Below are 230,686 nucleotides of genomic sequence, written 5' to 3' on the forward strand. Positions count from 1 at the left end.
ACTATACCGAAACTGGGATGACGTTGTCAATGTCAATAAGATAAGCGGCTATTTATAAACCACCTATGATCATTGCATATCAAACGCTTCGTACTAAAAAATGGCAGGGGTAGCTGGACTCGAACCAACGGATGTCAGGATCAAAACCTGATGCCTTACCAACTTGGCTATACCCCTATTGAGGCGACCTATTATAATTAAATTTTCAGATTTTGCAAGTCATTTGCGTCTTTTTATGGCTTTTATTAAAAAATAGGTCAAAAACAAAGCGCTTTACGCTATATTTATAATCATTTTATCTTCGCACTACAGCTCAAATCTAACTCATAGATTACGAACTAAATATGCAGAACAAGGCGCCTCTTCAATCCACTTTGCTAAAAGTGCTTTGTCAGTAGCCACGCTTGCATCCAAAGGCAAGAACACCGCGCTACCAGAGCCTGTCATTCGTGCTGTGCCGAGTGCTTGCGCCTCTAACCCTTGCAAGTAACGTAATGCTTCGCTGACGGCAGGAGCAAGACTGGTCACCACTGGCGTAAAGACATTGTGATAGGGCGTGTTTAAATGTTGTACATAGTCGGCTTGCTTATTTTTAATTGTCTCAACCGATAGCACAGCGATATCACGTTGTAATTTAGGATGCGCGAACAGCTTGGCAGTATTAACGTGAGCATTGGGGGTCAATACTAAATATTGCTGGTCGGGCAACTTGATTGCGGTTAACTGCTCTCCAATACCCATCGCAATCGCATCTTGCCCAAAGATAAAAATCGGCACATCTGCGCCAATAGTGGCAGCAATTTTTATCAGCTCATCTTGCGTCAATTTAAGCTGCCAAATTTCATTAAGTGTCATCAATGTCGTTGCGGCATTGGATGAGCCGCCACCCAAGCCTGCACCCATCGGCAAATGCTTATCTAAAGCGATATGCACTTGTGCTAACTGCTCAGGTAGAGTGTTTGACTGTATGGCAGCCGCTAGCAATACACGCGCTGCTTTAAAAATCAAGTTGTCTTCTATATCGGCAGTTATAGTCTCTGCACCAGCCAATATTAGAAGTTGATGACAGAGATTATTGGCATCTAGTTCACTATTTGCCGTAGATTCACTATCTACTGTAAAAATTACGGCTTCATCTATGACTGAGAAATGTAGATAATCGCCCCAATCGAGCAAGCGAAACACGGTTTGCAAATTATGATAGCCATCAGCACGCTTACCTGTGATATGCAAAAATAGATTAATCTTTGCCGGTGATAAGCGGGTGATGGTGGAAGTAGGCGTAGCGGCTAGGTTTTTAATCATAGTTCTTAATGATTGTTCTCAGTGATAGTTTTTAATTATAATTTTTCGCCATAATGATCAGTCATAGACAGCTATTTTAATAAATATTGACGATTCGATAGTTATGGTCAAGTTCATATAAAGCCGCTACATCGTCAGCCGCGCTAACCACAATAATGTATAGCTTGCACTCGGCTTTCTTGTATCGGAATCATTTGAATTCAACTATATTTATTCATCATTCAATGACCTCTTAATGATTGATCGTCATTACTACCTTATTGCCTTGTGGCAGTACGGCACTGATTTTATTTGGTAACTTATCAGACCCTTTATAGGTAAAGCTTGCGCTCCATTCACCATTGACTGAGCTGATTAAACGATTTTGATCATCGAGCTGTGGTGCACTATCGGAAGGCGCTGGGCGACCAGATATCCAATAGGGCATTTGTGAAATAGGCGCTTGCCACCCTGTGGCCTTTTTGAGCAAAGTCTCAGGATCATCAGCAGTTAAGGTACCTGTTTTTTCGCTGACTAAAGTGGCGGTTTGACCATTATACTCGATGTTGGTTTTACCAATGCCGAGCGCGCCGATTAACTCAATGGCAAAGCGATCATTCTGCTGCCCCCATGCATAGAATGCACTACCACCTTGAGTGCCTGTGGTGTCATTGGCGGGCATCGTCACACCAATTTTGCCAGTGATATTAAAGTTCTCAAGCTTTTGCGGCTGTTCAGCGTTTTGACCTTGTAAAGTCGTGCTGGGTTGGTTAGTAGCGTTGGCTGTTTTTAGTGATTGACAACCAGACGTGATGACGAGCGCGGTTGTCACGGCAGCGAATAGCGCCAATTTATTAGGCTTATTAGCATGGACCAATACTGACATGATGTTTCCTCAAAGATAGACAAATTTACGAAATCATTGTTTCGAAAATAGATTAGCTTAATGGTTGTATGTTACTCAGTTATGCGTGGCTGTTAGTATCTTATGAGTGCCTTGTAATCATAGCACGCAACGATTTATCCACTATAAAATGGCGGGTCAGTAAAGCTGTATGCGGTCATTGATATTGTGTTGCCCAAATGAGAAGCGCTGCTGCAAGTCTGCGAGTAATGCCTCGACTTTTTCATTGTTACCTAAACCTTGATAAGCGCGCAGTAGCAAAGTACCAGAGCGCAAGGTAGGAAACACATCGTAAGGGGTTTGCAGGTAGTCGATGACTTGTTGATAGTTTTCATTGGCCAATGCATTACCAGCCAGCACATTCAGTGCTTGCAGGTGCAGATCATTGTCATAACGTGGGTCATCATAGCGAATTTGAATGATGGCGGTAGCCAATGCCAATCCTTGTTCAGAGCTGCGTTCATTGGCTAGCAATAGCTGCGCATAACTGAGCTGGTAGGAGAGGTTGGTTGGGTCAAGTGCTTGCAGATGATTGAGCAAGGTGCGCTTAACGATATAGTCGTCTTTGTCGTCAAGGAGCTGAGCGCGTGCGAACAAGAGCATCTCATTATCAGGATACTTGCGAGCAGCTTTGGTTAGTAGGCGCAGGGCTTCTTCGGACTCATTTTGCTGCCATAAAATATCGGCTTGTAGCACAAAGGTATCTGGCGCAAAGACGTTAAAGTCTTTACGCAGTTTTTCTAAAGTAGCAATCGCCGCATCTACATCGCCGTTAAGCAATTCAAAAGCCACTACTTTTCTACGAGCCTCTAATACCAAGTCTTCTTGCATGACACCGTTGAGATAGTATTTGGCTTGGTCAAAGCGCTGCTGACGCTCGGCACTGATACCAAGGTAATAATAAGCTTGATCGAGGTAAGCGGGGTTTTTTACGAGCATGTTGAGTAGCTCATCGGCACTGTTATATTCTTCGATGTCTAAGCTCACCAACGCAGCCAACAGAGTAATCTCGGCATCATCAGCAAAGCGACTATGGGCATCCAGCAATAATTGCCACGCTTCTTGGCTTTGCTTTAAGTCAAGCAAGTAGCGAATCTCATACAGATAGAGACTTTTACTATCGGGATTACGCAGGCGTGCTTGGCTCACATAATTGACGACGGTTTCAGCCGTGACGATTTTGCGCAGTATGTCTGCCTTTAGCGTAATAAAAGGTACATAGTCAGGCTGGCGTTCTAGCGCCCGATTGATATGGACAATGGCAATCTCAGGCTCGTTAAATTGGTAAAGCAACCCTGCTTTCAATACCGACAATGAGGCATTCTGCTCGCTATCTAGTGGTTGCAAAGCGGCAAGTAATTCACGTTTGTCTTCATCATTGTTTGGATAGATACCGATAAGGATTTCGCTTAAGTCCGCTCTAGGATCATAAAGCAAAATACGATTCAAGGTTTCGCCAGCTAACAGATAATCGTGTGCTCGCAGGGCCAAATGCGCCACATAAAACCAAGCAGGCACGTGATCCGGATTTTGGTCTTGCCATGACTTGGCAAATTGTAACGATTTCTCAACCCTTTCAGTGCGTAAAGAAAGGCTGAGTGCTCTTTCAAACACGGCAGTTGCATCATCTTTAAACGCTTGCTGCTTATAGATAGTAATCGCTCGTTGTCTATCACCGCGATCTGCTGCAAATTCTGCATCAAGCAGCGCATACAGGCTAGGCTCTTTGAGCTCAGGTTGCCATAAGGTAGTTGGCGCTAATCCATTAATATTGGCGACATTTTCTATTGGTTGTGCGTTGGCAGAAGTAGTTGCTGGTAGCGTTGAGCGGCTATTATCAATGCCGTCGCTACTGACTGCCTTGTCGTTCTTATCAGCAATGGATATGTTAGGTACATGGGCTTCGAGCGAGATATCAGGATGACTGGCATGAACGGAAGACGATCCTAAGCATAAGCAAAAGGCCAACGACAAGGTTAGCTTATAACGCTGGCACAGACGTTCGATAACCGCATACAATAGAGCACGCAGATTAGATTGGTCGTCATGCGCAAGTTGTGATCGAAATAATGACCCAAAAAAAATCATAGATAACCGTATTCGCCCATTGTTCATCTATATCGATAAGACAATTTTATTTTAATCATTTCAAGCTAACTATTGGTAACGAGTACCCATGCCTGACATTATAAAAGCAGACTGATGGGATAAACAATAGTGCCCGTGTTACTCCGTTATTAATAATAGCCGCTCTACCAAATCTTTGCGAACAAAGTAGGATTGGCTGATAACCTGTATCAACGGGGTCTTTCATTGGTTGTAAACCTTAGCTTAAATATTGTGAAAATATAACAAGTTAACGTCAAGTAAGCGAATGATTTCTATCCATTTCTATAAGCGCTCGTTAAAACATAGATATTGGTTTTAACAATCGTATCGGTAGTTGATTTGTTACTCATGTGCCCAGATACAAGCAAATAGCTATCATCGATAGCTGAGTGTTAATTAAAGCTGGCAATAATGATATAATAGGCGGCTTTTAGAGTCTTCCTTTCAGCGCTGTCGTCTACAACTGTCTTTTAACAATAATGAGATAGCGTGGGCTGGCAGGTGAGCGTCATGTTTATGGTCTATCAATAATGAGATTAGTGGTCATTGGGGTCAATCACAAAACTGCACCAGTCGCTCTAAGAGAGCGCTTGGCGCTTGTGGGTGACGATGTGAATATCGCTCTCAAACAATTAGAGGCCTTTACTGATGGCAGTGTGATTGTTTCTACTTGCAATCGTACTGAAATCTATGCGCTTGTGCCTCAGCTATCAGAGCCGCAAGATGTGCCCTCTATGTCTGCTAATGGCGCGGTCGGTGCTCAGACATCTTCGGCGGCCATTAGTGCTCATATCTTAAAAATTAAAGCGTGGCTTGCTGACTTTAAGCAGTTGTCACTGTTTGAGATTGATCCTTATCTTTATGTGCACCGTGATACTCATGCGCTGACCCATTGGCTTAGGGTCGCCGCAGGGCTTGACTCTATGATATTGGGTGAGCCGCAGATACTCGGTCAAATCAAGCGCTCAGTACAGCTCGCGCAAGAACAAAAAGCCCTGAGTAATCAGCTTGGTTGGATTATTGATCAAGTATTTGCTGCCGCCAAACGCGTACGTAACGAGACCCAAGTGGGTGCTCAAGCGGTATCGCTTAGCTATGCAGCCGCCAAATTGGTGACGCAAATATTTGATGATTTGCCCAGTCGCACATTGCTGGTGGTCGCGGCAGGTGAGATGAACCGTTTGGTTGCCACCCACATTGCTGGGCTTGGTGTAGGTCGCGTGATTATTTGCAACCGCAATCTCGAACGCGCTGAAGCGCTGGCAGTGGAGCTGCGCCGCGCAGGTCACTTGGTAGAAGTCAGACCTTTGCAAGAGTTACCACAAGTTTTAGCAGAAGCCGATATCGTTAGTAGCTGTAGCGGTAGTATGGATGTGTTGATCGATAAAACCATGACTTTGCGGGCGCTGAAACATCGTCGTTATCAGCCCATGTTGATGATTGACTTAGCCGTACCGCGCGATATTGACTCGACCATTAGTCGTATCGATGATGTTTATCTCTACTCTGTCGATGATTTACAACACGTGATCGCTGGAAATATTGAACAGCGGAGGCAAGCAGCAGTTGATGCAGAATTGCTCGTTAGCCAATTAGTCGTTGAGATGGATCGCAGCTTTCAAGTGCGCCAAGTCGGTAAAGACATTCAGCAGTATCGCGCGCATACGCAGGATCAAGTAGATAAACTCCTGCATGAATCCATTGCCAAGCTACAACAGGATAATGCCAGTCCTGAAGATATTATCATTGAGCTGTCACGCCGTTTGACGCAGACGCTAACCCACGCACCATCGAAGCTTATGCGCAAGGCTGCCCGTGAAGGGGATAGTGAGTTGCTAGACTTTGTGGTGTCTGGGCTGCAAGAGGCTCATCGCGGACGTCGATAGTCATTATTGACTGAGCAAAAAAACGTAAGCGGCGCAAACGTTATTATTGCGCAAACATATCGTTGTCAACCTGCATTATCAGTGCTAATATCAAGCTGTTATGAGTATATTAAGCGATGATAATCTTTTGTTATACGCGAGCGGTTATTCTTCAAAACCTTAGTGTATATGTTCTCGCTTGATGCCTATTCATCTCATCAGTTGTTAGTGACCATTATTAGCCTACCACCGCGTAGCCCCTATAGTGGCGCACCTGTTCTGTACGACTTTGTCTAAAATCAATAAAAACACGGCGTGCAAAACACAATCACCAACGGCAATAGCGCTAGGATAAAGTGCTATATCGTCAACCCTGCGTCATGCTCTCGACTATTACCCCATATTAATATTCAGTTAATACTACCCCTAGTAGTATCTAGCTGCTATGCAATCTAACGACTATGCTATTGGTCAGCAATGCTATTTGATAGCCAGATTATTTAACAAAAACGTTATTTCACACCCATGTTATCTAATAGAAGCATTATTTGGCTAAGTTGGCGAACAGTAGTTGTCTAGATTGGTTAGCGTTATTAAGGCAGGTTGGTTTAAGAGAGTATCTGGATTTTGCTATAGCCAATGCTTGAGAAAATTAAACTATCTAACTATAAACTAGGAGCTTCCTATGACTGCATTACGTCAAGATATTGATCCAAACGGCTTATTAGAATACTCAGTGGTCTATACTGACCGCGCCTTAAACCACATGTCAAAAGTCTTTCAGCAAGTGATGAATGACTTATCTAGCGACCTAAAATCCGTGTATAACGCCGAAGCAGTGGTCATTGTACCCGGTGCTGGCACTTATGGAATGGAAGCCGTTGCGCGCCAATTGGCCAATGATGAAGATTGCCTCATTATTCGTAACGGTTGGTTTAGCTATCGCTGGACACAAATTTTAGAAAAAGGCAAAATCGCCAAGTCGTCTACGGTATTGACGGCACATCGTGAAGAGGGTGAGTCACCAAAACCATTTGCCCCCGTTGATATCGATGAAGCCGTTGCTAAAATTAAAGCAGAGAAGCCAGCAGTGGTCTTTGCGCCGCACGTCGAAACCTCATCGGGTATTATTTTATCATCAGACTATATCAAAGCGATAAGCGCGGCTGTACATAGCGTTGGCGGCTTATTGGTCATTGATTGTATCGCTTCAGGTTGTGTGTGGTTGGACATGAAAGACTTGGGTATTGATGTTCTCATCAGCGCCCCGCAAAAAGGGTGGAGCAGTACTCCGTGTGCAGGCTTAGTCATGCTAAGCGCTGCGGCAATCGAAAAAGTAGACAATACAGAATCAGATAGCTTTAGCTTAGACTTAAAGCAGTGGTTAAATGTCATGCGCGCCTATGAAAATGGCGGTCACGCTTATCATGCCACCATGCCAACTGACAGCTTACGTCAATTCCGCGATACTATTTTAGAGTCAAAAGAGATTGGCTTTGATAAATTGCGTGACGCGCAGTGGCAATTGGGCAACCGTATTCGCGAAGTATTAGCCGCTAAAGGCATTGAAAGCGTTGCAGCAAAAGGTTTTGAAGCGCCAGGCGTTGTGGTTGCTTATACCGATCGCGATGATATGCATAAAGGCAGTGCGTTTGCCGAAACAGGCATGCAAATCGCTGCTGGTGTACCGTTAAAAGTTGGTGAGCCGGATAACTTTAAAACGTTCCGCTTAGGTTTATTTGGTCTGGATAAATTGACCGATGTAGACGGAGCGGTACAGCGTTTTGAAACTGCACTTGATGAAGTATTGGCGAAATAATATCTTTATCTCGTAAGATGTTTTTTAAGTAAAAAGAATACTGAGCCCTTGTAACGAAGGTTCAGTATTTTTTTTTTTATTTATATATTTTATAATATAATGTATTTATATAAAACGATATTCAAAACTGTTTTGATGAAAATTGGCTTAGGTAAATATTATGAGTATACAAATAGATTGGCAGGCCTTTACGCCAGTTTCCTTGGTAGGCGGTCTGATGCTAGGCGTTGCAACGGTCATCTTGCTATTAGGCATTGGTCGTATTGCGGGTATTAGTGGTATTTTCTCAAGTCTCTTAAAACCCAAGCGCGTCGAGATGTGGCAGGTGTTATTCATACTTGGTCTTGTTATCTCGCCATTACTTTATGGTCTGGTAAAACCGTTGCCCGATATAGAGATTAGTACCTCTTTGCCACTGCTTATTGGGGCAGGATTGCTGGTTGGTTTTGGGACACGTTTGGGTTCAGGTTGCACCAGTGGACATGGTATCTGCGGTAATGCGCGACTGTCGCCACGTTCGATGGCGGCGACGGTTACCTTTATGTTGTTTGGTATTGTGACCGTTTATATTGGTCGTCATGTCTTGGGTTTGATTTAAAAATCACATAGACAGTACGTTGCGAAGATAGCGGTGACTATTGTTTATATCGGATGGTTATAACCGCTTGGATTAACACATTAGGTGCGAGAAAAAACATGCTAAAAAATATAATTGGATTACTGGCAGGGTTATTATTTGGCTTTGGACTGCTGATATCAGGCATGACCGATCCTGTAAAAGTACAGGGCTTTTTGGACGTCTTTGGTGCATGGGATATTTCTCTGGCACTGGTGATGGGCGGCGGTCTAATGGTAGCAATAGTTGGCGTGCAGTTGGCTAAGCGTCAAAAGACCAGCTGGATTGGGTCATCAATTGAGATGCCAACCAAAACCACCATTAATAAAAAACTGCTAATCGGCGCCATGCTATTTGGTATCGGTTGGGGTTTGGTTGGTATTTGCCCAGGCCCCGGTATTGTGTTGCTTGGTACAGGACAGTGGCAGGCTTATGTCTTTATCCCAGCGATGATAGTCGGGATGTTGGTGTATCAGTGGCTAGAACCTAAGCTTAATTAACATTGGTTTGGTTTTTTTAGCGCAATAAAAGGGTCAGTCTAATTCAATTAGGCTGACCTTTTTTTATCAATGATGTTTCATTAATATTAACGATACTTCCGTATTATTAAGGCTTAATGATAAACACTTACTTAGCGCTAGCCGTAACTTTTGGCGTCTCATGTGCCAATGATTTAGCCGCTTGACGCAGCTCAAACTTCTGCACTTTACCGGTGCTGGTCTTTGGGATTTCAGCAAAGATAATATATTTGGGTACTTTAAAGCCCGCCAAATGCTGCTTGCAATGTTCCATCACATGGTCGCGCTGCAAGGTGCTACCTTCATGAATCTCGATAAAGGCGACGGGCACTTCGCCCCATTTATCGTGCGGCGCGGCGACGACAGCGCAGCTTTGGATTTCTGGCATTTTATATAAAACGTTTTCGACTTCGATACTAGAGATATTCTCACCACCTGAGATGATAATGTCTTTAAGCCTGTCCATGATTTTGATATAGCCGTCAGGGTATTTGACACCCAAATCACCAGTACGGAACCAACCATCAGCAAAGGCTTCCTCGGTGGCTTTACGGCTTTTTAGATAACCTTTCATCACCATGTTACCGCGTAGTGCTAGCTCACCCATTTCTTCGCCATCCGCGGCAACTGGCTCCGTAGTGCCTTGTTTAAACAGCTCAAAGCCAGTCATCAAATGTGACGTTACGCCCTGACGTGATTTCTTTTGTGCACGAGTAGCGACATCCAGTTCATCCCATTCTTGCTGCTCAGCGCAGACAGTGACCGGACCATAGACTTCGGTAAGACCGTAAACGTGAGAGATATGAAAGCCCATGGCTTCCATGGCGGCAAGCATGGTTTCAGACGGCGGCGCACCAGCGACCCAGCCCTTTACGTCATGATTAATGGCGTCTTTATATTCAGCTTTGCCGCCAGCAATCATATTGTGCACCACAGGCGCTGAGCAATAATGGCTGACTTTATGCTTGGCAATCAGTTGCAAAATCAAATCAGCATCAATCTTGCGCAAGCAGACGTTGACGCCCGCGCGCTCTGCAATCGTCCACGGGAAACACCAACCATTACAATGGAATAATGGCAGCGTCCATAGATACATCGGGTGCTTGGGCATATCCCAATCTAAAATATTGGAGACGGCATTGAGTGTCGCGCCGCGGTGGTGATAGACCACGCCTTTTGGCTTACCCGTCGTACCAGAGGTATAATTGAGCGCGATAGCATCCCATTCATCGAGTGGTTTTTCCCAGTTGTCCAAACTGTCTGAGCTGGCGATTAATGCTTCGTAGCTCATTTGTCCAAAATGTTCAATATCGAGCGCCGCATCGGTCGCATGAATGACGATTAGATTAGGAAAGGCTTCTTCGATAATTTCAGCATGTTCAGCAAACTCGCTGTCTAGAATCAACACTTTGGCTTCTGAGTGTTGCAGACAAAAGGTAAGGGCATTGATGTCGAGGCGGGTGTTCAGTGTACAAAGTACGCCACCTGACATCGGTACACCAAAAGCGCATTCGATCATCGCTGGGGTGTTTGGCATCATGACTGCAACTGTGTCGTTTTTATCGAGGCCTAATTTGCGTAGCCCATCCGCCAATTGACGACAGCGATCGTAAGTCTGCTGCCACGTTTGCGTGAGGTTATTGTGTTCTAAATCGTCATAAATAATGGCAGTTTTATCGGGATAGACCTGTGCGCTACGGATGATGAAGTCAATAGGGGTAAGCGGTTGATAGTTGGCAGCGTTTTTGCCAAGACCGGTGTGGAAGTCTGTCATGGGGATAGTCCTTTATCTTGCTGTTATAATTCGGTGAGTACGCTACAAACCTGCTATAAAGTTGGCTTCGCTATTTATCACTGTTTGATAAGTTATTAATATTTTTGCTGACCTTCCTTGTAGCAACTCGCCGATAGGTGACTCACGGTAAATATTTGTTCGTCCATTATAGACAATGCTCTGTGAAAAGCGAGTATGTTTTTAGCGCTTTCTTATATTGAATCACATGATCAATTAGCCTAATTCACATAGTGTTCACTCATCAGTCGCTTGTCTGCATAGCTGATGATAATAGCGGTGTGTTACGATACCAGTGATGTTAAACCCTATCGCTTAACTATTCCTAAAAGCCTTATTTTTAAAAATCTTAACTTTTAAAAAGCCCAGCCAGCTTTAACAAGCATTTCCACAAACCATTCATAAGGAAAATGATATGTCCGCCAGCCGCACTGCCAATACCATCGAAACTGCTAGCACCAATGAACACTACCCACATTTATTTGAGCCGCTAGATTTAGGCTTTACGACGCTTAAGAACCGTATGGTGATGGGCTCAATGCATACGGGGCTTGAAGACCGTTTTTATAACTACGGCAAACTAGCGGCGTATTTTGCAGAGCGTGCCAAAGGCGGCGTGGCGATGATGATTACGGGCGGTATTTCGCCCAATCGCGAAGGGTGGTTACTCCCTGCTGGTGGTACCATGAATACGCGCGCTGACGTAATTAATCATCAACGAGTGACCCGTGCGGCGCATAAATATGACAGCAAAATCATTATGCAAATCTTGCACAGTGGTCGTTATGGCTATCATCCTTTTGCCGTATCAGCGAGCCCGATTAAATCGCCAATCTCACCGTTTAAGCCGCGTAAGATGAGTATTAAAAATATCGAGCAGACGGTAAAAGACTATGCACGCTGTGCAAAACTGGCGAAGCAAGCGGGTTATGACGGTGTGGAAATCATGGGCTCAGAAGGTTATTTGCTCAATCAGTTTTTATCGCGTCATGTGAATCAACGTACCGACGAGTATGGCGGTGATATTCAAAATCGTATGAAGTTTGCCGTGGATGTAGTCAAAGCCGTTCGTGAAGCAACGGGTGAAGATTTTATTATCTTGTTCCGCTTATCAGTGATTGATTTGGTCAAAGACGGTAACGTGATGGATGAAGTTATCACCGTCGCCAAAGCATTAGAAGAAGCGGGTGTAACCATTATGAATACGGGTATCGGCTGGCATGAAGCGCGTGTACCGACGATTGTCACCAGCGTACCGCGTGCCGCGTTTGTTGATTTCACTGCTGAAATTAAAAAGCATATTAGCATTCCCATGATGGCGGCCAACCGTATCAATATGCCAGAAACGGCAGAAGAAATCGTGGCTAGTGGTCAGGCTGATATGATTCAAATGGCGCGTCCATTTTTAGCCGATGCCCATTGGGTGAATAAAGCTAAAAATGGCGAAGCGGATCGTATTAATACCTGTATTGCATGTAACCAAGCTTGTCTCGACCATACTTTTGAAAATAAACGCTCAACTTGTCTGGTCAATCCACAAGCGTGTTATGAGACGGAATTGGTTTATAAGAAAACTAAAAAACCTAAAAAAGTCGCCGTCATCGGTGGCGGTGTCGCTGGCATGTCAGCCGCTCATGTCGCCGCACTACGTGGTCATGACGTCACGTTATTTGAAGCAAAAGACATCTTAGGTGGACAGTTTAACTACGCCAAAGTTATCCCTGGTAAAGAAGAGTTCTTTGAAACCATCCGCTACTATATCAATGAGCTTGAGCATTTAGGCGTTGAGATTAAACTTAATACCAAAGTCGATAAAGCCATGCTTGAGAAAGCCAAATTCCACCATGTCATCGTCGCAACTGGTGTTGTCCCTAGAAGCCTAGCTGGCAAACTGGAAGGCGCGGATTTGCCACAAGTGATGAGCTATGCGGAATTACTCTCTGGTGAAAAATCCGTTGGTGACACGGTTGCCGTCATTGGTGCTGGCGGTATTGGCTTTGACGTCAGTGAATATCTGACCGCCAAACATGGTCAGCCGCTTGATGAGCTAGGTCCTGAACTTTTAAAAGACCCAAACTACCGTCCAAAAGCGCAGTCTATCGAAGAGTGGCGTGAAGAGTGGGGCGTGACTAATGATACTAACTATCAAACTGAGGGTGGACTGATTAAGCCTGAAGCTATCAAACCTATCCGCCAAGTGTACTTGATGCAGCGTACCAAAGGTCGCTTGGGTAGTGGTCTGAATAAAACCTCGGGCTGGGTACATCGTGCCCATGTCAAATCACACGGCGTCATCCAAGTATCAGGTGCTCAGTACGATAAGATCACCAATGAAGGCATTTGGATCACTAATAACCAAGGTCAAAGCCAGTTGCTACGTGTCGATAGCGTCGTGGTCTGTGCTGGTCAAGAATCAGTGGTTGAGCTGATGCCAAACGTCGGTGATGCACCAGACGCGCAATATCATCTAATCGGTGGTGCAAAACTTGCTGCTGAGTTGGATGCTAAGCGTGCCATAAGAGATGGTGCTGAGGTTGCGGCAGCGATTTAAGGTTTAGTTCAGAAGTAATTAGAGCGGCAAGATGGATTATCTTGCCGCTTTTTTTGGTTTGGTAGATTTAGTTTCTTGTAATAGATCTTCAGTTCAGCATAATATTGCTTCAGGCAATATTAAGACACTTGGCTCACTTACTGATGTTCTAATATAATACTGTCAAAATAGCCGCGCACTCCACAACGCCCTGAGCTAAATTGATAATCAACGTCTCTTAATAGTAACTGATTCTTACCTTTATAAGGTGCAGGATATAACCTTAGCCTAACTTCTTTATCTTGGCTATCATCATAAATTACCCAGTGATTTTGTGACCATGTTGCAATACTTTCTTCAATTCCACAGGTGTGTAAATTATTAAAAATCAGGATACTTTCAATCACAGAGATATGAGGTTTATTATCAACCTTATTAATCGATAAAGTATTCGTTGCATCTTGAAAAGTATTGTTGCGTTTGTCGTCTACGTTATATACTGAAATCTGGAAGTTTTTAGAGAATTCTCCAAACGCATTTTTATCAGGTAAATCAGAAGAATCTAAATCATCGTTCCAGTCAGAACCTGTCTTTTCTCCGATATGTTCTTCATACTCACGTATAAGGCATTTGGTATCTTTACAAGTATTCCGTTGAAAATTTAACCATAATTTCTGATCTATAATTGCATTATTTTTATATACTTCGCTGTCTTCGTCATTAGCTGCGTTATTGAGATCTTTTATATATTTTTTTGCCATCGCTTCATCAAGCTTGGATAGCTCAGGACTTTTACAAATAGTTTTTTCTACCCAAGTAGAAGCTTTATTACAATCAAAACTGGCTGAGTTTGCATAAGTGGATAAGAGGTAAATGCCTAAAGTACTGATTGTAGTTAAGGTTAATTTTTTCATATTATTCTCCATAAGCTTGAATATAGCAGTTACTTTATAATAAACATAAGTTTATTTTAACTTTCAGTAATTCATATCTATGCTACGCTAAACCTATCAGCGATACTCAATCGTACGCACCAATCACGCCATAAAAAAAGGATTTTATAATGGTAGTGTTAAAAACCCTGTTTAAATGGATATTTTTACCTATTTTAGCGTTATTAATTCTTATTAGTTTAGGTTTAGTGGTGACGGGCAATGCTTATATCTTTCGCGGTCTGCAGCTCACTTATCTTAAAGGTGAAAATACCGCTAATATCGATGATTATATCGATTTTGATAATCGGACTATTGCTGCCAAAGACCCTATCGCTTGGGAAGAAGATGCCAACTTTGAGCACGTTAGTCTGACGCCTACCTTACAAAATGCCTTAGATACCGATGAGACTGTCGCCTTTGCTATTATCAAGGACGGCAAGCTGGTGTACGAAAACTACTGGCAAGGCTACGGTAGCGACTCGCACACCAATAGCTTTTCGATGGCAAAAACCACCACAACTATGTTATATCTAAAAGCGGTAGAAGACGGTTATATCGGTAGTATCGATGAGCCGATTAGCAACTGGCTACCAGAATACGCTGAAAACAAGTATGCGCAAAACTGCACTCTCGCAGATTTATCAGCGATGACCTCGGGTTATGATTGGACCGAGGACTATTATTTTCCGATCAATCCGACTGCCGAATCCTATTATGGTCATGACTTGGTCAAGCAAATGGTCAATCGAGATTTTGTGCAAGAATGCGGCGGTCGGTTTGAATACTCCTCAGGCGATACGCAAATGCTTGGCATTGCATTATCACGGGCGCTCGCAGAGCATGGCTATACTATCTCTAGCTATTTAGAAGAGAAGTTTTGGCAACCACTTGGAATGCAAGGTGACGGCTATTGGTCACTTGATGGTTCAAAAAATATTGAGAAGGTTTATTGCTGTTTAAATGCCAGTGCATTGGACTTTGCAAAATTTGGGCAATTGCTATTGAATGGTGGCGAATGGCAAGGTGAGCAACTGCTTAGCAAAGCGCACGTTGATTTTATGATTACGCCCAATGCCGCAGCATTTGCAGAAGGGCAAGCGCAAGTTTACGGACATTCGGTGTGGACGGATATGGACAGTCCGATTCCATTTTACGCCATGCTTGGTCACTTAGGTCAGCGGGTATTGGTGCTGCCAGAAGAGAACGCGATTATCGTTAGGCTAGGTAAACAAAAAGGCTTACCCACTCCAGTAGAAGGTTTTCATTTAGAGCCAGATTTGGGTCAGTATGTGACTGAAGTGAAGACGATGTTGGATAGTTTGGCGGAGTGATGGAATTGTTAAACATTTCATAAATTAGTGGCTGTATGAGCTAAAAAAATACTGGCTCATACAGCCATCATTATCATTGGCTCATATCTTCAATATCACCTAATGTGAGACCAGTTTCTTGGGTGCTATAAATAACGATACCTGTATCATCGATTTTACCATTCATGACTAATCTACCGATTCGATTACTGGCTTCTTGATTGCCTTGGTCAGCGGCTTTTTTGTACCATTTAAAAGCTGTGTCATAGTCTTGAGGGACGCCATAGCCATTCTCGTAGAGACCACCAATATTAAGTTGTGCCACATCTAGTCCTTGGTCAGCCGCTTTGGTATACCACTCAAAAGCTTTGTCATAGTCTTGCGTCACACCATAACCGTATTCGTAAAAATTACCAATATTATTTTGAGCGTCAAAAGATCCATTGTTAGCTGCTAGTAGATACCACTGCATTGCTTTTTGATAATCTTGCTCAATACCAATACTCTCATGATACATAATTCCGAGATTGAATTGAGCATCAGTGTATCCTTGGTTAGCAGCTTGTTGAAACCATTCAAGTTTTTTTATCTCATCTTGTTCAACAGCAATACCTTCATGATACATAACTCCAAGATCGAATTGAGCATTAGCATATCCTTGGTTTGCAGCTTGCTTGATCCATTCAAATGCTTTTTGGTAATTTTGATCTACGCCCAGCCCTTCATAATACATAATACCTAGATAATGTCTAGCAGGTGCGTAGCCTTGATCGGCAGATTTTTGAAACAGTTCAAAAGCTTTGTTATCATCTTCAGGAACTGAGTTGCCTTCATAGTAGGCGAGGCCGAGTTCGTACATTTCATTAGGGGTACTTTGATCTGATAGTACTGGTATGTTTGATGATTCGGCTGAGCAAGCAGCAGCCATCAAGCCACTAGAGAATAACGTGGCCAGTAATAAAGACTGAATTAAAGGGGTGATTTTTCTTTGATGCATTAAAACCTCGTTAGAAAATGCTATTGAACAGGCTGATTCGGACTCACTTGCTCATAAGTTTTACCTTCTGCTACAGGTATACAATCGACCTCTTTTTGCGATTGGTCAATCAAGACATGGTTTTAAAATTGGAACATCGGCTGAATCACCTTCAAAATCAAGTTTCTCATTTAGACATTTAATTTTTTGGATTAATTGTTGCTCTTGTTCTTTATTTAGACTTTGTTCATTGTTGTAGTTTTTCTTAGGGTAGCGGTTGAAATCAAGTGCTAAACCATATTCTCTTCTAATAATATACTGCAAGTAATCTAACTGAAAATTTTTTCTTCTTATGTCTTCTGGTAAATCATTACTATCACAATCACATATAGTTTCAAAGTGATTTAAAATATGACTCATCTGTGCGTCACCAGCTTTCACTAGTACTTTAGGCGACGGATAATGAATAGAAGCCATACTATACCTATTCCATGCCGTACCATAGTTGTGCTGAGCAAACTCTATATCTCCCTTTTTTTCAAGATTGAGTAAAGATTGATAGTTCTTTTCTTTTTTAGCAGGGCTTATAGGGGTCTCCCATCTATCAGTAACATGACGTAAAATGGTTTTAGAATCTTCATATTCGTAAACTGTCGAATTTTCTGATGATGAAAGTTCGCTGTCTATTATGGACTTGTCATGGTCTTGAGAAACAATACGTGTCTGCTCATGATCAATATCATCGTTAGAGGTACATGATGCAATTATTATTAATACGCATAAAGTAAAGGCGACTCTTATCATTATATTTTCCTGATTATCAGCTTGCCTACGTATCTCGGATCAGTTTGACGATGACTTATCAAGTAATCAGATAGTGTAATACCATAATCAATATCAAACTTCTCTTGATTTATTAATACAAGTATCACCGTGATATAGCATATAGAATTCAACATGAGAATTATAATACTCAGCATATAAGTGTGCTAGCGTGTTGAATTTCGCTTCTTCGTAGGATTGTCTAGTATCTGATGTGTCTTGCACTTGGATGTCTTAAAATAGAGTTGTCATCAAGCTCTCTCATAATTGTATTTTCATAGGTTATAGCTTTATGTTTATAATCTGTTTTGCCTGTATCTACATAATTTTTTATATGTCCTAATTCATGAGCCATTACCCTTGTTAAAGTAGGTTTAAAAACACCTGTAGCCTTACTATCTATACTTTTACTATCTGCGCGAACAAAGTAAGGGTCATAAACGTTCATGTTGATTTTCACAGTAATCATATCTTTATCAACCATTCCATCCGACTCCCACAGTTTCCAAGACTCATGCTGATTAAGAATCATAGGCTCTTTTTTTATTATTGTTAATCCTAAGCCTCCAGAATTTACTGTTTCGATGGAAACTCTATAAATACTACTATCGTTCTGAATAACAGAGATTATATGTTGCCCTTGCGGAGTAGATTTAATCTCATTAAAAGCTTGTATACAATCTTTACCGAAAACTTACTACCATCAATACCACTATCTTAAACTGTACTCTTATTATCTTTTAAATCTATATATAAACCTTTAGTGCTCGCAAAGCTATTCCCAAATAAAACATCAGGCTCCGACTTTGCAAACTGCAAAGGCGCTACCTGAGCAATACTGCCCACATTAAAGTCAGACTCCGCAAATGACTGCTGACTAGCAATCAGCTTCGCACCGCAGCTGGTGACATCGCCGCCGCGAGCAATAGGCGCACCATCGACAATAAAGGAGGCATCACCACTAACAATAGTGGTGAACTTTTTGCATTTTTTACAGATGACTTTATCGCCTTTACGCGCGACAGAGATACCGTTATGAGTGGTGTGCGGTGAGCCGGAGCTTACTACCTCTGATAAAAGCTTTATATTTAAAGCCAGACTTGGGGCAGCATACTATTGAGGTCGAAACTATTTTAGATAGTTTGATAGGGTGACGGAGCGATTAAACATTTTGTCAGTTAATAACTGTGTGAGATAGCTACTGCTCACTCATACAACCGTCATTATCATTGGCTCATGTTTTCAAGATCGCCCAATGTGAGTCCCGTTTCTTGAGTGCTATAAATAACGATACCTTCATCGTCGATTTTATCATTCATGACCAATCTACCAATGCGATTGCTGGCTTCTTGATTGCCTTGATCGGCGGCCTTTTTGTACCATTCAAAAGCTGTGTCATAGTCTTGAGGGACGCCATAGCCGTTTTCGTAGAGACCACCGATATTAAGTTGTGCTAAATCCAGATCTTGAGCCGCAGCTTTTTTGTACCAATCCAATGCTTTGGTATAGCTTTGCGTCACGCCGTAGCCGTTTTCATAAAGATTGCCAATATTGTTTTGAGCATCAAAAGATCCATTATCAGCAGCTAATACATACCACTCCATTGCTTTTTTATAATCTTGTTCCACACCAATACCTTCATGATACATGACGCCTATATGATGCTGAGCGTCGGCGTCCCCTTGGTTAGCAGATCGTTGAAGCCATTTAAATGTTTTTAGATCATCTTTTTCAACAGTGATACCTTCATGGTACATAACACCGAGATTGAATTGAGCTTTAGAATACCCTTGGTTAGCAGCTTGTTGGAACCACTTAAATGCTTTTTTATAATCTTTCTCAACAGCAATACCTTCATAATACATAGTACCGAGATCATATTTAGCAGGAGCATAATCTTGATCAGCAGCTCTTTTAAATAGGCTAAAAGATTTTTCATAATCCTGAGGAACTGAGTTACCCTCATAGTAGGCAAGGCCAAGTTCGTATATCTCAGCAGGAGTGCTTTGATTTGACAGTATAGGAGTGTTTGATGACTCCGCTGAACAAGCAGAAACGATTAATATATTTGATAATAAAGTAGCTAATAGTAAAGACTTAATTAGAGTAGTAGTTTTTCTTTGATACATTAGATATCCTTTTAACAGTTTATTTTTTATATGTTCTCGTTATTAAATTTTAGAAAGTGATACTAATTATTTAGTTCTATATCGCTAGAATTTTCATACTGTTCTTCAATCAAATCATAACAAGGTGAACTATAGTCATAGAGAAGTTCAATCAGTGTTCTAACTTTAGTAGACTTGTAATCAGGGTCTTTTTGCATATCTGTCATATACAAAAGTATAGTGGCTTTATCATTGCATAAGATTTGGATATTTTTAGCTATCTCATCAGATTTTACTGTAACTAAAGTTGTATAATCGTGCTTTTCCATTCGATTAGTCATATCTGTCCAACCTCTTTCGATCAGACTATGTTTTAGCCTTAATAATTTACCTTCATTAAAGTCGTAACCGTAATACCAAGAATAAAACCAAACCTCACGGTTAGTATAATCATACTCACTTTCATCAAAGTTTAGAAAGATCGCGATTTTACTCATTTCGGAAAGCAACCAACCTTCCTTCTCTGTTAGTTCTTGTCGATATACTTCAAGCTCTTTGTTCGGTTCTGTTTTAATAGATAATATGAAGAAAACAAAAACGAAAGCAATAAATAAGATATGGGATAACTTGTATTCTTCACCTCTTATTTTCACTGATTATTTTCCTACATACTTGATTATATTTCTTGCAGAGTTGTATTTCATGTTAGTTGCTTCTTCCATATTTGTAGAGCCTTTACTAGCACCAATAGAAGAGCTGCCATTAGAACCTTTAATGGTCCAACCTTTACCAACACTACCGCTTGCTGCAAAGGTCGTACCATCATCAGTCGTTTCAATGGCAGCAGTTGCTGGACCAACTTCAATAGAATATGAATGTCCTTTACCTGATAGGATGGCATCTGTAGCTCTAGCGTCATCTTTAATGTTACTACTTATAATACGTCCAACCCCTACCTGAACACTAATGGATGGCGCCTTATTAGTATTGACATTAGCATTTGCGATTGCAGGTTCATATACTTTTCCGTTATGAACGTTTACAGACATTCCTATATCAATACCAAAATGTTTAACGCCTGCGCCACCTGCTATATATACAAAGTCTACGTTCGATCTTTGACCGAATCGTAGCATGGCAGTTGCTGCCGAGGCCTTAGTTCTTTGGGGAAAATCCTTTAATCCAGCTTCTATAACGCCAAGGTTTATAATCATGGCATTTTTAGTATGCTTGGCAACATTGACCGTGTTTTCACCAAACTCTTTCCCTTTCTTTTTAGTGCCACCCCAATATGAAGTTACAGTATCAACAGCTGCTTGATACGAATCTGACGCAAGAGCAGAGAGCTGATTTCCCATACCTTTTTCTTTATACCAAGTTGAATCAGAAACCAATAGATCACTAGGTTTATCTGCTAGATTATAGCTACCTAAATAATCTCCATCATTATTGTATTCATCGACTGCAATATTGCTAGAGTTACCTTCTGAACCATAGTTACTTATGGAATCTTCTTCATGGTTGAACTCAATTACTTCAATAGCAAAGTGAATTTCTTCAAGTTCTTCCTCATTATCATCTACAAACGAATTACTCATATCCGACTTCGCAAACTGCAAAGGCGCTGCCTGCTCAATACTACCTACGTCAAAACCCGACTCCGCAAAAGACTGCTGACTAGCAATCAGTTTAGCGCCGCAGCTAGTGACATCGCCGCCGCGAGCAATAGGTGCGCCATCGACAATAAAGAATGCATCACCACTAAGAATAGTGGTGACCTTTTTGCATTTTTTACAGATGACTTTATCACCTTTACGCGAGACAGGTATGCCGTTATGAGTGGTGTGCGGTGAGCCGGAGATGACCGTCCCACCGTGAGAGGTCTTTGCGCCGACGGTGATATAGGCTGCCATAGTGCTACCTTGCTTAAACGTTTAAAGTTTGGATTGTTATAGCGATTCTATTATTTGCATCACATTATAGATGGCTACAGCGTAAAATATCAAACTTAAGTTTATTTAAAGGTATAAATTATACGGCAAGCTCAGTCAGCGTAAAGCATAAAAGCGTTTGAGCAATTGGATACAAGAGGGAATTGAGTCTCTTTATTCATTATTAATAACAAGCAAAAATCTAACCTTCCATTTCCCTAAGCAGCCACACAGACACGTCATCAATCTGCGCTGCCAAATCAGGATGAGTCTTACCTAATTCGTCCAACTTGGCTTTAATAGCTTCTTTATTATATTTAACGCCAGTCAGGGCAGCTTTTAACTGGTCAATCAGTTCAACGTTTAGCGCATCAGAGAAGATAACCACATCGCGTATCACTGCTTGCTTCACATCAAGGTGCAAGTCAATAATACCCCAATCAAAGCGTGTCTCAATATGATGGGAAAATTCAGGTGTTTTGCCAAAGCGCCAATCCCAATCTGCCATTTGCTCATAGTATTTATTTAATGATGGCTGCTGCGCGAGACTGGCTTCATCCAACGCTTCTATTGGCGTAGTGTCGCCATAATCTTTGTCGCGATAGTATTCACAAAACGCTTCGATAATTGCCTCGGATAAAGTCTCGTGATTGATGTCTTCATTAAACTCAACCAAATTAGCGACGCGCGCGCGCACGGACTTGATGCCTTTGGCTTTGAGCTTAAGTGGATGCGGATTGAGATAATCGCCGAGCTTCTGCATGTTAGCGTTCACTAGTAATGTGCCATGATGAAAGCTACGATCAGCCGCGTGTTTAAAGGCGCTACCTGATATTTTCTTATCACCGACTTGCATGTCATTACGACCGGACAAGTCCGCGTCTATGCCCAACTTTTTTAGCGCATTGATGATGATGGTAAAGTTCGCTGCTTGATCGTAGTCGGCTTTGGGCGATAAAAAGGTAAAGTTGGTATTGCCCAAATCATGAAACACCGCGCCACCGCCACTCTGACGCCGCGCCAAAAACACATTGTCGGCTTCCATCTTATCGATTTTGCATTCCACCCATGGGTTTTGCGAGCGCCCAATGACCACGGTCTCGCTATTGCGCCATAAGAATAGCGTGTGCGAGTCGGGATTGAGCGTATTAAATATCCAATCCTCGGTCGCGAGGTTAAACCAAGGGTTGGTAACGCTAGATTTTAAGATGCGCAGTTTCATTGTTTGTCCTTTTTCTCGAATAATTATTCTAGATTGAATGTTATCAATAGATACTGTCATTGTTGCCGATGCGTGGTTGGAATTCAATGGGTGTGTGGTATGGGAGCGGTTTAAGTCTGAAGTTTTAAGAAGTTAACTTATTTTTAGTCTTTCTGTTATGATTACGACTGATATTAAGTAACAAATAGCATTGGTTCAAACCAGCTAACTGATGCATAAGAAGAGATTTGGTTATGGATGAAAGGATAAAAAACTTAGACACTCCTAAGAAATGTGAGATTTTTGCTAAAAATGCTTTGAATGCAGGCAGAGAAGATTTGGTAAAACAAGCAAAAGAACGAGCTATTCACTTAAAAGCTGAAAACTATGGTGCTGAAACGTCGGCAGAGAAAGAAGCTATAAAAGCAGTCTATGCTTATGAAGAGGTGCTAAGTGCCAAAAATGGTAAGAAAACACGCGCATCTAGAACTTGGCCAATGATTCAAAAATACGGAATAATTAATGCTGTCGAGCGCGCTGTTGATCGTAAATCTGAGACAAAAGGTTATACCGCATTATTAGAGATGGGCTTGGAAGCCTATGCTTTCGAAGCAGTAATACTTCGCTATCCTGAACTATTCTCTGAGAGTGCAGTAGAAATATCTCGACAAAGAATGAGTGAGTGGAAAAGTTAATAACGATTTTATATAGGAATATAAATGGAATCTTTAAGAAATGAGTATCAGGAAAAAATTAACAGTGTACTTCTTGATGGTTTTGAAAAAGAATTATTGAATTCTGCTTTTATTAACCTTTTAACTCCTAACGCACTGAGGTTGAATAATTTTGCTTATGCACTGCGTGAACTTACAAGGCATGTTTTACATAGACTAGCGCCAGATAATGAGCTTAGAAAATGTGAATGGTTTAGACCAGATGGGACATCATCTAACGGAATCACTCGAAAACATCGAATAAAATTCGCGATACAAGGTGGTCTTTCTGATTTTTACGTAATTGAAAAGCTTTATATTGATGAAGTGGATGATGTTTCTAACGAACTAAAAGACATCATAAATGACTTGAGTGAATTTACTCATATAGAAGAATCGAAGTTTAATAGTTCAACAGAAAAAACTAAAAAAACGGCAGAGCAGTATCTTTCTGTAACACTAGGTTTTGTTAAAAAGATTGACGAGCTTAGAAAAGAAGTAGCAGATAAGATATTCGAGAATATTGATGAAATGCTGATTAAACGAATAAATAGTGAGTCGGTGGTCGAGTTGATAGAAATATCAACCCATCAGTATATTGAAGAAATAACACCAGAAAAAATTCATGTTATTAAGGTTGGTGCAAATTCACTAGTAATGAGTGTCGAAGCACTTATAGATGTGATTTTGCTATATGGATCAGAATCTGATCGTCGTAAAGATAATGGGGCCGAAATTCCAATTTCATTTCCTGTTTACAGTGAGATGGAAGTACTATTTAAGAAGCCATTAGGTAGTGTCATTAATCTCAACCAATTCAGCGTAGACATTTCCAGTTGGTATGATGGGTAATATCGGAAAGAGCCTAAAATCAAATAACTTCTACAAACCCAAAAAAACGCCCCTCAAGAGCGTTTTCTATCTAACCAAATCCTAAAACTCTAACAACCTACCCAAAATCTTCCTTTAAAATAGTCGCCATATTCCGCTCAGCAAGTCCCGTGATAAACACATATGGATTGACGCCAGCGCTACCAGGGATTAACGCCCCATCTTGCACGTAGATATTTTTATGCCCTTTGACGCGACCGAACTCATCAGTCGCTTTGCCAAGTACGCAGCCGCCAAGTGGGTGATAGCAGAAGTTATCACCGAAGCCTTTGGTAAACAGCAAACTTGAAGTTGATCCACCATTTACTTTGGCGAGTTTTTCGATCAGCTCTTTAGCAGCATTTACGGAATAGTCGTTTTGTTCACGTTTCCAGTTGAGCTTGACGGTTTTTGAGGTTTTATCATAGTAATAGTTGCCGCGTTCTGGATTGTCAGTGATGGCGAGATATAGCGTTGTCCACGTTTCAAGTCCCAATGGTAAGGGCGCAAGTTCGGCAAAGATTTTGTACTTTGAGCCACCTCTATCGCCGTCCCACATATTGATGCCTTTGACCGGAATGGTAGATTGGGTGGTGCCAGCAGCATGGACGAAATTGCGCCCTGTCATGATGTTACCGTTGGGTCCCCAATGTTTGCCGATGTGTTCGTTTAGGTTGTTTAGCCTCCCTTCGGCTTGGCTTTTTAATAGTAGCTCTGAGGTGCCCGTACTGCCAGTATTAAGGAAGAGCTTATCGCAGGTATAATGCTCAACTTTATCCACACCGCCAGTCTTATTGATAACATGGACTTCTAAACGCAGTTGGTCGTTATCAAGCGCTTGAATAGTATTAACTTTGCGCAAGGTTTTGACCGTGACATTGCCCGTGGCTTCAGCGTCTTTTAGGTAGGTTAAATCCAATGAAAATTTGCCCGCATTGTTGCCATAGATGACTTCACCGCCGAGCGCGGATTTATACACTTCGCCGCGCGCTTCCTTTTGCATATAGTCAAAATCGTAGCTATTACCGAAAAACTCTGTTTTTAGTCCCGCCTTTTCTGCTTGGCGTTCAGCTGAACGAGTAAATTCGTAGTGCTCGGATTGATTAAAAAACGATTCGGGTATTTGACTGACTTTTAATTCTTTCATAGCGCGAGGGAAGTAGGTATCGTACATCTCGTCAGAATTAATCCAAGGAAACGTTTCTTCAAAGTGCGAGCGTCTTGGCTGAATGGCAATCGCGCCATTGACGATAGAGCCGCCACCATAAGCACGCCCTGCAAAGACTTTCATATTATCGTATTCGATTAAGTCTAAAACCCCAGGATATTTTCTGATAGGAATGGGAATCGGAATAGGGGCGTTTGGCATATTGCTAAACCAGCTTGAGCGTTTATCAGCGCTAATCATTTTGCAAAAGGTATTATGTTCGGGTGTTCTGTCCCAGCGCATACCCATCTCAAGTATCAACACTTTATGACCTTTTTCGCTCAACCGTAGCGCCGATACCGCACCGCCATAGCCACTACCAACGATGATATTAGGAAAATGCCCAGCTTGAGTAATTTTGCTTGGTAGCTTTGGCTGCTTGGCAAGCGTTTGGCAACCACTCACCGCAGCGGAGGTGCTGATAGCGCCTAAGCTTAAACCCATGGCTTTAATCAGCTGGCGTCGTTGCATGGTGTATCCTAATTTGATATTTAAGCTAAAAAGCCCGTATGAAATAATATTAGCTTTAGACTGCAAAGGTGCGCTAAGCCAAGCGAGCATCATATTAGCAAACATAGGTTGCGTTAGTATTTCAGTCAAGCGATTGCTGTAATACTTATAGATAAATCGGGCTTTCATTCACTGATTATTCTTGCCAGCTTTTAGTCAATAACTCAGCCAGTTACTTAGTCAATTATTTTTAGAGTGACGTGTAAACTTGACCGAATAGAGAATTTCGCTTATCATCTTGTTTCAATGTACTAGAACACAAATACATCAAAATATTTTTATTACTAAAAATGCTAAATAATTCGGCAAAAATGCCAATACTAATACTCCATTTAAAATAACAAGGCTTAACTATGACAACGCAAAATACAGCAGCTGGCTACGGTTTACATCAATCAATACTACCGAATAACGATGGTTTATATGGCGAATTTGGTGGCAAAATTGGTCATCCTGAGCTGGCCAAAGCCATGGCAGAAATCGAAGTAGGCTTTCGTGAAATCATTAAAAATGACGATTTTATCGCTGAGATGAAGCGCTTGCGTGAGACCTATGTTGGTCGTCCAAGTCCTATTTATCATGCGCAGCGTTTGACGGAGCATTGCGGCGGCGCGCAGATTTATTTTAAACGTGAAGATTTAAATCATACGGGCGCGCACAAAATTAATCACTGTTTGGGTGAAGTATTATTAGCCAAAAAATTAGGCAAAAAAAAGGTGATTGCGGAAACGGGTGCGGGGCAACATGGCGTAGCATTAGCGACGGCAGCAGCATTGATGGGTTTGGAGTGTGAGATTCACATGGGTGTGGTGGATATTAAAAAGGAGCATCCAAACGTCAGCCGGATGAAGATTTTGGGTGCCAATATCGTACCAGTCTCGCGTGGCGCGGGTACGCTAAAAGAAGCAGTCGATAGCGCTTTTGAGACTTATTTGAATGAGCTTGATACTAGCATGTTTGCGATTGGCTCGGCACTGGGACCTGCGCCCTATCCTGAAATGGTCAGCTATTTTCAGTCAGTGGTCGGACATGAAGCGCGGGCGCAGTTCTTAGCGACGACGGGTAAGCTACCTAATAAAGTGGTCGCTTGTATTGGCGGCGGCTCTAATGCTATTGGTATGTTTAGCGGCTTTTTTGATGATAAATATGTAGAAAAAATAGGCGTAGAACCCGCAGGCGAAGGTCTGGATACTCCTAATCATGCGGCGACGATGTCACTGGGCGTGAAAGGCGAAATTCATGGTTTTAAATGTTACGTGCTGCTCGATGAAAAAGGCGAGCCAGCTCCCGTACATTCAATTGCTTCTGGTCTTGATTATCCAGGGGTTGGACCACAGCATTCGCATCTGCGAGATTTAAAACTGGCCACTTATGAGTCGGCGACTGATGCTGAATGTTTAGAAGCGTTTATGGCATTGTCGCGCCTTGAGGGTATTATTCCTGCCTTAGAGTCGGCACATGCCATCGCTTATGCGATGAAAATCGCCAAGGATATGTCAGCGGATGAGACGATTTTGGTCAATTTGTCAGGGCGCGGCGATAAGGATATTGACTTTATTTTGGATAAAGTAAATTTGTAGAAGAAATCAGTGATAAATACAGAAAATACAACATCAATCGAGCAATTAAAAAGTTATCATCGAGGTTTTTTTATCACACGATACTTTTTACGACTGAGCCTTTTATAACTGCGCTTTTATGATGAATTTGTTGATAACAATCATTTCATAACGAGAAGTTCATAAATAGCCATTTTATAAGTAAGGAGCAATCGTCTAACGCTTGATAGGATCACCCCATGTCTAACCGCGACCTCATTATTTTTATCACCTTATCCTTTATGTGGTCGCTGTCTTTTATTTTTTATCGTATCGGCGTGCCTGAATTTGGCTCGTTAGCTTTTGCCAGCCTTCGTGTGGTCTTGGCTGGGCTGACCATGCTGGTTTTTGTCTTGATCAGCCCAAAAAACAGAGAGGGTATACGGGATAATTGGAAAGTGTTGACGCTGGTTGGATTATTTTCTGCGGCTATTCCCTTTATCCTGTTTGCATTTTCAGCGCGCTCGGTAAACGCAGGGGTGTTGGCGGTGCTCAATGCGTCTGTGCCAATGATGAGCGGTTTCATCGCCAGCACCTTTTTTAAAGACAGACTGTCAAGAACACAACTTCTCGGTTTAGTCATCGGTGTTATCGGTGTGATTATTTTGATGAGTGAAAACTTATTTGGCGGTAGCGGGCAGGGCGCTGAGTCAAGTTCCGGGTTGCTACCAATGGGCTATGCGTTATTGGCCTGTGTCGGTTATGCCGTCGGTGCCAATATCACCAGAAACTACTTATACAGTGTCTCGCCAGTGGCAATTACCGCAGGTTCGCTTATCATTGCCAGTACTATCATGTTGCCGATAGCAGTCTACGAATTCCCATATGGTAAAAGCATTAGCCTTACTGCTTGGGTTTCTGTCATTTGTATCGGCGTATTTTCAACCGCCATTGCCTTGATTTTTATGAATCAATTGATAAAAAGTATTGGTCCTATGCGTGCAACCAGTATTACCTTAGTGATTCCGATTTTTGCGATTATATTGGGTTACTTATTGCTTGATGAAGCATTGGACACACCTGCGATCATCGGCTCGATGGTGATATTGTTTGGCACTTACTTGTCTTTAGAGTTGTCCATTAAAAAGATGCTCAAGTTGTAAAAATCTCGATTGGGTCATCGTTCAACACGCTCCAAGTAGACTTTTGACTGAGAGGTTATGAGTACACGTTATTGATAAATAATATTATTTTACTATTTATGTTTTTCAATGATTAAAGCCATTCGCTTAATAGGCTAATAAGAGGCGTTGAATAATGAGTATTATCAATACCGATATCATGCCATATTAATATTTTTGTTGGTCATTTTTCCTTGGAATTATCACGTTTGCCCCCTATAAAGACTACGGATTATAAATAGCGTATTAAAAAACGAGCGCGCTATTTATTCATTAATAACAAACCAATCATTATGGTTTTATAACAACAAACAAGGCTTTTTATGGCACACGATAATTTATTTGAACCCGTAAAAATGGGTACGCAAACCCTAAAAAACCGCATCATCATGGCACCGTTGACACGTCTGCGTTCGATCGAACCTGGTGATGTACCGACGGCACTTGCTGGAGAGTATTATTCACAGCGTGCGAGTGCTGGGCTTGTTATTACTGAAGCGACGCAGGTATCTTTTCAGGCAAAAGGCTATGCTGGCGCGCCGGGTATCCATACCCAAGATCAAATCACTGCGTGGAAAACCATCGTTGATAATGTCCATGCCAAAGGTGGCAAGATTGTGGTGCAGTTATGGCACACAGGATTGGTCGCGCATGAAAGCGTGCAGCCTGATGGCAAAGCGCCGATCTCAGCGTCTGATGTGCATGTCGGTGTGCGTACGTCATTGCGTGATAGCAATAACCACGCCATTCGCGTTGAAGCGACCACGCCACGTCCAGCGACACTTGATGAGATTAAGCAAGTCATCGCTGATTTTGCCCAAGCGACCAAAAATGCTAAAGAAGCAGGCTTTGATGGGGTAGAGATTCATGGTGCACACGGTTATCTATTGCATCAGTTTTGGGTTGAGCAAACCAACCAGCGTGATGATGAGTATGGCGGTAGCCGTGAGAATCGTGCGCGTCTGACTCTTGATGTCATCGATGCTTGTGTTGATGCGTGGGATGCTGATCATGTGGGTATTCGTATCTCGCCACTTGGCACGTTTAACAATGTAGAAGCAGGCTACAACGAAGACGAAAACATCTGGCTAGTTGAACAGATCAACAAGCGTGGTCTGATGTATTTGCATCTCTCTGAGCCTGATTGGGCAGGTGGCACGCCTTATAGCGATGCATTCCGTCAGCGTGTCCGTGATGCTTTTGGTAATATGATCATCGCTGCTGGTGGCTATACTGCTGAAAAAGCGGAGAAAAATATCAAGGAAGGCTATATCGATGCGGTTGCTTTTGGCCGTGATTATATCGCCAATCCTGATTTGGTTGAGCGTATCCGAGAAGGGGCGGCGCTCAATGAGCAGCATCCAGAGAGTTTTTATGGTGGTGGTACTGAAGGCTATACCGATTATCCGTTCCTGAATCAAGCATAATGGATGATCAGCTGCCCTTATGATTAGCTAACCTTAAGGTGTGTTAAAAATACCCTCACCGTTAGCCGATACATAAGTACATAATAAAAAGCCACCTGACGGTCTGCGTCAGGTGGCTTTTTGATGCCTGTATTTTAACTATTTAACAAAGTTGCCCGTTTGGTAATCCCGAAACGTTTGGCGGAGCTCTTCTTGGGTGTTCATTACAAAGGGGCCATAACCTGCGACTGGTTCACCGATAGGTTCGCCGCTTAATAGTAAAAGCTTGACTGGTGCTTGCTCGCCATTTTCGGTAGCAGGATAATGCAGCTCAATGTTATCAGTAGCCAGTGTTTGCTGAGCTTGGTCATCAGTACGGTGCTGAGTTGGCGCATCAAATTGAATCAAATTACCGGCACTGACTGACGTACCATTGACCAGTAGCTCACCTTCTTGTACTAGCAGTAGCGTATTGTGGGTGTTGGGCACTTTTAGCGTCGTCGCGCCCGCAGTATCCAGCTCAATATCCCATAAGTTAATCGGAGTAAAGGTATTTGCCGCGCCTGTTATTTCTTGCCACACACCAGCAATGATAGCCGCCTTACCAATAATCGTCGTTTGGTGGTCAGGGTTGCTGCTGTCGATCAACTCAACGATAGGCAGATCTGCCCGTTTGATGCTTTGATAGTTTGGGTCGGTCAGTTTGTGCGCACTTGGCAAGTTAACCCACAGTTGCACCATACTAAAGATCCCACCGCGTTGACCGAAAGCCTCCGAATGAAACTCTTCGTGCATGATGCCACGACCTGCGGTCATCCATTGCACATCGCCTTTTTGAATAATCCCTTGCCCGCCCACTGAATCGGCATGACTGATTTCACCTTCGTAGGCGATAGTGACGGTTTCAAAGCCTTTGTGTGGATGCTGTCCGACTCCATGCGGCTGTGTTTTATAATGGGGGTTCGGATCAAAGGTCGTCGGTTTGCCATAATCAAATAATAAAAAAGGGTCGGTATGGCTATAATTAAAATGAGGATTATCGTCAAGATGGTTGATTAAGGTCTTTACATAAAAGCCGTCACCTACCCAGTGCGGCGCTTTATCACCATGAATATTTTTAATAGGACGCATTTATTACCTCGTCAGACGAAACATGTTTTTTAATAAAAAAGTTCTGTTAAGTTACGCTACATTTATAGCTACCTATATTGTGTTTATTTTAATAATTTATCAAGGACTAATGTAGATAAAAGGCAACTTAAGTAGAATAAAAATAGGGATATCTCATTAGAGCGTGGTGGGCATTTAGCCATGGCACTGTTCATGATTAAACAATGCTAAATCGTTATGATTAAATGAGGCTAAACCACTTCACCGCAGACAAAGCCACTGGCCCATGCCCATTGGAAGTTATAACCGCCAAGCCAACCAGTAACATCCAGCACTTCACCGATAAAGTATAAGCCCTCTTGCATGTTACTTTGCATGGTCTTTGAGGAGACTTCATCAGTTTTTACGCCGCCGCGGGTCACCTCAGCGGTACGATAGCCTTCTGTACCAGAGGGTTTGAGCTGCCAGCCATTCAAAGTCGCGCCAAGCTCCGTCAGCCGCTCATCTTTAATATTGGCAAGTTCGGTGTCTTTGATATCGTCCCAAAGGTGCGTTTGTAGCGCGGCAAGCAGTTTTTTTGGTAACTTATTACTGTCATCGCCGCTATCGGTATAATCCGCGATGACCGTCCGAATCAGTTGCTTTGGGTGCGATTTTTTGTGCGCCAGGAGCAGCGCTGTTATGTCGATATTTGGCAGCAGGTTGATACTAATGGTCTCGCCAGTGTGCCAATAGTTTGATAGTTGTAGCATAGCAGGGCCTGACAGTCCGCGATGGGTAAACAACATAGGCAATTTAAAAGAGATGCGCTCATTGCTAGCGATGACTGGCAAACTAATACCAGCCAAAGATCGGATAAGCTCACCCGTTTTATCCGTAAAGGTAAAAGGCACTAAGCTGGCATCGGTTGCGATCAGCGTGTGCCCAAATTGCTGCGCCAATTCATATCCCAAACCACTGGCTCCCATCGTTGGAATAGACAGTCCGCCCGTGGCGACCACGAGTGACTCACAGCGGTAGCCTGTTTGCGGCAGTTTTGTTTGATTGGCGGATTCTTTTCTCTCTTGCTTTTCTTTTTTACTAAACTGCTTGCTGGTCAGTAATTCAAATTTGGCGTTCTTGTCATTTTCGATAGCTTGTACACTGTCAATCTGCGCATTTAGCTTTACTTGTACACCAGCTGCCGTACATTCCGCGAGGAGCATGGTCAAAATATCTTGCGCTGAATCATCACAAAATAGCTGACCATGTTCGCGCTCATGGTAAGGGATCTTATGTGCTGCCACCATACCAATAAATTCCCAGCTGGGATAACGACTGAGCGCGGATTTACAGAAATGTTGATTGGCACCGATAAAGTGCTCAGGCTCCACATAATAATTGGTAAAGTTGCAGCGTCCACCACCTGACATGAGGATTTTTTTGCCCGCTTTATTGGCATGGTCTAATACCAGTACGCGGCGACCACGACGACCCGCTGTGAGCGCACAGTATAGCCCTGACGCGCCAGCGCCGATGATGATGACATCATAGTGGGTGTATTGTGATGCATTGCGCAGATTGCTCATGGTAGTCTCATAAAATAATAGGTTTAAAAACCAGCCACCAAATCCGTCATCGAATCAACAACGCCGATTGCTTATCTTTATAGCAGCAGGTCAATAAGAGGGTTTGGTGAAGGGTGTATTTTGGCGTCGTATCTCGCGTGTAGCTATTGTCCATATTTCATACAAGGTTACAAGGATTAAATGTCATATCATTATCTGATATCTGGACGGTGATGCCTTTGTTTATGCCAAAATCAAAAAATGTTTTAAATTGGTCAATACCAATAGTAAAAGCGAGTAGATGCAAAACCACACCTCGTCAATAAATTTTATCATGGGTGAGCAAGTATACCGCTATATAGGCATATTGTTATGAATGGCTGTTGATACCTTGCAACCGTTCTGCTTATTTGTCAAACTAACCATTAAGTGTCACACATTATGGAAGATGACCCTTATCACCTGTACAGGCAGTCGTTTTCGACCGTTATGCGTGCAGGTCATAATAATTAAAAAGGACAAATACGATGACTCAAAAATCATTCCCCATTGCAGCCGAATTTATCGCTGCTGCCAATACTACCGCCGAACAATACCGCGAAGACTATGAAAAATCTATCGAATCACCTCAGGCTAATGATGCTTTTTGGGCGAAGCGTGCCGAGCTGATCGATTGGATAAAAAAACCGACCAAAATCAGCGACGTTAACTATGATTTGGATGATTTTCGCATAAAATGGTTTGAGGACGGCGAGTTGAATATCTCTGTCAACTGTCTCGACCGACATGTCAAAAAAAATCCTTACAAGCCTGCCATTATTTGGGAGGGCGATCACCCTTCACTGCACAAAATCATCTCCTTTAAAGAGCTACATCAAGCGGTCTGTCGCTTGGGTAATTCTATGCGTAAGCTTGGGGTCAAAAAAGGCGATCGCGTAACCCTATATATGCCGATGATACCTGAAGCAATGATAGCGATGCTGGCATGTACGCGTATTGGCGCTGTACATTCCGTGGTCTTTGGTGGCTTTTCTGCTGAGAGCTTGGGTAATCGCCTGATAGACAGTCGCTCAAAAATCATCATTACGGCTGATGAAGGCTTACGTGGTAATAAGCATACGCCGCTTAAAGCCAATGTCGATCGGGCACTAGATATGGATGGCACTGACAGCGTCACCAACGTCATTGTCGTTCATCGTACGGGCAATTCTGTACCGATGAGTGGTCGCCGTGATGTTTGGTATCATAACTTGGTCGATGGCGAGTCAGAACATTGCGAGCCAGAAGTTATGAATGCCGAAGACCCGCTATTTTTGTTGTATACCTCTGGCTCTACTGGCAAACCTAAAGGTGTGCTGCATACCACGGGCGGCTATATCACCTATGCTCTCTCTACTTTTCGAGATGTGTTCGATATTAAAGACGATGACGTCTACTGGTGTACTGCGGACGTAGGCTGGATCACAGGTCATACTTATGCAACCTACGCACCGCTTGCCAACGGTACGACGACGGTGATGTTCGAGGGTGTACCAGAATATCCCACATGGGCACGCATCGGTCATATTATCGATAAGCACGATGTGACCATTCTGTACACTGCACCGACGGCGATTCGAGCGATGATGAAGGAGGGCGATGTCTTTGTGCGGGAGTCTGATCGTTCAAGTTTGCGACTACTCGGAACAGTCGGCGAGCCGATCAATCCCGAAGCATGGGACTGGTATTACCATGTCGTCGGCGGCGGCAAGTGTCCGATTGTAGATACTTGGTGGCAAACTGAGACAGGCGGCATCCTCATGGCACCGATACCAGGCACGGTCGCCCTTAAGCCGGGCGCAGCGATGAATCCTTTGTACGGTATCAAACCAGAGATTGTTGATAGTGACGGTACTATGCTAGAAGGATCTGCTGAAGGAAACTTGGCAATTAACAGCAGTTGGCCGGGGCAAATGCGTACTATTTATAATGACCATGAGCGTTTTTTAAAGACGTACTTTAGTGAGTATCCCGGTTATTATTTCACTGGTGATGGGGCGCAGCGTGACGAAGATGGACATTACTGGATCACGGGTCGCGTCGATGATGTGCTTAACGTCGCAGGGCATCGTCTGGGAACAGCAGAAATTGAGAGTGCCGTGGTCGCGCATCCTGCGACAGCGGAGGCCGCCATTGTCGGGATGCCGCACGAGATTCGCGGCATGGGCGTTTGTGCCTTTATTATTCTAAAATCGGGTGAAAAAGAGACAGAGGCGCTAAAGGCTGAGCTGAATCGACATGTTCGCGCTGAGATTGGTCCGATTGCCAATTTGGATGCTATTCATATCGTTGAAGCGTTACCCAAAACCCGCTCGGGCAAAATTATGCGCCGTATTTTACGTAACCTTGCGGCAGGGCAATATGTAGGTTTGGGTGATTTGTCTACTCTTGCGGATAGCTCGGTGATTAATCAGCTGGTTGAGGTAGTCAAAGCTGCGCGAGGAGAGTAGGCTAAATTATCGATTAAAAGCACGTTCAGTAAATAGACGATTAGCGTTCAGAAAAGTCATGTTATGAAAACTAGCATGGCTTTTTTACGCAGACGATATTGATATCAACAAAATTTAAAGGTTCAATACTTTCTATAACCATCTTATCTAACGATAACCATACTGTCGAAAACATTCCTACTATTATCACTCCCTTTTTTATCAAACATTATATGAGGCCTGCTGTCATTATGACCAATCACTCTTTGCCCGCTGTCGCTACAGAATCACCAAAAATCGCTATCATTGGTGGTGGTTTGACTGGGCTGTTTACCGCTACATTATTAGAGCGCGCCTTTGCTCAAAACATAGCACAAGATAGTGAGCAAACACCCTTACCGCAAATTACTGTCTTTGAAAAGTCACGTAGCGTAGGGCGTTTAGCCACTCGATATCGTACTGATAGCCCCACTGGTAAAAACTGGCAATGGGCATTTGGGGCACAGTTTTTTACGGCTAAGACGGCAAGTTTTAAGCAATTCATTACGCCTTGGTTAGAGACGGGATTGCTACAGCCATGGTGCGCGCAGGTGATCGATTTAACACCAGCGAATCATGATACTCAATCGCCTGATATTCACATTAAAGAGCAATGGAACCCCATGCAAGCCCGCTATATCAGTACGCCAAAAATGACCAGTTGGGGGCGTACACTGGCTGATGAGTTGCAGTACAGCACCATAAAATTTAAAACCCGCGTTGCGCCATTGGCTCAATATGATAATTCTCTAGCGGCAAAGGTTGATAAAAAAACTGAGCTATTTGACGAGACTGGTGCGAGTATAGGTCACTTTGACTGGGTGATATGTACCGCGCCTAATGGTCAGACCATAGAGCTAATGGCAGAGAGCGGCTTTGCTGAGCAAGCCAAGATTTCTAAGCAAAAAATGCTGGCGTGTTATACGCTGATGCTGGGTTGGGATAATTTTGATACATTACCAAAAATGTTAAGCGCTCAAGCAGCGCCACGCTGGGATGTGGCTTATCTCAATCACTCTATACTCGATAGAATATTTATCGAACACCAAAAACCTGCTCGCGATGACCTACTACCCAGTGTCACTATTCATGCGCGCAACGACTGGTCAGAGCAGCATATCGATGACGATATGGAGACGATCAAAGCGCAGTTATTAATAGCTGCCAAGCAAGCATTGAATTGGAACGATGACCATGCTCCTAGCCAAATAGATTGCCATCGTTGGCGTTATGCCGCCACTGTCACTGATAGTGATAAAGAAGTATTAGGCATCTTGATAGACGAGTCTCATCAATGGATTGTCAGTGGTGATTGGTGCGGACAAGGCAATATCGAAAGTTGCTATCAAATGGCACAACAGACGGTTGAGGCAATCAACAAAGCAAAATAATGGCCAAGTTTACTTAGCGACTGACGCTATCCGAAACTGGACTTTAAGGGTGTTTTCTTAATATGAAAAGGTGATAACGATGTTTGGATTCGATATAGATTTAGAGCTGATGGGCTATCATTTTTTCCAGTTGGGTATCGCCTTTATATTGTCATTACCGATTGCCCTTAATCGTGAGATGAAAGACAACGGCGCGGGGTTAAGGACGTTTCCACTGGTAACCATTGCGTCATGCGCGTTCATGTTGGTTGGTATGGATATTTATGATGCTACTGGTGAAGCGAGAATCATGTATGCCATTATCACAGGTATGGGATTTATCGGTGGTGGGGCGATTTTTAAAAATGAAAAAGGCTCAAAGGGCACTGCCACGGCAGCGAGCTTATGGAATACGGGTGCCATCGGTATTTCGGTGGCTTACGGTCGTTATGAGATTGCCATTATATTATCGGTCGTTGGCTTTTTGATTTTACAATTCTCAGAGCCCTTTAAAATTAAAAAACACTAAGCGATGGATGCGACGAGTTAACGTGCATATACACTTAAATACTAAAGAGACTATAAATCAATACTATATAGTGTCTCTATATCTATATGATATAGCAAGAAATCTATAACTTATTGAAAATAAAGGATAGTTTATGAGTACCAGATTGAGAGGTAGTGGGCTGACTTGTGCCATGCTAGCACGAGGGGATAAGCAGGTTTTATGTGCGGTCAGTAATGAGAGCGACGAGCAGGCGATGGCTAGTATCGATAGCACTGAATATGATTCGCTAAGGCACATTATTTCTTTTGATAACGATAAATTCTCCTGTAAAGAAGGCATTGAATGGCAATGCGCCATACCAGTAAAAAAAGTAGAACTTTTTTATGATGATATAAATCTATAGTCGCTTATAACTGAAAATTTGTGTATTAATTTGTAATACTTTAATTGAAAATAAAGCTACCCAAATTGCTAATAAACAGTTATATTCGTATAACATAATATACAAAATAGTACGAAGTTAGAGGTGAATATAGTGCTTAGAGGAAGTGAGCTGACTCGTGTAATGCTTGAGCATGGCTGCCATGAGATATGGTGTGCGGTAGATGATAATAGTGATGAAGAAGCTATGTGTGATCAAGATTCAAACGATTTTACTGCCCAAATCGTGTCTTATCATAACAACAGATTCTATTGTACTGCTGGTACTGCGTGGCTATTCGCTGTGCCAATTAAAATAACGGCGATGACACTGAGTGATGTAAAGCTCTAAATATCTTTCTTTGTGTTATTAAGCCATCGCCGACTCATCATTTGTATTATAAAAACCCACCTTATGGTGGGTTTTTCCTTGTAAGCAATATGCTGCTTCTTAGATTATTGCTCAAACGATACAGATTTTTGCAGATGGTTATACTTTTATATGACAAAACCTTTAACTGAGCATAAATTGTAGGCAAAAAAGAGCCCACAGAGGAGGAACTGTGGGCCGAGGAAAACTGATCGTGTAAAGGAACTACAGAGGCAGTGGTTGTGACCTATTGTTATTATGAGTGTTTCTATATTAACTAATATTAGGGTAGTGATGATTAATTCAATAACTGCATATATTTACTTACATATTTAAGTGTACAAGTGTTTTTATCAGAATCGCTATCATAGCGCAATTGACAGCGGTTTGGTTATTTTGGTTACATGACATTACGTTTAGAGCTTATGAGAAAGAAAATTAACGTCGTATTGCATCTCCAGTAGATGAGTCTTTTGGTCGTGTCATATCTAACATTGAAAAATGCGTATCAAAGTTTTGTAGTTATATATGAAAGATTGATTAATTTTAATAGTCATTTCACTATAAAAGTATTACTGCGTTAACCTCGCTTGAAGTATTAGCTATACATCTACACTCGGTTGCCTTGTGCTACTTTTAAATTCAACCGACTATTTTTAAATTCAACCGACTATTTTTAAATTCAACTGACTATTTTTAAATTCAACTGACTATATCGATAACTGAATAGCTAAAGAGATGGCATGACGACCTGCGTGAAAAATGCTAAGCTATCTACCATTAATATGTCTATATAAAACTGGGTTTGCCATGACTGAGAATACGCATTTGCATACGCAGGAGCCGCAAAATACCAAGAGTATTTTTAACTTGCCTAATAACCTTACTATCGCGCGGATTTTAATGATTCCGCTATTTGTCGCGATTGCTTATTGGCCACCTGCTATGGGGATTGGCATGCCTGCCATATCAGACAATGTGATTGCGCGGGTCGGTATGAGCGAATTTAGTGATAGCTTGTTACGACATTTACTTTTGACTAGCGTTTTTATTATTGCAGCGATTACTGATTGGCTTGATGGATATTTTGCCCGTAAGCTTAATGTTATGTCAGCCTTCGGTCGTTTTTTAGACCCTGTCGCTGATAAGTTAATGGTGGCGGCGGCGCTTATTATCTTGGTGCAATGGCATCCCAATATTATTATGGCAATCGCCGCGATTGTGATTATCTCGCGTGAGATTGCGGTGTCAGCGCTGCGTGAATGGATGGCAGAGCTGGGCAAAAGTACCAGTGTGGCGGTGTCGTATGTCGGCAAGCTAAAAACAACGTTTCAAATGGTTGCCATCACGGTGTTATTGCTCAATTGGGAATCGCTCGAAACGATCGGTTATGTGCTGATGGTTGCTGCTGTTATTTTGACACTATGGTCGATGATGATTTATCTTAAAGCGGCTTGGCCGTACCTAAAGCAAAGCGGGTAAATATATAACGCAGATATGGTCAACAAATTACATAGACAACAAAAACGCCAGTCGCATTAGCCGCTGGCGTTTTTTATGGTCTGTTTGAAATACGGCTGATGTTGCCTATTTGCCTTAGACATTGTTTGTATGGTTGATATATACTCAAAATTATTAGGGTCTGTTGAACATTCAAATATTAGGGCTGCTGATTGCTAAAATTGCACCAAACTAGGCGCAAACCGACGATAATGTCGAGACCTTAGCTAGGCTTGCAACAACGTTTGGGGTGATTTTAGCATCAGCCTTTCAGGGCAATACTCTTTTTTGCCAATATATGGCGAAATTGTTTAACCTAGAATGACTAGGCATCAAAAATTTCACTGCATATTGTCTAAAAAATAATGACTGCCAGCACCACGTTTGAATGTTCAACAGACCCTGAACAAAATACAAGAAAATTGATCGAGCTATCATAAAACGGCATTCAAATAAGGAAATAAGCATGACATTACATCAGACACAGTCGGGCGCTGCCGTATTATTGTTGGCATTATTAACGGGGTGTTCTTCTGGCTTAAACATGCAGGAAGAATCCACCTCAACCATTCAGCGAGAAAAATCTATCCAAACAGACGCTACTGCAGAACGTTCCACTCAGGACGCGGCAGAATCGGAGCGTTTGGGCACAAAGTGGGGTGATGACGTCGACTCAAAAGTGACGACTGTTGATCTGCGCCGTACGAGCAGTGAGCCTATCGAGCAGATGCAAGTCCGTTATGCTGATAAGTCTTATAATGGACGTGCGGTTAATAGCATGTCACTACTGGCGGGCAAGGTGGATTTTTCGATGGAAACCGACACAGATACGTTATCGATCTATCGAGATTCGGGTAATTACTACGTCCAAGGTCAAGCGGGTCAGGCCTATCGTTTGGTGTATCATAATAACAGCGACAACACTTATGAAATCGTCGCTAGTGTCGATGGAATCAATGTCCTCAATGGCAGCGCTGCCAGTCGCTATGACAGTGGGTATGTGCTAAATCCAAATGATAATTTGGTGATTGAAGGTTTCCGTAAGAGCCAAAGCTCAGTAGCATCCTTTATATTTAGTAAGCCAGAGAGTGCTTATGCTGCTAATACCAGCTCAGGCTCTATCAATAATACAGGTGTAATAGGTACAGCAGTTTATGGCCTATATGATCCATCTAAGCCGAAGCCTCAACAGCCGCAAGCTTACCCTGCGGACAATGGTTATGCGAAACCACCACAGTAATGCCTATCAATAGATAACGCATAAAGAAACGCCAGTCGCATTAGCCACTGGCGTTTTTAATTTTGCTATTTCTGGTTTAGATAACTTATAACGTCACTGAGTTATTTTCACCCAGATTGGTCGCTTTTTTGCCGTCCATTACAGCAGCAGTAGTCATCTTAAACATATTGACGACTGAGCTACCACTGAGCCAGTACTCTGCGCCATGTGGTACGACTTTGATCAGCTGTACATTTGGATCATCTTTACCTTGCTCATAGAATGCATTGTAAATCGGCGACCATAGCTCGTCTAATTTCTCTTGGTCTTCGACCAGTTCCGCTTTACCATTAATTGACACATAGTTTTTGGCATCTTGACTGACATAAGCCAAGTTTACTTGCGGATCTTTCTCAAGGTCGCTGACGGTTTCGGTACTCTTGTCACCGATGAACCAAATCTCTTTTGCACCGATGCTCGTCTCGCTCGTTGTCATTGGGCAGGCATGCAAATGACCTTCGTGAGTACGAGTTGTCATCATGGCAAACTTGATGTCTTTTACTAATTCTTGCACTTTATTGATATGGTCTTGTCTACTCATAGTAAATTTCCCTTTCTTTATTTTGATTAGGTCGTAGTGATTAAATAGTTGATTGTTTATAGTAGTTTTTATTCAGGCTAAGTGTTTTCCAAGTATCGAAAACCAGATGAATTGAGAAAAACGATCATCGCCTTAGCAACTGAAACTAGAATACCTAGTTGTGACCTTGTGTTTATATAGGTTGCCCGTAAGGCGATGTGAGGGTTTGTAAGGATTATAAGCTTTAGGTAAAAATTGTGACGACATCGCTGTTAAGTTTCTGTTGTGAAAGTAGCCTGTTGTAAAAGTAACAAGGGTTTCAACGATGGCAAAGATTTCACTATTATTGAATAGCAAGCATCAGCAATTTATCTTGGTTTTGACCTGCTTATTACAGGGCTTCTTGTTATAATACCCAGACCATTTACTTTGCATGGCAGAGATGCCTTGATCTTACGGATTATGCCTTTATGATGACCATCGCCGGACAACCGTTTCTTACCGATTTTCAGACGCAGCAACTCATCAGTCAGTTTCAGCAAAAAACCGAGCTAAATGTCAGCCAAATCCATACCCAGCAAGTGTATGTGTTATCACGAGAACTAGAAGGTGATGAGCATAAAAAAGCGCTAGACTTACTTGCTGTCGACAGTAGCACTGTCCTTGAAGCCCCAAAAAGCAATCAATTGCAAGTCATCGTTGGTCCACGTTTTGGCACTATATCGCCATGGGCGAGTAAAGCGACCGATATCTTTAATAACTGTGAAATTGCGATCAATCGCGTTGAGCGTGTCGTTGTCTATACGCTTACCATCGATAGCAAGATCAGTGAAAAGCTGTCTACTGCCGCTGAGCAGGTGTTGTTTGACCGTATGACTCAGAGCTTGGTCTATAACTTGAGCGATGTCAGTAAATTGTTCGACGATCAAGCGCCAGCATCACTGAATCATATCGATGTCATCGGACAAGGTCAGTCAGCGCTAGAATCAGCCAACACAGAATTCGGCTTTGCGCTATCTGTCGAAGATATTGATTATCTGATGAATGCGTATGTCAATGAGCTAAAGCGCAATCCAACGGACGTTGAGTTGATGATGTTTGCACAGGCCAACTCAGAGCATTGCCGTCATAAGATTTTCAACGCTGAATGGACAGTTGATGGTGAAGTTCAGCCAAAGTCATTGTTCCAAATGATTAAGAACACTTATAAAGCCAATCCACAAGGTATCTTGTCAGCGTATAAAGACAATGCCGCGGTAATGGCAGGTTCTGAGGGTATGCGTTTTTATCCAATTCCTACCGACGCGATGGACGTAAACTCTGCCCATCCTTATGACTTTCATCAAGAAGAAATCGATATTTTAATGAAAGTCGAAACCCATAACCATCCAACAGCGATTGCCCCTTATTCGGGTGCGGCGACGGGTGCTGGTGGCGAGATTCGTGATGAAGGCGCAACTGGTCGAGGCGGTAAGCCAAAAGCAGGTCTCACAGGCTTCCACGTATCACATCTACATATCCCAGAGCTTAGCGAAAAGTGGGAGCAGTCAGGTCAACTGAGTACGCAGGCTTACGGTACGCCAGATCGTATGGCAACCAGCCTTGAGATTATGACTGAAGCACCACTCGGTTCAGCCAACTTCTCAAACGAGTTTGGTCGTCCTAATCTATGCGGTTATTTCCGTAGCTTCCAGCTTGATATCTCAGCGGCAAAAGACGGCAGCGAGATGCGCGGCTATCATAAGCCAATCATGCTGGCAGGTGGTTACGGCAATATCAAACGCAACCTCATTGAAAAAAATGCTATTCAACAAGGTGATTTATTAATCGTCCTTGGTGGTCCTGCGATGCAAATCGGTCTTGGTGGCGGTGCAGCCTCTTCGGTTGATAGTGGTGACCTTGATGAAGGCTTGGATTTTGCCTCAGTTCAGCGTGACAATGCTGAGATGGAGCGTCGCTGCCAAGAAGTTCTAGATCGCTGCTGGGCTCTCGCTGGTAGTGATGTTGATGCCAGCAATAACGGCAAAGACGGTAACCCTATCGTGTCATTGCATGATGTGGGCGCGGGCGGTATCTCTAATGCGATGCCAGAATTGGTCAATGACCACGAGATGGGCGCGGTACTAAATCTGCGTAAAGTTCCATCATTAGAAGCTGGCATGTCGCCAATGGCCATCTGGTCAAATGAAGCGCAAGAGCGTTATGTCCTTGCGATTCATCCAGAAAGCGAAGCCCAATTCGATGCTATCTGTGCGCGTGAGCGTTGCCCGTATGCCATCTTGGGAACAGCCACGGATGTCCGTCAGCTGGTCGTTGACGATACCTTGCTCGCTGAGCAGCCTGTCGATATGCCGATGCAAGTATTGCTAGGTGGCACGCCGAAGATGAAGCGTAGCTTTAAGCGTTCTGACAGCAGCTTGCCAGCATTAGAGTTAGGCGATGTTAATTTAGCTGAGTCTATCAAAGACGTGTTGCGTCATCCAACGGTCGCTAGTAAATCATTCTTGATCAGCATTGGTGACCGTTCTATCACAGGTATGGTCGTGCGTGATCAGTATGTGGGTCGCTATCAAGTGCCCGTATCTGACTGTGCGGTGACAGCGTCAGGCTTGATTGCGCTCGATGGTCAGGTGATGAGCGGTGAAGCGATGAGTATTGGTGAGCGTACACCAGTCGCCCTAATCAGCCCACAAGCCTCAGCACGCCTTGCCATTGGTGAAGCGATTACCAACATCGCTGGTGCGCGTATTGCTCAGTTGTCTGATATCACAATGTCGGCGAACTGGATGGCAGCCTGTGGTGATGATGCAGAAGACGCAGCATTATTTGACGCTGTCTATACCGTCGGTGAAGAGCTGTGCCCAGCACTGGGTATCGCTATCCCAGTCGGTAAAGACTCGCTATCAATGCGTGCCAACTGGACTGACAGCAGTGAAGCAGGTGAGACGGATAAATCAGTCGTATCACCAATGAGCCTCGTGATTACTGCGTTTGCTCCTGTGGTTGACGTGGCAAAAACGCTAACCCCTGAGCTAATCAATGGCGACAGCGCGTTCTACCGTATTGATTTGTCTAAAGGCAAGCTACGTCTAGGTGGTTCAATCCTTGCGCAAACGCTGAGCCAGTTGGGTAACGATTGCCCAGATTTGGCACAGCCGAGCGACTTGGTCGACTTCTTTAACTTTGTCCAAGCGGGCAATGCACAAGGTGTCATCAGCGCCTATCACGATATCGGTGATGGCGGTCTACTAGCGACCATCGCTGAGATGCAGTTCACTAGCCGTCAAGGTATCAAGCTGTCATTGACCGACAATAACTTACTCGGTCAGCTGTTCAGTGAAGAATTGGGCGCAGTCATCCAAGTATTGCCAGAAAACGTCGCTGCTCTCATGCAATTGGCAGAAGAGTTTAACGTTGCTGACATGCTCAGCCTCGTTGGTCAAAGCTCGGAAGAAGACAGTCTCCTTATCCAAACGCCAACCCTTATGGGTGATGACACTTTACGCTTCAGCCGTACTGAATTGCAGCAAGCATGGACGCAGGTCAGCTATCAAATCGCCCGTCGCCGTGATAACCCAGCGTGTGTACAGCAAGAGTATGACTTAATCGCTGATGCGAGCCATCAAGGCCTCATCGCTGCGCCAAACTTTGATTTGAATCAGAAAGTTGAAGAGCCATATGTAAACAGTCGCGCTGATTCTGATAACAGCAAACCAAGAGTCGCTATCTTGCGTGAGCAAGGCGTCAACGGTCAGACAGAAATGGCAGCAGGCTTTACCCAAGCTGGATTTGAAGCGGTCGATGTACACATGAGCGATCTACTGAATGGTCGCATTAATCTACGTGACTTCGATGGTCTGGTCGCTTGTGGTGGCTTTAGTTATGGTGATGTATTGGGTGCAGGCTCTGGCTGGGCAAACTCTATCTTGTTCCATGACGAGCTACGCATGCAGTTTGTCCGCTTCTTTGCCCGTCCTGAGACTTTCTCACTAGGTGTCTGTAACGGTTGTCAGATGATGGCTCAGCTAAAAGACCTCATCCCAGGCGCGGATAATTTCCCACGCTTCATCGCTAATAAATCGGCGCGTTTTGAAGGGCGTACGGTCAATGTCAAAATCGAGCGTACCAAGTCGATCTTCTTCAAGGGTATGCAAGACAGCATCTTGCCAATCGCTGTGGCGCATGGTGAAGGCTATGCCACATTGAATACGACTGAAATCGACGGTATGGCCAAACACGGTCAGCTCGCGATGCGCTTCGTCGATAGTCAAGGTCATCCAACCGAGACGTATCCGCTCAATCCAAACGGTTCGGTCGGCGGTGTCACTGGTCTATGTAGCACGGATGGTCGTGTGACGATTATGATGCCACATCCTGAGCGTAACCTAAAAGCCTATAACCACAGCTGGAAACCAGAAGAGTGGGATGAGGACGGTGCGTGGATGCGTATGTTCCGTAATGCTCGTACTTGGTTACGCTAGTCGCAAACCTAGATGCTTGATTAGCTTCATCAAACTTGCTGAGCCTACGACGTGTAGTGCTTGCGCATGTTTTCCTCGCTACTCAAACCTCTAGCAATTGCTGATAATTTTAGATAGCTGTTTGTTGAAATGAAAAGGTGGGCTTAGGCTCACCTTTTTTGTGTTTGGAGTAATGATCTTAGAGTAATTTCAGTCTAGGCTTAGTGTTTTTACTGATTAACTTGAACGTTATATCATCTAAAATTTGATAGCCAAAATCAATATTTTCATAAAAATTCCTACCTTCTTTTTCTAAGAGAACCTTAATAATCTTATTAAGTAGAATCGGTTGTTCACGTTCAATAGGTTCAGGTTCTAACTTATTATATCCTTGTTTACTAAACTCGATACAATTAGAACGATAAAGCCAATCAGTTAATAATCCATTAGTGTGTAAGTTATAGTTCATAGCTGCAAGAGATACTTTCCAGTATTTTTTATAGCTGATTAGATTCGGTAGATTTAGATTGTTTGGAGCCATAACTACAAATGCTTCTCTCGGCATTAAAAAACTGGAAGCAAACCTATCAGCTTCGTGCTCTTTGTCCTTCATATTTTCAAGTACATTTTTATCATCACTGTGCAGAACTAAGTGACCAAGTTCATGAGCAGCATCGAAGCGCATTCTTTCTGCTGACTTCGCTGTATTCAAAAATACTATAGGTCGCCCATCATGATAAAAAGAGAATGCATCAACTTCTTTTACTTCCATTGGCAAACGGAATACTGCAATACCATGTGATTCGAGTAGGGCAATAATGTTTTTAATCGGTAGAATACCTAATTGCCAATCGCCACGAAGTGTTAAAGCAGCTTTTTCAGGCTCATTAACCAAAGTATCAATATCGAAGCCTTGGAAAATGGGAAGATTAGATATTGTTTTGTCAAAATACTCTAAGGTTTGAATTGCAAACTCACTGTAAGCAAGTGCAGAATTTCTGTACTGAGCTTTTATACGGCTATATGAACGAAAGAAAATTTGCTCATCTACCACTTGTGTTTTGAAAGTGGAGTTAAAGAAGTCAAAAGGTAGGTTTAATGACTCACTTAACTTGACTACTTTTTCGAAATCAGGCACTGAAGGTTTATTCTCGTTCAAATAGTTTGAAATTGTAGCTTCAGTACATGACAATATATTTGCTAGATCTTTATTCGTTTTCCCCTTTAAGTCTTTAGCTATTTTTAGACGGCGCTTATTGAATTCAAAGTTACTCTTCATTGCTCGCATTTTTATACCCAATTTCAAACGAGTCCTCGTTCACTGATTCATCAGCAAACTCACTCATATATGACTGAACCTCATTTTCTGAATCTGAAGAAAACATCAATCTACAATCATGATCAGTTGGAAAAATTTTTCCATCATCCATTACTATATAAGACATTGGTCTTGCAAGTTCATAAATTAAACTTGGAGCATCATCTTGATAAATTTCGTGTTTTCTTGAAGGATAATATAGAACCCAAGTTTCTAGTTTCTCGCTAGTCATATTTCTATATTTATTTATATCAATTTTATGTTTCGTCTCAATACCTTTTGAACAGTTGGAGGAAATCGGCAAGTTCATATTACCTAAAGCGTCATTACTGGACATGATAATAATTTGAATATTGTTATCAACGATGGTTAATGTAGGTTGTCCTTGACCTCGGCTAAATTCGATTTCGTTAGAAATTAATTGTAGGGCTATGTTTTCCCCAATGTCACCCCAACGCGCTATACCGCTTGCACAGTTTACCTTAGTTTTCATATTGAAATTTTGATCAGCTTTTTGAATAGCATCGAAAATGACTTGAGGAGTAAAACCGAATTTATTCTTCAAAATTTCCACGGCTTCGCTATTGTTTATAAGCTCACCATCTGTGTTGCGGCTATCTAAGTCGCTGAAGATTTCATACTGTGGTGCTTGGTACATATTAGTTTCATCCATGTAATTTTTATAAATTATAACATCATATGATGTGTTAAAAAATAAAAATATCGATTAAGATCATTTTTTTATACATAATGATTTAATCAAAATTACTCACTATCCAAACCCTTCTGAGCCTCAGCAATCAACTCATGAATCTTAGCACTTTCCTTTAGCACGCAAGCATCATAGGCAGAGAGCGGCTTAGACTCATGCTCCTTTTCCTGATCTTGTTTGGCTTTTTCTGCTAAATATTTTTCAAGTTTATCAGCTTCAGAATTACCCATAGCTTATCCTCCGTATGATTTTTACTCTATAAAAAACGGCACTGAAATCAGTGCCGTCTTATAAGTCGTAATAATTTAAACCCTAACCACGACTCATCAAATACTGATGTACCACGTTATCAATCCCAGCTTAAAATCACCTTACCGCATTGCCCACTTTCCATGATATCAAAGCCTTCTTGGAAGTCATCAATGTGCATGCGGTGGGTAATGATGGGCGATAAATCAATACCGCTAATCAGCATTTGCTCCATCTGATACCACGTCTCCCACATCTCACGGCCATAAATGCCTTTTAGGGTTAACGCCTTAAAAATAATCTTGCTCCAATCCACCGTGGTGGTGTTCGGTAAAATGCCCAAAAGAGAGATTTTAGAGCCGTTATACATGTTACTAATCATCGAATCAAAAGCCTGAGGCGAGCCTGACATTTCAAGCCCAATATCAAAGCCGTGCATTTTTAACTCAGCAATGGCACCTTCGATGGTTTCACCTTTGGCTGGGTTGATGGTCATGGTCGCGCCCATTTTTTTGGCAAGCGCTAGGCGATAATCACTGATATCACTGACCACAATATTACGCGCCCCTGCGAAGCGGCAAATCGCTGTCGCCATAGAACCAATCAGTCCCGCACCCGTGATTAGCACATCTTCACCAAGGACAGGAAATGAAAGGGCAGTATGCGTGGCATTGCCAAAGGGGTCCATGATGGCTGCCATCTCATCGCTGATACGCTCATCGAGCTTGATGACATTATCGGCAGGTATCACCAAATATTCGGCAAACGCGCCATCGCGGTCGACGCCCACGCCGATGGTGTTTTCACACACATGCAGCTTGCCACGGCGGCAGTTACGGCAATGCCCACAAGCGATATGTCCTTCGCCAGTGACTCGGTCGCCCACTTCAAAGTGCTTCACACCATCGCCTATTTCGCTAATGATACCGACGTATTCGTGTCCGATAATCATTGGTGTCTTGATGGTTCTTTCTGACCACTCATCCCACTTATAAATGTGCAAATCTGTACCACAAATGGCGGTTTTCTTAATTTTGATTTTAACGTCATTGATGCCAACAGTAGGTTCTGGCATGTCTTGCATCCAGATGCCTTTTTTGGCATGGGCTTTAACCAGTGCTTTCATACTTTTCTCTTATTTAACGGTGTTGTACTTAATGGTTGAATCTAGCGAGTGAATACCGAACAAATACCGAACGATGCTTAATCAATCACTTTCATTTGCTTGGCGACTTTGATAAAGGCGGTGATACACTTGTCTAGCTGCTCGCGAGTATGGGCAGCAGAGAGCTGGACACGGATGCGAGCTTGGTCTTTGGGTACGACAGGGTAGAAGAAGCCAATCACATAAATGCCTTCTTCAAGCAGTGCGTCTGCCATCTGTTGCGAGACGTTGGCGTCATAAAGCATGACCGCACAAATTGCCGATGCGGTGGGCTTGATATCGAAGCCTGCATCTTGCATTTTTTTCACAAAGTAGGCGGTATTTTCATGCAATTTATCTTGTAGGGTATTGTCTTGCGATAGCATTTCAAACGCTTTTACCCCAGCGGCAGCCACCATAGGAGGAATAGAGTTTGAAAACAGATACGGACGTGAGCGCTGACGCAACATCTCAACGATTTCTTTTTTACCCGTGGTAAAGCCGCCAATAGCACCGCCAAATGCCTTACCCAAAGTGCCAGTGATCAGCTCAATATCACCACGTAGATCAAACAATTCAGTCACGCCGCCACCAGTGTGACCGACCACGCCTGCTGAATGCGACTCGTCAATCATTATCATGGCATCATATTTTTGTGCCAACGCATAAATCTCATCCATTGGCGCGACATTACCATCCATCGAAAACACACCATCGGTCACAATCAAACGAAAACGCTGTGCTTGTGCCGCTTGTAATTGAGTTTCTAAATCCTGCATATCCGCATTTGCATAGCGATAACGGGCCGCTTTACACAGGCGCACACCGTCGATGATTGAGGCATGATTTAATGAATCAGAAATAATGGCGTCCTCAGCGGTCAGCAGTGGCTCAAAGGCACCGCCATTCGCATCGAAACAGGCCGCATAAAGAATCGTGTCTTCGGTATTAAAAAACTTAGAAATCGCCGCTTCTAATTGCTTATGCAAATCTTGCGTCCCACAAATAAACCGTACCGATGACATGCCATAACCTGAGTTTTCAATGGCCCCGATAGCCGCCTTTTTAATCTCAGGGTGATCAGACAGTCCAAGGTAATTATTGGCACAAAAATTAAGCATCTCACGGCCATCGGCGATCTTGATGAGCGCATCTTGCGGAGAGGTGATCACGCGCTCAGTTTTATACAGTCCTGCCGCGCGTATATCGCTGATTTCTTGTTGTAAATGCTTCTGAAAGTCTTGATACATAAAGATTCCTTTTTTAATATTATTAGCGTTTTTATTGATAATGCAGATATTAGGACTGCTGATAGAACCAAACTATTTGCTTATTAATACGGGTTAAGCACAGATGTCTAAATACTGACGCACGACATTATCCATGCCTTGCTCCAATGATTCAATCGTAAATGCATGACCAATCGACACTTCAGCGATATCACTAAGCGCGAGCAAGTCAGCCAAATTTTCCAAATTCAAATCATGACCCGCATTGACGCGGATGCCGTTTTGATTAGCTAGATTAATACAGTCGCTAAAGCGTTGCTTGACCTCATCGAAATCAATATTGTCATCGCTCTTACCATTACTGTAGGCGCGCGCCCATTCTTCGGTATACATCTCGATCGTTTGTACATCGCTCTCGATGACGGCTTTGATTTGTTCGATATCAGGGTCGATGAACACCGCACAGCGCGTACCAAAGGCTTGCAGCTCTTTACTCAACGTTGATAAAAACTCATGATGGGTGATGATATCAAAGCCATGATCCGAGGTCAGCTGATCGTCACTGTCTGGCACGAGCGTACATTGATGCGGTTTTACTTCACGGATAATCTTTAAGAACTGCTCGTTTGGATTGCCTTCGATATTGAACTCAATCTCTGGGTAGTCCTTTAAAAATGCACTGATATCATAGACATCTTGATATCTGATATGACGCTCATCGGGTCTCGGGTGTACGGTAAAGCCTTTAACCCCTAGGTCAATCAGCTTTTTCACAAAGTACAATAAGTTAGGGTAGTCAGTGCCGCGCGAGTTGCGGATTAAAGCCAATTTATTCAAATTTACGCTAAATAATGTGCTCATAGTATTTCCTTTCTCATTGTTGTTATGGATATATTTTTGGTTATTAATGGCTAATAAAAATCGTTGGTATCAGCATACTTCTTATTCAATGCCTTTAAAATAGCATAAGTCTCTAAGTCTACCGTTCCTGTTGGGTTACGGGGTCTAAAATGCAGCTGAAAGGCATAGACGACATCGCGACTGGCTTTGTCCCATTCATCACTGCTATTAATTTGATAGCCATACTCGCGAAATTGCTGCTTCAGATCAGGTATCGTAGCCGCTGCAAATGCTTCTATATCCATCATCGCAAGCTTATCAGCATCATCATACCAAGCGCCGATGCCATATTGCTTATACAGTTGCTCCCAAGGAAACTTGGCACCGGGGTCTATCTTGCGCGAGGGTGCCATATCCGAGTGACCGATGATGTTTTTTGGTGAGATGTCATATCTGGCGGTGATATCTTGCACCAACTCCGCCACCTTTCTAATCTGCCACTCATTAAATGCCACATAATGGTCATAAGGATGATAGTCGAGTTCGCCATTCTTTAGCGCATCTTTATATTCAGGCGCAATGCCTGCATTGACGATTTCGATGCCAATAGAAGTATCGTTCAAGATTGTCCGTCCTGCAAAGCCGCCATCACCGGCATGCCAAGCGCGCTCGTTTTCTGGGACTAGATTATAAATTTTATCATCGTTATTATCTAACACTAGATAGTGCGCGCTGACCTTGCCTGTGGTCAGTGTTTTAATGGATCGGTCATTGTCTGACACCGTATAGTGCAGCACGATGGTTTTGATGCGTTCGCTTTTGCCAGTGGCTTGATAGGTTTTACTGTCCACGATATAGCTTTCGGTAGTCGCTACTGGAGAGGTCGTGGTCACGCAGCCAATCAAGGGTAGTGTTAGGCCAAACGCTAAGAAGATATTTTTTACCATGAAATGCTCTGTGTAAATAAAGGTGAGCTTTGATATAGTCGTTTCAATATAATTTGGATACAAGGAAGGCGAGCGAAAGTACTACAAATAGTAGACTCAGCGAGCCTGACACCGTATCTGATTTATATAGGATTGACTATACTTGCCTTTATTTTTTTATTGATAGTAGATAGATGAGTTCGAGATATCTTTGAAAGCTTTTTTAATCCTTGCGAATCTTCTTCGCTAAAACTTTCTTCCAACTCTCCTCCAAACATTCAATCGCGAGCCATGGCTCAATCACCTCGGCATCGTATTTCTCTTTTGAGTTAGACAGTTGCCACAGCTTCTCTAACGTGGCGAATGGATAAGGGCGTTCTATCAAGTAAACTGGTAAATCAGCGCTAATCATGCCATCACGTACCACTTTGAAATACCAACCAGCGATACCTTGTTTGCTGATCCATGCCGCGATATTTGGCACTCTGGTAAACTGTCCGATCTGATCATTGATCTTGTAGCAGGGGCGGCGCGGTTGCACGATACGCAGTTGTAAATTATCAACATCATTTGTACTAGTAGCCGTATTACCATACTGAAAAACGTCGCCAATACAAACTGTAGATTCGGTCATTTCAGGCAAATCATTTACTGCTTCGGTCGTGAGGTTTTCACCCAATGTACCAACGCGCACCTTTAAACCAAACTCTGTATTGATTCTCTCATAAGTCGCAGGTGCCAGTTGATGCACGGCTTTGAGTGGGCCGCCATGATGCTTACGATCGGCTTGTTCATCAGTGGTTAATCCCATAAAGTTGACCGCGACAGGTGCGTTAATCGGTGCTTTATCAATAGCACTCATTTCTTCACGGGTGAATGGCATGGCTTTGCCAGCGCGGACGCAGATTAGATTGGCGATATGTAACGGCAGAGTTTGGTTAAAGTCGGCTACATTTTTTGGGGTAGAAGATATTAGCGTTGCTATATTTATAGGTTCTAAGCTCATAGGTTTTCCTAATCTATAGGGATTTATTAGGGGAGAGGCTACTTTGATACTGGTATTAATAATGCGTATTATCTTAGCTTAATCATTCATCTAATGCTAAGCATTCAGCCGCTTAATATTTAGCAGTAGGTGAAAGGGTATTAGAACGGTAAATTTTAGACAAAAAAAGACCAGAATAGATATCTGGTCTTTTTGGTTTTCACAGCGTTATGAAAATAAATAAAATTATTTATTTTTATTGCGGCGACCAGCGGTTTTCTTTTCACGCGGTACAGCGACCAGCTCAGCCAATTGCTCAGGTGATGACCATAGGCCTTCTAAGTCATAGAACTCACGGGCTTGCGGCGTCATCACATGCACGACGACAGCGCCCAGATCAATCAATGTCCAGTCAGAGTCGATACCGCCTTCGCGACCAAGTGGCATAAAGCCCGCTTGCTTCGCTTCAGCACCGACATTGTCAGCCATCGCGCGTACATGGCGCTTAGAAGTACCGTCAGCGATAACGATGCGTTCGGTTACGTCAGTCAAATCTTCTACATTCATTACGGTGATGTTCTTCGCTTTCATATCGTCTAGAGCGGTCTCAACAACGGCTAAGCATTCTTTTAAGCGTTCTTCAGTCATGGTGTTGGTCATAAATTTTGATCTCTTGAATCGTCAATATTAAAAATAAAAAGGTAAATCGTCAATTTGCATGCGTTGGCATTGTCGAATGGACTAGATGTCGCCAGTCAGCTGTAGAGACTGGATGGGCAAAATGACAAAGATAAGGCGATTTTAACGGAATTGAGCAGCAGAATATAGCTGATGGGCGATAATATATTGATAAACAGCAGGATTTAGCCATTTAGCTAATGGATTGGGTGCAGTATTGTCTATGATATCATTTATTGGTGCGATAGATGTCATTTGCCTTGCCGCTGCCGATATTATATTCGATCGATTTTCCGTCGGCTGTAACTGTTGGCGTATCTGTGTACTGGATATCGTGGCGATAGGACGCGAGTCTATATAAATGTGTCCTTGATGGGTGTTTTTCAAGAGACGGCTATTGGTCAGTGCTTGAGAGGTGGGCTGTAATAAGTCAATAGGCGCATCGATGCGTAAAGATTGGAGCTGCGCAGGTAATTGGGCGTGCAAGTTCATCGTATCCTGCGCGACTAACATTTTATTCGCGGAATGAGTCGTGGTTGCCAACAGGTGATTATTTTTATGATTAATATCAGACAGGTCATCACGATTAAACACCCAAAGATTGACGTAATCCGTAAGCTCTAAACCGTTTTTCCATTTGCTCAAACTCAGCGCGCTATCCATACCGATGATGAATATTAGACTGTCATGCGGATAACGCTGACGCAACGTGCGTACACTATCGATGGTATAAACAGGCGGTGTTTGCCACAGCTCAAGCTCATTAATTTGTAGCGGTGTATGGAGTGTTGCAAGCTTTAACATGGCTAGACGATGTTTAGGATCAGTGCTTTGCTGCTTAAAAGGCGAGCGAGCATTGGGCAATAGTGACACGTGCAGCGCGCGCTGTTGCTGCTTGGCTATCGGTAGCAAACGCTGATAAACAGTCATCGCCATTTGCAGATGACCATCATGTACGGGATCAAATGAGCCGCCAAGATAAGCACGAATGGCTGGTGCAGGTGTATTTTTTTGAGGATTTTTGCTGGTATTTGGCATAAATAAATGCGTAAAAATAGATAAGAGGCACGTTGTCGTTGATGCATTTTACCCTTTTATCAGCGGACCTTTTTAGGATAAATGCTTCGATGGTAGCGCTATTGTAGAGGGCAAGTGGGCATCTGTCATTAAAAGTGCTGAAATACTAGGTAAAATGAGCGCTTAGCTATCCGTAATGAAAGCGTTTTAAAAAGTCAGTTATAAACATAGCCAATAAAAAACCGACCATCATTTTGATAGTCGGTTACCTATAGCGCAATTAGTCACACATTTTAATGCAATTAAATCGCGTCGCTATGAGCTTGAATAGCGGTAAGGGCGATGGTGTAGATAATATCATCGACCAAGGCTCCGCGAGACAAGTCATTTACTGGCTTATTCAAACCTTGCAGCATTGGGCCAACACTCACTACATTGGCGCTACGTTGTACGGCTTTATAAGTGGTATTGCCCGTATTGAGGTCTGGGAAAATAAAGACATTGGCTTGCCCAGCAACCGGTGAATCAGGCGCTTTTTGCTTGCCGACGCTCATGACAGAAGCGGCGTCATACTGTAGCGGTCCATCGACTTTTAGGTGTGGCGCACGCTCGCGGACGATTTGGGTCGCACGGGTGACTTTTTCGACGTCCGCACCAGTTCCTGATGAGCCTGTAGAATAGCTAATCATCGCAACTTTTGGATCAATACCGAAGGCGGCAGCAGACTGTGCTGATTGAATGGCAATCTCAGCAAGTTCTTCGGCATTTGGATCAGGATTAATGGCACAGTCACCGTAGACAACCACTTGCTCAGGTAGCAGCATAAAAAATACTGATGATACGAGCGAGTATTGCGGTGCGGTCTTAATCAACTGAAACGCTGGACGGACGGTATTGGCAGTGGTATGAATCGCGCCAGAAACGAGGCCGTCGACTTCGTCCATCTGTAGCATGGTCGTGCCTAGATATACGGTGTCTTTTAAGTATTCAGCAGCGACTTCTGCGCTGGTTTTACCTTTACGGCGTTCGACCACTGCAGCGATATACTTATCCATATCAAGCGTATCTGGATCAATTATTTCAAGACCTTCAGGTAAAACTAAGTCAAGATTTTTAGCCACTTGCTCGACATCGCTACGCTTAGCGAGTAGTACACAGTTGGCGATACCGCGGCTTTGACAGATACAAGCGGCTTCAACGGTACGCGGCTCAGAACCCTCTGGTAGCACGATGCGTTTTTTGGCGTCTTGTGCTTTTTTAACCACTTGATGACGGAATGCAGATGGTGAGAGGCGCGGCTCATGATTTTGACTAAAATAGTCTTTAATCCAGCTAAGATCTAAATGGGCGGCGACATAACGGGCCACTTCTTCAGCACGTTCAGTATCATCACTTGGAATCTCTGCGCTCATGTGCATGAGGCTTTGTACGGTCTCATAGCTGTCGCTTTCGACACTCATGACAGGGATGCCTGTTTTGAGGGCAGATTGCCATAGCTCAGCGACGGTTGCACTCGGCTCGACGCCGCCAGTTAATACCAATCCTGCCAGCGGGATACCATTGATACAAGCCAAACCTGCTGCTAATAGTAAATCATCTCGATCGCCTGGTACGACGATAAGGGTGCCACGTTTAAACACCTCATCGACGCGTGCGACCGAGCGTGCGGTTAGGCTAATGCGGTTAATACGGCGTGACTTAGCTTCACCGACATTGAGCCATTTGGCATCAAGCTCAGTGGCGATATCCCACGTACGAGGCACGGACAGTGAATCACTGAATGGCACCACCCCGATTAAACGGAACGCGTCAGTATTAAAATGCGGTGATAGGCGCTGGACTTCTTGCATAAAGCCTTCATCTAAACTCACAACCGCTTCACCAGGGGCAACGATTTGATTTTCTACGGTGCTTTGCGCATTTGGCAAGTCATGTACACGCATCAAAATCGCGCCGAGTGTGCGCTCATGGGCGATGCCGCCAAACTCACGAGCGTGAACGTCAAGCTTATCAGCCAGATAGGCCGGTTTACTGGTATCAGCAGTGCTAACAAAGATGATTCTAGCATCTAATGCATGGGCAATCGCACGGTTGATTTGTGAGGCATAAGAGGTTTCTGTGGTCGGTACTAAGCCTTCACAGATCACCACATCGTAATCATCGCCCAGAGTATGATAGTTGACGACCACTTCTTCCATTAAGTCATCAAGGTTACCATCACCAATCATACGCTCGACACGCTGCCTACTGATAGATTTAGGTGGCGTCAGACCAAAAGCATGCATTGCTAACGCGCTTGAGCTGTCTAAACTGTTTTGCTTATCAAGTGTATCATCTTGCAAAAATGGCTTCATAAAGCCCGCTTTGATACCGTTGTAATCAAGAGCACGAATCAATCCAAGCGCTGCTGACGTTACGCCGATACCACGGCTGATGGGAACTAGTAAAATGGTTTGCATAAAGTATCCTACGGTTTATTATATTTTTAAAGCTCACTTCATCCTTGCTGGAATGAGTAAAACGTCGCGCTTCTCATCATAGGCTATGTATAAGAAGCGCTGGGCAAAAAAATAACTTAACACCTCTAATGAATAAAAGCTTATAAGACGAATAGAAGTTTATGAGAAAATTATAAGCAATTTATAATATAAGCAACTTATAAAAAGTGTCGAGCTTAGAGTAAGCCCAATGCTTCACGTGTTTCTTGAGCAATACGGCACTCTTCATCAGTTGGCACAACCCATAGCTCGATGCTGCTATCGTCTGCGTGGAAGCTGCCTTCGCTACCACCAAACAAGCTCGCATTTTTGTTAGCGTCTACTTTTATGCCGAAATGACGCATCACTTCTAGGATACTGGTGCGGGTGGTGACTGAGTTTTCGCCGATACCGCCCGTAAAGACAATGCCTGTGAATTCTGGCAGCGCGCAGCTTAAGCTGGCAAGATATTTACCGACGCGGTAACAGAACATCTCGATAGCGAGCTTAGCATCTGCGTGACCTTCGTTCGCCGCTTGTTCGACGGTACGTAAATCATTAGACAATCCTGAGACACCTAATAGACCACTTTCATTATTGAGCATGGCATCAATCTCTTCCAAGCTCATACCGAGCTGGCGCTTTAGGTGTATGTGTAGACTTGGGTCAACATCACCACTACGCGTACCCATCATGAGCCCCTCAAGCGGGGTCAGACCCATACTGGTATCGAAACTTTTGCCATCATAAACGGCAGTCGCCGAGCAGCCATTGCCCAGATGCGCTGTAAGCCAACCATGTGAGCCTTTAGACTCTGTAATTTCACTGGCACGCTCTGAGACGTAAGCATGAGAGGTACCATGAAAGCCATAACGGCGGATTTTGTGTTCTTCGTACAGGGCTTTTGGTAGTGGGTAGCGAAAAGCAACAGGAGGCATGGTTTGGTGAAAGGCTGTATCAAAGACGACGACTTGAGGAATATCAGGATAAATCGCCTGTACCGCTTCGATACCTAAAGCATGGGCAGGGTTATGCAGTGGCGCGAGTATTTTTAAGCGTTTTACTTCGTCCAGTACATGCTCATCGACACGGACTGCTGCAGAGTATTCACGGCCACCATGAACCACGCGATGACCAACGGCGATGAAATGATACTGTTCTAATAGCTCAAGAATTTTTTGTAATGCTAACTGATGACGACCACCTGAGATAGAGATTTCCAGCTTATCACCATTCAACGTCGTGTGTTTGATACGAGCAGTATCGAGTCCTAAGTTTTCGGCCAAACCAGTGATACGAATAGAATTGTCTTCGCTAATCAGCGCGTATTTGATAGAAGAGGAACCACAGTTGAGGACTAAGGTGGGATTGATTAGATTCGATGTTTCGGTATTTTTGTCATCAAAAGTGGTGGTTAGGCTGGCGCTCATACTCTGTCCTTAGATTGTATTTTGTAAAGGGTGACTCATCACAGACGAGTACCGGTTGAATAAACAAAAACCAGCCGCATCCATGCCGACATAGGTCAAGCAAGTACATTGCTGATTTTGGTCACTCTTGGGCTGGCACTATTGATCAGTGCTTGTTAAGTCGCATGCTAGCGCCTCAACACAGTCGCAAGGTCTAAACATAATGTACCATAGTTTTATGGCTATACCACGATAACTATAAGGGTTAAATTGATAGAATGTGGTATAGACAATACAACTGAACACCGAGTGTCGCTAGGGTTTGTCGGCTGCTACAGCCAAATATAATAGCTAATAATAAATTGTAAGAAAATTTGTCTAAGTAGATATAATGTGCTGTTTTACCATTATAGCGATACATTAAGACCGCTAGTATCAACGCTCGCTTAGTAAATGGCAGTTGCACGGTCTAGTAAAGATTAGCAAAACTTAGAAAAACCAAACTCGTCCAAATTTATTGATTAGGGATATTCAGTATGCACACAGCATTATGTAATAATGCTATTATTCAAAGCAGTCATATTGTCATTTTTTAGCGATGAAGATAGCTTTTATTTAGCTGTCTATAGGGTTTGATCTATCACCTTTATGACTCGTGTTTTTTATCATTTTCATGCCATTGCAAAGTCACAGGTTCTCTATTCTATGTTTACTATTAACCGCTTTTCGAAAACTAAGCACACTAATGTCGCTGATCTTGGTCGCCGTGTTATCTCCACTTTTATTATCAGTGGGGTGATTATGATGGGTTTGACGGGTTGCGGTCAAAAAGGCAATCTATACCTCGCCGACGCTAGTAGCCAGACGGTTCAAGGAGCTACGGATAGCGCTGGCATACAGGGTAGTACCTATTCGACACAAGATGATGGTCATCAAGAAATGGATGGTTTTAAGCTACCGGAACCCAGTGAAGACCCGAATGATTATTGATTTTTATTAAAAACTCAATGCCGTCAACGAGATTTCGGTGTGCACCCTAAGATTTTTTAACTTTGTAACCTGATGAAATTAGAGATGTTTATATGAGTCATTCTGAGCAAAAAACTGGCGAATCTGTCACGATCCAAACTGAGCAAGGCTTGTATGTTAATCCTGAAGCCTTAACCGCCCATTTACCCGCGCTAGATTATCACAATGGTGCATTGTATATGGAGCAGGTGAGCATTGATGATGTGGTTAAACACTACGATACGCCATGCTATGTCTACTCAAAACAAGCCATTTTGGATGTTTATCAAGCTTATAGCGATAGCTTTGCCAGTTTAACGCACCAGATTTGTTATGCGGTAAAAGCAAACTCTAACCTTGCAGTACTTGGTATATTGGCGCAAGCAGGTGCAGGATTTGATATCGTCTCTCGTGGCGAACTCATGCGCGTACTGGCGGCAGGTGGTGCTGCTTCACGTGTGGTATTCTCAGGTGTGGGCAAGACTGATAGCGATATCGAGTATGCCCTGACCCAAGGTATTGGTTGTTTTAACGTTGAGTCAATCAGCGAGCTGACTTTGATTAATGATGTGGCACAGAAATTGGATAAACCTGCGCCAATTTCATTACGGGTTAATCCCAATGTCGACGCCAAGACGCATCCGTATATCTCAACAGGGTTAAAAGACAATAAATTTGGTATCACCCACGAAGACGCGGTTGCCGTCTATGAGCAAGCGGCACAGTTATCCCATATTGATATCGTCGGTATTGACTGTCATATTGGCTCGCAGTTGACAGAAGTTGCGCCATTTGTCGCGGCTTTGGATAAAGTGATTGAGCTAATACACAATTTACGTGATAAAGGTATTGAGCTGCGTCATATCGATTTGGGCGGTGGTTTGGGTGTGCGTTATATCGATGAGACGCCAGTATCTATCGACGAGTTTGCCCAAGCTTTATTACCTAAACTTAGCGAGCTTGGCTTAACGGTATTCTTTGAGCCGGGTCGCAGTATTGTGGCAAATGCTGGGATATTATTGACCAAGGTTGATGTACTCAAACCAACGGAACATAAGAACTTTGCCATTGTTGACGCAGCAATGAATGACTTGATTCGTCCGGCGTTATATCAAGCTGAAATGGCAGTCATTCCAAGTGTCTTGCCTGATAATGGCATCAACACTGATAGCACACAGCCATGGGATATCGTTGGCGCTATTTGCGAAACGGGTGATTTTTTAGCGAAAGACCGTTTATTGTCGCTCGCGGTAGGCGATGTTTTAGCAATCACAGGCGCTGGTGCGTACGGCTTTACCATGAGTAGCAATTATAATTCACGCCCGCGTGCTAGTGAAGTAATGGTCGCCGATGATAGCCATCAACTGATTCGCAAACGCGAAACCATTGAAGCGTTATATGCAGACGAAGTATTGTGGCAAGGTAAATAAATCGGTGACCAACAGATTTAGCCATTTTTAGCCCATTTAGGCGTTTTCGTTCAGATTGAGGACATGCCCTAGATAAAAAGCCCGTTGTCTTTGATGATGGGCTTTTTTATGGCCTGCTCTAATGAGAGATATCAGTTTGGCTGTACAAGGTGGATTTAGCATCGTGTTAACTTAGTATTTGATAGCGGTGATAGTTATGATTGTATCTGACAGCGTGCTAATATAAGACATACATAAAAATAGGATAGGATAACAAGGATATGCTAATAGAATTTACGAAGATGCATGGTCTGGGCAATGATTTTATGGTCATCGATTTGGTGACTCAGCGCTTAGATTTGACCAAGGATTTGGTACAGTTACTGGGTGACCGTCATTTGGGTATTGGCTTTGATCAGCTGCTCGTCGTTGAGCCACCGATGCGTCCAGACGTTGATTTTAGTTATCGCATTTTTAATGCTGATGGGTCAGAAGTTGAGCAGTGCGGTAATGGTGCGCGCTGTTTTGCCCGTTTTGTGCAAGCGCGTAAACTGTCATTTAAACAGCGTTTGCGTGTTGAGACGGCGAGCGGCATCATTTCATTGACCACTGATCGTTATGGCTGGGTCGAAGTCGATATGGGTAAGCCGAAATTTGAACCAAGCGAGATTCCTTTTACCCCCAGAGCCACGACCAAAATCCAAAACGCCTATCATCTCGATGTAAATGGCACTCCTGTACAGCTTTATGTTGCCAATATGGGCAACCCGCATGCCGTTATCAAAGTTGATAACGTGCTCGATGCCGACGTTGAAACCTTGGGCAAAGCCATCGAATCGCATCCCGCCTTTCCTGACCGTGTCAATGTCGGCTTTATGCAAGTGATGAATCAGCGTCACATTCGTCTGCGTGTCTATGAGCGCGGTGTCGGTGAGACACAAGCCTGTGGTACTGGCGCTTGTGCCGCAGTAGCGGTTGGTATCCGCGAAGGCTGGCTCGATGAAGGCGAAGACGTGCGTGCGCAGCTTTATGGTGGCAGTATGATCATCAAATGGCAGCCGGGTTATTCAGTGATGATGACTGGTCCGACCGCCTTTGTTTACGAAGGCGTATTTAGCCCAGATGGTCTGATGGCACAAGCGGGCATTAAGCCCAATCCAGAAGGCTAATGGATAATAGGGCTATGTCTAATAAAAACAATCATACGATGGAGCCTACCTCAGATTCTGAGGCAAAAGCATGGCTATCAGTCGAGCACGCCGCGGCTATAGAGTCGGATGCTGCATTACGTGATTTGTTAGCGCCCGTACATCGTTGGCTTAATGTCTTGTCGGTGCGCAATCACTCGCCGCATACGTTGACCGCTTATTTTGCAGGACTCAACCAATTGGCGCTATTTTTACGTGGGAAACGCCTGACGTGGACGCGCTGCGATAAGCGCCAATTAGCCCAGCATATCAGCCAACGCTTGGATGAAGACAAGCTCGCACTTGCTAGCGTCCAGCAAGAGCTGTCAGCCATTCGCCATTTTTATGGCTGGCTGATAGAAGAGAACTTGGCACGTATTAACCCAACGACTGGCTATCAGCTCAAACGTAGTCCTCGACCGCTGCCGTCTATCGCTGATGTTGATTTGCTCACTCAGCTGCTTGACCAAGAGATGCCTGATACACCCGAACAAGCGCGCCTATGGCTACGTGATAAAGCGATGTTTGAATTGCTTTATAGCAGCGGTCTGCGCGTAGGTGAGTTGGTCGCGTTGGATATGGCAGATGTAGATTTGTCAGACCTGCGCGTGCGCGTGACAGGTAAAGGCAATAAAACGCGTTTGGTGCCGTTAGGTATCAAGGCAGCAGAAGCGATTAGTCGTTATCTACCGCATCGTAATCTGTGGGTGGAGCAAATGGACAGCGCATTATTCATTAGTGAAAAATTGGGTACGCGTTTATCGACACGAGCAGTGCAGCAGCGTCTCAAAGTTGCGGCTACCCGTGCCGGCATCGCACAAAATATGTATCCGCATCTATTGCGTCATTGTTTTGCCTCGCACATGCTGTCGGGCAGTGGCGATTTGCGCGCGGTGCAAGAAATGCTTGGGCATAGCGATATCAGTACCACGCAAATTTATACCCATGTCGATTTTGCTAAACTTACACAGGTCTATGATCGTGCCCATCCACGCGCGAGTCATGCAAGCACTGAAAAAAATACCACCTAACATCCGATATTCAATACTTACTATTCAGTATTGAAACTGACTTACGCCAAACGATGACAGTCAAAAATGGGCATTTTTTGGCGGCCTTGCTGTTGAGTCTGTTTGTCTAAGGTTGCCAAGATCAAAGCATGATTTTTATTATCTTTATGAATAGCGTTGTTTAATTCACTATCTTCATAGCTGTTAATAATCGTGCCATCAAAAGCTGTGATAGTGGTATGCCCCCACGTTTGACGGATATCACCGTTTTTATAAACATGGTCGCCGCCTTGTGCTGCGCCAATGACCATGCACTGACTGTCTAACGCCCGCGCGCGAAGTAACAGCGACCAGTGCGCTTGCCCCGTTAAATAAGTAAATGCCGATGGCGCACTTAATAGGTCAGCGCCTGCTTGACGTAAGCGCTGTGCCAATGCGGGAAAACGCAAATCAAAACAAACCATCATACCGAGCTGATAGTCAGCATGATCACTCTCTATTGTTGCAACTACAGTCTGTGTACCGGGCTCAAACGTCGCCGCTTCATTATAGCTGCCATGTTTATCTGCTACCGTCGCAGTGAATAGGTGAATTTTGTCATAGCGTGCCACTCGCGTGCCATCAGGGGCAAATAGCTGACTGACTTGGCGCAGTCTGCCATCAGGCACGATAACGCCATCAGGGCGATAAGGGCAGGGCAGTGAGCCTGCCAGCACATAGACACCGTAAGTACTGGCATAGTTTGCTATCGTCGCTGATAGCGCATCAAAGCGCTCTGCGGTGGCAAATTGCTCGCCCATGCTACAGCAGTTTTCAGGTAAGACAACAAGGTGAGCACCTTGATGACTGGCATCGCTGATGGCAGATTTTATAGCCGCTACGTTTTTTTCGATGTCTTGCTGGCTATTCATTTGAATCGCAGCAGTGACAAGGTGCAGTTTATTTGCTTGGTCATTCATCGTATTATTCTCGGTTAATGTTAAGAGTGATTCAATTGGCTCGAAGGTTTTGTGTTATGTACCTTGTATTTTTTATATAGCCTTATTATTATCAACAAGATTTGGTTGTTTGTTGTTTAGCAGTTCATGCTAAAACGGTCAAATTTATAGAGTTTTATAAGTAGAGAGCAATAAGCGTATTGGGCCGTCTATAAATTATCATAGCAAAATTGCCACGAAAAATGCTATCGTCATGTCCTGATAACGTTAAATCGCTACTTTAAGTGGCAACATATATAGACTATCACCAGTATCGGAGTGTAATAAGCCACCCATGAGTATGTCTTTCGGATTGGCGACCACGCTGAGCACCTCACAAAAACTGACCCCGCAAATGCAGCAAGCCATTAAATTGCTGCAACTCTCTAGTCTTGAGCTTGCGCAAGAAGTTCAGGCCAAGCTGGATAGTAATCCATTGCTTGAACGTATTGAGGATGATGAAGATGAATACGATTATGGCAGCGGCGATAGAGTAGATGAGTCATTGACACTTGATAGCTGGAACCAGAGTACTGATACATTTAGTACAATCTCTGAGAGTAATACCCATACCTCTGAACCAGATGAAGACTTTAGTGACAGCTTGGACAAATTGCAGCAAGCCAGTATCGATGATGGTGCCATAGACAATCATACGATGGATAGTGACGACTATAATAGCTTTGAAAATAGTGCTGATAGCAGCAACTATGCATCTACGCCGAGCAGTTCGGGGAGCAAAAGTGACGAGGATTTTGATAGTTATCAAGGCGGCACTTCTGCCACCATACAAGACCACGTGCGTTGGCAGCTGAACTTTAAGCATCTCTCAGAAGCGGACATGTTGATTGCAACCTATCTGATGGACTCTATGGATGACATGGGTTTTGTGCGGCTTGATATCGATGAGCTGTTGCAAAGCTTCGATACGATGGCAAGTTTTTATCAATGGGATGAATCTGTTGAGCACGATGAAGTCATGGCTGTTTTACGTGTTATTCAGTCTTGTGATCCGCTGGGTGTGGGGGCGCGAAATCTCAGTGAGTGCCTAGCGATTCAGTTGTCCAAGCTCGATGCAAATACTGACCATCTAAAAGAAGCGCAAGCATTATTGTCAGCCAGTGAGCATTTGGTGAGCAATAACATCAAAGCATTGACTGAGCGGACTGGTCTCGCACCTGCACAGATTACCCCCGCGCTTAACTTGCTGCGTACCTTGAATCCGTCACCTGGATTGCTGTTTCAAAGCAGCCAACCAGACTATACTCAGTCGCCAGCCAGCTATGATATTCCTGATGTTTTGGTCACGCCTATACGTCACCATCAGAGTCAGACGAGTTCAGATACATCGACGCAAGAGGACGGCTGGAATGTGCGCCTCAATCCTGACACCATGCCAAAGCTAAGAGTCAATCAAGAATATGCCAATTTGGTGAAGCGCGGTGATGACAGCCCCGACAATCAATATCTGCGTGAAAACCTCACCGATGCCCGCTTGTTTATTCGTAGTATTGAAGAGCGTAATCAAAACCTATTAAAAGTGGCAACCAGTATCGTGCGTTATCAGCAAGAGTTCTTGCAGCATGGCGCGACTGCGATGCAACCGCTCATCCTAAAAGCCATTGCGGAAGAAGTGGATTTGCACGAATCGACCGTTTCACGTCTAACCACCAGTAAAACAATTTTGACGCCGCAGGGATTGTTTTCACTCAAGCATTTCTTTTCATCTCATGTTAGCAGTACCGACGGCGATATTTCATCGACTGCCATTAGCGCCATGATTAAGCAATTGATAGCCGATGAAGATGCCAAAAAGCCATTATCTGACAGTCGCATAAAAGATTGTTTATTATCCGAAGGTATCGATATCGCCAGAAGAACCGTGGCCAAATATCGTGAAGCAATGAATATTGGCTCGTCTACTCAGCGCAAACAGAAATATTAAATGTCACAATTCAATGAGTTAGCAGAAGGGTAATGCTGTTGTTGGTATATTTTTTAGAAGATATAAAAAGTAAAATTTTCTGATTATATAGAAACATTGAGGAAACAACCGCTTTTATTACATTTAATTACACTTTACTGTCTTGCTACTATTCGATATTCATGACAAATTAGAGTCATACCAACAACGAAATCTAAGTGTCGATTTAGCGTATTTACTTATCTCATTAATCAAAATGACAACGAAAGGACACGTTCGATTTTTGCTAAAAGCATCGATTATTAAAGGCGCTAATTAATAAAGACACCTCATTCATTGTTGGTAAGGCAGGGTGAAAAAGCAGGAATGCTGGCTCATCTGTTGATTGTAAGTAACAACGCAAGCAACAACGTAGGCAACAATGTAAGTCATAATAAAAGGACAATAATATGAATGTTTCTATCAGTGGTCACCATATCAGTGTTACCGACGCTATGAACGCAGCTGTTCAAGAAAAACTTGATAAAATTGGTCGTCATTTTGATCAAATTCAAAGTATTCAAGTCATTTTATCATTAGATAACAGCGGTGCTATAAAGAGCCATAAGGCTGAAGCGATTATGCGAGTCTCGGGTAAAGAGATGTTTGTCCAAGCGCTTGACGATGATATGTATAAAGCCATTAACGAGATGGCAGACAAACTTGATAGACAAGTACGCAAGTATAAAACCAAGTTGGAAAGCAAAAAGACTCAGGGTGCTGGGCGTGATGGACGCTATGAAGAGCTGATGACAGACGATGCTGCTCCAGCAGTTTAATGTTATAGAGTTTAGGATATTTAAAGGTTAATGATTACTGGCTGATGAAATAATAAATAGTATAAATAGCCGCATTTTTAGATATCTCTAAATGACATTGCCTAAAACGGAAAAAGACCTCGAACGTTTGCTACGTTGAGGTCTTTTTTATGAGCAATTGTTTTTTAAAAACTCACCTTTAAATACATTTCTTTAAGCACATTTATTTTCAAATCAATAGAGCATTATTTTGGCTAATTAGCCGCCACCAACCGCTTGTACCACTTCGATATTCATACCTTCAGCGATACTTAATTGAGCAAGCTCACTCTTTGGAATCAGTTCGCCATCGACTTCTACTGCGTAACGACCTTGGCTAAGACCAAGCTCATTGATGACCAATTGCACGGTCTGATGGGTAGTCTGTAGTTTCTTACCATTAACGATAATGGTACTCATAAAATATACTCCTTAATGATTTTTTATCCTTTTGTGCGTACTAATTGTGCGTACTAAGGCGTGTCCTCATTTTTATCTCTATTTTCAAAATGAGCACATGCTCTAAAATGCAATTTAATTATTCTTGTTTAACTGGCTATTTTGCGACCAATTTGTTCATCGTGAATGATGACACTGCTAGCCATAGCCAACCTGCAATCATTAGTACACCACCGATAGGCGTGATCGCGCCAAACCAAAGTGGTGCGCCAAGTGTCATTGCATATAAGCTACCAGCAAATATTATAATGCCAATTTGTAGTAGCCATGCAGTGATTTGAGTGGCATATTTTAGGCGAATTAACAGACCAACCAGTAATAAACCCAGCGCATGTATAAACAAATACAGTGTTGCAGTATGCCACCATTCGAGTTGTTGCAAACTGGCGATATTTTTTAAGCCATGCGCTCCAAACGCTCCTAAAGCGACAGCAATGGCCATATTGATCGCCGCAATACCTATCCAATTTAACATGACAAACTCGTATTATCTAAAAAATACCGCTGGTGAAAGACAGGCATTACTGATAGGTAATAACTACTGAATATCATCTGGCAAAATAACGCTATCAATGGTCATAGCCTCACGGATTTTGTCCATGGCGTTTTTTTCGATTTGGCGCACGCGTTCGGCTGAGATAGAGTAGACGGCCGCCAATTCGTGTAAGGTTGATTTTTGCTCAGAGAGCCAGCGCTGCTCCACGATATCACGTGAGCGCTCATCGAGGGTATCCATTGCCGCGATCAATGCAGATGAGTTGCTTTCTTCCCAATCTGCTTCTTCTAACTGCTCGGCAGGATCGATACCATCTTCTAAAAATAGCTGCGGTGCATAACGTCCATCGTCGTCATCGCTAGATTGCGCCTCAAACGAGGCGTCATAAGAGGTAAGCCGCGATTCCATTTCTAACACCTGCTTGCGTGTGACATTTAAGTCCTTGGCAATGGCATCAGCCTCTTCTAGCGTTAGCTGGTTGTTGGTTTTTTTGAGACTACGCAAGTTAAAGAATAATTTACGGTGCGCTTTGGTGGTCGCGACTTTGACAATGCGCCAGTTACGAATCACAAATTCATGAATTTCTGCTTTAATCCAATGCACAGCAAATGAAACCAAACGCACGCCCTTATTCGGGTCAAAGCGTTTTACAGCCTTCATTAGTCCCAGATTGCCCTCTTGGATTAAGTCTGCTTGCGGCAAACCATAACCCGAGTAGCTACGGGCAATATGAATCACAAAACGCAGGTGCGACATCACGAGCAGACGCGCCGCTTCTACATCGCCTTCATCATAATAACGATGCGCCAGCTCTTGCTCTTGGATTGGTGTCAAAATTGGGATTTGGTGCACAGTGTTGATATAAGCGCCCAAATTGACCCCAGGCGCTGACAAATGAGTCGGCATCGCTGGCACTAAGTCACGGGTGCTAGTATCGCCTAAGGCGCTAGCATCATAAGGTGGACGTTGGGCGGCAGCTTTTAATGCGGCATCACGTGCTTCGTTTTTTATAGGAGCTGCCTCATCTTTTTTATTCGTTTTTGCAGTATCAGTAGAATTATTAGCCATATTCTTGACCTTGATTAAATAGTGACGCAAATAGTCAGATAAAAATCTTTATAGTTGTAATTGTAAAGGATAGCGACACTTAGTTGCTATCAGTTTTAGTAATGATGAAGTGATATATTGTATCGAAACGCTGTGCTGATAAGCTATCCGCTGATGGTTGATCCGTCATGCTACTAACGATTAATCGCAGTTGACTTGCGGCATTTGCTTGCTGGCTTTGTTGACAAAAAGCGGTGATATCAGCCTGTGAGTTGGCATCAGTTGCGACCACGTATAATGAACCGCCAGCTGTGACGTTACGTAGTGCCACTTTGGTTTTTAACAGCGGCATTGGACAAGCAAGTCCGCGACCATCGACGAAACGTTGGACATGAATAGGCTGTGTTTCATTCGCCTCATGATCTGTAGTGACAGTATGCGCTGGTAACAAGTCTAACAGGTTGTTGATGTCTTGCTGCTCAGTATCAGACAAATCTGCTGATAAGTTTATAGAATAAGGCGAATATACGGTGGTTGACTGACGATCAGCAGACATAAAATAAACCTTATAAATATTTTGGTTTGTACTAGATTGTATTGAATATTCGCAAACACGCAATGACAGTGCCTGTAATTCATAAAAGAAACTCGGCAGTGGCCAGATCCTATAGTCGTGAAATGCCATTATACCAAATAGCCGATATGTAGTTGAAGTTGAATATAGTCAACGTCACATTCAGTTCATTAGAATCACATATAGTTTGTTAAAGATAATTTAGATACAAGGAAGGCGAGCAAAATTACTAAAAATAGTAGACTAAGCGCGCCTGATACCACATCCATTTTATATGGGATTGACTAAAGCCATGTTGCACAATAGTGACGGGCAGCTGAGTTATTGGTAGTCGAATGCAGACTAGAATTGACCTTATATCAGCAAGCTCGTATAGTCGAAAAACGTTTAGTTAAAAGACCAGTCGAAAAAACCTTATTTCAAAAACAGTATCATTACTCACTTGCATAGGATACGCACTTGAACCATTTTAATAGACAATCGATACTTGGTAATGCGCCCATGACCCAGGAAAAAAAATGTAAAAGTGCCAAGCGTTCGATGGCATTATCGAGCGCTATTAAATTGGCATTGTCGGCGGTACTAATGACGATGACCACTGCTGCCATGAGTGAGGATAGTCTTAATAATGCTAATACGAGCAGCAAAGCGATGGCATCCAATTATAATTCATGGCAAACCACCGGCTCAGAAGAGCTAAATCTGCCTAATTTGCGCGGACAAGGCTTGAGCTTCGCTGAGCAATATCAAAACAAATTGCTCGGCGAATGGTCGTTACGGAATGTCAATGGTCGTATCAAAATGGAGCATGATCCTTGGATTCAAGAAACGGTCAAAGACATGACTTGGCGTCTCAATGCGCAAGCAAGGCAGCAAGCGCCGATGGGTTTGGTTATCATTGATAACCCAAGTATCAATGCCTTTGCAGCACCAGGCGGGGTCATTGGACTCAATACAGGGACGATTCTGGCCGCTAGCAGTATGGATGAGCTTGCCAGTGTGGTGGCGCATGAAGTTGCTCACATCAGCCAGCGCCATTATGAAAGTGGTGCTGATGAGCGCAAAAAGGCCTTGCTGATGCAGATAGGCGGTATGCTGGCAGCGATTGCAGCATCGGCAGTCGATGGTGATGCAGCGGCGGCAGTGATGATGGGCAGCCAAACGGCAACGATGAACAGCACGATGGCATTTAGTCGAAATAATGAGCGCGAGGCCGATCGGGTGGGCATGCAAATCATGACCCAAGCAGGCTACGACCCAAGGGCGATGCCGCGATTCTTTGCCACGATGAACCAACGCAGCCAGCTCAACCAAGTTGAAAATCGATTTTTACCAAGCTTTGTACGCTCGCATCCACTCAGTAACGAGCGATTAAGTGAAGCGCAAAGTCGTGCCCAGCATTATCCCTCATTGTCACTAAATCAGCAGCAACGCCATCAGGCTTTATTTGATCTGCTCTACTGGCGTGTCCAAAGTACAGGTAAACATGCCTCAGAGGCAGTGCTAATGACAGCTGCTAAAAATAGCGTAGGTGCCAAATTGGCTCTGATGAACTGGTATGGCGAACAGCAACGATTTACAGAGGCAAGCGATTTACTGGCTGAAATCAATCGACGGCCACCTACGCAGCGCCAAAATTTAGAGCCTTTACTATCGATTACTCATAGCCAAATTCTAACGGAACAGAGTAAATGGTCACAAGCGGCGGACGTATTAGCCAGCCAGCAGCGTGTTTATCCTGAGCGTCGTGATCTGCGTCTTTATTTGGCAGAAGCGCTCACCAATAGCAATCAGCCAATCAAAGCCCAAGCGTTGCTTAAGCCACTGACCGAACAGCAGCCAAGCGACCGTTATGCTTGGCAAAGTCTACAACTGGCCAATGAAAAACTGGCAAAAACGACCGACTCTGCGTCCCTGAAAAATATTGCCACCATTAACGCGTTACGCTATCGCAGTCATGACCAACTATGGAGTAGTCGTTACGAGAGTGCATTGACGTCACTCACCCAAGCCAAACAACTGGCGGAAAAACTACAAACCACGGCTCAAGCCAGTAGCGCCCGTCCATTGCTTGCCAATATCAATGCAGAAATCAAAGCAGTAAAAACCGCCAAAGACTTTGAGCCTTAGGCGGTTATTTTTACGATGTCGTCATTAGCTTTTGATGACACTAATTACTAGCCTTGCAGCGCATCTTTCACCAGCTTAGAGATGAGCGCAGGATCTGCGCGTCCTGCGGTTTTGTTCTTTAATACACCCATCACACTGCCCATGTCACGCATAGATGTCGCGCCTTGTGCAGCGATTTCCGCATTGACCAAAGCCGCAAGTTCAGCATCATCCATTTGTTTTGGCATAAACTCATTGATGATATCAATCTCAAACTGCTCTTTGGTTGCCAAATCATCACGATTGTTTTCGGTAAAAATAGTCAACGACTCATGGCGTTGTTTTAGCTGCTTTTGCAGTATATCTAAGACTTGCGCATCATCAAGCTCTATTTGACGGTCAATCTCAATTTGCTTGATAACCGCTTGCACGTTACGTAGTACTTTGACACGCTCAAGCTCACGCGCTTTCATAGACACTTTGACATTGTCTGATAAAGTTTGTTTAAGTTGGCTCATTGTTATTATCCTTATCTGTTAAGAGGTATTTATTCAAATTTTTAAGCAATAATAATAAAAATTGTAGCATAAAAAACGCCACTGATATCAATGGATAACAGTGGCGTTAATGTAGCACTTGTACTTAATTAATCGAATTATCGATTAGTACATACGAGTGGTACGAATAGTTTCGCGTTGTAATTTTTTCTTATAACGCTTTACGGCAGCAGCTTTTTTACGCTTACGTACTTGCGTTGGTTTTTCGTAAAACTCACGCTTACGTACGTCTGATAATACGCCAGCTTTTTCGCAAGCACGCTTGAAACGACGGATAGCGATGTCAACTGGTTCGTTTTCTTTAACCTTAACTGCAGGCATGAAGACTCCTCGATTAGGATGAGATATAAGGGCATTAGTTTGGCTGTGTATTAGTATTTAGCCGTAATATCTCAAGATTATAGGCATCAGCTCAAACTAGGATAATCTTGCGCATGAGCACAAGGGCAAGCATTTTAATAAAAAATGTCAGTTAAGTCAATGATTTTAGCACATTAATCCATATTTATCATTAAGTTGCAAGGTGCAATGCGCAGAGACAATTCTAAAAGTAGTTAGAACGCAGATTTTTGCTTCAGCTTTAATGAAACTATAAATGCAAAGTATAAAATTACTATGAATAAAAAACCCTACTGTCTATAACGGTTTGGTTGGAGTTTATGCTATGATAATTTGCATATAATAGTCAGCATATTAACCATTTTATGTGTATTTTATTGAGGATGTTGGAATGAAAAAAACAGGACTAAATACAGCGCTAAGCACCGCATTTATCATTGCTCTTGGCTTTGGCATTAGCGCTTGTGGTGGTGAAAAAGAAGGCGAATCACACGAAGTATTGGCGAAAGATCGCGTTGATGAAGCCGCTGAGCTGGCTCGCAAAAACGCACCTGAAGCTGAAAAAATGGAGTTCCCAGAAACGGCTCCAGCGCCAGTAACTGAAGCTGATGGCACCGTAGATGGTGCTGCAACTGCTGAAGCAGGGACGACTGATACTGATATGACAGATGCAACGGATAGCGATGTTGCTGTCGCTGACAGTGCAGATATGCCAGCTAGTAGTGCAGATGTGCCAGCTGCTGATACGGCGGCAACGCCTACTGCTGACGCTGAACCAGCTACGAACTAATCACGGTTTGTGTGTTGATAGGTTTTGAATTTATGCGCTGTCATAAACAGTCGCTAACATGAAATATCGAATAGAGGTGTGATCATGATAAGTAAACAGCAGCGTATGAATAAACTGGTCTTATCTGCCATCAGTTTGAGTGCGCTATTAGCAATCACTGCTTGTAGTGGTGACAATGCAGCGGTTGAAGAGCCTGCTGTTGCCAATGAATCTGCTGATACAACGGTAGTGGTAGAAGACGCGCCTATAGTCGAACCTGAAGTCGTTACACCTGAACCTGTGGCAGATACCGAGACGACGGTCATTGAAGATGAGCCAGTGCAGGAAATCTCCGCGGAGCCAGAAGTGTTGGCTGCCGATGCAGGCGCCAAGCTTTATGAGACCAACTGCAAGGTTTGTCATGAAGGAGGGCTGCTGAACGCGCCGAAATACGGTGATAAAGCCGCGTGGGAGCCGCGTCTGGCTAAAGGCACAGAGACGCTGCACATGCATTCGGCAAAAGGCTTTAATAAGATGCCAGCCCAAGCCACCGATAAGGTCAGTGAAGCCCAAGTTTACGCAGCTGTAGATTACATGATTGAAGCAGTTAGCTGATCCGGTATATTAAGAGATATTGACTATTGAAATTTGTTAAACTGACCGTCATTGTGACTGACAATGGCGGTTTTTTTATGCACGTTTTTTGGCAGATACTAGGGCGTGTCCTCAATAGTTCAATCGATTAACCTCTAAATGGGCTAAAAATGGCTAAATTTTGTCAAACATCGCCAAAAATCGTCAAATAGCTTATTAATATCTCGATATTATTTGCGCTGCTTTCCTTGTTTGACGGCAATTTATCTCATTTTTATCACCATTTTTAAAAAGACGACACGACCTAAAAGATAGCAACGTTGTAAAAAATAATACGCAGACCAAAGTATGATAAAGGCAAAAATATGAAAGTATTGGGTTTAGAGACTTCTTGTGATGAGACAGGTCTGGCGATTTTTGACAGTGAGCAGATGAATAGTGGCAATCAAGGGCTGGTTGGACAAGTCCTGTATTCACAAATAGAGCTGCACGCACTGTATGGTGGCGTTGTGCCTGAGCTTGCCAGCCGCGATCATATTCGTAAGTTGGTGCCTTTGCTTAATGAGTTGTTAGAGCAGTGCAATGTGAAGAAAAGCGAGATTGATGCCATTGCTTATACCAAGGGACCCGGACTCATTGGCGCTCTGATGACGGGTGCATTATTTGGGCGCAGTTTGGCGTATGGTTTGGATATCCCTGCCATTGGTATCCATCATATGGAAGGACATCTGCTCGCACCGCTGATGGGTGCCAATCCACCCGCCTTTCCGTTTGTTTCGTTATTGGTCTCAGGTGGGCATACATTACTCATCGCCGCACGTGGTGTCGGGCAATATGAGATACTGGGTGAGTCGATCGATGATGCCGCAGGTGAATGCTTTGATAAAGCCGCCAAAATGTTAGGTTTGCCCTATCCGGGTGGTCCCAATATTGCCAAATTGGCTGAAACAGGCAACCCAACTGCTTACAATTTGCCAAGACCCATGCTACATCGCGGATTAGATTTTTCTTTTAGCGGTATGAAAACGGCCGTGCATAACCTGATTAAAGACACCGATGGTTCAGGTGGCTCAGGGAATAATGCGGATAGCGATCCGCAAGTTCGCGCCGATATCGCCGCCAGCTTTCAGCATGCAGTCGTCGATACGCTGGTGAGAAAGTGCGTGAAAGCACTGAAGCAAGTAGAGATGAGTCGATTGGTGATTGCGGGCGGTGTCAGTGCCAACATTCATTTGCGTGAAACTTTGGAGAGAGAGCTTGCTAAGATAAATGCCACGGTGCATTATGCGCCGCCTGCATTATGTACTGATAATGGGGCGATGATTGCTTATGCTGGTTATGAGCGCCTGCAGGCAGGGCAGTCTGATGATTTAGCGGTGAGCTGTGTGCCGCGTTGGCCGATGACTGAGCTACCAGCAGTGTAAAGACGGCTTTGCTCAATACTATCTCCGTTAACCTTTATTAACCTAAGGATGAACTATGCAGTGGCTTGCTATTGGACTAGGGGCTGCCATTGGGGCTTGCCTGCGGGCATGGTTGGCTCGCTTTAATCCGCTGCACCACTGGATACCCCTTGGGACGCTTGGTGCTAATGTATTGGGTGGATTATTAATAGGGTTGGCACTGGTGTGGTTTGAGCGCGTGGGCAGCAGTTTATCGCCCAATATCCGACTATTTCTGATTACCGGTTTTTTGGGCGGATTGACCACCTTTAGTACTTTTAGTGCAGAAGTTTTTACCTTTATCAATGCTGGTAAATTATTAGCAGGTTTGGGATTGGTCGGACTACATCTGGGACTGACGTTGCTAGCAACGGCTACCGGATTTTACTTCTTTAAGCTGGTTTTATAAGCTTTGATAGATGTCATTCGCATAATGGTCCAATATAAGTGGTTCCATTATACCAGTCTGTTTTAAGTGGTCTATTAATAGGTTTTCGAGACTTTTTAGCTGGTTCCCTTGGGGTATACTTTTAGTTGCCTTCGATCTTGTCCATATTATTAGTCCCAATCACTTCGATATTTGGTTTGGTCGCTATGCGGCAAAAATGGTACAAGTGAATTCCGTGTCGGTTGTCGCCGTATTATTAGTATTATGTATGTTATATAAGTGCCATATTATGAAGCCGCATCTCTCTTTTATCATTACAAAACCAAACCCTCATTCACCTATTACCTATATTTAACGAGACATTATCAAACAGGTAATAAGTACGCGCTATTCAGCCACAGTCGTTACTCTTCTTTAACTTTCATAAATCTACGTAACACCATAATCCGTTATCATTTCCTTTGTCGACAGAACGAAGTTTGATCATACTGTTTGAGCGTCTTTCTCTCAAAAAAAGATGGATAACAAAAACTAAGATTTATAGCCAGTGTCAATTAAAAAGGAAATAACGATGAAAATTATTATGTTTAAAAAAATCGCCGTAGGCTCAGTATTAGCAATCTCTACCTGCCTAGCCATGGTTGGTCAGGCAAACGCGGTACCGTCTAACCCTACTCACTATGGAATGGATGTAAATGATGGTTCATTGTCTAAACTGAACCTAACCAAAAAACAAAAAAGCCAAATTCAAGCGATTCAAAAATCAAATCATAACAATGGTAAAAACGGTTATAAAAATAACCATGCGGCAATCTCAAAAGTACTGACCGTATCACAGCGTAATCAGTTAGAAAAAATGAGAGCTGGAAATAGAGCAAAACGTGGTCAATAAAATGGTCACAACCAAGGTAAATATAATCAAAATCAGAACCACAACCGTCATCGTTAATTAAAAAAGACAGGTTTGGCTTAAAATATTGTTTTATCAGCATTATGATGAGCAATGGTATATATAAAGGATCGCGCTCATGAAGAATAATTTGGTTCGTATAAAATCCCAAGTATTATTTAGCTTAACATTATTTATTTTAGCCATGGTGCCTGTCACCTCTACTTTTGCCATCCTGCCCATGGCATCGGAAATTTTTCAATCTGAGTCATCTTTCACTGCGTTTAATGATGAAAAAACCCTAACGGCTGATGATATTTTTTCTACCGAAAATAGCATAACAATTGAAAATCATAGGATTATTGCTTCCAGTGAGAGAGCAACATCCTCAAATTCCATTAATGAGTATAAGCATAAATCTGACCTTAAAAAGCAGTCAAATTTTATGAAGTATGATTGAGTTTGTAGAATAGTCGCAAGCGGTAATCACCCACGATAAATAATAACACTTATAAAAGGTGTCCCTATCGCTGACTTGTATTAATGCTTAAATGAAATTTCGCACACTCTTTATAATAAGTACTTTATTGTAGATACAGCCTTAAACTGTTCAGAAAGTACACTGCCACTATTTAGATAACTAAATTCGTTACCATCATTAGCCTACAGCCAAAGGTTCAAGTCCTCACTAGGGTACCGTTATTTACCATAACGCTCGTCATAGCGTAAGAGAGCGGATGATATTTCTTAATTGGAATAGTTTAGTAAATAATGAAATATTACACCGGCTTCACAATACCTTCTAACAAACTCGCAAAGCCTTGCATATAAGCGGTATCTTGACTCGATGTGCGCGTCGCAGCATAGAGCTGACAATGCACGCCCGTACCCAATGGACGCGAGACGACCCAGCCTTTTTTTTCATATTCAGCAACCACCCAATCAGGTAACGCCGCCACACCGCGTTCACTGGCCACCAATTGAATCAGCATCGCCGTCAACTCTGTGGTACGAATGCTATCAAAGCTTACCTGCGCAGGGGTCATAAAATTGGCAATAATATCGAGGCGCTTGGCTTCCACTGGATACGCAATCAGGGTTTCATTGGTTAAATCATCTGGCTCAATAAGTTTCTGCGCCGCCAAATCATGCGTTGGTGATAGCACCAAGCGACTTTCATACTCAAATAACGGCTGATAGCTGATACCGTCTATCGATAAATCGCTGGTGGTAATGAGTAAATCAATATCACCTTCCATCAATAAGTGGTGCGGCTCTGGCTCAAAACCTGTTGCAAAATCTAGCTCTACATCAGACCATTCGCGGCGGTAATGATTGAGTATCGGCATTAGCCAATCGAAGCAACTGTGACATTCAGAGGCTAGCCGTAATCTACCCGCTTGACCGTGAGCTAAGCGTTTAAGGTTGGATTTGGTACGGGTGACTTGTGGCATGATGCTATCTGCCAATGCCAGTACCGTTTTACCAGCTGGCGTAAAAGTCAGCGGGCGTGTTCGGCGATTGACCAAGCTGATATCGTAATAATTTTCCAGCTCTTTTAGCTGATGCGAGACCGCGGAAGCCGTGACGTGCAGTTCATCGGCAGCCGCCGCCAATGAGCCATGCGCTCGCAGCGCGGTTAAGGTATTGAGATGACGAAGCTCTAACATAAGACAACCTAACCGCTAAAGTGAGAAAAATTCATTATAATCGATATAGCGCTGATTTTCATTCAAAGTCCGATTTTTAATCAGCAATGCTAAATGAGCAATGGCAAACTAGCGTCGACGTAATAATAGCTGCGAAATAATGACCAATATCAGCGAAGCAACCAGTAAAATCGTCCCAATGGCATTGACCTCTGGTTTGAGTCCTACTCGTACCATTGAATAAATCCGTAGCGGTAAAATCTCATAACTGGGCCCCGTGACAAAGGTAGAAACCACCACATCATCGAGCGATAAGGTAAATGCCAGTAGCCAACCTGCCATCACTGCGGGCAGAATGACAGGAATGAGCACGGTACGCACCATCGTTGATTCACTAGCGCCCAAGTCGCGTGCGGCTTCCATCAAGCGTTCATCCAGACTGCTCAATCGTGCAAACACCGTGATGACTACAAACGGTAAGCAAAAAGTAATGTGCGCGAGTAACAGCGAGACGAACCCTAATTGCAACCCTATTAATAAGAATAATGCCAATAATGAAATAGCGAGTACAATTTCAGGCGACATCATTAATACAAATAACAGCCCATTTAATAAGCCTTTACCGCGAAAGTTATAGCGATGTAAGGCGAGAGCAGTTAGCGTTCCTATCAAAGTTGAGACGGTGGCTGCGACCAATCCCAATACAATAGAATGCCAAAAAGCATCGAGCATCGCTTGGTTATTCAACAGCGACTCATACCACTTTAAGCTAAAGCCGCCCCAGTTATAGCCGACTTTAGACTTATTAAAGGACATGACGACTAAGACGATAATTGGCAAATACAGCATGGTATAGATGAGACCAAGATAGCCTTTAGCCGCGATGCTGCCAATCTTAATAGACGATCTTTTTTTAGTTGCCGAGCTATTCAGTTGATGATTCAGTGAACTATCAGACATTAGGCCACCTCATTAAAGTCGGTCTTGCCAATGCGGCGACTACTGGCACGGTAGGCGAGTAATAGTACTGCCATTGCTAGTGTTAATAACACGCTGGCAGCTGCGCCAAATGGCCAGTCACGCGCATCCAAAAATTGATTTTTGATGATATTGCCGACCAATAAATTGCGTGAACCACCCAAAATATCTGCCACATAAAACATACCCATCGCAGGCAGCAGCACCAATAATACCCCTGAGATAATGCCAGGCGTCGTCAATGGTAATATGATATGCCAAAAAGTCTGGGTCTTTGATGCGCCCAAATCCTGTGAAGCGAGTAGCATGTCATTGCGCAAATCGGTAAATACTGCGTATAACGGCAACACCATAAATGGGAACAATAAGTACGTCAAACCAGCAATCACCGCCACTTGCGTGTATAAAATATCAATCGGGGCATCGATGATACCGACTGCCAGCAGTGATTTATTAATCAAACCGTTATTGGCAAATAGCAGTTTAAGCGCATACGTTCGCACGAGCGAGTTGGTCCAAAATGGTAGGATTAACAGCATCATGAGTAGCGGCTGCCAACGGGTTTTGGCTTTGGCTATCAGCCAAGCAAAAGGGTAGCCAAGTAACAAGCAGATGATGGTTGTGATGCCTGCCATCCATAATGAATGAATAAATACGCCAAAATATAGCGGATCAATCATGCGTATATAGCTGTCGATGCTGACAGGCAAGCTAATAAAAGCACTGCTATCGCGGGTCAAAAAACTGACAGCGATGACTAAGATATTTGGCAATAGGGCAAATATCAATAACCAACCCCAAATCAGCCAGAGCGTTACGGTACGAAAAGGACTTTTGCTGCCTAAGCTATGACCTGCCATCAGCTAATATCCTTTTGAGCAGCTAAACTGGCAGCTTGATGATTGGCTTCATCATCAAGCGTACCGTCTTCTGGTAGTACCCACTCCCATCCATCGACCCATGATACTTTGACACCTTCATTTAACTTGTAATCAAAGCTTGGATCATCCTCATCAAAGAATTCGGAAGCCTTAATAATGTGACCGTTTGCTAACTCAATAATCGAATCTAAGGTGCTACCTTTATAGTTGCTTTCAATCACTCGCCCGAGTAAGCCACCATGTTCTTTATCATTGGGGTCATAAATTCGCAAATCTTCAGGGCGTAGCAATAAATTAACGATATCGCCCACTTGTACATCGTTAGCAAAATCAGGGCGGCGTAAATTGCGTAAGGTGGTCGGACCATCTTGCGCTTGTGCTTCACAAACTTCGACTTCGATACGGCCATTGGTCACGCGACCGTCGCGATCTGGTTGGTTGGGATAAACGCCTCTGACTTCCGCTTTAAACAAGTTGGTCTCACCGATGAACTTGGCGGTAAATAAATTCGCGGGTGTTTCATAAATCTCAATAGGCGTGCCGATTTGCTGAAAAGTGCCATCTTTCATCACGGCGATACGATCTGACATCGATAGCGCTTCTTCTTGATCGTGGGTGACAAAGACAAAAGTGATGCCAAGCTCTCGTTGCAGCCGTTTAAGCTCAGATTGCATTTGCAAACGCAGTTTATGATCGAGCGCAGATAGTGGCTCATCAAGTAGCAACAGTTTAGGACGATTGATGACGGCTCGTGCAATGGCGACACGCTGCTGCTGACCACCAGACAAGTCTTGTGGTCTGCGATTGGCTAAATGCTCCAGCTGTACCATGGCGAGCATCTCGCGCACGCGGGTTTGAATCTCATCTTTGGGTACTTTTTTGAGCTTAAGCCCGTAAGCAACGTTTTGCGCGACACTCATATGTGGAAACAACGCATATTGCTGAAACACTGTGTTCACGGGACGTTTATCCGCTGGCAAGCCTGCCATCTGTACGCCGTCTAGATAAATTGCCCCAGCGTTTGGCTGCTCAAAACCAGCGATTAGGCGCAGCAAGGTTGTTTTACCGCAGCCTGATGGACCAAGCAGCGTCAAAAATTCACCGTGCTTGATATCAAGATTGATGTCTTTTAATACTTCAGTTTGATCATAGGTTTTTTTTAGACCAGTCAGTTGCAGTAGTACTTTGTCATCTTGAGGTGATGCAGAGGCTCTGTGCATATTTGGCGGTGAATTGGTCATAATATTTATTCCTACGTGTCCGACATCGCAGTACAGCTATTTATTTAGGACACTGTGGTCAAGGTGATTTGATATGGATATAAGCGATGGGTGTAAACCCGATTTGGTCGCCGCGTATTATAACAAACCCTTGATATAAATCAGTGCAAGTTCGTTATAAGTTCTGCGAGCAACACGGTTAAGCTGTCAATGGCTGTTGGTGCTTGATAGTTTGGTGTTGTCTGTTTGATGCTCGGTTTTGGCTAACGCATTTCTGTTTTTCAGTCTCACTGCCAACTTTATAATTCTGTATGATTGGCAATAACTGCCATTCTATGACGACATTTAAACAAAATTTTTTATCATTTTTTGGTTTTTATTCCTATACAATCACGGTATGGCAGACAAACATAATGCGCCTGATAGGTTAGTAGCCATTCGCAAATCTATGTTTGAATACATGTGTGGAAAGCTGTTTATAACGCTAATATTATTAATGATAAAGGATGTCTTATGCCTAACGATACACGCCCGAAAACCGGTCAAGAAGCTCTTGCGCTTTTAAAAGAAGGCAATATGCGCTACATAGATAGTTTGACCACCACTGACCCAACAATGCAAAGACGACCTGAATTGGTTAAAGATCAAGATCCCTTGGCCATTATTTTGGGTTGCTCGGATGCACGAGTACCAGTTGAGATTGTATTTGATCAAGGCTTGGGTGATTTGTTCGTTATTCGAGTCGCGGGTAATGTCGTCGCGCCTTCACAGATTGGCTCGATTGAGTTTGCGGCCGAAAAGTTCGGTACAAAATTGGTGGTCGTGCTTGGGCACTCACATTGCGGCGCTGTCACGGCTTGTGTTGAGACACTGATCAATCCTGAGAAAAACTATTCACCCAACTTGCAGTCGATTGTCGATCGCATTCGCCCAAGCGTTTATAACTTGCATGAGCTTGCCACTGCCAATGGTCAAGATGTCGATGCCGACGAGTTGGTCGATCGCTCTATCCGCGCCAACGTCCGTATGTCAGTTAGCCAGCTCAAACATGGCTCGCGGGCATTAGAGGATTTAACCAATAGCGGTCAATTGCTGGTCGTGGGTGCAGAGTATGATTTAGAGACAGGAAAAGTACGTTTCTTAGACAGCTAATTAATCGGTTAAATGGGTAGCACCAAGTGTGCGCTCTTACAAAACCCACTCAATGCTTTCGCGATTTTTTATTATGATAAAAGGGTCAAGCGCGTAAAAAATATTCACGCGCTTGCTTTTAAACTCTCTATTTTGTCAATATTAGGATGACTATGTCTACAGCAAATACTGGCTCAGCCACTGATAATAATAAGGAAGCACTTATCGCTCAACCAACGAGCAGCGTCAATACCGATGGTGTGCAGCCTATCTCAGCACAGACGACAGGTTTTACTTTTAACCACACCATGCTACGTGTCAAAGATCCTGCCAAGTCGTTGGCGTTTTATACCGGTGTCCTTGGTATGACTTTGCTGGCGGTAAAAAAATTCCCTGATATGGGTTTTGATTTATATTTTTTAGCCAAGTTAACCGAAAGCGAGCGCGACAATTTGCCCGCGGGTGATGATTTGCAAGTCTTTGCCTTCCGTCAACGCGGCATCTTAGAATTGACCCATAATTATGGTACCGAAACGAAAGCTGATTTTAGCTATCATGATGGTAATGGTGAGCCACAAGGTTTTGGACATATCTGCTTTAGCGTACCTAGTCTCGATGAAGCGGTTGCTTGGTTTGATAAAAATAATGTCGAATTCAAAAAACGTCCAGAAGATGGCAGTATGAAAAACATTGCCTTTATCAAAGATGTTGATGGTTACTGGATTGAAATTGTACAAGCAGATTTAATGGGTTAGCTTGACAGGCTGGTACGTCAATACGTCAGTTAGCCTAGGACACGCCCCAGTCAAACAATCAATTAATCGAGTAAATGGAAGCATAAAGCCAACCAACCAAAGGAGTGACATCTAGATGCCTACCTCTGAGGCAGAAACGACAGTAAATACCAATATAGCGGCTGAACCAGTGACAACGGATGTGCTGACATATCAAAGTATTATTGATTCAGCAAATGAGATAGTGGTTGGCTTTGTTGAACGCATTCCTTATTTTGTCGCATCAATTATTGTTATTCTGATTTTTTGGTTTCTATCGATTGTCTTCAAAAAAGTGGTATACAAACTTTTAGGCAGTCGCAGTCGGCATCAGAACTTGGTTAAAGTGTTTCAGCGAGTAGGCGGCGCACTCATCATTTTTATCGGTTTTATGATTGCCATGGTGATTGCCGTGCCAGGATTTACCCCTGCTAAGCTGATTGGTGCACTCGGTATTGGTTCCGTCGCTATTGGTTTTGCCTTTAAAGATATTTTTCAAAACTTGCTCTCTGGTATTTTGCTGCTGATCTCAGAGCCGTTTCGCATCGGTGATCAGATTGTCTCAGGCGACTATGAAGGGACGGTTGAGGATATTAAAATACGCGCCACGACTATCAAGACGTATGACGGTCGGCAAGTGGTTATTCCCAATTCAGACCTCTACACCTCAGCGTTGACGGTCAACACCGCCTATAAGCAGCGCCGTTTGCAAGTGGCTGTTGGTATTGGCTATGAAGATGATATCGAAGCAGCAAAAGCTGAGATTCTACAAGCGTTAGATAAAGTCGAAAGCGTATCGAAGGAAGCGCAGCCAAGTGTGATTGCTACGGGCTTTGGTGACTCAACGATTGATTTGATGGTACGTTGGTTTATCGAAGATGGCACTCAAGCCAACAAAGTGACCTCGATTCATCAAGTGATCGTAGAGATTAAGAGCGCACTCGATGCAGCAGGCGTCAACATTCCATTCCCGATACGCACGATAGATTTGAGTGATCCATCAGTGACATCGATTGTGAATAAATTGCATGAGCAAAAGGCGATCGATGTTAATAACGATGTTAATAAAGCTGTAGCAGAGTAATTTGTTTAGCGCGTTATTTTAAAGAACGGCCTTTCACACAAAATTTTCGAAATAAAAATCCGCCATATCAAATGACATGGCGGATTTTTTACAATATCAATTTATGACAATTTAGTCAGTTTTGACTTTAAAATCGGTATGACATGATTTACAGCTAGCGCCGACTTCACCAAAGGCTGGTTTGACATCATCGATGCTAGTGGCTGTTTGTGCAGCAGCGTTCAGCTCAGCAGTGACTTTTTGAAAGTTTTCTGCTTCTGCGCGAAAACCATCGGCATTTGACCAAACGGCATCAGTCGCATTGCCAACGGCTTCTTTATTTTCAAAATGACTCCAAGGCGTAGCAGCGTCTTCTGCTAAAAATGCGGCTTGCTCTTTGAATACGGCGGCATCAAAGGTGTCAGGTGCTTTCATCATATCACCCATGACACCCATCGCATCACCATAGCTTTTCATGCTATCTTGGCGGGCTTTTACATCAGGGTCAGTGGCAGTGCTACACGCTGTTAGACCTAGGGCGGCTGCCATCAATGTGATGCCAAAGATAGATTTTAATGATTGGTTGGTATGAACCTGTGCCATGTGAATTACTCCTGTAAAATTGGTTAGTAGTAGGCGCGCTTATAAACGCTGGCTTTACATACTGTTTTTAAATATCTGCCTTTAAAGACTTCTTTTAAATCGAAAGGTTTCTTCTAAATACTGCTTTTAAATAAAGCGTATTGTTATAAAAATTACCTCATCATCCTTTGGAAACGCATTCGCTTCTAAAGGATTTTTCCAACAATAGTTTTCATTGTAACGGTTATCTGTGCAGTGAACGTAAATTTAGTTGTTATATCATCGTAATTTTTGAGTCAGTGACTTTCGCTCATATAAATTTGCGCCCATATAAAAAGGTCAGCGTGGATAGCTGACCTTCTTGATACTCTCTAAAGACAAGCTAATAAATACCTTAGCCTTTATTATATTCACACAAACTATAGAGTCAACCAATCGCGTGGTTTTAGATAAAAATCGGTCAATGCAAACTCAGGCGAGCCTTCAGTCGGCTCAAAGCGATAATGCCAGCTGGCAAGCGGCGGCATACTGACTAAGATGGACTCGATACGACCATTGCTTTGTAGCCCAAATAGCGTGCCGCGGTCATAAACAAGGTTGTACTCAACATAGCGACCACGGCGATAGAGCTGAAATTCGCGCTGTGCCTCGGTATAAGGGGCATCTTTACGCTGCTCAAAGATGGGCATGATACCGTCAAGATAACCGTTGCCGACCGCCTTCATAAAGTTAAAGCAGGTCTCAAAATCCCAGCCGCGACTTTCTGTATTGACATCATCATAAAACAAGCCACCGATACCGCGCTGCTCATCACGATGACGTAGGTGAAAATACTCATCACACCATTGCTTGAAATCAGGGTAGACGCTGTCACCAAAAGGCGCGCACAGATCATGACAGACTTGATGCCAATGCACGCAATCAGCGAGTACGGGATAAAACGGCGTCAAATCAAAACCACCACCAAACCACCAAATAGGGTCTTCGCCCTCAGCTTCAGCAACGAACAAACGCACATTGGCATGGCTGGTTGGGACGTTCGGGTTTTTGGGATGGACAACCAATGAGACACCCATGGCTTGGGCTTTACGACCAGCGATATGGGGATGGCGTGCAGTGGCTGAAGCAGGCAAGTTATGCACGTGAATATGACTGAACATCACACCTGCTTTTTCAATCACCTCACCATCTGCTAGGACACACGAGCGACCACCGCCGCCTTCAGGACGTTCCCAGTCATCAGGGACAAAGGTTGCATTGCCGCCACCATCGCGTTCTTGCGCTTCTAAGGCTTGACAGATACGAGCCTGCAAATCGACCAAAAACTCACGCACACGCATGATGTCGTTATTGGCTGGCACTGTTAAGTCTGTCGCTGATAGCTCTGTCTTATTATCTGTATTTGAAATACTCATAAAATATCTATTTATTTAGTGTATTGATGTCTACTTATTAAGATGTAACGCGGTATTGAAATCTTTATCTAATAAATGACCCATGCGGTCGCGCTTGGTCGCTAAATATTCAGCATTCATATCATTCACCCCAACCAATAAAGGCACGCGTTCCACGACATTAATACCGTGCTCGGTTAGATAAGCCACTTTGTCTGGATTGTTAGTGATGAGTCTGACGGCGTCAACACCGATATGAGCGAGCATCGGGCCGCACATATCATAAATGCGCGCATCAGCAGGTAAGCCCAACATGAGGTTGGCATCTAAAGTATCATGACCTTGGTCTTGCAGGGCGTAAGCGCGAATCTTATTGGTCAGACCAATACCGCGACCTTCTTGGCGCAAGTATAATATAGCCCCGCAGCCAGTCTCTTGTATTGCTTGCATCGCCGTGTTGAGCTGCGGCCCACAGTCACATTTTAATGAGCTAAAAGCATCGCCCGTCAAGCATTCTGAATGAATACGAATCAATGGAATGGTTCTTTCTGCTCGCGTGGCGTCCGTTTGACTCGGTGAGTTGTCCGCCGTATGTTGATCGACGACAGGCAGACCGACAGTCAGCATCACATGCTCTTGACCTTCGTCGTTTTCAAAGATATGAATATCAAACTCGCCGTGACGAGTAGGTAGTTTGGCACTGGTAATAAATTGATATGACATTAATGTCCTGCATAAGCCGATAAGCGTGGCGGTAGAGGGTCTTTTTTAACCATATTAAAACAGCGATGACATCCTAGCTGCATGATGAAAGTAGGATAATGCCAGTATAATTCATTCGTAAAGAGTGCATGCTGATTGTCTTTATTATAAAAACACACAAAGTTCACAAACGACGCACGATGATTAAAGCGACAATTAAAAATAAATGCTATTATGCCATACTATTTTGACGGATACAGTGACAAGTCTTTGCCCTTACATTACTATGTCGTCACTAACATCCGATATTGATACACAATAATAAGGCATAATATTATCCCTTGTTATGAAAGCGCCAAAGCAAAGCTCTATCGCTGTCTATGACGGCAGCGTATGTGCTATTCGGCGCAGCCTCTATATGTTTATATAAAGACATAAAGGCTGCCTGAATAAATTTATGAACAGTTATATGGTCGATTACACCAATAATGGTGTAGATATTATTGACGTCACTTAGGTAGCATTATGCACTAAGAGGCTGTCTTGTCAGCAGATTGGTAGGTATCGTACGGTTTATGCAGCAGTCACCTCATTCCCCACAGTCTCAGTCCGTATCTATGCCAGCTGTCGATTCTGCTGCCCAGCTGTCGAATTTACAGCAGACTTATACTGTGATTCCACGCGTCCGTCCTGATACGCCTTTGCTGGATAGCATTGCAGCGCCAGCTGATCTTAATGCCCTGACAACCGCTCAACTTATCACCTTGGCTGATGAGCTGCGGCTATTTCTATTGTATTCAGCAGGTCAAAGCGGTGGACATTTTGGTGCTAATTTGGGCGTGGTTGAATTGACCATTGCGCTGCATTACCTACTAGATACGCCGCAAGATCAAATCGTTTGGGACGTGGGTCATCAAGCCTATGCCCATAAAGTCTTGACGGGTCGCCGTGACCAGTTGGCGACGATTCGCTCGAAAGATGGTTTGACTGCTTTTCCTGAGCGTGCAGAATCCGTTTACGATACCTTTGGCGTTGGTCATTCATCGACGTCAATCTCAGCTGGTCTAGGCATGAGCTTAGCACTGCGCTATCAAGGTCGCGCGCAAACTGTTGCTTGTATCATTGGTGATGGTGCAATGACCGGCGGTATGGCGTTTGAAGCGATGAATGATGCGGTGCAACAAGATGCGGATTTATTGGTCATTTTAAATGACAATGACATGTCGATCTCTTGTTCTATCGGTGGTTTTTCACGGCATTTAGCGATGCTGTGGGAGTCAGGGTATCAGGTTGATATCTCTGATGCAGGCGAGCCAGTACTATGCCAGCGCCCTGATATGCAAGGCTTTGATCGCCGTAAGCGTCACAAAGAGATGCGTGATGTGCCGCAGTTAGAAGACAATTTATTTAAAGCGATTGGTTTTACCTACTTTGGTCCGTTTGATGGACACAATATCCCTGAGCTACTGCGGGTATTGTCACTTGCCAAGCAGATAAAAGGGCCTGTTTTAGTCCATATTTATACCACCAAAGGCAAAGGTTTTGCCCCAGCTGAGTTAGATCCCGTCGGCTATCATGCTATCAGCAAGCTCCCTGTCGAAATCAAGACTGATGCTCAGGCTGTCGCCACAGAAAAATCACTGCCCAACACCAAACCTGCGTTAAAATACTCGCAAGTATTTGGGCAATTCTTATGTGATAAGGCTGCTGAAGACGATAAACTGCTTGCTGTCACACCTGCTATGGAAGAAGGCTCGGGGATGATTGATTTTGCCCGTCAATTTCCGGAGCGGTTTTTTGATGTAGCCATCGCTGAGCAACATGCAGTCACACTGGCTGCTGGTATGGCAACCCAAGGCGTCAAACCGATTGTGGCGATTTATTCGACGTTTTTGCAACGTGGCTATGATCAGCTGATTCATGATGTGGCTTTGCAAAACCTTGATGTGATGTTTGCTATTGATCGTGCTGGCCTAGTCGGTGAAGATGGTGCAACGCATGCCGGCGTATTCGATTTTGCCTTTTTACGCTGCGTGCCCAATATGCTGATCGCCGCGCCAAAAGATGAAAACGAATGCTACCATTTGCTCAATACGTGCTATGAATATCAAGGCTGCACGGCAGTACGCTATCCGCGTGGTGTCGGTACTGGCGCAGTTATCGCATCGCCAGCACAGACTTATAACGTTGGCGAGGCAGTGATAGAGTCGGTATTAGGTAGTGAGGATGCGCCTAAAAAGCTGGCGCTACTCGTATTTGGTACCATGGTTGCGACGGCTCAGCAAGCGGCAGAAAGCTTAATTGACAATGATATAGAATCAGATTGTCAGGTACATGTCATTAATATGCGCTGGGTAAAACCTTTAGACACGGCATTATTAGAAAAGTTGTTAGAGCAAGGTATTACACACATTGCGACTTTGGAAGAGCACATGATTATGGGCGGCGCGGGCAGTGCAGTAAATGAGTATTTGCTTAACGAATCACCAGCCTTTAAAGATAACCGTCCTGCCGTTATTAATATCGGCATTCCAGATCGCTTTGTCGCCCATGGCTCACAAGCAGAGCAAATGGCTGATTGTGGTTTAGATGTTAATGGTGTGGTAAGGCAGCTTGAACAGTTGCTGTTGTAAGTTTAAGTTATACCTTTGAACGTTTTTAAAGTTTTTATCTGTCATTTGGACAGAGTATTGGTTAAATAGATAAAAGCTCGATCGATAGCGCGAACGCCTACTTAGTCGTAGGTGCTGACTTTTTTACAACTTACGCAGTTTGTGATGACCACCAAAATTTGGGTTGGTTTGGCGAACGTCATGGTTTTTTTCGTTTTTTATCGAACAATTTTAGTATAATGCGATCATCGCTTTCAAATGGCGCATTTTTTTAATTGTATAAATACAGTGTGATGCAGCGGCTGATTGGCATGTTGTGGGCACAGAGTTCGTCTTATTTTTGACATTCATTCATCAAGCAAATAGGTTATTTATGGAACCCATGGTCGTCATCGCAGCACGTACTGCTGAAAAAGTTGGTAAAGAGATTTTATATGCGCATCAAAACCGCCATAAAATTGAATTGGATATTGAGTCAAAAGGGCTTGATGGATTGGTTACGCGTATTGATCGCTTTAGCGAAGAGCTGACGATTGAAACCCTAAAAGCCAGCTATCCAAATCACTCGTACTTGGGTGAAGAGTTTGGTATGCAAGAAGGTCGCGGTGAAGATGCAGACTGGTGCTGGATTATTGATCCGCTAGATGGTACCAAAAACTTCGTCCATGGTGTGCCGCAGTTTTGTGTGTCTATCGCCGTGCAGCATAAAGGCGTGACCCAACATGGTGTTATCTATGACCCTGTCCGTGATGAGATGTTCTCTGCTAGCCGTGGTAAAGGCGCGCGCTTGAACAATCGCCGCATGCAAGTGAGCGAGCGCAAAACCATTGATGGTGGTCTATTTACCACTGGTCATCCGCTTGAGCGTAAACGCAATGGCGAAATCATCTCTTATGCCAAGCAGCATTTTGAGAGCTTGCAAAAGATCTCTGAAGCAGGCGGTCAAGTTCGTCGTTTAGGCTCAGCTGCGCTTGATTTATGTTATGTCGCTGCTGGTCGTTTTGACGGTTATTTTGAGATGTCAATTAAGCCTTGGGATATTGCTGCCGGTGAGCTTATCGTGACCGAAGCACGTGGCGTGGTGGTTGACCATACAGGCGCACACAACTCAATGACTTCAGGCTCTATTTTCGCCTGTAACATTAAGTTATTGAAGCCATTGATGCAAGTGGTTGTCCCAACGTGGGGTGATGCATTTTAAGCACCACTTAAGCATAATTATTAAGACAACTTAAAACAAAAAAGCTGGTTCCATTATGGAGCCAGCTTTTTTGTTTTCCCTTTATTCTTATAGCCACTTTTGTCTTCAACCGTAATGCCTTGGAACTTAAGCGCTTTACTGGTGGTTTCCAACAGTTGTAACTCTTCTTCAATAAGCGTCAGCATTTCTTGCACATGCGGCAGTGCTTTACTACAAGCCGTAATCCCAAATTCAATCTTATCTAGATAACTAGCAAGGGTGATATTCATTGCTTGACCATTGAAGACAATAGATGCAGGGTACAACGATTGTAAACGTGCACCATTCCAATATAGTGGTTTTTCAGAACCAGGCACATTAGAGATAATCAGGTTAAACGCCTGCTTTTTGGGAAATAGACTGGTCGCTAAGTTGATACCTTCCCAAGCATAGGCAATCACGCTGTAGTTAATCACTTGGGCTTGATTCATGCGTCGAAAGCGGCGTTTGCCGTTATTCATACTGCGATGAATCAGTTTGATTCGGCTCAAAGGATCATCTAAATGCGTGCCCAAATTGGCCAGTACAAAGGATAATTGATTGCCTGCCACACTGTCATCCGTACGCAGCGACATCGGTACAAAAGCAATGAGCGGCTTGCTAGGCAGCGCATCCATGGATATCAGGTAACGACGAATGGCACCCGCACATACCGCCAGCACCACATCGTTTTTACTGATATTTAGTCGCTCAGCAATATCGTTAAAACGCTGAATATCATAAGACTGCGCGGCTATACGCCGTGATGCTGAGATACGTTTATTAAGCACACTCATCGGCGCATCAAAAGTACCGACATAACTGTCATCACCATAATTTTTCAAATTATCCAGCAGTTCGGTAAATACAGGTTTAATGGTAGATATTTGCTCTTTAATGATGCGTAATGCGGAGCGCTCTTTGGGTAAAATCGCATCGACTTGATTGCGATGGCGTGCCATTAATGACCAAATCGGTAGCGTTACTGGCTCAGTGGGCGATTGCGATAATGATTTTTTGACAAGGCGCATGGCAGCAATGCCATCAACCAATGAATGGTGAATTTTGAAATATAGGGCAAAACGCTCAGGGTCGCCTTCATTTTCTGGTTGAATACCTTCAATCACGTGACATTCCCACAATGGCATGGCACGATCCAACAGCCGACCATGCTCTCTTGAAACATACATCAACAATTCGCGAACCCGTGCAGGCTTTGGTAAGGCAACATGATGCAGGTGATGCTCAACATCAAAATGCTTGTCCTTTTTCCAAAAAGCCAAATGCTCAAGCACTTGGTTAAAAGGAAAGGTAGGCGACACATCAGAATCTTGCATTTGTTTGACCAATTGGCAAACAAAACCGCTACCCGCATTCTCTGGCAATTCGAATAGGAATAAACCTCCAACATGCATGGGCTGTTTACGCGACTCAAGAAGTAAAAACAACTGGTCGACTGCTGTGAGAAGCCGCATAATAAATCCTTTTATGACGATAAGTTGAGTAAAAGTTACTTCTTTTATTATTATTTCATAGCTGACTTTTTATTAAATACTATCAATTTAATAATGGTCATTAAATTTAAAAACTATTGAAAAAAGTATCCTGTTTGTGGTGAGCTGGCAGTCGCCATTTTACGCATTGGCATACGACCCGCCAAAAACGCCGCGCGCCCTGCCCAGATGGCATGCTTCATGGCATGAGCCATCATGACTGGGTTTTGCGCATTGGCAATCGCCGAATTCATCAGGACGCCATCACAGCCAAGCTCCATAGCCAGCGCTGCATCAGAGGCCGTGCCAACGCCTGCATCAACCAATACCGGTACTTTGGCATTCTCGATAATAAGACTGAGGGTGTGACGATTCAGCAAACCAAGACCTGAACCAATCAAGCTACCAAGTGGCATAATTGCCACACAGCCCATACTTTCTAATTCTTGAGCGACGATAGGGTCGTCTGAGGTATAAACCATCACTTCAAAGCCGTCATCAATCAATACTTGGGCAGCTTTTAGCGTTTCTATCACATTCGGATAGAGGGTTTTTTCATCGCCCAATACTTCAAGCTTAACCAGATTATGCCCGCCTAACAACTCGCGAGCAAGCTTACAGGTACGAATGGCAGTCTCGGCATCGAAACAACCAGCAGTGTTGGGTAAGATGGTGTATTTATCGGGGGAAATCACATCAAGTAGATTGGGCTCATTGCTGTTTTGACCAATATTGGTACGACGAATAGCAACGGTGACAATCTCTGCTGCCGACGCGCCAATGGCGGCGCCCGTTTCAGTCATATCCTTATACTTGCCCGTACCGACCAACAGGCGAGAAGAAAAAGTACGACTCCCGACCGTAAAAGTGTCTTGTAAAAGGGGCGTCGGATGAGTAGCAGTGCTTGTGTTCTCTGACATAACTGAAAATCCTAATGGCGAGTAAAACAAAATGCTATTATAACAAAATCATGCAATCTTACTTGCAGTCTTTTTTGGTTTAGCCAGTTAAGCATAATACGTTTGCCACGCTTTGACACGAGTTTCTTTCTGAGTTTATCTTTATTTATCAGGTCGCTTTTATGATGCAACTGCCGTACAGTTTTGCGAAACGCCATCAAATTTTGGCCATACTTGCCATTGATCCTGAGCTGCCAGCGACTTTGGTGCTGACCAAAGCCACGCCATTATCAGCGATTAATGAGGCAGTGCGATTTTTACAGCAGCAAGGTGTACGCGGTGTGCCCACTTATGAAAGCATCAGCGCCGATGACTTTGAAAAGCGCATGAACGCCGCTTATGCAGGCAATACTGGTGAGTCGCAGCATATTGCCGCTGGGCTCGAAGACCATCCTGATCTTGATAGTTTGGCAGATAGTGTCCCTGAAACTGAAGATTTGATGGATCAACAAGATGATGCGCCTATTATTCGTCTCATCAATGCATTGTTGTCCGAAGCCATACGTTTAAATGCCTCAGATATCCATATTGAAACCTTTGAAAAACGCTTGGTCGTTCGCTTTCGTGTTGACGGTGAATTAAAAGAAATTATCACGCCAAAACGCCAATTAGCGCCATTATTGGTGTCGCGTATCAAAGTCATGGCCAAGCTCGATATCGCCGAAAAGCGTGTGCCACAAGATGGACGTATCAGCTTGCGCTTGGCAGGTCGTGAGGTTGATGTGCGGGTATCGACATTGCCATCAAGCTTTGGTGAACGCGTGGTCATGCGTCTATTAGATAAGCAAGCAGGTCGCCTGAATATGACGTATTTAGGGCTGTCTGATAACGATTATAGTGAGCTAAAACGCTTGATTCATCGCCCACACGGCATTATTTTGGTGACAGGGCCGACAGGTTCAGGGAAAACCACGACGCTATATTCAGCATTGACCGACCTCAATGACCAAACCCGCAATATCTTGACCGCTGAAGATCCGATTGAGTTTCAGCTCGATGGCATTGGGCAAACGCAGGTCAATAATAAAGTCGATATGACCTTTGCCAAAAGTTTACGTGCGATGTTACGTCAAGATCCAGACGTGGTGATGGTTGGTGAGATTCGCGATTTAGAAACGGCAGAGATTGCCGTACAAGCGTCGCTTACTGGACATTTGGTTTTATCAACTTTACACACCAACACCGCCATTGGTGCCGTCACGCGTCTGCAAGATATGGGTGTTGAGCCATTTTTATTATCGTCATCACTGATTGGAGTCGTCGCCCAGCGCTTGGTGCGTACATTATGTACACATTGTCATGGTTGGCAAGTGGCTGATAGCGAACAGGCTAAATTATTCACTGAGATTGGTATTGTGCCAGTTTCAGAGAATGGCGCTAAAGTTTTGACAAATAAACCTATCAATTTACCCAAGCCAGTTGGCTGCGATAAATGCAATCAATCAGGATTTAAAGGGCGGACGGCAATATATGAAGTGGTGCCAGTTGATGATACCTTGCGCCGTATGATTCATAGTAATACCGCTGAGTATGAGCTAGAAGAGTACGCACGTCAGCAGACACCGTCGATTCGTGCGGATGGCCTACATAAAGTTATTGAGGGTCGTACGACGCTAGAGGAGGTGCTACGCGTGACGAAAGAGAGCGCCTTAGTTGATGACACGATACTTGTATAGAATGCCTAGAGTGAATAATTGTTTTATCTATCTTAGACAATGGGTATGTATAGCAAATAAAAAATAACTGGCTATGGCAGCCAGTTATTTGATGGTCATCCTTTACTGCTTTCACTGCTTCAGGGTTTTTAACACTTAAGTGCTTTTAATCATTTAACGTGTGATATCGTTATTATTTTGCAGCGATGCATTCAACTTCAACACTGGCACCTGCCGCCAATTCAGCGACGCCAAACGCTGAACGTACTGGATAAGGTTTGGCCAATTCTGCTTTATAGACTTTATTAAAATAGTCAAAGTCATCCATGTCTGTCAGCATCGCCATACATTTGACGATGTCTGATTTTTGATAACCGTACTTTAACAAGGTTGCACTAATATTATCCAGTGCTTGCTTGGTTTCGGCTTTGACACCACCTTTGACCAATTTGCCATCTTTAAAACCAATTTGTCCAGACATGTATAGCGTATCGCCCACACGTACGGCTTCTGAAAAAGGATAATTGCCACCATCACCAAGGAACACAGGGCTAGATTTAGTGATGTTTGCAGTATTTGAGGTTGGGGCAGCATTCGCTGTCATAGCAAGCCCTAGTGAGCACGCGCCCACTATTAACGCCTTAGTTAGGTTGGCGGTCAATTTATGGGTAATCTTGGACATCGTTGTCTCCTTATTATAAGTTTTTTTCACAATTTTTTTAAATTCACTATACAAGTTTAACAAACATAATGTCTCATCACACTAGATGACACATTATGTCTTACTTATGCTTAACCAGTTATTGGTCGTTTTGCTCAGGTTCGACTTCTGTTTTAGATTCAGTGTCAGCTTCTAGCGGCTTTTCGCTGGTCTTGCCTTGACGGCGGGCTTCTAATTCAGACTTAGGAATCCAAGCCCATGTCATCTTAACCACGATAGGGTCACGATCACTGTCAGATTCACGGTCATGAATGACGCACGGAATTACCATTTCGCCTTTTGGTGTATTTAGGATATCTAAGCGCTGCTCATCCGATAAAGACGCCACTGCTGCAATTTGACCTTTTTTAATCGGGCGATAAAAATTAACCGAGTACGATTTAATCAATAGTACGCGGTCAGAGGGTAGGTTTAAACCCAGAATAAAACCGGTTGCTGTTTCGGCAAGTAAGGTAATGGCGACCGCATGAATAGAGCCAATATGATTTTGCACTGCTTTGGTGTTGTTTAAGCTCACCACGACTTGGTTGGGTTCGACCGTTTCATAATAGACGCCCGTTGTGCCCACATATGGCACCACTTTACCAAAGGCTTTGGATAAAATGCTCGAGCGTGCGCTGGCAGGTAAGTATTTGGTAACAGATAACAGTTTGGTGAATTGATTGCTGATGGGCTTGAGCGTGCTGTTGGGTTTTTCGACGGGCGATCTTGTGCTGTCAGAGGTTTTGGCTGGCAATTTATTGGTTAGCTTGCTAGGGAGTTTTTTTAATAATCCTGACATACAAAATTCCTTAATGTAGATAGATTAGATGACGCTTTGAGTGTTACATATTTCATCATAGCAGCTGATAGGATGCCTATTGTGTAAGCTGCTATGTTCACTATGGTACATTAACCGCCGTCTGCCTACTATTATTAGCATGAACTGCTGCGCTTATAAAATAGGGCTAACGTAATGATACTCTAGATGCTAGGAATACTATCGCTCAAAGCACTATCGTATCACTCAGATGCTTTCATAAACAGTGCTGCTGGATGCCATAAAGACAGCCACGCTATAATGATGACATTTTAGCGTATCTTATTGATTATTTCCTTTTTCTATGCTGGATGAAGCTATGCCTGACACGTCAATTCATGCGCCGACCAATATCATTTATACAGGCGTTGCTGGTACGGGGAAAACCTATCGACTGTTACAAATTGCTAAGCGATATACCGACTATCTGCCGAGAGCCGATGAGGCAGATATGTTGGGGCAGCTATTGCAAGAGCTTAGCTGGCGTGAAATCGTATGCTTGGTACTTTTGGATTTCCAATCTAAACACCAAGACTTGGTAAAAGTGCCTGAAATCGTCAATCATGCGTTCTTTGTCGCGAAAGCGGCGCAGAATGCACGCGAAAAAAACTTAAGCAATACGGCTTGGTCTGTCCTTCAAATGCATAGCCCTACCAATTCAAAAACTGTGACTTATAAAAACCGTGCCAGCCAAGCCTATTTTGATAAAGATGAGGGTGGTGCGTGGTATTTGCTGCCAGAAAGCTTTGAGTTATTAACAGAGCTATCGCAGCAACTTGCCGAATTTCAGCAAGCGCAGCGTGATAACAGTGTCAACCAAAGCCAAGCAAACCCAAATAAAGGTTTTAGCCAGCAGCGTTTTACCATGGTCAGCTTCCATCAAGCGTATGGCTATGAAGAGTTTGTCGAAGGCATTCGTCCTGTCATGGCAGCGTCTAATCATACAATGAATAGCTCATCTCAAATGAATTACGCCATTCAGGATGGTGCATTCTTAAAATTGTGTCAACGGGCAGCAAATGATCCAGAGCAGTGTTATGCCATTTTAATTGATGAGATCAATCGCGCCAACGTGTCACGAGTATTTGGCGAGCTACTCAGTCTAATTGAGCCAGACAAACGGGCTGGCATGGCAAACGCGATGACTGTTCATTTGGCCTATTCTGGACGGGCTTTTAGCATCCCTGCCAACATCGATATTTATGCCACGATGAACACCCAAGATCACTCGTTAGCACCACTTGATATGGCATTACGTCGGCGCTTTCGTTTTATCGAATGTCCACCGCAACCAGAATTATTACCTATTATTCATGTACCCCAAAACTCAGAAACTGACAGTCCAGCAACGGTAGATTTGGCAAAGCTCTTAGCTGGTTTGAATAATCGCATCACGCAAACATTGGGAATGGAAGCGCAGTTGGGTCATGCTTTTTTATGGTCAGTGACGGATCTGGGACAATTGCAAGCGGTGTTGGTCGAACAAATCATTCCGCAGTTAATGCAAGCGACGGGTGGGCAAGAGGGTACTTTGCAATATATCTTTAGAGACGAGCAGCAGCCACTGCGAGCGCAGTTTATTCATGATAGCCATGCATCGATCAATAATAGTGTGAATGACCAAGTGAATGCTAATAGTCAAAATCCGCTGTTTACTGGTCAAAACGCATTTTTCGGTCAGTCTATGAGCACAGCTGGCTATAGGATAAATACCGACCTCATCGCAAGGGTAGGCGAGTTTGCCAAACCCACTGTCTATCAACGTTTATATCCATAAAGGTGTTCAGCGTTGATAAATAATAGCTTCAGTCATAAAGTCATAGCCAATAATATTTATAGTGCCAACGTTAATGCATTTGATGTAAATACCATCACGGTGTTTGAGCATCAGCGTCTAACAGCGCATGACTTCTTACGGGTATCTGATTTCCATTGGTTGATGGCGCAAGAGTTTGCGGTATTTAGCATTAAGCGCAGACAAGGACAGTGGCAGTTAAAAGTCGGACATTATATAGGGATTATTTTACTGCCTAGCGGCATGACGCTTGAGATATTACCCAAACTCGTGGCAAAAACTTCTAGCGATCAAGTCGCGCAGCAATCATACCTTTCACAGAATGCCAGTCATCGCCATGCCAGCCATCGCCCCGATATCAGGCAAACTCGCCAATGGGTGCAGGACATGCTATCGGATTTGACCAATAGCAGTCATGCCAAAAACAAGCTACCCAATACAAAAAATCTAGGTCAATTTAGCAGTCAATTGTCGCCGCTATCGATAGCTGTACTGCCATTGTCAGATTGGCTTATCACGCAGTTTTTGCAGCGGCTGGTACATTATCGACCAAGCAAACACTATCAGACGCAGGTCGATAATCAAGCATCGCTACAAGGTCGACTGCTCATCAAAGAACAATTGCTCCACAACAGCATGCAGCCGCATAAGTTTGTCTGTGAGAGCAGTATACTGAGCCAAGACATGCTAGGTAATCGGCTGATTAAGAGCACGTTGGTTTTGATGACACCTTTATTTTTTCAATCAACGCTATCGAAAGCAGATGCGCCTAAATTTTTGCAGGTTTGGCAGCGAGTAGCGGCGTTGAGTTATCAAGAGCTGACACAGTTAGAGTCGATATACAAGCAAGCAAAGCGTCAGTTAGCCGCTCAACCGCTTCGAGCACCGCAATTACAAGCTGCTCAGCAGTTGTTAGATATGGCTTATTGGTTACTAAGGCAGTCCAATGTGGCAACAGGTAATGGTATTGCGCCAAATAAACCATTCAAGCAAAATCTGTCGTCTCCGCGTTTATGCTTGCTGATTGATATGAATCAAGCTTTTGAACAATGGGCAAGTATGCGCATTGCCTCGATGTTTCAGCAAGTGAGTCAACAATATCAGCCGTTATATCAAACGCAAAGTATCTGGCTAACGGATGCAGAAGGGCGCGCATGTCTGTCTATACGACCTGATTTGCTCATATATAAAACTGATGCTAATGATAATTGTCAAAATCAGAGTAGCACTGCGGTTATTGAAGCTAGAGAAAAAGGTCACTATAGCCATGTCATCGATATTAAATGGAAGCATTTATCGCAGACAGCCAGCATTAGTGCCAGCGATGCTTATCAACTGATGAGTTACGCTCAGGCCTATCAAGCAGGGCAGGTGTGGCTGGTTTATCCAGTACAAGATAATGAGCGGTTGCCAGTTGCGCTCAGCCAACAAGTGCATGATTATAAAAAGACTGATGGCGCTAACAACCTTGATAAGAGCCATAATGCTACTGATGAAAAAGTGAGTCCTGCGCCATTGTGGCTCGTACCATTTAATGTTCTTACTGGTACGATAAACGGTGGCTTGCTTCCTGATTGGAATAGAGTATAATGAGCGCTGTCGATGAGTAAGTAGCACTTAGCATCGTGGAGAAAAGGATTTATCATAGTGGTTTTTATGATAAATGAGCGTTTTTTAAGTAATTTAGCAGTTTTTTTAAATTAATTAAAAATAGGTGTTGACACCATCGGCTTTTCCCCTTAATATGTGCACCTCGATAGCAAGGAACGTTAACAAGTTAGTGGCATTGCCAACAACGAGTTAATCAACAAACTATCGTGATAATAGACATTTCGGAGTGTGGCGCAGTTTGGTAGCGCATCTGGTTTGGGACCAGAGGGTCGTAGGTTCGAATCCTATCACTCCGACCATCTATTTTTAAGAGCCTTACAGGCTTTTTTTTATGTATAATGGTTTAGTTTTTGATATATTTAAAACTTGCTTTAGTATATAAAAGTCCTCTAAGAGCGCCTGTAGCTCAGCTGGATAGAGCATCTCCCTTCTAAGGAGGTGGCCGCAGGTTCGAATCCTGCCAGGCGCACCATTTAGCCTGCAAATCTTGCCTCATCAGGCAATAGTTATGGCGGTTGTAGCTCAGTTGGTAGAGCCCCGGGTTGTGATCTCGGTTGTCGTGGGTTCGAGTCCCATCAGTCGCCCCATATTTTATTCTGCATTATCCTCTTCTTGTTCTACCTCATTATAAAAACCTTATTCTAAATAATAATACTTGCCATGTTTGGCTTTTTTTTGTGCCTGTATGATTGGTTTTAACCTATCTTACCCCCTGCGATTAAAATTTGTAGACTCATCAACCCTTTGATTGTCTATTGATTTACTGGCCTTTTGTCTCATTTATTTTTATCATGGGTTCTCTTTTGAGACGCTTGCTATCTCTGTACGTGCCTTAAACCTGCTTTGTTATTCTTTAACCGCCTTTATATAGAATAGCAAAATATAGAATAACAAAGGCAACGCTTTTAGTGATGCATCATGATAAGGTTTTAAAGCCCGTTGATATATTAGGTCATCCATTAAGAAGTGATCCATTGCAGATGATACGAGTGTTAAGAAAATTAAAGGTCAGTTAAAAAATATATTGAATAGATTAAGTAAGCCTAAGACTGTAGTAGGGATGTGAGTGTTTGTCTGAGATGCGCTGCTATGGATCTTATATTATTGAGGAAGTGATTGATGGACGCATTGAGCGTATTGCTACAAAACGTGCATTTGTTTGAAACCAAGTATTATCGTTTGAATGGGACTGGTAATTGGTCTTATTCCATCACTAGACAAGATACGATTTTGTTTTATTTAGTGATGTCTGGGAGCTTTTGTATCGACGTCGGCAATGGTTTGCGACAGGCGCATGCAGGCGATATGATTATGATTCCCAGTGCCCATAAGCATGTGAGCTATGCCTTAGATCATAATGGTGACGATGCGCTACCGCTGGATGAGTTGCTGACTCATTGTAAGGAAAACACCCTTGATATCGATGGCAACGGTGATCCTAACTCGTCTTTGATATTGATTGAATGCAAGTATGACAAAGAAATGATACGTCCTTTGCTGTCTGTGCTGCCTGCGATTTTGCCTGAAATCAACGATGAGTCTGACGGTAGGTTTGAGGTCATTGATGTCGAGATTAAGCTGCTGACCTTAGAAGCCGAGCGTGAGCGCATGGGCAAGACCGCGATCATCAATCATTGGGCAAGTATTATGATGATTGAATGTTTGCGGGTTTATATTGAAAGTTTGCCTGAGGCCACAGAAAATTGGCTAAAAGCCATGAAAGATCCGTTTTTGACCAAGGCGTTAGCAGCGATGCATCAAGCGCCCAATCAAAACTGGACCATTCATAAGCTGGCTGAAGTCGCAGGAATGTCACGCTCAAGCTTTGCGCAGCGCTTTAAAGATACAGTTGGTATGCCGCCGCTGACCTATCTCATTGATTATCGCTTGCGCTTGGCGGCCCGTTATCTACGCTTGCAGCAAAACAGTATTGGCCGTATCAGTGAGTTGGTTGGCTATGCGTCAGACTCGACCTTTAGTCAAGCATTCAAGCGCGTTTATGGGGTATCACCAAAAGCCTATCGCCAACAATATCAACAAGAAAACATCGCATAATGTATCGTTAATACACTATAAAAGCGTTAAGGTTGCCATTAGGCCCTTAACGCTTTTTTGTTTTCTCATAGTGAAGTATGAGACTTTTATGAAGATATTTCGTCTATGGTTGACAGGTGTTGATAGAGAGTATTTTGACGATGGACAGCTGACAATGTGCTTGTGTTCAGGTACTATGGAATAATGAGTCGTCTAGGCGCAAACGCTTGTTTTTAGCGTAAGATATGTCACTGTATGGTGGTCAGATCGTTTGTTCTAAATGATATTTATTTTTGCTGCTGATGGTATGTTATGACTGAACCGACCGCAAAGCCACGTGCAGGAGCCAATAGCCAACAAGGCTCAGCTGTGTCTGCTAAAAAACAAAGCGATATGAATCCAAGCAACGTCAAGCATGGTCGAAAAGACAAGGCGGGTGCGACACCTGACAAAGCGATGTTATTGGCACTGTTTACGCTGCCAGATATTGAAGAGGTAGGTGTTAAAGAGGTCGTTAAAGAGGTCGTTAAAGGCGCAGCTGATGAGTTGTCTAACACTCATAGCAGGGTGCAACAGCCTGCTGCTAGCGAGATGAATATTGCCGAGCAGCGTGTGGCACTGTATCGTACCCAGCATGAGCGTACGCGATTATTATATATGGCATCCGCTGCCACGCGACCTACTTATTTGGTTCAAACGCTCAAATCACAATTCGCAGAACATCAGCAATACTTGCTGGCACAGCAGCTTGATAAACGTGGCTTGATGGATACCGATGGACTAGAGCGTCTTTGGCAGCAGCTGCATGTGGTCGATGACATCATTGCTGATATTGTCCGTCATATGCCAGCTCAGCAACCAGCAGGTTGGCAACTGACTACTCAGGATGGGCGAAATCCGCTATGCTTTGCCACCGTTGGCAAATTAAAGAACAGTAAGCCTATTCGTGATCAAGGCAGTCTAAATAGCTATGTACTTGGGCATTTTGGCGTGAGTAGTTTTACCTATGACCGCGGCTATTATATTGGCCATGTCGTTGGCTACTTATTCAGCTGTTATTTTTGTGCCCATCTATCTATTAGCTATGGTGTTACGGCACTTGGTTCGCAGGTTATAGCTGATTACGATTACGCCAGTCTTGAGACGCCATACATGGTTAGACTGCTACAAGGGCTGGATGGCTACTGTAAAAAACGTATTTATCAATTGGCAGTTATCTGTGCACGATTGAGTGTTTTTGCCAGTGACAAGCGTATCGAGAGAATGCTCATTGCTGAGGTCAACGACTTCGATAAAAAACTGCAGCAGCAGCACTTAGATGTTTTGTTATTGCAAGGTTTGATGCCAGACAGTAGCGATTCTACGCCGCTTTTTTAAGCCATTAAATCTCGATAGACCTCCTTTACAAGTCCTTGTTTATTACTTTTTCTTGTTGACCACTTTAGGATATTCGCTGCTATGCCCGCTTATCATTATAAAGCGTTAGATGACCATGGCAGTGTGCAAAAAGGCTTGCTCGAAGGCGATTCTGCGCGGCAAGTTCGCCAGCAGCTGCGTGATAAACAATGGACGCCCGTTGAAGTCAGTGCCGTCAATGACAGACAAAACCAGAATAAAAACCGCTATAAAAAACCGTCTGCTTACGAGTTGGCATTGCTGACCCGTCAATTATCGGTATTATTGGCAGCGGGTATTCCGTTAGAGGAAACGCTTGCCGCCGTCGCCAAACAATCACCAAAAACCCATATTAAATCTCTCATGCTTGCCGTGCGCTCGCATGTATTAGAGGGTTTGAGCTTGGCGCGAGCATTGCAGCAAGCCGCCAGTTTTCCACCACTATATATCGCGACCATTGCGGCAGGGGAGAAGTCAGGTCACTTGGATTTAATCTTGAACCAGTTGGCAGATTACACCGAAAACCGCTTTGCATTGCAAAAGAAAATCCAAGGCGCAATGGTTTATCCGATTGTGCTGATGGTGATGGCAATTGGCGTGATTATGGGTTTGATGAGTTTTGTGGTGCCCAAAATTGTCAAAGTGTTTGAGCAGTCTGAACAGGCATTGCCGCTCATTACCCAAATTGTTCTTAGCCTATCTAACCTCATTACGCAGTGGTGGTGGCTGATGCTGCTAGTATTGTCAGGAACGGCATTTTTGTTTTATCGTTTTGCGCAGACGCAAGCGGGTAAGTTAGCGATAGACAGCATCGTGCTAAGACTGCCGATATTGGCGCGGTTATCAAAAGGGCTGAATGCAGCACGTTTTGCCAGTACATTGGCGATATTGGTACGCTCAGGGGTGCCGTTGATTGAGGCACTGCATATTGGTGCGGCGGTGACGACCAATTTACACATTCAAAAAACCATCATCACTGCGGCTGATAGGGTGACGGAAGGCTCAAGCTTATCGAGTCAATTAGAAAAGTCCAGTTACTTTCCGCCGATGATGGTGCAAATGATTAAAAGTGGCGAAAACTCAGGCGAGCTTGAAAACATGCTCAGCCGCGCCGCCAATATGCAGGAAGCAGAAGCCACTAACTTTATCAGTACCTTATTGTCGCTACTTGAGCCGTTGATGCTAGTGCTGATGGGCGTGGTAGTGATGATTATCGTAATGGCAGTGATGCTACCGATTGTCAATATGAATGATCTGGCAGGATAGTGAGCACTTAAGCCTTCTGAGCTTGTGTGCCTCCCGCTCACATTTCTATTGTAGCCATCTTACTAAATATTACGCTAGCTTTCTTAAGATTTGCTTACTGTTGTAGATTGTTGACTGAGCCAGGTTTTTACTAGGGTAAAGCCAGCCATCAAGCTATAGTAAGCGTCAGTCAAAAGTTATCCTTATAAATATTACTCACCATGCTGTGGTTCAGTATTGATGCTTATAAAAGTCAGTGTTCATAACAATCTACTTGCGGTGCTAGGGCGTGTCCTTATTTTAAAAATGGTGATAAAAATGAGATAAATTGCCGTCAAACAAGGAAAGTAGCGTAAATAATATCGAGATATTAAGAAGCTATTTGACGATGTTTGGCAAAATTTAGCTATTTTTAGGCCATTTAGAAAGTAAACGATTGAATTGAGGACACGCCCTAGATAAAAATAAAATCATGGTTTATAGTGATAATCGTTTCAGTGCTCATTAATACGCCGATCATTGCCGATTATTAATGTTACTTAAACGCCACTTTTCCTATTTACATCACCCTGATGCCAAAAGCGATGATAAAAGCGATGACTATAATTGACAAAATTCAAGTAACTACTATGCCAATAAGTGCTATAAGTGCCAACAAGCCAGCTCCTACGAGAGCCAACAAGCCACTGTCTATGCGTAATAACCAGTCTGGATTTACTCTGATCGAGATCATGGTCGTGATTGTAATCTTGGCAATTCTTGCAGGCTTAGTTGTCCCGAAAGTGGTGGGACAAAGTGATAAAGCTCGCGTCAAGACCACTGAAACAGCGCTTGCTACAGTATCCAACGCCCTTGATATGTATAAGGTTGATAATTCGCGCTATCCGACTACCGCACAAGGTTTAGAAGCATTAACCACACCGCCAGCAGAGGCCAAAAACTACCCAGATGGTGGTTATATCAAAGGCGGCTATCCAACAGATGGCTGGGAAAACGAGATGCAATATGTCGCCCCAGGCAGTGAAGGTCGTCCTTATGATTTATTCTCGCTGGGTGCAGATGGCCAGCAAGGCGGCGAAGGTCAAGATGCTGATCTTTATGCTCAATTATAAGTATTAACTTGATGAGCAATTAAAATATGGGTAGCTAACGATCCCTTACTCAATAGTATGTTTATTGGTTAAGACCGCTCTAATGCTCTTAAATATCAACCAATAAGGCCTTATTGGTTGATATTTTTTATCAGTCAGTAAATTGAGTAGTACTCCATAGGTGGCATTTCATAGTTAGTGTCATGCCATCCATTTTTCCATTATAAAGCTGTACGTTTGATACCAGTCATATCGCCCCGATCATTTGTCATTAAAAGCAGCCAGCAGAGGTCATTATTCATGTTCACAAACCTACCTAATTCACAAGCGGTCACCACAAACAAACGCGTTTCTAAAGTGCGTCATGCACTTGCATTTGCAATCATGAGTACGTCATTGATGACAGGGTTATCGATGGCCTCTATGAGTGCTCAAGCTGCAGGGTTGGGCGAGTTATTTGCTAATAATAGTGCTTCGCAATCGAAGTTTTTGCCTGTCGATAAAGCATTTCAAGTTATTAGCAGCACTAAGGCCACGTCTAAGGGTACGCGCTTATCTATTAATTTTGATATTACGCCAGGTCATTATGTCTATAAAGATCAGCTTACTCTCAGTTTTCCTAAAGGCGTGAGTGCAACCCCCTTTACTTTTAGTCAGTCGCCGGTCTCCATTGACGACCCAACCTTTGGTAAAGTTCCCGTTTTTACCCAAAAAAACATGGTAGCAACCACGACTCTAACTACTAACAATGGTAAAGGCGCAAAAAATGCACCGATTGTCATTGGCTGGCAAGGCTGTGCAAAAGCTGGGCTGTGCTATCCACCAGAGAAAATCAAAACCACGGTTGATATCGCCGTGACACGCAAATAGACCATAAGCCGATCGACTCAAATATTGGTAATAAATAGCATATTAGGTAATAAATAGGTAGCTCTTCATGTCCATCAAGACAATAGAAAAAAAACCATCGCTAACGGTACATCGCTCGTCCAAAAAATCTTATCTACTAGCATTTGCGGTCTCTAGTAGCTCGTTGTTTACAGGACTGGCTGCGATGCCCATGATGACTCATGCGGCAGGGCTAGGTGATTTATTTAGCAGTGATAAAAATGCGGCACAGACGAAGTTCTTATCAGTGGACAAAGCTTTCCAAGTCAGTGATAGCAGTAAAGCTACCAATAATGGCACGCGCTTAGCCATTAACTTTGACATTACGCCTGAGCATTATGTTTATAAAGACCAAATCAAACTGACGTTGCCAGCTGGCGTGACCGCTGCGCCTTTTACCTTTAGTCAAAAGCCAGTGTCAATCGATGATCCAACATTCGGAAAAGTATTGGTGTTTGACCAAGCGAATATGGTGGCTACGACGACTTTGAGCAGTAGTAATGGTAAAAGCGTCAACGATGCCGCCGTGGTGATTGGCTGGCAAGGTTGTGCCAAAGCAGGGCTATGCTATCCACCTGAAAAAATCAAAACGACAATTGATATCGCTGCTACAACGCCACAAATTGCAGGAGATAGCGCCAGTACTTCTACTCAAGAGGTTGCTAATAAAAATCTGACAGATAATGACAGCACCACCGAGCCAAGTGCGACGGTTGCCGATAGTCTTGCAGCAGAGCAAGCGCTGACTGATGATGGGGTGATTGATTACGCCTTGTTGGATGATGAGGCTTTAGAGGGAGAGCTTGGCGCTACCAATACGATTTCTGGCGCAGATGAACAAGGCGTCGATGGCACTGCGACAAGTGAGGTTTCTGCGACAACCAACAATACTGTTGCTGGAGATAATGCCACTGATAGCGATCCTTTTGGTCTGGCTTCTCATCCTTGGTTGGCATTGGTATTATTGTTTTTAGCAGGGCTGGGTTTGGCATTGACACCATGCGTACTGCCAATGTTGCCGATCGTTGCCAATATCGTTGCCCGTGAGGAAAACCCAACGGTGAAACGCGGTGTTATTCTTACCACCAGTTACGCTATTGGCGTGGCAACGGCTTATGGTATTTTGGGCGCAGTTATCGCCGTGTTTGGTGAATCATTAGGCATTATCGGCTGGCTACAAAACCCCATTATCCTGATTGGTTTTGCGATTGTTTTTGTCCTACTTGCACTATATATGCTGGGTGTGTTTAGTATCCGCTTACCGAGATTTATTAGTAATAAAATGCAAGGCTTGAGTCAAGCAGGGGATAGTAAGCTGGGTAGTACGGGCGGTAGTTTAATCGCGGGTTTCTTATCTGCGCTCGTAGTATCGCCTTGTGTTTCTGCGCCATTGTTTGGAGCGCTGCTTGCCGTATCGACGATTGGTAGTCCATTACTGGGTTTTGCGGCTTTATTTATGCTGGGTTTTGGTTTATCCGCACCGCTTATCTTAATTGGTGCCACCCAAGGTAAAATTATGCCGAAAGCGGGCGCGTGGATGAACTGGGTTAAGCAAGGTTTTGCCTTATTGCTCTTTGCCGTTGCTTTATTATTAATTGAGCGCGTCTTTATCTCACCCGTGATGCTAATGTTATGGGCGTTATGGTTTATGGTTGTAGCGATGTGGGCGTGGAGTTGGTTGGGTAAAGGTCGTATGCTTACCCAAGCATTGGGATTAATCGCTGGTATTTGGGCCACCTGTTTAATCATCGGCGCGGCGTTGGGTAACGATGATAGTTTGCATCCGCTGGCATCTTTAAGTGCTGCTCCGATGATGCAGACGACTGGTCAGCCAGCCATGAGTAATACAACAGATAAAACCGTCACGACGCTGACTGAGTTAGATGCTATTATCGCCGCCAACCCTAAAGTGCTTGTCGATGTCACTGCTGAATGGTGTATCGAGTGCCGTATTATGGATAAAAACTTATTTCATAATCGTCCAGCGCAGATGCAGGATTGGCAGTTGGTGAGACTGGATATAACAGAAACTACTGACGATTCTAAAGCAATCTTAGCGCGCTATAAATTGTTTGGCCCGCCAGCATTGCTGTATTATCAAAACGGTCAGTTGACCAATCAACAAGTAGGTGAGATTGATCGTCCAGAATTTGAGCAAACGTTGACGATGCTTAATAACTGATATCTTAATAACTGATACTTAACAAAACGAATAAGTCTTTTCTAAAGGCTTAACAATACAAAAGAGCCAATGTACTATTCATACAGTACGTTGGCTCTTTTATTTTTATCAATGGTTACCTGACATCCTGATGCTAAGCATTTGGTTTAGCGTTGATTATTGATATTTACATTGGTATAGGGCAGCGATAACGCTAGTATAGTACACACATTTTCATTACAATAAAGCAACAATGCTGAAGGCGCATTACTCGTTGTAATTGCTGACTTCTATGTCTGAATGTCATTGGGTTTATTTTAGCGATGACGCTAATGGTCATACTCATTATCTTATATACTCTGCTGGCGATAATGTCAGTTAGATAAAGGACACTTATGTTTTCCCATATCACCGCACAGCGCCGCCCTATGCCTCTTATTACCGCGCGCAAAAACACTTTATTTCAGACAAGAAAGCATTATTTGAATATTGCTGTTGGTCTAGCGTTAACCTGCTTGACCGTGCAAGTCCAAGCTGCCGATAAAACTCAGAGCGATAATGAGTTACCAGTACCGGAGGCAGCGTTTGAGTTTGAAGATTATCAGGTGTCACAGGATGCCAATACAGCTGCGCAAGATCGCCAAGTAGTCAGTAAAGAATTTATCGCCCAGCAAGCAAAATTGTTTTTTGAATGTACTCAAGTGCAGACCAGTGCCGCACGTTTGGCTTGCTTTGACAAAGTGGCTGAAGAAGGTAAAACACCGAGCTACACCACAACTAAGCAGCCAGTAGATTTGGCAAAAACCTTTCAAAGTACGCTTTCAGGTAATCCGCAAGTTGTTTTTGTAGAAGAAAAATCTACCATAGCTGGTGCTAATAATGCCGCTACTGACTCAGTCGCACGCGCGCCTGCTATTAATGAAGGTTTAGACACCGTTGGGCTAACGCAAAGAGAAGCACAAGTTCTAGAAAATGTTGGGGTCACTCAAAAAGATATCGAAAAATATACACCGCTTAGTTTATCCTATGATCTCGATAAAAACAGTGAGCGTGGGACTTGGACTGTCAGACCATACCGACCGACCTATGTATTGCCAGTATTTTATACCTTTGACCCTAATCTAGATCCAAGCACGCCGTCACAGGAAACTGAGTCTTTTACTTCTAATGACATACGCAATACTGAACTAAAATTTCAGTTGTCTTTGAAGACCAAAGTTGCCGAAGACTTATTCGATACCAGTGCTGATTTGTGGTTTGGTTATACCCAAGAGTCACATTGGCAAGTTTATAACGAAGACAACTCGCGACCATTCCGTGCTACCGACTATCAGCCTGAAATATTTTTGACTCAGCCAGTGACCGCAGACTTACCTTTTGGTGGTCGTCTTCGTATGCTTGGTGCTGGTGCCATTCATCATTCTAATGGACAAGACGATCCGTTATCACGCTCATGGAACCGTGCTTATCTCATGGCAGGGGCAGAGTGGGGTAAGCTATCAATCGTACCGCGCCTGTGGGCTCGAGTGAACAGTGAAAGCAGCAGCAGTGAAGACAATCCAGATATCGAAGACTACATGGGTTACGGTGATATCAAATTCTTATATGACTTACCTGATCAGCAGAGCCTGAGCGGTACATTGCGCTACAATCCAAGCACCAATAAAGGGGCGGTGCAAGTCGATTATATTTATCCATTATCAGAGAATGTTAATGGCTTTGTGCAGGTTTTCCAAGGCTATGGCGAATCCATCATCGATTACAATCACGAAAATACCTCTATTGGTTTTGGTATCGTACTGAATGATTGGAAAGGTTTCTAATATCAGCGCACATTTTGATAATCGTCCATGCGATTTTTAGCGCCTTATCAAACTGGACTATGGCTGGCAGAGTATCTCGATATACGCTGCCAGTTGTGCCGTGTTTATCGCAGCACGCCACAATCTCAGCTATCTCAAAATTACCTCTTATCAAATATTAGTAGCTTGCCAACCTCTGATTCTATACCGCACTCCCTAAAACCTCTGCCAAATGATCCTTCGTTTTTTGCTAATTTGCGCCAGCAATTTAACCACCGTTTTAACAGCGGACTACTTTGCTCGCATTGTCATGACAGTATCGCGTGGTTGCCGAAACCCTTCAATGTTGATATTGCTTCTGATACGGTTTTATCTATCCAAACGGCGACTTATTATGAGTATCCGCTGCGTCAAGCGATCAGAGCTTTTAAGCACCATGAAGACATGACCAAATTGCCGTTATTGTTACATGCTATACGTCAGCTACCACGTCCTCATGGTTGTCATCATGATAATAGCGTGATTGTCGCTATGCCAACAACCGAGCAACGACTGCTCAAGCGTGGCTTCGATCCTGTCAGTATTTTATCCGCGCAATTGTCTAAGCATTGGCAGATACCTTTATGGCATGGTTTAAAGCGTATTGACGACACTGTCAGTCAGCAAGGGCTTACACGTGCTGAGCGCCTGAGTAATCTAGACAATGCTTTTGTTTTAATCGAAAAACCTCCTGTGAAACGCTTATTATTGTTTGATGATGTTGCGACCACGGGTGCCAGTTTACAAGCATTAGGACGTACACTGCTTACCTCGGCTGAGACAGTCACCATGTCAGATATTCAAGCCAATCATAAATACCATCTTTCTGCCTATGCTGTGGCGCATGGAAATCAGTCTTAAAATCTGTTCCCCTCTATTGATAATCACTAATATGTTGCTAATATGTTGCCTTAACGCTATATTATTAAAATAATATATGTTTATTTGTTATTAACTCCCAAAATATTGTGCTTATTACTCAAGAGCATTGCTTATAAAATGATATTTTCTAAATAGCTTGCATAACTGCTATTGTTATTTCTATGCAAAACTTTTGTTAAATATTACGGAACAAAAATTGCATTATTTTGATTAAATAACAATAAAAAGACTGGAAAAAATTATATGAAAATATGAATTCATTGTTAATGTTTTTGGTCCAGCATTGGTATTAGACAAACAATATTTATTATAAAATTGCCGTTATAAATAGGGATTTGATGTGAACGCATCTGCTAACGATCTACCATCGAAGCTAAAAGCGAGCAGCTCAGGGTTTACTCTGATTGAGCTGATGGTAACCATTGCAGTATTGGCTATTATTGCAGGTATTGCTACGCCGAGCATCAGCAATCAATTGGCTAATCAAAGAGTGAAGTCAACGACTGCGACGCTGGTTAATGCACTAAAAGAAGCTAAGGCTGAGAGTTTGATTCGTCGGCAAGAGATTGAATTTTCGTATGATAATAATGGTACTGATGAAGCAGGGACTATAACGTTTGAGAGCGATAATACCGTCATTGCCACATACCAATACAGTGCCAAGAGTAAGATTACTTCTAGCGATGATGAGATAAAATTTAAGCCGAGTAAGACTGTAGATGCAATGGTATTTACTATCTGTGATAGCAATACTGATGTAACTCCGCGCCAAGTTACTATTACTAGTGTGGCTAATATCACTATCAAAACCAACGCAGGAGCAACGTGCTAATGAATAAGCTAAGTTATCAGCGAGGCGTTGGACTGATTGAAGTATTGGTCGCAGTGTTACTATTATCTATAGCTGTATTGGGCTTTAGTGCTTTGCAAGTACGTGCCATCAGTGCCACAGATGAAAGCGTAGTACGCACCAAGTCCTTAACCATAATACGTAACTTGGCTGAGGTAATGCGGGCTTATCCAGAAGCCTATGTAAAAAATGGCACTGCACCACCCTTTGAGAGTATTCTTTCGACAGAATTTTCTGACTTGACGGCCGCTGAGCGTGCGGCAGTGGTGTCAACCATACAGGCTGTGGTAAGTAGCTCTGCTACTGATAGCGTGGTTATTTCTTACGTAAAGACCAATAGTGATGATACTAAAACTACAATTAGTAAAACCGTCAGTGTTGATGCGACTGGTGAAAACTGCCTATCAACCACTACCAAGACCGTAGGCGGTAAGATCGTCCCCAAGCAGACTTGTACGATTAATGAGCTTGCGGCTCGTGATGCGCTGATGATAAAAAAACAAGCGGCCGATCAAGGAATAACGATTAATATTGAAACTTGCCCTGGTAGTGCTGCCAATGCTATCCAGCAACAGATGTGCGTGATTACTGCATGGAACGGTACCAAAGCGATATTAGATGATACCGATGCCGCCGCTTGTGCTGGCGCTAATGGTACCTACAAAGCAGGCAGCCAGTGCCTAATTTCGGAGGCCTACTAATGAATACTCGGCATATAAACAGTAAACGTACTCATTCGTCAGGGTTTACGCTGGTTGAGCTGATGATATCTTTGGTATTAGGGCTACTTATATCGGCCGCTGTCTTACAGGTTTATATTATCAATGTCCGTACCAGTACCGTACAGCAGAGTGCCTCAGAGGTTCAGGATAGTGCTATATTTTCGCTACAAGCTATTGAAGAACATATCCGTCTGGCAAACTTAGGCAACCCTATTAGCAACATCAAGGACACTACCAATCATGGCGGTATCGTGCTGACCACGGCGAACTTAGGTACGAGTAATGCCACCGAAGCCAAGTACTTGACAGCAAGTGCTGATAGTACGGGCTGGACGGGGTCGTCCAATATTACAGGTGTCGAAAGTGACCAGTTAACCATCCAATATAGAAACGTCACCTCATCGTCTTTATTTGATTGTGAAGGCGTAGAGATTAACTCAGGTAGCTCTGATTGGGTAATTGAGCGCTATTTTGTTCGCAAAGCTACAGGCGGTGCTAATACGGACCTTGCATTGGCATGTGACGCAGGTCGTGTCAATGAGACGGGAGTTACAGTGACCGATTTTGGAGACGCTGGCGAAGTTATCATACCAGCAGTAGATCAATTCAAAGTGCTATTAGGAACGCTTGCGGATGTTTCAACCTTGAGCTATTTACCCGCTAGTACTTACTTAGAACTCACAGACAAGCCTTCGATCACAACGGTTAAGTTTGGCGTGATTGTTCGTAGTGATACGCCATTGATAGAAGACCCTGAAAGTAGCTTACCTGCCGCAGATAAAGGCAAGTTTACAATATTGGGTGTCGAACAAAAACTAAAAACTGATAGTAAAGTACGTTATCGTCGTAGTTATGAATCTACCATCGTGCTGCGTAGCGCTCGCGTCATGTCCGTTACTGGATTGAAATCTAATGTCAAGTCTTAACAGGAGAGGCGATATGTCAAATAATCAGCGCTATCGGCAAGCGCACTCAATAGCTCCGTCATCTCATCAGCAGGGTGCCGTACTTATTGTGGTATTGCTGTTCTTAGTCTTGATTATATTAGCAGGTGTCATCGCCGTAAAGCAGAGCACTACTGACCTCAAGCTATCAACCAGTGATCAAATCAATACCTTATTACTACAGTCAGCGGACAATGCTAACCAAAATATCGAGCAAAGCATGAATGGCAGTAGCGATGCCGATGCCTATGACGCGATGATCGCGCGTGGCGGGCCATTTGGTCATTTTATCTTGACCAATTATAGTGTTGAGAACGAATATGCATTTTGCTTTCGTCCACGCGATCAGTTGTTTAATATCAACAAAACCACCATTCTAACGCCAGATGGCACAATAACCAATAGTGGCTACTGTGACACTACCAAACCAGATGACTATGTAAGTAGTCGCAATACCAGTATGACCCAGGTCAATGTATCGCTCACACCGCCTAGTGCCGAAAACGAAGCTTTTGGAAGCTATACTATCGGTCAAGGTAGTGACTCGCTCGCGTCTAAAGCCTTTATGTTTGACATCAATAGTACAGCTGTATTACCTAGCTATGCAGATGTGGGTGATTGCTTTGAGAAGACCAGTAAGCTACATACCGAGACTGATGCTAAAAAAACCATTGGCGGCTGCATGGCAGAAAAGGGCGTACCGAGTACTGTCATCTATGAAATGGCCGAAGTCGAAAACCAATCACTACGCACCGCGTGTGTCGATTTTGGTAAAGGTTCAGGACTACTGTGTACACTACCTGCTAGCTAATCAGCACCCTGATTTTAGCTTTGTAGCACCATATTTAGTAATACCATGTTTTGCAACATATATACAAAGCGTCATTGCTACTTTGTACCATTCAAATAAGGAATAGGTCATGAAATATAAAGCGAATCCAAGGTCTAATCGACAGTCATGGCCTATCAAAATATTAACCACTGCCGTCATGCTAGGTCTGACAGGCACGCTAGCGCAAGCAGATATCACTAGAAAGCCTATCGGCGATTTGGAGATTTATAAAGCGGCAAAGCCTGGTACGGCGACTATTTTTATGATGCTCGATATCTCAGGTAGTATGGACCAAAGAAGTATTGCCAATGACTATACAGAGTTTTCTGGCAATTGTACCGAAAAGGCAATAGCCTCAGGCAAAATCAGCTTGGTTATTTATAACCGTATGCCCAAACTCGCCGCAGATGGCAGTATTATGAAAGACGATGATGGCAATTCCATCATGGTGCCAGACCTTGGTAATATCAAAGAAACTATAAACTATACCCCTGAGGGTTGTACGAGCGGCAGTACAATACGCTTCTCTAGAATCGAGCGCCTCAAGCTTGCGCTTATTGAACTAATAGCTGATAAAGTCAATGACAAGAATGGTAACCTGAAACCAACAGGTACACTAGCCGATGACTATGCAATCGGCGTGGGCGCTTTTAGCTATAACAGTGATGGAAGGTCCGCTTATGTGTTATCTCCTACCAGAGTCTTAACCCCTGATCAGCGTATTGAACTGATTAATCAAATCAAAGGTTTAGTGGCTAATGGTGGTACTCCCACAGCCCCAGCTTTAGCAGAGTCAGGGGCTTACATGATGGGTACGACTACTATTGACGATGTCAAAGTTGTGGCTGAGCGTAGATATATTGATAATAAAACTCGTTATCGTCGGTGTAATGGCAATGAAAACACGCTCTCCTACGACGCAGAGCTAAAGATACATGTTTATAAGTGTAATAATTGGGGTGATTGGTCAACAAGTTCTAGAGTACTACCGAGCTATAAGAGTAACTCCAATATTTATCACGATGATGGTGGGATTACTTATTTTGCAGGAGACAACTCATACAGTAGTTTTGCCGCGTCAGTCGCGACGTCTAAAGAAATAAATACTAATAAAAATGTCTATATATCGCCTCTTAACGATGATGAGTGTAGTGGTAATGGCATTTACTTATTAACCGATGGTGAGCCTTCTAATAATATCGAGGACGCTGACTCAATAAGTATAATGAATAAGTCGTTGACAGGCTCTAGCTTATCCATGAATTCTTGTGATAATAGTAGCTCAACAGGGCTATCAGGGAGTAGCGAGCAAGGCTGGGGCTGTATGGCGACTTACTCTCAGCTACTACGCAATCCTGCCAATCCTGGTAAATTGCCGATCAAAACAGCAACCGTTGGTTTCGGTAAAACCTTTGCTGGATTAACAGGTACGCGCAGCATTATTATTAATGGTAAGCAAAAAGAAGTAATTGACTGTGAAAGTGGTCGTAGTGTAAAGAAGGATACTCGTAACCTCTGTAAGCTTGGTGAGCGTAAAGGCGATAACGAAGTAAAAACCTTTGGCGATGGCGGCTTTTATTATACCGAAGAGTCATCAGAGATTGCGGCTAGTGTGGTCGATTTTGCTTCAGGATTGGTACAGATTATCAATACTGCACCTTCAGGAACGATTACCATTCCAGAAGATCCGTACCGCGCATCAAACCAGCTACCCTATGCCTATCTACCGATGCTCGATCCTGAAATCGTTTCAGCAAACAGTATTTGGCGTGGCAACCTCAAAAAGTATAATTTAGATCAAGGCACGCTATTTGGAAAAAATAATAGTAAACTTTACAAAGATATCGCAGGCGATTTAGACGAAAATACTCAGGATGTCTGGCAAGAAGCTAGTTTTTCAGTAGAAGGTAAAACGGCTAATAATGATATTGCTGCAGGTGGCGTTTATGCTCAGTTACAAGCGCCAAGTGGAGGTTTGGGCAGTGTGCGTACCATCTATGTCGAGGACTATACCTCAAGTAGCAACAAAACCCCAATCTTGCGTAAGCTAACGGTCAATGGTAGCGGTAAGCCAGTAGGGTTCGATGCATTGGTAGATACCGTGGCGTATAGCCAAATAAACCAACGTCGTTTGCTGAGCTTTTTAGGCTTTGATGGTGTCCTTACCAATGACGGACAGCCGACCACACCGCTGACCACGCTCACTAAAAACTTAACCCTCACCAAACCCATTAACGAGACCAAAGTATTAGGCGGCGTGGTACATTCTAAGCCTGAAGCGATATCTTATGGCTCAGCATTAGATAACGAAGGTAACATTGTCACGCCTCGAGAAGACTATGTACTATTTGGCTCTATGGATGGGGCTTTACATTTAGTAGATGCAGAAGATGGTAAAGAAGAAGTCGCTATCATTCCAAGACAGATGCTCATCAATCAGTCAGAGGCATTAGTGAGCGGTTCATTTAAGGCCGATATAGGCCAGCCCTACTTTGGAGTAGATGCGCCGTGGCTGGTCAAGACCGACTATAATTATGACTTAGCGGGTAAAAGAGTAACCGTCGATACTACATCAGGCAAAGGCATGTTCGCTTATGGTGGTCTGCGTATGGGCGGTGAAGCGCTCTATGGTATGAACATCACTAATAAATCGACGCCTAAGATACTATTTACCATTACATCGCAAGGGGTCAGCTCCACGACTGCTGGCAAATCTGCAACCACAGGTTTTGATCGTTTGGGTCAGATTTGGAGCAAACCCGTTGCTGCAAAAATACGCCTAACTAAAGGCTCTAGCACTACAAAGAACACCGCGCCAACTGACGTGCTGATATTCGGTGGTGGCTATGATATGGGCTACGAAGAAGATGACTACGTACCAACCACTGCGGCACCTGCCAAGGGTAGTGCTATATATATGGTCAATGCCCAGACAGGCGAGCTGATATGGTCAACTAGTAGCGCTGCATCATCAGGTAAAAATGTCAAAATAGATAGTATGATTAATAGTATCACCGGCGGTATTACCGTATTGGATCGCGATAATGATGGCCTGATAGATCATATCTATGCTGCTGACTTAGGCGGGCAAGTATTCCGCGCAGACTTTGAGAACGCTCGTATTGAGCAGTTTGGCTTTACCGCTGTCAATAGCTTTGCTAACAAAGGCGTGACGCGCATACTCAATGTCGCCCCAACTAATAAAAAGCTTGCTTATCGCTTTTATGAGAGCCCGATAGTGAGCTTTTTCCGTAGAGAGAGTGGGCCTGATAACGGCAAACTCTTTGCGATGGTCAATGTGATCTCAGGTAACCGCAGCGCGCCGCTATCAATACTGCGTGATAATAACGCTTATGCCAACCGTGTATACGGCATCATCGATAATGATGTGACCCATGCAGATCTATTTAAGAGTGGCTTTAGCAAAACGATAGCCGACCTAACAGAAGCCAAATTGGTCAACTTAGGCGATGAAATTCCGAAGATAGCTAGTCAAACCACCGATCCAACACGTAAAGCTAAAAAAGACGCAGCCATCGCGGCGATGATAGGTAAGGCACAAAGTGGTGGAACAGCTGCTGTTCAAGCTAGCAAAAACGGCTGGTACTATCCGCTCACGCGCTTTGATGGTTATAGCAATGTCAGATATAATAAAGGCATTGGTGATAGTGTGGTGATTAATAACCTACTCTATACCAGCGTCTATAACCCTGACAAGATATATGGCAACACGGCGAGCTGTACAGCCAAGATAACGGGTGGCTCTGAGCGTCAGATCTATTGCCTACCTTATGGTGTCTGTATGGAGAACACCTCTATATCAGGTACCGGTGGCTTTGTCCCTGCGGGTCAAGGTATCCAAGAATTGGCACTTGGAGCATATAATGCTGACAATACTGATGTCAAAGTGCTCATTGGCACAACCACTATCGCTGACCGTATCGAAGCAGCCAATCGTGCAAAATATGGTAAAGACGCTATCAAAGATGATAGTAATATCAAGGATTTGTATTCAGGGACAGATAAGGCTACTCAAGAAAACGGTGATGGCTCATCGGTTGAGTATCTATTCAATGAGCGCTATACCATGCAGCCAAAAGCATGGTACGAGCGCAAGTAGTCGTTATAGCAACAGCCACACTTTTGCTAAGTATCATAGCTACGATTATAAGTGTCATCCTTATTAACGGCATTGCCAATAATATGATCAGCTACGATACTTATCTTTTATGCTACATAGGACATCGCCCATGACAGCCGTACCGCTGACCGCCCAACATAGCAATCGCGGCTTTACCCTTATAGAGCTATTGATTGTTATATTCATAATATCTATTTTGACTGCTGTCGCTATACCAAGCTATCGTCAATATGCGGTAAGCAATGCAGAGCGTGAGGTACAAGCAAAAATGCTGCGGCTTGAGATTGAATTAGAGCGCTGGCGAGCCAAATCGCTGACCTATCAAGGGTTCCAACCGCAAGTGGTCAATACTGCAACCAATGAAGTGACTTATAGCTATGACGATAGCCCTGCGACGAACAAGACTATCTATGTACCAGATGGTCGTGATGCTAGTAACTATCGCTATAAGATTATACTCGTAGATGGTACGGTGCCGGCCAATTCTTTAGTAAATGCAGGCCTGAATACCACAGGAAGGACGTGGAAGATGTACGCAGAGCCTAAAAACTCAGGTATAACCACTCATGCCAGTAAAATGATGCTGACTAGCAGTAGGGCTAAAATGTAAGAATCTAGGTACCATTACTTTTGATGAGACCTATGCTGATTGTGGGACTGATAAGGAGGAATGGTAATGAACAGAGATATGAGAAAGCTACCATCTACTTCTAATCCTCAACTTGGATTCACGCTGATGGAGCTAATGATAGTGGTCACCATCATTGGCATACTCGCCGCCATCGCCTATCCAAACTATCAGCATTATATCATGAAATCCAAACGCACTGACATGATGAGTGAGATGCATAATATCGCTGCTCAGATAGAGAGTCGTAAATTGGCAGAAGGCACGTATAGTAATACGCTAATCACAGGGCTGGGCGGCGATTTCCCTAGACAAGGTACCGCATTGTATACAATTACTTTTACGCCAAATCCGCTTACTTCTGAGTGGAGTATTATCGCTACTCCCAAAACTGGCAGCCAAATGGTGAACGATGGGATACTCAGTCTGAATCATCAAAATAATAAGTGTCGAGGCAGCGTTTGTGATATTGGCAATAATTGGAATGATTAGAAAACTCTCCTAAATAAAGTTGTGGCTGACAAAAAATGTCAGTTTAGTTTACGGTTTGCTACTAAATGTGACATGAAATGACAATTTTCAGTAGGGAAACCGCAACATTTAGTGTCAGTTATCATAGTAATAGTGACCGATTAAGTAGGAATAATAAGTCTAGCAAGCTGATTACGGTAAACATATACTATAAGTAATGATTTTGGCACGCTATATGCAACAATTATAATAAGAGAAATATATTATATTACTAAAGATAAAACACAACTGTATTAAAAGCAGCCATTTATCTTTATATGCCCCCAAAGGAGTTCATATGAACACTGCTCAAAAAGGTTTTACCTTAATCGAACTAATGATCGTTATCGCCATTATCGGTATCTTAGCTGCGATTGCTATTCCTCAGTATCAGAACTATATCGCTAAGTCGCAAGTATCACGTGTGATGAGCGAGACTGCCTCAATGAGAACAGCTGCTGAAACCTGTCTTAATGATGGTATTGCTGCCGGTGATTGTGATTTTGGTTGGACTAATAGTAATTTGTTAGGTGCAGGTGAGGCTACTAAACAACTACAGGGTGATGCTCTAGTTGCTACATTCGGTGCTGTAGATGCTAATAGTACTTTGGTAGCTAAATTTGGTGGTAATGCGGCAACTGCTATTAAAACTCAAACCTTAACGTGGACACGTAATCCAGCAGGCTCGTGGTCATGTACTACTACTGTACAAGGTAAGTATAAGCCAGCTGGTTGTTCTGGTTCTGGTTCTTAAGCACAATTTTAAATTATTAAAACAAAAAAAGAGAGGAGTAATCCTCTCTCTTTTTTATTGCCTGAAAAATACGACTATAGATATGTATATATGAATAATATAAAGAACATACACAACATAAAGATAATTTTGGGTGGCTTACTGATTGTGTTGCTACCCAATATAGTCATGAGTCTATTGGCTTATCTAATAGATGCTAAAAGACTAATCATTAATATAGATTATTTTATACCACTACTACTATTGGCATGTCGGCAGCGGCTACTGTTTGTTATTGCTTTTATTATGATATCGCTAGCAGACTTTTTAGTATTATTTACTCAGCTGTTTCCGTTTATTAGGCTTAGTGATTTAGTTTATTTATCCAGATTTGCGTTTATATCCTCTAGTAGCTATCAGCTTTATGGTATTACTCTCATTGTCCTGATTATCGCCCAAATCTATCTGTATCTCAAAATATATAAAGCAGACTATAATAAAACCTTATTAGTGCTGTTTAATATTATTATATTTTATTATGCTTATAGTGTGTATTTTTGGATAACAGTCGCCGCAGCTTTTTGACCATTAATACCCACATAGTCGGCTCGCAACTTATCAGTAATATGGACTACATTAGCAGTAGTTTTATTCAAACTTATACTATGACAGGCGACGCTCTTCAGACCACAAAAATTAATAGTTCTACGATAGAGTTGTTTGATTATCCGAATAGTCATGACAAAGTATTGTTAGTGGTCAACGAATCTTGGGGTGTGACTGCCAATGCTGCTGTGCAAAATGATGTGCTGTCACCGATATTAGACAGCCCCGTGGTGAGTAGAAGTGAACAAAACACACTACCTTTTATTGGTGCGACTATTGCAGGAGAGTTAAGAGAGTTATGTGCTAAAGCGCCTATACATTTTAATCTAAAAAACCAGCTTGAGGGTTTTGAGGACTGTCTGCCCAATCGTTATAAAGATTTGGGCTATAATACCGTTGCTGTACACGGAGCGATTGGTTTTATGTATGATAGACAGTACTGGTATCCGCGTACCGGCTTTCAAGAAATGCTGTTTCGGGACCAAGGGCTGAATATACCAGAGTCTCGCTGTTATTCGTTTCCTGGCAATTGCGATACTGACATCGCTGGCAGAGTTGTTGAAAAGTTCGCCACTAATGACAAGCTGTTCTTATATTGGCTGACGCTCAATACGCATGCTACTTATGATACACGTGATTTGGAAACGGACTTATTTGACTGTCGCCAATATAATATAGCAGCTGATACCGCCGACTGTCGTAATCTTAAATTACAAAAGCAGTTTTTTTATACGTTATCTCAAATGATAGCAGGCCCTGCTTTTTCTGGTACACGAGTGATTGTGGTAGGTGACCACGAGCCACCATTTATTGAGGAAAGCTCAACCGTATTTATTAGTGAGCAAGTACCGACATTTGAGTTTGAAGTAAACTAACTATTTTACTTATATACTAGCAGTGATTATCAACCAGTCATTATCGACTTACTAGGAACAGCGGATGTTTAAAGCTCTAACGATTAAAGATGCAATAATCCTTATTTTGTTAGTATCGTTGGTGGTTGTTATTGGGTACTTTTATGCCAATAACCAAGCCCGTAATATATTATGGCTGAAAACTTACCCTGTGCGTGCCGAGTTATCCGCCCGTAATATCAGTTGCAGTGATAATAGCCCTGCATGGCTTGCCGATATCTTGCAATACCAAACTCGTAACAATAACGCCCCTGCCAACCAAATCGCCTATATCGAGCCAAACGGTACACTATATTATTGTGAAAATGGCTATGTTGGTAAATATCCTCTACTATCAGATAGCATCACCGCTCAGATGCGCTTTCGTTATGCTAGTGTCACTAAGCTGTGGACGGCAGATGCTGTTTTAGATTTAATTAAAGCCGATAAGTTAACATTAGATACCAAGTTATCAAGCGTTTTATCTGAGATTGATGTGCCAAAAGATGCGCGTGTGAATAATATTACTATTGGTCAGTTATTAACGCATCGCGCTGGCTTTGATCGCTATAGTGTATTTGGTCAGGATATGTTTGGCATTGGCAAGGATATTTGCCCCAATCATATTGACGAGCTGAATAATCTTACCTTAGGCTTTGACCCTGATACTCAGACTAGCTATTCTAATTTGGGCTATTGCTTATTGGGTGAAGTGATCAGCCGCCTAAACAATCAACCTTATACAGACAGTATCGCCCAGCAGTATCATTTTTCTGATAGCACCTTAGAGTTTATATCTGATAAGCCAATGACTGATGAGATAGCTTATAATTATGTCGAGACAGGGCTGACAGGACATGCTGACATCTATACTGCCTTTGATTATGATGGATTAGCATCAGCGGCGGGGCTGTCAGGTAATGCGATAGAGTTAGCACGACAAGTGCATAGCATGGCTGACAAGACCGCGCCCAATATATTGTCGATAGACCCAAAATCAGCTTGTGATACCACGCAGATAGCTGAGTGTTACGGCTATGCAATGTTGCCGTATCAGCCACAGCCCAATTTGCCCATGGTGCATTACCGCGATGGAGGATTATTGGGGTTATCGTCATTAGTCGCGATAGATGAGCAAGGCGGCGTAGTAGCGCTATTAAGTAATGGCACACCAGATAATGGTAAGGCAGGCACTAATAAAGTTAAGATAATGATATATGAGTATCTAACAAAAACACCTTAATCATTTTAGAGTATAAAAGAAGATGTGGCATGAGGTGTGCATCATTATAATTATTGTTCTATCTTTGGTTATTACTATGCTATCAACTAAAAATTGTCACTTTGGCCGCCAGTCGGGTTTTACCTTAATTGAGCTGATGATAGTGGTTGCTATTATTGGTACACTGGCCGCCATTGCCATCCCGCAATATCAGATATATATCGGCAAGACTCAAGCGACTAGAGTGATTAATGAAATTGGGCAATTGCGTCTGACAGTAGAGGAGTGCTTGCAGACGGGTAGAACGACTATTAATTTGGGTACTGAGGAATGTGACCCACACGCCACAGGATCTAATCTCATCATTGGTGGCTCTCAGGTAGGCGTAGTGCTCCCCAATGGAGTCGGCGTAGCGCAAATCAGCAATCCATTGACATCATCTAGTAGCATCACCGCTACTGTATCGGCGCAAGTGAATCCGCGTTTGGCAGGTAAAAAGGTACATTGGCTACGCACCAGTAGTGGTTCTTGGGGCTGTAGTAGTAATATAGAGGCTCTATACTTGCCTAATTTTTGCGCTTATGATGCTAGTCTATAGTTTAGATAAAGCTCTCAGCAAACTCAAAGCTTTTGGTGTAACCTAAGGGTCCTAGAATAAGACCCAATAGTATAATTAGATTTACCAGTTTTCCTTTATCCTCAAAATATTTAAAAACGGCTGCGGATATATTCTTATCATTTAAACACAAAAAAAGAATGATAAGCGTAATATTGGTGATTACTAATGACCACCATCGAAAATGATCGTATCCTATAGGGTAGAGCGCTAGTGGTGACACTCCTGATAATAGTAAAATTTTAACTTCTAATGTGATTTTTTTACTTACTTTTTTATATAAACCGAATAAAAGATAAGCTGATGGAAGCATAAACAATAAAAAAACAAGATGATGTAGTAAGCGTTTTAAAGTAAAAGTTCTCTCAAAAGTCATGAAAATATTATACTTCAAGTCGGATTTGTGTATGACAGCTACTGAGCTCTCTACTACCTTATCCCCATAATTACTCATTAGTTTTTTTACATGTGCTTGCAGTGATAACGTTGTGTAATCACCATTGGTAGCCACTAAATACGTTAGAGAAAAAATGATAAAAAACGATAATACTTGAAATGCTGTAGACTGCTTTGATGAGTCTTTATAATGCCAGTACATGAATATCATGGGTGCTACTATAAAAAACGCTGCTTCATGAATTATTATAAATAATGACAAAAAGAGATTTACAGCAAGAAACTTAGCAATAATACTTACTGAGTCTAAAATATATAGTAGAGCAATCACTCCAGTATAGATATATATATCAAATCGCCCAACATCGTAAAAAAAATGTTGCAAGGTTGCAGGAGATGTTATGACAAATAAAATTAAAAGAAAAAAGCCATAATTATTTTTATTAGTACTCCATATTTTTCTTAAGATAAGAAAGACAGAAAATACTAAAATAAAAACAGATAAATAAGCTATGTAATTAATAGTAGGGTAGTAAGGTTCAATAGATAAAATAGAAAGTAACTCACCTATCAAACCTCTTTTGACAAAACCACCCTCATAGCTAAATAAGTAATGTGTATATCTCCAATTGATTAAATAGCTTTCGCCAAAGATAAATAAATTTGGATTTGCTCTTATCCATATTAACAGTACAGTGCTTAAAAATAGAGCATAAAAATACCAAGCATTATTTATTTTTTTATGCAGATATCTAGTGAAATTTTCCATTAATTAAAAACCTGAAACTAAGTTTTGCATATATAAACGCCTTATAAAACCTAGATGATACTAATAACAAGACCCACCATACTACCGATGGCTATACCAAAAAATATTTCAAGCTTTGTGTGTCCAATCCGTTGTCTCAACAATGGGTTTTGAGGATTTATACTACTATTAATTTGATTGATACATATTGCCTGTTTTTCTATTTGTTTCCTTAAGCTACTTGCATCTAAGATAACAATAAAAGCTAACGTCACTGCTATACCAAAAGAAGGAGTATCTATACCAACATCAAAACCGACCAAACTAACAATACTAGAGACAATAGCACTATGGTTACTCGGCATACCCCCGTAACCAATAAGATCAAAAGCAAGTCTTTTTTGTATAATACAATTGATGATGAATTTTGTGATACCACAAACCAACCAAGCAACAAATGGTGTTAGCAAATAACTATAGTCTGACACAAAAATCTCTCTAAAATAATATTAATAGTTTAGCTTAAGTATAGTCTAATCCAAATAAAAACGATACAGTTCTATTAACAATCATATTTAATGAAATAAACAATGACTTATTCAATAGACTATAGTCAGTCTTCTATAAATAAGATACAATGTTTTTAAAATAAGTGATACGGTAGAAGAATACATGACCTATTCAGCAAACTTTCGAGCGCAAGTTATCAAAAGTGTTAAAGAACAAGGCATGAGTATTCGTCAAGCTTGTACTTTCTATAACATTAGCAAAACCGCATTACAGCGTTGGCTAAAAAACCCAAGTATCAAGCAAAATAGGGATAAGCCACCAAGTAAAATACCGAATGAAGCTCTTCTCAAAGACGTTGCTCAATATCCAGACGATTACATGTACGAGCGAGCACAGCGTCTAGGATGCAGCAAATCGGGTATTGAGATTGCCCTAAAGCGCCTCGGTATTAGTCAAAAAAAAGAGCTTAGAACACCCAAAATCGTGTCTGATAAAAAGAGCGAAATATCAGGCTAAGCTTGATAGCTTCAAACAGCAAGGCTATCCTATTGTGTATATGGACGAAAGTGGTTTTGAGGCTGAAACGATTCGTCCTTATGGCTATTCACCGATCGGCAAACCCCGCATTGATCGCTACAACTGGCAAGCAAGAAAGCGAACAAACGTCATTGGTGCTCTCTATGAGAAGGTGCTGTTTGCGCTTGATTACTTTGAGACAAACATTAATGGTCGCGTATTTTACGACTGGTGCAAGTTCACGCTTATCCCAAGCCTTAAAACAAAGTGCGTGATTATTATGGATAATGCCCGCTTTCATAAAAGCAAACGTATTCAAAAACTACTCAATAGGCATGGCCATCGTATTCTTTGGTTACCACCCTACAGTCCTGATTTAAATCCCATTGAAAAGAAGTGGGCACAAGCTAAGTCTCTACGACAAGGATGGATGGAAAATAATCTACTTAAACTGTTTCATAATATGGGCTGTATCTCTTTTATTATAGACTGACTATATCGCAAACAAGTACTTTCTAGCATCGCTGATGGCATGACCATACGAGAAGCTGCGATATTTTATGGAGTTAGTACCAGCACCATTCACAGCTGGCAGCAGAATTTAGCCCTTAAAATAAAGAGAAATAAAGCACCAACTAAAATACCTGATGACGCCTTGATTGAAGACGTAAAAAGATATCCCGATGATTATAACTACGAAAGAGCCCGCCGCTTGAACTGTAGCAAGACAGGAATCTTTAATGCTCTAAAGCGCCTCAGTATTAGTCAAAAAAAAGACCTTAGGACATCCAAAAGCCTGCCTGATAAAAAGAGCGGCGTATCAGAGTAAGCTTAATATTTTTATGCAGCAACGCTATCCGATTGTATATATGGATGAGAGCGGCTTTGAGGCTGAAACTATAAGGCCTTATGGGTATGTACCGATAGGAAAACCCTGTATCGACAGCTACAACTGGCAAGCAAAAAAACGTACAAACGTCATTTGTGCTCTTTATAAAAAAATGCTGTTTGCGCTTGATTACTTTGAACAAAATATCAACAGCCATATATTTTATGACTGGTGCAAATTCACGCTAATTCCAAGTCTCAAGACTAAATGCGTGATCGTTATGGATAATGCCCGCTTTCATAAGAGCAAGCGTATTCAAAGACTACTGAACAGGCATGGTCATCGTATTCTTTGGCTGCCGCCGTATAGCACTGATCTGAACCCTATCGAGAAAAAATGGGCACAGGCTAAGTTTCTGCGCCAAGGGTGGATGGAGAATAATCTGCCTAGACTGTTTCATGATATGGGCTGTATCGATTCTATAAAGACTTAACTATAGATAATCCAAAAGCAGCACATTGACCATAATAAGATAGTTAATAAAAGCTGTATATCATGCAAAAGAGCATCTGTTGGAGACTCTCCTAATGCTAACATATCGACAATATACCAATAACGAAACAAACCAAATATAACAAGAGGTATGCTGATGACTAAATCAGGCTGGACAGCCATAACATACAGACTATAGAATATTATCGCCATAATTGCAGACATTTCTGCAAAACGATTAACTAGATCTATAGAATATTTAGCTAAAACAGCCCTACTATTAGATTGGTTAATTAAGATTTCTTGCCTTCTTTTTATAGAGGCCAGATAAAGTGAAATACTCAAAGTGGTGATAAACATCCAGTTAGATACAGGAACAGAAATAGCAAGAGCACCTGTGTAAACTCTTAACACAAAGCCAAAGGCAACAATAAATATTTCTAATACAGGTTCATTTTTTAGCTTAAATGTATATGCCCAATTGAGGAGAAGATAAATTAATATAACGTAGATGACGGAAGGAATATACAACCAAAAAAAAAATAATATTATATAAAGTGATATTAAAAGTAAGATAGCTTCTCTAGGTTTGACTAAACCAGATGCCAATGGTCGAGACTGAAATTTAATAGGGTGTTTACGGTCTTTTTCTATGTCACTAAGATCGTTTAATACATATACTGCCGATGCGGCAACACAAAATGCAGCTGATGCTACTATTGCATGATAAATAGAACTAATGTTCAGTAGTTTACCAGCGAATAATAACGGAGCAAAAATAAATATATTTTTGATCCAATGCCTGGGTCTCACTAACTTTATGAGGTTTAAAATTTTATAATCCTCACTTTGTTGACTGTTAATAGTACACATGCCTCCACTTTGTGAAAAATTTATTAAATTTATCTTAGGTTAAATCATGGTTGATTCATTAAGTATTGCAATACGCTATGCTTTCTTCGCAATTCTCGCTACTATCGGTAATATTTTAACACAAGATATATATAGTTACTTAGACTGTGGACGTTTTTCTCTTTATTTATCTATATTATTTGGTACGATAATAGGTTTGTTAATAAAATATTTTTAGATAAAAAATACATTTTCAAGTACGAAACAGCTAACATAAAGCAAAGTACAAAGGTATTTATTTTATATTCAATTATGGGGATTTTTACTACACTTATATTTTGGGGTGTTGAACTTATCTTTCATTATATTTTTGCCACAAAAGAGATGCGCTATTTTGGTGGTGCGTTAGGGTTGATAATTGGATATATTATTAAATATAAATTAGACCAGCATTATGTGTTTATGGATTAGGATTTGTTTATGAGTAAAATTCAATCTTGGGGAAGATTATCAGATGCAGATCATAATGTAATTGTATTTGACACACCCATTCATGCTATAGAAAAAATTAAAAATTATTGTCCAGCTATTGCTTATGGTATGGGGCGTAGCTATGGTGATGTATCTCTCAATACTGAAGGTAATTTATGGCAAACAACTGATTTGGATCACTTCATATCATTTGATCAAAAGTATGGAATATTACACTGTGAATCTGGTGTTGTGCTTAAAGACATTCATCGAATGTTAATACCCAAAGGTTGGATGTTGCCCGTAACACCAGGTACACAGATGATAACAGTAGGGGGTGCCATCAGTAATGATATACATGGCAAGAACCATCATAAGTATGGAACATTTGGTAACCATGTTCTATATATTAAAGTATTACGCACTAATGGTGACATTATAGAATGCTCTAGTAAAAAAAACTCAGAATGGTTTTATGCAACATTAGGGGGTATAGGGTTGACAGGCTTAATTTTAGAAGCAAAGATACAGTTACGTACTATTAAATGTCCATGGATTGAGTGCGAAACTATAGCATATTACAATATAGATGACTTTTTTTATTTGGCTGACTCTTCTGAGAAAGATTGGGAATATACTGTTTCTTGGATTGACTGTTTGGCAGAGTCTTCAGTCAGAGGGTTGTTTGTACGTGGTAATTTGTCTGAATCAAAAAATATGGCAATACCTAAAATTAAAGATAAGACTCTACCTTTTACACCTCCAATATCTTTGGTTAATAGATTAAGTCTACCACTATTTAACTTTTCTTATTTCCATATTCATCGGCTAAAAAAGGGGAATCAAACAGTTTATTACGAGCCTTTTTTTTATCCACTAGACAAACTTCATAATTGGAATAAAATGTACGGTCCTCGCGGCTTTTATCAATATCAATGTGTTGTTCCTCGCGATACAAGTAAACATACCGTTCAAGAGATGTTAAAAGTGATAAAAAGGTATAATCAAGGCTCCTTCTTAGCGGTACTTAAAACATTTGGTAGTAACTTTTCTAAAGGATTATTGAGTTTTCCTCGACCTGGCGTGACACTTGCACTAGATTTTCCTAATCAGGGTAAGCCGACCTTAGAATTATTTGCTGAGCTAGATCAGCTGGTCTATGAAGCTGGTGGAAGATTATACTTAGCGAAAGATATGTGTATGTCTAAAAAGCTATTTGAAGCAGGTTATCCAAGATATAAAGAGATTTTAAAATTTAAAGATCCTAATATTAGCTCTGATATGTCTAGACGTCTACTAGGGGAGTAATCATTTTTGAAAAAGCAAAATATTTTAATCATAGGAGGGACTTCGACTATAGCAGAGCGCTGTGCGAGAGTTTGGTCTAGTCAACAGCCATGTCATTTCATACTTGTAGGGCGTGACAACAATAAACTAAAAAGAGTTTCTGAAGATATACAAGTTAGATACCCTAAAACTAGTGTTGATATAAAAATTATAAACTTCTTAAAAGCTGAGGAAATACAGCATTTTGTTGAGGAGATTATGAAAGATTTTATCATTGATATTGCACTTATTGCTCATGGGAGTTTACCTGTACAGAATAATTTCAAATCAAGTATTATAGAGCATCAGCAATCATTAGAGATAAATGGTATTTCGCCCGTACTGTTTGCTGAAGCTATCATACAGAACATGTTAATGAATGACTATGGAAAGCTAGGTATTATCGGTTCAGTCGCAGGTGATCGTGGACGAAGCTCAAATTATTTATATGGTGCATCAAAAGCATTAATTGATACTTATACGCAAGGCCTCCAACATCGTTTAACTTTAATAAATAGTGATGTGAAAATTACATTAATAAAACCTGGGCCGACGAAAACAGCTATGACAAAAAATTTAGAGAAAAATTTAGCTTCTCCAGAGAAGGTTGCTAAAGATATTGTTAGAGCAATTCATGATAATAAAACTACTTTATATACACCAAAAAAATGGTTTATCATTATGCTAATCATTAAAAGCTTACCCAAGCTTTTATTTAACAAGTTTGATATCTGACAAAGCTTTCTGTATTAAGCTTATAATATTTGGCACGTACCATGCACTATCGTTTATGTCTTAAAAATTGACAATAACGCTATCGTAAGTCGTCACCTGAAGCAATTAAACAGAGAGTAGGCAGGCTTTACCTTAATTGAGGTTATGATAGTGGTTGCGATTATCGGTATCTCATCAGCCATAGCTACAGTCAGCTATCAGACGCAGGTAATGACGACTTATAAAAAGATAAACCACTTTCGTCTGACCCTTGCTGTCAAATCCGTATAAATAAACTTGAGAGATTTTAGTTACGCAGCATGATGATAAATATCAAACCACACCTGTCTTGGCGATTTATAGCCTAAACTCTTTTAAATCCTAGTTTGGTTGTAATACAACTCGATATATCCAATGGTATCGCTGATGGCTTCAAACCTTATTCTATAATCTTGGTGATACACTAATTTGTTCTTCAATATACCCCAAAATCTTTCTATTGGCGCACTATCGAAGCAATTATAGTCAGTTCACAATAAAAGAAATACAGCCCATATCATGAAACAGTGTAGACAGATCATTCTCCATCCAGCCTTGGCGCAGAAACTTTGCTTGTGCCCACTTTTTCTCAATATTACCTATGCTGTCAAATCTGTAGACATCGCTGTCAAATCTGTAGACATCGACTTGGGAGATTTTATTTACGCAGCCTGACGATAAAAGTCAAACCACATCTGTATTGGCGTTTTATAGCCCAAACCCTTTTGAATTCTAGTCTGATTGTAATCTAGTTAGATATATTTAGTGATATCACTGATGGCTTCGAATCTTGTTTTATAGTCTTCGTGATACACCAACTCATTCTTTAATATGCTCCAGAAGCTTTCTATGGGCGCATTGTCAAAGCAATTGCCACGCCTAGACATTGAGCCTTTCAACTTATGCTGCTTGATGATCTTGTGGTATGCGTGGCTACAGTACTGACTGCCTCTATCAGAATGCACAATCAGCTGTCGGTTGGGTCGTTTATTCTTGATTGCCATATTGAGTGCACGGCATACTAAATCAGCGGCCATGCGCTTGTTGATGGTATAGCCGACTAGCTCTTTAGTGTATAAGTCTTTAACTTCTGCTAAGTATAGCGAGCCTTCATTTGTCCAAATATAAGTGATGTCACTGACCCAAAATTTATTGGGACACTTAGCATCAAACTTCTGATCTAGCACTTTTGGATAAACCAGCTTATTATGTTTGCAGTTGGTGGTAATTTTAAAGCGCTCGTGCCGACGGTATTTGATGCCATGTTCTTCTTTAATGTTTCTAGTTATTATTAGCTGATATAATGCCCTCGTTCACTTAGATGTGATTGCAGACGACCTACGCCATAGCGCTCAAGAGTTTCAGTGTGAGGCGCTTTGACAAGTAGCTCATAGTGGTTACGATGTATTTTCCGATTCATCCAGTCGTAGTAGCTGGATGGTTTAGCAGCTAATACACGGCAGATGCTTATTACGATAAAGATGTACCGATTCGTTTTTATAAAAGCGCACCTTGCTAGCTGTGCTTTGCAAAGTACGCCGCGGCCTTTTTTAATACCTCTCGTTCCTCTTCAGCTACTTTAAGCTGCCGCTTGAGCTGCTTTATTTCCTGAAGAGCTGCTATAAGTTCAGGATCATATTATTCTGTGCCGACAAGCTTGCCTTAATTGGCTTTATTATTCCAGCTGGATAACGTTTGCATAGCGATGCCAAGTTACTTTGCAGTAGCCAAAATATTACCATTATTATGCGATATATTCTCGACGGCTTCGGCTTTAAATTCGTCACTGTAGGTTCTTATTTTCTTGATCATGGTAAACTCCTCATCGAGTCGTTAGTTTACTAAGTTTACTTCTACGGTTTCTTCAGCATAGCTCAAAACTTACCTTATCTAAAAAGTCAGGTGCTAAGCCTTGATTATCTTACTAATGATAAGTGGCAATGTCATGCGAGCACAGAGATCAAAAATAATTATTTACCGCAAGCATGTCGGTAAAGCTTTTAGAAAAAAACCACCTATGAGGTGGTTTTTCTTTTAGTAAGTGTGAGTCGCAGTCTACGATTTAAACGTTAGTGTTGAGCTATCTTTCTAAATACTGAATCTTACCTTCTACGCCATCCCATTTCTCAGCTTCTGGCAATTGTCCCTTCATCTCAGTGATGTTTGGCCACTTTTGCGCCAGCTCTTCGTTTAGCTGGGTGAACATCTCTTGCCCTTTTGGTACTTCATCTTCTGAGAAGATCGCATTGGCAGGGCATTCAGGCTCACATAGTGCGCAGTCGATGCACTCGTCAGGATCGATGACGAGGAAGTTTGGGCCTTCATAAAAGCAGTCTACAGGACAGACTTCCACACAGTCGGTGTATTTGCAAAGAATGCAGTTATCTGTAACGACAAAGGTCATAGTGAGGTCTACCTGTTATTGGATTGGCTGATATAGTTCATCCCTTTTAGAAGAGTTACTGTGCTCACCGTGCTTGAAGTATTATTGATACATCTGCACTTGGTTGCCATAATTTTCTTTTAAAGTGAATCAACGATAAGGGCTACATAGAATAGTTGGAAAATAAGGCACATTTTAACGCCTTTACGGCTAATTGACAATTCCCTTTAATGACTAATGATTTTCTTCAAATGATAGAGTAAATCATGAGCTTGCTTTGGCGTTAAGGTATCAGGATCAATCGAAATTAGCTCATTCTGTAAGCTAAACAGCTGATTTTGTTGTGGAATATCAGCCATTATTTGAGATTGATTGGTGGTTTTTATATCCGCTTTCTCTATTTCATGACCATTCATATGATCGCATTTATCATTTACTGACTTAGCTAATTCATTTTTGTCATCAACGGTTCTCACGTTTTCTACCCTGCTAGGGTCTAATTTTAAGTTATTTGCTAAGTAGCGCTTGGCATCATCCAGTACTTGGGTAGGAATCCCTGCCATTTTTGCCACATGCAGACCAAAACTAGAGCTTGCTGCACCATCTTTGATTTGATGCAGTAGTAATAGTTGACCGTCGATTTCACTGGCAGCGACATGGACGTTGCGGATAAGTTTGTCATTGCTTCCACTGCTTTCTTTATAGTTTTCCGCCAATTTTGTCAGCTCAAAATAGTGAGTGGCAAATAATGTCAGGCAGCCAATCTCTAGCAATCGATTGACGCAAGCATGAGCAATGGCCAAACCGTCAGTGGTCGCTGTGCCGCGTCCGACTTCATCCATCAGCACCAACGATTTATTGGTTGCTTGATTGAGAATATTAGCCGTTTCAATCATCTCAACCATAAAGGTGGATTTACCGCCCGCCAAATCATCGGCTGAGCCAATACGGGTAAAGATACGGTCGATATCACCAATATGTGCACGCGCTGCTGGCACAAAGCTGCCGCAATGAGCGAGCAGGACAATCAATGCCGTTTGGCGCATATAGGTTGATTTACCACCCATATTAGGACCAGTAATCATCAACAGTCTTTCAGGGTTTTCATCACTGCCTAATGCACAATCATTAGCGACAAAATGGCTGCTATGCTTGGCAGGAGTATTGTTGTGGTTACGAACAGGATTTAGCGCGGCTTCGACAACGACATGACGACCTGCTTTAATATCGATACTGGTTTGACTGCCAGTATTGGAGCTATCTGTATTCTCTGAATTATTATTCATGACTGGGCGCTGCCAGTTATAAATAGTTGCAAGCTGTGCCCAATTACTGAGCACATCTATTTGGGCGATAGCAGCGCTTAGTTGTTGCAGTTCGGCTAAATGGTTGCTGAGTTCAGTTAAGAGTTCGTGATACAGCTGCTTTTCACGGGTTAATGCTAATGACTGGGCGCTTAGATATTCTGTCTCGACTGTTTTTAGCTCATCAGTGATAAAGCGCTCGCTGCTCTTCAGCGTTTGCCGCCGGATAAAATGCGCTGGTGCATTCTTTGCCTGCATTTTAGGCAGTTCAAAATAAAAACCACTGACCTTATTAAAACCCACTTTTAGACTGGGTAATTGGCTCTCTTGACGTGCGCGCTCGACCATTTCATCCAAAGTCACTTGAATATTGTCATGTAAATGAGTCAGGCGATCAAACTCAGCATCAAAACCTGCGGCGAGCATGCCACCATCACGGATATGCGCAGGCGGTTCTGCGATAATGGCTCGCTCAATCAGCTCAGCGACGGACTGTATGGCAGGTAACTGCGCAGGCAATTGCTGCATTAGCATCGGCAACAGTCCTGCTTGCTCATGGCAAATACCTAAATTTGTCAGTAGCGTCGTAAGCTGGGCGCTACTAGCAATACCCTCAGCAAGTTTACGCAGGTCACGCGGCTTAGCACTCATTAGCCCAATACGGCTACTAATACGTTCCATATCACCGATAGCGTTTAAGGTTTCGCGCAATCTGGTAACTAATGAGATATTTCCCGAGCTTTGCTCAGACTGTTTATCAGTATTTAACAAACTGGTTATCGCATCTAAGCGCAAATTGATACGCGCATGCTGACGCAGTGGGCGTTTCATTTGCTGCACGAGTAAGCGTCGACCCATCGGTGTTTGACAATGATTGAGTACAGATATTAATGAAGTTCCATTGCTGCTAACGGGTGTAAATAGCTCAAGATTTTGCTGACTATTGGCATCGATAATTAAATAGTCGTCACTGTACTCAACGATCAGCTGATTGAGCTGTGGCACATGACGCTGCTGAGTTTGCCGCGCATAATGTATGAGCGCTGCACAGCTAGATTGGGCAAGAAGTGTGTCATTGATTCCTAGTCCGTCGAGGCGTTGCACGTCAAACTGCTGGCAAAGGGTTGCGCTGGCATGAACACGGTGGAAGTCATTGGCCGCCACTTCGATAATCGGACAGTCGAGATTTTGACGTAGCCACAGCATCCAATCTTCGTGAAGACTTTCACTAAGTGCTTCGCTAACGATACATTCACTGGGCGCAAAGCGTGCCAGCACCGTCAGCATTTGCGTTTGTAGTTCTTCAATATCGTCATGGCTGTTACTAGAGCTGGCGCTAAGCGTTTGCGTGGTTAGTGTTCCAGCAGCTAAATCCATTTGGCTAATGGCAGCGTGCACAGGTTGTTTGCTGTTCGATTTGGGTATTTCGATATCAATGGCGACCACAGTTGGCGTATGATTGGGCGCAATTAAAGCATCATCAGTAATCGTCCCTGCGGTCAGCGTTTTAACTACTTCACGGCGCATAATACTGCCGGCAGCAGATTTGCTTTTATCTTTTTTCTGCTTATCGCCCATCGTCGGAGCATTGGACGGGTTATTTGCATTGTCAGTGCCAGTGGCTGATTCGTCAATTTGCTCACACACAACGACGGTTTGCCCAGCAGCTATCAACCTTGCCATGTAGCTATCGGCCGCATGAAAAGGCACACCTGCCATGGCAATGGTATTGCCTGCTTTATCCGTGCCACGGCGAGTCAAGGTGATGTCTAATATTTGTGCCGCGCGCTTAGCATCATCAAAAAATAACTCATAAAAATCACCCATGCGGTACAGCAGTAACGCTTGTGGATAGTTGGCTTTCATGGTTAGATATTGCACCATCATCGGCGTATGATCTGCCAAGTGATAAACGGCATCTCCTACCATCAACTGATCAGAGGTCAAAGGTGTCGCAGTCTGTTGTTTTGATATTGCGTACTTTGACGGAGTAGGTTTGGCGGCGTTAAGGTTTTGAGCGGATGGCTTAGCGGTCATGCAGAGTCTCTTATAATGCTTAAATGGGTTTATAGTCAGCTGGCGTTAAATATACGACGATATATACAGATCAGTGTAAAAAATAGATGAGAAAAACACTCGCTTATGAGTGGTTGATTTGTAGAATTCTAGTTGATTTTTACCAAAATAGCTTTATTAAAGGGTCATCATAGCGCGCAAATTTAGCAGTCGAAAAACTAAGAAGTGTGAAAGTGTAATTACTATTTTAGCACGTCCTGCCGCGCTTTTACGTCGGCAAATATCTACTCGCTGCCCTTGTATCCATCGGCGTCATAACCATATATAATGACGTCACACTTAATTGGGCGATACTTCATTAGGCGACACTTCATTGGGCAGTACCTTATTAATCAGTGCTTTGTTAAGAGGTGCTTTGTTAACAAAAGGTACTTAGTCAGGTGATGACTGTAATGACAAGGCGGCAGCGGGCGAAGCTTTGGCTAATGCGCACTAATTATCGAATATTTCCATAGGTCAAAAAATTATGTTATCAAAGATTATAGGCAGTGTGGTTGGCACTAAAAATGACCGCGAATTAAAGCGCATGCGCAAAGTGGTCAGCAAAATCAACGCACAAGAGGCTGCGGTACAAGCCCTGTCTGATGAGCAATTACAACAAAAAACTGAAGAGTTTAAAGCACGACACCAACAAGGTGAAAGCTTAGATGCACTACTACCAGAAGCGTTTGCCGTCTGCCGTGAAGCGTCATTACGCGTCAATGGTATGCGTCATTATGATGTGCAGCTGATCGGTGGTATCACCTTGCACGAAGGCAAAATCGCTGAGATGAAAACGGGCGAAGGTAAAACCCTAATGGGTACTTTGGCGATGTACCTCAATGCTATCAGTGGTAAAGGTGTCCATCTGGTTACGGTCAACGATTATTTAGCGGCACGTGATGCTGAATTGAACCGTCCATTATTTGGCTTTTTGGGCATGACCGTCGGTGTCATTTATTCGCAGCAGCCGCCGCAAGAAAAAATCGACGCTTATCAAGCGGATATTACTTACGGTACCAATAACGAATACGGCTTTGATTATCTGCGCGATAATATGGTCTTTAGTTTAAAAGAGAAAAAGCAGCGTCCATTAAACTTCTGTATTATCGATGAAATTGACTCTATTTTAATCGATGAGGCTCGTACGCCGCTGATTATCTCAGGTCAAGCCGAAGATTCTTCACGTATGTACGCGCTGATTAATACCATTATCCCTGTGCTGATTCGCTCAAAAGATGAAGAAGCCAATAAGAATAATGAAGAAGAAGATTTTTGGATTGATGAAAAAAATCGTCAAATCGAAATCAGTGAAAAAGGCTATGAAAAAATTGAGCGCTTCTTAATCGAAGTCGGTGAGTTGGGTGAAAATGAAAGTTTATACAGCCCAAGCCGTTTGCCATTATTGGCTCACGTACAAGCTGCCATTCGCGCCCATCATGTATTTGTTAAAAACGTCCACTATATCGTCGATGATGGTGAAGTGGTTATCGTTGATGAAAACACGGGTCGTACCATGCCAGGTCGCCGTTGGTCAGAAGGTCTGCATCAAGCGGTAGAAGCCAAAGAAAACGTCGAAATTCAAGCAGAAAACCAAACGCTTGCGACCACGACGTTCCAGAACTACTTCCGTTTGTATGAAAAATTATCAGGCATGACGGGTACCGCTGATACCGAGGCAGCAGAATTTAAATCAACTTATGACTTAGATGTCATCGTGATTCCAACGCACGAGCCGATTGCTCGTATCGATATGGATGACCAGATTTTCTTAACCAAATTAGGAAAATACAAAGGTATCATTCGCGAAATCAAAGAGATTCAAGCCAAAGGTGCCCCAGTTTTGGTTGGTACGGCGACGATTGAAGCCAGTGAAGAGTTGTCTTACTTGCTCGATCAAGAAGGCGTCAAGCATAATGTCCTAAACGCCAAACAACACGAACGTGAAGCCGAAATCATCGCGCAGGCAGGTAGTCCAAAGGCTGTGACGATCGCGACCAACATGGCTGGTCGTGGTACCGATATTATCCTTGGTGGTAACTGGCAATCGTTTATTGAAGATATCGATTCGGTCAGCCCTGAAGAAATGGCGCGCCTAAAAGCAGAATGGCAAGTTAAGCATGACCAAGTGGTTGCGGCTGGCGGTTTGCATATCATTGGTTCTGAGCGCCATGAATCACGTCGTATCGATAACCAGTTACGTGGTCGCGCCGGTCGTCAGGGCGATCCTGGGATGTCGCGTTTCTTTTTATCGCTCGAAGATGACTTGATGCGTATCTTTGCTGGTGACCGCGTCGTAAATATGATGCGTGCCATGGGTCTTAAAGAAGATGAAGCCATTGAGCATAAGATGGTCTCAAAATCGATTGAAAATGCCCAAGGTAAAGTAGAAAGCCGCGATTTTGATGCGCGTAAAAATCTGTTGAAATATGATGACGTCGCCAATGAGCAGCGTAAAGTGATCTATGGTCAGCGTGATGACTTGCTAGCAGAGATGGACTTGCTTGAAGCCATCGAGATTATGCACGAAGAAGTCTATAACGCCATGATTAACCAGTTTATTCCACCAGGTTCTATCGATGACCAATGGAATATTGATGGCTTAGAAGACGAGCTTGAAAATGAATTTAAGATTGCGATGCCGATCAATGATTGGCTCGATGAAGATCGCCGCTTAGATGAAGAAGGGTTGCGTGCCAAAATCATCCAAACGGCTATCGATCGCTATCATAGCCGCCGTGAGCAGATGGGCGAAAAAGATGCTGCTCAGCTTGAGCGTCACTTTATGCTACAGAGCTTAGACAAGCATTGGAAAGAACATTTGACCCAAATGGATCAGCTGCGTAAAGGCATTCATCTGCGTGGTTATGCACAGAAAAACCCTGAGCAAGAATATAAGCGTGAATCATTTGAGCTGTTCCAAATGATGCTTGGCGCAATTAAATCTGAGACCGTTCAAGATTTATCACGTGTCCATATTCCGACTAAAGAAGAGCTAGAAGCGCTGGAAATACAGCAGCGTGAGAATGCTGCTCATATGCAAATGCAGTTCGAGCATAGTGATATTGATAATATGGATAGCGGAGCTGAAAAAGCCGCCGCGCAAAATCGTAATCTTGCTGGTAGTGCGGTCGCAGGTGCTATTGTGGGTAGTGGTAATAATGCCAATGAGGCAGACCCATACGCTGGTATGAATATCAGTCGTAACGCCCCATGCCCTTGTGGTTCAGGTCTTAAGTACAAGCAATGTCATGGTAAAATATAGCATTCATAAACGAATATTGATAATAAAAAGCTAAGCATTGCTGCTTATATATCTTTAATATTCGTTAGTCTCAAAAGCCCTTATCTACTTTAGATAAGGGCTTTTCTGTATTTGCTCATATTCTTTGTCTCTAAATCATCTTGAATCGACTATATTATTTGTAGATAGTAAAGTTGACTCTTCACAAACGTGTTGGCTATATTTCGTATTGATTACTTACAAATTCAACATAGGCGTGAATTTATGGACACGTTATAGTGTTTAACATATTCATTGGGGAAAGTGTTATGACTATAGAATTATTAAAAAAATTGCGTACTTCTGTGGCGCTGACTGGCTTACTTGCTGGCGTTCTGACGCTTAGTGCTTGTCAACAACAGTCAGAGACAGAAGCGGGTATAGATGATGGTGCTCATAGCGAAGAAACGGTACCGATGTCCGCTGAACCTGCTGAGCCTAATGAGGTGGTTGTCGATACAGCGGATGCATCGCTTAGTGAAGTACAGGATGATACCGTAGTTTCCGTCAATAGTGGCGTCAGTCAAATAGCCTATCTGTGCTCACCTGAGCTAAAAGTTAATGCAACTTATAAAGACGATGCCAAACAAGTAGTCATCGCGACTGATACGGGTACGGTGACATTAAATAAAACCAATGATGCCAGTAATCCAGAAGTGTTTGAAGTAGCAACCGCTATTGATGGCAGTCAGGGCTTTACCCAGTGGCGTGTAGCACATGAAGCGCGTGAGACGGGTGTGATGCGTACAGCAGGTACAGATGCGGCGAATGTCAGCACTTATGAATGTAAAAAAACCTCATAATAAGTAAGCAATCAAGAAAAAAGCAACGATAACGTTGCTTTTTTTATATCTGGTTTTAATGAGTCAGCAAAATTATTTATGAGGATTGGTGCTAGACTCATGTGCCAAAAATCCTTCTTCCTTCACATCTAATTCTTCATGCTTAAGCACTACTTGGATACTATCTGTATGGGTATGAGTGGTTTTATTGATATCGATTTCTTGGATAGCATAAGTGTCTTTAGTAACGGTAGCCACTTGACGTGATAGGACAATTTCAATCGGCTCATCACCAATTTCAATCTGTTTGCCATTCACGGTAACGACCGCCTTTCTATCTAACGATGGCTCGACATGGCGCAATATATCCTTTTCATCATAATTGCCTGACAATAAGTCCTGACTTTTCGCATCGTGGTATTCAGTGCGAATAGTAATATATTCTTCTACCAACTCAATAGGCACGTCAATGGTCTTAGTACGAGCGTGCTTGGTCACCGTTACTTTACCAACATCTAAACGCTCTTTGTTGATGACAGGACGCTCTTCTAATAGCTCCAAGTGTCCAACATTATGATTGCTCTTATCTATGTTGTTACTGCTTATGCCATTAGCTACTGTGCCATTATGAGTATCAATTGGGGCAGTTATAGCGTTTGGTATCACTTGCTTGTTATGTAAACCCTCTTGTAGAAAGCTATCGTTTTGGATGCTGTCGTCGTGATTGGTAGTCATCATAATGTCCTTATCTTTAAGAAATAATCGTTATACAATATTTAAAAGTCGTTTTTGCAGATTTTGCAAGGTTAGCATTATCAGATGTCATTAAGAATTTTTGAGTATAATAAGCAAAAAAAGACCAGAGGCATGCTCTGGTCTTAATTCACTAAGTAAAAATACTTAGCTGCTTATTACGGTCATATATTGCTCGGCGATCTTATTTTTTAATGACAGCCAAACAGTATGACGGTTTAGCGTATTACATACCACGAGCGCGGCGTACGTCTTCTGCAGTAATACCATCACGGTCGATTATGTTGCCTTCGCGGTCTACTACGTTGCCATCGCGATCGATATCTAGTTCTTCACGTTGGATAGTCTCAACGATAGTTTCAGTATGACGTTCAGTGGTTTTACCGACGTTCACTTCTTCAGATACATAAGTGTCTTTACCAACGCGGGCACGTTCAGCCTCTAGTTCAACCTCAATGGTTTGATTACCATCAATGTCACCGATACGGCGATCTGTTGGACGATCTACGTTAGTACGCTGAATATTAGCATGCTCTTCTTCTAGCTCAACATCGACATTGCGCTCTTCGGTCACTATATGCTTACCAACTTTAACCAAACCTGCTACGATACGATCTTTATTGACGGTCAAGCGCTCTTCTAGTAGCTCTAGTGTGTTTGGTGCGTCATAGGCATGGTCTGCAATCTCCATACGCTCTGCAACTGGAACAGTATCAGCAACAAATGCTTGACGATCCTTTTGATACTGATCTTTATAGCTATACTGATAATCATGGTCATATACTTCCATGGCATCGACTTGAGACTTGGTCAAGCTGTCAAAAAACACATCATCACCAACGATACGTGCCAAACCTGCTGGTACCAATACTTCTTTTGAGCTGAACCAGCCACCAGCATCAACGATCAAATAACGAATGCGACCAGTGGTATCTTCTACTAATGCACCTTCAATTTTACCGATTTTTTCTTCATTGACACCATAGGCAGTTTTACCTGTTGGGTCATAATAATCATCACCGATTAAATCTTTATGAGTAGCTTGGATATCTTTTAAACGGATTAGTTGGCTCATTGTTGTCTTCCTTTTTTATGAGTTAATCATTATTAATTATTTTAAAAACAATCGTTGTTTTGGAAAAGTTAAATTTCTAGTAAAAATATTTTTATAATAAAGTGTGTAGCAAGCCATGTGAGTAGCCTCTACATCGACTTGTAAGAATCTTAACATCATGATTTTCGATGAGATATATGAGCAAGGTAGCAAAGTGTGCGCTTGAAGTAATTGCGTGTAATAGGCTGTAAGTGGCATAACATAGCTGGGGTCAAAGATTAACGTGTCTTTACACAGAGCAATATTTCTAGCTTATTTAAGAGTCATAGACACAGAAAAACCGCATAGCAAATAGCGATGCGGTTCCTGATATGTTGAAAATTTTGTAATAAACGATAATGATAGAAGCTAATTTAACATATCAATCGATTAATTGATCTACTTGAGTGTTAAGCAAGTTCAATAGCCACAGCCACGGCTTCACCGCCACCAATACAAAGTGTCGCAACGCCTTTTTTGCCGCCAGTACGCTTGAGAGAGTTGATAAGCGTGATCAAGATACGAGCACCTGAACAGCCTACTGGATGACCGAGTGCACAAGCGCCGCCTTCGACGTTTACTTTGGCATGGTCGATTTTTAGCTCGTCCATAGCCGCCATAGTTACCATTGCAAACGCTTCGTTAATTTCCCATAAGTCAACATCAGCGACTGACCAACCAGCACTAGCCAATACTTTTTCAATTGCACCAATCGGAGCAATGGTAAATTCGCTTGGATGACGAGAGTTTGATGCGGTTGCAACGATACGCGCTTGATAGTCCAAACCTTCAGCTTTCGCTTGCGATTCTTTCATGACCACAACCGCTGCCGCACCGTCTGAGATTGAGCTGGCATTTGCTGCCGTGATGGTGCCATCTTTGGCGAAGGCTGGACGTAGAGTAGGGATACGCTCAGCATTAGCAAGCGCTGGTTGCTCATCGGTATCGACGGTTTGCTCGCCTTTACGGGTTTTAAAAGTCACTGGCGTGATTTCATCTTTGAAGTGGTCGTCTTTGATAGCAGTGAGCGCACGATTTAGCGATTCGATAGCAAACGCATCCATTTGCTCACGGGTATAGCCTTTTTCATCAGCCATTTCCTGTGCGAACATACCCATCAGTTTGCCAGTTTCAGCATCTTCTAAACCGTCTAGGAACATATGGTCTTTGACTTCTTTATGTCCCATACGGTAGCCGCCACGTGACCCTGGCATAATATATGGCGCATTGGTCATTGATTCCATGCCACCAGCGACTGCTACATTGAAACTACCTGCTTTGATGCCGTCATGTGCTTGCATGACTGCTTTTAGTCCTGAACCACAAAGCTTGTTAATAGTGACAGCGCCAGTTGCATCAGATAAACCCGCATTACGCATCGCTTGACGGGCAGGACCTTGACCCAAGCCTGCGGTTAAGATACAGCCCATAATGACCTCGTCAATACTATCGACTACCACACCTGAGCGTTCGACAGCGGCTTTAATAGCAGCGCCACCAAGTTCCGTTGCGCTCATATCTTTTAGTGCGCCTTGGAAGCCGCCCATTGGGGTACGTGCGCCGTTTAAAATTACAATTGCATCATTTGACATCGTTATTATTCCTTTTTACGTATTTTAAATGAGTTTGTTTTAATTAAAACCAAACGCGGACTAGATAGCATCTTTTAGGCTCAATAACTGCAGGCTTTATGCTAGCTCATCTAAGCGAATGCGTACTACTTTATCAGTAATGGTCTCTAATTTTTCAATTTTTTCGATGGCTAGATTCATCTGACTTTCGACCACGGGCAGCGTCAAGATAATAACTGGAACTTGACCAACTTTGTGCGCAGGTTTTTGTAAAATGGCATCGATATTGATACCAGCATCGCTTAGAATGCGAGTAATATCTGCCAACACACCAGGGCTGTCATAAGCATGTACGCGCAGATAATAACCGGTAATCATCTGCTCAGCGCGCAATATGGGCGTGTCTGATAGCTGCTCAGGGATAAATGCTAAATGCGGCACATGGTGACTGTGGTTGTTTTGATTACTGTTGCTTTCATCGCTACTGTCTTTGCTACCTAGAACACGCACCAAATCCATCACATCGGCCATCACCGCAGAAGCGGTTGCGCCAGCGCCAGCACCATCACCGCAATATAACGTCTGTCCAAGCGGATGAGAGTTGACCAACACCGCATTTTTTACGCCATTGACGTTGGCGAGTAACGCATCCTGCGGAATAAGCGTTGGGTGTACGCGTAGTTCAATACCAGAAGTCTCATCATTACCTTGACCATCACGGCGTACGGCAAAGCCCAAATGCTTGATACGGTAGCCAAGCTCTTCCGCATAGTTGACGTCTTGTAAGGTGATACCAGTGATGCCTTCACAGTAGACCTTATCAAATTGCAGCGGAATACCAAAGGCGATAGAGGCGAGTAATGCCAGTTTATGAGCCGCATCAATACCTTCGACATCAAAAGTCGGATCTGCTTCTGCATAACCCAATTCTTGTGCTTCGCTCAACACGTCTGCAAACGGGCGACCTTTATCACGCATTTCAGTCATAATAAAGTTGCCAGTACCGTTGATGATACCTGCTAGCCAATCGATTTTATTGGCAGCGAGCGCTTCGCGCATGACTTTAATAATGGGGATACCGCCTGCGACTGCTGCTTCATAAGCGACATGGACGTTATGCTCTTCAGCAAAGGCAAAGATTTCGTTGCCATGTTCTGCCAATAGCGCCTTATTTGCAGTCACCACATGCTTACCGTTTTTAATGGCGTGCATAATTACGTCTTTGGCAAGGGTCGTACCGCCAATCACCTCGACGACGATATCGACATTGTCGCTTGCAGCAGTTGCCATCAAGTCACTGTTTTGCATAATATTGGGATCAATATCATCACGATGACGGCGCGTACCAACTTCGGTAATGATAATGTCGCGTCCGCTACGGCGTTTTAGCTCATTTAAGTTGTCATTGATTAGATTGATCACGCCCGTTCCGACGGTGCCCAGACCAAGTATCGCTAGTTTGATGGAATTACTCACAGTATCCTCAAGAGGTTAAATATAATGAACCAATAATAACGCTGTCACAGAGTCAAATGCACATGCGCTACTAGCTGTAGTATTTGCGTGCATTTTGACAGTCGCAGCTTTATCGATTTCTCATTATAGTTGAATAAAAAATACTCAAATAAAAAGTATGCTGCTGATTTTTCATAGCGCTTTATCGTATCATACCGACAAGCAGTTGTGACGTCTACACAATGTCGCCATCGTCATAGATATCACAAATACCTGAAACAATAACAGATTTTAGCTAGCACCGATAGCTTGAGCCAACTCCGCCGCAGGTAGATAGCCGCCTACTTGCTGACCAGATTCTGTAAAGATAGCGGGAGTACCACGCACACCAAGTTTTGCACCCAGTGCCATGTGTTCTTGTACAGGGCTGGCACAGCTAGGCGCTTGTACATCAGCGCCCATTTTTCCTTGATTCATGGCCGCCTTACGATCTTGACTACACCAAATGGCTTCCATTTTTGGCACTGATTCCTGACTGCGCGGCCATGCCAAATAACGTACCTCGATACCACGTGCATTGATATCATCCATCTCTTCATGCAATTTACGACAATAACCACAGTCTGCATCGGTAAAGGCATAGACCACTGACTTCGTTTCGCCTATGGCTGGATAAATCACCATGTCTTTTTTATCGACGGCTTTTAGGGCTTCTTGTGCGGTACTAGCAACCAATGCCGCACTGATATCGATAGGCGCAGCCTCGCCAACAGCAATAATCTGACCTTGGATAATGTGTTTGCCAGACTTATCAGTAAAGAAAGAAGGCAGTCCTTCCGCTGTAACCCAATAAATACCATCCATATCTGTTGGTACGGCTGAAATGATATTTTCTTCAATACCGGACGTATTCAAATTCGCCTGCAACGCCTTTACCACGGCAGCATCGCTATCAGCGGATGCCTTACTTGTACTGGTTTTAGCATCGGTATTATTGACGATACTGGTGTTGCTGGTCGCATCTGCTGCATTGTTTGAGCAGCCCGCAGCAACCACAACAAGCAGTGCACTCATCATAAAGCGAGATAAATTATTTCGAGAAAAGCGGTTTTGAGCAAAGGTGTTTTTTGCAATCGGGGATGACATATATAGGTGTCCTGTAGGCATCGTGCCTAATCGTGAAGTCGTTTTAAGAAAAATGATACTAAATTTCTATATAAAGCAATACGTATCGATATTGTCTTAAAGGTTTAAAATTAAAAGGTTTTTTTACAATTTAATAATTATAAAAGGTAAGTAATCATGTCGCCTATATTAACATATTTATAGCAAATAACAGCCACAGGCTATGAGGTGATATAGGGAGGTGAGGGTAGCAATAATAGTAGTAGGCATAAACGTCAATTCAAAAAAATAAGATACATTTGTACTATTTAATATCGACGCTTGCCCTTGTAGTCTACGGCTAATAACAGTGTTTTTATAAAAATTCCTATAAAACTATTGGTATCAGTTATTTTTAACCCTTTATTTCAATAAATTTTTGCTAAGGAGCACACATGGCAGGTGCCAGTTTATTAACCCTACTTGATGATATCAGTGTGATATTGGATGATGTTTCCGTCATGACCAAAGTCGCTGCTAAAAAAACCGCTGGTGTATTGGGCGATGATTTGGCGCTCAACGCAGAACAGGTCACGGGTGTCAAAGCCAATCGTGAGCTACCAGTGGTCTGGGCGGTCGCCAAAGGCTCATTTATTAATAAACTTATTCTAGTACCAGCGGCACTCTTGATTAGTGCTGTTTATCCACCGCTGGTCACTTTTTTACTAATGTGTGGTGGTTTGTTTTTGGTTTATGAAGGCGCTGAAAAAGTCATTCATCGATTTTGGCCACATGCTTTGCCGCATGATGAGGAGCAAAATGCTCGTCGGCAAGCCAATGCTGATGAGACTATAGATTTGGTCGCTTTTGAAAAGGAAAAGATCAAAGGTGCAGTACGTACGGATTTTATTCTGTCAGCTGAGATTATCGTAATTGCCTTGGGATCAACGGCAAGCGCCACTTTGTTAGAACGAAGCTTGGTGCTGTCTATTTTAGCCATCGGTATTACGATTGGTATTTATGGCTTGGTTGCTGGTATCGTGAAGATAGACGATGCAGGTCTGCATTTAATGGAACAAGAAGGGGCGTTCAAGCAAAAATTGGGCAAGTTAATGTTTGCAGCGGCACCCAAACTGATGAAGTTTCTATCTATCGCTGGCACGTTGGCAATGTTTTTAGTAGGCGGTGGTATCTTAGTACACGGTATCGGCTTTTTACATCATGGAGTAGAGGATATCGCTGATTTAACGGGTATCTTTGAAAGCTTAACGACAACGGTATTAAACGGCGTCATTGGTTTTATCATTGGCGCTGCGGTTGTGGCTATCTTCACAGTTATTAGTAAAATTCGTGGAAAGGACGACACAGCGTCATCTGCACACTAAGTCGGTTACATGTGCTCTAGCTTTATATTTTTTGTCATTTTATTTCGTAAAAAAGCCCCAAAGTTGCTGACAACTTTGGGGCTTTTGCGTTGGGCGTTATACGATTAGCTTTCGCTATCTGAGTCATCAGCTTCTAGCTTTTCAGCTTGCGTGGGCTTTTTATGCTCCGTTTTAGGCTTACGGCTACGTGCCTTTGGTACTTTTGGTGTGGTCAAATTAAACATACCAGTTTGCGGCAGCAGTTGTTCAGCCACATTCTCAATCATGTTTTTATAACTGGCAATCGTGGTTTTTGACTTAGCAGCCTGACTGTCGTCTTTGCACGCTTCTTTGGTATTGATAAGTTGCTCTACCTTAGGCTCATCTGCTGGCTTAGTTTTTTCAACGTCAGCCTCTTGAGTATTAGCCTCTTGAATGTCAGCAGCTTCGCTATCGTCATGTGCCCCGTCAATCTTTTCAGCTGCTACATGCTCAGCTATAACAGTGCCTTCATTCGACGGCTCGTTAGTTGCTTCTACTAGGGCTTGATCTGCTTCTAGTAATTGTTCGCTGTCAGCACTGATATTATCAGCCTGAGCTTGGTTGGCTAGAGCATTTGCCTCAACATCATGAGCATCCACATTGTTATCATCATGTTCAATAACCGCTTGCTCAGTATCAGTCGTCTGTTCGGTCGGTAGACTCAACACTGCGGGCTCCTGATAACTAGGATGTTGACCACGTGGATCGTTGCCAGCACGCTTACCAATGGCGCGTGGTTCGACGTCTGTTTTACCTTGCGTTGCCGCAAACTGACTGACCGCTTGTGTCATCGTTTCAAAGCGCGTCAGGTAATCTGCCGCCAATGGCTGATAGCCATAGTTGCTAAAGTCGAAATTGCTGGCCTCAACGTTAGTATCAGCAGTCGGTGTGACGCTCGTTTCAATGTTGGCTGATTTGTTAGCTGATTTTGCTTGCTGCGTATGTGCATCGATAGCAGCAATAAAACAACTGATGACACCGTCATTTTTCAAACGACTTTCTGCATCTGTTAATGCTTTACGAACAAAATCACCAACGGTGCCACGAATAGTCGATGGGCTTACTACTGCAGGCTCAGCTACTGGTGGTTGTTGAGTTGCTTGCACTTGCTGACTACGAACCACACGTGGATCATTACTAGCCTGACCAAACTTCTCAGCAGTCACGTAGCGCTTGGCAAATAATGCTTCGTGCGTTAGTGCCAGTGCTGAGTTTTTCTTATCATTTGCGCTATGACTGTCATTAGCATTGCTAACATCGGCGTCACTGTCGATAGCGTCAACAGTGTCACTATTCGCTTTTTCTGTCGATTCTGATTCTGGCTGCTTTGGCGTTATTGCTACGCTGTCCACGTCAGTATCCACAGATTTTGAATGGTCAGTTTGGTCTTTGGTAACGCTGTTAGATGTTGGTTGCTCATCTACGGCAGGTTTTTTGTCAGTAGCATTACTGTCTGTTTTCGGGGCATTATTTTGTCCCTTGTCCTCAGTGGTGCTAACGTTAACATCATCAACATTAACATCATGAATTGCTACAGTGCCTTCGTCGTTACCCTTCACAGCAGCTGTTTCAGGAGCAATTTTTTTGTCATTGCTCTGCTGATTATCACTTTGCTGTGTATTAGCTTCTTTTTTACTGCTTTCTTTATTAACATCATTTACTGACTTTTGTTTTTCAGTAGATTGAGACTTTGTCTGTGTAGACTTACTGTTATCTAGAGACAAGTGCACGACTTCTGGTGATTTCAGCTCAACGGCTGCTTCATTGACCTGTAGCACGACTTCATTAGGATCTTGATTTCGACGCGTGTTAGAGTGATTTTTTCGGCCGTTCGCACCTGTCGTCGCTTGCTGATCGGGTTGCTTAATGTTTTCAGCTGTTAGTGTCTCGCCGCGCTCTAGCTTGCCACGTGAACCGCGTTGACTATGCGATTTACGCTTCGCACGAGTTTGCTCATCTGCCGTATTACTGTCTTTATCAGCATCATCATTTCGCTCGTTTGCATTGTGGCTACTGTCTTGACGACTGCTGTTTTGCTGGTTATTGTCTTGACGATTGTTGCGGTTGCGCTCATTCGTGCGTCTGGTATCCTGCTGACGTTTGTTTTGATTGTCAGCCTGCTTGTCATCAGCGTTATTTGCCGCATTATTTGAGGTGTTGTTCTCGGTATCGCCGCTTACTTCATTGCTTGACTCTTCTGCCTGATCTTTTCTTTGGCGAGGTTTAGAAGATCTAGATTTACGTGGCTTACGTCTTCTTCTATCTTCATTACTGCTATCATCATCGGTGTCGCTGTCTGAGCTACGACGTGCTTGTTGACGATTGGCATTGTTGTCGGACGGTTGCTCGTCATTTTTCTGCTGATTTGCTGGTACGTTGTTCGATGCACTCGTTGATGGATTACTCAGAGCACTGCTATCCACTTGTCCAAATGAACCTAAGCTTTGTGCGCCATTATTTACTAGTGCTTCAATGGCTTGTGCTGCATCACGACTACTGACGCTAGGCGTCGTTGAGGCTTGTGGTGCTTGCGCAAATAGGTTTGATAACCACGCCACTGCTTGTGGCTGAGCTGCTGTCTCAACATGTGCAGGAGCTGTAGTTGCTGCTACTGGAGCAACAGGAGCAGGGGCTGCCACACTCTGGTTGTTGTTTGCTTGTGGCGCGCGCGCCGATGAAACGTTGGTCGTATTTTTATTATTACGATGGTCGTTGCTATGTTTACTATGCTCAGCTGTACTGGTCGGTTTGTTTGATTGGCTAGCAGTATTAGTATCATTGCTCGCTACCTGACGTGGCTGGCGCGTTGGCTGTTGCTCTGGACGCTCTTTTTCAGCCGTTTGCCAGTCAACTTCATAACCCAAATCGCTATGTTCTTGCGCTGTATCCGTAATACGCTCATAGCTTGAAGGCGCAAAGCCATCACGGTTAAAGTGTAGTTTAAAATTAGGCGACTCTAAATGCGCGTGTGGCAAAATCGTGATACGCGTGCCACTGTCTTGCTCAAGATAAACTAAGGCATCACGTTTTTCGTTTAATAAGAAGGCGGCGATATCTGTTGGAACTTCTGCTTGTACTTCGCCTTGACGTTCTTTTAGCGCGATTTGTTCAATCTGACGCATAATTGACAGTGACAATGAGCGCAAATCGCGAATCATGCCATTACCATGGCAGCGTGGGCAGATATAACCGGTTGACTCTTCTAGCGATGGACGTAGACGCTGACGGCTCATCTCCATCAAACCAAACTTAGAAATATCACCAAATTGCACACGTGCACGGTCATATTTGGTGGCATCGATCAGACGCTTTTCAACTTCTTTTTGATGCTTATTGTCATTCATATCAATAAAATCAATGACAATCAAACCACCCATATCACGCAAACGTAGCTGACGGGCAATCTCATCGGCTGCTTCTAGGTTGGTATGATACGCAGTTTCGGCAACGTCTGAACCTTTGGTCGACTTGGCTGAGTTGATATCGATAGAGACTAGTGCTTCAGTTTGATCAATAACGATTGAGCCGCCTGATGGCAAACGCACTTCACGTTGATAGGCGGTTTCAATCTGTTTTTCGATATTAAAGCGCGAAAACATCGGCTCATAATCGGTATATTTGCGTAGCTTTTCTGCTTGCTTTGGCATAACCGCATCGATAAATCCTGCCGCTTCAATGTAAGCGTTTTCGTTATCGATCCAAATTTCAGCGATATCATCACGTAAGTAATCACGGACAGCACGGGTTACGACGCCCGCTTCTTGATGTACCAAGCGCGGTGAAGGGTATTTCTGGTTTTGTTCTTGAATGGCTTGCCAGATATTCAGCAAGTGGTTTAAATCGTGCTGTAAGTCCTCTTGAGTTTTACCAATACCCGCAGTACGGATGATGACACTCATACCTTTTGGTAAATCAAGATTGCTTAGCATACGCTTCATGTCTTCACGAAGTTTGCCCGAGATTTGACGTGAGATACCGCCGCCACGAGGGTTATTTGGCATCAATACCAAATAGCGACCTGCTAAAGAGACATACGTCGATAGGGCAGCGCCTTTGTTACCGCGCTCTTCTTTTTCGACTTGGACGATTAATTCATCGCCTTCTTTGATCAGCTTTTTGATATTTTCGTCACGTGGATTACCGCTTAAGTATTCAGCAGAGATTTCACGAATGGGTAAAAAACCTTGGCGCTGTGAGCCATATTCGACAAACACCGCTTCAAGCGATGGCTCGACACGGGTCACATGACCTTTATATATATTGGATTTTTTTTGTTCACGAGTACGGTTTTCAAGATCGAAATCGTAAAGATGGTTGCCTTTACATAAGGCGACACGAATTTCTTCGTTTTGGGTAGCGTTGATCAAAATGCGTTTCATATTTGTATCCTATGAGTACGCATAACAACGACGAGACGGGCTTTAGAGCGCAATGGCAAGTATGGCTAATATTTAAATTAGCATTGGCAGATGTTAATCAACGATAGAACGTAAATCATGGGTTAATAAAGCACTTGGGCTTTGTCAATGGCTTGTTTTTTACCTAAAGTGTGTTAGCAAAACTAACGTAAATATAAAATTTATAGGGTGTAAGGCTATCTATTTATATCCTATTATTGATAGGTTTGGTACAAATATTAATGCGTCAGCATGCGATTCAGTTTTACTATCAGCAAGCTTTATTGGTAGTCATGCCAGCTTACTTTGTAAGAGCAGGCGACGGGCAATGACGAGATTCAATATACTGATATTCAAAAGGCGTTGTGCTGCTGCAATCCATCCATCAAAGTCTAGCAATAATATCGCTGTTATAAATACCATTATATGAAATGGTGATATTCAGCAATTATTTGTTTAGGTAAAGCAATTGGTCACTCTTTATTTATCGTTCTTTCTGGTATAACGTCAATAATATCTTGGGTGTTTTACGGTTAGGTGTCGCGGCTCCGGTGATCAGCGGGGCGTACTTGGCAAACAGAATAAATGACCAAACTATCGGTGTGGTGCTGTATTCATATCTTTTTTATCGTTATCTGTTTGACCACCAATACGTAGGCAGCTATCGATATACTTCTCGATCCTAATGCTAAACAACCCATACTTGCTCAACTACACTTGCCTAAAGGACCGCCAGATAACCAGTCATTAAATCATGAATAATTATCAAATAAAGTCGTTGTCATGCAGGTTGTGAGTCAATGTAGTGTCATTATCGGTCAATAAACAGGCGCTTAGCCAAACTTATCAACGCTGAATTTATGAACACAAAGGTATTTAGTGTCACTATTTATTCTATGGTACTGAGTAAAGTCAGTACGATACTTTCATTTTACAATTTATGGGGACATATCTATAAATATCTACAAGTGATATTTCTAAACAGATACTGCGCCCTAAAATCCGATTAAACGTACAATGTTGGCAGGGTATACCGCTAATACCTTTTCACTAAAAGTTCGTAAAAATGGTAATGCGCTATTTGGAACAACAACAATGATTATTGCTGCAGTCTCTGCTTAATTGTCGCTCAACATGCTAAACTATAGCAAATCTTTCTGTAAATACCTAACTAAAAATGACGAAGCCAAAAATGACTGACGACGCACCTACCCATGAAGCCCCTGCTATTTTTAATAGTAAAACACGCCCGCAAAGCGCTGATGATGAAATCAGCAACTTTGGTAAGGTAAATTATCTTGAAGTAACCCGCCATCAACACGATCAGCGCTTGGATAACTTTTTGTTGAACCGTTTAAAAGGTTTGCCAAAACCGCATATCTATAAAATGATTCGCTCAGATGAGATTCGGGTCAATAATAAACGCTGCAAAGCGCACGATAGAGTACAGCGTGAAGACGTGGTACGTATCGCGCCAGTGGTACTTGCTACCCGCGAAAAACCAATTATCAGTGCCGAGTTTGCTAAAAGCTTGTTAGCGCGCGTAGTGTATGAAGACGAAGGAATGCTAGTACTGAATAAGCCTTCTGGTATCGCCGTTCATGGTGGTAGTGGTTTGGACTTTGGTGTTATCGAAGCCATGCGTGAAGTGACAGGTAAAAAATACCTAGAGCTGATACATCGCATTGATAAAGATACTTCAGGTCTATTGATGATTTCTAAAAAACGCTCAGCGCTAAAAGCGTTGCAACAGCATCTCGTCGATAAAACCATCCAAAAGCATTACTTATGTATCGCCAAAGGTCAGCCAGCATTAAATGAGCAACGCATTGATGCGTCATTGCTACGCTACACAGTTGCTAGTGGTGAACGCCGCGTCAAAGTAGATGCGCAAGATCCGCAATCTAAAGAAAGCCAGACGGATATCGTCGTTCATGGTCGTTTTGTGATTGCTGATCAGCCAGTTAGTTTAATTGAAGCCAAACCGCTAACCGGTCGCACTCATCAAATCCGTGTGCATTTGGCTCACATTGGTCACGCTATCTTGGGTGATGATAAATATAATGTGCATGATAAATCAGGCGTTCATCGCCTGTGTCTGCATGCGTGGCGTTTAGATATTCCAGGCTATGAAACTATTACTGCACCGCTACCAGATGACATGGCAGATTGGTTGCCAGAGCAAGTTAAATTGCCTGAATAAGTCGCCAAATAAAATTTTTAAGCATTAACTTTAAACGTCACGAACGCTTATTTTTCTTAATAAGTCGCCGTGACGTTTTCGTATCTACCATTTATTATTGATATTCGTTAAGGTCTATTTATGAGCAATCAATCTGTCGCTAGTATCTCTAGCGCTTTCAAAGGAACTCAGTTATCAGCCAGTCATCGTTTAGCGGATAAGACGCTGATTATTTTTGATTGGGATGGGACGCTGATGGATTCCATTGGATTAATCGTTGAGTCAATGCATGTGGCAGGGCAGGCGCATGGGTTCCAGACGACCGATAAAGCAGTACAAGATATCATTGGGCTGAGCTTAATGAATGGCATTGAGATTTTGTATCCGCAAGCCAATGACACACAAAAGCTTGCGATTCAGCAAAGCTATGCAGACCACTATATTGCCAACAGCCACAGTACACCGCTTTTTGCGCCGATAGAAGGGATGTTGCAGACCCTACAAGCCCAAGGTAAAAGCCTCGCGGTTGCAACTGGTAAAAAGCGAAAGGGCTTAGACCGCGTATTAGATGCTTCAGAGAGCCACCATTATTTTGTGATGACCCGCTGTGCCGATGAGGCAGGCTCAAAACCTGACCCGCAGATGTTGACCGATATTTTGGATTATACGCAGCAGCAAATCGCCGATGCTGTTTTCATCGGTGACAGTATTTACGATATCCAAATGGCAACGGAACTAGGCATGACCAGTATTGCGGTGAATTATGGCACAGCATCACCTGCAGAGCTCGCCGCACAGCAACCCACTTATCAGGTTGACACGCCACAAGCGTTGGCTGAGCTACTATGCACTTAAATAAAAGCACTTAAATAAAAGTGCTTAAATAAAAGTGCTTAAATAAAAGACTTTTTGAATGCTAAAAAATGATAATAAAAAAAGGGCTTATCGATAATAGCGATAAACCCTTTTTATTTGGAGGCGATAATGTTTATTTGCTTTATTTTTGAGCACTATCCTTATTGAGTGCTATCCTTCTGAGTACTTTCCTTTTCAATCGCGCCTTTTTCGATGTTGTCTTTTTCAATCGCCTCTTCCAACTCAGCGCCTTCTAGTAACGCAAAAGAGGATTCAATAATTTTGTCTGCTTCAAGCTGATACTCATACCAGTTGCCCATGACACCAGCCAACTCATCAAGACCTTCCTTTCTTAGTGCTGAAAATAGCTGAATGCTACAGTTCAACCCCAGTTCTTTTAGTCTTTTACGAGTATTAAGTAACGCATTTTTAGATGCGCCATATTTCAATTTATCAGCTTTGGTTAGCAAGATATGTACTGGCAATTCGCCATCATTTGCCCAACGTAGCATTTGCTCATCAAAGAACTTCAATGGATGACGAATATCCGTCATGAGCACCAAACCTGCAAGGCTTGAGCGCGCCACCAAGTATTCTTCTAGCTCAACCTGCCATTCTTTTTTCATCTCAAGCGGTACCGCTGCGTAGCCATAACCTGGCAAATCCACCAAACGCCTATCAGCATCACCAATACTAAAAAAGTTAATCATCTGCGTACGACCAGGCGTTTTAGATGAGCGTGCCAGTTGGCGTTGGTTGGTTAAGGCATTAATAGCAGAGGATTTACCTGCGTTTGAGCGTCCTGCAAAGGCAACTTCTAAGCCCATATCGGGTGGGCAGAGGCGAAAAGTAGGTGCTGACATCATAAACTCAGTTTGCTGAATTTTTTGACGAGATTTAGTGTTGAACAATGCATGTTCGGCAGCGACATCAGTAAACGGGGTACTCATAAATGGCTCATTAATCTTTAAGAAATTGGATACGGTTATAAAATTTTAATCAACTGGTTGTCGAGAAGACAGTGCATTAGACAAAAAATCGTTACGAAGTTATTCATCATAACTTTCAATGTTTATTGGTCATAAACACAGTCATTTCAAGTTATCGACTATTCTATACTATTACTTATCTTACTTATTGAAATAACTATGATTAGCATCACATAAATGACAGAATACCATTAAAATAAGCTCTCATTAGAGCAAGTTGCTGCTTTTATTCATACGTTACCAAAGCCAAACTATATTTATCTATATTTATACGACATACATTGTTACAATGTTTAATAAGTTATACTGAACGAACGACGTTTAATAGCAAGATTGATTAAACGAGAGAAGCATCAAAAGGAGGTGTTCTATGGTTTCAATCAATGCACTTTTTAGCCAGACCTACCGAGTTTTAATAGGTAGCGGAGCGGCATTACTGCTCAGTAGTGCTATCATGACTAGCGCTAATGCTGCTGATATTGCAGCCACCTATGATAACTCATGTGCTGCCTGTCACGATAGTGGGGCGCTAAACGCCATCAAAAAAGGTGATAGTGCCAAATGGCAACAGCTTATCAAACAAAAAAGCATGCCGACACTTATCAATTCCGTCAAAAGTGGTATGACGCAGATGCCTGCTGGTGGTCTTTGTAACAGTTGTAGCGATGATGATTATCGTAAGTTGATTGAGTACATGAGTAAGTGAGACGCTGACCGATAAAGCAACACAATATGACACACTATAAAACAACTTAAAAAAGCGCTGGGTTTTTTAGCCTGTAAGCGCTTTTTGTTTTTTGTTGGCATACTTGTCTATGTGTTAGAAAAACTGATGGATGTGACGATTAAGTAGGCAAATGCTACAAAGTCTTGCTATAATAATCGAAAATAAACCCTGATGTTAGTAAGTACTTTCAGACTGCTTGTGGCCAAGACCTTAAAACATATACCTACCTAATCAATAGTAGGGTGGTTTATATGAGGTATCTTATCAGTGCAATCACTCTAAATAATGCTTACGCCGAGCTAGTAGGATTTGTATCAATGAAAAAGTTAATCGCTGCTGCCAGCTTATGCGTTGCAAGTTTCAGCGTACAAGCTGCTATTATTGTTCCTGAGTACGACGTCAATGCCGGTAAGCAAATTGCAGAAACGGTTTGTGCTGCTTGTCATGGTGTTGATGGTGTCAGTGTTGTCCCTGCGCAGCCTAATTTGGGTGGCCAAAACGTAAAATACCTTTACAAACAGTTGGTCAACTTTAAAGCAGGTTATCGCAAGAACGGTATTATGCAATCACAAGTTGCAAACTTATCGCAGCAAGATTTAGCCAACGTGGCTGGTTATTATGCTAGCCAAGCGCCTTGGGGCGTTGGATTTGGTAATCCTGCGACCAACCAAGAAGCCACTAAGCTATTCTTAGGCGGTGATAAGTCACGCGGTGTCATCGGTTGTGCAGGTTGTCATGGTCCAGATGCTGCTGGTAATACTTGGGCGGCATTTCCACGCTTAGGTGGTCAGCATGCACAGTACATCGCAACTCAGCTAAAACTTTTCCGTGCGGCTGGCCGTGTTGATGATGTTGATAGTGATGAGCAAAAACGTGTCAATGATGCTGCGAAAGAAGGCGATATGGGTATGATGCAGACAGTCGCATCGAAACTATCGGATCGTGATATTCGTATCTTGTCAGACTATATCAGTGCTGTTCACTAATTCATTGGTATCAGCTACGAGTGCCTAATACACCTTGCCTCACTGAAATTGATAAGCACTTGACCATATATCCGCCATTGTTTCATTATTAAACCCCGATTTCGGGGTTTTTTTATAACTGTTCATCCCTTATATTATAGAGACCCTATAGTCATTCCATTATAAAAGAGTCGCTGCATTAACCTCGCTTGAAGTATTGAATATATATGTGCTTCTGGTTACCTTGTGCTTCTTTTAAATTGAATCGACTATATAAAATAAAACTGCTTACAGAGGCCTATCGTTGCTCTGTATCATGATAAATTATCGTTATTCACTTTATACCAAACCCACAGAGTATGATTTGCGGTGTCAAACTTGTTTCGTCTACAATGCGTAGTACGGACACTCGTTTTCTCAGCTATTCTCATTTTTGTGAAAGGTATTAGATCGTTTGGATTTAGATTATGATGATCCGTTATGCTTCTTATTTTATCGCGGCACTGCTACCGCTACTGCTGTTTCGTTGGTTTGCACCAGCATCCATTGGTGAGATTGACTTTTGGTTACTCTGGCTATTGGCTATGGTATTGGTATCCTTGCCCGTTGTTTATGCGGAAATTGCCTTAGCCTACCGTAGTGTTGATGCGCCATTAGCAGGGATGCAAAAGCTTACTCGCGAAGCAGATGCCAGCCCAATATGGCGTAGTTTTGGGTGGCTTGCTGCGCTGGTCTCCATTCTGATTGCGGCGTTAGTGATCTCAGGCGCGAGCACGGGTATTTTGGCGGCATTGACGGAGCTTAATAGCGCTCCTGCTATACCAGATTTTGCGATCGCTGCTGGCCTGATGGTCATTGCTGTTTTACTCAGTTTATTAGGTGTTGCACCGTTACCGATTGGCCTGGGATTAATGGTGATAGGCTTGTTGCTGGGCGTGGCAAATGGCCTACCCAATATTGACTTTGCGATGACTGATATCAGCTTAAATGAATGGGCACGTGCAGTCGCGTTAGCGTTGGTTAGTGTGGGTGCAGGCACAGGCTTATACTGGTTTGGTCAAAACTTGGTAACCAACCAAGTGGCAACAGCGGTAGACACGGACAATATCAATGCACAAAAACCTGCTCGCAGCCGTGCGATGAGTGAGTATCGGGCAACCAAATTGGTGCTCCCGATTTGGATATTGCAATTGATCGTTGGGGTTGTGGCGTTATCTATTAGTGGCATGGCGCTGCCACCGATTGGACAGCTATCATATTGGATAGGGGTATTATTTGTCGCCAGCTATTTGCTGCATTATAGTACCCAGCAATTAGCACACAAGTTTGGACTACTGGTCAGTTTGGTATTAACCTTTGTCTTGGCGCTTTTGTTAGTCGTTATCATACCAACTGTTTGGCTGGTCGGACTTTTAGTGATTATTAGCAGCATAGCGGTATTATTGCTGTCTATCTTTGCGGGTTGGCAGATGAAAATTAGTCATCTGCGTAAGTCATTAAATTTTGGCAATGAAGCGTTTTATAACTTATGGCGAATAGCGATTCGTTTGATTGTGCCACTAGCACTGTTATTGGCATTGATAGGTTGGGTGATGCAGTGGTTGAGTTAACCGCTAATGGCATTCAATCTGATAACAATTGTGCGCCGTCATCTGAGCAGACCATGCTAATGACTGTTTATTTGGCATACGCTGAAGATGCAAAATGTCAGCATTATTTAACCTTACAGGTTAATAATGAAACAAGTTTGTATGAGGCATTGAGGCAGGCAGGATGGTTGGTGAAATTTCCAGCGTTAGCACGTTGGTGTGAGCAAGTGGCAGATATTACCACGCCAACGGCAAAGCGTTGGCATGTGGGTATCTATGCACAAAAACAGCCGCTCAGCTATCGCTTGCAGCCTTTTGATCGTATCGAAGTATATCGCAGCTTAAGCGCTGATCCCATGTCTCAGCGCAAAAATAAATCTCGAGTTTAAGCGATGTTGCGCCATCTATCATCAAAGCCAGTTGCCGTTCTTGATTATGAGGCAGGTAGGCTTTCGATACCTTCAATACGATTGACCAAACCATTATTATCAAAGTAGATAATTAAGTGCTGACTGGCATTTTTGACATCAGCAATACCCTTGCGGCTACCTTCTGTCCCTGCTTTGTAGTCGTAAATATAATCCCAACGCTTAGGTTCTAAGGTGTCTCTAATAGCTGGGCTACCAAGGATATAAAGAACTTGGTTTTGATTCATACCCACTTGCAACTTTTGCGCTTGTGCTTGAGTGATGGCAGTGCCTTGTGGCAAATCAATCTTATAAACACTCAATAATGAGCAGCCAGACATAGCGACAGTAGCGCTAAGCATACTGGTTATGACAATCTTGCGTAATACGCTTGTAGGGCTTAACGGACGAAAAGTTAATGTCTTTATCATGGTAAGATGACTCATAAGAAATGAATTAGGCGCAGCCAGAGGTTGTTAATGCTAGTCTGGCTGACAATCTTGGACAAATGATACGTCATTTACTTGCAATTTCCTACCACTTACGACATTATTTACCAAATGCTACCTGAGTCATTTTATTATTTATATTTTAAATTCATAGACTTGCGTTAGGATTATTATAGAAAATAACAGGCTTGGACATGAGGTCAAATCAGCCAGTCTGCTGTTATTAAAATGTTTCATATACTATAAAAAAATAATCATTAACGATTATTTATCTCATATTTTTGGTTCTTTATTTGCTAAGACTGTCACAGTCAGAAGGGATATTATGGCTTCTTTTACCAATCAAGATTTACGTAAAGCGGGATTAAAAGTCACGTTACCTCGCATCAAGATTTTAGAGCTACTGGAGAGTGCAGAGTTGCATCATATGAGTGCTGAGGAGGTTTATAAAGCACTGATAGAGCAAGGTGAGGATGTGGGTTTAGCGACTGTCTACCGAGTGCTGACGCAATTTGAGCAAGCTGGTATCGTCGAGCGTCATAACTTCGAAAATAATTTATCGGTGTTTGAGATTACCCAAGAAGGCCATCATGACCATTTAGTTTGTGACGTTTGTGGCAAGATTATAGAATTTCATAACGAAGTCATCGAAGAAGAGCAGCTTAAAGTCGCAGAAAAGCACGGATTTAAGTTATCAGGTCATTCATTGGTGCTATACGGTATTTGTAATGACCAAGAGTGTCGGGATAGCATCAAGTAATTTTTTAATTGGTGAGCATGATCTACCTTTGATATCGTTTTTAGTGCGTTATCACCATGTATAAAATAAGAAAGCCCTCATAATAATATGAGGGCTTTCTTATAAGTTTTTATGACAAAAACGAATAACAATGCTCAAAAGCCATGCTTAACTGATATCTAATGATAAGTTATCCGCACCTTCATCCAGATTGGCGGTGCCATTTTTACTGCTGAGTTTGATTTTTAGGCGCAAATCATTAGGAGAGTCAGCATGAAGAATCGCTTCTTTATAGGTGATTTCTCCTTGCTCATATAAGTCAAAAAGAGCCTGATCAAAGGTTTGCATGCCGCTATCCCGCGATCGTGTCATGACATCTTTGATTTCATGAACCTCGCCTTTACGGATATAGTCACTAATCAGCTGTGAGTTCAATAAAATCTCAATAGCCGCACGGCGTCCTTTACCATCAGGAGTTGGGATGAGCTGCTGCGCAATAATGGCTTGCAAGTTAAGCGACAAATCCATAAATAACTGATTGTGGCGACTGGTTTCAAAAAAGTGAATGATACGGTCAATCGCTTGGTTGGCGTTGTTGGCGTGCAAGGTTGCAAACACCAAATGCCCTGTCTCAGCGTACTGGATCGCGTAGCTCATGACTTCACGGTTACGAATTTCACCAATCAAAATAACATCAGGTGCTTGGCGCAACGTGTTTTTTAGCCCTGCCTCAAATGAATGGGTATCGATACCAACTTCACGCTGGGTAATAATACAACCACGATGTTTGTGGACAAACTCGATAGGATCTTCGATGGTAATGATGTGACCATGCGAGTTTTGATTACGGTGTCCGATCATAGAAGCAAGGGTCGTTGATTTACCTGTACCTGTCGCACCCACTAGCAGAATGATACCGCGTTTTTTCATTGCCAGCTCTTTTAACGCGGGCGGTAAACGTAGCTCTTCGACAGTCGGAATTTTATTCTCAATTTTCCGTAAAATCATCCCTGCCATATCACGCTGTATAAAGGCACTGACCCGAAAACGTGCTTGCTGTGCTTCATCAGCAATGGCAAATTGGCACTCGTTGGTCTCTTCAAACTCTTTTTGCTGGTTTGGTGTCATGACGCCTTTGACCAATCGCATGGTTTGCTCAGCGGTTAAAGGCGTTTTACCAACAGGCAAAATTTTGCCATTCACTTTCATGGAAGGCGCTACATCAGCGGTAATAAAAAGGTCCGAGCCATTTTTATTGATCATTAACTGCAATAGTTTATCAATGTCCATATCGTACCTGCATTCGATGTAAATCGATTAAAAAAGTATTTAAAATTATGTTGTAAAAATCGCCAGTAGCAATAGAATTAAGGCATATCATGGCTTATGAATGCTTGTATTATTGACTCACATATCAATCGTCGATCATTATAAGCCAGTAACGCACGATTAATAATATTACAAGAATGCCTCAGGCTGTTTGGCATAAGGACGGGCTACGTCTTTACTAATGGTGCCTTTCGCTACTAGATTTTTGAGCGTTTGATCCAGCGTAATCATACCTTCACCTGCACCTGTTTGGATAGCAGAGTACATTTGAGCGATTTTATTCTCACGTATTAAGTTACGGATAGCAGGTGTGCCGAGCATGATTTCATGTGCTGCTACACGTCCGCCTGCTTGACGACGCAAAAGCGTTTGTGAGATAACGGCTTGTAGTGACTCTGATAGCATCGCCCGAATCATGTCTTTTTCTGCTGCGGGGAATACATCAATGACACGGTCAATGGTCTTAGCGGCTGAACTGGTGTGTAGAGTGCCGAATACTAAGTGACCAGTCTCTGCTGCTGTCAATGCCAAGCGGATAGTCTCAAGGTCACGTAGCTCACCAACCAAAATTACATCGGGATCCTCACGTAGGGCCGAGCGCAATGCAGGCTCGAAACCTAAGGTATCGCGGTGCACCTCACGCTGATTAATCAAGCTCTTTTTAGAATCGTGGACAAATTCGATCGGATCTTCAATGGTTAAAATATGCTCTTTACGGCTCTCGTTGATATAGTCAATCATGGCAGCCAGCGTTGTGGACTTACCAGAACCTGTCGGACCCGTGACCAATACCACGCCACGTTTAAAGTCTGACACGCGCTTGAATACATCACCCATACCGAGGTCTTCCATCGTTAAGACTTTGGACGGAATGGTACGAAAGACAGCGCCCGCCCCACGGTTTTGATTAAAGGCATTTACTCGAAAACGTGCTAGATTAGGAATCTCAAAAGAGAAATCCGTCTCATAAAATTCTTCAAAGTCAGCGCGCTGCTTATCGTTCATGATGTCATAAATAAGCTGATGCACAACCTGATGAGTCATCTCTGGCATATTAATACGGGTCATTTCACCATCAACACGTATCATTGCTGGCATACCGGCTGAAATATGTAAATCTGATGCTTTATGCTTAACCGTAAAGCGCAGCAAGTCTTCGATACTTAAATTGTTTTTTTCAGCCATAATCGGATATTCCTATCAATCAATAAGGGTAGGACAAAAGAGCAAAAAAGGGGAGTGATTATCAATCGATAAACGATCTGATTAAAGTCGGTCACGTTAATAAAGGAGTAGCGATGGTCTTTACCATTACTATTATATTCAGTAGCATATGTTAAACCATGTAACAATATAATAACAAGACTACCAACAATTAACCATCTACTACACTAATAAAATGTAAAATTAGTCATTATGAGTGTCGATTTATAGATTGATCCTTGTTGAGTTTTTTATATTAAAAGACATTTATAAAAAGTTTAACCCTAATTAATAAAAGTTCATTATAGAAGTCATTAAAAATAGAAGTCATTAAAAGTGACTGATTAAAAAATGGATTAAATTATTCTCGTGAGTAATATATGAAAGAAATAGAAAATAACATTGATAGCCAAAATCTTATTGCGAGCTGGCAGCAAGTGAGTAAGCAAATGACTCAAGCGTGTGAGCATGCGGCACGACAAGCAGATAGTGTGACGTTGCTGGCAGTTTCCAAGACCAAACCAGCTGATATGATTGCTACTTTGGCTCAGCAAGGACAGCAGCACTTTGGTGAAAATTATCTGCAAGAAGCCATCGAAAAAATCGATACGCTAAAACGACAGCCAGAAACTAAAGGCATTATTTGGCATTATATTGGTAGTATCCAGCGCAATAAGACCCGTGATATTGCTGAGCATTTCGATTGGGTACAAACGGTTGAGCGTGACATTATTGCTCAGCGTCTAAACGACCAGCGCCCAGCTGAGCTGCCACGACTAAATGTATTGATTCAGTTGAATATCGATAACGAAGAAAGCAAATCAGGCTGCCTGCCAGCACAGCTACCTGATTTGATAACTGCTATCAAGGGGTATGACGGGTTACAGCTGCGTGGTTTGATGATTATTCCTGCTAAGGGAGGTACGGACGCTTTTACCCGTACCAAGCAGTTATTTGATGAAATTAAAGAGACTCATGCAGAGCTAGATGCTTGGGATACACTGAGCATGGGCATGAGCGGTGATATGACAGAGGCAATAGCCAGTGGTTCGACAATGGTGCGCGTTGGTAGCGCCATATTTGGCGCACGAGCTTAAATTTTTATTTATCAGACAGTCTCATCCATTCTGGTCACCAGCATCTGAGTGATTTTGAGATTGTCCGTTGCGATAATTTCAAATCGATAATTGGCATATTCGATAGTATCGGTTTTCTTTGGAATCTTGCGTAGCATGTACATCATAAAGCCACTAATGGTTTCATAGTTCTGACTGCGTGGCAGATCAACGATATCTAAAGCGCGTACGACGTCTTCAATAGGGGTCATGCCATCGATTAGCCACGAGTTGTCAGTACGTTGAACAATGGGCTGCTCCTCCAAGGTGACAAGCTCCCCCATGACGATACTCATCACATCTTTAAGAGTAATGACACCCACTACCAATCCATATTCATTCACAATGACGGCAAAGTCAGCGCCTGTAGATTTAAACATCTCTAATACTTCAAACAAGGACAAGGTATCAGGAACGAAGAGTGCAGGTTTTAATAGCGCTTTGTCAGTTAAGCTGACCTCCTGCTGGTTAAGAACCAATGCCAAAAAGCTGCGCGACTCTACATAACCAATAATATGCTCTAGGTCATCTTCCTGACAGACCAAAAACTTGTTATGTGGTTGTTCAATCATCACTTCAACGACTTTTTCAGTGCTCGTTTTGGTATCAAAATAAACAATGTTTTCACGTGGATTCATCACCGACGTTACGGTGCGCTCTTGCATGTCAAAGATATTTTCTATCAGATGATGTTCTTGTTTTTTGAGCACACCAGCTTCAGCACCAGCATCCATGACAGCATAAATATCTTCTGGCGTCATATCGTCTTGTCGTATGGTTGAAATACCCAGTAATTCAAAGATGACATTTGCTGCACCATCAAATATCCAAATCACGGGTTTGAATATAAAAATCAATAGCATCATTGGTCGTACGAGACGTACAGCGATAGCTTCAGTGTTTGACATCGCCAATCGTCTGGGCATTAAATCAGCGAGTAGAGAAAATAAACTAGTGATCAGCACAAATGATATGACGGATGACACTGCTTCATTCTTCACCAAAAGCTCTAGATAAGGGCTAATAGCTGACTCACCGACCGCACCAGCTGAGATAGCGACGGCATTCAAAACCACTTGTACGACAGTAATAAAACTGCCAGGGTGCTCTTGCATTTTAAGGACGTCAAATGCGCGGACATCCCCTTCTTTTGCCATGATTTGTAGCTTAATTTTGCGACCAGCAGCGATGGCAATTTCGGCAGCAGATACAAAGGCACTTAGGGCAAGCAATAAAAGAAGAAAGATACTAGCGGTTAGCAAACTCATGACATACTCGGTAAAAAAATATAGGGATTAAAATAATTGAAGTTAAAGAATGAATGGATTAGAAGTACAAAAAAGAAAGTGTTGTTTATAACAGCTTGGCATTAAAAATCGGTTGATAGAAACTAAAAAAGCTGGGTAAGCACCCAGCTAATTATAATAAACTTGATTTTTTATAAAAGTATTAAATTAGCCATGTTGCTCGCGTTCTACATAATAAAAGTAGGGCAAGCAACAATGGTTAATCTAATTTAGCCTTTTACTGACCATTTATTCACTAATGGATAACGACGTTCACGTCCAAAGGCTTTATGGCTAATTTTGGTACCGATTGGCGCTTGTAAACGCTTATATTCGCTATTGTCTACCATCTGGATGACTTTTGCGACCAGTTCAGCCTCAAACCCTTTATTAATAATGTCTTGATAGCCCATATCTTCATCGATGTATGACATTAAGATGCCATCTAATACATCATAGTCAGGCAAGCTGTCTTGGTCTTTTTGGTCTGGGCGTAACTCAGCAGATGGCGGGCGAGTGATGACACGCTCAGGGATGACTGGGGTGTCTTCCAAGCGGTTGCGATAACTGGCCAATTTATAAACCTGTGACTTATAAACGTCTTTTAGCACATCAAAGCCGCCTGCCATATCACCATATAATGTTGAATAGCCGACTGCCAACTCTGACTTATTACCAGTGGTGATGACCAAGTGCCCAAATTTATTGGACAGCGCCATCAGTACCACACCGCGCGCCCGCGCTTGGATATTTTCTTCAGTGGTGTCTGCTGGCGATTTGTTAAATAGTGGCGCTAAGGTATGACGGATGCCTTCAACCGCATCAAAAATAGGACAAACCGTATAAGAAACATTTAAGCGGCGAGCCTGTGCTTGTGCATCTTCTAGACTAATCTGAGAAGTATATTCATAAGGCATCATCACTGCATATACCTTGTCAGCACCCAAAGCATCAACAGCGATACATAGCGTTAAGGCAGAATCAATACCACCTGATAGCCCAAGGATAATACCAGTGAATCCTGAATGGTTGACATAATCACGCAGGCCAACGACCAGTGCTTGATACATCTCTGACTCACGGCTCAGTGTTAATGGCGCTTTAGTTTGACTATTAAACTTGGCAGTTTTGACGTCTAAAGTGGCAAGAAGTAACTGATTCATAAAACGTGGTGCTTCGTGGGCAACGCTACCATCAGCTTGCACCGCCATAGAACCACCGTCAAATACCAAGTCGTCTTGACCGCCAACGGCGTTGACATAGACGATAGGCAAATTATTCTCACGGCTACGCTTGGCCAGCATCGTTTTACGATTGTCTTGTTTTTCGATCTCAAAAGGTGAGGCGTTCAAGCTAATAATCAGATCAGCACCTTGCTTTTTAAGCTCGGCAATAGGGCCTTTTTCCCACAAATCCTCACAGATAAGCAGACCGATTGTGATGCCTTTATAGTCAAATAAAACTTGGTTACGACCTTTATCAAAATAACGACGCTCATCAAATACGCCATAATTTGGCAAGATTTGCTTATGATAAAAACCTTTTTGATGACCATTATGCAAGATAGCAGCAGAGTTGAAAGTACCATGATGGTCGACATGTGGATAACCGACAATCATCACGATGTCATCGATATCACTTAAAGTAGACAAGGCGCTTTTGATGCGACCAGATAAGCTTGGGCGTAGTAATAAATCTTGCGGTGGGTAACCTAATAAAGCAAGTTCTGGGAAAATAATGACATCCGCACCTTGCTCGCGAGCTTGCAATGCGAGTGCACGCATTTTTTCAGCATTGGCAGTGATATCACCAACCAAAAAATGCGACTGAGCCAATGCAAAAGTAACGGTTTCTTGGGTTTTATTGGTCTTACTGGCCTCATTTGAGGGAGTTATATTGGGATTATCATTGTCTTTTGACATTGTTATTGTTCCTATCGATATATGGTTTAAAATTTGTTGGGTCGTTGTTGATTTAAAATAAAATCAAAGTAAGTCCGAAATTCACTCAAAATAGCACTCTGTCATATCGAATTCTAATAGTGAACGGATATGATGAGCTTGCTTACGCACAGTATCCAACGTTGTAACACCCCTCTACAGGTTTGATCTTATGATAGTCTATAAAAGGACGATAAAAGAGGGATGTAGCGCATCGTCTGAAAAATGTTATATATATAGAATGATCCAAATAAATAAGAACAAACGAATTTAATGCTATTAAAAAGCTTAAAATAATTGCTTTAGTATAGCATCAATTATCGTTGCAAATAGAACGCGCCAGTGAATTACCTTTCAATGAGTCAGTTTACAGTATGAATGTAAAATATTCTTTTAGTGCCTTGTTTTTACATGTTAAATCTATGTGTCAACTTCTATCTATTAATGTCATCATCTAGTAAGCTTGCACAGAGAAAGTTGTAAGTAAAGATTACAACATATCGTTATATCATTGTCGTATTTTGCGGCATAATAAGCCGTGATAATCGCTTGATATTTATCTTGCGTTAGTCAAAACTATCGTCCGTAAGTATGTTACGGTATGCTACGATTTGATGCTCTCAAAGCAGGTTTACTGGTACGGATTGTTTACACCCCTCGCTAATGGATACCGCTAATGGACAGGGTCTTTTTATGGGCACCGTCTGTGAGTTGATATTCATCACACATTTATAAACTTGCCAGCAAGGTCGCGATAGATCTTCGCTGTCTGCTCTTGGTTTATACGCTATGATTGAAAATTGGACAAAAGAATTTATTATTCAGCGCTTATTGGCTATTACTCTGTTGGTGGTGCTGTTCGTACTGTGTTTTCAAGTGGTACAGTTTTTTATTGTACCCGCATTATGGGCGGCGATTTTAGCGTATGTAACCTTTCCTATTTATAACTTTTTTTATGAAAAAGTAAAGCTGAGTCCTAATTTTAGTGCTGCTATTATGACGGTGAGTATCTCCTTAATGATAGGTGTGCCACTGGTTATCGGTGTTTTTATTCTACAGCAAGAAGCCTTGAGCCTAATCAGCAACTTGATTTATCGTATAAAAGTGGGCTATTTAGATGTGCCTGATTCTATCAAAGATATGCCTATCATCGGTCAGCAAGTGAAAGATGTGCTGTGGAGAATCAATAAAAACCCAGAAGGGACGTTAGAGGCGTTTCGTATTTGGGTACAGTCACATTTATATTATGGCAAAGTAGCATTTGATGTGGTGTTTAGCGGTCTTGCCAAGTTAGGTATGGCGCTGATGACGTTGTTTTTCTTTTATCGTGATGGTACCAGTTTGGTGCGCCAAATTCGTCAAGCACTGCGTAATATCATTGGCAATCGCATTGATGGTTATATTGATTCTGTGGGTACGACCACGCGTGCGGTGGTTTATGGTATTGGTCTGACGGCATTGGCACAAGCACTGCTCGCAGGTGTAGGTTACTACTTCGCTGGTGCACCAAGTCCTATCTTACTCACTATCGTAACTTTTATTATTGCCCTGATTCCGTTTGGCACGCCATTTGTCTGGGGCGGTGTATCCATTTGGTTGTTAAGCCAAGGTCATACTGTAGAAGGGATTGGCTTGGCACTATGGGGAACTTTGGTTATCAGCTGGGTTGACAATCTCATCCGTCCTATTGTGATTAGTGGCGCGACCAAAATCCCTTTTATTATTATTTTTATTGGTGTATTAGGTGGTCTAACGGCTTTTGGCTTTGTTGGTTTGTTTATCGGTCCTGTAGTGCTAGCCATCGGATTAGCGGTATGGCGAGAATGGATATCGCAGCATAAAAATGAGATATTTGCCCCGCAGGATTTGGTATTGTCTGACAACCAAACGTTGCCACCAGTCAATGAATCAGAGTAGGGGCACATGGTCATGTTAAATAAGAATACTGCAAACGTTATGCAAAATAGAGCGAACTCTATTGACAGCATTACTATCGTGGCCGATAGCAATATCGCAAGCTTGGATGCGTTTTTTAATGCTTCGATGCTTGGGCAGGCGTCTGAGCAGACGGTCAATATAATCACCGTCGCCGGACGCGATATCAATGCGCAATTACTGGCAGACGTTGAGCCTGATGTGCTGTTGATACGCTCGGTGACGCCAGTAGGCGAGGCACTGCTAGCCAATAATAACAGCGTAAAATTTGTCGGTTCGGCGACTATCGGTACCGATCATGTCGATCAAGACTATTTAGCGGCGCGAAATATCACTTTCGCCAATGCGGCTGGATGTAGTAAACATTCTGTTGCGCAGTATGTCTTGACGGCGATTTTGACGTTGCGTCCGCACTATTGGCAGCAATCCACGAAGCCATTAATATTGGGCATCATCGGACTTGGTAATATTGGTAGTACGCTCGCTCAGTATGCCAATGATTTAGGCTGGCAAGTACTAGGCTATGATCCACTACTGCCTACCTCGAATACGAATAATGCCAGCCTTGAGCAAGTGCTTAGCCAAAGCGATGTAGTGAGCTTACATGTGCCTTTAACCGATAAAGATACTACAAACCCTAGTGGCAGTGATTATCCAACAAAGCATCTGATTGACGCAAATGCGCTGGCAATGATGCCTGCGCATACCTTGCTGATTAATAGTGCGCGCGGACCAGTCATTAATGCGCGTGATTTAGAAGCAGATATTGAACGCACAGATCGCCAAGTAGTGCTCGATGTGTTTGAGTTTGAACCAGAGATTTCTGAGTGCTTATTGTCCAAATTGGCTATCGCCACTCCTCATATCGCAGGCTATACGGTCGAAGGTAAGTTGCGTGGTACGCAAATCATCTATGACGCTTTATGTGAAAAGTTAGCAGTCTTGCCTGTATTGTCGATGCATCAGTTGCTACCGCTCAATACTTATCTCTGGTCTGAGCTAAAAGCACATCCAGACAGATTACAGAAGTTTTACGACATCATGCACGATGATGCTGCACTAAGAAGCAAGCTGGCTAACGGTCAAATAAAGGGTGCTGACTTTGATCAGTTGCGCCGAGATTATCACTTACGCCGCGAATGGCAGTGGTAAAAGTTAGGCAGCCTTCAACCCTAAAGTAGCATCTGAGAACTTATTCTTATCCTTTAATTGCAGTAAATAATAATGACCCAAGCAAATAACTCTTCTTCAAAACCCAGCTATGCGCCGACCATGACATTGGCAATGGCTCAGCAGCGTGCGCAATTGATGAGCACCATTCGTCAGTTTTTCGCCACGCATCAAGTGCTTGAAGTGCAAACACCGCTACTATCGCAGGCTGGCAATACCGATACTTTCTTACAATCAGTTGCCGCGCAAGTGACGTATCAAGATAAACCTTGTACTTATTATCTGCATACTTCACCTGAGTTTGCCATGAAGCGTTTACTTGCCAGCTGGCAAGTGCCTATATATCAAATTTGCTCCGTATTTCGAGATAACGAAATAGGCGTACGCCATAATATCGAATTTACCATGCTTGAGTGGTATCAGCCGAATTATAGTTTGGATGATATGGCGGCTGAGCTGAGTGAGTTATTAGCGGCGCTTTATGGGCATTCGGTGGTGATGAGTCATTACCGCTATGTTGATGCGTTTATGGATTTTGTCGGCATACATCCGCTGACAGCTAGCCTTGATGCCCTGCAAGCAGTAGCAGAAGATAAGGGTTTGACAGGTTTTGATTTCAATAGTGATTTGGATAACATAGAAGATGGCGAAGCAGCTATTCGTCAAAGCTGGCTGGATTTGCTGTTTAGTCATGCGGTCGAGCCAAACTTGGGTCACGACTTACCGACCTTGATTATAGAATATCCACCTGCCACGGCGGCACTGGCAAAAACAGCGGTTGATAAAGAGGGCAATACAGTCGCTAAACGTTTCGAGCTGTATATCAATGGCATTGAGATTGCCAACGCTTATGATGAGCTAGCAGATGGACAAGCGTTAAGAGAACGGTTTGAGCGAGACAATCAACTGCGTAAGCGTCATAACCTGCCAAAAATGCCAATCGATGAGCATTTATTAGCAGCATCTGATTCTTTAATTCCCTGTAGCGGTATCGCCGTTGGTATCGATAGATTACTTATGGTGATCACAGGAGCGAATAGCTTAGAGGATGTGATTTCGTTTCCAAGCGGTTTGGCTTAGTGTTTTGGAAAGTCTGAACAGAATCGTTTATTTGGCAACCCCTTATAAAACTAAGCTCATCATCAAAAATCGAGTAAGCCTATAAGACTTACTCGATTTTTTGTTGGTCTAAGTGCTATAAATTATCGTTTTATTTATTATAACTGTGCAATCGCTTCATCAATCGCAGTCTCACCGTTATGCATACTAAACACTTTCTTGATGGTATTATCGGCATTTAGGACGGCTGCCAGAGTAGTCGCCACATCGGCAATTGAATTTTCTCCAGCATTATCATCGTTGACAGTGATTTTACCAGTTGCTTCGCGCTCTTTTAGTGCCCCTGCTTGAACGATGGTATAGTCAAGGTTACTGTTATTAATTAACCACTGATCCGCATAGTGTTTGCAGATATAGTATTCTTTTAGGTCAGCAATACCAGCATTGTCCCATTTTCTGGTGTCTAACGAAAAGACGGTGCTAAGCATAATATAGCGCTTAATGCCTTTGTCCTCTGCGGCTTGCATGGTCTTGACCGCCCCATGTAAATCCACTTCTAAGACGTCTTTGCCGCCAGACCCTGCAACGAAATATATAGCGTCAATATCTCGATCAATTTGCTTTTGTATAGCCTCTTTTTCGGCAGTGATATCTAAATCGAGTTGGCTATAATTGTCATCGGTAAACAGTTTTTCTTCTTGGCGTGTCGTGCCAATAACTTGATGGTTATCCGCTAATAGCTGCTTGGCCAAATCCGTTCCCACTCGACCACTTGCCCCAATTACTAAAATTTTCATTGTCATTCCTATTCTTATATACGTTATCGTTGTTGTAAAAACTGACTATAGCGTATCAAGAAAAAAAGGCACACTTCGTTATGAAGCGTGCCGATTGCATAGTGTTTGGTTATGGCGTGTATACGGTTTGCAAAGTGGATAAGATCAAAAAATCAAAGACAAAGCGGGTGAAAACTAGCGTACCAACTTGTTTAATTCATCAGCAAAAGCTTTTTTATCACGATCGCCATAAGGTTTTTGACCACTCATTTCTTGTAGCTCGAGCACGCCAGTACCGCGCATGGTATCCATAAAATCACGCATATTGAGCTTTTGCTTGATATTATTTTTGTCATAGACCATTCCGCGAGAGGTCAAGACCATACCACCTTTGTCCAAAATGTCATTAGCCAAAGGAATGTCGCTAGTAATAGCCAGATCGCCTGGCTGTATTTTCTCAACGATATAATCATCGGCTTTATCAAACCCTGATGGCACCACTGTCATGACAAGCAGTGGTGACTTACGCAGTTTGATCGGCTGATTGGCGACGAATATTGCCATGGTTTGTGTGCGTTCAGCGGTTTTGATAATCAAATCTTTGGCAATCAATGGCACCGAATCGGCATCTACCCAAATCTGCATTATTTCTTAACCTTTTCTGTTTTTGCCTTACCGTCGATAGCCTGAGTTGTTTGGCTGTCATCGATATGGACTTCTATACTCTCTAAAATATTGTCATTGTTATTGTCAGTAGTGATTAGACCATCTGCCGCTTTTGGCTGGCTATCAATCGCAGATGGTTTTTTCTCAAGTCCCATTTTATTGGGTAGCGTAGCGACGAGCTTGGCTAAAGCAGGTTCTAAGTCGGCAACATCATTGGGCATCAAGGTAATATGCGCAATTTTGCGGTCATCGCGTTCTGCTTTATGGTAGCTATGATAGTGTGCGCCATCGATATTTAGTACGGCGCTGATATCTGGATATTGCCCCAAGACATTGAGCATAATCGCTGGATGCACGTTGTCGGTATCACCTAATGGCAGATTGACGACGGCGCGAATGTGGTTTTCAAATTGGCTGGTGACAGCGCCTTCAATACTCCAATGTCCTGAATTATGTACGCGCGGCGCAATTTCATTAGCGAGTAGCGTGTCATGACCACGCGCATCTTTGGTCACAAAGAGCTCAAGTGCCATCACACCAACATAGTCTAAGTGGTTCATGATCTTGGTGATGGCATCGGTTGCTTGTTTGAATAAATGACTGGTGCCAACGGCAGGCGCTTGGGTCTTGGCTAAAATACCATTATGATGATGGTTTTCGACCAAATCGTAGCAACGAACCTGACCATTTTGTGCGCGTGCGGCGATAATAGAAAGCTCGCGGCTAAAGTTAATAAAACCTTCTGCAATCAAAGGGGCGGGCGTTGGCGTTAGCGAGCCCTTACCCGTAACTGCATCTTTAAGATCTTGCCATGCCGCCTTGATATCACTGTCTTGTCTAATCACAAACTGACCTTTGCCATCATAACCGCCACGGCTGGTTTTTAGGACGATAGGCAGTCCTAATTCATGACAGGCTTGCTGCAAATCCGCTTCAGAATTGACAGCCATAAAGGGCACGGTAGCAATATCAAGTGAATTGAACATTTGCTTTTCTTTCAAGCGGTCTTGAGCGATATCAAGCGCAATCAATGGCGGAAACATACCTTGTTTGCTACCTGATTTTGACAGATCAGTCAGCTGTTCAACTGTCGCCGTCGGTGTGTTTTCAAACTCTAAGGTGAAAACATCTGCTGCTGCGATGAAGTCTTCCAATTGATCGCTATGAAAGACGCGACCGTATAGGCTAGCAGGGCAGTCAGCGCTGTCTTCTAAAAACACACATTGGTAGCCCAGTGGCATCGCTGCTTCGGCAAGCATCATACCAAGCTGACCACCGCCTAAAATACCGATGGTACGAATGGTTTGGGTAACAGGGTAAGCGTTCGCTGTAGTCATGGCAGGCTCTTTGAGTTAAAAATGAATAATATTTTGGGTGTAATAAAAGGTAAAAAGTCATCTATTAAAATAGGAAAAGGTGCATTACATGCACCTTGTATTAAGTAAAACCCATCTAAAAATAAATATCAAGTAAATAGCAGCTATGTCTCAATAATGGGATTCAAGAACCGCTATCAAAGACAGGTAATTAGGTATTGATAATGCCGGGCGTTGGGCTAGCAAGGATAGTATCAGTTTGCGTTTGGCGCAGATTGTCCAGCTTAGCCGCAATGGTCTCATCATGCAGCGCTAACACTTGAATCGCAAGCAGGGCAGCATTGTAAGCGCCTGCTGAGCCAATCGCTAATGTGCCAACTGCGACGCCTTTAGGCATCTGTACGATAGACAAGAGACTATCCCAACCGCTGAGCATAGAAGATTTTACAGGAACACCAAACACAGGTAACGGCGTTTGACTGGCACACATGCCAGGCAGATGAGCAGCACCACCAGCACCAGCGATGATAACTTGTAGACCGTTATCTTTTGCACTTTTTGCATAGTCAAACAATCTATCAGGGGTGCGGTGTGCTGAAACCACTTCACAATCAAAAGCGATATCAAAGTCTGCGAGCAATTGCGCTGCCGCACTCATGGTTGCCCAATCAGATTGTGATCCCATAATAATGCCAACTTTCGGTTGACCAGCAGGGGAGGCGATAGGGCTGTTTTGATCCATCGTGTTAACAGTAGCTGTTGTGGTGCTCATGCTTTGATATCCTCAAAAAGACCATCATACAAAAGTTTTGTTGCTCTCGTAAAGCCAAGTTTGATTTTTAATAAAAAAGCGGGGGCAATAGTACCAATTTTATGGATTGGGGTTTACCGTTTTATCATGGCGATATTGGACAAAGTTACTGGCTCTTAGTGGCAGTGCTTGCTCAGTATCGAGCTGATAACAAGTCAGATATCCGCTGTCTACCGCCGCTGAATAATCAGTACAGGCAACTTGTGAACTCAGTGGTTCAGGCGTGCCAGTTAGCCAATAATGACCGACAAATACCGCTTTATTCGTTTTCAGAGCGAAATCAATATTTTCAGCCAACACCTCTTTTGGAATCTGAGCCAATGCTGATGCAGGCGCACGCGCCACCTCATAAAGACGGCGTTTATTCAGCCCGTCAAGCCACCAGCATACTCGCACGCGCTTGCGCTCAGTGCCTTCTTTATCGACCATGACCATGCCGTCGGGTAATGCTGTTTCTACACCTTTTAATACCCGCTCTAGCGCGTCAAATGGCGCCGTGTTTTCTTTGGCAGTGGCGACTAGCCCGTGCGGCGTTAAACAGTTATCGTCAGTCAATAGTGGCTGCAATACCGCCATACTATCGACATCCCAGCAGGCATGAACAAAACAAGCGTCGTCTGTTTCAATCCATAAAGGCAGCTCATATAACCGATTAAGCCAATATTGATGACGCTCTGAGCCAAAAGCTATTTCGGCTAAAAATGCGGCATGTTGGCGCGTATGTATGTCATTGTGCGAGCGCAGATATTGGCTGGAGTTATCAGGGTCAAGTGTGGCAAAGGCGAGGGCATTATATTCATGATTGCCCATTATCGCATCTGCCACGTTAGCATCTAACATGGCAAAAACAACCTCTAAGGTAGCCAATTGCTGTGGTCCTCGGTCAATCAAGTCGCCGATAAATAACGCCCGATGCCCTACTGGCGGTACAAAGTACGTACCATTATGAACGTAACCTAGCTGCTCTAATAAGCCAATTAATTTGTCTGCGTAGCCGTGAATATCACCGATAACATCTATCATCATAATAATTATCAAATTCTTAAATAGTTTGTTGAGTGTAAGTTTGTGCAAAACATAACGCGACGTTAATCATCGCTTAGTGACTTAAACTGCCATCATAACTCAAGTGCTCATTTCACTTTTTATCACTGAGTTTTATTTCAATTTTTACCACTGAGCTTCATTACTGAATTTTATTACTAAGCTTTATTACTAAACTTAGAGCCCAGGTGATAATAGCGCATTGATAAAATGCGGTAGGACTTGCGGTTCTAAAATAATCGTGGCAATAACCCCAAACGCGCCGCCCCACATATGCGCCATATGATTGATATTAGAGCCGCCCCGTTTGTCTGCATAGATACTATAAGCGATATAAGCAACGGCGAATAATATCGCAGGTATAGGAACAATCGCGAATAGGTAGATTTTCTCCCACGGTGCCAGCAAAATAAAAGCAAACAATACGGCTGATACACCGCCTGACGCGCCAAGGCTCAAATAGCTCGCATTGTTTTTATTCTTAAGGTAGCTTGGAATCATCGCAATGATAATGGCCAATACGTAAAAGACCACAAAACCATAGCCAAATAAGAACGGCTGATACAGCCCTTCAATAGCACGACCGAAAAAGTATAAAGTAAACATATTAAAGAGCAGGTGCATGCTATCGGCATGAATAAAGCCATGCGTGACAAAACGGTCCCACTGCCCATTATTTACCGCTGGCGGATAAAAAATAAGTCGATTAAATACTGTCTTGTTTTGCCATGCCACTAAGCTGACAATAACCGTGATAATAATAATAAGGGTCGTATGATTGAACAAAGGAAAATCCTTAGGCTGCGCCTGATATGTGACAAGGTGACGAATAACAATGTTCAAAGCCTACGCATTATGGCTGAGTGCAAACTAAATAGGACTGACAAGCAATTATTAAGCATGAGCTATTTATAATAAAGTAATACTAACAGTAGTTATGACAATGCAAAAACTTATTATGTGACAAAATAGTGCATTTATATGCTTTTATAGTGAATAATATAGCAGGCTGTCAGGCAAATTGAGTAATGCTTCGTATCTTGACGGTAATGGTGGGTTAAATGAGAGCGGTATCCAAGCATACAGACGCTAACGACAAGTAAAATAAACGTTTCATGCGTTGGTAAATTTAAAATAAAGGCCGAAAGAGGCAGTAATCTATGAGTATTATCGACCAATTAGAAAAGACCGTAACGCCAGCTGTCATAGGTGAGCGCAATAGTCATGACAGTGTGGCTTACATCAGCTTATTGGAGCAGTTTTATGCCATCTTGGCATCACGTCTCGCCTTGCCGCAAGTGTATTCACAATTTATCCGCACCGAGCAAGGGATGGTTGATAGAGCCACAGAAAGTCCACTGTTCGAACAACTGTGGCAAGATAAAAGCATACAGCAGTTTATGATCCGAGAGCTGTCTGCTACCCATCATATTGATGAGTCTACTACGTCACAGCTGCTCATCAATGCCGCGCCACTGGCTTATCGTGAGCTGACAGTATTGGCAAACGGCCAGTTTTTGCCAGCGTTTTTGCAGGGAGAGCAGGCGGCACTGCGTCAGTATTTACCGATGTGGTCAGCACCTATTATTACTGCTCCTCAAAACGTCAATAGCGCATCAGAAGCACACCCACACATCGCCGCAGATATTGATAGCGTACCAGTGCGTGACATCTCTTTGGATGGTCGGCAAAATTCTCATATAGACACCAGTACGATCACCGCAGCGCCAGCCGCTTATAAGCAAAATGCTGATACAGCAGATAAAAAAGATATTGGAAATACTGATGTAGAAAGTATGAGGATAGGTGATACCGATGGTCATTTTAGCGCTCATACTGGCGCCATTCATGCCAATCCATCCACGCATCATTTGGCAGAAAATAGCAGTATGAAGCAAGAAAAAGTGCGTACTCGCAATCAACGTAATGATTTAGTGGTACGGGTGGGTTTGTTAATAGTAGCCATTGCCGCGATAGGGCTTGCTGCTTGGGCAATATTAATCAGACCGAACAACGCGCCGCCTGTAGAAGCCGCTGCGACAGTGCCTGTTGTGGCAGTACCAACGCCTGCACCAGTAGCGCAGGTAATGACTCCCATTGAGCTCATCGTTGGCGTAGATAACAGCGGTAGTCTTTATACCTGTAGTGCTACCATTGGCGATGCAGCGCTACAAAGCACCTTGCAACAAGCGCTCAATACCAGCTTTGGTGAGCAAGCGAGTATTTGTGAATTGACAGTACAGGCTGGAGTTGCCAGTAGTATTGCCAATTTACCAGAGGAAGTACTGCCCAATGTCTTGACGATGATTAGGTCTACGCCATTTGCACGCCTACATTTGCAGAATGATCGTCTTATGTTAGAAGCGCCAGATAGTATGCTATTGCAACGACTGGTTACGGATATGCGTACTTTGATACCTGCCATGGTCATCGATAGTACTGCATCATTACCATTGCCTGAAAGTAACGATGCTGATGCAATGAATAATACGAATAACCAGTTTGAGAATGAGGGAGCTGCCAATAATCAGTATGCTAATGACTATAACAACAGTGGGTCTGGAGAGTTCCAAGCAGCAGATGATGATACAGGCGATCGTATCGTACCCAATCCTGCACCCAACAATTATAGTAACAATGCCAACAATATTCCCAGCAACATTCCTAACAATGCACCGATGAATAACAGACCCTCAGGTTCTATTTCAGAATCGGAGGTAGATGATATGGCAAGCACACTCATCATCGCTGAACCTGCGCAAGTAAGGAATAAATGATTGGATAATAGAGGTGTTTAACGATTGTTTGATCAATTTATCCATTGAAACAAGTTATCAAGTAAGGATGGCGGTATAAGTTGCTTATACCGCCATTTTTTCTGTAGATACCCAGTTAGAAGTATCTAAAAAACCATAAAGTATCTGAAAAAAGGATGTATTTTCTCCATTTATACATAAGTTTTACTGATTCTTTTATGGCGTCTCACTGGGTTAATGATTGGTTATTTGCCATGTTTTTGGTTACGTGTGACACTTGAAATATTACCTAACGTATCATTTGTACAACAACCTGTTGATTGTTAACACTGACTTAATACTTTTATAATGATGAAAATTGAACAGGGTCAAGATGGTTTTAGCTGTCATGGTTCTTATTTCAAATCATTATTTTATCTGGTATTTTTTGAATATTTTAATTATATAAATCGATACTAATATAGGCATTAATAGGAGAATTTTATTATGGATATTATCAGTCATTTGACGCGTACCGTTAGCCCAGCCGTGCTGGAAGATGATCATAGTCCCGCTAAAAAGGGGCTACTGGAGCAGTTCTACGCTATTTTTGCGGCTCGTTTAGCGGATAACGATACTTATAATCGTTTTGCAAATGAGAATATCACTCGTGACGACCAAGGGTTTTATGACCGTGTATGGAGCGATGATTCGCAACGTGATCAAATCGCTCGTGAGCTGGCAGGCAAGCATAATGTTGATGCAGCGTCTTCGCGCGGACTGATAGCGATGGCAGCGCCACTGGCTTTTCACGAAATCAAAAGCTTGGCAGGTACCACACCAGTGCCGCAGTTCTTAAATGACAATCTCGACAGTTACCAGCGTTATATCCCTGCCTGGGCAAGCGCCGTTCTGCCAGTCGGTGTGTTGGCAGCGACGCCTGCTGCTGGTGCGCGTATCTCTGATACAGTTAGCACCGCTCCATTGCAACGCGAAGAAGAGCAGCAAGGCAGCTTTATGAAAGCATTGCTCCCCATTATTGGTTTGATTATTTTAGGCGCATTGGCTTGGGCTTTACTTCGTGGTTGCCAAGAGAATCCTGAGCCTGTCGCTACACCGGTGGCTACTGCCCAACAAGCAGCGCAGGGAGAGGGTCAGTTGGCAGTGGCAGGTGATATCGAGCCTGCATCATTGCGCATTGCGACTGGTGAAAATAGTGAGCTGTATGCTTGCCGTATGAATGTGGGCGACGAAACCTTGCAGACCAATGTAATGAATGCGTTAACCAGTGCATTTGGTGAAGAAGCCAATAAATGCCGTGCTGATGTCGATGATAATTTTGCAGTAGATATGCCAGCGGCGGCTCAGCTAGCTACTATCTTACCTATCGTCAAAAATGTACCAAATGCGAGCATGATCATCAAAGGCGATGTTATCACTGTCAATGCGCCTGATGCAGCGGCATTAGATAAGCTAGTGGCTGACTTAAAAGCGGCTGTTCCTGCGATGACCATCCAAGCCGAAGGGCCGTTAGATTTGCAGGGTGAGATTGATAATAGTTTGGCAGCTGCGGATGTTGCTATGACCAATCTTGGTAAAAACCCAGATCCACGTGATGTGGCTCGTGCATTGAGTATTCAGGTGATCAACTTTGAAGTGGATGAAGCGGTCATTCCTGATGTCAATAAAGAGCTGCTTGACCGCGCTGCTAAGATCATCAACGAAGTACCGAATATGAAGCTGACGGTTATCGGTCATACTGACAGTCAGGCATCCGATTCTTACAATGTAGAATTGTCTCGTGATCGCGCTGAGGCAGTGAAAGAGTATTTGGTATCTCAAGGTGTTGATGCCAGTAAATTGATGACGAAAGGCATGGGTGAATCAGAACCTATCGCTGATAACTCAACTGAGCAGGGGCGCTTCCGTAATCGCCGTATTGAATTTATAGTCAATGACGAGATGGCCAGTGCGAACGATGGTATGATTATTAGTAATAACGCGCTTGACCCAGACTTAAACCCTTTGGATAGCAATAACGATGACTTATTGCCTGATGGTGATGATGCCACTCAAGGTACGGCAGTAGATCCAACCAATTAATGCACAGAAGATTGAGAAGTTATTCATTCAAAAAAACCGCATCTTATAAAAGGTGCGGTTTTTTTATTTTGTTAAGGCTATTGTTTATAAGCGGTCGGATCTTTTAATTCAATAGCGCTGTGAGTCGCTTGTGCCTCAGATTGAGGATTAAAAAAGGTTTGAGTCACGTTTTTCTTTGCCTGTTGCCAATAATCAAATTGTTGACAAGTTGATTCCAGATCACCTTGCCATGTTGGTATCTGTCCGCACATTGTTTTAATACGGTTTTGATTGGGATAAGGCAGCTCTTGTGCGGTCTCTGCGGCTTCATGGGCGGCGACGCGATCATTACAAACCAGCGCAATATCACAACCCGCTTCAATCGCGGCTTTCACACGTGCACTGACATCGCCTGCGGCTTGAGCACCTGCCATACATAGATCATCAGAGAATAAGACCCCATCAAACTTTAGCTGATCCCGTATGATGTCCTTGAGCCAAATTTTAGAAAAACCTGCTGGCTTATCATCGACTTGCGAAAAAATAACATGGGCAGGCATTAAGGCATCAAGCCACGGTAGGGTTTGGGCAAAAGGCTGCATATCGCTATGCATAATCTCATCCAAGCTACGCGTATCGATGGCCTCAGCCACATGCGAATCAGGGGCAATCGCACCATGACCGGGGAAATGCTTGCCCGTGGTTGCCATGCCAGCGGCTTTCATACCGCGCATAAACTGAGTCGCCAGTGCAATGATCGCTTGCGGCTCTTGATGAAAGCTACGATCCCCAATGACTTGACTGATGCCATCTCTGTCAAGTACTGGGGCAAAACTGAGATCAATGCCCACGGCCAACACTTCTGTTGCCATTAGATAGCCACAATCGTAAGCACAGCTTAGCGCATGGCTAGGGTCTTGATTGAATAATTCCCCAAGCCTGCCCATGGCGGGTAGTGGGGTAAAGCCATTGCGCAGGCGTGCGACTCGTCCACCTTCTTGGTCGACGCCGATTAATATATCTGGGTTGTGATAACGTATGTCGTCACACAACGCCCGTACTTGTGCCGCATCTGCAACGTTTCGGGCAAATAGAATCACCCCGCCCACCTGTGCCTGTTTGATTAAGCTGACATCTTCTGCTGTCAGTGCGGTACTATCGATATCAATCATTAAAACGCCGTACATTGCGTAATCCTTATGGTGTTATATATTGTTATATGATCGGTTCAGCTTCAAATAAATAAATGATGATAATTGGCAGTGTGCCACTATTATCAAAACTGCTTTATTATGACAGTTATTAGCAAATGAGCATAATGTGGCAGATGAATAGACTCAAATCAATTCGCCAGTAGGCATTGAATCGTCAATAAATGACCCAAATAATGATGAACAATAAATGTCATAGAAAGTTTGGTATGTGCAGGCGTAGCGTGTAAGATTGCTTATACAGTTTGAGACAGTTGGATATCTATGTGCATGATAATATTGAGTGATTTTTAACAATATATTAGCAAACAGCAATGGCATTTAGTGACCATAATTATTCAGAAAATAGCATATATTAGAAAATATCGTTTTAGATTTTAGAAAGTATCATTGAATACATATTCGATTGATAATGGTAGATAAGTATTTCGTGACTTAAAGATAAAGCATTTATAGGCGGCGATTGATTCAGTCACTTTTGATTTTTATAAAACAAATAATATTATTAACGTAAAATAACTAGGTATATATGATGAAAAAACAACCAGCACAGTGGTTACTCAGTGCAGCGTCAGTGGGCATCGCCGGTATTATTCTCACCCAGAGCTATGGCACGGCAATGGCCGACACCAATACTGAAGGCTTTGTACAAACCCCTGAACAAAAGGTCACCACTCGCCAAGTAGCCGCATTGCTGGATCGTAGCCACTATTTGAATCAGCCGCTAGATAGCAAAACGGGCAGCGAAATCTTGTCTATGTATATCGATAGCCTTGACCCAAACCATACGTTGTTTTTGCAGTCTGATGTGGATGAGTTTAAGAAAAAATACGCCGATGAATTCGGTGCTCGCCTCAAGCGTGGCGACTTATCTGCAGGAGTAGAGGTCTTTGAACGCTATCGCAAACGCTCAAATGAGTACTTTGCGATGGCGAGCAAGATGCTAAAAACGGATATTGATTTGACGAGTGATGATACAATCGTGCTTGATCGTGAAAAACTCAATCATTTTAAAACCAAAAAAGAGCAGCGTGATTATTGGACGCGTCAGCTGAAATTTCAGCTGATGAGTATTACCTTGGGTCAAGAAGATGAAAAAGCCAAAGAAAAAGTATTCCTGAGCAATCCAGATATTACTCGTGGACAAGACTTGGTGCGCAACGACCAACGTACACCAAGCGAGATTTTACAAAATCGTTTATCGCGACAGCAAGAGCAGTTTAAGCGTCTCACAAACGATGAAATCATGGAAACCATCTTAAATACGGCGATGCTGACTTACGATCCGCACAGTAATTATTATGCACCGATTCAAGCCAACGAATTACAAATCCAATCTAGCTTGCAATTAGAAGGCATTGGCGTCTCTATTCGTCCTGATCGTAAAAACCCAGATTATACCCGCATCGTGACCTTGGTCGATGGTGGTCCAGCAGCCAAATCTGGTCAGATTAAACCCAACGATTTGATTATCGGTATTGCCAAAGATGGCGAGAACATGACAGATGTGGTTGGCTGGTCAACGCGTGAGATTGTGAGCTTGATTCGTGGTAAACGTGGCACATCAGTGACCATTAAAGTGCGTCAGCCAAATACCCCTGATGCCAGTGCCCGTAACGTGACGGTGGTTCGTGACATTATTCAACAAGAAGAGTCAGGGGTTACCCAGCGCGTGGTAGAAGTACAGCGCCCTAATATTGATAAAACGCCAAAACGCATCGGCGTCCTTGAGATACCAAGCTTTTATCTGAATTATCAGGCACGCCGTAACGGTGAGGATTATCGCAGCGTCAGTATCGATACCGAAAAAGCATTGAAAGCGTTGAATAAAGAAAATATTGATGGCCTCGTGGTTGATTTGCGCAATAATCCAGGTGGTTCATTGGATGAAGTAGCAAAAATGCTTGGCTTCTTTATCAAGAGCGGACCGATGGTGCAAATCCGTGACAATCGCGGCAACATTCAGGTCTACCGTGACGATGATGGCGGTGAGCAACTTTATGATGGCAAAGTGGTCGTTATTACCAACCTAGCGTCTGCCTCAGCCAGTGAGATATTTGCCGCGGCTATCCAAGATTATGGTCGTGGGCTAGTGGTTGGCAGTACGACAACGGGTAAAGGTTCAGCGCAGATTCAACTCGATAATTTGGCATTGGGTTCAGCCACTTTAACGCAGCGCAAATTCTATCGCATCACTGGTGGTAGTACACAGAATAAAGGTGTGGTACCTGATGTAGAGTTGGTCAATATCTACGATGATGCCACTTTTGGCGAACGTGCGCAGAAAAAAGCGTTGCCTTGGGATACCATCAAAACGGCGCCTTACAAGCCTGAAGGTAAGTTCACTGATACGACGCTGGCGACACTTAACCAGCAGTCTAAAATTCGTCAAGAGCAAAACCCACAGTTTGTTTATCTATCAGCGCTAAACAACATTCGCGATATGGAAGATGAGAAAAAACCAATTCCACTTGATATCAATAGCCGCCGAGCTAAGATGCAATTGATTGAAAAGCGTTCATTAGAGGCTGAAAATAAACGTCTTATTGCAACGGGTGAGCGCCCTTATGCCAATTGGAACACCTATCAAGCAGCAATGGATGCAAAATTTGAAGAGCGCAGCCGCATGAAAGCCAAGGAGCGCCCAGAGCTACCTGAAGACGAAGCGTTCATCAATGAAGCGGCCTATATTATGCTAAGCGCTGAACCCAAAGCATTGTTAAGCCCTGAAGAGAAGTTATAAACGATCAGTATTGTCAGCCAAAAAGGCTGTGATTAAAATCCACGTAAGCATATGCTTACATGGATTGACGTTTATACCTCTTACTAACCATGAGGCAATCTGCGATTATAACTGTACGGCACGATTGAACGAAAAGGTTCGTTGATACTAGGGATTGGTATCTCAAAGGTCGCATCAGGGATAGGTGGTTTGCTGATTAAGGATGATAAGGCTGGATGCCTGTCAGTTATAGGATACTCCGGGATTAGGTATCATGTAACGATAACATGGATGGTTAGTGATAAAAGCCGCATAACGCTTGTCGTTATGCGGCTTTGTTACGTCTGGACATTAGTAATTTTTATGGTAGATTTTTTAGAGAGATATTGCTCAAGTTTAATATCACTGTAGACGTAAATAGCGCTCAGCTTATAGATAAGTATATTTATATTAATATTGAACTTATCATAGAATAAGCATAAAAAAGGTCAGTAGACAAAGCCACTGACCTTTTTTGACCAAATGGCAGTCTTAATAAAGACTACCATTTAACATCTCACTATACTCTAGAAGAGATTAGTGCTCAACGCCACCAGCGCCATGGACATGACCATGGTTTAGTTCGTCTTCAGTTGCTGCACGTACTTCTTGGATTTCAACATCAAACGTCAAACGCTTACCAGCCAATGGATGGTTTGCATCAACGGTCACTTCTTTGTCATTTACTTCAGTAACGGTAACTAGCATTACTTGTCCGCCAGCTTCTGACTGAAACTGCATACCCGGCTGGATATCTTCAACGCCTTGGAAGTTATCACGTGGTACATGTTGTACCGCTTGCTCTTGATATTCGCCGTAGCCATCAGCAGGTTCAACAACAGCATTGACTTGTTCGCCAGCAGATTTACCTTCTAGCTGTTGCTCAAGGCCTGGAATGATGTTGCTGTGGCCATGCAAGTAGGCAAGTGGTTGACCTTCTGGTGATTGGTCAAGAATGTTGCCTTCGTCGTCTTTTAGTGTGTAATTGAATTTGACGGCAGTGTCTTTTGCAATAATAGTCATAAGTTATCCTAAATATATCTATGTAAAAATTTAAATACGGTTGCAATAAACCTAAAAAATCCAATCAGCAAGCCAAATAGCCACGTCATTAGTCAATTATCATCAGTTTATTAAAGTAACTTTAGCAGTTAGCATCTTTAATTGAGATGGCTCATATAACTTTCAAGGTAAAAACAATAAAAAATGCTATTTTATACTGATAAATGGCATTTTTTATGAAAATAAACACAGTTTTTTGTGGTTTGAAGACCGTAAATGGATATTAGGGGTTTGCCAGTTGCGTTTTTGGACAATGGCTTTTACCATAATGATATAAATAAGGATAAAAAGACAATGACTTCATTTGCCAATAATTCAGGCAGTCAGCTATCAGATGCTAATACAATCAGCGATCACCATAAAGCTAAAGCTGATATCAATTATCGACTCAATTTCGAGCGTTTTTCTGAGCACTTGGTTGATGTGTCGCTCAATTTTACGGCAGTAAATGATGCGCCTCAACTTTGGTTGCCAGCGTGGATACCAGGCAGTTATCTGATGCGTGAGTTTGCGCGCAATATTACCGCGGTGCATTATCAGGTGTTAGACAGCCAGGTGCTAGATAGTAAAGCGTTAGACAGCCAAATTATGGATGACAATACTCACAAGACTTATCGCGCGCACAAAATAGATAAAAACACGTGGCAATTACCAAAAGCTAAGGCAGGGCAAGCCATCAGTGTCCACTATGAAGTGTACTGCTATGATTTATCGGTACGTACTGCCTATGTCGATCAGCAACGTTTGTATGGGAATTTCACCTCACTGGCATTGGCTGTAGAAGGGCAGGAGCATCGAGCTGTACAAGTCAGTTTAGCAGTGCCAGCAGCATTTTTAGCAGGTAAAGACGAGAGTCGGCTACTATTGGCATGTGGGTTAGAGTCTACTCATCTACGTCTTGATGGGCAGCATAGCTATGGACTACAAGCAGGCAGTTATCACGACCTTATTGATTACCCGTTTGAGATTGCAGAGCAAGATAAGTTTGACTTTATTATTCAAGACAGTACGCATCAGACGCTACATCATCGTTTTTATCTCTCAGGTAAGCACAGTGCCAATATGGGCAGGCTACAGCAGGATGTCACTCAGATCTGTCAGTGCTATTTAGATTGGTTGGGTGATGCGCCATTTAATGATTATACGTTTATGACCTTTGCCAGTGGTCAGGATTATGGTGGGCTTGAGCATATCAATTCGACCAGTCTCATTACGCCGCGCCGAGACTTACCAACTCTTGATGAGCCAAAAATACCAAGCACCGATTATCAGCGATTTTTGGGCTTATGCAGCCATGAGTATTTTCATTCGTGGTGGGTCAAAACGGTACGCCCAGATGTTATGTTGGATGTCGATTTGCGCCGCGAGGCATTTACACCACTGCTATGGGTATTTGAGGGATTTACTTCGTATGTCGATGACTTTATGTTACAAGCGTCGGGCGTGATTGATAAGCCAAGCTATCTCAAGCTACTGGCTGAGCAAATTAATCGTTACTATCAAACCGCGGGTCGCGCGTATCAAAGCGTTGCAGAATCGAGCTTTGATGCGTGGATTAAGCTATACCGTAACGATGAAAATACAGGCAATGCTGGTATCAGTTATTACAACAAAGGCGCACTGGTGGCGTTATGCTTGGATTTGACACTGCTCCAAAAGAGCAATGGTCGCTATCGTCTGTTTGATGTGGTCAAGGCTTTTTATACTCAAGCAAAGCAAAACGACAATAAACGCATTGGCATCAATAGTGCTGATATGGGTTCAGTCATTGGGCAATTCATGCCGATAGAGGATTGGGAAGAATTTGAGTATCGTTATGTCAATGGTGTCGAAGAGTTGCCAATTGAAGCGCTGCTAGCAGCAAACGGTATTAGCATGCATAGTAATAGCAAAGAGACGGCTGACAATCATGTGCCTTGGGGCATGCGCTGTACTGAAACACCTGCTGGACTCAAGGTTAATCGCGTGACACGTGCTAGTGTCGCTGCTAGAGCGGGTATTTCAGCGAACGATGTCATTGTGGCGCTTGACGGTATCAAAGCTGACAGTAAACAATTGGCGTTGCTAAGTAATGTGGAGCGCGACATTGAGTGTCACCTGTTTCGCCGTGATGAGTTGATGCGTGTTAATGTGCTGCCTAAAGCGGCTGATGAAGCCATCGACAAAGCATCTCCGCATAAAGTGAGCTTGCACTTGGCAAAAGCAAATCAATCGTCAGGAGTCAGTGATAATTCTTCTCCAGTCGATGCAGGCTGGCAAGCATGGCTTAACGCTATAGAGCGTTATCGAAGTTAAATACATTGCTAAATGTATTAATGTGAATGTACTTTTTCTCACTATTCTGTTCAATAATTGGTTAAAAGTAAAAGCCCCTGCCAAATAATATTATTTGGCAGGGGCTTTATGTAATGACTGGCAGTCTTTTAAGGTTTGTTAAAAATTAACAGCTAGGTCAGCGTTTAATAATTCAGCACCTAAGAAGCAGGTTGTTCAGATTGCTGATGATTATCCGCTTCACTTGTGCCCTGTGTCTCTTTAGCCTTGTTATCGATATTAGCATCTGCAATCCATTGTTGCATATGCTCAATCTCAGTCTGCTGACCATCGATGATATCTTGTGCCAATTGACGCATCTCTTCGTCAGTGCCATATTTCAGCTGAATGTTTGCCATCTCTACCGCGCCAATGTGATGCGGCAGCATACCACGTGCAAATGCCATGTCAGGCACAGGATCGGCGATACCCAATACCATCTCGCCATTTAAGACATCCATGCTTCTGGCATACGCTTGCTGCATCGCTTCAGTATTGGGTTTAGGTTTGGCTGTATCAGGGTGGCTAGCAAGCCATTTATTCAAAATATCGATTTCAACTTGCTGAGCGGCGATAATCTCTTGTGCCAATTGACGCATCTCTTCGTCAGTACCATATTTCAGCTGAATTTTTGCCATTTCTACGGCACCGCGGTGGTGGCCAAGCATCGCTTTAGCAAAGGCTGTATCAGGGTCGTTATAACCCATACCGATCATCATCTCATCATGCATTCTAGTCATCGACCTTGTATAGTCTCTGAGTATGTCGGTCATTTGGCTCTCGTCCGCGCTGTTTTCCCCAGTTACTAGTTCGTTGTCAGCGTCAACGTCAACGTCATTTGGAGCATCGACGATATCAGACACAGGTGGGGTCGCTGCATTAGAATCTGTGTCATCGTTGTCTTTTGTCGGCTGACAGGCGCTCAGTATAAGCGCCGTAGAGACGCTAGTAGCCAACAAGATCCAACGACGAGAAGCAAACATAACATATCCCTATAATAAAAAATCAAATGATAAGTGGATGAGACTTATGATACCTAAACAATGGTGTTCTGAAGCTTAGCAGATAAACCTTGCTCGTTCGAGACGCGATGTTTAGCAAGTCGTAATTGGTTTTAATTGCCACCAAAGCCAATGACTAAGACGTATTCTTATTTAAAAAAGCTGACAGAAATAAGGATATGCCCTAATAAGCAGATGCCAGTCACGAGCAATCAGATACCAGTAGATTGATAGTAACAATTAATTAAGAATGCCTAATTGCTGACAGCGTTCGCTAGTGAGATGAATGCGCACAAACTCACCAACGGCTAAATCACCCAATTCAAACCCTGCTACTGACCAGCGTATCAAACGCAGACAAGGCAGTCCAACCTGCGCTGTCATGCGTCTGACTTGGCGATTCTTACCTTCATAAATTGTCAGCATGAGCCACGAAGTCGGTACATTCTTACGCTCACGAATAGGCGGCTCACGTTGCCATAAATCAATGGGTAAGTTTGCCTCTTCTACCATGAGAGCCGTCGCAGGTAGTGTCTTGCCATCTTTTAAATGTACGCCAGAGGCAAGCTCATTCAACTGCGCTGGCGTTGCTGTGCCTTCAACTTGCACCAAGTAAGTTTTGCCCTGCTTATGACGGTTTTTTGCAAAATTAGCAGCAGAAGGTGGCTGGGTAATGGCTTTATTGACTCGACCATCACTCGTTAAAATCAGCAAGCCCTCTGAGGTGGCATCAAGCCTACCAGCAATCCGTAAAGACTTATCGGTAAAATACTGTGATAGGGTGGTGTGATCATTGTTGCTGTCATCACGAAACTGACTTTGCACCCCATAAGGTTTGTTGAATAAAATCAGACTAGAGGTCGACATGGTTTGGGATTTCCTAAATTTTAATCATTATTTTGTGCGTATTTTGAGGTTAGGGCGTGTCCTCAATTTACGATTTTTAAAACGAGGACACGCCCTAATAAAACGTTATTTTTTTAAATCAACGCTATAAGCTGCAAATTTGTTGATTTTATATAAAGTATCTTTGTTATTTTGCGCGTTATTATAACAGTCTGTGTGGATGCTATTTTACTAAAGGGATTTTTACAGTATCGTTAAGTCAATAAATGATTATTCACTGTATCGCTATTTTACTTATTCATTTTTTAAACCGTTTATCAGCATATCGCAACTTACCTATTGCTCAAAGTTTTTAGTTTGGCTAACCCGCATTTAAAGCGGTATAAATAATCATAATAGAGTGGCTAGCATAACAGAGTGCTAAGGATGCTTGCGATATCTAACATACAACCAAGGAGTTTTATCCATGTCTTATGAGAAGGTTATCGTCCCAAGAGACGGCGAAAAAATTACCGTAAATGCTGATCTGTCGCTAAATGTACCCAATCATCCTATTATCCCGTTCGTTGAAGGCGATGGTATCGGGATCGATATCACGCCGGTCATGATAAAAGTGGTCAATGCGGCCGTGGAGAAAGCTTATCATGGCAAACAGTCCATCATTTGGATGGAAGCTTATCTTGGCGAAAAAGCCGCTAAAATATACGATGGTGACTATCTGCCAAGCGAGACGCTAGAGATTTTAAAAGACTATGTTATCAGTATCAAAGGCCCATTGACCACGCCAGTTGGCGGTGGCTTTCGCTCATTGAATGTGGCGGTACGTCAAGAGCTTGACCTCTATGTCTGTCAGCGCCCAGTTCGTTGGTTTGAAGGTGTACCAAGTCCTGTGCAGCATCCTGAGCTGACAGATATGGTCATTTTCCGTGAAAATTCAGAAGATATCTATGCAGGTATCGAATGGAAAGCGGGCAGTGAGGATGCTAAGAAAATCATTAAATTTTTAAAAGAAGAGATGGGTGTTACGAAGATCCGCTTCGATGATGATTGCGGTATCGGCATCAAGCCAGTATCCAAAGAAGGCTCGCAGCGTCTGGTGCGTAAAGCTATTCAACATGCTATCGATAATGATTTGCCCAGTGTGACTTTAGTGCACAAAGGCAATATTATGAAGTATACCGAAGGCGCATTTAAGGAATGGGGCTATGAGCTGGCAGCAGAACGCTTCGATGCAGAATTATTAGATGGTGGTCCTTGGATGACAATGAAAAATCCAAAAACAGGCAATGATATTATTATCAAGGATGTTATTGCTGATGCCTTTCTGCAGCAAATCTTGATGCGTCCTGCGGATTATTCAGTCGTTGCGACGCTAAACTTAAACGGTGATTATATCTCAGATGCCCTAGCAGCCGAGGTGGGCGGTATTGGTATCGCACCGGGCGCTAACAAAGGCGGCGCAATTGCGGTTTATGAGGCAACTCATGGCACAGCACCTAAATATGCGGGTCAGAATAAAGTAAATCCTGGTTCATTGATTTTATCAGCTGAGATGATGTTACGAGACATGGGTTGGACAGAAGCCGCTGATCTCATTATCAGTGGTATCCAAGGTGCTATCGCTAATAAAACAGTCACTTATGACTTTGAGCGCCTCATGCCAGATGCTATCTTGCTCAGTACTTCTGAGTTTGGTAAAGCGGTTATCAAGCACATGGATGTTTAAAAAGTATATAGAGCTGAGTCAGCAGTTATCAGAATTTTATAGTATTGATAGAAGTATCAATATTCACAAAAGTATCGCTGAACTTATCAATGTCAAAAAGCCATCTACAGTTATGTAGGTGGCTTTTTTATTGGCAGTTTTTTGCTGTTTATCAGTGATATTTTAAAAGTAACGTTTTAAACGTACTGTCTTATGTTCAAGCATAAAAAACACCGCTTAAGTCTGAGACCTAAGCAGTGTTTTTATTTTACCTAACTGGGTCCAAAAGTCTTTATAAGTAAAGAAAATTAAGCCCAATTGTTTGCTGTATTAGCACATAACTCAATTACAATGAGGCGATTGCTGCATTGAATAGCGTGCTTGGACGCATCGCTTGTTCTGCCAATGCTTCGTCTGCCAAGTAGTAACCTTTTAAGTCTACAGGCTTGCCTTGAGCTTCATTTAGCTCTTTGACGATAGCAGCTTCGTTGCTCTCAAGTTTTTCTGCCAGCGGTGCAAATTTTGCTTTAAGATCAGCATCTTTATCTTGTGCCGCAAGCTCTTGTGCCCAGTACATCGCCAGATAGAAATGACTACCACGGTTATCGATTTCACCTGTTTTACGTGAAGGGCCTTTGTTGTTTAACAACAGTTTCTCTGTCGCCGTATCTAGCGTATCCGCCAAGATTTGCGCTTTAGCATTGTTATCGTGACTGGCCAAATGCTCCAAAGACACGGTCAAGGCTAAGAACTCACCCAATGAATCCCAACGTAAATGGTTTTCCTCTAACAACTGTTGAACGTGCTTAGGTGCAGAACCACCAGCGCCCGTTTCAAACAAACCGCCACCTTTCATTAATGGTACGACTGACAACATTTTCGCACTTGTGCCAAGCTCTAGGATTGGGAACAAGTCAGTCAAGTAATCACGTAAAATATTACCAGTTGCAGAGATAGTATCCAGACCACGGGCAACGCGCTCTAGCGTATAACGCATCGCACGAACCTGTGACATGATTTCAATATGCAGGCCTGTCGTATCATGATCTTTTAAGTAAGTTTGAACTTTTTTGATCAGCTCGTTTTCGTGCGGACGGTAAGGGTCTAGCCAAAAGATAACTGGTGTATCTGATTCACGGGCACGGCGTACCGCAAGTTTTACCCAATCTTGGATAGGCTCATCTTTAACCTGACACATGCGCCAAATGTCACCGTTTTCAACCTGCTGCTCAAGCAATACCTCATCAGTATCTTCATCGACAATACGAGCCAATCCTGAACCACTCGCCTCAAAAGTCTTGTCATGCGAGCCATACTCTTCGGCTTTTTGCGCCATCAAACCAACGTTAGGAACCGTACCCATCGTTGTTGGATCAAAGTTACCATGCCATTTACAGAAGTTAATCATTTCTTGATAGATGCGAGCAAAGGTAGATTCAGGCATGACTGCTTTACAGTCATACATTTTGCCATCAGCGCCCCACATTTTACCGCCTGAACGAATCATCGCTGGCATAGACGCATCAACAATCACGTCACTTGGTGAATGGAAGTTGGTGATACCTTTTGATGAATCAACCATCGCTAGGCGTGGACGATGCACTTGGCAAGCATGTAAATCGCGTTCGATTTCTTCACGTTTACTGGCTGGTAGCTCAGCGATTTTTTCGTACAAACTTGCCATGCCGTTATTGACGTTGATACCTAGCTCGTCAAAGAAAGCGCCATGCTTATTAAAGGCATCTTTATAATAAGTTTTGACCGCATGACCAAACACGATAGGATGCGATACTTTCATCATCGTGGCTTTTACGTGCAGTGAAAACAAGATACCAGCTTCGCGGCAATCTTCCATTTCACGCTCATAAAACTCAAGTAATGATTTTTTGCTCATAAACATCAAGTCGATGACTTCTTTGTCCAGCAAGGCAATGCCTGTTTTGAAGACATGAATAGTGCCATCTTCAGCGACACGTTCCATACGTACAGTACGTGCTTTATCTAAAGTGATAGATTGCTCACCAGCATAGAAATCGCCACTGTGCATGTGCGATACGTGGGTCTGTGACCATTGCTTCCATTCACCCATAGAGTGTGGATGCTTGCGTGCATAGTTTTTAACCGCTTTTGGTGCACGGCGATCTGAGTTGCCTTCACGCAAGACTGGGTTGACAGAACTGCCCAAGCTTTTGCCATAACGCTTACGGATCTCTTCTTCTTCTTCTGTCTTAGGATCATCTGGAAAGTCAGGAATAGCGTAGCCTTTGCTTTGCAATTCTTTGATACAAGCTTTTAGCTGTCCAACAGAAGCACTGATATTAGGCAGTTTAATGATATTGGTATCTGGATCTTGAGTCAGACGACCCAGCTCAGCCAGATTATCAGGAACGCGCTGCTCTTCCGTTAAGTACTCTGGAAACTCAGCCAACACACGGGCAGCAACAGAGATATCGCTGGTTTCAACTTCGATGCCTGCTGTTTGAGTAAAAGCTTTTACAATTGGCAAAAATGATAAGGTTGCTAGCGCTGGTGCTTCGTCAGTTTTTGTATAAATAATTTTAGACATTAGTTGGGCATTCCTTTTAGTTGTAATTAATAATAAGGCTCAAATATAAGTTAATAATTCCATGCAGCTCTGATGTAATAATGGATCATGCAACGATACTAAATAATGTGTCGCGAGTTTTTTGTAGCCAGTTTCTTGGAGACCATCGAGTCTGCTTAGAATTTTTCTTCGTTAAGCGGCAGTTTGACTGTCTTGTCTGAACGACCTGCTCATATGAATGACTTAAAAATAGAGTGCTGACGCTACATCATAGTTAACTGATTATAAATCTGATACGATGTCAATATCGCATAATGAACTACGTGTAGTGTTTTCGGTTGTTTCTAATATGTCTTAATTACATTAAGCTGTTAAGAGCCTTATTCTACCAGTCATCGATAAAAATTTCATCCTTTCTATACAAACACTGCCTGCTAATATTCGTCATAAAACGATGAATAATACAATCATTATTCAAAAAACTGCCAGTCATATCATAGATATGAGTCGTGACTAAGTGATTCTTACTCTTCTGTCAGACATGAGCTGACAAACCAAATTATCTATGTTTTTAGAGATGATTTTACTGGGGTAGCTTTTATTATCGAGAGCGCATTGTTACCTATTTTATTCGTAATATCTGAAAATTATGAGAGCATAATTGTGACAGAGTTTGAGTAGAATTTTGCTAGGCTAGTCATATACGAAACAAGGTATAAAAAACTACGCCCATATAAAAATAAATAGTGAGTATTATGAGTTTACAATATGCATTACTCAATGACACCAGCTGGCAGAGTCAAACAGACTGGCAAACCCCCGATACCCCTTTTATGTCGTTTGCTTTTTGGCAAGCGTTAGCTGACACTGGCGCGATTGGTGAGCAGGCAGGCTGGTTGCCGATATTTGTGTTGGTACATCGGGTCGCAGATAGTCAAAGCGACAGCTCGATAGACTATGCTGACCATAGCGAAAACTATTCTGCGATTAACGAAGCTGCGCAAACAGTCGCGCATCCTGTGGCGGTGTTGCCAATATTCCTCAAAGGTCATCATCGTGGCGAGTTTGTGTTTGATCATTCATGGGCAGAAGCCTATGCGCGTTATGGTGTGGATTATTATCCAAGGCTGGTTACCAGCGTGCCCTATACACCGATTACGGGTCAGCGGCTTTGGTTGGCAAAAGGTGAGACGTTAACCACCGATATCATAAAGACAGCTATCGCAGGCGTCGATGATATTGCTCAGCAAGTAGGTGCCTCAAGCTGGCACGGATTATTCATTACGCCTGAATTGGCTACAATTGCCACGGCATCTATGCCTACTGATATTGATGTAGCGCATTTGCTAGCCGCTCAAGATAATGGTTTAGAATCAACCGCAATTGACATGCCCATACTGGAACGTCAAGGCTGCCAGTTCTTATGGCAAAATAAAGACTTGCTACAAGACTGCCAACCGTTTGCTGATTTTGAAGCATTCTTAGCGACGCTAAAAGCCAAAAAACGCAAAACCATCCGTGCTGAGCGTCGTAAGGTCGCCGAGCAAGGCATCATCTGCCAACGTAAATGCGGTGCCGCTATTACTGACGAGGACTGGAAAGCCTTTTATCATTGTTATGTGATGACCTATGCAGTACGTGGACAACAGCCTTATTTGACGATAGATTTTTTTATGGCACTGGCAGTGACTATATCTGAGCACTTAATGCTCGCACAAGCGTTAGATGCCTCTGGAGAAATTATCGCCAGTAGCTTGTTTTTATACGATGATCGCCATAGCGAAAATGCCACTCTTTATGGTCGCTATTGGGGAGCACTGGGTGAGTACGACAGCTTACACTTTGAGCTGTGTTATTATCAAGGTATTGAGTTTGCCGTCAAGCAAGGGCTTAAGTATTTTGATCCGGGTACGCAAGGGGAGCATAAGCTGGTTCGTGGTTTTATTCCAACGACGACACACTCTATCCACCGTATTTATGACTCACGTTTTGTGCCAGCTATCGCCAATTTTTGCGCCCAAGACCGTGCGCACATGGCGCAGTATCGTCAGCAAGCGTTTGAGGCATTGCCCTTTAATGCGGATAATATGCCAGCCTTTGATACCAATCAATAGGCTTTGCTTAATACGCCTAACGCTTTTTTTTTATTATTATGTCACTATTAGCCGTTAACTATGTCCAGTACTCCTTTTATTTGTCTTACCCATTTGTCTCCTCCTAGTGAGCTACTCTCGTGGCTCAATGTCGCAGGCTCTCTCACGGCGGTGTTGGAAGTGAAAGCAGGGCAGCCCTTGCGCGTGGAGCGTAGCTTTGAGGGCTACCGATTGCTGTCATTGGCACAAAAAAAACAATTGAATGTCACAGGTGCCATGCTGAATCGTCCCATGCTAGCATGGGTGCGTGAAGCGCAACTATATGGTAATGACGCACGCCCGTGGGTGGCCGCGCAAAGTATCTTTCCGTTACCCAGTCTCAAAGGTCACGCCCGCCGTCTACAGCAGCTAAAAGGCACACCCATTGGTTATGTGTTATTTAAACGCAGCCGGACTTTGCCCAATCAGCGTTTTATCCAACAGACTGCTGAAGGTTGGCAACGGCAAACACGTTATGATTGGTATGGTCGCCAGCTGCTGATCAGCGAAACTTTTTTGCCAGCATTTGTCGCTACTGACAGTCAAATATCCGTTAAGTAGCCAATCAATAGCTAAATGTCGCTACTAATCTGCTGACCAACAACAGGTTAGGAGCAATATGATAGCGGTAAACCATTTATTTTATTGGCTATTTATCTGCGTTATATCACCATTTAATTCACTCAGCTTACAGTGAGGTTTTTTTGCGCTCACCGCACAAATTTTCATGTTACACTTAATGTTTAGCGATGATTTTGATGCCAGCGCGTATCGAGTTTATTGCCGAATTGGACAAGTTAATGACAGGCCTATTGCCTCTGCTTACTCCTACTTATCTTTGCTAATAGACTCAATTCACAATAATGGTCATACCATAAAACTGAGCGTAAAAGTACCGCTGGTACTTTGAGCGACGTTGACACAGTAATTGTTTTATTGTGGGCAGCCTATAAGCTTCTTTTCAACGACATTTTTCAATGACAGTCACTACCTAGGACATCACTATGTTTAAAGATATTTCTATCAAAGATTTTGATCCAGTACTTGCTGAAGCGATGGCTGCAGAAAGCGTTCGTCAAGAAAACCATATCGAATTGATTGCGTCTGAAAACTACTGCTCGCAAGCAGTGATGGAAGCGCAAGGCACAGATCTAACCAACAAATACGCTGAAGGCTATCCTGGCAAGCGTTACTATGGTGGTTGTGAGCATGTAGACGTTGTAGAGCAATTGGCGATTGATCGTGCAAAAGAGTTGTTCGGTGCTGAGTACGTCAACGTCCAGCCACATTCTGGTAGCCAAGCAAACTCTGCCGTATTTTTAGCGTTACTTGAAGCAAATGACACCGTACTAGGCATGAGCTTAGACGCAGGTGGTCACTTGACTCACGGCGCACACATTAACTTTTCAGGTCTGAACTACAATGCCGTACAGTACGGCTTGGTCGAAGGCACTGGTCTTATCGATTATGACCAAGTTGAAAGTTTGGCAAAAGAGCATAAGCCTAAAATGATTATTGCTGGTTTTTCAGCGTATTCACAGGTAGTCGATTGGGCACGTTTCCGTGAAATTGCTGATGAAGTTGGCGCTTATTTGCTAGTAGATATGGCGCACGTTGCTGGTCTAGTTGCTGGTGGTGTTTATCCAAACCCAGTACCTTTCGCTGATGTGGTTACAACGACCACGCACAAAACCTTACGTGGCCCACGTTCAGGCATGATTTTGGCGCGTGATGAAGTACTTGCTAAAAAGCTTAATTCTGCCGTATTCCCAGGTAACCAAGGTGGTCCGTTGATGCATGTCATCGCGGCAAAAGCGGTTTGCTTTAAAGAAGCGTTAGAAGATAACTTTTCTACTTATCAGCAGCAAGTGGTTAAAAACGCTAAAGCGATGGCAAAAGTGGTTCAAGACCGCGGCTATGAAATTATCTCTGGCGGTACTGAAAACCATCTCATGCTGATCAGCCTAGTTAAGCAAGAAATGACGGGTAAAGAAGCGGACAAATGGCTTGGCGATGCGCATATTACTGTGAATAAAAACGCCGTACCAAATGATCCAAAATCTCCGTTCGTGACGTCTGGTATTCGTATCGGTACGCCAGCAATCACTACTCGCGGCTTCAACGAAGCGCAAGCGGGTGATTTGGCAGGTTGGATTTGTGATGTACTAGATAGCCGTGGTGATGAAGCCGTCGCTACAGAAGTACGCGGTAAAGTAGAAGCGATCTGCAAAGAGCTACCAGTTTACGAAAAAAATCAGTAAGTCTTAACTGACTCTTTTTGAGAGCTGTATAACAAAAACCGCTTAGCTTTTGCTAGGCGGTTTTTTTGTGTCATAGAAAATAGTAGCTAATCCTTCTTCAGCGCATGACTGTCTTCTAATATACCCATAAACCTCTCATATAACCAAGGCTCAGCATCATCGATGGCTTGGTTATATATTTTAGAGCCAATCAAGTCCACTATAAAATCGAATAAGAACTTGGCAGGCAAATTACCGATATCCAAATCAAACTCTTCGCTCATATAATCTCTCAAATTATCTAACAGCGCTTCTTCCTCTTCTTTCGATAACTTGATAAGTTTGTCTTTACTCATATCATTCTCTCAATACTAGGTAATGATCTAGCTTAGTTCAATCATATCTTTATAGGAAGGTTGAATAACCAATAAAAAGGCTGGGTTACGATAGCGTAGCCCAGCCTTATTCAGGTTAATTCGACTTTATTGCTTATCAAATTACATAAACGGCAGTTTAGTAAATATCTGCAAGATCGTCGCGTTGACGATATCGACAAAGAATGCACCAACCATTGGCACAATCAAAAACGCCTTAGGCGAAGGCAGATAGCGATCCGTGACCGCCTGCATATTGGCAATCGCCGTAGGCGTCGCACCCATACCGAAACCACAATGTCCAGCTGACAAGACCGCTGCATCATAGTCTTTACCCATCACCTTAAAGGTTATGAAATAGACATAAACAACCATAATGACCGTCTGTACCAGTAAGATAATCAACACAGGGCCTGCCAAATCAGTCAGCTGCCATAGCTTCAATGACAGCAGCGCCATGGCTAAGAACAGACTCAAAGAAGCGTTACCAAATACGTCGATAGAGCGATCAAACATATCAAAATTAAAGATAGTGGTTAAGACATTACGAATAATCACACCACCTGCCAACGCCCAAACGAAGGTAGGTAGCTCAAACCACGTGCCTTGGGCAACAAGCGTCATGACATCGGCGAAGGCCAACGCTGCGGCAAACAATGCCAATGTCTCAATAGTAGAAGAGGCCGTGATAAAGCGCATGCTGTCAGGTCTTTCGAAAATTTCTTTATTGCTACTCGCTGAATCTTCATCATGTTTGGTGCTATAAAGCGACTGCGCACCAGCGACTTTTTCGATGTCACTAGGATTGGGATTGGCGGGTGTTGGTTTTAACCCCAGCTTTTGAATCAGGCGACGGGCAACAGGACCACCAATGATACCGCCAGCGACTAAGCCATAAGTAGCAACGGCGATACCAAGCGTCGTTGCCCCGACCACACCGTAATCTTGCTCCAAGGTGATACCCCAAGCGCCTGCCGTACCGTGACCACCAGTCAGGGCGATAGAACCTGTCACTAATCCAAGTAGTGGATCAAGTCCCAACGCGCTTGCCATGGCCACACCAACGACATCTTGCAAGACGATAAAAACGGACACAACGATGGTAAAAATCAACAATGGCGTACCACCAGCTTTGAGTCTACTAAAATCAGCGCTCAAACCAATAGAGGCAAAAAACATCAGCATGGTCGCCGTCTGTAATCCTTGATGAAAGTTAAAACTATATCCCCAAATGATATTTAGAATATAGACCACTATTGCCGCGACCAAACCACCAGCAACAGGTTCTGGAATGTTAAAATCTTCTAAGAATTTAATTTTCTTGACCAAAAAGCGCCCAAGCAGCAGCACTAGAGTGGCTAGTATCAGCGTGTAATAGCCGTTTAGGGTAATTTCCATATATTAATCCTTTCTATAAAAATAAATTAACCTGAATTCGGGATAAATATGGTTTTATCTCGAATTCAGGTTTGTGTGGTGATTGGCGACTAGGCATCATCCACGGACGGCATAATAACCCATAATTGCGGCTTGCCAAAATCTCTGTAGGCATCTTCAATGATGCTTTTGAAAACATTAAAATCTTCAGTGTTTATTTTTTTCACCGCTGTTAGATCCAGCATCAGGTGAGTCACTTCGCTGTCCGTTAAACAGTCCCATGCGCTATCCCAGTTATGTGAAAAATAGCTGGGAAAATCACAGGCATTGGCTAAGTTTGTTAATAATGTGGTTTTATTAAGTATCTCGTCTACCGGTATGTTAACAGTCTGAGTGGGCATGCTAGCATTTAGTGCTGTAGTTTTTTGGTTAATATCTTGGTCAAAACCCAGATTAATATAGTGGATGGCTTTACTCATATTATTTTACGTCCAGTCTGCGAAAGCTATCATAGTGATCAACGGTTAAGTAATACACGGTCGGCGGATGACCACCTGTGACGATACGCCGTGCACCGCGATGTGACACGCCAGAGGTCGGCACGGTATATTCACGGTAGTAGCCTTGCGACTGCGTGGGCAATCTGCCCTCACGATTATAAAATGTCGTGCCATCTTTATGAGGATAAGGAAAAGGCCCGCCTCGTTGAATAAGGGCAATGGTATTGTCTATCTGAGCATCGCCCGTGACGCCGCTTGTCTTTGCTGGCTGTGCCTCTGATGAGGTTTGTGATACCGTCGTTGGGTCAATACTATCGGTCAAAAACCCAGACGACAAATCACCAAAAAAGTAAACAGCGACGGCAATAAGAGCAATCACACTAAATAGGGTAGAGCCTAAGCTTCTCTTGTTTTGGTTGCCACGATGATGATGACGATTGTCACGGGTAGTGTGTCGCGGGTTTTTGTTATTATCAGTAGGGTTGTTTCGGCTGCCAGTATTTGAATAGTGATTGGTTATATTTGAGTCTGGAGTGGCTAAAATACTCAATTCGTTGGAAGTGACTTCAGTGGCTCGTAGTTGGTTTTTATCATTACGCTCGCTATTAAAATAGACGCTTTGACCAACGGTTATCGGCTGTGATAATCGCACTTTACTCACATGGAAAAACACGTCTTCACTTTGGTTGTCTACATCGATAAAGCCATAGCCTTTATCTGAATTCCAGTGCTTGATTTTACCACTCTGCATAAGCCCACTTTCCTATCGCTTGTTTCATTATCGTGCCGCATGACTTCTACCATACATATGGTTTTAATACCGCATATATAACATATTTGACACTACTAAAAAACGCCAGCAATTGAGCTGGCGTTTTTTTGTGGATTATACGTTAAATGAGAGAGTGGATGATAGGCTAAGCGATAAGACGTTAGGCGCGAGTCTCACCATGACCATACACGATCCATTTTTGTGAGGTGAGACCTTCAAGTCCTACTGGGCCACGAGCGTGGATTTTATCGGTCGAGATGCCAATCTCGGCACCCAATCCATACTCAAAGCCATCGGCAAAACGGCTAGAGGCGTTAATCATGACGCTCGCTGAGTCGACTTCACGGATAAAACGTTGTGACTTGGTATAGTTGTCGGTAATGATAACGTCGGTATGATGGCTGCCATGAGTGTTGATATGTTCAATGGCTTCGTCAATACCTGACAAAACTTTTACCGCTAAGATAGGCGCTAAATATTCGGTATCCCAATCCTCAGCAGTGGCCGCAGACAGATGTCCAGCAAGCTTAGCATTGTCATTTAAGATGGCTTGCGACTTGTCATCAAGGCGCAGTTGCATCGCATCATCAGCGGCGATGATGGCTTCGGCAATCTTTGGCAATAGCTCACCCGCGACTGATTCGTCGATCAATAGCGTCTCCATGGTATTACACGTACCGTAGCGATGGGTTTTTGCATTGACGCTGACCTTGATGGCGATTTCGGCATCCGCATCACTATCGATAAAGGTGTGGCAGTTGCCATCTAAATGCTTGATGACAGGAACGCGAGCATCGCGGCTGATACGCTCAATCAATCCTTTGCCACCGCGTGGGACAATGACATCAACATAATCTGTCATGGTGATCAGCTCGCCGACAGCAGCACGATCTGTCGTTTGTAATACTTGCACACTGTGCTCAGACAGCCCGACTTTCTGTAGTCCTTCCAAGATACACTTGGCAATCGCTTGGTTGGATTCAAACGCTTCAGAGCCGCCGCGCAAGATAATAGCGTTGCCTGATTTTAGTGCCAATGAAGCCGCTTCTAAGGTCACGTTAGGGCGCGACTCATAAATCATACCGACTACGCCGAGCGGCACCCGCATTTTACCCAAATGAATCCCTGATGGCTGATAGGTCATGTCAGTGACTTCGCCGATAGGGTCTGGTAATGAAGCGACGTCTTTTAACCCTTGGAGCATGCCGTCAAAGCGGGCATCATTTAGCGCTAAGCGATCCAGTAAGGCTGCCTCTAAATCGTTGCTTTGTCCATTATTCATATCGATTTTATTGGCGGCCAAAATATCTGATTTGGCCTCTTTTAACACATCATGAATCGCCATTAATGCTGAGTTTTTGTCACCAGTGTTTGCCGCAGCCAGCACACGAGAAGCCGCTCTTGCTTGTTTGCCAACAGTTTGCATATAGGCAGTAACGTCTGTGGTATTCGATTGACTCATAAATTATTTTCCTTATGTTATAAATGTTTTAAGCAAATGAAAGCGCCCAAAAAGGCGAAAATGTGGCAAAAAGATGATTTTGATACCTGTGAGGTATTATGCTATTTAACATAGAGGAGATTGAGGCGATAGTAAAGATGATTTTGTGAACAGTGCCTGCTTTACATAGCGTTTATGAGCATTGTTGTCGCGTCATTTTACTAACTTTATCATTACTGAGTCCTTGCCATTTCATGGTACAAATATCATTTTAGAGAAAGCAAAAACGCAAGTTTGCGGTTACGTGGTTTCAACAGAACTGCGTTGTAACTACTAAGGTAGCTAGCATTAATCATACGTATAGTAGAGCTTAACGGTGCATCAGAAAGCAATTAAAGGGCAGACATTCATGTACGAATGGCTGCTCGTCAAATACAATTCAATAAATGAAATAATGATGGAGAATAAAAATGGCTATTAGAAATGACACTATCGACAACACCACGTGTAAAAGCTTGCTGACAGTTGGTTTGGTTGCCGCGGCATTGACATTGGGCGCTTGCGGTAAGAAAGAAGAAGCGCCTATGGAAACTGCTCCAGCCGTTGATGCACAAACAGCGGTGGAGGATGAAGCTACTGGTGTTGCGACAGCAGGCGAAGGTGATGATATTGCAGTTGCTAGCGCCGATGATGGCATGGCAGTGGGTAATAATGATGATGTGGCGGTGGTAACAGCAGATGACGCCGAAGTGCTGGATGGTACTGAAAGCGAAGAACATGTCTCGACGTATTAAATCGCTACTTTGATTAACTGGTTATCATTAGTTGATGATATAAGCGAATAAAACTAGATAATCAGATAAAACTACGCCCAGTACACGAAAGTGATAAAATAAGGCTCAGCGCTGTAAATACAGTCTGGGCTTTTTTGTGTTAGCTATTTAGTGGCTTATTAATATTTATTTACCACTGATTGAGCATTGATTCAGCGTTGATTGAGCATCTGGTTCAATACAGGATTTGCCTTTTTGCTGTGTAATAAGAGACAATGTGACATTTTTTCTATTTGTGTCACGAATCATAGCTTTATCACAATGACGCTATGATTGATGCTGATACTATTTATGCTACCTATGCCGCTATTTTTTATTTATTTTTATTCGTGTTTTCACTCATATTTATTGGAAGTCTGCTGAACCATGCTTGATATTGCAAAAGATCCGACTCGGCCTATCGCCTTAGATTTACAAGACGTCCATAAAAGCTATGGCTCATTGGCAGTGCTAAAAGGGGTGTCCCTTACCGCATATGACGGTGATGTCATCTCTATTTTGGGCTCATCAGGCTCAGGTAAATCTACCTTGCTGCGCTGCATTAATTTGCTCGAAAAGCCCAATCAAGGTCGTATTATTATCGGTAATGATGAGCTGATGCTCAAGCCTGCCAAGTCAGGTGAGCTGCAAGCGGTCGATATCAAGCAATTGGAAAACTTGCGTGCGCGCGTGGGTTTTGTCTTCCAAAACTTTAACTTGTGGCCGCACAAAACGATTTTGCAAAACATCATCGAAGGGCCAACGCAGGTTTTAAAGATTAAAAAAGATCAAGCCATTAGCGATGCTGAAAAGCTGCTCGATAAAGTCGGTTTACTTGATAAGAAAGACGCCTATCCAGCGAATTTATCTGGCGGTCAGCGTCAGCGTGTCGCGATTGCCCGTGCCCTTGCTATGCAACCACAGGTGCTACTATTCGATGAGCCAACCTCAGCCTTAGATCCTGAGCTGGTCAATGAAGTGCTCGCTGTCATGCGTGAGTTGGCAGAAGAGGGACGTACTATGCTTATCGTCACCCATGAGATGCGTTTTGCGAGAGAAGTATCAAGCAAAGTGGTGTTCTTGCATCAAGGCGTGATTGAAGAGATTGGCACGCCCGAGCAAGTTTTTGATAATCCTACCTCTGAGCGTGTCAAAGACTTTATGGCATCGCATCGTCAGAACTAGCCTCGTATTTAGTATCCGTTTTATATGCAAAAATGGGGTGGTAATATTCTTACCACCCTATCGTCATTTTATTTTAAGCGTAAAATTACTGCTTAGTAAGCAGCGTTGACCGTTTATTACTCGTTAATAACAGTCGGTATGTAAAACGTTTGTTTTTGATATTTTACTCAGGTATTATCAAAAGGTTTACAGGTGGTCGATAATGACGGCTGCTTGTGTATTCTGCTATCTATATTGCTTGTCTGGCAGGGACGTCAGAGAACAAAATATCAGAACCCTACATTAAAAACCCATCAGAATTTAAGGAATGTATGATGTCGAATTCTCGCCTATTGTGGTCATCGATGACCGTTACCGCCGCATTGATGCTGAGCGCCTGTAGTCAACCGGCTAATGAAACTACTGATAGCAACACTGACGCCGCTGCAGCAGAAACGGCTGGCAAGACCATTCGTATCGCGACTGAAGGTGCTTACCCTCCTTTTAACTACACCAATGCTGATGGCAGCTTGGCAGGCTACGATATTGATGTTGCCAATGCCTTGTGTAAACAGATGCAAGCCAAATGTGAAATCGTCGCTCAAGATTGGGATGGTATTATTCCGGGTCTTTTAGCACAAAAATATGATGCAGTGATTGCGGGTATGTCTATTACACCTGAGCGTCAAGAAAAAGTCGACTTTACCGAGCCTTACTTTGCCAATACGATGGTTTGGCTGACCGATACCAAAGGCAGTTTTGATCCTATGGCGATCAAAAACTTGACACTTGGTGGTCAACGTTCAACCACGCCTGGCGCTTATTTACAAGATAACTATGAAGGCAAAGACGGCAATACTGTGCAGTTGTATGACAATTATGACAATGCTTATTTGGATCTAAAGTCTGGTCGTAGCGATGCAGTATTGGCGGAAAAAGTCTCTGCCAAATCATGGTTGGCAGACAACCCTGAAGGCTTTGGTATCGTTGGTGACGAAATTGACAATGACGACAATATTGCCATTGCTGTTCGTAAAGGTGACGCACTCAGAGACGACTTTAATAAAGCACTCAGCGAAATCCGTAGTAACGGTGAGCTGGCACGTCTTGAGCAAGCGAACTTTGGTCAATAATCTTCTGATTGAAAAATGAAGGAATAGCAAACATGACAATATCAATGACATCATCATTAAAAACTAAGGCGCTTTGGCTTGCGCCATTAAGTGCCGCGATGCTTATGCTGGCTGGTTGTAATAATAGCGCCACGCCAGAAGATGGTGCGGCAGCTGACACCACAGCCGATGCACCTATGAACATAAAAATTGCCACCGAATCAAGCTATAAGCCGTTCAGTTATACCGATGCTGATGGCAAGTTAATTGGTTATGAGATTGAGCTGGTCGATGCTCTGTGTGCACAAATGAAGGCAAAATGTGAAGTCATCTCACAAGATTGGGATGGTCTCATTCCTGGTCTAAATGCCCAAAAATTCGATGCAATTATCGCAGGTATGTCGATCACGCCTGAGCGTAAAGAAGTGGTTGAATTCACTGACCCGTACTTTCACACTGGCATTATCTTAATTGGTAAAAAAGGTGATGACATTCGCGTCGATGCATTAAAAGGTCAGCCCATTGCCTCACAGCGTTCAACCGTCGCTTCACAGTACTTGCAGGATGAACATGCAGATGCTGATATCAAGCTTTATGATACCCAAGACAATGCGTATCTGGATCTGACTTCAGGTCGCGTACGGGCAATGATGTCCGATAAAGTCACTGGCATCGATTGGCTAAAAACGGATGCTGGCAAAGACTATGAAGTAAAAGGACAAGAAATCAGCACCGACGAAGATGCCATGGGTATCGCGCTTCGTAAAGGCGATCCATTGGTCGCTAAGTTCAATAAAGCGTTGGCTGAATTAAAAGAAAACGGTACTTATGACCAAATCACAGGCAGCTATTTTGGCACCAGCTCTACTGCTGCTGCGCAAAAAGCCGTGGCAACCACCGACGTAAAAGAAGTGATGGTGGTTGAAGGTGATGATGCTGTTGAAGTGAAAGAAGAATCAGCTGAAGCGGCGACTAACTAATATCATAGCTCATCTCTGTGCTCGGCTGATATGGCTGTCACGTATGGCGATATTCACTCATAGAGATGAGTGTTATTTTACTCACAAACCCCAAGGATGATCATGAACAACCATTTTGACCAACACTGTGCAATCGCGAACGCGTCTGTTATCAATGGCATCAAGGCGCGACGTTTTTCAGCGCCCTTGCTTGCGATGGCGGCGCTTTTAACCTTAGCAGGATGTAGCAATGGTCAAAATGATGCAAATGATGATGTCAGCCCAGACGCCGCTGAGACCGCAGCGACGGGTGATGTGTTACGTATTGGTACCGAAGGCGCTTATGCTCCCTTTAATTATACCAATGCGGATGGCACCCTTGGTGGTTTTGATGTTGATATTGCCAACGCTATCTGTGCCGATATGAAGGTAACATGTGAAATCACGGCGCAAGATTGGGACGGTATCATCCCCGGTCTAAAAGCGGGTAAGTACGATGCGATTGTGGCCGCCATGTCGGTGACGCCTGAGCGTGAGCAACAAGTCAGCTTTACAGAGCCGTACTTTAGCAATACCTTGGTGTTTTTGGCCAAAAAAGACAGCAGCTTCGATCCTAGCAATAGCGATGATATCAATGCGCACTCTATTGCCGCTCAGCGCTCGACCATTTCTTCGCAGTGGTTAGAAAAGGTTTATCCAAATGCTGACATGAAGCTTTATGACACGCTAAGTAATGCGTTTTTGGATTTGGGTTCGAATCGTGTTGATGCGATGGTGTCTGATAAGCTGCCAGCGCTAGAATGGCTTGGCTCCACCTCAGGCAGTCAGTATGCGCTCAAAGGTCAAGAGATTGACATCAATGATAATTTTGCCATCGCGGTGCGTCCAGGCGATGCATTGCAAGCAAAAATCAATAAGTCATTGGTCAATATTAAAGCGGATGGCACTTACGATAAAATCAATCAAAAATATTTTGCGATTCCAGCATCAAGCTCAACGGTCACTACTGAGCCGACAGAAAAACCTGCTGAATAAGTCTTAAAATATGTTTAGTACTGTTGCATCGTAACCGTGAGAATGGTGATTTTTAATAGGTTAATTTGAATTCCATTTCATAGGAAGGGTATTGCTTCAATAGCGATATCCTTTTTTTGTTTTTTATAAAAAATAGTTCGGTCTTGTGATATTGACTGTTCGGTTTGTAAAAATATGACTAATCTAATGCATTTTTAAGAAGATAAGCGTCTATTTAAGCACTGCTTTTACGTGTGAGTATTAACATAGCTGGCAGCGAATATGATAAAATCAGCGCTCATTTCTACTGTGTCAATTTCCGCCGCAATAATCGTATTGATTTGACGTCCATCTATGACGCAAAGCACCAAGGTCTATTTGGTATAAAATACGCTTATGAGCAGCGCTCAGCGATTGATGCTGATTCTTTTAACTCATATTTTGCAAATTGCTAATATAAAGAGACTGAGTGGATAATTGTGTTTGATTTACAAGGATTTGGCGCGCTACTACTGAGCGGCGCTACCGTCACCATCAAGCTTGCCATGACCAGTTTAGTCATCGGCATGGCTTTAGGGCTGCTCGGTGCCACAGCTAAGCTGTCCAATGTCTGGCTGCTGCGTAAAATTGCGACTGTATATACGGCGACAATGCGCGGTATTCCAGAGTTGCTATTGGTATTGTTTATCTATTACGGTGGCTCTATGCTGCTGATGACGATTCTCAAAAAATTCGGCTATAATGAATATGTTGAGATCAGTGCCTTTTGGGGCGGCGTGATGGCGTTATCTATCGCGTTTGGCGCTTATGCGACTGAAATTTTTCGCATGTCGATCCAAGAGATTCCGATAGGGCAAAAGGAGGCGGCGCAAGCGATTGGTATGCGTCCTTTTCAGACGTTTTATCGCATTACCTTGCCACAAGTTTGGCAGATTGCGTTGCCAGGATTGGGCAATTTGTTTTTGGTGTTGCTCAAAGATACTGCATTGGTATCGGTCGTGGGTCTCAAAGATATTATGTATCAGGCATCACGTGCCGCCCAATCAACGCAGCAGCCATTTACTTTTTATATGGCAGCGGCGATTATTTATCTGGGTTTAACCATGTTGATTACTGGTTTTATGATGTGGCTCGAATGGCGCGCCAATCCAGCGGCACGCTACGCTAAAAAGCTGAGCCGTCAGTCAACCCACCGTCAATCGACCATAGGATAGAGGAGAGATACTATGGATTGGAATTGGCAGGTTATTTTTGATAGCATTCCTGATTTATTAAACGGGGCAGTATTGACCGTACAGCTGGTGGTTATCTCAGGTATTATCGGTCTATTTTTTGGTTTGGTTTTAGCCCAGTTGCGCTTGTCAAAAAACTGGCTGGTGCAGATACTACCATTTTCTTATATCTTCTTCTTCCGTGGCACGCCGCTGCTGGTACAGATATTTTTGATTTATTATGGTCTAGGACAGTTTGAGGCTATACGGAATTCGTTCTTATGGGAACCTGTGCTCAGTCAAGCGTATTGGTGTGCCATCATTGCCTTTACCATGAATACCAGTGCTTATTTGGCAGAGATCATTCGCGGTGCGATTCAGACCATTCCTGTTGGTGAGCTCGAAGCAGCTGACGCTATCGGTATGTCGAAATGGCAGAAGCTTACGCGTATTACCTTACCCCGTGCCTTTGGTATTGTCATTCCAGCCTACAGCAATGAAGTGATCTTTATGCTAAAAGGCAGTGCGCTTGCGTCAACCATCGCTTTGATGGATATCACGGGTGTCGCTCGAACCATTAGTGCGCGAACTTATACCTTGATGGAGCTGTTCTTTGCTGCTGGTATTATTTACCTTCTATTATCATGGGTGATTCTGTTTAGCTTTAGGTTGTTTGAAAAAAGAATGAACCGCCACACAAGCTATGTACCGCCTGATGTAATGACCAACACCATACCTTAATGGTTTGGCTCAAAATAATGCTAAAAAATCAATGAAATAGCGGGTTAATATCTTAATATTAACCCGCTATTATTTTGTTTAACTGCCATTTATCTCATTTTTATGGCTATTTTTAAAATGAAGATAAGCCCTAGAAAAATAGCGACAGATAGTGCAGTATGTATGACCAACCTATCAATAATCTGCTGTGAGTGCCTAGTATGAGCCAATCACCCCATATGTCTTTAATCAATGCGATTGCTACCAGTGTCAATGATGACGCGAGCATTGCAACGGTTAACGATAGCGTACGTGCATCCATCGGCAAGGTGGTCTGTGTCGGTCGTAACTATGCGGAACACGCCCGCGAGCTTGGCAATGAGATACCAAAATCACCCATCTTATTTATGAAACCAGCATCGTCAGTGGTCAGTGTGCGTCATGATATCGTCCGTCCCAATCCAGCGATATATGGTGATACTCATTATGAAGCTGAGCTGTGTGTGCAATTAGCAGCAGACTTATCGGCAGCCACGCTTGAACAAGCACAGCAAGCGATAGGTGGCGTGACTTTGGGGCTGGATTTGACCTTACGTGACTTGCAAAGTAAGCTCAAAGAAAAAGGTCATCCATGGGAGCGTGCTAAGTGTTTTGATGGTGCCTGTGTACTTGCTGATTGGATTGATCCGCAAGCATTTGGTGATTTTAGTCATGTCGAATATCAGCTTTATATCAATGATGAGCTGAAGCAAGATGGTGACAGTGCCTTGATGCTATTTCCAGTTTATGAATTACTGGCAGAGATTAGCCATGCCTTTAGCTTACAAGCAGGTGACGTGATTATGACTGGAACGCCAAGCGGCGTTGGCATATTACAAGCAGGCGATGCGTTAAAATTGAAGCTCGGTGCCCATGAATGGCAGGCGCAGGTTCAATAAGTTTTTATAGCAGCACTATTTTATCAGTCGTCAAATGCAGCGACGCCATCATAAAATCCCAAGTTAACGCTTGGGATTTTTTCGTTTTATGAGGTGCTCACAAAGTGCTGTCATGAGACTGTCATCTATGTTTCAACGTTCTGTCATAAACTCTCGGTAGACTTAGGCGTAATTCGTATTTTTGTGGTGATAATTGTAAAGCCGCGATCAACTCTCCGCCAATCCAGCCTAATAGCAAGGTGACTGATAATGACATTATTGAATAATAAACAACCACTTGCCCATGAAGTCGTTGAAGACTCTAATCCGACTGACAATATCGATTTTCAAACCATTATTAGTCGTCGTTTAAATCGTCGTAGTATCCTAAAAGGTGGCACAGGATTGACGGCGGCGGCTTTTTTTGGGGCGCTACCTTTGGTTGGCTGTAGCGATGATGATGACAGCAGTCCTATCAAGAATACTGATAATAACGCGGCTATCCCTGCACAGGGCGATCTCAAACGTCCCGAAACTTTGAAGTTTACGGCAGTGGCGCATTCAACTGCCGAAACGATGAGTGTGGCAGCAGGCTATAAAGCCGAGATGATATTACCACTTGGTACGCCGCTGATATCGGGTATCGATGATTGGAAAGACAACCGAGAGCAGTCGGCAGAGTCATTCGAGTGGCGCATGGGTGATAACCATGATGGCATGTGGTTCTTTGGTAAAAAGGGCGGCGCTTATGATGCCAAAGCGGCAGAGAATGGGCTGCTAGTGATGAATCATGAATACGTGAATAGTAACGAATTGAGTCCGTTTGGCTACTATGTGACCCAAGATGATAATGCTGCTCCCATCTTTAAAAATCGTCGCCTCGCGAGTGACGTGCGCCGAGAAGTCAATTGCCATGGGGTAGCAGTGGTCGAGATGAAACGCCGCGCTGATGGCATGGGCTATGAGATGGTGGCTGATTCGAAATATAATCGCCGTCTCACGAGTAGTAGTACGGCGCAGTTGACAGGGCCCGTTGCCGGCTCTGATTTGGTCAAGACTAAGTTTGATCCGACAGGCTTTCAGACGCGCGGCATCAATAATAATTGCGGTGCAGGTTTGTCACCTTGGGGCACCTATCTGACCACCGAAGAGAACTTTTTAGGGGTATTCGCCCGTGGGCAAGATGCTAGCCAATTAAGTGATGGGCAAAACTATGGTCGCGAGCGCTACGGTGCAACAGAGGATTTCCCAGGCTGGGAGTATCTGTGGCACACACCTGAAGCCAAAGATGCCAAGATAGCCGATGAGTTTTCGCGCTGGGATATGACCGCCGTCGGTACCAGTGCTGCTGACGATTATCGTAATGGCTTTAATACCTTTGGCTATATCACCGAAATTGACCCTTTTGACCAAAATTCTATGCCGCAAAAACGTACGGCACTGGGACGTTTTGCCCATGAAAACTGTGCTTATGCCCCCGTTGAACAAGGCAAACCGGTGGTCTTTTATATGGGCGATGATGCTCGCGGCGAATATATTTATAAGTTTGTCTCCAAAGCCACATGGTCAAATAGTGATATCGGCGGCGGCTTAAAAGCGGGCGATAAGTATTTGAATGACGGCACGCTCTATGTTGCTCTCTTTAATGAAGATGGCAGCGGTGAATGGAAAGCACTCGTCCATAGTCAAAACGGACTGGATGCCTCCAATACGGTATTGCCTTTTAATGGGCAAGATGAGGTGTTAGTTTTTGCTCGTGCCGCAGCAGATGTGGTCGGCGCCACCAAAATGGATCGACCAGAGTGGGTATCGGTTAGCCCTATGACGGGTGAGGTATACGTCACATTGACCAATAATAAATACCGCGGCGTACGCGAAGACCAACCTGTGTCAGCCTCTAATCCGCGTAGCTATCAGGCAGGTGAAAAAGCGGCAGGTAATGACAACGGTCATATTATTCGCTGGGCAGAAGCAGGTGGCGATCATACAGCCACGAGTTTTGAGTGGGACATTTATTTGTTTGCCACGCCTTATGATCTGGCCGCAGAAAATTTGTCACAGCTAAATGACAACAACGATTTTTCTTCCCCAGATGGTTTGTACTTCGATCCGCGTGGCGTATTGTGGATTCAGACCGATGACGGCGCTTATACCGATACCAGCAGCTGTATGTTACTGGCGGCGCTGCCGGGTAAAGTCAGTGATGGGACAGCCATAACGACCTCAGCAGGACAACAAACACGAGTCGGCATGCCTGCTAGTAATGACAATATCAAACGTTTTTTTGTCGGTCCTGAAGGCTGTGAAGTCACAGGTATTACCATGGCTCCTGACTTTAAAACCTTATTTATCAATATTCAGCATCCGGGTAATACTTGGGGTGCTATTGCTGGAGGCAGTACGCCGCGCTCAGCGACCGTAATGATTACGCGTGAAGATGGCGACGTCATACTGGCAGAGTCGTTTGTCTAGTTAGACATTTGCATGAGTAATGATGTGTTTTTCTCAACAAAAAAATCCCAAGTCATGGCTTGGGATTTTGTATTTTGGAGGATAGTTATTAATATGCAAGCATTGGTATTAAAGGATAGCGCCTTTCTTTGACAATAAAAATACTTGATAGTTAAATCATTCTCTTCTGTTTATGACAATTACAGGATAGTATGGAAAATTCCTTCAACTGCTTGATATGTTAACACTATGCCCAGTCCAAAACCTTTAGAAACCATTCATGATTTATTTGCCACCACTCGGCGTCCAACTGCTGTTGAGTCGGATGCCGGTGAAGGTTTTCAGGGCGATGTCTATGAAGAGTTGGCGAAACTCGAATATATCTATGTCGATGAGCTGAGCGCCGAGACGGTGGACAACAGCTATAGCAAACCGCATCAGCCTATTACGTTGGTTGATTTTTTTGAAGGCTTGGCTCAGTTGGCAACGATGGGCGTGGTGGAAGTCACTGATATTGTAGAGGCTATCCATCGTGAGATTCTGCTGCGTCCTTTAGGACGGTTTAATAAAGGCAATATTGAGCACTGGCAGCGCGGCATCACGGGGCGGATTTATGGCACGGTGCGTTATACGATGCAATTGGTGGGCAATAATCTTGCCTCAGGGCTGCGTCTTTATAACACGGTTTCTAAACCCAAAAAAATACAACCTTTACCCAAAAACTTACGTCGCTTGGTCAATATTCTAAATGGCGTCATGGGCGATCATCTTATCACTCATCACAATCCATTGGCAGTATCGATGGTGCTATACGATGAATACAATCGTGTACAAAGTGGTGCGCTGTCAGGGCGTGTTATTATTTTATGCCATGGGCTTTGTATGAGTCACTTGAGCTGGCAGGTATCTGGAGAAGGCAATTTGGGTGAAGCGTTGGTCAAGCACTTGCCAAAAGCGACGGTTCTGTATTTAAACTATAATACGGGTCGGCGTATTTCTAGCAACGGACGTAGCTTTGCAAAAGTCTTGCAAGATTTGGTTGAGAGTAATCCCGACGTCACTCAAATAGATTTAATCGGTCATAGTATGGGTGGATTATTGAGCCGTAGTGCGCTGTTTTACGGTAAAGAGCAAGGCTTTAGCTGGGTCAAACGCGTGGGCAATCTTGTCACCTTAGGCTCACCGCATCATGGCGCAAGCTTGGAGCAGATTGGTCATTTTGTTCAAGATAAAATCGCTAAGCTGCCTTTTGCAGGATCATTGGCTAAATTGGGCGACTTGCGTAGCGCTGGTATTATAGATTTACGTTACGGCAGTATTCGCGATGCTGATTGGAAGTCTACCGAAGGGCGCAGCGTGCTGCCAGCAGAGTTTCGTCATCCCACGCGTTTGCCCCTGCATGTGAATACCTATTTAGTGGCGGCAGCTTTGATTGAAACTCATTATGACTCTAAGACCACAAGTTTGCTTGGGGATGGGTTGGTCTCAGTAGAGTCAGCGCTCGGCGAATATACCGAAGAGCATACGCTAGCAGTACCAGAGGGACATAAGGCGATTTTTTATGGGGTCAATCACATGAATTTAATCTACAGCGATAGAGTACATGAGCAAGTTATTGCTTGGCTGTTGGATAATAGGCTAGGCGATGCCCATGATGCAAAGTATGGGCTTGATAGTCGTATCTATTCTTATCCAGAAGTGGATGAATTGGCCAATTAAGCGTGCTCGAAACCAGTTATATCGTCAGTCATAAATTTCAAGCCATGACGTTAAAAACCCCCAAGCGTCACACTTGAGGGTTTTTCTATTACTAAGCGAGCTTCACTAAATCCTAATTACTCAGAAAATATCGTGGTCACATCGTCTTTATTAAATCTATACATCTCGCCACAAAAGCCGCAATCCATCTCAAAGTTACCGCCTTGCTCATCAATGATATCTAAGGCTTCTGCTTCACCTATTTGCTCAATGGCCATCTCACATTTCTCACGTGAGCAGGTGCAACCAAATGATAATGCAACAGGGTCGGGCGCGACGACATTTTCTTCATGATACAAGCGATAAAGGATTTCGTTGGCATCAAGCGTGGTCAACTCTTCAGCTTTCACTGTCCGTGTCAAAACGCTCAGACGCATCCATAAGTCATCGTCGATACCCGCATCTTGGTTTTGCTCGACTTCATAGGTTTCTTCAGCAGTACGAGGAAGCATTTGTACCAACATTCCACCCGCTTGCAGACCATCAGACGCTAAATTAATCAAGGTTGGAATCTGCGCCGATTGCTTTTGGTAGTGCGCTAAGCAGTCTGCCAAATTGTCATGGCTGCGCTCGACGATGCCTTGATAGGCTTCGCCGCCTTCAGGCTGAATGTTAATAAACAACACGCCTTGACCCATCGCACCCAATTCAGCAAATGCCTCTTTGGCATGAGTCATATTTTCCCACGCCTGTACTTGCTCATCAGTTTCACCCTTCCAGCTAGCAAGGGCACGGATGATACCGTCTTGATTGCATTCTGCCATTGCCCAGTTTAGCAAGCTATCGCTGTCTGATGATTGCAATTGAATGGACAGATGACCATTGATTTTGACCGTGCCGATAAGCAAACTCGCTGCTGTTAGCATCTCACCCAATAAGCGCTTGATCGCTTCAGGATAAGGCTTTTGGGCTATCGTACTGGCATAGCTGCGTGATAGGCGCACCACATCACCGCGCACTGGCGAATCTTCAATAAAGAAACGTTGACGTACGTCATTGTCACTATGGTTGCCAGCGTTCTGGCTGTCCGTATTAGGGACTTGAGTATCTTGTGTCATAGGTCATTTATAGTATTAAGAAGTTGTTAGCTTTATGGGGATTCATCGTGATTTATCAATTGCTCGTTAGATATTGTTTAACAGATTAAAGGCGTTTATTGGATAGTTATGGTGATACTAAACCCGATATCCTTGAAAAATAAGCCTCATTAAAAAAATTTTACCCACACTCGCTAATTTGTTGTACAGTAACATTAAGTTGCATTGTGATAAATAACAGCAACAACCACCGCATGGATGCATGGCAATAAGGTCAATGAATAAGACCTGTGTCGTCCAAGCACTCATTCAATCTTGTGATAATGTGATAAAAGGATGTATCTCATGAGCTATCTATCTTCTAGGTCTTTCTCTAAACCTTTAACTCTCGCTGCTTTTATGGCGCTAGGTCTTGCAGGGTGTAATAACAGTAGCCAAACCAGCACTGATGCGCCAGCAGATGATGCAACAGCGACAGAAACCACTACCAACGGTACTCTACAAAAAATCAAAGACTCGGGTACTATCGTGGTCGGTCACCGTGACTCTTCTATTCCATTTTCTTATATCGCTGACGACCCAAATCAGCCGATTGGTTATGCGCACGATTTAGAGATGAAAGTCGTCGAAGCGGTTAAGCAAAAGCTAAACATGCCAGACCTCAACGTCCGTTATAACCTTATCACCTCACAAACCCGTATTCCCTTGGTACAAAACGGCACGGTCGACTTTGAATGTGGTTCGACCACCAACAACGAAGAGCGTCAAAAACAAGTGGCATTCTCCAACGGTTTCTTTGAAATCGGTACGCGTCTATTGACCAAAAAAGACTCAGGTATTCAAGATTTTGAAGACCTAAAAGGTAAGACCTTAGTCACCACCGCAGGCACAACTTCAGAGCGTTATATTCGTCAGTATAATGATGACAACAAAATGGACATGAATATCATCTCAGCAAAAGACCACGGCGAAGGCTTCCTTATGCTAGAAAATGGTCGCGCGGATGCCTTTATGATGGATGATGTACTACTTGCTGGCGAAAAAGCCAAAGCAAAAAATCCTGATGAATGGGTCATCGTCGGCACGCCGCAATCGTTTGAAATTTATGGTTGTATGATGCGTAAGGATGATTCTGAGTTCAAAGCAGTGGTCGATGAAGCGTTAGCGAATGTCTTTAAATCAGGGGAAATCAACAGCATTTATGACAAGTGGTTCTTAAACCCAATCCCACCAAAGAACGTCAATCTAAACTTTGAGATGTCTGACAACTTAAAAGCCTTGATTGCCAGTCCGCATGACAGCGCTCAGCCGAAAGTTGCGACGGCACAGTAATTATTGTCCTGCAACATAGCTTGCTTACGTGTTCAGACTGATGTTGATATCAATCTGAACACGTAGGATTTTCAGTCGCTGCTCGGAGAGACAACCATGAATTATAGCTGGAACTGGGGTGTGCTCTTTGAGCAGACTGGTATCGGTAATGAGCTTTATATCCATTGGATGATTACTGGTCTTGGCTGGCTACTATTGATTGGTAGTATCGCATGGGCCATTGCTATGGTCGTAGGTACTATCTTTGGCATCATGCGTACTTTGCCTAATAAGACCGCTCGTGCCATTGGCACCGCTTATGTGACATTTTTTCGTAATATTCCACTGCTTGTCCAGTTGTTCTTTTGGTTTTATATTGCACCTGGCTGGCTCACGCCCACGATACAAGAGTGGTGGTATAAGGATTTATCGCCCAACACGTCAGCCATGCTTTCAGCAAGTATCGGTCTTGGATTATTTACCGCCGCTCGTATCGTTGAACAGGTGCGTACAGGTATTGAGTCGTTGCCCGAAGGTCAAATCAATGCTGCTTATGCACTAGGCTTTAGTATTCCGCAAGTCTACAAAGAAGTGCTGCTACCGCAGGCCTTTCGTATTATTTTACCACCGCTCAGCTCCGAGCTGACCAACTGCTTCAAAAACGCCTCCGTCGCCTCATTAGTGGGGGTAATGGAGCTGATCAGTCAAACCAAAACTATTAGCGAATACACCCAAAACAGCATCGAGATTTATACCTACGCGACGATTATTTATTTAGTATTTAACTTATCGTTGATTGCTATTATGGGGTTAATTGAGCGCAAACTGCGTGTACCTGGGCTCATTGCAGGAGGTCAGAAATGAACATGATGACCGAATTGGCAACAGCCTATCCTGGTTTGATGGGCGGCATGATTACCACCTTAAAGGTGCTGTTTTTGGCGATTATTGGTGGTATTAGCTTAGGAACGGTATTGGCGTTGATGCGCTTGTCTGGTATCAAAGCGCTTGAGATTCCAGCAAAGCTATACGTCAATTACTTCCGTTCTGTACCGCTACTACTGGTGCTACTGTGGTTTTACTTTGCCGTACCGATGATTTATTTTTGGATAGCGGGTAAGTACTTACAACTTGATGCTGCTTTTGCCTCTTGTGTGGTTGCCTTTATGATGTTTGAAGCCGCTTACTTTTCAGAGGTGGTGCGTGCTGGTATTCAATCGATTGGTAGTGGGCAGGTCAATGCCGCCAAAGCGTTAGGCATGACTTATGGGCAGACCATGCGTCTGGTTATTTTGCCACAAGCCTTTCGCAAAATGCTGCCGCTAATCTTGCAACAGTGTATTATTTTATTCCAAGATACGACGTTGGTTTTTGCTATTGGTTTGACAGATTTTTTCCGCGCCGCCTATGTACGCGGTGAGCTGATGGGTTTGCTGACGCCTTACATTTTGGGTGCTGGTGCGGTGTATTTCATCATCAGTGTCAGTGCCTCCGTGGGCGTCCAACAATTGCAAAAGCGTTTGCGATTTTGATAGATATTTATCTTGGCTTGCGCTTTTTGAGTGTTGAGGCTTTGGTTGAGTAGTTGATCTAACTTTTCTTAAATGACGATTATTAAAAACAATGTGGTTAGGAGCCAGTGATGAGCAAAGCTGATACATACTTAAATGCCTTTGGCGGACTGGTCACCAACAATGGTCATGCTAGTGATGAGATGGTCATTCAAATGTCCGATGTCAGCAAATGGTATGGGGATTTTCAAGTATTGAGTGATTGTACGGCGCATGTACATAAAGGTGATGTCGTCGTCGTGTGCGGGCCATCAGGTAGTGGTAAATCAACCTTGATTAAAACGGTCAATGGACTAGAGCCTTTTCAAGAAGGTGGGATCATGGTAAATGGTATCTCAGTTGGTGCGGCAAAAACCAATCTGCCGAAATTACGCAGCCGTGTCGGCATGGTCTTTCAGCATTTTGAGCTGTTTCCACATTTGACTATCATTGATAATTTGACGGTCGCTCAAATTAAAGTATTGGGTCGCAAAGAGAGCGAGGCCAAACAAAAAGCCATGGCGTATTTAGATCGCGTTGGACTAACGGTACAGGCCGCGAAATATCCAGCCGAGCTCTCTGGTGGTCAGCAGCAGCGTGTTGCGATTGCACGAGCGCTGGCAATGGATCCTGTAGCGATGCTCTTTGATGAGCCGACCTCTGCTCTTGACCCTGAGATGATTCAAGAAGTACTTGATGTTATGGTCGAGTTGACTCGCGATGGCATGACCATGATGTGTGTGACCCATGAAATGGGCTTTGCCAGTCAGGTAGCCAATCGTATTATCTTTATGGACGAAGGTCATATTGTCGAGAACTGTAGTAAAGATGAGTTTTTTGAAGGGGCAAAAAGTGATCGCGCGCAACTTTTCTTATCGAAAATCCTCAATCACTAAATACTCTATTCCACTTTCTCATACTTTCAAGCGTCTATTTATCAATAGGCGCTTTTTTGTGCGTGATAGCTTGATGTATTTAACAGTGATGTTGATATGATTGGTCTATAAGTGAGTAGATGAGTGCATGGCTGTTTACTGATACAATAGCGGTCAATATGCTAACAACTAAAATAATTGCTTATCTATATTGGAGCTAATATGAGCGCTGAAAACTCAGAAGTATCAAACAACGGTATCGTCATTATTGGTGCAGGTTTGGCAGGCTGGCATGTGATTGATGCCATTCGTGCAAAAGACAAAGACATTCCGATTACTTTAGTTACTGCCGATAGCGGCGATCGTTATCACAAGCCAATGCTGACGATGGCGATTAGCCAAAAGAAAAGTGCGGCAGATTTGGTCAGAGCGACTGGCGTTGATGCCGCAGAAGCTGCAAATGTTAAGCTACTTGCCAACACGCAAGTGACGGATGTTGATACGACCACTCAACAGTTGCAGCTTATCTCTGCGCTGCGCTCAGATCCCGTCTATACCAATTACGCTACGATCGGCTATGACAAGCTGGTACTAGCGATGGGTGCACACCCTATCTTCCCAAAAAGCTTGCCAGAGGATTTAGTATGGCATGTCAATCATATTGAGCGCTTTGGACAGTTGCAAGAAAAGCTAGCCACTGGCAGTCAGCACGTCGCTATCGTTGGTGCTGGTATGGTCGGGACGGAGATTGCAGAGGACTTATTAAAAGCAGGTCATCAAGTGACGCTCATTGATTTAAACGATGCACCACTATCACAAATGCTACCGCCAAAAGCAACTTCTCGTATCGCCCAAGCGGTCAATTCGCAAGGGATTAACTTTTTAGGAGGGTATCAGGTATCTGCTATTACTCGTATCAGTGATGGAAAACTGCAGGTCAGTTATGAGGCGCTAGCATCAGCAACAGACAGCAGTACTGCTGAGCCAATTGAACCGCTCATCGTAGATCATGTGATTGCCAGTACAGGTTTGACGGTCGATGATAAGCTGCCTGCCGCAGCTGGTGTAGAGTTCGACCGTCGCACTGGTATCGTGGTGGATGCGCCGACCTTGCGTACCAGTACAGCCAATATTTATGCGATTGGCGACTGTATGTCTATCGATGGTATACCGTGTCGTTACGTCGCGCCATTACGTGCGCAGGCTGCTACCATTGCTGATGATGTATTGGGTCTAGATCATAATGGCTATGAGCATAAGCCGCCCATGATTCGCCTAAAAAATAAAGCCATCTTCGTCATGGTGACAGGTGTGCCAAAAGCGACTGGCAACTGGCAGGTCAAGACAGAAAGTGATGAGGAATTGGTGATGAACTTGCTAAATGATAGTGATGAAGTCAGCGCTACGTTGACCATCAAGTTGCCGCCAATCGTTAAAGCTTAACGCCTGTTAAAACTAAATGGGCGTAACGTTGAGTTTATTCTAAACACTCAGTTTTAAATCAAATGTTAATAGCAATGTTAAAAACTAAGCCAATTGTACTAGCCAAAGTATGATTGGCTTTTTTATGTCAAAAATTTGCCATGATTCTATGTTACCTTTTACTAACACGAAATATTGATGACTAATTAAATGATACACATTGTATTACTATGATTGACAGCCGTTTGTTTACAGCGGTATAGTAGTGACAATCTCTATAAGACCTATGCAAGGAAGAGTGAAAGGTCTGCAGGCTATCAATACGTACTATTTACAAATGATAAATACGATAAAAAGTAAAACGAAAGGACTCGTTATGACGCAAACTTCTGATTTTGATGCGACTCAAATTGATTTTGATACTATTCTAAATAGCATTCCTAGTATTAATATGGGCGCACGCTCAGCAAATGCACCGCTTACCCAAAGCTATGATAAAGGTCCTGATGTGCCGCTCATTGAAGCGACTATCGGTGACTTTTTTGATGCTATTGTATCCAAATATCCAGAGCGCGAAGCCTTGGTTTCTCGCCATCAAAATATTCGCTGGACCTACCGAGAACTGCAACAGCAAGTCAATCAGTTAGCGAGTGCTATGATTGAAATGGGGCTGGAAATCGGTGATCGCATCGGTATCTGGTCACACAATAATGCTGAATGGCTGCTCATGCAATTAGCAACGGCAAAAGCCGGTATTATCCTTGTCAATATCAATCCTGCCTATCGTACCTTTGAGCTGCAATATGCCTTGAATAAATTGGGTTGCTCAGCGCTTGTGCTCATGCGTCATTTCAAAACCAGCGATTACGCCAGTCTCATCAGTGAACTGTGTCCTGAAATTTACCATAAAGACTACACCCAGCTTGATTTGGTCGAGATTCCAACGATTGAGCGTATCATTTGGATTGATGAGCCAGCATCTGAGGAAACCTTTGGCTTTATGCAGAAGTTCTCTGCATGGATGGCGGAAGGCGATGCCAACGATCCTCGTGTTGCCGAGCGCCAAGCTCAGCTCAAGAACACTGATGCCATCAATGTTCAGTTCACCAGTGGCACGACTGGTACGCCAAAAGGGGCGACTTTAAGCCATCGAAATATTCTTAATAACGGTTACTTCATCGGTGAGGCCATGAATCTCACGGAAGAAGATAAACTGTGCATTCCAGTGCCACTCTACCACTGCTTTGGTATGGTACTTGGCAACCTAGCGATTCTCACGCATGGTGGCTGTATCGTTTATCCGAATGATGGTTTTGAGCCGTTGACAGTGTTGCAAGCCGTCGAAGAAGAAAAATGTACGGGTCTGCATGGTGTGCCAACGATGTTTATCGCAGAGCTTGACCATCCGGAGTTTAAAAACTTTGATTTATCGACTTTGCGTACTGGCATCATGGCAGGCTCTAGTTGTCCGATTGAAGTCATGCGCCGTGTCATCGATGAGATGCACATGAGCGAAGTCACCATTGCGTATGGCATGACAGAGACTAGTCCAGTATCTTGTCAAACCAATGAACATACGCCACTTGATAAGCAAGTATCAACCGTTGGCTTAGTGCAGCCTGCGCTTGAGGTGAAAGTCATCGATACGGCGACGGGTGAGACTGTCGCATTGGGTGAAACCGGTGAGTTATTGACACGCGGTTATTCAGTAATGAAAGGCTATTGGGGCAGTCGCTTCAAAACCCGCGCAGCCATCCAAGACGGTTGGATGCATACGGGTGATTTGGCTACGATGGATGAGGACGGTTATGTAAAAATCGTTGGTCGTAGTAAAGATATGGTGATTCGTGGCGGAGAAAATATTTATCCTGTCGAAATCGAGAATTATCTTTATCGTCATCCAAAGATTCGTGATGTGCAAATCGTCGGTATTCCTGATAAAAAGTATGGCGAAGTATTGGTGGCTTGGATTATCCCTAAAGAAGCAGACAGCTTGACGGAAGAGGAAGTTCGCCAGTTCTGTAGCGAGCATATTGCCCATTATAAAGTGCCGACTTATTATCGTTTCGTGACTGAATATCCAATGACCATCACTGGAAAAATTCAGAAATATAAAATCATTGAACAAATGAAAGAAGAGCTAGGTTTGTAGTTAGTCTGACTATCATGTTTAGTTCATTAAAAGTTATAGTCGATACCAAATGACATAAATACGTTATGGTATAACGCGAGACTTGTATTAATTTTTCTAGCTTGCTGTGCCTACGCCGACAGAGGCTACAAAAAATTCACCCAAATCTCGCTGTATCGATTATAAACTGAGCTGGCTATACGAATACGAATAAAAACCAAAATAACCAGTAGCTAGAATAATTCGCATAAGAAGCTACTCGCATTTACGCATTAAAGAAAAGGGATGTCATGAGCGCTATCATAACCAGTAAACTGAGTCCAAACGCTGCTGAATTTCAGCAAAACAGTGCCGCAATGCAAGCGGTGGTCGATGACTTATATGGTCACTTACGTAAAGTCGTGCAAGGTGGTTCAGAGCGTGCCCGTGCCAAGCATTTAGCCCGTGGTAAACTCTTACCTCGTGAGCGTGTTGAGCGTTTGCTCGATGTAGGTACGCCATTTTTAGAAGTGGCACCGATGGCAGCGCACGATATGTATGGCGAAGAGATTCCTGCTGCTGGCGTGATTGCGGGTATCGGTCGTATCAATGGTATTGAGTGTATGATTGTTTGTAATGATGCCACGGTAAAGGGCGGTACTTATTACCCAATGACGGTCAAAAAACATCTGCGTGCGCAAGAAATCGCGCAAGAAAACAATTTGCCTTGTGTTTATTTGGTTGATTCCGGTGGTGCAAACTTGCCCAACCAAGATGACGTGTTCCCTGATAAAGAGCACTTTGGTCGCATCTTCTTTAATCAAGCCAACATGAGTGCGGCAGGTATTCCACAGATTGCCGTGGTCATGGGCAGCTGTACGGCTGGTGGGGCTTATGTGCCAGCGATGAGTGATGAGTCTATTATCGTGAAAGACCAAGGTACTATCTTTTTGGGTGGTCCTCCACTGGTAAAAGCGGCGACAGGTGAAGAAGTTACTGCCGAAGACTTGGGTGGCGGCGATGTGCATACCCGTCTGTCTGGGGTCGTCGATCACTTAGCACAGAGCGATACCCATGCATTGTCGATTGCGCGCAACATCGTGAGCCATCTAAATCGTCCTACGAAGCAAGTGCCCAATCAAATCAAACCGCGTCCACCACGCTATGATGCCAAAGAGCTATATGGCGTCATTCCAACGGACAAGCGCAAGCCATTTGATATCAAAGAAATCATTGCTCGTATCGTCGATGACAGTGCTTTTGATGAATTTAAAGCGCGATTTGGCATGACGCTGGTCTGCGGATTCGCTCATATCGAAGGGATGCCAGTCGGTATCATCGCCAACAACGGTATCTTATTTAGTGAGTCAGCGCAAAAAGGCACGCACTTTATTGAGCTGTGCTGCAAACGCAAAATCCCATTGGTATTCCTGCAAAACATCACTGGCTTTATGGTCGGTCGCAAATATGAAAACGAAGGCATTGCACGTCATGGTGCCAAAATGGTCATGGCAGTCGCCAATGCAAAAGTGCCAAAGTTCACGGTCATTGTCGGTGGCTCATTTGGCGCTGGTAACTATGGCATGTGTGGCCGCGCTTATAGCCCACGCTTCTTATGGATGTGGCCAAATGCGCGCATCTCGGTGATGGGTGGCGAGCAAGCAGCATCGGTTTTGGCAACGGTCAAGCGTGACAATTTTGATCGTAAAGGCGAGGCGTGGAGTGATGAGGATGAAGCGGCATTTAAAGCGCCGATTCTCGATATGTATGAAAAGCAAGGTCACCCATATTATGCCACCGCACGTCTATGGGACGATGGTGTAATTGACCCTGCTGATACGCGACATGTATTGGCATTAGGACTAAGCGCCGCCTATAACGCACCGATCGAAGAGACGACTTTTGGTGTTTTTAGGATGTAAAAGCTCTAAGGTCTGCTCGCAATAAAATGGTGGTGCGACAATTTTTTAAAGTGATTATATCGCGGCATCGGGTTTTGACATCTTACTTTCTTATATGGACGTTATTATAGATGGCCCAAACGTTGGGCTAAATATTTACAAACAGGAACACAGAGAAAGCTATGAAAGAAACGAAATTAAAAAATACTAATAATTATAAAAGTCTGTTGGTCAGCGTTGAGCAGCACGTGGCTACGGTGACGTTAAATCGTCCTGAGATACGTAATGCCTTTAACGATGAAATGATTGCTGAGCTAACCGATGCATTTAATACGCTTGGTGCTGATGATGAGGTACGTGTCATTGTGCTAGCAGCTGCTGGCAAGGCATTCTGCGCAGGTGCCGATTTGAATTGGATGCGTGCCATGGCAGATTATAGCTATGAAGAAAATCTAGCAGACGCGGACAAATTAGCGCAAATGCTTAAAACTATTTACGAGTGTCCGAAGCCAACAGTTGCGGCTATTCAAGGTGATGTTTATGCAGGTGGCATGGGTTTAGTGGCTGTTTGCGATGTGGCCATCGCTGTCAAAATTGCTAACTTCTGCCTAAGCGAAGTGCGTTTAGGCTTAGCGCCTGCAACGATTAGCCCTTATGTCATCCGAGCACTGGGTGCTAGAGCATCGCAGCGTTATTTCTTAAGTGCTGAAGTATTTGATGCCAAAAAAGCACGTCAGCTTGGCTTTATCCATGAGCGAGTTAGCGAAGAATGGCTGGCTGATGAGGTCGCTATATTTTGTAGCAAAATCGTCAAAAATAGCCCTGATGCAGTCAAAACTTGCAAGCAGCTATTACACGACGTCGCTGGTGCGCCCATCACTGATGAGCTGATCACCGATACAGTAAAAGGTATCGCTGATATTCGCTCATCAGAGCAAGGTAAAGAGGGCGTGCAAGCCTTTTTGCAAAAACGTAAGCCCAATTGGTTGACGGCAGATTAATAATGCACAAGAGACAAATGAGTAAATAGACAAGACCTCAAATAAAAACGATAACACACAGGGATAGTTATGTTTTCTAAAATTCTAATTGCCAACCGTGGTGAAATTGCCTGCCGAGTAGCCGCGACTGCCAAGCGTCTGGGTGTTAGCACCGTCGCTGTTTACTCTGATGCGGATCGTGAAGCCAAGCATGTGGCTATCTGTGATGAAGCCATCTATTTGGGCGGTTCAGCACCAAAAGACAGCTATCTAAAAGGTGATGCGATTATCGCGATAGCGCTTGAAACTGGCGCACAAGCGATTCATCCGGGTTATGGGTTTTTAAGCGAAAATGCTGACTTTGCGCAAGCTTGTCAGGATGCAGGACTGGTATTTATCGGTCCATCGGCTGACGCTATCCGCGCCATGGGTGGCAAATCTGAATCCAAGCGGTTAATGGAAACGGCTGGCGTGCCATTGATACCGGGATATCATGGTGACAATCAAGACGCAGAATTTTTGCAGCAGCAAGCCGATAGTATCGGCTATCCAGTACTGATTAAAGCCAGCGCTGGTGGTGGCGGTAAAGGTATGCGTATCGTAGAGCAAAGCCGCGACTTTGTGGATTTATTAGACTCATGTCGCCGTGAAGCTATTACCAGCTTCGGTGATGATAAAGTATTGGTTGAAAAATACGCCTTAAAACCACGCCATATCGAAATCCAAGTATTCGGTGATACGCATGGCAACTATGTGCATTTATTTGAGCGTGACTGTTCCGTACAGCGCCGTCACCAAAAAGTATTAGAAGAAGCGCCCGCACCGGGTGTTGATATTGCGATGCGTGAAGCGATGGGCACCGCTGCCATCGAAGCGGCTCGTGCGGTCGATTATGTTGGTGCAGGTACGGTTGAGTTCATCGTTGAGCAGCGTGAAGATTCTATGAATTTTTATTTTATGGAAATGAATACACGCCTGCAGGTTGAGCATCCAGTCAGTGAAGCGATTACCGGTGTCGATTTGGTCGAATGGCAGCTCTTAGTTGCGGCAGGTCAACCATTGCCAAAAACCCAAGACGATCTGACTATCAACGGTCATGCAATTGAAGCACGTATCTGTGCCGAAAATCCTGACAATAGCTTCTTGCCCGCGACCGGTACGTTGTTTACGTATCAGAAACCTGAACACAGCACCTTTATGATCGATAAAGATGGTACTGGCGTGCGTATCGATGATGGCGTGCGCGAAGGCGATGTGATTAGCCCATTTTATGACTCTATGATTGCCAAGCTCATCGTTCATGCGCCAACGCGAGCGCAAGCCTTAGCCAAGCTCGATCGAGCACTTGCGCAAACGCGTATCGTGGGTTTACCGAATAACGCGGCATTTTTGCGTTATATCTTAAATACAGAATCTTTTAGCCAAGCCAATCTCGATACGGCATTGATTGAGCACGAGCGTGATGCAATTTTTAATCAGCAGCCTTTGGCATTATCGACGCTGGTTGTGACCGCTATTACTCGTCAGCTTGCGAGCGAGATGGCGACGCAAGAGTCAGATATCGACCCATTTAGTAAACCTACCGGCTTCCGTGCTTATAGCGACTACATCAGATCATTCAGCTTGGTTTATGAGGAGCATGCTTATACTGCCTGCATGAGTAACTGGCACAATGCAAATTGTTCAGACAGCAAAAAAGGCAGCGATAACCTCAGTAGCTTTACGCTCGTCATTGGTAAAGAGATCGCGCATACGCAGGATAATAGCAATATCAATGTAGCCGCTCAGACTGAAACGGTTTATGAAGGTCAAGTGAGCTATGCCAGTAGCGACGAGCACAATCATACGCTATGGTTAGATGGTGCACGTACTAGCGCGCAAAGCTGGATGCATAATGAGACCGTTTATGTGTTCACAGACAGTGGTCGTGACGAGATTACGCTTGTTGATATTATGGCGCACGTTGGCGAAGAGTCCGCAGCGGTTGGCAGTTTAAAATCACCGATGCCAGGGCAGGTGGTTGCCTTTAAAGTGGCGGTTGGTGATACTGTGAAAAAAGGCGAGCCGTTAGCGGTCATCGAAGCTATGAAAATTGAGCACACTATTACTGCGCCGACGGATGGCGTGGTGGCAGAATTGCTATTTGCAGCAGGTGACTTGGTCGCTGATGGTGACGAGTTATTACGCATTGATGCTGGCGAAAATACTGAGAGCGAATAGCTGACATAGCTTAATAATAGGTAAGTAATAAAAAGGACGACAAGCATGAGCCATTCGTATCTAAACCATCCATATCCAAGTCACGTCAGAATCGTTGATGTCAGTCCGCGTGATGGACTACAAAATGAGTCAACGACGGTACCGACTGAGGTTAAGCAAGCGCTTATCAATGATTTGATTGCAGTAGGTGTCAAAAAGCTAGAAGTTACTAGCTTTGTCTCGCCAAAATGGGTGCCACAAATGGGTGATAACAGCGCGTTACTTGACGCGCTAGCGCCGACACGGCAGACAGATATTTGCTATTCAGTCCTAGTGCCCAACATGCGCGGCTTTGAAAATGCCATTTTGCACTGTCCTGACGAAATCGTTATTTTCGGCTCAGCCAGTGAGACCTTTAGCCAAAAAAATATCAATTGCAGTATTGATGAGAGTATCGAACGCTTTGCACCAGTAGCAGCGGCTGCAAAAGCACAGGGCATCAAAGTGCGCGGCGTCATTTCTTGTACAGTTGGTTGTCCTTATGAAGGCGACATTGACCCAAGCCAAGTAGCTTATGTGACTAAGCGTTTGGTAGAGATTGGTTCTGAGCAAATTGGCATTGCTGATACTATTGGTGTTGGTACACCGCTTAAAGTACAACGAGCCCTGCAGGCCGCATTAGAATATGCTGATATCTCTATGCTATCGGGACATTTTCACGACACTTATGGTCAAGCATTGAGCAATACCTTAGCGGCATTACAAATGGGTGTTAGCGAATTTGATACCTCGGTGGCTGGACTGGGTGGCTGTCCTTATGCTAAAGGCGCAACAGGTAATGTGGCGA

Annotated in this window: 189 protein-coding genes, 4 tRNA genes and 3 pseudogenes (1 of these 196 cut by a window edge); 112 read left to right on the forward strand and 84 right to left on the reverse strand. The window is 43.1% G+C overall.

Annotation, left to right across the window (positions count from 1 at the left end; genetic code table 11):
* Window positions 1-101: 101 nt before the first annotated feature.
* From JMY05_RS12200 to JMY05_RS12215, 4 genes are all read right to left on the reverse strand, one after another.
* Window positions 102-177: transfer RNA gene (locus tag JMY05_RS12200), tRNA-Gln, on the reverse strand.
* 147 nt (window positions 178-324) lie between these two features.
* Window positions 325-1,305 (reverse strand): 4-(cytidine 5'-diphospho)-2-C-methyl-D-erythritol kinase, encoded by a 981-nt coding sequence (gene ispE, locus JMY05_RS12205; RefSeq protein WP_045443280.1) that lies wholly within the window; start codon window positions 1,303-1,305, stop codon window positions 325-327.
* A 232-nt stretch (window positions 1,306-1,537) separates the two neighbouring features.
* The gene (lolB, locus tag JMY05_RS12210; protein WP_045443283.1) at window positions 1,538-2,170 is read right to left on the reverse strand and encodes a lipoprotein insertase outer membrane protein LolB; all 633 of its coding nucleotides are present in this window, start codon (window positions 2,168-2,170) and stop codon (window positions 1,538-1,540) included.
* A gap of 156 nt (window positions 2,171-2,326) precedes the next feature.
* Complete coding sequence (locus JMY05_RS12215) at window positions 2,327-4,276, reverse strand: tetratricopeptide repeat protein (protein ID WP_201615224.1); 1,950 nt, start codon at window positions 4,274-4,276, stop codon at window positions 2,327-2,329.
* A gap of 551 nt (window positions 4,277-4,827) precedes the next feature.
* Here JMY05_RS12215 and hemA point away from each other — a divergent pair.
* From hemA to JMY05_RS12235, 4 genes are all read left to right on the forward strand, one after another.
* Complete coding sequence (hemA, locus tag JMY05_RS12220; RefSeq protein WP_201615225.1) at window positions 4,828-6,183, forward strand: glutamyl-tRNA reductase; 1,356 nt, start codon at window positions 4,828-4,830, stop codon at window positions 6,181-6,183.
* Between the two features lie 664 nt (window positions 6,184-6,847).
* The gene (locus tag JMY05_RS12225; protein WP_109591092.1) at window positions 6,848-7,981 is read left to right on the forward strand and encodes an aminotransferase class V-fold PLP-dependent enzyme; all 1,134 of its coding nucleotides are present in this window, start codon (window positions 6,848-6,850) and stop codon (window positions 7,979-7,981) included.
* 160 nt (window positions 7,982-8,141) lie between these two features.
* Complete coding sequence (locus JMY05_RS12230) at window positions 8,142-8,579, forward strand: YeeE/YedE family protein (RefSeq protein WP_045443287.1); 438 nt, start codon at window positions 8,142-8,144, stop codon at window positions 8,577-8,579.
* Between the two features lie 98 nt (window positions 8,580-8,677).
* Window positions 8,678-9,097, forward strand: coding sequence for a DUF6691 family protein (locus JMY05_RS12235; RefSeq protein ID WP_045443289.1), 420 nt, complete (start codon window positions 8,678-8,680; stop codon window positions 9,095-9,097).
* 127 nt (window positions 9,098-9,224) lie between these two features.
* On the opposite strand, the gene JMY05_RS12240 is transcribed toward JMY05_RS12235, so the two are convergent.
* The gene (locus tag JMY05_RS12240) at window positions 9,225-10,889 is read right to left on the reverse strand and encodes an AMP-binding protein (RefSeq protein WP_201615226.1); all 1,665 of its coding nucleotides are present in this window, start codon (window positions 10,887-10,889) and stop codon (window positions 9,225-9,227) included.
* Between the two features lie 433 nt (window positions 10,890-11,322).
* On the opposite strand from JMY05_RS12240, the gene JMY05_RS12245 reads away from it, so the two are divergent.
* The gene (locus tag JMY05_RS12245; protein WP_045443292.1) at window positions 11,323-13,458 is read left to right on the forward strand and encodes an NADPH-dependent 2,4-dienoyl-CoA reductase; all 2,136 of its coding nucleotides are present in this window, start codon (window positions 11,323-11,325) and stop codon (window positions 13,456-13,458) included.
* 137 nt (window positions 13,459-13,595) lie between these two features.
* On the opposite strand, the gene JMY05_RS12250 is transcribed toward JMY05_RS12245, so the two are convergent.
* Window positions 13,596-14,351 carry a lysozyme inhibitor LprI family protein gene (locus JMY05_RS12250; protein ID WP_201615417.1) on the reverse strand — a complete coding sequence of 252 codons (756 nt, stop codon included), beginning with the start codon at window positions 14,349-14,351 and terminating at the stop codon, window positions 13,596-13,598.
* A 149-nt stretch (window positions 14,352-14,500) separates the two neighbouring features.
* Between JMY05_RS12250 and JMY05_RS12255 the strand changes: the two genes are divergently transcribed.
* Window positions 14,501-15,703, forward strand: coding sequence for a serine hydrolase domain-containing protein (locus JMY05_RS12255; protein ID WP_045443295.1), 1,203 nt, complete (start codon window positions 14,501-14,503; stop codon window positions 15,701-15,703).
* 73 nt (window positions 15,704-15,776) lie between these two features.
* On the opposite strand, the gene JMY05_RS12260 is transcribed toward JMY05_RS12255, so the two are convergent.
* The 8 genes from JMY05_RS12260 to JMY05_RS12295 all read right to left on the reverse strand — a co-directional run bounded on the left by JMY05_RS12260 (window position 15,777) and on the right by JMY05_RS12295 (window position 22,741).
* Entirely contained in the window at window positions 15,777-16,679 is a 903-nt protein-coding gene (locus JMY05_RS12260; RefSeq protein WP_201615227.1) for a tetratricopeptide repeat protein, read from the reverse strand.
* A gap of 105 nt (window positions 16,680-16,784) precedes the next feature.
* The gene (locus JMY05_RS12265) at window positions 16,785-17,462 is read right to left on the reverse strand and encodes a hypothetical protein (RefSeq protein WP_201615228.1); all 678 of its coding nucleotides are present in this window, start codon (window positions 17,460-17,462) and stop codon (window positions 16,785-16,787) included.
* A 220-nt stretch (window positions 17,463-17,682) separates the two neighbouring features.
* Window positions 17,683-17,964 carry a hypothetical protein gene (locus tag JMY05_RS12270; protein ID WP_201615229.1) on the reverse strand — a complete coding sequence of 94 codons (282 nt, stop codon included), beginning with the start codon at window positions 17,962-17,964 and terminating at the stop codon, window positions 17,683-17,685.
* A gap of 233 nt (window positions 17,965-18,197) precedes the next feature.
* Window positions 18,198-18,578, reverse strand: a complete 381-nt coding sequence (locus JMY05_RS14080) for a PAAR domain-containing protein (protein ID WP_201615403.1) — start codon at window positions 18,576-18,578, stop codon at window positions 18,198-18,200.
* A gap of 128 nt (window positions 18,579-18,706) precedes the next feature.
* A complete protein-coding gene (locus tag JMY05_RS12280) occupies window positions 18,707-19,609 on the reverse strand; it encodes a tetratricopeptide repeat protein (protein ID WP_201615230.1) in 903 nt (300 codons plus the stop codon).
* A 62-nt stretch (window positions 19,610-19,671) separates the two neighbouring features.
* Window positions 19,672-20,241: a hypothetical protein gene (locus JMY05_RS12285; protein ID WP_045443307.1), complete on the reverse strand. Its 570-nt coding sequence runs from the start codon at window positions 20,239-20,241 to the stop codon at window positions 19,672-19,674.
* Between the two features lie 3 nt (window positions 20,242-20,244).
* The gene (locus JMY05_RS12290) at window positions 20,245-21,501 is read right to left on the reverse strand and encodes a PAAR domain-containing protein (protein ID WP_201615231.1); all 1,257 of its coding nucleotides are present in this window, start codon (window positions 21,499-21,501) and stop codon (window positions 20,245-20,247) included.
* A gap of 220 nt (window positions 21,502-21,721) precedes the next feature.
* Entirely contained in the window at window positions 21,722-22,741 is a 1,020-nt protein-coding gene (locus JMY05_RS12295; RefSeq protein ID WP_045443311.1) for a lipoate--protein ligase, read from the reverse strand.
* Between the two features lie 233 nt (window positions 22,742-22,974).
* Between JMY05_RS12295 and JMY05_RS12300 the strand changes: the two genes are divergently transcribed.
* Both JMY05_RS12300 and JMY05_RS12305 read left to right on the forward strand, forming a co-directional pair.
* Complete coding sequence (locus JMY05_RS12300; RefSeq protein WP_045443313.1) at window positions 22,975-23,415, forward strand: hypothetical protein; 441 nt, start codon at window positions 22,975-22,977, stop codon at window positions 23,413-23,415.
* 24 nt (window positions 23,416-23,439) lie between these two features.
* Window positions 23,440-24,285 carry a hypothetical protein gene (locus JMY05_RS12305; RefSeq protein ID WP_045443315.1) on the forward strand — a complete coding sequence of 282 codons (846 nt, stop codon included), beginning with the start codon at window positions 23,440-23,442 and terminating at the stop codon, window positions 24,283-24,285.
* A 97-nt stretch (window positions 24,286-24,382) separates the two neighbouring features.
* On the opposite strand, the gene JMY05_RS12310 is transcribed toward JMY05_RS12305, so the two are convergent.
* Window positions 24,383-25,981, reverse strand: a complete 1,599-nt coding sequence (locus JMY05_RS12310) for a GMC oxidoreductase (RefSeq protein ID WP_045443782.1) — start codon at window positions 25,979-25,981, stop codon at window positions 24,383-24,385.
* Window positions 25,982-26,373: 392 nt separating this feature from the next.
* Here JMY05_RS12310 and trpB point away from each other — a divergent pair, with 392 nt between their 5' ends.
* From trpB to JMY05_RS12325, 3 genes are all read left to right on the forward strand, one after another.
* Window positions 26,374-27,600 (forward strand): tryptophan synthase subunit beta, encoded by a 1,227-nt coding sequence (trpB, locus tag JMY05_RS12315; protein WP_045443317.1) that lies wholly within the window; start codon window positions 26,374-26,376, stop codon window positions 27,598-27,600.
* 218 nt (window positions 27,601-27,818) lie between these two features.
* Window positions 27,819-28,721 (forward strand): DMT family transporter, encoded by a 903-nt coding sequence (locus JMY05_RS12320; RefSeq protein ID WP_201615232.1) that lies wholly within the window; start codon window positions 27,819-27,821, stop codon window positions 28,719-28,721.
* 341 nt (window positions 28,722-29,062) lie between these two features.
* Window positions 29,063-30,166: an alkene reductase gene (locus JMY05_RS12325; protein WP_045443320.1), complete on the forward strand. Its 1,104-nt coding sequence runs from the start codon at window positions 29,063-29,065 to the stop codon at window positions 30,164-30,166.
* A 138-nt stretch (window positions 30,167-30,304) separates the two neighbouring features.
* On the opposite strand, the gene JMY05_RS12330 is transcribed toward JMY05_RS12325, so the two are convergent.
* A complete protein-coding gene (locus JMY05_RS12330) occupies window positions 30,305-31,276 on the reverse strand; it encodes a pirin family protein (RefSeq protein ID WP_045443323.1) in 972 nt (323 codons plus the stop codon).
* A 230-nt stretch (window positions 31,277-31,506) separates the two neighbouring features.
* Window positions 31,507-32,823 carry an NAD(P)/FAD-dependent oxidoreductase gene (locus JMY05_RS12335; protein ID WP_045443326.1) on the reverse strand — a complete coding sequence of 439 codons (1,317 nt, stop codon included), beginning with the start codon at window positions 32,821-32,823 and terminating at the stop codon, window positions 31,507-31,509.
* Window positions 32,824-33,329: 506 nt separating this feature from the next.
* Between JMY05_RS12335 and acs the strand changes: the two genes are divergently transcribed.
* The 7 genes from acs (at window position 33,330) to JMY05_RS12370 (ending at window position 40,720) form a co-directional block, all read left to right on the forward strand.
* Window positions 33,330-35,291, forward strand: coding sequence for an acetate--CoA ligase (acs, locus tag JMY05_RS12340; RefSeq protein WP_201615233.1), 1,962 nt, complete (start codon window positions 33,330-33,332; stop codon window positions 35,289-35,291).
* 230 nt (window positions 35,292-35,521) lie between these two features.
* Entirely contained in the window at window positions 35,522-36,700 is a 1,179-nt protein-coding gene (locus JMY05_RS12345; protein ID WP_045443330.1) for an NAD(P)/FAD-dependent oxidoreductase, read from the forward strand.
* Between the two features lie 79 nt (window positions 36,701-36,779).
* The gene (locus JMY05_RS12350; RefSeq protein WP_045443333.1) at window positions 36,780-37,208 is read left to right on the forward strand and encodes an MgtC/SapB family protein; all 429 of its coding nucleotides are present in this window, start codon (window positions 36,780-36,782) and stop codon (window positions 37,206-37,208) included.
* Between the two features lie 133 nt (window positions 37,209-37,341).
* Window positions 37,342-37,593 (forward strand): hypothetical protein, encoded by a 252-nt coding sequence (locus JMY05_RS12355; RefSeq protein WP_045443335.1) that lies wholly within the window; start codon window positions 37,342-37,344, stop codon window positions 37,591-37,593.
* A gap of 132 nt (window positions 37,594-37,725) precedes the next feature.
* Window positions 37,726-37,962: a hypothetical protein gene (locus JMY05_RS12360; RefSeq protein ID WP_227675952.1), complete on the forward strand. Its 237-nt coding sequence runs from the start codon at window positions 37,726-37,728 to the stop codon at window positions 37,960-37,962.
* An 828-nt stretch (window positions 37,963-38,790) separates the two neighbouring features.
* The gene (gene pgsA / locus JMY05_RS12365; protein WP_045443785.1) at window positions 38,791-39,462 is read left to right on the forward strand and encodes a CDP-diacylglycerol--glycerol-3-phosphate 3-phosphatidyltransferase; all 672 of its coding nucleotides are present in this window, start codon (window positions 38,791-38,793) and stop codon (window positions 39,460-39,462) included.
* 484 nt (window positions 39,463-39,946) lie between these two features.
* Window positions 39,947-40,720, forward strand: coding sequence for a hypothetical protein (locus JMY05_RS12370; protein ID WP_045443339.1), 774 nt, complete (start codon window positions 39,947-39,949; stop codon window positions 40,718-40,720).
* 85 nt (window positions 40,721-40,805) lie between these two features.
* Here JMY05_RS12370 and JMY05_RS12375 read toward each other — a convergent pair whose 3' ends face one another.
* Window positions 40,806-41,300: a pyridoxamine 5'-phosphate oxidase family protein gene (locus JMY05_RS12375; RefSeq protein ID WP_045443341.1), complete on the reverse strand. Its 495-nt coding sequence runs from the start codon at window positions 41,298-41,300 to the stop codon at window positions 40,806-40,808.
* A 449-nt stretch (window positions 41,301-41,749) separates the two neighbouring features.
* Here JMY05_RS12375 and purL point away from each other — a divergent pair, with 449 nt between their 5' ends.
* On the forward strand, window positions 41,750-45,760 hold the full coding sequence (purL, locus tag JMY05_RS12380; RefSeq protein ID WP_045443343.1) for a phosphoribosylformylglycinamidine synthase: 4,011 nt from the start codon (window positions 41,750-41,752) through the stop codon (window positions 45,758-45,760).
* Between the two features lie 178 nt (window positions 45,761-45,938).
* On the opposite strand, the gene JMY05_RS12385 is transcribed toward purL, so the two are convergent.
* The 12 genes from JMY05_RS12385 to JMY05_RS12440 form a co-directional block, all read right to left on the reverse strand.
* On the reverse strand, window positions 45,939-47,027 hold the full coding sequence (locus JMY05_RS12385) for an XRE family transcriptional regulator (RefSeq protein ID WP_087814540.1): 1,089 nt from the start codon (window positions 47,025-47,027) through the stop codon (window positions 45,939-45,941).
* Window positions 47,008-47,715 carry a hypothetical protein gene (locus tag JMY05_RS12390; RefSeq protein WP_087814541.1) on the reverse strand — a complete coding sequence of 236 codons (708 nt, stop codon included), beginning with the start codon at window positions 47,713-47,715 and terminating at the stop codon, window positions 47,008-47,010. Before JMY05_RS12390 ends, JMY05_RS12385 begins: the two co-directional genes overlap by 20 nt.
* 107 nt (window positions 47,716-47,822) lie before the next feature.
* Window positions 47,823-47,999: a hypothetical protein gene (locus JMY05_RS12395; protein ID WP_201615234.1), complete on the reverse strand. Its 177-nt coding sequence runs from the start codon at window positions 47,997-47,999 to the stop codon at window positions 47,823-47,825.
* A 119-nt stretch (window positions 48,000-48,118) separates the two neighbouring features.
* Window positions 48,119-49,144 (reverse strand): L-threonine 3-dehydrogenase, encoded by a 1,026-nt coding sequence (gene tdh / locus JMY05_RS12400; RefSeq protein ID WP_045443351.1) that lies wholly within the window; start codon window positions 49,142-49,144, stop codon window positions 48,119-48,121.
* Between the two features lie 77 nt (window positions 49,145-49,221).
* Window positions 49,222-50,412 carry a glycine C-acetyltransferase gene (gene kbl / locus JMY05_RS12405; RefSeq protein ID WP_045443353.1) on the reverse strand — a complete coding sequence of 397 codons (1,191 nt, stop codon included), beginning with the start codon at window positions 50,410-50,412 and terminating at the stop codon, window positions 49,222-49,224.
* Between the two features lie 93 nt (window positions 50,413-50,505).
* Window positions 50,506-51,252, reverse strand: coding sequence for a pyridoxine 5'-phosphate synthase (locus JMY05_RS12410; protein ID WP_201615235.1), 747 nt, complete (start codon window positions 51,250-51,252; stop codon window positions 50,506-50,508).
* Between the two features lie 50 nt (window positions 51,253-51,302).
* On the reverse strand, window positions 51,303-52,178 hold the full coding sequence (locus JMY05_RS12415; RefSeq protein ID WP_227678183.1) for an N-acetylmuramoyl-L-alanine amidase: 876 nt from the start codon (window positions 52,176-52,178) through the stop codon (window positions 51,303-51,305).
* 202 nt (window positions 52,179-52,380) lie between these two features.
* Complete coding sequence (locus JMY05_RS12420; RefSeq protein ID WP_201615236.1) at window positions 52,381-53,163, reverse strand: MOSC domain-containing protein; 783 nt, start codon at window positions 53,161-53,163, stop codon at window positions 52,381-52,383.
* A gap of 225 nt (window positions 53,164-53,388) precedes the next feature.
* Window positions 53,389-53,802 carry a ribosome silencing factor gene (rsfS, locus tag JMY05_RS12425; protein WP_045443355.1) on the reverse strand — a complete coding sequence of 138 codons (414 nt, stop codon included), beginning with the start codon at window positions 53,800-53,802 and terminating at the stop codon, window positions 53,389-53,391.
* Between the two features lie 141 nt (window positions 53,803-53,943).
* A complete protein-coding gene (locus JMY05_RS12430; protein ID WP_045443357.1) occupies window positions 53,944-54,858 on the reverse strand; it encodes a nicotinate-nicotinamide nucleotide adenylyltransferase in 915 nt (304 codons plus the stop codon).
* Window positions 54,859-55,139: 281 nt separating this feature from the next.
* The gene (gene pta / locus JMY05_RS12435) at window positions 55,140-57,296 is read right to left on the reverse strand and encodes a phosphate acetyltransferase (protein WP_109591161.1); all 2,157 of its coding nucleotides are present in this window, start codon (window positions 57,294-57,296) and stop codon (window positions 55,140-55,142) included.
* A gap of 215 nt (window positions 57,297-57,511) precedes the next feature.
* Window positions 57,512-58,744: an acetate/propionate family kinase gene (locus JMY05_RS12440; protein ID WP_045443360.1), complete on the reverse strand. Its 1,233-nt coding sequence runs from the start codon at window positions 58,742-58,744 to the stop codon at window positions 57,512-57,514.
* A gap of 684 nt (window positions 58,745-59,428) precedes the next feature.
* Here JMY05_RS12440 and lptM point away from each other — a divergent pair.
* The 4 genes from lptM to JMY05_RS12460 all read left to right on the forward strand — a co-directional run bounded on the left by lptM (window position 59,429) and on the right by JMY05_RS12460 (window position 63,358).
* Complete coding sequence (gene lptM / locus JMY05_RS12445; protein ID WP_201615237.1) at window positions 59,429-59,713, forward strand: LPS translocon maturation chaperone LptM; 285 nt, start codon at window positions 59,429-59,431, stop codon at window positions 59,711-59,713.
* A gap of 92 nt (window positions 59,714-59,805) precedes the next feature.
* Window positions 59,806-61,161 carry a diaminopimelate decarboxylase gene (gene lysA, locus JMY05_RS12450; protein ID WP_201615238.1) on the forward strand — a complete coding sequence of 452 codons (1,356 nt, stop codon included), beginning with the start codon at window positions 59,806-59,808 and terminating at the stop codon, window positions 61,159-61,161.
* Window positions 61,162-61,421: 260 nt separating this feature from the next.
* Window positions 61,422-62,309 (forward strand): diaminopimelate epimerase, encoded by an 888-nt coding sequence (gene dapF, locus JMY05_RS12455; RefSeq protein ID WP_045443366.1) that lies wholly within the window; start codon window positions 61,422-61,424, stop codon window positions 62,307-62,309.
* A gap of 14 nt (window positions 62,310-62,323) precedes the next feature.
* Window positions 62,324-63,358, forward strand: a complete 1,035-nt coding sequence (locus JMY05_RS12460) for a tyrosine recombinase XerC (protein ID WP_227678184.1) — start codon at window positions 62,324-62,326, stop codon at window positions 63,356-63,358.
* A gap of 41 nt (window positions 63,359-63,399) precedes the next feature.
* On the opposite strand, the gene JMY05_RS12465 is transcribed toward JMY05_RS12460, so the two are convergent.
* On the reverse strand, window positions 63,400-64,275 hold the full coding sequence (locus JMY05_RS12465) for a nitrilase-related carbon-nitrogen hydrolase (protein WP_413786590.1): 876 nt from the start codon (window positions 64,273-64,275) through the stop codon (window positions 63,400-63,402).
* 334 nt (window positions 64,276-64,609) lie between these two features.
* On the opposite strand from JMY05_RS12465, the gene JMY05_RS12470 reads away from it, so the two are divergent.
* Both JMY05_RS12470 and hpf read left to right on the forward strand, forming a co-directional pair.
* Complete coding sequence (locus tag JMY05_RS12470) at window positions 64,610-66,259, forward strand: RNA polymerase factor sigma-54 (RefSeq protein ID WP_201615240.1); 1,650 nt, start codon at window positions 64,610-64,612, stop codon at window positions 66,257-66,259.
* Between the two features lie 428 nt (window positions 66,260-66,687).
* Complete coding sequence (hpf, locus tag JMY05_RS12475) at window positions 66,688-67,056, forward strand: ribosome hibernation-promoting factor, HPF/YfiA family (protein ID WP_045443369.1); 369 nt, start codon at window positions 66,688-66,690, stop codon at window positions 67,054-67,056.
* Between the two features lie 237 nt (window positions 67,057-67,293).
* Here the strand turns inward: hpf and thiS are convergent, their stop codons facing one another.
* The 4 genes from thiS to JMY05_RS12495 all read right to left on the reverse strand — a co-directional run bounded on the left by thiS (window position 67,294) and on the right by JMY05_RS12495 (window position 69,632).
* The gene (gene thiS / locus JMY05_RS12480; protein WP_045443372.1) at window positions 67,294-67,494 is read right to left on the reverse strand and encodes a sulfur carrier protein ThiS; all 201 of its coding nucleotides are present in this window, start codon (window positions 67,492-67,494) and stop codon (window positions 67,294-67,296) included.
* A gap of 136 nt (window positions 67,495-67,630) precedes the next feature.
* A complete protein-coding gene (locus tag JMY05_RS12485; protein WP_045443375.1) occupies window positions 67,631-68,008 on the reverse strand; it encodes a DUF423 domain-containing protein in 378 nt (125 codons plus the stop codon).
* 63 nt (window positions 68,009-68,071) lie between these two features.
* Window positions 68,072-68,935, reverse strand: coding sequence for an RNA polymerase sigma factor RpoH (gene rpoH, locus JMY05_RS12490; protein ID WP_198329691.1), 864 nt, complete (start codon window positions 68,933-68,935; stop codon window positions 68,072-68,074).
* Window positions 68,936-69,176: 241 nt separating this feature from the next.
* Entirely contained in the window at window positions 69,177-69,632 is a 456-nt protein-coding gene (locus JMY05_RS12495) for a sulfurtransferase TusA family protein (RefSeq protein ID WP_045443379.1), read from the reverse strand.
* A gap of 519 nt (window positions 69,633-70,151) precedes the next feature.
* Between JMY05_RS12495 and JMY05_RS12500 the strand changes: the two genes are divergently transcribed.
* Window positions 70,152-71,780, forward strand: a complete 1,629-nt coding sequence (locus JMY05_RS12500; RefSeq protein WP_201615241.1) for a M48 family metalloprotease — start codon at window positions 70,152-70,154, stop codon at window positions 71,778-71,780.
* A gap of 47 nt (window positions 71,781-71,827) precedes the next feature.
* Here the strand turns inward: JMY05_RS12500 and JMY05_RS12505 are convergent, their stop codons facing one another.
* Window positions 71,828-72,277: a GatB/YqeY domain-containing protein gene (locus JMY05_RS12505; RefSeq protein WP_045443381.1), complete on the reverse strand. Its 450-nt coding sequence runs from the start codon at window positions 72,275-72,277 to the stop codon at window positions 71,828-71,830.
* Between the two features lie 144 nt (window positions 72,278-72,421).
* Window positions 72,422-72,637: a 30S ribosomal protein S21 gene (gene rpsU, locus JMY05_RS12510; protein ID WP_010195908.1), complete on the reverse strand. Its 216-nt coding sequence runs from the start codon at window positions 72,635-72,637 to the stop codon at window positions 72,422-72,424.
* A 409-nt stretch (window positions 72,638-73,046) separates the two neighbouring features.
* Here rpsU and JMY05_RS12515 point away from each other — a divergent pair, with 409 nt between their 5' ends.
* From JMY05_RS12515 to JMY05_RS12540, 6 genes are all read left to right on the forward strand, one after another.
* Window positions 73,047-73,445, forward strand: coding sequence for a hypothetical protein (locus tag JMY05_RS12515; protein WP_045443384.1), 399 nt, complete (start codon window positions 73,047-73,049; stop codon window positions 73,443-73,445).
* A gap of 84 nt (window positions 73,446-73,529) precedes the next feature.
* Window positions 73,530-74,039, forward strand: a complete 510-nt coding sequence (locus JMY05_RS12520) for a c-type cytochrome (protein ID WP_201615242.1) — start codon at window positions 73,530-73,532, stop codon at window positions 74,037-74,039.
* A 344-nt stretch (window positions 74,040-74,383) separates the two neighbouring features.
* Window positions 74,384-75,442 carry a tRNA (adenosine(37)-N6)-threonylcarbamoyltransferase complex transferase subunit TsaD gene (gene tsaD / locus JMY05_RS12525; RefSeq protein ID WP_045443386.1) on the forward strand — a complete coding sequence of 353 codons (1,059 nt, stop codon included), beginning with the start codon at window positions 74,384-74,386 and terminating at the stop codon, window positions 75,440-75,442.
* 55 nt (window positions 75,443-75,497) lie between these two features.
* On the forward strand, window positions 75,498-75,869 hold the full coding sequence (locus JMY05_RS12530) for a CrcB family protein (RefSeq protein ID WP_201615243.1): 372 nt from the start codon (window positions 75,498-75,500) through the stop codon (window positions 75,867-75,869).
* A 550-nt stretch (window positions 75,870-76,419) separates the two neighbouring features.
* Window positions 76,420-76,740 carry a hypothetical protein gene (locus JMY05_RS12535; protein WP_045443389.1) on the forward strand — a complete coding sequence of 107 codons (321 nt, stop codon included), beginning with the start codon at window positions 76,420-76,422 and terminating at the stop codon, window positions 76,738-76,740.
* Between the two features lie 136 nt (window positions 76,741-76,876).
* Window positions 76,877-77,197 (forward strand): hypothetical protein, encoded by a 321-nt coding sequence (locus JMY05_RS12540; protein ID WP_201540583.1) that lies wholly within the window; start codon window positions 76,877-76,879, stop codon window positions 77,195-77,197.
* A gap of 319 nt (window positions 77,198-77,516) precedes the next feature.
* Here JMY05_RS12540 and JMY05_RS12545 read toward each other — a convergent pair whose 3' ends face one another.
* The 4 genes from JMY05_RS12545 to potA all read right to left on the reverse strand — a co-directional run bounded on the left by JMY05_RS12545 (window position 77,517) and on the right by potA (window position 81,486).
* Window positions 77,517-78,407, reverse strand: coding sequence for a LysR family transcriptional regulator (locus tag JMY05_RS12545; protein ID WP_045443392.1), 891 nt, complete (start codon window positions 78,405-78,407; stop codon window positions 77,517-77,519).
* A gap of 108 nt (window positions 78,408-78,515) precedes the next feature.
* A complete protein-coding gene (gene potC, locus JMY05_RS12550) occupies window positions 78,516-79,346 on the reverse strand; it encodes a spermidine/putrescine ABC transporter permease PotC (protein WP_201603870.1) in 831 nt (276 codons plus the stop codon).
* Window positions 79,346-80,224: a spermidine/putrescine ABC transporter permease PotB gene (gene potB / locus JMY05_RS12555; RefSeq protein ID WP_045443395.1), complete on the reverse strand. Its 879-nt coding sequence runs from the start codon at window positions 80,222-80,224 to the stop codon at window positions 79,346-79,348. Before potB ends, potC begins: the two co-directional genes overlap by 1 nt.
* The gene (gene potA / locus JMY05_RS12560; protein ID WP_201605919.1) at window positions 80,224-81,486 is read right to left on the reverse strand and encodes a spermidine/putrescine ABC transporter ATP-binding protein PotA; all 1,263 of its coding nucleotides are present in this window, start codon (window positions 81,484-81,486) and stop codon (window positions 80,224-80,226) included. Before potA ends, potB begins: the two co-directional genes overlap by 1 nt.
* Before the next feature lie 492 nt (window positions 81,487-81,978).
* On the opposite strand from potA, the gene JMY05_RS12565 reads away from it, so the two are divergent.
* The 3 genes from JMY05_RS12565 (at window position 81,979) to JMY05_RS12575 (ending at window position 84,453) form a co-directional block, all read left to right on the forward strand.
* Window positions 81,979-82,617, forward strand: a complete 639-nt coding sequence (locus JMY05_RS12565; protein WP_045443399.1) for a carbonic anhydrase — start codon at window positions 81,979-81,981, stop codon at window positions 82,615-82,617.
* 152 nt (window positions 82,618-82,769) lie between these two features.
* Entirely contained in the window at window positions 82,770-83,351 is a 582-nt protein-coding gene (gene gloA, locus JMY05_RS12570) for a lactoylglutathione lyase (protein WP_045443402.1), read from the forward strand.
* Between the two features lie 115 nt (window positions 83,352-83,466).
* A complete protein-coding gene (locus tag JMY05_RS12575) occupies window positions 83,467-84,453 on the forward strand; it encodes a mechanosensitive ion channel family protein (protein WP_045443405.1) in 987 nt (328 codons plus the stop codon).
* A gap of 111 nt (window positions 84,454-84,564) precedes the next feature.
* Here JMY05_RS12575 and JMY05_RS12580 read toward each other — a convergent pair whose 3' ends face one another.
* The 3 genes from JMY05_RS12580 to ribA form a co-directional block, all read right to left on the reverse strand.
* Window positions 84,565-85,035, reverse strand: coding sequence for a c-type cytochrome (locus JMY05_RS12580; protein ID WP_045443409.1), 471 nt, complete (start codon window positions 85,033-85,035; stop codon window positions 84,565-84,567).
* Between the two features lie 398 nt (window positions 85,036-85,433).
* Window positions 85,434-86,429, reverse strand: a complete 996-nt coding sequence (hemF, locus tag JMY05_RS12585; RefSeq protein ID WP_045443411.1) for an oxygen-dependent coproporphyrinogen oxidase — start codon at window positions 86,427-86,429, stop codon at window positions 85,434-85,436.
* Between the two features lie 30 nt (window positions 86,430-86,459).
* Window positions 86,460-87,131: a GTP cyclohydrolase II gene (gene ribA, locus JMY05_RS12590; RefSeq protein ID WP_045443414.1), complete on the reverse strand. Its 672-nt coding sequence runs from the start codon at window positions 87,129-87,131 to the stop codon at window positions 86,460-86,462.
* A gap of 554 nt (window positions 87,132-87,685) precedes the next feature.
* Here ribA and dxs point away from each other — a divergent pair.
* Together dxs and JMY05_RS12600 are read left to right on the forward strand one after the other, a co-directional pair.
* Window positions 87,686-89,743 carry a 1-deoxy-D-xylulose-5-phosphate synthase gene (gene dxs, locus JMY05_RS12595; RefSeq protein ID WP_087945524.1) on the forward strand — a complete coding sequence of 686 codons (2,058 nt, stop codon included), beginning with the start codon at window positions 87,686-87,688 and terminating at the stop codon, window positions 89,741-89,743.
* A 352-nt stretch (window positions 89,744-90,095) separates the two neighbouring features.
* Window positions 90,096-90,923: an inositol monophosphatase family protein gene (locus tag JMY05_RS12600; RefSeq protein WP_045443417.1), complete on the forward strand. Its 828-nt coding sequence runs from the start codon at window positions 90,096-90,098 to the stop codon at window positions 90,921-90,923.
* 53 nt (window positions 90,924-90,976) lie between these two features.
* On the opposite strand, the gene JMY05_RS12605 is transcribed toward JMY05_RS12600, so the two are convergent.
* Together JMY05_RS12605 and JMY05_RS12610 are read right to left on the reverse strand one after the other, a co-directional pair.
* Window positions 90,977-92,416 carry a WS/DGAT/MGAT family O-acyltransferase gene (locus JMY05_RS12605; RefSeq protein ID WP_201615244.1) on the reverse strand — a complete coding sequence of 480 codons (1,440 nt, stop codon included), beginning with the start codon at window positions 92,414-92,416 and terminating at the stop codon, window positions 90,977-90,979.
* A gap of 113 nt (window positions 92,417-92,529) precedes the next feature.
* Window positions 92,530-93,354 (reverse strand): thiazole synthase, encoded by an 825-nt coding sequence (locus JMY05_RS12610; protein WP_201615245.1) that lies wholly within the window; start codon window positions 93,352-93,354, stop codon window positions 92,530-92,532.
* Window positions 93,355-93,515: 161 nt separating this feature from the next.
* Here JMY05_RS12610 and gspE point away from each other — a divergent pair, with 161 nt between their 5' ends.
* Window positions 93,516-95,069 carry a type II secretion system ATPase GspE gene (gspE, locus tag JMY05_RS12615; RefSeq protein ID WP_201615246.1) on the forward strand — a complete coding sequence of 518 codons (1,554 nt, stop codon included), beginning with the start codon at window positions 93,516-93,518 and terminating at the stop codon, window positions 95,067-95,069.
* 172 nt (window positions 95,070-95,241) lie between these two features.
* Here gspE and JMY05_RS12620 read toward each other — a convergent pair whose 3' ends face one another.
* Window positions 95,242-95,730 (reverse strand): RidA family protein, encoded by a 489-nt coding sequence (locus tag JMY05_RS12620; protein WP_045443420.1) that lies wholly within the window; start codon window positions 95,728-95,730, stop codon window positions 95,242-95,244.
* A 118-nt stretch (window positions 95,731-95,848) separates the two neighbouring features.
* The gene (locus tag JMY05_RS12625) at window positions 95,849-96,550 is read right to left on the reverse strand and encodes a DUF4442 domain-containing protein (RefSeq protein ID WP_201615247.1); all 702 of its coding nucleotides are present in this window, start codon (window positions 96,548-96,550) and stop codon (window positions 95,849-95,851) included.
* Between the two features lie 337 nt (window positions 96,551-96,887).
* Here JMY05_RS12625 and JMY05_RS12630 point away from each other — a divergent pair, with 337 nt between their 5' ends.
* The 24 genes from JMY05_RS12630 (at window position 96,888) to JMY05_RS12745 (ending at window position 124,190) form a co-directional block, all read left to right on the forward strand.
* Window positions 96,888-98,345 (forward strand): McrB family protein, encoded by a 1,458-nt coding sequence (locus tag JMY05_RS12630; protein ID WP_201615248.1) that lies wholly within the window; start codon window positions 96,888-96,890, stop codon window positions 98,343-98,345.
* 12 nt (window positions 98,346-98,357) lie between these two features.
* Window positions 98,358-99,953 (forward strand): McrC family protein, encoded by a 1,596-nt coding sequence (locus JMY05_RS12635; RefSeq protein WP_227678186.1) that lies wholly within the window; start codon window positions 98,358-98,360, stop codon window positions 99,951-99,953.
* A 243-nt stretch (window positions 99,954-100,196) separates the two neighbouring features.
* Window positions 100,197-100,273 (forward strand) — tRNA-Pro (locus JMY05_RS12640).
* A 96-nt stretch (window positions 100,274-100,369) separates the two neighbouring features.
* Window positions 100,370-100,446 (forward strand) — tRNA-Arg (locus JMY05_RS12645).
* 39 nt (window positions 100,447-100,485) lie between these two features.
* Window positions 100,486-100,561, forward strand: a tRNA-His gene (locus JMY05_RS12650).
* 532 nt (window positions 100,562-101,093) lie between these two features.
* The gene (locus JMY05_RS12655) at window positions 101,094-102,029 is read left to right on the forward strand and encodes an AraC family transcriptional regulator (protein WP_045452534.1); all 936 of its coding nucleotides are present in this window, start codon (window positions 101,094-101,096) and stop codon (window positions 102,027-102,029) included.
* A 291-nt stretch (window positions 102,030-102,320) separates the two neighbouring features.
* Window positions 102,321-103,385, forward strand: a complete 1,065-nt coding sequence (locus JMY05_RS12660) for a hypothetical protein (RefSeq protein ID WP_201615249.1) — start codon at window positions 102,321-102,323, stop codon at window positions 103,383-103,385.
* A gap of 81 nt (window positions 103,386-103,466) precedes the next feature.
* A complete protein-coding gene (gspF, locus tag JMY05_RS12665) occupies window positions 103,467-104,669 on the forward strand; it encodes a type II secretion system inner membrane protein GspF (RefSeq protein WP_045443423.1) in 1,203 nt (400 codons plus the stop codon).
* Between the two features lie 671 nt (window positions 104,670-105,340).
* Window positions 105,341-105,760 carry a type II secretion system major pseudopilin GspG gene (gene gspG, locus JMY05_RS12670; RefSeq protein WP_045443801.1) on the forward strand — a complete coding sequence of 140 codons (420 nt, stop codon included), beginning with the start codon at window positions 105,341-105,343 and terminating at the stop codon, window positions 105,758-105,760.
* A gap of 279 nt (window positions 105,761-106,039) precedes the next feature.
* On the forward strand, window positions 106,040-106,609 hold the full coding sequence (locus JMY05_RS12675) for a protein-disulfide reductase DsbD domain-containing protein (RefSeq protein ID WP_201615250.1): 570 nt from the start codon (window positions 106,040-106,042) through the stop codon (window positions 106,607-106,609).
* Between the two features lie 67 nt (window positions 106,610-106,676).
* The gene (gene dsbD / locus JMY05_RS12680; RefSeq protein ID WP_201615251.1) at window positions 106,677-108,809 is read left to right on the forward strand and encodes a protein-disulfide reductase DsbD; all 2,133 of its coding nucleotides are present in this window, start codon (window positions 106,677-106,679) and stop codon (window positions 108,807-108,809) included.
* Between the two features lie 374 nt (window positions 108,810-109,183).
* Complete coding sequence (locus JMY05_RS12685; RefSeq protein ID WP_201615252.1) at window positions 109,184-110,611, forward strand: phospholipase A; 1,428 nt, start codon at window positions 109,184-109,186, stop codon at window positions 110,609-110,611.
* Window positions 110,612-110,638: 27 nt separating this feature from the next.
* Window positions 110,639-111,490: a ComF family protein gene (locus tag JMY05_RS13895; RefSeq protein WP_045443426.1), complete on the forward strand. Its 852-nt coding sequence runs from the start codon at window positions 110,639-110,641 to the stop codon at window positions 111,488-111,490.
* 361 nt (window positions 111,491-111,851) lie between these two features.
* The gene (locus JMY05_RS12695) at window positions 111,852-112,343 is read left to right on the forward strand and encodes a Tfp pilus assembly protein FimT/FimU (RefSeq protein WP_201615253.1); all 492 of its coding nucleotides are present in this window, start codon (window positions 111,852-111,854) and stop codon (window positions 112,341-112,343) included.
* Complete coding sequence (gene pilV / locus JMY05_RS12700) at window positions 112,343-113,062, forward strand: type IV pilus modification protein PilV (protein ID WP_201615254.1); 720 nt, start codon at window positions 112,343-112,345, stop codon at window positions 113,060-113,062. The genes JMY05_RS12695 and pilV overlap by 1 nt, the downstream gene beginning before the upstream one ends.
* On the forward strand, window positions 113,062-114,009 hold the full coding sequence (locus JMY05_RS12705) for a PilW family protein (RefSeq protein ID WP_201615255.1): 948 nt from the start codon (window positions 113,062-113,064) through the stop codon (window positions 114,007-114,009). Before pilV ends, JMY05_RS12705 begins: the two co-directional genes overlap by 1 nt.
* A 13-nt stretch (window positions 114,010-114,022) precedes the next feature.
* Window positions 114,023-114,838, forward strand: a complete 816-nt coding sequence (locus tag JMY05_RS12710; RefSeq protein WP_201615256.1) for a pilus assembly protein PilX — start codon at window positions 114,023-114,025, stop codon at window positions 114,836-114,838.
* A 109-nt stretch (window positions 114,839-114,947) separates the two neighbouring features.
* On the forward strand, window positions 114,948-118,979 hold the full coding sequence (locus JMY05_RS12715) for a PilC/PilY family type IV pilus protein (protein ID WP_201615257.1): 4,032 nt from the start codon (window positions 114,948-114,950) through the stop codon (window positions 118,977-118,979).
* A 130-nt stretch (window positions 118,980-119,109) separates the two neighbouring features.
* Window positions 119,110-119,610, forward strand: a complete 501-nt coding sequence (locus tag JMY05_RS12720; RefSeq protein ID WP_227678187.1) for a type IV pilin protein — start codon at window positions 119,110-119,112, stop codon at window positions 119,608-119,610.
* A 66-nt stretch (window positions 119,611-119,676) separates the two neighbouring features.
* Window positions 119,677-120,120, forward strand: coding sequence for a type IV pilin protein (locus JMY05_RS12725; protein ID WP_045443434.1), 444 nt, complete (start codon window positions 119,677-119,679; stop codon window positions 120,118-120,120).
* A 316-nt stretch (window positions 120,121-120,436) separates the two neighbouring features.
* Entirely contained in the window at window positions 120,437-120,892 is a 456-nt protein-coding gene (locus JMY05_RS12730) for a pilin (RefSeq protein ID WP_045443437.1), read from the forward strand.
* A 536-nt stretch (window positions 120,893-121,428) separates the two neighbouring features.
* The gene (locus tag JMY05_RS12735; protein ID WP_227678188.1) at window positions 121,429-122,352 is read left to right on the forward strand and encodes a sulfatase-like hydrolase/transferase; all 924 of its coding nucleotides are present in this window, start codon (window positions 121,429-121,431) and stop codon (window positions 122,350-122,352) included.
* A 64-nt stretch (window positions 122,353-122,416) separates the two neighbouring features.
* Complete coding sequence (locus tag JMY05_RS12740; RefSeq protein ID WP_201615258.1) at window positions 122,417-123,613, forward strand: serine hydrolase domain-containing protein; 1,197 nt, start codon at window positions 122,417-122,419, stop codon at window positions 123,611-123,613.
* 76 nt (window positions 123,614-123,689) lie between these two features.
* Window positions 123,690-124,190, forward strand: coding sequence for a pilin (locus tag JMY05_RS12745; RefSeq protein WP_045443442.1), 501 nt, complete (start codon window positions 123,690-123,692; stop codon window positions 124,188-124,190).
* 1 nt (window position 124,191) lies between these two features.
* On the opposite strand, the gene JMY05_RS12750 is transcribed toward JMY05_RS12745, so the two are convergent.
* Window positions 124,192-125,373: a hypothetical protein gene (locus tag JMY05_RS12750; RefSeq protein WP_045443445.1), complete on the reverse strand. Its 1,182-nt coding sequence runs from the start codon at window positions 125,371-125,373 to the stop codon at window positions 124,192-124,194.
* 50 nt (window positions 125,374-125,423) lie between these two features.
* On the reverse strand, window positions 125,424-125,840 hold the full coding sequence (locus tag JMY05_RS12755) for a divergent PAP2 family protein (protein WP_045443448.1): 417 nt from the start codon (window positions 125,838-125,840) through the stop codon (window positions 125,424-125,426).
* 184 nt (window positions 125,841-126,024) lie between these two features.
* On the opposite strand from JMY05_RS12755, the gene JMY05_RS12760 reads away from it, so the two are divergent.
* Genes JMY05_RS12760 through JMY05_RS13910 form a run of 4 tightly spaced genes read left to right on the forward strand, consistent with a single transcriptional unit; the run spans window position 126,025 to window position 127,700 of the window.
* Complete coding sequence (locus tag JMY05_RS12760; protein WP_045443451.1) at window positions 126,025-126,378, forward strand: IS630 transposase-related protein; 354 nt, start codon at window positions 126,025-126,027, stop codon at window positions 126,376-126,378.
* A 34-nt stretch (window positions 126,379-126,412) separates the two neighbouring features.
* On the forward strand, window positions 126,413-126,871 hold the full coding sequence (locus JMY05_RS12765) for an IS630 family transposase (protein ID WP_265089059.1): 459 nt from the start codon (window positions 126,413-126,415) through the stop codon (window positions 126,869-126,871).
* A gap of 39 nt (window positions 126,872-126,910) precedes the next feature.
* Window positions 126,911-127,207, forward strand: coding sequence for an IS630 transposase-related protein (locus JMY05_RS13905; protein ID WP_045443456.1), 297 nt, complete (start codon window positions 126,911-126,913; stop codon window positions 127,205-127,207).
* Between the two features lie 13 nt (window positions 127,208-127,220).
* Window positions 127,221-127,700 (forward strand): IS630 family transposase, encoded by a 480-nt coding sequence (locus tag JMY05_RS13910; RefSeq protein WP_227678189.1) that lies wholly within the window; start codon window positions 127,221-127,223, stop codon window positions 127,698-127,700.
* On the opposite strand, the gene JMY05_RS12775 is transcribed toward JMY05_RS13910, so the two are convergent.
* Window positions 127,697-128,572, reverse strand: coding sequence for a decaprenyl-phosphate phosphoribosyltransferase (locus tag JMY05_RS12775; RefSeq protein ID WP_045443462.1), 876 nt, complete (start codon window positions 128,570-128,572; stop codon window positions 127,697-127,699). The genes JMY05_RS13910 and JMY05_RS12775 overlap by 4 nt on opposite strands.
* A 252-nt stretch (window positions 128,573-128,824) precedes the next feature.
* Here JMY05_RS12775 and JMY05_RS14025 point away from each other — a divergent pair, with 252 nt between their 5' ends.
* The 4 genes and pseudogenes from JMY05_RS14025 to JMY05_RS14085 form a co-directional block, all read left to right on the forward strand.
* Window positions 128,825-129,022 (forward strand): GtrA family protein, encoded by a 198-nt coding sequence (locus JMY05_RS14025; protein ID WP_320157824.1) that lies wholly within the window; start codon window positions 128,825-128,827, stop codon window positions 129,020-129,022.
* 9 nt (window positions 129,023-129,031) lie between these two features.
* Entirely contained in the window at window positions 129,032-130,330 is a 1,299-nt protein-coding gene (locus JMY05_RS12785) for an FAD-binding oxidoreductase (RefSeq protein WP_201615259.1), read from the forward strand.
* Between the two features lie 6 nt (window positions 130,331-130,336).
* Window positions 130,337-131,083 (forward strand): SDR family NAD(P)-dependent oxidoreductase, encoded by a 747-nt coding sequence (locus tag JMY05_RS12790; RefSeq protein WP_045443468.1) that lies wholly within the window; start codon window positions 130,337-130,339, stop codon window positions 131,081-131,083.
* Between the two features lie 123 nt (window positions 131,084-131,206).
* Window positions 131,207-131,302 (forward strand): annotated as a pseudogene (locus JMY05_RS14085) (type IV pilin protein); the annotation flags it as partial.
* A gap of 71 nt (window positions 131,303-131,373) precedes the next feature.
* On the opposite strand, the pseudogene JMY05_RS12800 reads toward JMY05_RS14085, so the two are convergent.
* The 4 genes and pseudogenes from JMY05_RS12800 to mutS form a co-directional block, all read right to left on the reverse strand.
* Window positions 131,374-131,583 (reverse strand): annotated as a pseudogene (locus tag JMY05_RS12800) (IS3 family transposase); the annotation flags it as partial.
* 180 nt (window positions 131,584-131,763) lie between these two features.
* A pseudogene (locus tag JMY05_RS12805) lies at window positions 131,764-132,913 on the reverse strand (IS3 family transposase).
* A 268-nt stretch (window positions 132,914-133,181) separates the two neighbouring features.
* Complete coding sequence (gene fdxA / locus JMY05_RS12815; RefSeq protein ID WP_045443471.1) at window positions 133,182-133,505, reverse strand: ferredoxin FdxA; 324 nt, start codon at window positions 133,503-133,505, stop codon at window positions 133,182-133,184.
* A gap of 206 nt (window positions 133,506-133,711) precedes the next feature.
* Entirely contained in the window at window positions 133,712-136,825 is a 3,114-nt protein-coding gene (gene mutS / locus JMY05_RS12820) for a DNA mismatch repair protein MutS (RefSeq protein ID WP_201615261.1), read from the reverse strand.
* A gap of 505 nt (window positions 136,826-137,330) precedes the next feature.
* On the opposite strand from mutS, the gene secA reads away from it, so the two are divergent.
* Together secA and JMY05_RS12830 are read left to right on the forward strand one after the other, a co-directional pair.
* Window positions 137,331-140,108: a preprotein translocase subunit SecA gene (gene secA / locus JMY05_RS12825; RefSeq protein WP_045443474.1), complete on the forward strand. Its 2,778-nt coding sequence runs from the start codon at window positions 137,331-137,333 to the stop codon at window positions 140,106-140,108.
* 287 nt (window positions 140,109-140,395) lie between these two features.
* A complete protein-coding gene (locus tag JMY05_RS12830; protein WP_201615262.1) occupies window positions 140,396-140,929 on the forward strand; it encodes a hypothetical protein in 534 nt (177 codons plus the stop codon).
* 72 nt (window positions 140,930-141,001) lie between these two features.
* Here the strand turns inward: JMY05_RS12830 and JMY05_RS12835 are convergent, their stop codons facing one another.
* The 5 genes from JMY05_RS12835 to JMY05_RS12855 all read right to left on the reverse strand — a co-directional run bounded on the left by JMY05_RS12835 (window position 141,002) and on the right by JMY05_RS12855 (window position 146,926).
* Entirely contained in the window at window positions 141,002-141,646 is a 645-nt protein-coding gene (locus tag JMY05_RS12835; RefSeq protein WP_201615263.1) for a YsnF/AvaK domain-containing protein, read from the reverse strand.
* Between the two features lie 241 nt (window positions 141,647-141,887).
* Window positions 141,888-142,736 (reverse strand): DUF2382 domain-containing protein, encoded by an 849-nt coding sequence (locus JMY05_RS12840; RefSeq protein WP_045443477.1) that lies wholly within the window; start codon window positions 142,734-142,736, stop codon window positions 141,888-141,890.
* A 428-nt stretch (window positions 142,737-143,164) separates the two neighbouring features.
* A complete protein-coding gene (locus tag JMY05_RS12845; RefSeq protein ID WP_201615264.1) occupies window positions 143,165-144,346 on the reverse strand; it encodes a thiolase family protein in 1,182 nt (393 codons plus the stop codon).
* Between the two features lie 96 nt (window positions 144,347-144,442).
* Entirely contained in the window at window positions 144,443-145,801 is a 1,359-nt protein-coding gene (locus JMY05_RS12850; RefSeq protein WP_201615265.1) for a homoserine dehydrogenase, read from the reverse strand.
* 270 nt (window positions 145,802-146,071) lie between these two features.
* A complete protein-coding gene (locus JMY05_RS12855; protein WP_201615266.1) occupies window positions 146,072-146,926 on the reverse strand; it encodes a DsbC family protein in 855 nt (284 codons plus the stop codon).
* A gap of 413 nt (window positions 146,927-147,339) precedes the next feature.
* On the opposite strand from JMY05_RS12855, the gene JMY05_RS12860 reads away from it, so the two are divergent.
* Window positions 147,340-148,269, forward strand: a complete 930-nt coding sequence (locus JMY05_RS12860) for a DUF808 domain-containing protein (protein WP_198329591.1) — start codon at window positions 147,340-147,342, stop codon at window positions 148,267-148,269.
* A gap of 104 nt (window positions 148,270-148,373) precedes the next feature.
* On the opposite strand, the gene JMY05_RS12865 is transcribed toward JMY05_RS12860, so the two are convergent.
* Window positions 148,374-152,669 (reverse strand): Rne/Rng family ribonuclease, encoded by a 4,296-nt coding sequence (locus tag JMY05_RS12865; RefSeq protein WP_201615267.1) that lies wholly within the window; start codon window positions 152,667-152,669, stop codon window positions 148,374-148,376.
* 1,210 nt (window positions 152,670-153,879) lie between these two features.
* Here JMY05_RS12865 and JMY05_RS12870 point away from each other — a divergent pair.
* Window positions 153,880-154,890, forward strand: coding sequence for an RluA family pseudouridine synthase (locus tag JMY05_RS12870; RefSeq protein ID WP_045443481.1), 1,011 nt, complete (start codon window positions 153,880-153,882; stop codon window positions 154,888-154,890).
* A gap of 120 nt (window positions 154,891-155,010) precedes the next feature.
* Window positions 155,011-155,724: an HAD family hydrolase gene (locus tag JMY05_RS12875; protein ID WP_045443483.1), complete on the forward strand. Its 714-nt coding sequence runs from the start codon at window positions 155,011-155,013 to the stop codon at window positions 155,722-155,724.
* Window positions 155,725-155,885: 161 nt separating this feature from the next.
* Here JMY05_RS12875 and yihA read toward each other — a convergent pair whose 3' ends face one another.
* On the reverse strand, window positions 155,886-156,674 hold the full coding sequence (gene yihA, locus JMY05_RS12880; RefSeq protein ID WP_201615268.1) for a ribosome biogenesis GTP-binding protein YihA/YsxC: 789 nt from the start codon (window positions 156,672-156,674) through the stop codon (window positions 155,886-155,888).
* A 409-nt stretch (window positions 156,675-157,083) separates the two neighbouring features.
* On the opposite strand from yihA, the gene JMY05_RS12885 reads away from it, so the two are divergent.
* The 4 genes from JMY05_RS12885 (at window position 157,084) to JMY05_RS12900 (ending at window position 160,383) form a co-directional block, all read left to right on the forward strand.
* Complete coding sequence (locus tag JMY05_RS12885) at window positions 157,084-157,419, forward strand: c-type cytochrome (RefSeq protein ID WP_045443485.1); 336 nt, start codon at window positions 157,084-157,086, stop codon at window positions 157,417-157,419.
* A 338-nt stretch (window positions 157,420-157,757) separates the two neighbouring features.
* On the forward strand, window positions 157,758-158,426 hold the full coding sequence (locus JMY05_RS12890; RefSeq protein ID WP_045443487.1) for a c-type cytochrome: 669 nt from the start codon (window positions 157,758-157,760) through the stop codon (window positions 158,424-158,426).
* A 446-nt stretch (window positions 158,427-158,872) separates the two neighbouring features.
* Entirely contained in the window at window positions 158,873-160,015 is a 1,143-nt protein-coding gene (locus JMY05_RS12895) for a hypothetical protein (protein ID WP_045443490.1), read from the forward strand.
* Complete coding sequence (locus JMY05_RS12900; protein ID WP_055123485.1) at window positions 160,003-160,383, forward strand: RnfH family protein; 381 nt, start codon at window positions 160,003-160,005, stop codon at window positions 160,381-160,383. The genes JMY05_RS12895 and JMY05_RS12900 overlap by 13 nt, the downstream gene beginning before the upstream one ends.
* Before the next feature lie 44 nt (window positions 160,384-160,427).
* Here the strand turns inward: JMY05_RS12900 and JMY05_RS12905 are convergent, their stop codons facing one another.
* The gene (locus JMY05_RS12905; protein ID WP_045443819.1) at window positions 160,428-160,847 is read right to left on the reverse strand and encodes an outer membrane protein assembly factor BamE; all 420 of its coding nucleotides are present in this window, start codon (window positions 160,845-160,847) and stop codon (window positions 160,428-160,430) included.
* 328 nt (window positions 160,848-161,175) lie between these two features.
* Here JMY05_RS12905 and fur point away from each other — a divergent pair, with 328 nt between their 5' ends.
* Entirely contained in the window at window positions 161,176-161,610 is a 435-nt protein-coding gene (gene fur, locus JMY05_RS12910) for a ferric iron uptake transcriptional regulator (RefSeq protein ID WP_045443492.1), read from the forward strand.
* Between the two features lie 147 nt (window positions 161,611-161,757).
* Here the strand turns inward: fur and JMY05_RS12915 are convergent, their stop codons facing one another.
* Window positions 161,758-162,879 (reverse strand): PilT/PilU family type 4a pilus ATPase, encoded by a 1,122-nt coding sequence (locus JMY05_RS12915; RefSeq protein ID WP_055123483.1) that lies wholly within the window; start codon window positions 162,877-162,879, stop codon window positions 161,758-161,760.
* 168 nt (window positions 162,880-163,047) lie between these two features.
* The gene (locus tag JMY05_RS12920; RefSeq protein ID WP_045443495.1) at window positions 163,048-164,103 is read right to left on the reverse strand and encodes a type IV pilus twitching motility protein PilT; all 1,056 of its coding nucleotides are present in this window, start codon (window positions 164,101-164,103) and stop codon (window positions 163,048-163,050) included.
* A gap of 398 nt (window positions 164,104-164,501) precedes the next feature.
* Here JMY05_RS12920 and JMY05_RS12925 point away from each other — a divergent pair, with 398 nt between their 5' ends.
* A complete protein-coding gene (locus tag JMY05_RS12925; RefSeq protein ID WP_045443498.1) occupies window positions 164,502-165,218 on the forward strand; it encodes a YggS family pyridoxal phosphate-dependent enzyme in 717 nt (238 codons plus the stop codon).
* An 11-nt stretch (window positions 165,219-165,229) separates the two neighbouring features.
* Here the strand turns inward: JMY05_RS12925 and JMY05_RS12930 are convergent, their stop codons facing one another.
* Entirely contained in the window at window positions 165,230-166,504 is a 1,275-nt protein-coding gene (locus JMY05_RS12930; RefSeq protein WP_055123481.1) for a hemolysin family protein, read from the reverse strand.
* A gap of 248 nt (window positions 166,505-166,752) precedes the next feature.
* Window positions 166,753-168,444, reverse strand: coding sequence for an NAD+ synthase (locus JMY05_RS12935; protein ID WP_201615269.1), 1,692 nt, complete (start codon window positions 168,442-168,444; stop codon window positions 166,753-166,755).
* Window positions 168,445-169,251: 807 nt separating this feature from the next.
* Between JMY05_RS12935 and JMY05_RS12940 the strand changes: the two genes are divergently transcribed.
* From JMY05_RS12940 to epmA, 3 genes are all read left to right on the forward strand, one after another.
* On the forward strand, window positions 169,252-170,379 hold the full coding sequence (locus JMY05_RS12940) for an AI-2E family transporter (protein ID WP_045455346.1): 1,128 nt from the start codon (window positions 169,252-169,254) through the stop codon (window positions 170,377-170,379).
* A gap of 60 nt (window positions 170,380-170,439) precedes the next feature.
* Window positions 170,440-171,549 (forward strand): 4-phosphoerythronate dehydrogenase, encoded by a 1,110-nt coding sequence (locus tag JMY05_RS12945; protein ID WP_201615411.1) that lies wholly within the window; start codon window positions 170,440-170,442, stop codon window positions 171,547-171,549.
* A 72-nt stretch (window positions 171,550-171,621) separates the two neighbouring features.
* On the forward strand, window positions 171,622-172,647 hold the full coding sequence (epmA, locus tag JMY05_RS12950; protein ID WP_201615270.1) for an EF-P lysine aminoacylase EpmA: 1,026 nt from the start codon (window positions 171,622-171,624) through the stop codon (window positions 172,645-172,647).
* A gap of 137 nt (window positions 172,648-172,784) precedes the next feature.
* Here epmA and JMY05_RS12955 read toward each other — a convergent pair whose 3' ends face one another.
* The 6 genes from JMY05_RS12955 to JMY05_RS12980 form a co-directional block, all read right to left on the reverse strand.
* Window positions 172,785-173,423, reverse strand: coding sequence for an NAD(P)H-binding protein (locus JMY05_RS12955; RefSeq protein ID WP_201615271.1), 639 nt, complete (start codon window positions 173,421-173,423; stop codon window positions 172,785-172,787).
* A gap of 174 nt (window positions 173,424-173,597) precedes the next feature.
* Window positions 173,598-174,047 carry a YaiI/YqxD family protein gene (locus JMY05_RS12960; protein WP_201615272.1) on the reverse strand — a complete coding sequence of 150 codons (450 nt, stop codon included), beginning with the start codon at window positions 174,045-174,047 and terminating at the stop codon, window positions 173,598-173,600.
* The gene (locus JMY05_RS12965; protein WP_201615273.1) at window positions 174,047-175,405 is read right to left on the reverse strand and encodes a 5-(carboxyamino)imidazole ribonucleotide synthase; all 1,359 of its coding nucleotides are present in this window, start codon (window positions 175,403-175,405) and stop codon (window positions 174,047-174,049) included. The genes JMY05_RS12960 and JMY05_RS12965 overlap by 1 nt, the downstream gene beginning before the upstream one ends.
* Window positions 175,406-175,595: 190 nt before the next feature.
* Window positions 175,596-176,156 (reverse strand): 5-(carboxyamino)imidazole ribonucleotide mutase, encoded by a 561-nt coding sequence (gene purE / locus JMY05_RS12970; RefSeq protein WP_201615274.1) that lies wholly within the window; start codon window positions 176,154-176,156, stop codon window positions 175,596-175,598.
* 99 nt (window positions 176,157-176,255) lie between these two features.
* Complete coding sequence (locus JMY05_RS12975) at window positions 176,256-177,221, reverse strand: metallophosphoesterase (RefSeq protein ID WP_045443503.1); 966 nt, start codon at window positions 177,219-177,221, stop codon at window positions 176,256-176,258.
* A gap of 195 nt (window positions 177,222-177,416) precedes the next feature.
* Window positions 177,417-178,025 carry a rhomboid family intramembrane serine protease gene (locus tag JMY05_RS12980; protein WP_045443506.1) on the reverse strand — a complete coding sequence of 203 codons (609 nt, stop codon included), beginning with the start codon at window positions 178,023-178,025 and terminating at the stop codon, window positions 177,417-177,419.
* 374 nt (window positions 178,026-178,399) lie between these two features.
* Between JMY05_RS12980 and JMY05_RS12985 the strand changes: the two genes are divergently transcribed.
* Both JMY05_RS12985 and JMY05_RS12990 read left to right on the forward strand, forming a co-directional pair.
* Window positions 178,400-180,016: a hypothetical protein gene (locus tag JMY05_RS12985; RefSeq protein WP_201615275.1), complete on the forward strand. Its 1,617-nt coding sequence runs from the start codon at window positions 178,400-178,402 to the stop codon at window positions 180,014-180,016.
* Window positions 180,017-180,481: 465 nt separating this feature from the next.
* Window positions 180,482-182,077: an OmpA family protein gene (locus JMY05_RS12990; RefSeq protein WP_201615276.1), complete on the forward strand. Its 1,596-nt coding sequence runs from the start codon at window positions 180,482-180,484 to the stop codon at window positions 182,075-182,077.
* A 77-nt stretch (window positions 182,078-182,154) separates the two neighbouring features.
* Here the strand turns inward: JMY05_RS12990 and nagZ are convergent, their stop codons facing one another.
* Window positions 182,155-183,243, reverse strand: a complete 1,089-nt coding sequence (nagZ, locus tag JMY05_RS12995) for a beta-N-acetylhexosaminidase (RefSeq protein WP_201615277.1) — start codon at window positions 183,241-183,243, stop codon at window positions 182,155-182,157.
* 556 nt (window positions 183,244-183,799) lie between these two features.
* On the opposite strand from nagZ, the gene JMY05_RS13000 reads away from it, so the two are divergent.
* Window positions 183,800-186,010 carry a carboxy terminal-processing peptidase gene (locus JMY05_RS13000; RefSeq protein WP_045443512.1) on the forward strand — a complete coding sequence of 737 codons (2,211 nt, stop codon included), beginning with the start codon at window positions 183,800-183,802 and terminating at the stop codon, window positions 186,008-186,010.
* A gap of 555 nt (window positions 186,011-186,565) precedes the next feature.
* Here the strand turns inward: JMY05_RS13000 and JMY05_RS13005 are convergent.
* Window positions 186,566-187,051, reverse strand: coding sequence for an FKBP-type peptidyl-prolyl cis-trans isomerase (locus JMY05_RS13005; protein WP_045443514.1), 486 nt, complete (start codon window positions 187,049-187,051; stop codon window positions 186,566-186,568).
* 333 nt (window positions 187,052-187,384) lie between these two features.
* Here JMY05_RS13005 and JMY05_RS13010 point away from each other — a divergent pair, with 333 nt between their 5' ends.
* Window positions 187,385-189,385: a M61 family metallopeptidase gene (locus tag JMY05_RS13010; RefSeq protein ID WP_045443517.1), complete on the forward strand. Its 2,001-nt coding sequence runs from the start codon at window positions 187,385-187,387 to the stop codon at window positions 189,383-189,385.
* 179 nt (window positions 189,386-189,564) lie between these two features.
* On the opposite strand, the gene JMY05_RS13015 is transcribed toward JMY05_RS13010, so the two are convergent.
* Together JMY05_RS13015 and JMY05_RS13020 are read right to left on the reverse strand one after the other, a co-directional pair.
* The gene (locus JMY05_RS13015; protein ID WP_045443520.1) at window positions 189,565-190,386 is read right to left on the reverse strand and encodes a DUF305 domain-containing protein; all 822 of its coding nucleotides are present in this window, start codon (window positions 190,384-190,386) and stop codon (window positions 189,565-189,567) included.
* Between the two features lie 258 nt (window positions 190,387-190,644).
* Window positions 190,645-191,271 carry a pseudouridine synthase gene (locus JMY05_RS13020; protein ID WP_201615278.1) on the reverse strand — a complete coding sequence of 209 codons (627 nt, stop codon included), beginning with the start codon at window positions 191,269-191,271 and terminating at the stop codon, window positions 190,645-190,647.
* A gap of 445 nt (window positions 191,272-191,716) precedes the next feature.
* Here JMY05_RS13020 and icd point away from each other — a divergent pair, with 445 nt between their 5' ends.
* Window positions 191,717-192,976, forward strand: coding sequence for an NADP-dependent isocitrate dehydrogenase (gene icd / locus JMY05_RS13025; RefSeq protein ID WP_055123470.1), 1,260 nt, complete (start codon window positions 191,717-191,719; stop codon window positions 192,974-192,976).
* A 325-nt stretch (window positions 192,977-193,301) separates the two neighbouring features.
* Here icd and JMY05_RS13030 read toward each other — a convergent pair whose 3' ends face one another.
* The gene (locus JMY05_RS13030; protein ID WP_201539828.1) at window positions 193,302-195,521 is read right to left on the reverse strand and encodes an NADP-dependent isocitrate dehydrogenase; all 2,220 of its coding nucleotides are present in this window, start codon (window positions 195,519-195,521) and stop codon (window positions 193,302-193,304) included.
* Between the two features lie 734 nt (window positions 195,522-196,255).
* Here JMY05_RS13030 and JMY05_RS13035 point away from each other — a divergent pair.
* The 3 genes from JMY05_RS13035 (at window position 196,256) to glyA (ending at window position 199,893) form a co-directional block, all read left to right on the forward strand.
* On the forward strand, window positions 196,256-197,614 hold the full coding sequence (locus JMY05_RS13035) for a GNAT family N-acetyltransferase (protein ID WP_201615279.1): 1,359 nt from the start codon (window positions 196,256-196,258) through the stop codon (window positions 197,612-197,614).
* Window positions 197,615-197,674: 60 nt separating this feature from the next.
* Window positions 197,675-198,193: a chorismate--pyruvate lyase family protein gene (locus JMY05_RS13040; RefSeq protein WP_201615280.1), complete on the forward strand. Its 519-nt coding sequence runs from the start codon at window positions 197,675-197,677 to the stop codon at window positions 198,191-198,193.
* Between the two features lie 443 nt (window positions 198,194-198,636).
* Complete coding sequence (gene glyA / locus JMY05_RS13045) at window positions 198,637-199,893, forward strand: serine hydroxymethyltransferase (protein WP_055123466.1); 1,257 nt, start codon at window positions 198,637-198,639, stop codon at window positions 199,891-199,893.
* 86 nt (window positions 199,894-199,979) lie between these two features.
* On the opposite strand, the gene JMY05_RS13050 is transcribed toward glyA, so the two are convergent.
* The 5 genes from JMY05_RS13050 to JMY05_RS13070 form a co-directional block, all read right to left on the reverse strand.
* The gene (locus JMY05_RS13050) at window positions 199,980-200,228 is read right to left on the reverse strand and encodes a DUF2164 domain-containing protein (protein WP_045443523.1); all 249 of its coding nucleotides are present in this window, start codon (window positions 200,226-200,228) and stop codon (window positions 199,980-199,982) included.
* 141 nt (window positions 200,229-200,369) lie between these two features.
* Window positions 200,370-201,644 carry a sodium/glutamate symporter gene (gltS, locus tag JMY05_RS13055; RefSeq protein ID WP_045453577.1) on the reverse strand — a complete coding sequence of 425 codons (1,275 nt, stop codon included), beginning with the start codon at window positions 201,642-201,644 and terminating at the stop codon, window positions 200,370-200,372.
* A gap of 89 nt (window positions 201,645-201,733) precedes the next feature.
* Window positions 201,734-202,102 carry a barstar family protein gene (locus JMY05_RS13060; protein WP_045443526.1) on the reverse strand — a complete coding sequence of 123 codons (369 nt, stop codon included), beginning with the start codon at window positions 202,100-202,102 and terminating at the stop codon, window positions 201,734-201,736.
* 1 nt (window position 202,103) lies between these two features.
* A complete protein-coding gene (locus tag JMY05_RS13995) occupies window positions 202,104-202,874 on the reverse strand; it encodes a ribonuclease domain-containing protein (RefSeq protein WP_201615281.1) in 771 nt (256 codons plus the stop codon).
* 181 nt (window positions 202,875-203,055) lie between these two features.
* Complete coding sequence (locus JMY05_RS13070) at window positions 203,056-204,357, reverse strand: glutamate-5-semialdehyde dehydrogenase (RefSeq protein WP_201615282.1); 1,302 nt, start codon at window positions 204,355-204,357, stop codon at window positions 203,056-203,058.
* Window positions 204,358-204,806: 449 nt separating this feature from the next.
* Between JMY05_RS13070 and JMY05_RS13075 the strand changes: the two genes are divergently transcribed.
* The 10 genes from JMY05_RS13075 (at window position 204,807) to JMY05_RS13120 (ending at window position 216,415) form a co-directional block, all read left to right on the forward strand.
* Window positions 204,807-205,130 carry a hypothetical protein gene (locus JMY05_RS13075; protein WP_045443529.1) on the forward strand — a complete coding sequence of 108 codons (324 nt, stop codon included), beginning with the start codon at window positions 204,807-204,809 and terminating at the stop codon, window positions 205,128-205,130.
* 405 nt (window positions 205,131-205,535) lie between these two features.
* The gene (locus JMY05_RS13080) at window positions 205,536-206,333 is read left to right on the forward strand and encodes an ABC transporter ATP-binding protein (RefSeq protein WP_045443533.1); all 798 of its coding nucleotides are present in this window, start codon (window positions 205,536-205,538) and stop codon (window positions 206,331-206,333) included.
* A gap of 311 nt (window positions 206,334-206,644) precedes the next feature.
* Window positions 206,645-207,445 (forward strand): transporter substrate-binding domain-containing protein, encoded by an 801-nt coding sequence (locus tag JMY05_RS13085; protein WP_198329618.1) that lies wholly within the window; start codon window positions 206,645-206,647, stop codon window positions 207,443-207,445.
* A 32-nt stretch (window positions 207,446-207,477) separates the two neighbouring features.
* Window positions 207,478-208,404 (forward strand): transporter substrate-binding domain-containing protein, encoded by a 927-nt coding sequence (locus tag JMY05_RS13090; protein WP_109590919.1) that lies wholly within the window; start codon window positions 207,478-207,480, stop codon window positions 208,402-208,404.
* Between the two features lie 102 nt (window positions 208,405-208,506).
* A complete protein-coding gene (locus tag JMY05_RS13095; protein WP_201539819.1) occupies window positions 208,507-209,418 on the forward strand; it encodes an ABC transporter substrate-binding protein in 912 nt (303 codons plus the stop codon).
* A gap of 458 nt (window positions 209,419-209,876) precedes the next feature.
* A complete protein-coding gene (locus JMY05_RS13100; protein WP_045453595.1) occupies window positions 209,877-210,611 on the forward strand; it encodes an ABC transporter permease in 735 nt (244 codons plus the stop codon).
* A 12-nt stretch (window positions 210,612-210,623) separates the two neighbouring features.
* Window positions 210,624-211,349 (forward strand): ABC transporter permease, encoded by a 726-nt coding sequence (locus JMY05_RS13105; protein ID WP_045443544.1) that lies wholly within the window; start codon window positions 210,624-210,626, stop codon window positions 211,347-211,349.
* A 200-nt stretch (window positions 211,350-211,549) separates the two neighbouring features.
* Entirely contained in the window at window positions 211,550-212,266 is a 717-nt protein-coding gene (locus JMY05_RS13110; protein ID WP_201615283.1) for a fumarylacetoacetate hydrolase family protein, read from the forward strand.
* Window positions 212,267-212,515: 249 nt separating this feature from the next.
* On the forward strand, window positions 212,516-214,717 hold the full coding sequence (locus tag JMY05_RS13115; protein ID WP_201615284.1) for a PhoX family protein: 2,202 nt from the start codon (window positions 212,516-212,518) through the stop codon (window positions 214,715-214,717).
* Between the two features lie 228 nt (window positions 214,718-214,945).
* Window positions 214,946-216,415 carry an esterase/lipase family protein gene (locus JMY05_RS13120; RefSeq protein WP_045443547.1) on the forward strand — a complete coding sequence of 490 codons (1,470 nt, stop codon included), beginning with the start codon at window positions 214,946-214,948 and terminating at the stop codon, window positions 216,413-216,415.
* A 116-nt stretch (window positions 216,416-216,531) separates the two neighbouring features.
* Here the strand turns inward: JMY05_RS13120 and JMY05_RS13125 are convergent, their stop codons facing one another.
* Window positions 216,532-217,512 carry an Hsp33 family molecular chaperone HslO gene (locus JMY05_RS13125; RefSeq protein ID WP_201615285.1) on the reverse strand — a complete coding sequence of 327 codons (981 nt, stop codon included), beginning with the start codon at window positions 217,510-217,512 and terminating at the stop codon, window positions 216,532-216,534.
* Window positions 217,513-217,836: 324 nt separating this feature from the next.
* Between JMY05_RS13125 and JMY05_RS13130 the strand changes: the two genes are divergently transcribed.
* The 10 genes from JMY05_RS13130 to JMY05_RS13175 all read left to right on the forward strand — a co-directional run.
* The gene (locus JMY05_RS13130; protein ID WP_045443551.1) at window positions 217,837-218,823 is read left to right on the forward strand and encodes a glutamate/aspartate ABC transporter substrate-binding protein; all 987 of its coding nucleotides are present in this window, start codon (window positions 217,837-217,839) and stop codon (window positions 218,821-218,823) included.
* Between the two features lie 96 nt (window positions 218,824-218,919).
* Entirely contained in the window at window positions 218,920-219,666 is a 747-nt protein-coding gene (locus JMY05_RS13135; RefSeq protein ID WP_055123453.1) for an amino acid ABC transporter permease, read from the forward strand.
* Window positions 219,663-220,334, forward strand: a complete 672-nt coding sequence (locus tag JMY05_RS13140; RefSeq protein WP_060490392.1) for an ABC transporter permease subunit — start codon at window positions 219,663-219,665, stop codon at window positions 220,332-220,334. The genes JMY05_RS13135 and JMY05_RS13140 overlap by 4 nt, the downstream gene beginning before the upstream one ends.
* Before the next feature lie 182 nt (window positions 220,335-220,516).
* Window positions 220,517-221,248 (forward strand): amino acid ABC transporter ATP-binding protein, encoded by a 732-nt coding sequence (locus JMY05_RS13145; RefSeq protein WP_045443837.1) that lies wholly within the window; start codon window positions 220,517-220,519, stop codon window positions 221,246-221,248.
* Between the two features lie 201 nt (window positions 221,249-221,449).
* Window positions 221,450-222,670, forward strand: coding sequence for an FAD-dependent oxidoreductase (locus JMY05_RS13150; RefSeq protein ID WP_201615286.1), 1,221 nt, complete (start codon window positions 221,450-221,452; stop codon window positions 222,668-222,670).
* Window positions 222,671-223,025: 355 nt separating this feature from the next.
* Window positions 223,026-224,801 carry an AMP-binding protein gene (locus JMY05_RS13155; protein WP_201615287.1) on the forward strand — a complete coding sequence of 592 codons (1,776 nt, stop codon included), beginning with the start codon at window positions 223,026-223,028 and terminating at the stop codon, window positions 224,799-224,801.
* 269 nt (window positions 224,802-225,070) lie between these two features.
* Window positions 225,071-226,681, forward strand: coding sequence for a carboxyl transferase domain-containing protein (locus JMY05_RS13160; protein WP_045443554.1), 1,611 nt, complete (start codon window positions 225,071-225,073; stop codon window positions 226,679-226,681).
* A 161-nt stretch (window positions 226,682-226,842) separates the two neighbouring features.
* Window positions 226,843-227,661 carry an enoyl-CoA hydratase/isomerase family protein gene (locus JMY05_RS13165; protein ID WP_201615288.1) on the forward strand — a complete coding sequence of 273 codons (819 nt, stop codon included), beginning with the start codon at window positions 226,843-226,845 and terminating at the stop codon, window positions 227,659-227,661.
* A gap of 69 nt (window positions 227,662-227,730) precedes the next feature.
* On the forward strand, window positions 227,731-229,860 hold the full coding sequence (locus tag JMY05_RS13170; protein ID WP_045443557.1) for an acetyl/propionyl/methylcrotonyl-CoA carboxylase subunit alpha: 2,130 nt from the start codon (window positions 227,731-227,733) through the stop codon (window positions 229,858-229,860).
* A 45-nt stretch (window positions 229,861-229,905) separates the two neighbouring features.
* Window positions 229,906-230,686 carry the 5' portion of a hydroxymethylglutaryl-CoA lyase gene (locus tag JMY05_RS13175; RefSeq protein WP_045443559.1) on the forward strand. The gene runs 155 nt beyond the window's last position, so the window shows 781 of its 936 coding nt (coding positions 1-781); its start codon is at window positions 229,906-229,908; its stop codon lies beyond the right edge, outside the window.

The sequence above is a fragment of the Psychrobacter sp. JCM 18902 genome, from assembly GCF_904846615.1.
GTDB lineage: Bacteria > Pseudomonadota > Gammaproteobacteria > Pseudomonadales > Moraxellaceae > Psychrobacter.

Excerpts from the sequence above, each read along its gene's own strand:
- rpsU (WP_010195908.1), bottom strand. The coding sequence starts at position 72,637 with ATGCCTGCAGTTAAGGTTAAAGAAAACGAACCAGTTGACATCGCTATC.
- JMY05_RS12875 (WP_045443483.1), top strand. The coding sequence starts at position 155,011 with ATGAGCAATCAATCTGTCGCTAGTATCTCTAGCGCTTTCAAAGGAACT.
- JMY05_RS12545 (WP_045443392.1), bottom strand. The coding sequence starts at position 78,407 with ATGTTAGAGCTTCGTCATCTCAATACCTTAACCGCGCTGCGAGCGCAT.
- JMY05_RS12605 (WP_201615244.1), bottom strand. The coding sequence starts at position 92,416 with ATGCGGCTTCTCACAGCAGTCGACCAGTTGTTTTTACTTCTTGAGTCG.
- pta (WP_109591161.1), bottom strand. The coding sequence starts at position 57,296 with ATGCAAACCATTTTACTAGTTCCCATCAGCCGTGGTATCGGCGTAACG.
- mutS (WP_201615261.1), bottom strand. The coding sequence starts at position 136,825 with ATGACCGCTAAGCCATCCGCTCAAAACCTTAACGCCGCCAAACCTACT.
- JMY05_RS12375 (WP_045443341.1), bottom strand. The coding sequence starts at position 41,300 with ATGAGTAGACAAGACCATATCAATAAAGTGCAAGAATTAGTAAAAGAC.
- JMY05_RS12885 (WP_045443485.1), top strand. The coding sequence starts at position 157,084 with ATGGTTTCAATCAATGCACTTTTTAGCCAGACCTACCGAGTTTTAATA.
- JMY05_RS12775 (WP_045443462.1), bottom strand. The coding sequence starts at position 128,572 with ATGTGTACTATTAACAGTCAACAAAGTGAGGATTATAAAATTTTAAAC.
- JMY05_RS13150 (WP_201615286.1), top strand. The coding sequence starts at position 221,450 with ATGAGCGCTGAAAACTCAGAAGTATCAAACAACGGTATCGTCATTATT.
- JMY05_RS12990 (WP_201615276.1), top strand. The coding sequence starts at position 180,482 with ATGGATATTATCAGTCATTTGACGCGTACCGTTAGCCCAGCCGTGCTG.
- JMY05_RS13010 (WP_045443517.1), top strand. The coding sequence starts at position 187,385 with ATGACTTCATTTGCCAATAATTCAGGCAGTCAGCTATCAGATGCTAAT.
- JMY05_RS13020 (WP_201615278.1), bottom strand. The coding sequence starts at position 191,271 with ATGTCGACCTCTAGTCTGATTTTATTCAACAAACCTTATGGGGTGCAA.
- purE (WP_201615274.1), bottom strand. The coding sequence starts at position 176,156 with ATGAGCACCACAACAGCTACTGTTAACACGATGGATCAAAACAGCCCT.
- JMY05_RS12260 (WP_201615227.1), bottom strand. The coding sequence starts at position 16,679 with ATGCATCAAAGAAAAATCACCCCTTTAATTCAGTCTTTATTACTGGCC.
- JMY05_RS12750 (WP_045443445.1), bottom strand. The coding sequence starts at position 125,373 with ATGGAAAATTTCACTAGATATCTGCATAAAAAAATAAATAATGCTTGG.
- ribA (WP_045443414.1), bottom strand. The coding sequence starts at position 87,131 with ATGTCATATCAATTTATTACCAGTGCCAAACTACCTACTCGTCACGGC.
- JMY05_RS12975 (WP_045443503.1), bottom strand. The coding sequence starts at position 177,221 with ATGATGATAGATGTTATCGGTGATATTCACGGCTACGCAGACAAATTA.
- hemA (WP_201615225.1), top strand. The coding sequence starts at position 4,828 with ATGAGATTAGTGGTCATTGGGGTCAATCACAAAACTGCACCAGTCGCT.
- hpf (WP_045443369.1), top strand. The coding sequence starts at position 66,688 with ATGAATGTTTCTATCAGTGGTCACCATATCAGTGTTACCGACGCTATG.
- JMY05_RS12925 (WP_045443498.1), top strand. The coding sequence starts at position 164,502 with ATGAAAGAAATAGAAAATAACATTGATAGCCAAAATCTTATTGCGAGC.
- JMY05_RS13005 (WP_045443514.1), bottom strand. The coding sequence starts at position 187,051 with ATGACTATTATTGCAAAAGACACTGCCGTCAAATTCAATTACACACTA.
- JMY05_RS13125 (WP_201615285.1), bottom strand. The coding sequence starts at position 217,512 with ATGACACAAGATACTCAAGTCCCTAATACGGACAGCCAGAACGCTGGC.
- JMY05_RS13070 (WP_201615282.1), bottom strand. The coding sequence starts at position 204,357 with ATGAGTCAATCGAATACCACAGACGTTACTGCCTATATGCAAACTGTT.
- gspF (WP_045443423.1), top strand. The coding sequence starts at position 103,467 with ATGCCCGCTTATCATTATAAAGCGTTAGATGACCATGGCAGTGTGCAA.
- pilV (WP_201615254.1), top strand. The coding sequence starts at position 112,343 with ATGAATAAGCTAAGTTATCAGCGAGGCGTTGGACTGATTGAAGTATTG.
- gspE (WP_201615246.1), top strand. The coding sequence starts at position 93,516 with ATGATGCAACTGCCGTACAGTTTTGCGAAACGCCATCAAATTTTGGCC.
- dsbD (WP_201615251.1), top strand. The coding sequence starts at position 106,677 with ATGTCCATCAAGACAATAGAAAAAAAACCATCGCTAACGGTACATCGC.
- JMY05_RS12855 (WP_201615266.1), bottom strand. The coding sequence starts at position 146,926 with ATGTCATCCCCGATTGCAAAAAACACCTTTGCTCAAAACCGCTTTTCT.
- JMY05_RS12625 (WP_201615247.1), bottom strand. The coding sequence starts at position 96,550 with ATGTCAGGATTATTAAAAAAACTCCCTAGCAAGCTAACCAATAAATTG.
- JMY05_RS13080 (WP_045443533.1), top strand. The coding sequence starts at position 205,536 with ATGCTTGATATTGCAAAAGATCCGACTCGGCCTATCGCCTTAGATTTA.
- JMY05_RS12870 (WP_045443481.1), top strand. The coding sequence starts at position 153,880 with ATGACTGACGACGCACCTACCCATGAAGCCCCTGCTATTTTTAATAGT.
- JMY05_RS12505 (WP_045443381.1), bottom strand. The coding sequence starts at position 72,277 with ATGAGCCAACTTAAACAAACTTTATCAGACAATGTCAAAGTGTCTATG.
- JMY05_RS13030 (WP_201539828.1), bottom strand. The coding sequence starts at position 195,521 with ATGTCTAAAATTATTTATACAAAAACTGACGAAGCACCAGCGCTAGCA.
- JMY05_RS13105 (WP_045443544.1), top strand. The coding sequence starts at position 210,624 with ATGGATTGGAATTGGCAGGTTATTTTTGATAGCATTCCTGATTTATTA.
- JMY05_RS12890 (WP_045443487.1), top strand. The coding sequence starts at position 157,758 with ATGAAAAAGTTAATCGCTGCTGCCAGCTTATGCGTTGCAAGTTTCAGC.
- JMY05_RS12840 (WP_045443477.1), bottom strand. The coding sequence starts at position 142,736 with ATGAGCCAACTAATCCGTTTAAAAGATATCCAAGCTACTCATAAAGAT.
- rsfS (WP_045443355.1), bottom strand. The coding sequence starts at position 53,802 with ATGACCAACACCATGACTGAAGAACGCTTAAAAGAATGCTTAGCCGTT.
- JMY05_RS12705 (WP_201615255.1), top strand. The coding sequence starts at position 113,062 with ATGAATACTCGGCATATAAACAGTAAACGTACTCATTCGTCAGGGTTT.
- JMY05_RS13145 (WP_045443837.1), top strand. The coding sequence starts at position 220,517 with ATGGTCATTCAAATGTCCGATGTCAGCAAATGGTATGGGGATTTTCAA.
- JMY05_RS12520 (WP_201615242.1), top strand. The coding sequence starts at position 73,530 with ATGATAAGTAAACAGCAGCGTATGAATAAACTGGTCTTATCTGCCATC.
- JMY05_RS12370 (WP_045443339.1), top strand. The coding sequence starts at position 39,947 with ATGACATTACATCAGACACAGTCGGGCGCTGCCGTATTATTGTTGGCA.
- thiS (WP_045443372.1), bottom strand. The coding sequence starts at position 67,494 with ATGAGTACCATTATCGTTAATGGTAAGAAACTACAGACTACCCATCAG.
- JMY05_RS12265 (WP_201615228.1), bottom strand. The coding sequence starts at position 17,462 with ATGATAAGAGTCGCCTTTACTTTATGCGTATTAATAATAATTGCATCA.
- JMY05_RS12230 (WP_045443287.1), top strand. The coding sequence starts at position 8,142 with ATGAGTATACAAATAGATTGGCAGGCCTTTACGCCAGTTTCCTTGGTA.
- JMY05_RS13090 (WP_109590919.1), top strand. The coding sequence starts at position 207,478 with ATGACAATATCAATGACATCATCATTAAAAACTAAGGCGCTTTGGCTT.
- lolB (WP_045443283.1), bottom strand. The coding sequence starts at position 2,170 with ATGTCAGTATTGGTCCATGCTAATAAGCCTAATAAATTGGCGCTATTC.
- JMY05_RS12270 (WP_201615229.1), bottom strand. The coding sequence starts at position 17,964 with ATGGTTGATAAAGATATGATTACTGTGAAAATCAACATGAACGTTTAT.
- JMY05_RS12355 (WP_045443335.1), top strand. The coding sequence starts at position 37,342 with ATGAGTACCAGATTGAGAGGTAGTGGGCTGACTTGTGCCATGCTAGCA.
- JMY05_RS12620 (WP_045443420.1), bottom strand. The coding sequence starts at position 95,730 with ATGTCCAAGATTACCCATAAATTGACCGCCAACCTAACTAAGGCGTTA.
- JMY05_RS12630 (WP_201615248.1), top strand. The coding sequence starts at position 96,888 with ATGCCTGACACGTCAATTCATGCGCCGACCAATATCATTTATACAGGC.
- JMY05_RS12255 (WP_045443295.1), top strand. The coding sequence starts at position 14,501 with ATGGTAGTGTTAAAAACCCTGTTTAAATGGATATTTTTACCTATTTTA.
- JMY05_RS12730 (WP_045443437.1), top strand. The coding sequence starts at position 120,437 with ATGAACACTGCTCAAAAAGGTTTTACCTTAATCGAACTAATGATCGTT.
- JMY05_RS12470 (WP_201615240.1), top strand. The coding sequence starts at position 64,610 with ATGAGTATGTCTTTCGGATTGGCGACCACGCTGAGCACCTCACAAAAA.
- JMY05_RS12385 (WP_087814540.1), bottom strand. The coding sequence starts at position 47,027 with ATGCGAGCAATGAAGAGTAACTTTGAATTCAATAAGCGCCGTCTAAAA.
- JMY05_RS13050 (WP_045443523.1), bottom strand. The coding sequence starts at position 200,228 with ATGAGTAAAGACAAACTTATCAAGTTATCGAAAGAAGAGGAAGAAGCG.
- JMY05_RS13140 (WP_060490392.1), top strand. The coding sequence starts at position 219,663 with ATGAACATGATGACCGAATTGGCAACAGCCTATCCTGGTTTGATGGGC.
- JMY05_RS12725 (WP_045443434.1), top strand. The coding sequence starts at position 119,677 with ATGAACAGAGATATGAGAAAGCTACCATCTACTTCTAATCCTCAACTT.
- JMY05_RS12845 (WP_201615264.1), bottom strand. The coding sequence starts at position 144,346 with ATGTCAAATGATGCAATTGTAATTTTAAACGGCGCACGTACCCCAATG.
- JMY05_RS12330 (WP_045443323.1), bottom strand. The coding sequence starts at position 31,276 with ATGCGTCCTATTAAAAATATTCATGGTGATAAAGCGCCGCACTGGGTA.
- JMY05_RS12395 (WP_201615234.1), bottom strand. The coding sequence starts at position 47,999 with ATGGGTAATTCTGAAGCTGATAAACTTGAAAAATATTTAGCAGAAAAA.
- acs (WP_201615233.1), top strand. The coding sequence starts at position 33,330 with ATGACTCAAAAATCATTCCCCATTGCAGCCGAATTTATCGCTGCTGCC.
- JMY05_RS12760 (WP_045443451.1), top strand. The coding sequence starts at position 126,025 with ATGACCTATTCAGCAAACTTTCGAGCGCAAGTTATCAAAAGTGTTAAA.
- JMY05_RS12485 (WP_045443375.1), bottom strand. The coding sequence starts at position 68,008 with ATGTTAAATTGGATAGGTATTGCGGCGATCAATATGGCCATTGCTGTC.
- JMY05_RS12920 (WP_045443495.1), bottom strand. The coding sequence starts at position 164,103 with ATGGCTGAAAAAAACAATTTAAGTATCGAAGACTTGCTGCGCTTTACG.
- JMY05_RS12935 (WP_201615269.1), bottom strand. The coding sequence starts at position 168,444 with ATGTCAAAAGACAATGATAATCCCAATATAACTCCCTCAAATGAGGCC.
- JMY05_RS13160 (WP_045443554.1), top strand. The coding sequence starts at position 225,071 with ATGAGCGCTATCATAACCAGTAAACTGAGTCCAAACGCTGCTGAATTT.
- epmA (WP_201615270.1), top strand. The coding sequence starts at position 171,622 with ATGACCCAAGCAAATAACTCTTCTTCAAAACCCAGCTATGCGCCGACC.
- tsaD (WP_045443386.1), top strand. The coding sequence starts at position 74,384 with ATGAAAGTATTGGGTTTAGAGACTTCTTGTGATGAGACAGGTCTGGCG.
- pgsA (WP_045443785.1), top strand. The coding sequence starts at position 38,791 with ATGACTGAGAATACGCATTTGCATACGCAGGAGCCGCAAAATACCAAG.
- glyA (WP_055123466.1), top strand. The coding sequence starts at position 198,637 with ATGTTTAAAGATATTTCTATCAAAGATTTTGATCCAGTACTTGCTGAA.
- JMY05_RS12420 (WP_201615236.1), bottom strand. The coding sequence starts at position 53,163 with ATGAGCTTAGAACCTATAAATATAGCAACGCTAATATCTTCTACCCCA.
- icd (WP_055123470.1), top strand. The coding sequence starts at position 191,717 with ATGTCTTATGAGAAGGTTATCGTCCCAAGAGACGGCGAAAAAATTACC.
- JMY05_RS13995 (WP_201615281.1), bottom strand. The coding sequence starts at position 202,874 with ATGCAGAGTGGTAAAATCAAGCACTGGAATTCAGATAAAGGCTATGGC.
- JMY05_RS12290 (WP_201615231.1), bottom strand. The coding sequence starts at position 21,501 with ATGGCAGCCTATATCACCGTCGGCGCAAAGACCTCTCACGGTGGGACG.
- JMY05_RS12415 (WP_227678183.1), bottom strand. The coding sequence starts at position 52,178 with ATGGTAAAAAATATCTTCTTAGCGTTTGGCCTAACACTACCCTTGATT.
- JMY05_RS12930 (WP_055123481.1), bottom strand. The coding sequence starts at position 166,504 with ATGAGTTTGCTAACCGCTAGTATCTTTCTTCTTTTATTGCTTGCCCTA.
- JMY05_RS12540 (WP_201540583.1), top strand. The coding sequence starts at position 76,877 with ATGAAGAATAATTTGGTTCGTATAAAATCCCAAGTATTATTTAGCTTA.
- JMY05_RS12955 (WP_201615271.1), bottom strand. The coding sequence starts at position 173,423 with ATGAAAATTTTAGTAATTGGGGCAAGTGGTCGAGTGGGAACGGATTTG.
- JMY05_RS12500 (WP_201615241.1), top strand. The coding sequence starts at position 70,152 with ATGACCCAGGAAAAAAAATGTAAAAGTGCCAAGCGTTCGATGGCATTA.
- secA (WP_045443474.1), top strand. The coding sequence starts at position 137,331 with ATGTTATCAAAGATTATAGGCAGTGTGGTTGGCACTAAAAATGACCGC.
- JMY05_RS12740 (WP_201615258.1), top strand. The coding sequence starts at position 122,417 with ATGTTTAAAGCTCTAACGATTAAAGATGCAATAATCCTTATTTTGTTA.
- JMY05_RS12440 (WP_045443360.1), bottom strand. The coding sequence starts at position 58,744 with ATGAGCGCCAGCCTAACCACCACTTTTGATGACAAAAATACCGAAACA.
- JMY05_RS12535 (WP_045443389.1), top strand. The coding sequence starts at position 76,420 with ATGAAAATTATTATGTTTAAAAAAATCGCCGTAGGCTCAGTATTAGCA.
- JMY05_RS13155 (WP_201615287.1), top strand. The coding sequence starts at position 223,026 with ATGACGCAAACTTCTGATTTTGATGCGACTCAAATTGATTTTGATACT.
- JMY05_RS12325 (WP_045443320.1), top strand. The coding sequence starts at position 29,063 with ATGGCACACGATAATTTATTTGAACCCGTAAAAATGGGTACGCAAACC.
- JMY05_RS12720 (WP_227678187.1), top strand. The coding sequence starts at position 119,110 with ATGACAGCCGTACCGCTGACCGCCCAACATAGCAATCGCGGCTTTACC.
- hemF (WP_045443411.1), bottom strand. The coding sequence starts at position 86,429 with ATGAGTATTTCAAATACAGATAATAAGACAGAGCTATCAGCGACAGAC.
- JMY05_RS13120 (WP_045443547.1), top strand. The coding sequence starts at position 214,946 with ATGCCCAGTCCAAAACCTTTAGAAACCATTCATGATTTATTTGCCACC.
- JMY05_RS13910 (WP_227678189.1), top strand. The coding sequence starts at position 127,221 with ATGCAGCAACGCTATCCGATTGTATATATGGATGAGAGCGGCTTTGAG.
- tdh (WP_045443351.1), bottom strand. The coding sequence starts at position 49,144 with ATGAAAGCACTGGTTAAAGCCCATGCCAAAAAAGGCATCTGGATGCAA.
- JMY05_RS12580 (WP_045443409.1), bottom strand. The coding sequence starts at position 85,035 with ATGGCACAGGTTCATACCAACCAATCATTAAAATCTATCTTTGGCATC.
- potA (WP_201605919.1), bottom strand. The coding sequence starts at position 81,486 with ATGACCAATTCACCGCCAAATATGCACAGAGCCTCTGCATCACCTCAA.
- JMY05_RS12860 (WP_198329591.1), top strand. The coding sequence starts at position 147,340 with ATGGCAGGTGCCAGTTTATTAACCCTACTTGATGATATCAGTGTGATA.
- JMY05_RS12830 (WP_201615262.1), top strand. The coding sequence starts at position 140,396 with ATGACTATAGAATTATTAAAAAAATTGCGTACTTCTGTGGCGCTGACT.
- JMY05_RS13040 (WP_201615280.1), top strand. The coding sequence starts at position 197,675 with ATGTCCAGTACTCCTTTTATTTGTCTTACCCATTTGTCTCCTCCTAGT.
- JMY05_RS12940 (WP_045455346.1), top strand. The coding sequence starts at position 169,252 with ATGATTGAAAATTGGACAAAAGAATTTATTATTCAGCGCTTATTGGCT.
- JMY05_RS13895 (WP_045443426.1), top strand. The coding sequence starts at position 110,639 with ATGCGATTTTTAGCGCCTTATCAAACTGGACTATGGCTGGCAGAGTAT.
- JMY05_RS12575 (WP_045443405.1), top strand. The coding sequence starts at position 83,467 with ATGCCTACCTCTGAGGCAGAAACGACAGTAAATACCAATATAGCGGCT.
- JMY05_RS13905 (WP_045443456.1), top strand. The coding sequence starts at position 126,911 with ATGACCATACGAGAAGCTGCGATATTTTATGGAGTTAGTACCAGCACC.
- yihA (WP_201615268.1), bottom strand. The coding sequence starts at position 156,674 with ATGAGTACCCCGTTTACTGATGTCGCTGCCGAACATGCATTGTTCAAC.
- JMY05_RS13115 (WP_201615284.1), top strand. The coding sequence starts at position 212,516 with ATGACATTATTGAATAATAAACAACCACTTGCCCATGAAGTCGTTGAA.
- JMY05_RS12515 (WP_045443384.1), top strand. The coding sequence starts at position 73,047 with ATGAAAAAAACAGGACTAAATACAGCGCTAAGCACCGCATTTATCATT.
- JMY05_RS12600 (WP_045443417.1), top strand. The coding sequence starts at position 90,096 with ATGGAACCCATGGTCGTCATCGCAGCACGTACTGCTGAAAAAGTTGGT.
- JMY05_RS13170 (WP_045443557.1), top strand. The coding sequence starts at position 227,731 with ATGTTTTCTAAAATTCTAATTGCCAACCGTGGTGAAATTGCCTGCCGA.
- JMY05_RS12495 (WP_045443379.1), bottom strand. The coding sequence starts at position 69,632 with ATGTCTGCTGATCGTCAGTCAACCACCGTATATTCGCCTTATTCTATA.
- lysA (WP_201615238.1), top strand. The coding sequence starts at position 59,806 with ATGAGTCATTCTGAGCAAAAAACTGGCGAATCTGTCACGATCCAAACT.
- dxs (WP_087945524.1), top strand. The coding sequence starts at position 87,686 with ATGCAGCAGTCACCTCATTCCCCACAGTCTCAGTCCGTATCTATGCCA.
- JMY05_RS12965 (WP_201615273.1), bottom strand. The coding sequence starts at position 175,405 with ATGACTACAGCGAACGCTTACCCTGTTACCCAAACCATTCGTACCATC.
- JMY05_RS12985 (WP_201615275.1), top strand. The coding sequence starts at position 178,400 with ATGAGTATTATCGACCAATTAGAAAAGACCGTAACGCCAGCTGTCATA.
- potC (WP_201603870.1), bottom strand. The coding sequence starts at position 79,346 with ATGTCTGATAGTTCACTGAATCATCAACTGAATAGCTCGGCAACTAAA.
- JMY05_RS12530 (WP_201615243.1), top strand. The coding sequence starts at position 75,498 with ATGCAGTGGCTTGCTATTGGACTAGGGGCTGCCATTGGGGCTTGCCTG.
- JMY05_RS12240 (WP_201615226.1), bottom strand. The coding sequence starts at position 10,889 with ATGACAGACTTCCACACCGGTCTTGGCAAAAACGCTGCCAACTATCAA.
- JMY05_RS12565 (WP_045443399.1), top strand. The coding sequence starts at position 81,979 with ATGCCTAACGATACACGCCCGAAAACCGGTCAAGAAGCTCTTGCGCTT.
- JMY05_RS12895 (WP_045443490.1), top strand. The coding sequence starts at position 158,873 with ATGATGATCCGTTATGCTTCTTATTTTATCGCGGCACTGCTACCGCTA.
- JMY05_RS12335 (WP_045443326.1), bottom strand. The coding sequence starts at position 32,823 with ATGAGCAATCTGCGCAATGCATCACAATACACCCACTATGATGTCATC.
- JMY05_RS13130 (WP_045443551.1), top strand. The coding sequence starts at position 217,837 with ATGAGCTATCTATCTTCTAGGTCTTTCTCTAAACCTTTAACTCTCGCT.
- gltS (WP_045453577.1), bottom strand. The coding sequence starts at position 201,644 with ATGGAAATTACCCTAAACGGCTATTACACGCTGATACTAGCCACTCTA.
- JMY05_RS13000 (WP_045443512.1), top strand. The coding sequence starts at position 183,800 with ATGAAAAAACAACCAGCACAGTGGTTACTCAGTGCAGCGTCAGTGGGC.
- JMY05_RS12675 (WP_201615250.1), top strand. The coding sequence starts at position 106,040 with ATGTTCACAAACCTACCTAATTCACAAGCGGTCACCACAAACAAACGC.
- fdxA (WP_045443471.1), bottom strand. The coding sequence starts at position 133,505 with ATGACCTTTGTCGTTACAGATAACTGCATTCTTTGCAAATACACCGAC.
- kbl (WP_045443353.1), bottom strand. The coding sequence starts at position 50,412 with ATGTATCAAGACTTTCAGAAGCATTTACAACAAGAAATCAGCGATATA.
- JMY05_RS12310 (WP_045443782.1), bottom strand. The coding sequence starts at position 25,981 with ATGCAACGACGCCAGCTGATTAAAGCCATGGGTTTAAGCTTAGGCGCT.
- JMY05_RS12390 (WP_087814541.1), bottom strand. The coding sequence starts at position 47,715 with ATGTACCAAGCACCACAGTATGAAATCTTCAGCGACTTAGATAGCCGC.
- potB (WP_045443395.1), bottom strand. The coding sequence starts at position 80,224 with ATGGCAGGTCATAGCTTAGGCAGCAAAAGTCCTTTTCGTACCGTAACG.
- JMY05_RS12905 (WP_045443819.1), bottom strand. The coding sequence starts at position 160,847 with ATGAGTCATCTTACCATGATAAAGACATTAACTTTTCGTCCGTTAAGC.
- JMY05_RS12215 (WP_201615224.1), bottom strand. The coding sequence starts at position 4,276 with ATGATTTTTTTTGGGTCATTATTTCGATCACAACTTGCGCATGACGAC.
- JMY05_RS13015 (WP_045443520.1), bottom strand. The coding sequence starts at position 190,386 with ATGTTTGCTTCTCGTCGTTGGATCTTGTTGGCTACTAGCGTCTCTACG.
- lptM (WP_201615237.1), top strand. The coding sequence starts at position 59,429 with ATGTTTACTATTAACCGCTTTTCGAAAACTAAGCACACTAATGTCGCT.
- JMY05_RS13135 (WP_055123453.1), top strand. The coding sequence starts at position 218,920 with ATGAATTATAGCTGGAACTGGGGTGTGCTCTTTGAGCAGACTGGTATC.
- JMY05_RS13110 (WP_201615283.1), top strand. The coding sequence starts at position 211,550 with ATGAGCCAATCACCCCATATGTCTTTAATCAATGCGATTGCTACCAGT.
- JMY05_RS12305 (WP_045443315.1), top strand. The coding sequence starts at position 23,440 with ATGGAATCTTTAAGAAATGAGTATCAGGAAAAAATTAACAGTGTACTT.
- JMY05_RS13095 (WP_201539819.1), top strand. The coding sequence starts at position 208,507 with ATGAACAACCATTTTGACCAACACTGTGCAATCGCGAACGCGTCTGTT.
- dapF (WP_045443366.1), top strand. The coding sequence starts at position 61,422 with ATGCTAATAGAATTTACGAAGATGCATGGTCTGGGCAATGATTTTATG.
- JMY05_RS12915 (WP_055123483.1), bottom strand. The coding sequence starts at position 162,879 with ATGGACATTGATAAACTATTGCAGTTAATGATCAATAAAAATGGCTCG.
- JMY05_RS12345 (WP_045443330.1), top strand. The coding sequence starts at position 35,522 with ATGACCAATCACTCTTTGCCCGCTGTCGCTACAGAATCACCAAAAATC.
- JMY05_RS12280 (WP_201615230.1), bottom strand. The coding sequence starts at position 19,609 with ATGTATCAAAGAAAAACTACTACTCTAATTAAGTCTTTACTATTAGCT.
- JMY05_RS12655 (WP_045452534.1), top strand. The coding sequence starts at position 101,094 with ATGGACGCATTGAGCGTATTGCTACAAAACGTGCATTTGTTTGAAACC.
- JMY05_RS13060 (WP_045443526.1), bottom strand. The coding sequence starts at position 202,102 with ATGAGTAAAGCCATCCACTATATTAATCTGGGTTTTGACCAAGATATT.
- JMY05_RS12785 (WP_201615259.1), top strand. The coding sequence starts at position 129,032 with ATGAGTAAAATTCAATCTTGGGGAAGATTATCAGATGCAGATCATAAT.
- JMY05_RS12235 (WP_045443289.1), top strand. The coding sequence starts at position 8,678 with ATGCTAAAAAATATAATTGGATTACTGGCAGGGTTATTATTTGGCTTT.
- JMY05_RS12460 (WP_227678184.1), top strand. The coding sequence starts at position 62,324 with ATGTCTAATAAAAACAATCATACGATGGAGCCTACCTCAGATTCTGAG.
- JMY05_RS12245 (WP_045443292.1), top strand. The coding sequence starts at position 11,323 with ATGTCCGCCAGCCGCACTGCCAATACCATCGAAACTGCTAGCACCAAT.
- fur (WP_045443492.1), top strand. The coding sequence starts at position 161,176 with ATGGCTTCTTTTACCAATCAAGATTTACGTAAAGCGGGATTAAAAGTC.
- JMY05_RS12350 (WP_045443333.1), top strand. The coding sequence starts at position 36,780 with ATGTTTGGATTCGATATAGATTTAGAGCTGATGGGCTATCATTTTTTC.
- JMY05_RS12295 (WP_045443311.1), bottom strand. The coding sequence starts at position 22,741 with ATGAAACTGCGCATCTTAAAATCTAGCGTTACCAACCCTTGGTTTAAC.
- JMY05_RS12715 (WP_201615257.1), top strand. The coding sequence starts at position 114,948 with ATGAAATATAAAGCGAATCCAAGGTCTAATCGACAGTCATGGCCTATC.
- ispE (WP_045443280.1), bottom strand. The coding sequence starts at position 1,305 with ATGATTAAAAACCTAGCCGCTACGCCTACTTCCACCATCACCCGCTTA.
- JMY05_RS12250 (WP_201615417.1), bottom strand. The coding sequence starts at position 14,351 with ATGAAAAAATTAACCTTAACTACAATCAGTACTTTAGGCATTTACCTC.
- JMY05_RS12660 (WP_201615249.1), top strand. The coding sequence starts at position 102,321 with ATGACTGAACCGACCGCAAAGCCACGTGCAGGAGCCAATAGCCAACAA.
- JMY05_RS12960 (WP_201615272.1), bottom strand. The coding sequence starts at position 174,047 with ATGCAGATTTGGGTAGATGCCGATTCGGTGCCATTGATTGCCAAAGAT.
- gloA (WP_045443402.1), top strand. The coding sequence starts at position 82,770 with ATGTCTACAGCAAATACTGGCTCAGCCACTGATAATAATAAGGAAGCA.
- JMY05_RS12320 (WP_201615232.1), top strand. The coding sequence starts at position 27,819 with ATGTCTAACCGCGACCTCATTATTTTTATCACCTTATCCTTTATGTGG.
- JMY05_RS13165 (WP_201615288.1), top strand. The coding sequence starts at position 226,843 with ATGAAAGAAACGAAATTAAAAAATACTAATAATTATAAAAGTCTGTTG.
- JMY05_RS12430 (WP_045443357.1), bottom strand. The coding sequence starts at position 54,858 with ATGCCAAATACCAGCAAAAATCCTCAAAAAAATACACCTGCACCAGCC.
- JMY05_RS12685 (WP_201615252.1), top strand. The coding sequence starts at position 109,184 with ATGTTTTCCCATATCACCGCACAGCGCCGCCCTATGCCTCTTATTACC.
- JMY05_RS12710 (WP_201615256.1), top strand. The coding sequence starts at position 114,023 with ATGTCAAATAATCAGCGCTATCGGCAAGCGCACTCAATAGCTCCGTCA.
- JMY05_RS12300 (WP_045443313.1), top strand. The coding sequence starts at position 22,975 with ATGGATGAAAGGATAAAAAACTTAGACACTCCTAAGAAATGTGAGATT.
- rpoH (WP_198329691.1), bottom strand. The coding sequence starts at position 68,935 with ATGCCGACTCATTTGTCAGCGCCTGGGGTCAATTTGGGCGCTTATATC.
- purL (WP_045443343.1), top strand. The coding sequence starts at position 41,750 with ATGATGACCATCGCCGGACAACCGTTTCTTACCGATTTTCAGACGCAG.
- nagZ (WP_201615277.1), bottom strand. The coding sequence starts at position 183,243 with ATGTACGGCGTTTTAATGATTGATATCGATAGTACCGCACTGACAGCA.
- JMY05_RS12745 (WP_045443442.1), top strand. The coding sequence starts at position 123,690 with ATGCTATCAACTAAAAATTGTCACTTTGGCCGCCAGTCGGGTTTTACC.
- trpB (WP_045443317.1), top strand. The coding sequence starts at position 26,374 with ATGACAACGCAAAATACAGCAGCTGGCTACGGTTTACATCAATCAATA.
- JMY05_RS13075 (WP_045443529.1), top strand. The coding sequence starts at position 204,807 with ATGGCTATTAGAAATGACACTATCGACAACACCACGTGTAAAAGCTTG.
- JMY05_RS12225 (WP_109591092.1), top strand. The coding sequence starts at position 6,848 with ATGACTGCATTACGTCAAGATATTGATCCAAACGGCTTATTAGAATAC.
- JMY05_RS12610 (WP_201615245.1), bottom strand. The coding sequence starts at position 93,354 with ATGTCAGAGAACACAAGCACTGCTACTCATCCGACGCCCCTTTTACAA.
- JMY05_RS12865 (WP_201615267.1), bottom strand. The coding sequence starts at position 152,669 with ATGAAACGCATTTTGATCAACGCTACCCAAAACGAAGAAATTCGTGTC.
- JMY05_RS12835 (WP_201615263.1), bottom strand. The coding sequence starts at position 141,646 with ATGATGACTACCAATCACGACGACAGCATCCAAAACGATAGCTTTCTA.
- JMY05_RS13085 (WP_198329618.1), top strand. The coding sequence starts at position 206,645 with ATGATGTCGAATTCTCGCCTATTGTGGTCATCGATGACCGTTACCGCC.
- gspG (WP_045443801.1), top strand. The coding sequence starts at position 105,341 with ATGCGTAATAACCAGTCTGGATTTACTCTGATCGAGATCATGGTCGTG.
- JMY05_RS12410 (WP_201615235.1), bottom strand. The coding sequence starts at position 51,252 with ATGAGCACATTATTTAGCGTAAATTTGAATAAATTGGCTTTAATCCGC.
- JMY05_RS13035 (WP_201615279.1), top strand. The coding sequence starts at position 196,256 with ATGAGTTTACAATATGCATTACTCAATGACACCAGCTGGCAGAGTCAA.